Here is a 230,686-nt window from a genome sequence, read left to right on the forward strand (position 1 = left end):
CCATCAACCGTGGCCACACTAAACCGAATTGAGGCTTCGCCAGGTTGCTCGTTTGCCTTTAATTTCAGCCGCAGAACCTGTGCAGCCCCTTCATCCACAGTAATACTTTGCGTTGGCTCACTGAGCAAGGTTAAGCCTTGACTCACCGTTGTCTTAACCTCTAACGGTAACGCCTTACCTGAGCCATCGAGCATATTACTGATCGACAAACTGATCTCAAATTCATCTGCCGGTGCTACTGCCGTCAATACATCGGGCTGCAGAACAAAGGGCCCACGAACCAACACGTCTTGGCGAGTCGCTCCTAACGCCTGCTCAGAGACCCCCACGGCCATTAATTGCACCGTGCCATTAAAGGTATCGGGTAATCGCGCCTGATGCACACTGCCATTAGCATCGGTTTTCGCCACACCTAACCAAAAGACGCCAGGTTGTTCCACCCGACGGGCGAACGGATTGGTGTCACTTTTCAATCGAGCCGCCGAAAGCATTAGCCTTTCGGTATCACCACCAGGGCCTGCCGTTAAACGTTGTAAGGCGCTAAATTCCGGTAAAATAAGATCAAGCATCTGCATACTGCGCACTTGTAAGGCACGTTTTTGTAAGAAAAACGCCAGTGGATCGGGTAAGTCGTAAGCGGCTACCTGCAAGATACCGGCATCGACACCGTACAGCAGCACATCGGCGGGCTGATCGCTGCTTAAACTAAAGCTAAATTCTCGCCCGGGCTGGATCAACGCCGGTGCCGTTAAGTTAAGCTGCAAGGTTCTGGCAGCACGAGCAATATTAAAGGGTTGCACCGCATAACTAAGTGGGCTTAACAGCAGCTCAGGCGCACCGGCTGCGCGCACAAAACTAACATTTAAATAAGCATTACCTTGCAAGTCTGCCGGTATTTGAATGCGCTGCATACTGTGGCTGCTATCTGCTTGAAACCAGCGAAAGGCGACGACCTTGTTTGTTTCAATGGTGATTAAACCACTACCGGTATAAGGTGCCGTTACACTAAACTCTAACCACTCGCCCGGCTGATAATCGCTTTTGCTAAGTTTTAGTTGTAACTCGGCATTTTGCTCGAGTTGCGCGGTCAAATTAGCATTACCGACCACAGTGTAATCGGTTTGACTGACCAGCTCACCTGCCGTATTAAACAGCTGCAGCTGATAATCGCCAGGTTGTTCGGTATTCAACTGATAAGTTTGCCCTTGCTCGGCAATACTGAAGTCTTGCTCTGCTATGACCTTTTGCTGCAACACCGTTTGATATTGCAAGGTACCATCGGGTTGTTTCACCAAACTGGATAACGGTGTTTTTTGCACGAACTTTAGCGTTAAATGGTCTTGTGCTAACGGTGTTAACTGTTGATTAATGGCTAAAAAATGTAATTGCCGAGCTTGCTGTTGCTTTAAAAAATTCAGCGCACCATCGGCTTTCATGCCAATTAATACTGGGCTAGTCGCGATAAGCGCGCCATTACTGTGCTGCACTGCCCGCCCACCGGCGCTGTCAAACCCTTCAACATACACTTGCAATTGCCAATGGCCCTGTTGGAAACGCTGCAGCGGTAAGCTAAAAGTCACCTGGCCAGCGCTATCGGTTTGTTGCTCGGTTAAATTCTCGCGCTGCGCGACTAAGCTCTGCTCATTTGGGATCCCAAACTGATAATCTGGATAAGCATCAAATTGAAATGCGCTGGGCATCAAGACATAACGGGCAGCCACACGCCGCTGCTGTGCGGCACTGCCAAACAAGTTATCGAGTTGCAGTGCTAAACTTAATTGCTCAGGCAATAACCAACCTTTTGCCTGTTGATTAAACTGACTACTTATTTTTAAGGTGTCGGGTAAAAACTCTTCTAGCTGAAAACTGACATCACCGAGTGATTGTTGATGCCGGCCTTGCGCATCCACTAACATAATGAGGGCATCATATTCACCGGTATCGCTAAACTTAGCGGTGTCTAACTGAAAACTTTGTAAACCACGCGCTGATAAAGTGAATTTTTGCTGATGCAGCGCATTGCCTCGAGGCCCGTTAACTTGCAATTGTAAGCTGAGGTTTTTGGCTGTTACCGGTGCTAAATCACTGCGGCGAATAATACTGGCTAACTGCACCGTTTCACCCGGCCGGTAAATGCCACGATCGCTGAACATAAAGGCTTTAAGCTGAGCCGCATTGCCCGACTGATATTCGCCATCAATCGCAAAGCGCGAATAATCGAGTTGTCGACTGTAACGATTAAACGGAATAAACGTACTGTCGGTGCGACCGTTTTCAGTGTGCTGGACCAAATACACGGTGGCCTGCTCCGCCTCTTTTAAGCCATTAGTCACACCCAGCTCCACATGGCCTTGCTTATCGGTGATGCCGCTGTATACCGCCAAGCCATTACGCCCAAGCAATTGCACCTTGGCACCACTCACCGGCTTGCCGCTGGCTAAAGACATCACAAAGATTTTTTGGCTACTGTCTTGTTGGTGTTTCACCATCAAGCCTAAATCGGTGACCAACACCAGCCGCTTATCTAATACTTCGCCTAACCAATCCGGATACTTCGGATCGTGTTGATATAGCTCTACAAAATACACGCCCATGCCTTCACGCTGCAGATGAGGTTTTAAATCTAAACTTAAAAACTGATTTTTTTGGGGTGTCTGATTATTGATTTCAAAGATCTGCTCGGTGATAGCCGCAAGATTTTCCGCACCGAAACTGCGATTGTAAAAAAAGGGGTTGCTGATATCTCCGCCACTTTGGCTAATTAGATGATTAAGATGTTGCGGTAATACCTTAGCCAATCGCACTTTTAGCTGAGGTAAGCCGCGGCTGACCAGTTGCAGCTTTTGCTCACCAGACAACATTAATACCGCACCCTCACCACTGATCTGCGCTTCTTTTGGATAATCCGGTAGCGTCAGTATGCGTTGATAGGTATGGCTTAGTTGATAATTATCTAAACCGGGTAAACCCGCCTTAACTATCACCGCCAATTGCCGCTGCGCCGGTAAATCCAATTTAATGGCAAAATCTTGTTGATGGGCAAAAGCACCGGGCTCTAGCTGATAATGCAATAACCGGGCTTGTGCTAAGGTGGCCGGCGTTAACTCTGCGGCCGTCCAAGTGCGTTTCGCCGGATGTATCGGTAACAGATATAACTGTAAGTGTGCCGTCAGATCAGTAAAACGCACCCGATCAGTCAGGTTCAATTGCAATACTTGCTCAGGCTCTGCTTGGGCGTTACGCACTAATTGCAATTGCGCATCACTGATCTGCAACACCGTAGCTTGATCGGGGATCAACACTTGCTGCTGTTGCGCCTCTTGCGTGCGGCCTTGACCATGCTGCGCTTTAACGCCAGCAGCGAGCTCGAAAGTTAAAAATTGTGCTTGCTTAGGCAAACTGATCGGTTCGCTTTGCAGATACCAAACCCGTCCTTGCTCAGCACTTTGCAGGGTATAAGCAACAGACTGCGCTTTACTACCCACTTTTTCTCCGCTTTGCGGCAAGTTTAAACTCAACGCTTTTTGCAAACTTTGTTGCTCAACCGCATGAGTAAAAGCCAGCGTGGCTAAAATGCGTCGCACCGAAACCTGCTCGGGATCTTGATAAAACTGCAGTTGTTCTATGGCAACATTAAGGGCCGGACTGTCGAATGACCATTTGCGGGTAGCGAGAGCTATCTTGTCGGCAAACCAGGTTTTAGGCAGTGTGATCTGATAACGCTGACCCGCTGGCCAAGCTTGCTCGGGTAAAAACTGTAATTGGTTATCATCCAGCCATTGCCACTGGCCCTGAATGGCGGGTGTGAGCGTATCCCCTACCGTCAGGCTTTCACCTATTAAAGCCAGCTTTGCTGCGCTTAAGTTTGCAGTAGCTATCGGTAAACTGATCCGGGCGGGGTTAACATCGACAAGTTGCGCGTTATCGCTGGCGGGGTCTTCTTGGTAAAAGCGCAATAATAACGGCGTGGGTTGTTCTACCTGTTGTACTATCTCACCTTGGCTTGGCGCGATCACTTGCGCTAACACCTGCGGTGCTTTGGGCAATTGCAAATAATAGCGAGTGAATAACGCTAAACTCATTAGCATCAACAACACAATAAGTAAAGCCGCACCAAAACGCTTCGGCTTCGCTTTCGCTTGTTGTTGTAGCTTGGCTAACCAAGCCGGTGCCGCCCAGCTGAGCTGCCCAAACAGCCGAGTAAATAAAGACGAAGCCCCTGACATACCCCTTCCTTGCTCGCGTCAACCGCGGAAAATTCCTCAATATTGTTAAAGTATAGCCCTGTTATATTAATAACCGATGAACTCTTTTAAAAAAGGCGGTGATAACCTAATGATTTAGGGAGAAAATTGAATTTAAGCCAGCCGTAGTTTAAAGTAAAAACCAGATCCCACTAAAAAAGTGTCCAACATGAAATTTCATTCCTCACTACTAGGCATACTGATGCTTGTTTTTGCTAGCTTTGCTTCTCAAGGCCAAGGTGTCAGCATTACCGTGTTAGATCAGACTAACAAACCGCTGGCCGATGCGGTGATTGAAATTATCAGCCCTGATTTTAAAACGACCACCGCAGCGAAAATAGCGCATGTCGCACAAGAAGATCTTGTATTTGTACCCTTTGTTACCGCGATTCAACAAGGTAATCTGATCGACTTTCCCAATCGCGACAAAACCCGACATCACGTTTACTCTTTTTCTAGTGCTAAAACCTTTGAGATCCAGCTGTATTCCGGTAAGCCTGAGGCGCCCGTTCAATTTGACGAGCCCGGGATCGTAGTTCTTGGCTGCAATATTCATGATTATATGCTGGCTTATATCTATATCGGCGAAAACCCGTTATTACTCGTTACCGATAGTGAGGGCAAAGTAAACTTTCCTGAGGTTCCAAAGGGTGAACTTCGCTTAAAAATCTGGCATCCATGGCAAGTTGAGGCTTTAGCTGAGCAAGTGGTTACGCCAGATGAAACGAACCATCTCACCTTTTCCTTAGCCATCGAAGACAATGAAAAGCCCCGTGCACCTCAGCGCGGCTTTGGTAGTTAAGTTTATTTATGCTAAAAAAACGCCTGGGGTAATAGCCTAAGCAGCTGCCACTTTGGGTGTAGTCTGGAGATACTCTATGATCACGCGTTTTACATTAGCCCTTTGTTGCCTACTTGCCAGCGCGAGCAGTGTTGCAGGCAGCAAAATCGTGGCGACAGGCGGTGCAAGTAGCATTGAAGGCAGTGCTGGCGGCGGTATTGTGCCGTGGGCAGTGATTAACGGTTATGGCAGCAGTGATGAATGGAGCGCCACCGCTTTTACGAGCCGCGTCGGTGTTGATGATTTCACGCTAAATGTGTTTGGCGCCAGCGTCAGTTATGACAATAAATGGGAATGGTCGGTTGCCCGGCAAACCTTCAAATTAGATAGCATTGGCGGTGAATTACGCCAAGATGTCTTTGGTGTTAAATACCATATCGCCGGAGAACTACTGTACACGGCTTTGCCGCAAATCAGCGTTGGCTTACAGTATAAAAAGCACCGTGATTTTGGTTTACCGCAAGCGGTTGGCGCTCGTGATGATAGTGGTGTCGATGTTTATTTTTCTGCCAGTAAAGTGTTGTTTGACCAATTTGCCGGGCGCAATTTGCTGCTAAACGGCACAGTGCGTGCTACTAAAGCTAACCAAACCGGTTTACTCGGCTTTGGCAGTGCTAGCGATAACAATTACCAGTTTGTCTTTGAAGGTTCAGCGGCAGTTTTGCTGAATTATAACGTGGCACTGGGCATTGAATTTAAACAAAAGCCTGATCAATTAAACTTTGCTACCGAGCAACATTGGCGCGATCTGTTTGTCGCGTGGTTTATCAATAAGCATGTGTCGGTGGTCGGTGGCTATGTCGACCTTGGCAGTATTGCCGGTTTTGATCAGCAACAAGGTTATTATATTTCAGTAGAAGGAGCCTGGTAATGCGCACCATCACCCCCTTAGTTTTCGCGTTACTGTTGACGGCTTGTAGCCAACACCCCCAACCTAGCTTGTATCAACAACTCGGTGGTGAGCCGGGTATTGCCGCCATTACCGATGGTTTATTGCAAAAAATTGAACAAGATCAACGCATCGTGCATCACTTTGCCGATACCGATATTGCACGTTTTCGCCGATTATTAGCCGAGCAGCTGTGTAATATCAGCGGCGGCCCTTGTGAATATACTGGTGGCACCATGCAAGAAAGCCATACCGGCTTTAACATTACCTTGGCGCATTACGATGCGTTAGTCGAAAACTTAATTGACGTGATGCAACAACAACAGATTAGCATCAGTGCGCAAAATCAGTTATTAGCCCTACTTGCGCCCATGTACAAAGACATCACTTATCGCTAATCACCTAAGCACCCGAATGCGCTGAGCTATCTCCTCCGACCACACTCAGACACCGGTAAGAGCTCTGACCTCTGACCGCACTCCGAGACAGGTTGGACCACACTCCGAGACAGGTTGGACCACACTCTGAGACTGGTATGACCGGTGTCTGAGTGTGGTCGGACAACTGAAACTGAATAAGCTTGAATCTGACATCACGCTATTTATTCAGTGGCACATAACGCAGTTGTCCGGCAATTTGCGTTGAATGAAACAAGGCAAATCGGCCTATCCTAAGTACTAATGGCGCACAGGCCGGCAAGGGCTTCTCGTGATCCACTTTTCGAAGTAAGGTGATATGCGGCTTAAATTCGGGGTGCTGCGCCTCAAAGCCTTGTTGTTGACACAACTGCGTGATCTGCTGTTGTAACTGCAATAAAGGTTCAGGAATAACACTGGGCGCTAAGTAAGCAATTTTAGGTTTGGCGAAATAGCCCAATTTATCGAAAGTGAGCGTTATATCAATTGGCGCAATCGTCTTCGCCGCAGACAGTATAAACGGCTCTTGCTCACCGTCTACTTGACCAAGAAAAAACAGCGTTAAATGAAAGTTATCCGCAGTCACAATTCGCGCATCAGGATACTGCGCTATCAGCTGCTGCTGATACGTTAGGATAGCTTGTTGCTGCGCTGGGGAAAATTGCAGTGCAAAGAACAGTCTTTTCATATGCTCATGCGCTAAGTTAATGAAGCTAAAGCCGCGGTTTTTGTCAGCGAGCCCTGCTACGGTTTTATTATCATAACCAAGCGCCTAGTGTGTGCCAGACGCTTGGTTGTTCAAGACTAACCGCGTTGCGCTTTGCCGTTATGTGGGCGCTTTGCTTTTGGTTTTACCGCTGTCGGGCCATGAGTGCTAGCTGGCGTAGCAGGCTTTTGGCCGTTGTGTTTGGCTTTAGGCTTGCTCGTATTATCGGCGCGCGTGGCTTTGGCCGCTGGGTTTAACCCCGTGTGCCGCGTTAACGCCGGTTTCCCCCCCCGTAGAGGTTTGCGCTGTTGCTCGTCTTTGCTTTCCGGTGGCACTAAACAGTCTTTGCCCCGGCCGATTAAATGCTGTAAACCCATCTTTGTCAGCGCTTCGCGAATACTTGGCCAGCCTTTTGGATCGTGATAACGCAAAATGGCTTTATGTAAACGGCGCTGCCTTTCACCTTTGGGTACCGGCACCACTTCTTTATTCGCTTTATTAATGTTTTTCAGCGAATTCATCTCGGTGTGATAAATCGTGGTGGCATTGGCCATCGGGCTTGGATAAAAGTTTTGTACCTGATCTAATCTGAAATCACGCTCTTTTAACCATAAGGCTAAATTCACCATATCCATATCGGTGGTGCCAGGATGCGAGGCAATAAAATACGGGATCAGGTACTGCTCTTTGCCCGCTTCTTTACTAAAGCGATCAAACATTTCTTTAAATTTATCGTATGCGCCCATACCCGGCTTCATCATCTTACTTAGTGGGCCCTCTTCGGTATGCTCAGGGGCAATTTTTAAATAACCGCCGACATGATGCTGCACTAATTCTTTCACATAGTTAGGATCTTCTACCGCCAAGTCATATCGTACACCCGAGGCAATCAGCACCTTTTTGATGCCTTCGATATTACGCGCTTCACGGTACAACTCTACCGTCGGGCTTTGATCGGTATCCATGTGCTCACAAATGGTCGGATAGACACAAGAAGGTCGACGACAAGTTTGCTCTGCTTTCGGGTTTTTACAATTTAAGCGATACATATTGGCCGTGGGCCCACCTAAATCGGAGATCACGCCAGTAAAACCTGGCACTTTGTCGCGAATGTCTTTGATCTCTTGCATAATCGACTCTTTCGAGCGACTTTGAATAATCCGGCCTTCGTGCTCAGTGATAGAACAAAACGAGCAGCCACCAAAACAGCCTCGCATGATATTCACTGAGGTTTTAATCATTTCATAGGCAGGGATCTTGGCTTTGCCATACACCGGATGCGGAATACGCTGATAGGGCAAACCAAACACCAGATCCATCTCTTCGGTACTCAGCGGAAAAGCCGCAGGATTAACCCAGATATGCCGATCACCATGACGCTGCATAATGGCGCGCGCACAGCCCGGATTGGTTTCTTGGTGCAAAATACGTGAGGCATGGGCATACAACGGCTTATTCACACTCACCTGCTCAAACGCTGGTAGCTTAACGTAAGTCAGCTCCCACGGTTTTTGCCGTGGTGCTTGCACCATGATCGGCTTAGCTTCTTCTTCAACCGGTTTGCTCAGATCAATACCGGCCTTAGCAAATTCAGAATAGCTGCTACAACCGACATCATCGGCACCATAAGGATTAGGGATAGGGTCGATTTTACCAATTTTATCGATGGCAGTGGAATCTACGCCGCGCCAGCCCGGCAGAGGCTCTTTGCGGATCACCGCAGTGCCGCGCACATCCTGAATATCGGCCACCGGAATACCACTGGCAAGGCGATAGGCCACTTCAATTAACGGCCGCTCGGCATTACCATAAATTAAGATGTCAGCTTTGGCATCAAAAATGACGGAACGGCGCACTTTTTCAGACCAATAATCATAATGCGCAATACGGCGTAAACTGGCTTCAATACCGCCGATAATAACCGGCACATCACTGTATGCTTCTTTACAGCGCTGGGTATACACAATTACCGCGCGATCCGGTCTTTTACCCCCAATATCACCGGCGGTGTAAGCATCGTCATGCCGCAACTTTTTATCGGCGGTATAACGGTTGATCATCGAGTCCATATTACCGGCAGACACACCGTAAAACAGATTAGGTTTGCCTAAGCGCATAAAGTCGGCTTTGCTGTGCCAATCGGGCTGGGCAATAATCCCCACGCGATAGCCCTGCGCTTCCAACATACGCCCAACTACTGCCATCCCAAAGCTGGGGTGATCCACATAAGCATCGCCAACCACTAAGATAATGTCGCAGCTATCCCAACCTAATTTGTCCATTTCGGCGCGAGACATCGGTAAAAAAGGCGCGGTGCCGTAACATTCGGCCCAGTATTTTGGGTAAGAAAACAGATCGCGCTCAGGCGCCATCCGGGCTACCGGAGCAGATTTACGAAGATTTACAGTAGTCGCGGACATAATTACAGCACCTGAGTGTTACAAGGCCGCATATTATACAGGGTGTGCGATTGAAAGGCGAATAAGCCGCATGACTTTACTGCCTCGCAGGGCTACACTGATTTTTTGTCTCGAAGATTTGCGCCGATGTCATACCTACGCCCACGTCAATTGCTGTTACTGTCGCTACTTGCCGGTTTTTTAACCATGGCGTTAAAAACCCTGGCTTGGTATTTAACCGATTCGGTGGGTTTTTTATCTGACGCTATCGAGTCGCTGGTGAATGTCGCGGGCGCGAGTTTTGCGCTAATGATGGTAACACTGGCCAAACGCCCTGCTGATGAACAACATCCTTTTGGCCACGGCAAAGCAGAATACTTCTCAGCCGCTTTTGAAGGCGGCATGATTTTTCTGGCGGCACTCGCGATTATGTTTACCGCCGTTGAGCGTTTGCTCAATCCTCAACCTTTACTGGCCTTAAATATCGGCATCGCGCTAACTGTGCTGGCCAGCCTGCTTAACTTAGCCGTGGGCTTGCTACTGGTTAAAGGTGGGCAGCAACATCAATCGCCGGCCTTAGAGGGTGATGGCAAACATTTATTAACCGATGTTTGGACCACCGCTGGCGTGGTTATCGGGGTCGTGTTAGCGGCATTAACCGGGTTTATTTGGTTGGATGCCTTGGTGGCTATTTTGGTGGCCTTGCATATCCTGCGTGAAGGCGGCAGTATTTTATTCAAGGCGATAAATGGCTTAATGGACAGAGCCTTGCCTGCAGAGCAAATTGCCACGATTGAACAGATTTTTGTCGAGCTGGGTAATCGCCAGGCGCAGTTTACTCATTTACGCACCCGCGCTGCCGCCACCCAAGCGTTTGCGCAAGCGGATTTACTGGTACCCGGTGACTGGAGTGTCGAGCGTGCGCATCAATTAGCTGATGCTGCCGAGCAGCAATTACTCAGCTTAGGTGTGCAATTAACAGTACATATTGAACCGTTGGACTATAACAGCTCGGATAACAGGCTACTCAATCCAACCGTTCATTAACTCACTTTAGCCAGTCATATTGGCGAGATGCTGCATTACCTCGCGACCTTGGCAAGCCACTCTTCAGCAGCGAACAACATCGCTAGGCGGTGCTAAATGCCGAGAGACAGTAAAAACTATATCGCCAAGCCTGGCATACTGACCGCTAAATTAATGAAGCGCTGCTGGTGTTGCTGCAAGGCCGCCAAGTCTTCACTGGTTAAACACGGCTGAATCACTTTTTGCATATGACTGGTTTGCGCCAAGGTTTTTTCAACTTGATCGCGCTGCGCTTGCGGTAAAAACGGCAACGACTGCTGTGACAGATTCAACATCGGCTGCATCGATTGCAGAACTGGCCAAGCCCCTTTCGCGGTTAACTCTAAAAAGACTGCCGGAGTTAGCTGGTGCGCGGCCAAAATTTGTTGCATCTGCGCCACATACTCTTTACCGCTTTCCTTCGCTTGTAACTCACTGACATGCTGTGGCCAGTTGCAATGTGGCTGTAATCTTAAACGCTTTAACTCCGCGGGGCTGTCTTGCTCAATTTTCGCCAATTGCGGTAAAGCCGCCTCTAAGCGACTAATGTTTTGCTCAGTAATCACGGTAGCGGCCGACAACACACTACTAAAGCCAAACAACGGCAACATCAGCGCTAATACTTTCATTCGCATAAAAACCTCTTCACTATTTAAGTAAATTACTCCACAGCAACACCGACCTGTCTCTGAGTGTGGTCTAACCTGTGCGGTCCAACCTGTGCGGTCCAACCTGTCTCAGAGTGCGGCCAGAGCTCAGAGCTCGTACCGGTGTCTGAGTGTGGTCGGAGTTGTCTCTGAGTGTGGTCTGATCTGTGTTTTACGCGCTTAAGGCTGAACGCTGGCTGAAAGCGCATTTAGCTTAGATTATCTTGGCGTAATAACCGCTGCAAAGCGCCAAAACGCCAATCGCGAAGCGCCAGCACCACGCTACTGCCATGGCGCTGACTGAGCGGTAACTGACTGTCTTGTTGGACTAATTCGTTAAATTCATGGGCGAGGCGTTTTAGCTTGCGTTGAAACACCGCATTATTCGATACCGACAACATGCCATTTAACACCAGCAAGCATTCTTGCTCGCCGTTAAAACGATGATGAATAAAGTCGCTTGCCAGTTGCTGTTGAAAGAAGCGTTGAATGGGGCCATCGCTACGCCAGCTAAAATTCGGGGCCACTTTTAATTTAATGCGGTTTTGCGGTAGCAGTTCAATCAACTTTAAACGGTCTAATTTAATCAACTTTTGCAAACATTCAGTTGGCGTCAGTTGATACCACTGCAGCATGTCTTGCATCGTCCAATGATTTAACGCCGATACGGCCACCACTAACAAGGTCAGATCTTCAGTTAACTGCTGCTCTTGCTGTTCGGTCAGTTGCGTTACCTGCCACTGAGTTTGCTCTAATAAACGCAGCAGATCAGTAAAGTCTAAGGCCATCAACTGACAAATGCTTTCAATGCGCGCCAGCGTAAACTGCTGTTGAGAAAACATCCGTTTCACACTGGCTTCAGTTAGCCCAAGATGGGCTGCGACCTGTTGGTACGTTAAGCCATGCTGTTTTAAGGCCTGCTTTATCACTTTAATTAATGCGTTACTTTGTTGCATCGGATGTTCAGCTATTGTCATACCCAGCCTTAAAAGTAGCGTATTACGCTACTAAAGGCGATAAATATTGCTGCTTTTATTTTTTAGGTAGCGCATTGTTTACTTGCCTGCTAGCTTAATGACTAAGCACATCTGTTCAACCAAAAGGACGCTATTATGGCTCTGTCAATTCGTCAAATCAGCATTAGTCTTGCCCTACTTTGCAGTTTAACCGGTTGCGCCAGCCAGCAAATGGGCAGCCGCAGTAGCGTGGTCGATTACCTATACCCTACGGAAAGTGAAGTGATGATTAGCCCAGCGACACCGGTTTTACAATTACCCATTCGCTTAGGCATAGCCTTTGTACCGGCTGATCGCAGCCATCAGCGTGGTGACAACCCTTGGGCTTGGCAAAACACCGGCGCTAACCTGCTGACTGAGTCGGCTAAGATGCAAATTCTGGATAACATTGCCGCACAATTTAGAGAACGTGAGTTTATTGGTGATATTCAAGTGATCCCCAGCGCCTATTTGCGACCGCAAGGCAGTTTTACCAATCTTGATCAGCTAAAAACCATGTTCGGTGTCGATGTCATCGCCTTAGTGTCGTTTGATCAAGCGCAGTTTAGTGATGACTCTAAAGCCGCGCTGAGTTATTGGACCTTGGTCGGTGCCTACTTAGTGTCGGGGCAGAAAAACGATACCAGCACTTTGATGGATACCGCGGTTTATGCCATCGACAGTCGCAAGTTGTTATTCCGGGCGCCAGGCGTCAGTCAAATACAAGGGCGCTCCACGCCCATTAACCTAAGTGAAGAACTACGGCTGGATAGTAGCGCTGGCTTTGCTGCAGCCAGTGAAGATATGATCAGCAATTTAGAAACAGAATTACAGCGTTTTACCGAGCGTTTAAAAGCGCGGCCAGAGGATATCCAAATTGTCAAAAGTAGCAATTATCGTGGTGGCGGTAGCTTCGGTTCAAGCTTTTTAATTATCCTATTTGGCCTGTGGCTGAGTCGGCAACGTGCTCGCCAGCCACTCAGCCAAAGTTAAAGCTTAAAGGTTAGGCTCGTTTTAATAAGCGATGTTGCCAACGCTGACTGCGCAGTAACAACTGCGCACAAGCGGCGCGTAACTTTATCAAGCCATAATAATTTAACGGTACCAGCAGCAAACTGGTTAAGGTAGAGAATAACAAGCCACCGATGATCGCTAAGGCCATCGGTGCATAGCTGGGGCCGTCACCGCCAATCGAAGTGCCGCCTAACGCCAACGGGATTAAACCTAACACCGTAGTGGATACCGTCATTAAAATCGGCCGCAGTCGCAAAGTACAAGCCTCAACAATCAAGGTTTTTAGCGGCAAATCAGGCTGCAATTGCCGATCTTGATTAATACGATCAACCAATACAATGCCGTTATTCACCACAATACCCATTAATACCAGCATGCCAATCATGCCCATTACCCCCATGCTGGTGCCGGTGAGCCAGAATGTCCAAAACACCCCAACAAAAGAAAACAATAGGCTGCTGATCACCGCATTGGGCAGTAATAACGATTCAAATAACGCCGCCATCACAATGTAAATCATCGCCAGCGCCAGCAACATATTCACCATCATCACTTGCTGCTCTTCGTTTTGCTGCACAAAGCCGCCTTGATAAGACCAACGATAACCGTCAGGCAGCTGCACCTGCTGCATTAACTGATCAATGTCTGCCCGTGCTTGTTCGTTTTTAACATCGGGTTGTAATGCTAATTGCAATGCAATACCGGTTTGCCGTTCAAAGCGGCGGATCGACTGTAATCGTGGCATCACCTTTAATTCCGCCACCTGCGACAATGAAATGCTGACACCGTTAACCACGGCTACGGGCAAGGCGGCAAGCTCGGCCGGTGATTGGCTGATGCGTTCATCGTAAATCAAACGGATCAACAGCTCACCCTGCTCACTGCTACGAAACGTGCGTAAATTGACCCCGCGTAGCGCCAAGGCAACGGCATTCGCCACCTGATCGGCCGCCAATTTTAGGCGATCCAGCTCAGTACGTTTTAAGATAATTTGAATTTCTTGTTGCCCTTTTGCCAAGTCAGAACTGACTTCGGCTAGGCTGGGTAAGCTTTGTAACAGCGGTTGGATCTCGGCGGCTAAGCTTAATAAACGCTCGGTCGAACTGCCTAATAAGTGCAGCTGCAACGCATTGTTATTATTACTAAAACTAAATGAAGGTTGCGAGCGTACCAGCGCTGGCCAGTCGGTACGAATTTGCTCTTTTAGTTGCGCCAAGGGCACGTCAAGCTCAGGTTTCAGCAGAATAATCGACATGGCATGCCCAGCACGATAATAACTATAAACCGAAGCAATCCCATACTCTGCCTGACGACTATATAAAAACGCTTCCATCGTCGACACTTCTGCCCGCACTTCTTCTAGGCTGTAATTGCCTTGCACATTGTAATTCAGGTACAAGCGGCTGTTATCCTGATCTTCATCATTGCTGCTGCCCATTTGTGAAAAGGGTAAGCCGGCACTGGCTAGCACCAACAAGGCGGCAACACTGGCGGTTTTCGGCCAATTCATCACCAGCGTCAGCACGCGATGATAATACTGCTCTAGCGCTGAAGCGGTTTGCTGTGGTTGTGCTTGCACCTTTAATTTGGTGGTTAATAGCGGGATCAAGGTTAAGGCTAACAATAAAGAAATGCCCAAACATAAACAGATGGCAATGGCGACATGCTCTAAAAAGATGGTCAGCTGCATCTTTTCACCGATAATATTCGGTAAAAACACTATCGCCGTGGTGGCGGTACCGGCTAATACCGCCAAGCCAACGCGCTTTACCCCCCGCTCGGTCGCCGCGCGAATATCGCCGCCTGCTGCACGTTCCCGAAAGATGCTTTCGGTAACCACCACCGCATTATCAACCAGCATACCTATGGCTAACATTAAGCCCATCATGCTAAGAATATTTAAGCTATAGCCCATAAAATACATGGCGCCCAGCGCAATCACGATAGCCGCAGGCACGGATAACACCACAATTAAGGTGGTGGTTAAATGCCGTAAAAATAAAAACAACACAATAAACGACAGCAAAGCGCCGATGGCACCGGCCATTAATAAATCGCGCAGCGACGTTGTCACGCTGTCGGCCAAATCATCCATCACAAATAAATTGATGCCATTAAATGCCGGGTTCGCTTCAGCCTTTGCCACCACTTGCATGGCGGCAGCGGCCACTTCCACCAGGTTAGCACCCGATTCTTTGTACACGTTCATGCCAACCGCGTAGGTTTGATTTAAATGGCGCCCTTCTTGGCGTTTAGGCAACTCAAGCTCAACGCTGGCAAGATCGCGCAGTTGCAAACCAGGCCGTACCGGCAAAGCAGCGATCTCACTTAAATCTTGATACTCACCCAGCGGTTTCACTAAGACACTTTGCTCTGGATTACGCAACTCGCCGGCACTTAACGAAAAGTTACTGCCACGCAATTGCGCCAGTAAACTACTGGCATCGACATTCAAAGCACGCAATTTGTCGGGATCAAGGCGAATAATGACTTGGCGTTTTTCGACACCGTATAATTCTACTTTCGATACCCCCGGCACGCGCTCTAACGGCCGCTTAATTTGCTGCTCAAGCAGATCATAGGCCATCGCCAAATCACGCTCAGAAGAGATACGTAATTGAAAAATCGGCATATCGCTGGTGTTAAATTGAAACAGCAACACGCGCTCGACATCGCTTGGCAGCAAATGCCGAATACTATCAAGGCGTTCGCGTACCTCTAAGCCCTTGCTACTGATGTTTTCGCTCCAACGAAACTCAAGCGATACATCACCGCTGTTTTCATTGGCAAAACTGCGCAAACGCTTAATACCACTGACCGTCGCTAACGCTTCTTCTAAAGGCCGGGTAATTAAACGCTCTACTTCAGCAGGGCTAGCGTTAGGATACGGTACGGTGACATATAATTGCGGCACATCAATGCCCGGCAGCATCTCTAGCGGCAATAACCTGCTGGCTAAACCACCGAGTAACAGAAGCGAAATAAAAAACATGCAAATGGTTACCGGCCGACGCAAGGCTAACCGAGTTAACCCTAAGGGTTTTTCTGTGGCAGATTGTTCAGTGTTCATACTTGCGCCTCCGTAACAACAGCACTTTGGCGGTTTTGCTGAAAGCTATACAGCACCGGTATAAACACCAAGGTTAATAAGGTGGCTAAACTTAACCCAAAAATTACCGTGATCGCCATCGGCGCCCGAATTTCACTGCCTTCGCCAGTGCCAAGCGCCAGTGGTAATAAACCGAGCACCGTGGTTAAAGTGGTCATCAACACGGGGCGTAAACGACTTTGCCCAGCCAATATAATGGCCTCGGTCATCGCTTGGCCTTCTGCCCGCAATTGATTGATGCGGTCAATCAGCACAATGGCGTTATTCACTACGATCCCTGCCAACATAATTAAACCAATAAACACGATCACTGATAACCGCGTATCCGTGAGCCACAAACCTAACACCGCCCCTGCTCCCGCTAGCGGCACCGTGAACAAAATGAGTAAGGGTTGCAGTAAATTCTCAAACTGCGAGGCCATCACTAAGTACACTAAAAACACAGCGAGTAACAAAGCAAACAGTAAAGAACTATAGGCCCGAGCCATTTCTTCGCTTTGCCCCATTACCTGCACCACTTGGCCTGGCGGCAACACCAGTTGCTGTAACAATGTATTGGCACGATCGGTGGCTTGCTCTAAATCACCATAGGCTAAATTGGCCGTGACAATGGCAACTCGCTGCTGGCCTACTCGAGTAATTTCGCTCGGGCCCACTTCACGGCGCACTTGCGCGACAGCACTTAACGGCAAAGGCTCGGCTGCACCAGGGTTGATGATCAGTTGCGCCAGTTGTAATTCATATTGCCGATATTGCTCGGCTAAGCGCACGCGAATATCAATTTTACGATCGTTTACCGAAAACTGCCCCGCCACTTCACCGCCGATATAGGTTGCGACACGCTTGGCCACCTGCTGTGCTGTCATGCCTAATTGCGCTAAACGCGCATGATCAAAATACAGCGTAATCTCAGGCTGGCCTGGCCGTAAGCTCGATTTAACATCCGTAAAACGCTGATCGACACTTAACAAGCCCTGCAAGCGCTCTGCCGATTCGGCTAGCTGGCTTAAATCATAACCACTAATTTCAATTTCTAACGGCGTGCTAAAACTAAACAACTGCGGCCGGTCAAAGTGCGCGTTTACCCCTGGCTGTAACGCTAAACTGCGGCGCAGCTCTTCTTGCAATAATTGCTCGTCTGCAGCACTACTCTCGTCGGTTAACACCACATGTAAACGGCCCCAATGGCTGCCGCCAATAGCGGGATCAACCGTCATTTGCGCGCCAGTACCGGCTAAACCATAGCTGCGCGCGACCACCGGATATTGCTGTAATTGCTTAGCCAGCTGCTTTAACAGTGCATCCGTTTGCTCAATTGCCGAGCCCACCGGTAATTGCACATCAACATAAAACTCACCTTGGCTAAGTTGTGGCAGTACATCCGCGCCTAAGCGCGGTAGTAAGCTAAAGCAAGCCCCTGCAGCGATAAAGGTAACGAGTAAGGTCAGCGTTTTCGCCCGCAGCGCAGCACGAAGCACCTTTAGATAGCTTTGCTCTATTACGCTTAATAACCATTGCACCAAAAGCACAGCCGGGCGACACACCCAATACAAGCCTTTGGCGATAAGATTAAAAATCAGGCTCAGCACGCTAACCAGTGATAATAGTACAAGGTATAAGCCACGACCGATTAAGCGCAGCGGCAATAATGGCCAGTGATACCAACGCGTGGGTTTTAATGACGGCAAAGCCGCGGGGGCTTGGTCATCCTCGGTAGTGACCTGTTTACGACTGCGCGCTGCCATGGTCGGAATTAACGTTAAAGCCACCACCAGTGACACTAACAAAGCAAAGGTCACGGTTAAGGCTTGATCACGAAACAGTTGCCCGGCGATACCTTCAACAAAAACCAAGGGAAAAAACACGGCAACTGTAGTTAAAGTAGAGGCAGTAATCGCCATCGCCACTTCACCGGCGCCTTTTTGCGCAGCGGCTTTCCCCGATAACCCCAGCTCTTTGTGCCGGGCAATGTTTTCTAACACCACAATGGCGTTATCGACCAGCAAGCCGACGGCCAAGGCAATACCGCCTAGGCTCATCATATTGAGCGTAATACCCTGACCGTACATCAAATTAAAGGTCGCAATGACCGAAACCGGAATAGAGACAGAAATAATCAAGGTGGCCCATGCATTTCGTAAAAACAAATACAGCACTAACATCGCCAGTAAGCCGCCGACCATACCGGCAGATTTCACATCGGAGATGGCTTGTTTAATAAATTGAGATTGATCAGATAGCACCTCCAGCTGATAGCCTGGCGGCAGCATTTTACGCAGCTCTGGCAAACGCGCTAATAACCCTTCAGCCACGCGCACCGTATTAGCATCGCCCTCTTTATAAATGGCCAGTTCAATGGCCTGACTGCCATTGATGTAACTGATACTTTGCCGATCAGCAAAAGCATCGCGCACCTGTGCCACATCTTTTAAGCGCACCTGACTGTTGCCAACCGTGGTTAAATACAGGTTTTCAATTTCTTGCAGCTCAGCAAATTGGTTAATGGTTCTGACGAGATAATCATAAGACGCGGTTTCTAACCGTCCGCCCGCTAAATTGATATTCTCGGCTTTTAAACGCTGGGTGATCACACTGATATCAAGTTGCAGCTGACTTAACTTTTGTGGATCCACCAAAATCTGAATTTCTTGGCTTAATCCCCCGTCAGGGCGCACCGCAGCGATACCGCTAAACGACTCAAGCTTGCGGCGTAAATCTTCTTCGGCAAAGGTACGAATACTGACCAGCTCTGCTGCGGTCATGTTGGCTTTAGACAACGACAGCCGCACCACCGGATCCAGGTTAGGGTTAAAACGTAGCAATAACGGCTTATCGACATCTAAGGGTAAGAAAAGTACATCCAGTTTTTCTCGCACTTCTAATAGCGCCAGATCCATGTCGGTGCCCCAATCAAACTCCAGCACCACATCAGAGCGTCCGGCTCGTGACACCGACGTGACTTTACGGGCCCCTTTGACAATGCCCAGCGCTTCTTCGACCGGCTTGCTGACCAGTTGCTCAACTTCAGCGGGGGCCGCGCCAATATAGGTAGTACGCACCGTTAAGCTAGGATAAGACAGATCAGGTAGTAAATTCACCGCTAAGCGGCCAACCGACACTAAACCAAATAATACAATTGCGAGGGTAAACATCCAGACGGTAACCGGCCGGTTGACAGCAGTATTGACCAAACTCATGATTAACGTCCTTGTTAGAATTCGCGCTCAGAAACCACTTTAACCAAGCTTTGCTCTTTAAGTGCGGCATGCCCAGCTACCACCACTTGATCGCCTACGTTTAAACCGTCTAGCACTTCGACCATATGATCTGCGGTATAGCCCAAAGACACTTGGCGACGTTGCACTCTATTGTCGGCATCTAACACCATCACACCGGCTAAATTATCTAAGGTAATAAGCGCGCGCTTAGGGATTAACAGTGCCTGCTCACGAGTATCAAATTGGATTTCAACCTGACTAAACATACCGGCTTTTAACTGCCGTGCTTGGTTATCAATAATCAACGTGGTGCGCACCGTACCTGAGCTAGCATCGACCACTGGCGCTACGCGACTGATACTGGCGGTAACACTGGGTACGCCAGCAAAGCTCAGTATGGCGGCTTGGCCACTTTTTGCTTGCAGCATTTGTTGCTCAGGTAAATGCACCACAGCCTCTAATTCACTTTCACTGACCAAATAAAACAGTGAATTTGGCGCCAATTGGTTAATCAATTGGCCGGTTTTAACAAAACGCCGCGCCACCACCGCATTAAATGGCGCGCGAATTTCAGTTTCTCGTAAATTGAGTTCAGCCAGTGCAACGCCGGCTTGCATGGCCGAGACTTGCCATTTTAGTTTTTCATACACCTCGGTGCTGACTAATTTGCGTTGATGCATTTCATGCATTCGGCTCAGCTCAGATTCTAAGCGGCCTAACTCGGCCCGCTCTTTAGCTAACAAGTGTTGTTGCCGCTCGTTTTCTAAAACCGCTAACAATTGCCCCGCTTTAACTTGATCGCCTTCTTCCACGAGCACTTGCTGCACGATACCGGTGCTTTTCGCCATCATGTCGGCTTCAGCCCGCGCGGTTAAGGTAGTGGTTGTACGATAACTGCTACTGATGGCCCCTAAACGCGAACGTGACGTTTCCACTGGGATCGCCACCTCTGCTGCGGCGGTGCTGTTCGGGCTACTTTGCGCCTTATTGCATCCTGTTAAAACTACGCTACCGAGTAACACCACCGCCACTAACGCTAATTTCGCCTGCATTTTTCCATTCCTTGCACTATAAACGTATTATAGATAATGATTGCAGCCACTATGCCAAAACTAAAATAAAAATATAATCAGTAAGTTAGCAGATAATTGTTACAATTCATGTTTTTTAACATCCTAATTAAATGGCGGAAATAACGATTAATTAGTCAATTTAACTAGCCTTGCTAAACCTTCAGCCTGATAGCAGCGTAAAACGAAGTACAGGCTGCGTTCAGCTTGGCTTGCTAAATTATTACACTGTGAGGCGTGCATAAACTGCGCTAAACTCGCTGCAATAAACTGTTTGTTTCCGGATGAGGTGTCTGATGTCTGTTGTTAACGTGCTAAAAACCAGCTTATTGCTGCTAACCACCACGCTTGTATTAGCCGGTTGCGCCAGCCCGAAACAAGCTAATATTGACTATGACCGTACGGTTAACTTTCAACAATATCAAACCTTTGCTTTTTTTAAGCCCACCGAAACGGCTGAGGCAACAGCCGAAACCAAAACAGCTGACACGGCAGAGACTGCTGCGACAGCCCCTAGCTACGATCCGCTACAAGCGCAACATTTTAAAGCCGCCATCATTCGCGAAATGACCGATTTAGGCTATCGCTACAATGAGCAAAGCCCGCAGTTGTTAGTGAATTACCAGATCAGTACAGAGAATCGGGAAGATGTTCGCAGTTCGCCTTTTAGCATTAACGCCGGTTATGGCTTTTTCGGTCGCAATAGCGCTTTGAGTTTTGGCTTTCCTATTTTTGGCGGTGTTGAAACACATCGTTACAAAGTGGGATCGATTCTAATTGATGTGATTGATGCCAGCGAGAATCGCTTAATTTGGCAAGGTATGACCGAAGGTAAATTAGCCGCAGACTCGAAGGTGCATTCGCAAGATAGCATTAGCGCAGCAGTGGCGCTGATTTATCAGCGTTACCCAACTCGGCTCAGTGCTGACAACAAATAAATGCTTGGGCCAGTGCCTCAACAGCACTGGCTTAATTCTCGAAGATTTAATCTAGTGCTGCCAAAAACGTATTACAGTGGGTTATTATACCCACCATTAATAACCAAGATGCTCAAGCCCGCTGATGTCCCTAGTTAACTGCTTTGCCAAGCGCTTTGCCCTTCGACCATGAACCCACGAATTCCTCTCACTAAAGCGATTGCTTCGCGCGGTTTTTGCTCACGCCAAGCGGCGAACCGTTTGATCAGTGCAGGCCAAGTGTTGGTGAACGGTGAGCCGGCTCGATTGCAACAACGCGTTGCTGTTGATGATGAGATCCAGATTAACGGCGAAAGCTTAGCACCTGCCCCAGCATGGCAATATTGGCTTTATCACAAGCCGGTCGGTATCGATTGTAATAATCGAGCTGCTGATCCCGCCAGTATTGCGCAGGTGCTGTCACAATTACCGGTTCGAGCCTTCGCCGTGGGCAGGCTGGATAAAGACTCGCGCGGTTTATTACTGCTGACCAATGATGGCGAACTTGCCCAGCGCTTACTGCATCCACGTTATCAGCACCATAAGCGCTATCTGGTGCGCGTGCAGCAAGCGATTACCGATGCAGACGCAATGAGCAAAGCCTTTGCTGCTGGCATAACATGGCAAGTGGGGCCGCATCAATATCAAGCAAAGCCCTGTTTGGTTAAGGTATTAACTGCACACAGCTTAGAAATTTGCCTCAGTGAAGGACAGCATCGGCAAATTCGTTATATGTGCCGAGCGCTCGGCTTTAAAGTGGTTGATTTGTGTCGGATCGCTATTGGCGATTTACCACTAGGTGATCTCGCCGAGGGCACCTATCGGCCTTTAACAGCACCCGAATTAGCACAACTTCGCGCGTTGCAAACGCCAGAGCCAACAACTTAGCGCTAAGGTTAAGCAATACATCAGCAAAGAGCCCATAATCACCCCAGGCCAAGCCGCCCACTGCCAAAATGGTTGCAGGTAAACGCCACCGCTACTGGCGCCGATATAGTAAAACACCAGATATAACGCACTGGCACTGGCTTTAGCGCGGGTAGCCTGTTGATTGACAAAACTGCTGGCGAGTGAATGGCACAAAAAGAAACCAAAGGCGCTGATAAAAAAACCCACGACCATCCCCAACAGCCCTGCAAAGAGGGTCATGATTGAGCCTAACATCATAATCAACACCCCCAGCGCCATCGCGCCTGGCAAATTAAGCCTCTGGGCAATTTTAGCGGAATAAGCCGAGCCTAAAGTGCCGGTTAAATAAGTTATAAATAACAGCCCGATAAGGCCGCTACTTAAATTAAACGGCGTGGTCGCCAGCACAAAGCTGGCGTAGGTATATTGGTTTAAAAAGACTAAAAAATTTAAGCCGCCAATCAGGTAGGTTAATAATAATAATGGCTGGCGTAAGTGATAAAGATTATCTCGTAAAGCCTGTTTTAAACGAAACGGTTGACGCAAAAAATACTGAGCGGCCGGTAAATAGCGCCAAACCGCATAACAACTGAGCGTCCCTAACAGCGTCATTGGCCAAAACACCCATTGCCAGTGCCCCAAATCCGCTAACCCACCGGCGAGCAAGCGCCCTGAGATCCCGCCTAACGAATTGGCACTGATGTAATAGCCCACCGCGCTGACTAACGCCGGCTTACTGTATTCTTCGCCCATCCAGGCAATCGCAATCGCCGGCAAGCCCCCCAAACAACAGCCTTGTATGGCCCGAAGTAACACCAAGCTACTGAAACTTTGCACCTGCGTGAGTAACAAGGTACTTACGCTCATGCCAATTAAGGTGGCTAACAGCAGCGTTTTGCGCCCCCATGCATCCGACAAAGCAGCATACACTAGCAGCGACAGGCCCAAACACAGCGTCGCCACGGTATAACTAATACTGGCTTGCAGCGGGGTTAACGCAAATTGACGGCTAATTTCCGGCAACAGCGGCTGCATTAAATGCAAATTAGCGAATACCGCCACAGCGGCTAAACAAAGTGCTGCAACACTGCGGTAATAGGCGGCAGATTTATATTCGATCACTGACCATGCTCAGTTAACTACATCCGGTTATTGTAACGGATCGCCAACCGCGAACAAACCAACTCGCTAAATAATCACAAGAAGACGCCCTCCCCCAACAAAACGTCTCTGAGTAAGGCCCGACCAGTACCGGAGTGTGGTATGACCTGTCTCTGAGTAAGGCCCAACCAGTACCAGAGTGTGGTATGACCTGTCTCTGAGTAAGGCCCGACCAGTACCGGAGTGTGGTAAGACCTGTCTCTGAGTGAGGCCCGACCAGTACCGGAGTGTGGTAAGACCTGTCTCTGAGTAAGGCCCAACCTGTACCGGAGTGTGGTTGTACCAGCTTGCGGCGGTGATCTAAGGTGCGATGAAGTAAATGCTTGTACCGAGGATGACAAAACGTTGTGATAGCGGCATAATCGAGTGCGAACTGCATAAAAGCAGACAATAATAATAATTCATTACCCGGGGACTCCATGAATTCTCACTCCACTGCGCTGGGCAACCACCACACTCAGCCACAATTTTTCGGCCATCCGGTCGGGCTTTACGTATGCTTTTTAACCGAAATGTGGGAACGCTTTTCGTTTTACGGCATGAAATATTTGCTGTTGTTATATTTAACAAAGTATCACCTATTCAGTGACGCCGGCGGCTTGGATGTATTAGGTAGCTATGCCGGTTTAGTGTATGCCATGCCTGTGATCGGCGGCATGCTTGCCGACCGCTATTTAGGGATGCGCAAAGCCGTTACCTTCGGTGCCATTTTGCTGTGTTTAGGCCACTTAGGCCTTGCCTACGAAGGCTTTCAAGCCTATGTCGAAAACGGTGTGGTGGTACAAGATACCGGCGCGATTCAAGTGTTCTACTTTTCGTTAGCCTTAATCATTATGGGTGTGGGTTTTTTAAAGCCAAACATTTCCACTATCGTCGGCCAATTGTACGGTAAAGATGATGCCCGCCGCGATTCTGGCTTCACCATCTTTTACATGGGTATTAATACCGGTTCATTTATTGCCACCTTATTGGTTACCTATATCGGTGAAAAATTCGGTTGGGGCTGGGGTTTTGGTTTAGCCGGTATCGGTATGGTATTAGGCTTAATTGTGTTCTTAGCCGGCCAAAAATACCTGTATGGTTATGCCGAGCCCAATGATCCCGTGCGCTTAAAACAAAAGGTCTTTGCCTTTGTTGATCGTGAATGGCTGATTTACCTAGCAACCATCCCTGCCCTGTTTGTTGTATGGCAATTGGTACAATACAACCCTATCGTTCACTCTGCGTTATTAGGTTTATCGTTCATCGTGTTAGCCGGCGTGATCTGGTTTATGGTAACGCAATGCAATAAAGAAGAACGTGATCGCATGTTGGTGCTGATCATCTTAACCTTCTCTACGGTGGTGTTTTGGGCCTTGTTTGAACAATCGGCTTCATCCATGACCTTGTTTGCTGATCGAGTGATGGATCGAACAGTGTTCGGTTTTGAAACTACGGCTGGTCAATATGGTGCGTTAAACCCATTATTTATTATTACTCTAGCGCCTATTTTTGCCTGGCTGTGGGTGGCACTTAGCAAGCGTAAACTTGAACCTAGCACCCCAGTTAAATTTGCACTGGGTATTATGCAAGCGGGTTTAGGCTTTGGTGCCTTAGTGATTGGTGCACAATTTCCGAATGAAGCTGGCTTAGTCAGCGCCGGTTGGATGGTGCTAGCGTATATGCTGCATACCATGGGCGAATTGTGTTTATCCCCAGTTGGTTTATCCGCTGTAACCAAATTAGCTGTACACAAAGTGGTAGGTGTGATGATGGGCGCGTGGTTCTTGGCCACCGCATACTCAGAATTACTGGCAACGCAATTAGCTAAACTGGCCGCCATTGAAACGCCAAGCGGTGAAGTCGCCGATGTTGGCGCTGCCTTAGCAGCCTACACTGAGCTATTTACCTTCTTATGTTACTTTGGTATCGCTGCAGGTATTTTTATGTTGGTTATCAGCCCGCTACTGAAAAAACGTATGCATGGCATCCAATAATCTTTAACACATTGTTACCCTCAAACACCTCGGTCTGCTGGCCGGGGTGTTTTTTTATGGGTTTACGGCTAAAGTTATTGCTGTAGCGGCCGCTACAACGTTAATTGAAAATGGATCTAGGGATCACTTATGAGCAGCATTAAAACCGACAGCATGGTAAGTCCGCTACGTAGCAATGCTAATAACGCTGCAGTGATACCAGAGAAGCAAAGCAAACAACAACAAAATGCCGCTATTTTAGCGGCCAGTGAAAAAGTGGCGTTGCAAAGTAACAACAACACCCTCAGCCTGCTTTATAAAACTGCGCTGGAAGGCATTAACGAAGCCTTAGAGCCAACCTTAGGTAAAAACGCTAGCAAAAAAATCTATGAGTCTGGCATTGATACCTCGCCCGAGGCCACCGCCGAGCGCATTGTCAGCTTTGCCACCAGTTTGTTTAACATTTACAAACAACAAAAACCGTCTGAAGACAGCTTAAAGCAATTAGATGATTTTATGGGAACCATCGGCAAAGGCATTGAGCAAGGTTTTAGCGATGCAAAAGCTATCTTAACCGGGTTAAAAGTGTTTGAAGGTGATGTCGAAAAAGGTGTCGCTAGCACCTACGACATGGTGATGAAAGGCTTACAAAACTTTCGTGAAAAACTGATGGCAAGCTATGAGCAACAAGCCGAAACGGCTAAAAGTGAGCCGGCGACAAAAAGCCCATAATCAGCATGAAGTGCTTACTCCGCAATAGGCTCGATACGAGTGACCAATAATTGGTCAATTTTGTAGCTGTCGATATCAACCACTTCAAATTTATAGCCGGCGTGCAGCACAAAATCGGTGCGTTTCGGAATTTTCTTCAGGGTATACATCATAAAACCCGCAATGGTTTCGTAGTTTTCGGCATTCGGAAAACGCGGTATATCCAGTACCCGCATCACATCCGCTAGTGGCGTTAAGCCTTCAACTAACCATGAATTACTATCACGTGCGACAATCTGCTCTTCTTCTGAATTAACCAACTCGCCCATCACAATACTCATCACGTCTTTTAAGGTGATAATGCCCACCACCATCGCGTACTCGTTTAGGATAATGGCAAAGTCGATACCCGCCGATTTAAAGTGCTCTAACACCTCATACAGCGACAAGGTATCCGGGATAATTAATGGTGTGCGCACAATGCCGTCTTTTTGCAAAGAAATAGGCTGATCGTGTAATACCTGCATTAAGATGTCGCGCGTATCGACATAACCAATCACTTGATCTAACACACCCGCGCACACCAAGAACTTAGCATGTGGATGCTCAGCAATTTTGGCTTTAATACTCTCTTGCGCTTCGTCTTTGGTGAAAAAGATTAAGCTTTCGCGCGCGGTCATCGCCGAGGTTACGGTGCGCGATTCCATATCAAACACATTTTCTAATAACTGATGCTCATGCTCTTGCAACACGCCGGCCTGCGCGCCGGCATCCATCATCGCCATAATGTCATCGGGCGTAATATCATCTTTTCGCAGTGTCGGTATTTTAAGCATACTAAAACACCAATTGGCTAAACCGTTAAACAACCACACTAAGGGTTTAAGCAACATAATGAGTAATAGCATGGGAGCGACAATACGCAGCGCAATTTGCTCAGGGGCAATCATGGCTAAGCGCTTTGGCATTAAGTCGGCGAACAAGATAAATAATGACGTGACAAAAAACACGGACAAAGCAAAGGCCGCAGGTTGTACCCAAGTTTCGCTGCTAAACAAACCGAGCATATTGGCAAAATAAGGTGTAAAAGCCGACTCACCTAAAATACCGCCGAGTATCGCCACGGCATTAAGGCCAATTTGCACCACCGTAAAAAAGTTTCCTGGGTGATCTTGCAGCGCTAAAATTTTCTCAGCGCGAACATCTCCCTCGGTCGCCAATAAACGTAACCGCATTTTGCGTGACGCCGCTAAAGAAATTTCAGAAACAGAAAAAAAGGCGCTGGTGGCAACTAAAAAAAACATCATCAGCAGGTATTCAAAGGTGGTCATAATGTATCCGTTAACAAAAGCCTAAATTAGGCATCGGCAAGATTCCGATAGCGCTATTATAACTGATCATTAAGTAATTTTTTCAATAAAGTAGACTTCTGACACAAACTTGGTTAAAACTAATACTATGAATTCACTTTATTACGACTCAATGACATGCAAAGCCAAGTAGTTGTTTGGATTACCTTGTTAATCACTGGTTGGTTATGTCTTACTATTCCGCATGCCTATGCCAACGCTCCGGCTGAAGCAGTTGAAGCATCTGAGAAACCCCATAAATATCAAGATATTGCGCTAGAAAAGCAACTAGACCACTATTTAACGCTTCAAGTCAGCGATGCAGCCGCTGCCAAAGTGTTGTTAGAACAATTAGTAAAGTCATTAGATGAAAACACGCCAATAGAGTCTAAAGTACGAACCTTGTCTTATTACGTTGCATATTATATGCACAAAGGCGAGATCGCGCTTACCGATAGCGCTTTAGACACCCTAGAACAATTAACCACACATCCGCTAACGCCAAATGCACGAGCAGAAATTTTCAGTACCCGCATTGATGTACTTACCTTTCGAAATGAACTCAATCAAGCTTATATTCATGCCGACAGCTTAATCGAAATGCTTCCTGAGCTAAGTGATACTCGAATAATTTATTGGGTAAACGCGATATTAGGTCGTTTATTCCGAGATACCCAAGAGTTTGATAAGGCATTATTTCATTACAATGCAGCGTTAGACACCTTAGATGGCAGTAATGATAATCGTGTGTTGATTAGACGAGTGTTTCTGACAAGACAAACAGCTTATGTTCATATTGATTTAAAAAACTGGGAACGTGCAAAAGCCTTACTAGAAGAATTGATCACAGAGCTAAAACATCATCAACAAGATGCATTATTGCCCGATGTTTATCTAACTCTTGGTTTTGTTTATTCCTCTTTAAAAGATTTTTCGGCAGCCGAGCAAGTTAATTTGGCCGGTTTAGCCGGGGCTCGTCAGTTTAACAAACATGCTTTACTATTAAAGTTTATGAATAACCTGGGCTCTGACTACATTGACCAAAATAAATTGGATGCGGCAAAAACCATTCTAGAGCAGGCCTTAGCAGAAGCTCAACTAACCAACGAGATAGACACCACTAATTTTATCGAATTCAATTTAGCTTATTTACAAGTACTTGCCGGTAATAGCCAGCAGGGCTTTGCCAAAATGCAAGAAATTTTTGATTACGCAAAAAAGCGCAACAACAAAGCGATCCTCGAAGAATATACACTGTCATTTACCAAAGCATATAAAGCCGTCAATGATTATAAAAATTTGGCCATCATGCTTGAGCAGTTAATGCAAATTCGCAGCGAAATTATGATCGCGGAGCGCGAGCAAAATATTCGTAACTTGCAAGATCGCTATGATTTAAAAACCCAAAACCAACGCATCACTATTTTGCAGCAGCAAAATGCCTTACAAGAAGAGTTATTAACTAACAAGCAATTACAGCAAACCATTACCCTTTTGTTTATTTTTATTATGGGTTTAGCGGCGTTGTTATTGGTTAATTTATATCGCAAAGTACAACGCTCCAATCGACGCTTAAAAGAAGTAAACAAACAACTGGAATATCAGTCTTTACGCGATCCTTTAACCGGCTTATTTAATCGTCGTGCTATGCAAGATAAAATGGCGAAACGGCATAAAAGCAGCCAACCGGATGCTTGCGCGCTCTTATTGTTAGATATCGACTTTTTCAAACAAATTAACGATAACTACGGCCATGCGGCAGGTGATGCCGTGCTGATTGATTTAAGTCGACGCTTATTGGCCTTAACTGATGAGAACGAGCTGTTGATCCGCTGGGGCGGTGAAGAGTTTTTAATTGTAATTCAGCGTTTAGAGCAAGAAGATATTGATCAACTCTGCCAACAAGTACTGCAAGTGGTCAGCGCCCTACCCGTGGTATACGAAGGCAATGAGATCCCCGTGACGATTAGCGGTGGCTTTATTCGCTTACCGTTTTCACAGGTTCCTGAGCATCAATTTAATTGGGAAAGAGTATTACAGGTTGCCGATATGGCCCTTTACTTAAGTAAGTTGAATGGCCGTAACCAAATCAACCTGATTGACGAATTGAAAGTGCCGTTTGCCGATGCAGAGCCGCATTTACAATCAGATCTTAATGGTGCGATACAAGAAGACATGATTAAACTTCACACTATCCATGGCTAAAAAATGGATAGTCAGCGTTCTCAGCCTAATACTTATTAACTCATTGATTGAATTGTTTTTTCGAAAGCTAAATCAACCCTTTACTCGCTTTTGCCAAATAATCCTCAAATACGTTTAGCGGTAATGGTTTAGAAAAATAGTAACCTTGGTAATGATAACATCCCAACTTGTACAAAATTTTTAACTGCTCCACCGTCTCTACCCCCTCAGCCATCACTTCTAATCCTAAGGTTTGGCCTAATAAAATGATCATTTTTGCAATAGCTTGATCATTTTCATCTGTGAGTAAATCGGCAACAAAACTACGGTCAACTTTCAATTGATATAAGGGCAAACGCTTTAAATAGACTAACGAAGAATACCCTGTACCAAAATCATCCAAAGAAAAACGGATCCCCTTGGCTTGCAAAATCTGCATAACACTTACAACATTTTCAAAATCTTCTACCAACACACTTTCTGTGAGTTCTAGCTTCAGCGCCGAAGCATCAATAGCAGTGTGTTTTATAATTTCGAACACTTTATCTGAAAAGTTAGCTTGTTTTAATTGCTTAGCGCTAATATTTACCGACAGTTCTAAACGTGCTGTGCTGGGCGTTTGCTGCCAAATTGCCAACTGTTTACAGGCATGAAGAAGCACGTACTCACCCATTTCCACAATAAAGCCGGTTTCTTCAGCAAAACGAATAAACGCATCTGGGCCAAGTAAGCCGCGTTCTGGATGACGCCAGCGTAACAGTACTTCTGCCCCCAACACGACGCCCGGGTGAACTAACTGTGGCTGATAAAACAATTCAAACTGTTCTTCATTTAATGCTTGCTGCAATTCCTGAGCTAAAGTTAAGCGCTGGTAAGCTTGATCCTGTAACGTGATATCAAAAAAACTCAGGCCATTACCGCCTGCTTGCTTTACTTGGTAAGTGGCCATATCGGCCTGTGTAATAAGAACATCCGTATCATGCTGCCCGCCCAAAAACAAAGTGCAACCAATACTGATGGTGTTTTTTTCTCTGAGCGACATTAAATCTTGATTAAAAAGGAGTGCGTGCTGTAAACGCGCCGCTAATTCCGTTACCGCCTGCACTGCTTTATTGCGGTCGGCAGTAAACAATTCGCTTAATACTAAGAATTCATCTGCACTAAAGCGCCCTATGGTGTCTCCCTGCGGTAATACAGCTTGCAGTGCTTGACCGATAAGTTTGAGTAGTTCATCCCCTTTACTAAAACCTAGGCTATCATTAAGCGTTTTAAAATCATCTACATCAATAAAGAGTAAAGCCACATAAAACAAATTACGATTACTTTGCAATTGGGCTTGATGGATCCGATCTAACATTAACTGCCGATTTGCCAAACCGGTTACCGTATCGTAAAACGCTAAACTTTCCGCTTTTTCCTCAGCCTCTTTTCGCAATAAGGCACCGCCAATATTACCCGCAATCAGACTTAACCCAGCTACTTCTGCCTCAGACCAATCCTGTAATTGTTTCACCATATCAATACCAAACATGCCGATTAAACGTGTATTGCTGCGTAACGGGATCATCAAAAGCGATTTGATGCCTTGGCTGGCTAACAATTGATATTCATTTGACGTGTGATTTAAAAAAGAAATATCTGCAATAATCGTGATTTCACCCTCTTGCCAGCTAGTGAACCAGCTACCAAACTCTGCTGAAGCTAAATTTTGTAAAAATGATTTTTGTGGTGAAACACCAAAAGCACACCATTCATGTGTGTTACTTGCAGTAACTAAGTCGATACTAAACATAAATACGTAACAACGATCGGCGCCATAAAACGTGCCTATGCGGGCTAAAGCTTTTTCAATAACCTCATTAACTTCGTTAGCTGAACACAATACAAATTCAGCGGAAATCGCCGCGACTAATTTAAAAAAAGCAACGTTATAGTCTTGTATACCAGACAATGCACTCATCCCAATTCAAACACTTTTAAAAAGTGTACGCACAAAATTATCATTGCGCTAGCTAGGCCTCTAAACGTTGTGGCGCATATAAAAAGCCTTAGCCATAAGTCTAGTTTTATTTCATTATAAATTCTGTACATTGGTAAGATAACTAAACATCCTTAAGGATACTAACATGTCTTACCTACAAGAATATCAAGCGTCTGTTGCTGATCCCGCGGCATTTTGGGCTCACAAGGCTAGCAAAATCGCTTGGTACAAAGCGCCTACCACAATTATCAGCCAGCATGATAATGTTTATCACTGGTTTGCCGATGGTGAGCTTAACACCTGTTATTTAGCACTGGATCAGCAAGTTCTTGAAGGCCGTGGCGAACAAACTGCGCTAATTTATGACTCTCCAGTAACTCAAACCAAACAACAATACACTTATAAGCAACTCCTCGAAGAAGTAGCAAAATTCGCCGGAGTATTACAAGCTCATGGCGTAACCAAAGGTGATCGTGTGGTTATCTATATGCCGATGATCCCGCAAGCGGTGATCGCCATGTTGGCTTCGGCAAGGCTAGGTGCCATTCACTCAGTGGTATTTGGTGGTTTTGCACCGCATGAGTTAGCGATCCGAATCGATGATGCTAAACCCAAAGTGGTGATCAGTGCCTCATGTGGCATCGAGATTAATCGTGTTATCAGCTACAAACCGTTACTCGACAGCGCGATTGAAAAAGCAGAATTTAAACCCGAACACTGTATCATTTTTCAGCGCCCGCAAGATCCTGCAACCCTAGTTGCAGGGCGGGATGTGGATTGGCAACAAGCCATGCTTAATGCCACAGCCGTAGACGCGGTGCCGGTGAAAAGTACTGATCCGCTTTACATCCTTTATACCTCTGGCACCACCGGCAAGCCTAAAGGCGTAGTGCGCGATAACGGCGGGCATGCGGTTGCCTTAAAATACAGCATGCAAGCCATTTACGATATTCAAGCCGGCGATGTGTTTTGGGCCGCCTCAGATGTGGGCTGGGTGGTAGGACACTCATACATTGTGTATGGCCCCTTGCTCGCAGGCGCCACCACTATTTTGTATGAAGGTAAACCGGTATTTACGCCCGATGCAGGTGCATTCTGGCGAGTATGTGCGGAATATAACGTAAAAGCCATTTTTGCTGCGCCCACCGCCTTTCGTGCTATTCGAAAAGAAGATCCCCATGCTGAACTGTTGAAACCGCATAACTTAAGCCAGTTAAAACATGTTTTTATGGCCGGTGAGCGGCTTGATCCCCCCACCTATCAATGGGCTTGCGAAGTATTAGGCAAACCCGTGATTGATCACTGGTGGCAAACAGAAACAGGCTGGGCCATTTGCGCCAATTTAGCCGGTGTGGAATTACTGCCGGCCAAGCCCGGCTCGTCAACCAAACCTGTACCTGGCTATCATGTGCAAATCTTAGATGACGCAGGACAAACTGTACCCGCCAACACACAAGGCAATATTGCGATTAAGCTGCCACTCCCTCCTGGCTGCTTAGCTACCATCTGGGGCAATCCAGAGCGTTTTAAAGCCGGTTACTTAAGTCACTTCCCAGGCTATTACAGCAGCGGCGATGGTGGCTATCTGGATGAAGACGGCTATCTGTTTGTGATGGGCCGTACGGATGATGTCATCAACGTTGCCGGGCATCGTTTATCAACAGGCGAAATGGAAGAGATTTTAGCCTCGCACCCTGCCGTAGCAGAATGTTGTGTTATCGGTTTACCTGATGAATTAAAAGGTCAGCAGCCTGTAGGTTTCGTGCTACTGAAAAACGGCATCACCGTTGATGAAACGACCTTACAAGCAGAGTTAGTCGCGTTAGTGAGACAAGAAATCGGTGCCGTTGCCAGCTTTAAAAAAGCATTAATCGTGCCACGGCTACCCAAAACACGTTCGGGTAAAATTTTACGCAAACTGTTACGGCAAATCGGTGAAGGGCAAAGCTACCAAGTTCCATCTACTATCGACGATCCTGCCAGCTTACCGGAGATCGCCAACATCATGAAACAACGCGGCATCACCTAACACCACCCCACTCCGACACTGGTCAAACCGCACTCCGGTACTGGTTTGACCACACTCAGGCACTGGTCAGACCGCACTCTGGTACTGGTTTGATCTTACTCAGAGTCTGTTAGGTTTAATGGCGACTAAGCTTGTTGTTCTGGAAACTGCTGCCGGCGAATTGTGGCAAACTGTGAGCGGCATAAATAAAAAGTGATAGGCCGTGTGATCAACGGATAAACCACCACCAATAACAAAATGTAACCTGGAATGGCTAAACCTTCAGCGCGAGCAATTAAAATAAATAACGTTGAAAGAATAATTAACTTAATAATATTCAACGTTATCTTGGTGGGTGCGGCAAGCCTATCAGCCGCAGTACGAATCACTTCCATGCGCTGTGAAAAATTCAAGCCAGCAAGCTCGGGGATACTCTGACTGTTAAAATAAATCATCTACTACCGCCCTCATTACCAAAACTAAGCATAAACATTTTATCAATTGTGCTATACGACAAAAAGCACAAGCAAGACCACTAACACCTAGAACAAAACTGCTCTGACCACACTCCGGTACTGGTGCGACCTCACTCAGAGACAGGTCCTACCACACTCCGGTACTGGTACGACCTCACTCAGAGACAGGTCCTACCACACTCAGAGACAGGTAGGATATGTCTTAGAGTGTGGTCAGAGTTTTTAGTCGAAAAAGGATGAACGTATTTCAGTCACATCAATTAACTTCACAGGTCTGTTTAACGGTTGACCGCCATCACGACCAATAGGGATCCAAGGGATACGGCCACGGCCTTTTGATGGTCGAATAGAGAACAAATCAAACGGGATAGATAGATAAAAACCTTTAGTAAAGCTGCCTTCACCATACTCTTCTGCAGATGCATCTGTAATAGCCGCATAGGCACCGATGATCATGCCACTGTCAAAGCGTTTAGCAAAGTCAACATTCACCCCTTTATCTTTGGCTAAGAACTGGCCTATATTAAACGTCAAACGCGTATCATCTAAAAAGCTGGGTTGCCAATAGATATTGACATGCCCTGTCAGAACATTGTAATCAAAGAAACCAAGGTCATTCTCATACGAACGTTGTTTAACATAGTTTAAATCAATACCAAAAGCTAAAGTGCTATCAACCGGTCGATACAGTAACTCAGTTCCTACACCACCAAACATCGTTTCTAAATAACCCGCATAGGCTTGAGCAAACAAAGACGGTGCAATTTCTTTTTTCCAATGTCCATAGACATTATCAATTGAAAATTTACTTCGTGTAACGTATTCACGAACATAGGTTCGCACTCGCGGTAAGGTTGAGTCTATGGCATCAACTTTGAAGTTAAACTCATCAAAGTTTTCTAACAAGGTTAATTTTGCTGTAGCGTTGATACTGAATTGATTATTAAATAAATAACCCCCACCTAAAAACAAGCCGCCTTGATACATAAAAAAGCGCTCAGGATTACCAAACGACTGTACCCAAAAAGTTTCTATACCATTGTAAAACCCTTTGGTGTCATTTGCAGGTACATCTTGTAACGCAGCACGATCAGGAGCTTGCCTTACATAGCTTGAACGAATATCGGGTTGCAGCACATTGAAACCCGCAGCAGCAACAAAAGCGTCGACATCAATCAGCTTTTCTAATTGCGGGATATTTTTATCATATTCGACCAATCGAATTGTTTTAATATGTGCTGGAAGTTGAGCTACAACGACACGAGCAACACGCTCCGTTGCTTCTAAATCATCTCGATAAGCAAATGATTGGCCATGAACAATAATTTCTTCATCTTTTAACGAGATATTACGCGGTAAAAAACCGGCATTGTAATAAAGGTTGTAAGTTAAAGTATTAAAGTTAATGTTGTTAGGAACATCAGCACGATTCTCTGGTAAGGGCAGTTTCGCTGGTTTAATCTTAATTTGTTCAGCAGAATTCATATTAAGAGCATAGTGCACCCCAAAACCAAAGGTATTACCACGCTGATAGTTTAAATCCAAAGTAAAATCATTTATTTGATAGGTAGCACCAAAATTCCAACGGCTGTCTTGCGGCAACTCACCTGCACGATCGGTTGAATAATTGTTACCTTCATATTCCAGTTTCAAGCTCAATGGTTGCCAAGGTGTTTGATATACGACACCACCAAATAAAGAGGCTGGGCCTTTATAAAAGCGGTTGTAATCAATTTTTCCACCTTGCCCACTAAAACCGCGTGGTCGTTTGCAAAAACTATCTCGTAATTCACAAAATGGATTGCTGATATTGCCACCAGCGCCGAGATATCCCCAGCCCATTCCTAAATGAAAATCAAAATCGCCGGCTTTTTTACTTAAAGCCACAAATTCACTCTCAAAGAAACCGGTGCCACCGAAATCATTGAAGCCTATTGCTACTTCAGGCAAGTAGGTACTTTCTTGCAACAAACGAAACTTTACATCTAAACCTTTATCTTTAAGTGTTTGATCGCCACTAAATGAAGCAAAGTCACTGTACAAACGAGTACGCACATCAGTGTAACGAGCAGTGGCTTCCATCCAAGGAAACAACTGAATACTAACAGACCAAAAACGATACTCATCGTTATCGGTATAGTTAAGAGAGACATTACCATCAGCTGCCATTCGAGCCGTAGGTGTTTGCCATAAACCAACGCCACCACGCACAGATTGTGTTAACGCTGAAGGGCTTTGCTGCCAACTATCATTGGAATCATCTGCCACAACAACGGCTGGAAAACACAATAACGCTAGCGCTGACAGCTTAAAAACCGGAATATTTCCTTGCATTAGTAAATCCTATGAACAGCTAACGCTAATAATTGTCGATTTAATTCAGTCAACTCAGAAGTAAACCAATGAGTTGCAAATGGAATAAACACCATAGAACCAGGCATAATTTCGATATGCTGTTTATTCCAAAGTTGGACGCCAACCTCAATCACTTCACCATCAGGCTGCATGATAAATACACGATCAGTGTCTTTAAATTGGTTTTGTTGCAGCTCAGTGATATAGGAACTTGCTGGCGCAGCAGAACGATGAGGAAGACTCACCGTAATGGGTATTGCCCCCCAAAAATGAACATCTGTTGGCCGTTTAGCTATGAAAAGCTGATAACTGCCTTTTTCAAAACGGGGATTAAAAGCCGGAACGGTTCTCGCTAAATCATAATCAATGGTTAATGGAACCCGTTCAGCTAAATTCCAGCTTTTTATATCAACATGCAATTGTGCTAGTAATGCTCTTAAAGGCATATCAGTTGTATCAATTAACTGAGCGATAAAATCCAATGTTTGCTGACGTTGCTGTTCAATAAAAGGGCTATTAGCACGATATAATCGTGTGGCTGGCCAATACCAATCATCTTGCTCAGCAAGGGGTTTTAACACTTCTGCTAAGCGTGGCGCTGTTTCAAAAGAATAAGCTTGATGATTGATAGTTACATTAACTAAGGGCGTATTTGCACTAACTGCACCACTGGAAACCCACAATATTGATAACAGAAAAAACTGACGCATACTCATATCGCATCCTTAGCAACAACAACGCCATTTTGTTTTAAGCGTCTTACAATTTCGCTAATATAAACTGATTCCAACGGTTCCATCCCCGGCCCAAGCTGCTGTTGGCTTTTTAAAACCCGCCCTGTTAAAGCATCTATCCAGAACACATTTTGCCAAGTACCGTCTAATCTAAAGTAATTGGACTTCTCCACATAGGTTACCGTTTCAATAACTTTAGTTACCGATAAACTCGTAGAAAAAATGTTGATGGTGTCTTCAAGGTACACGTCAAAACTTGAGCGCATTAAATAACCATATTCCCCCACTGACCAATCAGCCTGCCGCTCCCAAGTAGAGTTGGTATTTAATTGTTGTTTCAGAGGGTCCGCATCGCGGTTCGTTAGGTAAAGTAAATCATTGGCTAAGCCAAGAGTTTTTACTATGCGTCCATTTTCAGTAATCAGTAACGACTGATCTGCCGATACCCACTTATATTGATTTTTCTCAGCTAGCATTAAAGCCATAGCAATGCGTGGTTTCTCGCCATAACGCACGTAAACATAATCAAATTCTGCTTGTTCGACATCACTAAACGTTAAAGTAACATCTTCTGTAGGCGTCAGGGCAACCTTGAACATATCAACATAAGAATTATAAGTGCCGGCACAAGAAGACATTAAAAAGGTAGCAAAAAATGCAAGACACAACTTTGGCAAAGCCATATCAACAAAATCCTTGATTAATACAAAAAAAAAGCCGCCTATTGGCGGCTTCCTGTCAAGCTAGGCTTATAGAATTGTAGCAATAGCTGGGTAAGTCACAACTACTGGCACTGTAACAGTGCTCGTTGCTGTACCAGTACCTGTTACGGTAACAGTAGTAGAGTTGTTAGTACAAACACCGTTTACTGGAACACCGTCACCACTGTTACACACTAAAGTGAATACTGGACCTGGAGTAGTAGTAGTGCCTGGTGGCGTCACTACTGGCGTCTCAGGTAAAACACCACTTTGTTGTGCATTAGAAACGATTGCAGCAGCAACAGCAGCAGTAACACCAATGGCTGTTAATGATGCAACAGTTAAACTACCTAAAGCAGTAACACTTGAACCACCTGCAGCTGCAGTTGATGAAGATTCTGTGCTTTGCGCAACAACACTTGTACTAAAAATAACGGCAGCAGCCATTGCAACTAAAGATTTTTTCATTACATATCCCTCAAGATTAAAAGTATTCCCAATTACCTAATAGCATAAACGAACTCGCTGCATACCACAATCAGAAAATACGCCTGTTAAGCAATCTGTTGATTGCTTCCAACGTCTTTAGCCACCACAGATAAATGTCTAGGATTATCTATGTTAGCTAAAACAACCAATTGAGATTTAGTCTCAATTGAACATGCTGCATTTACCACCAAATCACTGGTCGCACAGCTGTAATTAAATTGTGTAGGGGCTGAACGTATCAGCTCGATAATTTCTTCAACAGCAAAACGCTCACAACAATCATCTAAACGATTTAAGAGATGTTGCATCTGTGGCCATGGAAGATAAACCTCTTTCGCTGCCATAATTCTGGAGTGTTCAGTAACATGCACGTCATTACCAACCAGAAGCTCCTCGTACAGCTTCTCGCCGGGTCTTAACCCTGTAAATAAAATTTCAATATCACCATTAGGGTGCTGTTCGTCTTTAATGCTTAACCCCATTAAATGCAGCATACGTTTGGCTAATTCGGCAATTTTTACTGGTTCACCCATATCCAGCACAAATACATCACCACCCTTTCCCATGGCGCCGGCTTGGATAACCAACTGAGCAGCTTCAGGTATGGTCATAAAATACCGAATAATATCTTTATGAGTAACTGTTATCGGCCCACCTCTACGAATTTGCTCTCGAAATAAAGGCACAACAGACCCAGAGGAACCCAATACATTACCAAAACGCACCATACAAAATCGGGTTGTAGCCTGTTTATCTGCCAATGACTGTAAAACCAACTCAGCTAGCCGTTTAGATGCCCCCATAACATTGGTTGGACGCACGGCTTTATCTGTTGAAATTAATACAAATGTTTCAACGCCTGCTTTAATTGCCGCTTCAGCCGTGTACCAGGTGCCAAAGACATTATTCCTAACACCTTCGGCAACGTTATATTCAACTAAAGGTACGTGCTTGTAGGCTGCAGCATGATAAACCGTGTTAATTGAGAAAGAACGCATCACCGACTCAAGGCGGCTGGCCTTTTGTACAGAGCCCATGACAGGGACAATGTGGATGTCTAATTCGTTATTACGAACAAAAGCACTTAGCTCTTGCTCAATGGCATAAAGAGCAAATTCACTTAACTCAAAGAGCACTAATACTTTAGGCTGACACTTTATAATTTGTCGGCAAAGTTCTGAACCAATTGAGCCGCCGGCTCCAGTCACCATTACCGATTTGCCGGCAATATTGGCATTCATTAGTTCTGGACGAGGTGAAACAGGATCACGACCTAATAAATCTTCAATCTTCACATCTTGCAGTTCATCAATACGCATACTGCCATTAACTAAATCGCTCATACCAGGAATAGACAAGACCGGAATAGGTAACTCTTCGAGAAGATCGAGCACCTCTCTGCGTCTAGTTCTGCTAGCAGAAGGCATAGCCAAAAGAACCCTACCTATAGACTTGTTTTTTATTATCGAGGTGATTTGTTCAGGGCTTCCAACTGGAATGCCTAAGATTGTAGAACGCTGTAAAGTAGCATCATCATCAACAAACATTACAGGGTTGTATTGATCGCCATTTAGCAAGGCTTGAGCGAGTTGGCGGCCTGATGAACCAGCGCCGTAGATTAATACCGACACTTTATGCTCATTATTGCCCTGCGTTAATAACATTCGTGCCAATAACCGCATACCGCCAGTGGTTAATAACGCCACTAGTGCATAAACAACGATCATACTGCTTTTGTCATGCACATTTAATATGGCAAATAAACCCGCAAGGATCGCTGCACTAGAACAAACACCAATTAAAACCGCCCCTAAGGCATGCTGACCAATATAGCGGATTACCGCACGATAAAGTCCTAGCTTTACGAAAATCAGCAATGTTAAAGGAAGAGTGATAAGAAAAGCGAAAACCATACTAAAAATAGGGCTTTCGACACCATTAAGTGTCAAAAAATATGCAACAAAGACAGAAATTACCAGAAATAAAGAGTCTAGCGTTAATGAAATTAACCGCTTAAAAGTTCTAGGTAATTCAAGCAACCATGCTAGCATTTTATACTCCATATATATCGGCAAATCTAAGCCGAAGTAGCAAAATTGAATACAATTATAACACTAATCATTTAAAGGTGATAATAAGCTAAAATTTCTAACAAAATACACCATAGGTTGATTAGATAATAAGTTAGTCAACTTAATACCGGCTTAACAAGCTCAACCCTCAAAAATACTCAGACTCTTCTGTAAACTTGAAGAGTTTTTGAGTCAAAACATCCTGATCATCAAGGCTAATTCTGAAGAAAACTAACCTCAATCATTCCCAAACAAGTCACGGGTGTAAATTTTATGTTGCACATCCTGCAGCACGTCACTTTGACGATTGGCTACGATTACATCAGCTATTTTTTTAAATTCATCCAAATTTTTAATTACACGACTGTTAAAGAAATCATCTTGCTTAAGTTCTGGTTCATAGACTACCACCTCAATGCCTTTGGCTTTAATGCGCTTCATAATACCTTGAATAGCAGATGCTCTAAAATTATCCGAGCCAGATTTCATTACTAAACGATAAACGCCCACAACTTTCGGGTTACGCTTAATAATGGCATCAGCAATATAGTCTTTGCGCGTGCGGTTAGCCTCAACAATTGCTTGAATAATGTTATTCGGTACATCTTTATAATTGGCAAGCAACTGCTTAGTGTCTTTTGGTAAGCAATAACCACCATAACCAAAACTCGGGTTGTTGTAATGATTACCTATACGAGGATCAAGCCCTACACCTTCAATAATTTGTCTTGAATTAAGACCATGACTTTCAGCATAACTGTCTAGCTCATTAAAGTAGGCTACACGAAGAGCCAAGTAGGTATTAGAAAACAACTTGATGGCTTCTGCTTCCGTACTATCGGTAAAAAGCACTGGAACGTCTTTTTTAATCGCTCCCGCTTGCAGCAATTCTGCAAATTGGTTCGCTCGTTCGCTTTGCTCGCCAACAATAATGCGTGAAGGATACAAATTATCGTATAGCGCTTTACCCTCTCGCAGAAATTCCGGCGAAAAAATAAGATTATGAGTACCAAAACGTTCTGCTGCATTTTTAGTAAAACCAACTGGAACTGTCGACTTAATCACCATTACTGCATTAGGATTAATTGCCATAACCGTTTTGATTACCGCTTCAACACTGTTGGTATTAAAGTAGTTTGTATTTGGGTCGTAGTCGGTCGGTGTAGCTATAATCACAAAATCTGCATCTTTATAAGCCACTTCAGCGTCAAGAGTTGCTCTAAAGTTAAGCTCTTTATTCGCTAAAAAGTCACTGATTTCTTTGTCTTCAATCGGTGATTGCTGTTTGTTAAGAAGTGCAACCTTCTCAGGCACGATATCAACCGCAACAACCATATTATGTTGGGCTAGCAACATCGCATTTGATAAGCCAACATAGCCTGTGCCGGCAACCGCAATTTTTAATCCTGACATTTGATCCTCTTTTTTGAATTTTTTACAGCGTTCTTACCTTAAACTGGCTGAACGTAAAAAGCGTGTTGTCACTAACAGCTTTAACTACATATTCTTACTTGTCATTAATAGTGCAAAGAAAAATGGAATAATTATTATTTTTTGATTCTATCGCCATTACCTTTGCCAGCGATTGTCATAAAAATATATTTAAAATAATCTGCAAGTGTGAGCTTTTGTAACATCTTAGCGTCGGTTTCGGCTAACAACTCTGGCGTAGACATATCAATTTCATTTACCTGCGCTAAACCAGTAATACCAGGCCGAGCAAGATAAACGCCTTGTTTTTCTCTCGCAGCCGTTAGCTCTTCTTGGTTAAACAAGCCTGGTCGAGGCCCAACTAAACTCATCTCACCTTTTAATACATTCCAAAGCTGAGGTAACTCATCCAGTTTAGTTTTACGCAAAAAACCACCGAATGGCGTTATTGCACTGCTACTGGCTAAATGGCTCGCCACCGAAGCGGTGTCTTTTTTCATGGTGCGAAACTTTACCAAAGTGAATGGCTTTTGATGGCGCCCTACTCGCACTTGCCGAAATATTGGCGAACCGGTATCAAACAAGCCAACAATGGTTAAAATAACTAAAACGGGAAAGCCGAATACTAAACCACATAAGGCAAAAACAATATCTAACATTCGAATTAACATATATCCTCTTTTTCGAAACAACGTTTTATTCCCTCTTCTACCGTTACCTTTGGAGACCAGCCAAGCGTTTGTTTGGTATGAGTAATATCCACTTGCAAATTACCGCACAAACGGTCTATTAGGTTTTTTTTACCTAATAATTTTGCAGTAAACTTTAACAAAGGGGTTGGTACAGGGAGCAATACAGGGCCTCTCCCTATGGCATCGCGCATCAACTTCACTAATTCCGTTGTAGATAAATCATGGTCATCACTTACTAAAAAGGTTTGATTAGCCGCTTTAGGATGTGAAATACAAGTATTGATTAAATCAACTAAGTTATCTAACGCCACCAAGCTACGTTTATTGTTAATCGCCCCAAGGGGGACCAACCAATTCTGTTCTACAAGCTTTGTTAACTTACCAAAGTTTCCAGGTGCATTTTTCCCGTATACCAAGGGTGGTCGGATAATCACAACCTCCATCCCTGTTTCAGCTGCGATTGCTTTTAATGCTACTTCCGCTTCAAATTTCGATATCGCATATTCCTCTGTGGGGCTGGATAAATCGTCAATATGAAAAGGGGTTTGACTGCTAACGCCATTTACACCAATAGAGCTTAAAAAGATAAAACGTTTAACACCGTTTTTTGCTGCTGCTCGCGCCAAGTTAATAGACAGTTCAGTATTAGCCACCCTAAACTCAGCGAGTGAAACACCTTGTAGATGTGCTTTCGCGGCAATATGAATTACCACATCAATATCTTGTATTGAAACGTCATCTGCTGCCAGATCCTCAAAATTGCTGAGCTGGACATAGTTCACGCTAGGAACCGGTGTAATAGGCATAGACCTAACTAAAGCGACCACGCTGTAAGTTTTAACCAGTTTTTTAGCAAGTTCACGACCAATAAAACCCGTAGCACCGGTGATTAAAATTTTATTTATCACGGTCATTTACCATTCCAGGTTTTTTTATGAAACTTAAAAGCTTAAATGGTAATTTAATCAGCAATAAAGGAAATATTGTAAAGATGCCATTTTCATTACACGCTCTAGATATTTCCATGTTCTGATGAATTCGCCACTTTATACCAGATGAACTAATCCCCCCCTCACGCATAGCAACCAGTATTGAGTTCACTCGTCGAGACTTAATACCTGATTTGAAAAAGCGAGCCATTAATTCAAAATCTGCTGCAACTCGATAATTTAGTTTGTAATAGCCTAATTTATCAAACAATGATCTACGTGCATAAAATGTAGGATGAGGCACCATAAAACCAAAACGAATTTTCCAAGTTTGAAAATACTTGGAGCTGTATAAGCGTGAGAAAAGTTTTACATTATTTTGCTTTACGTAAATTAAATCACCATAAACTGCATCAATATCGTCTTTAAAATTTTTTACAACCTCACTTATACTTTTACTCGAACTAAAAAAATCATCTGAATTTAAAATACCCACAACATCGCCTGTTGCTAACTGAATACCTTTATTCATCGCATCATATATGCCTTTGTCAGGCTCACTGATAACTTTTGCAATTCGCTCTTTGTACTGATTAACAATTTCCATCGTCTGGTCTTTAGATGCACCATCGACAATGATGTATTCAATGTCGGAATAATCCTGCTCCAACACGGAGACAATAGTGTCTTTAATTGTCGCTGCACTGTTGTAACAGACGGTAATAATTGAAACTTTCATGTTAGTCAGGATCGTCCTTTATCACGTTTAAAATGTAATTATTAATGAGGCAGCATTCAGTACTCTACTGATCCGCGTTGTCCACTACTGCTGTTGACCCAGCATGAAATACTTAAAGGCAGCCGCCAAGCTTTCGTTTTTTAAAATGCGCCCACTGGGCACAAACCAAAAGCCTTGCGCGGGGCGGTTTTTACGCTCGCCTAAGAGTATTTCGCCCTTAGTGTTCTCTATCAGTAAATCAATCGACACTAAAGGCGTGCTAGCTAATACCGTACTAAAGGTGCTGTTATCTAAAAACATGCTTAGGCTCTAAACGTTGCTTGGTTAGCTAAAAACCACTGGTATGCATCTTCCAAACCTTGGGTTAAGGCTATACTCGACTGCCAGCCCAACGCTTTTAAACGGTCTACTTGCATTAATTTACGGGGCGCACCATCCGGTTTAGTGGTATCCCAGGTAATGCGGCCAGTAAAACCGACCACCTTGGCCACCGTTTCCGTTAATTCCTTTATGGTGCAATCTACACCTGTACCCACATTAATATGGCTAAGCATAGGCTGCGTATTCGCTTCGTAAGTCGCTTTATCTAGCTCCATTACAAAAATACTGGCCGCGGCCATATCATCCACATGCAAAAACTCGCGCATCGGTGAGCCACTGCCCCACGCCACAACCTCAGCTGCGTTTGCTAATTTGGCTTCATGAAAACGACGCAGCAATGCCGGAATAACATGGCTATTATCTGGGTGAAAATTATCATTAGGGCCATATAAATTGGTGGGCATAACACTGCGATAATCCCGACCATATTGCCGGTTATAGCTTTCACACAATTTAATACCGGCTATCTTGGCAATGGCATAAGGCTCATTGGTCGGCTCTAGTGTGCCCGTTAATAACGCCTGCTCTGCCATCGGTTGCTCAGCCAGTTTGGGATAAATGCAGCTAGAGCCTAGAAACAACAGTTGTTGCACATGATTTAAGTGTGCCGCATGGATGATATTGGCTTCTATCATCAGGTTTTCATAAATAAACTCTGCAGGATAAGTGTTATTAGCAATAATCCCGCCTACCTTGGCCGCCGCCAGGTATACCTGGTCTAGCTGCTGCTCAGCAAAAAACGCCTGCACATCCGCTTGGTTTAACAAATTCAGCTCGCTGCGGCTGCGCGTGATAATTTCAACATCACCCCGTTTGGCTAATTGCCTAACAATAGCTGAGCCCACCATGCCATTATGGCCAGCGACAAAAACCTTTTTCATTTCCACCTCAAAACAATGGCCACAGCACCCCATAAGATACTGTGGCCTAAAACTGACTTTGGCTTACTCAACCGATACCGGCAACTCATAACCATGTTGCTTTAAGAGAGCATGGCGTTTCGCGGCTTTTAAATCATGCGCCACCATCTCTGCACACATTTCTTGTGTGGTGATTTCAGGTACCCAGCCCAACTTCTCTTTGGCTTTACTTGGGTCGCCAAGTAAAGTCTCCACTTCAGCAGGGCGGAAGTAACGTGGGTCTACTTTAACCACCACATCACCCACGTTAAGTGCAGGGGCATTATCTCCTTCAATCGCAGCCACCACCGCCACTTCATCCACGCCAGTGCCTTCAAAACGCAAGGTAATACCCAGCTCTTTAGCAGACCAAGTAATAAACTCACGTACAGAATACTGCACACCGGTAGCAATAACAAAGTCATCCGGCGTATCTTGCTGCAACATCATCCACTGCATGCGTACATAGTCTTTAGCATGCCCCCAATCACGCAGTGCATCCATGTTACCCATAAATAAACATTGCTCTAAGCCTTGCGCAATATTGGCCAAACCACGGGTAATTTTACGGGTTACAAAGGTTTCACCACGGCGTGGGCTTTCATGGTTAAACAAAATACCGTTACAGGCATACATACCATAGGCTTCACGGTAGTTTACGGTTATCCAGTATGCGTACATTTTTGCCACCGCATAAGGCGAGCGCGGGTAAAACGGTGTGGTTTCTTTTTGTGGGGTTTCTTGCACTAAACCATACAACTCAGAGGTCGACGCCTGATAAAAACGGGTCTTTTTTTCTAAGCCTAAAATACGAATAGCTTCTAAAATACGCAAAGTACCCATAGCATCCACATCAGCCGTGTATTCTGGCGCTTCAAAGCTAACCGCAACATGGCTTTGTGCACCCAAGTTGTAAATTTCATCCGGCTGCACTTGCTGAATAATCCTCACCAAATTAGAGGTGTCACTTAAATCGCCGTAATGCAAAATAAAGTGCTGGTTATTAACATGCGGATCTTCATAAATATGGTCAACACGTTGTGTATTGAAAGAAGACGCGCGACGTTTAATACCGTGCACCTCATAGCCTTTCTCTAACAAAAACTCGGCTAAATAAGAGCCGTCCTGGCCGGTTACACCGGTAATAAGTGCAATTTTTTTTGCCAAAGTTGTCATTTATTTTTTAACCTATTTAATTTGAAAAAACGCTTCACTAACTCTGCCAGCAGGTTAAGCCGATAACTCAACTTAACCTTTAAACTGTTTGCAGATTTCTCACCGGTTGGGGAGGCATTCTTACCATGCCTTCTGTAGCTCATTAGCTTATCAGGCATAAGTTTAACGGAACCAAAGCTCTCCGCTACCATTCCAAGCCACCAATCGTGCATAGGAGCCTTTGCAGGAAATGGTAAAGCCTTACTAATAAACTCACGTTTAAAGGCCATCGCACAACCAAGGTATGAGTTTTTAAGTAAATTCTTTAATAGCCCCGGAGCAGAACCATTTAATTGATAAAAGGAAGCATGTAACTCAGCGCCATTTTCATCAATCACGTTGCAATCGCTGATAACTAAATCATATCCCGTGACAAGTACGTCTAACATACGTGTCACTTTATCACTAACCCATATATCATCTTGATCAGCAAGAAAAATAACATCACCCGATGAATTTAAAATGGCGTTTTCAAAGTTACGAACTAACCCTTGCTTAGGGCCATTTAACAATGTGATGCGCGGATCCTTGATAGTCTGTATAAGGGCTAAAGTACCGTCAGTAGAACCATCATCAGAAATGATTAATTCATCAGCAGCAGATAAGTTAGTTAATATCGAAGTGATTTGCTGCTCGATAAACGATGCGCCATTGTATGATGCCAAACAAACACTAATCCGCATTTTTCAAGCTTCTTAACATATTGTCTAACGCGTCGCGCCAATAAACGGAAACTTTTTCGCTAGCATGAGCTGGCAAAGCCAAAAGACTAAAATGTGGCCGTTTAGCTGGCGTTGGATACTCAGCACTGGTAATAGGATGAATGGGTATCGCTTTGTCTAATAAGCCTTGCACAACCGCGATGTCTTGTATCGCTTTAGCGAAGTCATACCATGAAGCCACACCAAGATCGCGCCAATGATAAATGGGGCTTAGCGCATTATTTGTTGCTAAGTGCCATAAGAAATCAGCTAAGCCGCATGCATTTGTCGGGCTGCCAATTTGATCGGCTACCACACTTAATTCTGATTTCTCAGCCATTAACCGCAGCATGGTTTTGACAAAATTATTGCCATACTTTGAATACACCCAAGATGTCCGAATAATGGCCGCGTTGCTGTAGTTTGCTTGTTGAATAAACTGCTCACCGGCCAATTTGGAAGCACCATATACATTGATAGGGTTAGGTGTATCCGTGGTTTTATAAGCAACAGACTGGTTGCCATCGAATACAAAATCAGTGGATACATGCAAAAAGCGACAATTAAACGTTTTGCATGCGTCCAGTAAGTATTTAACCGCGGTAGCATTTAACTGATATGCAGCGTCTTGATCGGTTTCTGCTTTATCAACGGCCGTATAGGCTGAAGCATTAATCACCACATCAGGTTTACTCTGCTCAAAACTGCGGGTAATTGATTCTGGCGATGTCAGGTCAATATCGTTGCGACCATAAGCAACTACGTTAAATCCTGCAGGTGCACAAGCTAATAAAGCCTGAGCTAACTGGCCACTTTTGCCAATAATTACAATATTCATTGGCATTACTCGAAACGACTGGCTTGCGCAAATGGCAGGCCTTGTTGATCTTTAACCGACAAACTGGGCGAAGTGCCGGGTAAGATTGGCCAAGTAATGGCTAATTCGCTGTCAGACCAGAGTAAACTGCGCTCATGCTCGGGTGCATAATAGTCTGTGCATTTATACACAAACTCAGCACTGTCTGAAGTAACATAAAAACCATGTGCAAAACCAGCAGGAACCCACAATTGCTGTTTGTTTTCAGCAGAGAGCAATACACCAACCCATTGACCAAAGGTCGGGCTACTTTGACGCATATCCACTGCTACATCATACACTTCGCCCGATACCACCCGAACGAGTTTGCCTTGAGGTTGTTTTAATTGATAATGCAAGCCACGTAAAATGCCTTGAGCCGATTTACTGTGATTATCTTGAACAAAGCTAACATTGGCCACATGCTGTTTAAACCAATCATCTCGGAAGGTTTCCATAAAAAAACCACGCTCATCACCAAAGGTTTTGGGGGTGAGGATTTTTACATCGGCAATGGCCGTATCGATAATGTGCATTTACTTGCCTTCCTTGACTAACTGTTGCAGATATTGACCATATTCGTTTTTCAGCATCGGTTTTGCAATCTGAGTAAGCTGCTCTGAAGATAACCAGCCATTACGCCAAGCAATCTCCTCTAAACACGCTACCTTTAAACCCTGCACATGCTCGATGGTTTGTACAAAGGACGATGCCTCATGCAAGCTTTCGTGCGTACCGGTATCTAACCAAGCAAAACCGCGGCCTAAAATTTCTACATTTAGCTTACCAGCCTCTAAATACATTTGGTTTAGTGTGGTAATTTCTAGCTCGCCACGCGCAGAAGGTTTAACCTGTTTTGCCAGCTCAACTACCGTGTTATCGTAAAAATACAGCCCCGTAACGGCATAGGCTGATTTGGGTTTTAAGGGTTTTTCTTCGATAGACAGGGCTTTCATCTGTTGATCAAACTCGACCACACCAAAACGCTCTGGATCTTTGACTTTGTAACCAAATACGGTAGCACCGCTCTCGCGCATCACGGCACTGCGAAGTGTTCGAGAAAAAGATTGGCCATAGAAAATATTATCGCCCAGTACCAAACAAACATTGTCGTCGCCAATAAACGATTCACCAATCAGAAACGCTTGAGCTAAACCATCTGGAGAGGGTTGCACCGCATAAGATAAATTTAACCCAAGCTCTGCACCATCGCCTAACAAACGCTGAAAATTAGCGTTATCTTCTGGCGTAGTGATAATCAAAATATCTTGGATCCCCGCTAACATTAAGGTAGAGAGCGGGTAATAAATCATCGGTTTATCGTAAATCGGTAACAGTTGCTTAGAGACGCCTCGCGTAAGCGGAAACAAGCGTGTGCCAGAGCCGCCAGCGAGCACAATTCCTTTGTATTTAGCCATGTTATTGTCCTTGTCCTTGCCCTAAACGTTCTAGCTGGTAACTGCCATCTAACACGGCACGCCACCAATCAGAGTTCGCTAAATACCACTGCACGGTCTTTCTTAAACCTGTTTCAAAACTTTCTTGAGGTACCCAGCCAAGCTCTCGGGCAATTTTGCTGGCATCAATGGCATAGCGCAAATCATGGCCAGGGCGATCCGCAACATAGGTAATTAAATCTTGATATTGCTGGATCCCTGCCGGTTTTGCAGGCACTAATTCATCCAATAAAGCGCAAATAGTTTTAACCACTTCAATATTTTGTTTTTCGTTATGGCCACCAATATTGTAGGTTTCACCGTTTTCGCCTTTTAACAGCACGGTGAGTAACGCCCTAGCATGATCTTCAACATATAACCAATCACGTACTTGATCACCTTTGCCGTACACCGGCAAGGGTTTGCCAGATAACGCATTTAATATGACTAAGGGGATCAGTTTTTCTGGGAAATGATAAGGACCATAATTATTAGAGCAGTTAGTCACTACCACGGGTAAGCCGAAGGTACGATTCCATGCGCGTACCAAATGATCGGAGCTAGCTTTGCTGGCAGAATAAGGGCTGCTCGGCTCATAGGCTGTGGTTTCGGTAAACAGGTCGTCGGTTCCATGTAAATCACCGTACACTTCGTCGGTCGAAATATGATGAAACTTAAATATCGCTTGACGCTCCAGCGGTAGCGCTTTCCAGTAAGCGCGAGCCGCTTCTAATAACACATAGGTACCCACGATATTAGTTTGAATAAAAGCGGCTGGACCATCAATAGAGCGATCAACATGGCTTTCTGCAGCCAAATGCATAATGACATCAGGTTGATGCTCCGCAAAGATGCGTGTCATCAGCGCACTGTCACAAATATCGGCCTGTTCAAAAGCATAACGCTCATGGTTAGCCACGGCGGCTAACGAACTTAAATTACCGGCGTAAGTGAGTTTATCTACATTTACCACACTGTGTGCAGTATCCTGGATAATGTGTCGTACAACGGCCGAACCGATGAAACCAGCACCACCCGTCACTAAAATTTTCAAGATATTTCCCTCATCACAATCGTGTTTAAACTTTACAACTTACCAGAACGACCTCTGATACCATGCCAGATGCCAAGCAGTAAATACTTAATATAATTCATTTTTTCGGTGCAGCAACAGATCAAAACCATATGATGAAGCAAGGCATAAATGACCTCTCTACACGCCATTCGTTTTGGAATATGCTTTTTACGTAACAGTAAAAAAGCATTTCGAATACGATAGTATCGCCGATAAGGGCTATGAACAGGTGCTTTAAAGTGCCCCAGGTTAATCACTTTATCGCCAATCGAATGCTGCATAATGGCCTCTTTGCAAATACGAGTTCGATAGCCAAAACTCGCTGCACGCAAACACCATTCGGTATCAACATAATCGATAAAAAAATCGTCTGCCATATCGCCTACCGTTTCAAACACCGATAGTTTAACAGTATGACCTGAAGAAATAACGACATTGGTTTCAAACTTGTCAGAAATATGGTCTAAAGTGTGTTTATGTGTTCTACCAACAGCATCAATGCTGATGATTTTATAAAAGAACCCTTGTTTTTCATCGTAAAAAACTGGCGCCGTCATTTCAGCTTCGCCATTCACAATAGGCTTGAGTAATGTTTCAAGCAGAGGCTGATTGATCACACTGTCTTGATCAAAAAAAATCACCGCGTAGCCATTTTCACGTTTTACAAACTCCAGCCCAACATTTTGCGCTTTGGCTATACCCAAGTTGTCGCCCAGCTCAATCACTTTACATCCAATATCTTGAGGTAAAGCATGACTCGAGTTATTGACAATAACAGGGGTTATTTTCCCCTCCAAAAGTTGAGCAACCATCAGCTTTATTGCTTTTAGATTTGGGTTATAAGCAACAATAATAGAAAATGTATTCAAATTTATTCCATACCAATTTTAGATAAATAACCTAGTCAATATTCATTTTTAAGTCGTTGATTCGAGAAACCCAAAACCAAAAAACGACAGTCATTCCAACTGAAGTAAGTAAAACTGGATTGCTAAATGACATAAAAAAGTAACATAGAAAAACAAAAAACCTTGAATCAAAATGAAGAGATTTTGAACAAAAACTAAGTTTCCGCTTCAAAAAAATGTACTTGATTGGAAAGATAAAAATGAAAATCACAAAAAATGAAATCAGCACACCAAAATAACGAAAAAAATCAAGAATCATAATCTCTGTTTGAGGAATAAATTTTCTCACTCCCATTGAATAGTAATTTGAAGCAAGACCAGAACCATAAAATACATTTTCATTGTTAAAGGAATCCAAAAACGATAAAAAGTGACCATATTTAGTTCGGTTAGATGTTTCCTGCAAAGAAAAAACATTAGCTAAAACATCAGAATTCACCAAGAAAAAACCAAATAACAGTATTAAAAAAAAGCTTAACAGCATCATCAAAATTTTAATTTTAAATGAACTATAAATAAAAAAAACAGCGAAAGCACCAATCAAAGATATCAAAACCATTGATCTAGAACCACTTAGCAATACACCGAGGAAAACAAATAAAGAGCAAAATGCGAAGACTTTTTTCTTTCTTTCAATTAAAAGAATAATTCCGAGTAAAAAAGACACAACTAAAAAAGGACTGCTCACAAAGTGAAACATAGGTGGCTTAAAGTTGCCAAACTGTCGAAAACCTAAGTAACCCAGTTCATTATCAATATAAAAATTAAGGAACAGTTTACCGAAAGGAAGTGATACTGATACAAAATCTTCGAAATATGTGAGAGATAGATAAATTACAAAAAAAGTTAGAAAGCACCCTATATAGACAATAAACTTATCAAAATCGAATTTTAATCTACTGAATGTCCCGACAAAAAACAAAAGAGATAAAGACAACAAATACTGCAAACCAAGTTCGAAACTTGCGTTATTTTTAAAACCTTGCAGTAAAAAAATAGCAAAAATAAAAAAAAGCAAATATCCATTTAATATTAAAAAGCCTTTTACTTTAAAAAACCAGTTATAGGCTCCAACCGCAATGAAAAAAAATAAAAACGCAATTTTCTTTATAAAAAGAGGTGGAAAAATTAATGAAGATACACAAAAGGCGATGAAGAAAAAAAGTATCACCTTTTGAAAAAATTTTTCGTGTTTCTCAGACAGTAATGCAATTTGCATTTATTTTTCCGACTTACTAAATAACAATGCATGAGAGCGTTTCAGTGTCATTTTAATGAACTCAAAAAAAGGAGTTATACTCTTAGAATGAAAGCAAATTCTCAGATATGGCAATGGGCTATGAATCTTTTTCAAACGATAAATTGAGGCAGTAATATAAGCCGCCCAAGCAGGACCAAAACTGTTCTGATAACGCTCTAAAATTTGCTGATACCCGATCCAATCATTGTCAGAAACACGCGGACGGTTTGTTGCAATATTCACGCAGTAATCTACCCGAGGGAGTTTATATCCATTACCTAGCTGCGCCATCCGAATAACAAAATCCCAATCTTCTAAATTTTTAAAACTGTTATCAAAACCTTTTAGGGCTAAAAAAGTGTCGCGTTTAAGCATAAAACCAATATCTATGTCATTGGCTTGGTAGATGTCAGTCAAACTCACCACGCCCTGCAATTGGCGAGGCACTTGCTGCACACTGTTAAAATCATTCAGTTGATAAAAACGGCCAGATGAGACAAAAACGTAATCGCCACTTCGCATCACTTGTAACATATTGTGCAAACGGCCAGGCATATACAGGTCGTCATCATCTAAAAATGTAATGAACACCCCCTGAGCCTGTTGTACACCAAAATTTCGGGCATTGGCAGCACCATGCGCACCGTTATTTACGACATAACGAATAGGTGCTGAAACCATGAGTTGCTGTAAAAAAAGCGGTTGCTGTGGCGTAGTGCTATCATCAACAATAATAATTTCATAATTGGCCAATTGTTGGGCAACAACAGACATAACCGCTTGTTGTAATAAGTCTCCACGATTACAAGTGGGAATGATCACTGATAATTCAATCATGCGCTTGCAGCCTCACTTTAAGCCGGTAAAGTCGCCGATAACATGCTACAAATGCAGCAGTACACCAGCTAGGATAAGGCGCATGTTTTTTTAACTGAAAACGCCAGTAATCCATATGTTGTTCAAACCGCCACATCTTTACTTCAGAACTTTCAGTGGCCTCTTCCGAAATATCGTGGCTTAGCACCGCGTTCGATAAGAAAAAGTGACTAAACTTACTGGCATAATCAGCACAAAATTCGGTATCTATACCGTAAAATTGCAGTGTTTCTTCAAACCTTAGCCCGGTTTGCCACACTTTTGCGGTGATCCCTAAACCACTGGCTACCGCAAAAAACTGATTTGTATTCTGCATACCCGCAGATACGCCCTCAAAATCACAAGACAAGTGATAGCGACGAAATAAGTAATAAGCTTCTTGCCGGCGTGGAGACACCAGCAGTTTTTGCATTTTAGAACGAACTTGCGGAACTAACAGTAATTCACCCGCGGTTTGCTGATATTCATCAATAAAAATTTGCAGGTAATCGGACGGTAGCTCAGTGTCATGGTCTAGCAAAACCACGAGTTCGGCGCCATTTTGCTGAAATGCTTGCTCAAATACCTGATTGTATACTTTTGAAAGCGGCATATTCTGGCCATTGCCTTGAACAAGAAGCGAAGCAAAATCATGCTGGTAATGCTCAGCCATTAACCTGTTCTCATGTAATTGAGCAAGGCTACCATTATCCCAGATCACGACATTAACCTGTGATGCCAGCGGGTTTTTCAGTAAAGATAAGAAAGTGCTACAGGTATCAAGTTGTTTTTGATAGAGCAGAATTAACAACGTCACGTTAGGCAAGGTTACTTCAGACATTGCTCTGCTCCGCAGTAATCGATGTGTTTAGCCGTAAGTAACGCCACACACTAAAGCCCATAGCCAACATCACAAACAGCTCAATGCTAATTATGGTTAATACTGTACCCAACTCAGCATAAAGGGGCACGAGAATAAGAGCTAAGGTTAAACTTAGCAACGCAGCCACGACATAAATCTGACTGTATCTTTTGTTTAACTTCAACGGCAGCATGAGTTGTACACCAAAAATATTGCTGAGTAACACCACCACTGGCGTGATAGCTAATAATTGTACGAGCAAGATAGACGCTTGATAATTTGGTCCTAGCACCAGTGTCACGATAGGCTCAGCAAACCACACCAGCAGTAAACAAGCCAAACCTAACAACACCAACATCACTAAACCTACCTGCTTAACAAAACGAAAGGCTGCCTGCTGATTTTCAACCATTTTACGGCTTACCGCAGGAAAAATGGCCTGCATGACGGGTGCTGTTAACCCTTTTACTGCTGCAATTAATTTCTCGGCCGCGGCAAAATAACCTAAAGCCACATTGCCTGCGAATAAACCTAAAATGACGCTGGAAGAAATCGTATAAAAACTGATGGAAATGGACGATAAAAACACATGCCAGCCATCACGCAATTGCATAAGCATAGTGTGAATATTCGGACGATGTAGCGGGATCTTTAAACGAAAAATTTGAATATAAACCGCCACCATGCCACTTAACAAATAACCAAAAGCATTCAGTAATAACACCAACCAATAATCACTAGGTTGTCTTACTAACAAAAAAATGCCAGCCACAGCAACACAACGAGCACCGATGTTCAGTACGGTAATATAAGCCATGCGTTCAAGCCCTTGGAATAACCACACGGGCATTAATGCATTGCCTAACACCATTCCAAAGGCTAAATAATACGCGAAGGCATGAGATTGGAATCGCTCAATTCCGAGCACCAATAACGTTAAAACACTTAAAGACAAACCACAAAGCAGCATCCGAACCCAAAAGACCTCGGATACCAGAGTAGCAAGTTGTTGCGGATTATCGCGACAAAGCGATACTTTTCTGGTGGCGGTGAGATTAAAACCGTAGTCGGTGATAATGATAAAATACATCACTACCGCAGTAATAAAGGCTACCAGCCCAAAATTCTCAACGCCTAATACCCTGACTAAAAAAGGTACCGTTAGCAACGGTAACAAATAGTTAGCGCCTTGAAGCACCAATAAAGACAAGACATTACTAAACAGTCTTTTACGTTCTGTAACGGTATTCATGGTAATTAGAGAGCGCTCGAGCGATAGCTCAGAGAGCGGAAAAGCACCAAGGTACTCGATAATAAACCGCCAAGTAATGCCGCTAAAACAACGATCAATGACCGCTTAGGCGCTGCTTTTCTCTCAGGCGCATAAGCCGCATCGACGGTTTTAAAAACATATTCTTCTCGAACATTGGCTAGCATGAGTGTTTTTGTTTGCTCTTCGATTAACGAATAGAGAGTGGTTCTAACATCAGCAAGATTGGTTTCTTTTATCTGTTTACTTAAAAAATCAATGCTGCGTTGTGCCTGATTTAGCTCTAACAGGCGCATTTCTTCGTTTAAGTCTGCAACGATTAACGTTAGCCATTGTTGGGCTAAATAAGGTGAATAATAACTTATACTTAAACGCACCATACCTGCACTTTTGTCATGAACCACATTAAAGCGCTTCATAAACGCATCGTAAGCTTCCAGTAAGGAAGGCTCAGGTTTAAACGGCGCCGATACATCGCGAACCCATTTTTGTTGTTCTGCTAGATAAATCTTTTCGTCAAACACAAGTGAATCGGTGGCTCTATCCCAGCTCTTAGCCGCCATTAACGGTAGCAACAACTGATGCTTTTCAACAAAACGACCAATAAAATCGCGAGATTTTAAAATCTCTAACGCCAGGGCGGTATTGTCTCCGTTTTTATTTAATGAGCCTAAATTTACCCCTGCCAACGCGGCTAACCCCCCTAATTGACCGGGTAGATTCATGCTAGAACTGCTACCAACAGCGGCGAGTAGCACCTCAGAGCGATAAGTATCAGCAAGTCTAAGCGCATAGAAAGCTGCTGCAGCTGAAAAAATTAAGGTTACTAGCCCTATTAGCCATTTTTTACGCCATAAAATGCTGAGCAAGACCGATACATCCACCTCTTGATGTGTAGGTGTGATCGCCTCAGTTGATTGAGTCATTTTTTATTGTCTTCCTATACTGATGTCAGCTTAAAAACTGTTAAGCGCGGCAATGGCAACAGCCGTTTGATAAAAAATTTGTGTGACTTGCGCCCAAACACTTAAGCTATCTTTATATTCTGTATCCAGCGGCATAATAATGGTATCACCTGGACGCAGCTCGTCGTTCACGGCACTAAACCAGCGACTTTGGCTTGGGATCATAACGGAACCGTCTGCGCGAATGACGAAAACACGCTCTTGATCAGCCCGTTTACGTGGCCCGCCCGCTAAAGCAAGGTATTCGCTGACACTTAAGCCATTACGGAAACGGTGAGAACCAGGGTGTTGTACTTCGCCCATAATGGTAACCGACGTTTGATTGCGCGGAATGTATAAATTGTCTTGATGTTCTACCTCAAGATCGTATGTTGTCTCACCTTTTGCAATTTGCTCAAGGTTAACGACCATACGACCAATGGGCTCAAGTGTTTGCAACTCATTTAACATGGCTAATGGCGAAGCGCCTGCTGCGCTGGCTAAACCACTTTCACTGCTGACTACCCGACTAGCAACATCCGCTTTTAATTGGGAAATTAACTTGGCCGCTTGTTCTGTTTCGCGTAGCCGGATTGCGTTTCGAGTAAATACAGCACCATACGGATAAGCATCACTGGTAAACCCACCGGCACGTTTAATAACATCCGAAAGTTTTTCGCCTTTTAACACTTGATAAGTACCAGGAAATCTCACTTCCCCTTGTATGTTAACGAGCCGAACTTGCGACCAATCTGGTGTACTGAAAACATTTACCCGATCTCGGCTGGTTAACAAAATATCTTGCTGTGAATCTTTAAGAATAGCGCCAAGATCGATATTAATATTTTGCTGCTCTACGCCATTGCGTTCAACTTGTTGAGATAAAAACCGGCTTAATTCAGCACGTGGCAAGTAAGCTGAACTATTCAAGCCCCCTGCGGCACTGATTAACATGGCGACATTACCACCAACCGCAAGCGGGTATTCACCGGGCACTTTTACATCACCCGATACCGATATAATTGGCACAGCTTGCTGTTCTGAACTTTTCTTCGTTAACATTTGCAGCAGTGGAAACAACAATTCACGGCGAGAAAAATGCTTAGACAAGGCGATGTAGTCCGGGTTGGTATAAAGTTGTTCTAGCATGGTAGATACAAAACTTTCTAATAGCATTTGCTCAGTTAATTCTTGTTGTTCAGATTTGAACTGGCTGCTAGCAATCAGAGCACTTTTAGTTTCAAGTTGCTTGAAAAGCGTGGCGGTTATATCACCGGCCAACAAGGCATTTTCAGTAAAACGATTGAGCTTGCCTGCAACGGCACGACGAACAAAACTATTCAGCTTTTCGCGGTCGTAGGTTTGATTGACTTGATGGAAAACTAACACAACATCTTGTGGTTGCAATGGAAGCGGGGTGAATTGATTGGATTGTGATTGGTCCAGTGCGTCTAACAAGTTGAATTGCTGTACTTCAACATCACCACGATTATTTAAACGACGAACCACCAAGGCATAATTTGCGTCTGTGCTTTGCAGTAAATCAGACCAGATATTGCCTAGCAAATGATGCAATTGCATACCTTGTTTCCAGGCATAAGTTCCTGGCCGAGCGACAGCACCAACAATCACTACCTGATCTTTTACACGTTGAGACAATTGTGGCACTAACAATTTGTCACCGGAACGCAGCATAACATTCTTAGCATTAGCTTCAGTTAAATTTAAATTAACCAGCTCACGCCCATTGGGACCCGCGCGATGTAATGTCACAGCATTAACATGAGCAGCAGCTTGTAAGCCGCCAGCCATGCTAATTAGCTGCTCAAGCGTTTCCCCTTTCGCTAATTCGTAATAGGCAGGACGACGCACTTCACCTTCAATAGCCACTATTGCGCCAGCTGGGGCAATAAACAGTACGTCGCCATGTTGCAAGGTGACATCATTGGCATTATTGCCATGCAGCAATAACTGATATAAATCAAATGACGCTATCAACTTGCCCGCACGAGTAACTCGAATATCTCTTAAACTGCCGATCTCTGAAACACCACCGGCGACAAACAACGCTTGAGTTACAGAAGTTAGCGCTGAAACGGCATACATCCCCGGATTACGTGCTTCTCCAGCGATAAAAATATTTATGGTGCGCAGTTGCCCCATGGTTACCGCAGCTTGTAACCCAATATTGGATTCACTAATTCTATTGCGGATCAGTTCACTGGCTTGGTTAAAACTTAAACCCGCTACATTTAATGGCCCACCGTTGGGCAACATAACACTACCATCACGTTTCACCACTAACTCATAATCACTGCTTTCTTTACCGTAAATCTGCAGCAATAAGGTGTCATCTGGGCCTAATGTGTAAGAGTTTGGAACCGGCGCATTAGCTACAGGGGCAAATGTACTGATTTGACTATCAAACAAGTTTTCGCCGAAACGGCGTAAAACCGCTGGATCTTCAGTTTTGTCTTCTGGCTGCGCAGCATTTAATGCTTGTTGTAACGATAAAGCATTTAATTCTTGGTTAGGCTTTAGATTTTCAACGTTGTCAGATTGCAAACGATTTGCCGTTGCGCCTGATGACAAACTGGAAATATCAATACCATATTGCTTTGCTAAAGCTTCTTGTTGCGCTTTAGGTAATTGCTGAAACTGTTTAATTTGTGCCGCGCTTGGTTGTTGTGCAACGACACTGACCGCCATAAACAAAGCAGGGATGCTCACCACTAGTTTGCGAAAAAAACCTGTAGACAACCTCATTAACGTGCTTCCATTTTGTTATTGATTTTACCAATTTTTATATCCATCACATTCACTACAATGCGAAGGAATTGTATGGTTCTAAGTGCGAAAGTATAACGTAAATCCACTTTGCTGTATCACTGATTTCGCTTTTACATTAAACCAATGTTAATTTTTAATTCAGAGTGTTACAAACACCCATCACGCAATATTTTACATGCCTATAAACTCAGTAATACTTTGTTTTTAAACATTAACTAAACTTTGTTAAACCATTAATTAAACCAGGTTAAATGCGTTATTTAAGCATTTTGTAAGGTCTTATTTACTATGTGTACAAGAGGTAAGTAAACTGAAGGGATGAACTGAATTACAAAAATTCGGCAACAAAGCATCAACCAAAACTGTAACCGCAGAGAATCACTTTCCATAGTAAAATGTCCATTAAAGCGTGGCGAATGTTAGTGCGGATCAGCACTGTTAGTCAACTTATTACAAAGCGAGCAACCACAGTTGGGGTTAAAACACCCCCTACCAACGCCACTCCCAGGTGAAACCAGCAGCATGAACAAGTGTGTTACCTTGGCCGCCATACCGTTCACCATACTGCAGGTGGTAATCAAAACTAAGTAAGCCTTGCCAAATGGGCAACTGAATGCCTGTTTGTAATGAAAGCGGGTCAATTAAATAATCTTGCAGTGTTAACAACGATGCCGTTTCTGTCATATTTGACTGAGTTAACGCTGTTTTTATGTAAGCGGCTCGCCCTTCAGGGCTGTAAGCTTTAAGACCAACGCTCACCATTCGTTGCAGTTGTTGTAACGGCTGATCAGGTTGCAACCCCTGCCAATACTGGTATTTTTCAGGAATATATTGCAACTCAGCAAAGGCGTTTAACAGTAATTTTTGATGGCCAAAATGCCACTGAGCCCCCACTAACCAGCCATTTGCAATGGCTACACTTCGTTGAGAAGAGATTTCGGCATAAACCGACCCGGCACCCAATCGCCATTGCAAGTCAACACCAAGCGTTGTCATATCTTCAAAAGAATATCGATCAAACAACTCGGGAACTGTTAGCAGTTCGTTTGTGTATGGGCGAATTCTAAATACCGAAACGCCCCACTCTAACGCTGCAGTAGGCTTAAAATTAGCGCGTGCTGCTCCATAACGCGCATGACGCAGCACAGCAGTACCCGCATATTCCCCTACTTGCACATTAATATGAACCGGGCCAAACCAATCAAAAGTAGAACCGAGTAGTTCGTTAGCATTTAAACGGCTTAACTGTAAGCTTTTTGCCGGACGAGTACGATTATCAAAACTAAAGCTTTGCTGCTGTGCCGGGCCCCACCATTGCGGCAGCACCCCTGCAATTAACGCCCAATTACCCACCGCATAAGCGCCATAACTGCCATCCCAATTGCTGGTGTTATCAGAATAGAGATTGCTATCAAAGGGGTCTTTTCGAAATTGTTTTACCACGCCAGCAGACCAATTATTGGCAACCACCTCGCTACTAATCGCAAATAAGCCTTTTTGTTGATACTGGTTAGCGCCAGCGCTTTGACCAAGCGGATCAGTGCTCGCACTGACGGTCAAGGCACTACTCGATGATTGCTGTGCAAACCTTGCGGCTGTGAGCAAGCGTGTATAAGCCAACAGCTCATGTTCATCTAAGATACTGCTATCTAAAGTTGTGAGGTCTTGTAATAGCGGACGCCACATCAACGGCAAAGTATTCACTGGCGTTTTAAGATGACCTGCATCAGCCAGTAACTGAATGCTGCTGCGTAAATAAAGGTCGTCGGTATTCACCCACGGCGCCGCCTGAAGCGGCAACGCAAGCAGCAGATACATCAAGGAAAATGAAAAAAAACGTGAATTACGCATGGTATAACTGCAACGTCCTGTGCAAACGGAAAATCCGTGGCAATGCTAGCAGACCCCCTGCCACCACACAAGCACCACCCTCACTTCCCACTCAGAGTATGGTCAAACCAGTCTCTGAGTAAGGCCAGACCTGTACCGGAGTGCGGTCATACCAGTCTCGGAGTAAGGTCAGACCTGTACCGGAGTGTGGTCGGATGTGTTAAAACTTTTTCAGGGCTAATAATTTACGAAAGACGATGCGCCACCAAGGCGTTTTTACAGGCTGCTGTTGGCGCAGCAAATCCAGTTCAGTGATAACCCGCTCTGGTGTGGTGTAATAACCGGTAGTTCGGCTTATATAAGTGGGATAGCGAATTAAAGTAGCCGCCACCAATTCATCCAGTGTACGCTGGATATTCCGCCGAGTCGGCGGATACTTATCGTTAGTTAAGCCCCAACCGGCATAAAAAGGCTGACCATAACAAGTTACATCTTTACCGCGCAGCAAAGCTTCAAAACCAGCCAGCGATGTGAGGGTGTGCACTTCATCTACCTGCGAAAACATATGTGCCATGTCTTGATCAGTTACCAGTTCGTCATATTCTGTTTGCGGGCCGCTATCGGCAGCGCCTGCATTACGCAGCCCCGCCAATACATCTGGGTGGGGTTTGTAGACAATATAAGCATCGAGGTTAGCACTACGTACTGCCTGTAATAACGCTAAATTTGTTTTTAACACGGGTGAGCCTAAACGAATAGAGGCATCAGACTCAACCTGCCCTGGCACTAAAATCACTTTTTTATTTGCGGGTCGACACCAAGTACTGCCACCCAAATTATATTTTGTGACCTTCTGGCTAACTAGGCGCTTTCGCAACGCGGCAGCACGGCTAAGTTCATCTGCAGTAAAACGAGCTTTAACCAGTAAGGCTTCGAGAGCAGAAGGTGCCGTGGCATCGTAATACATACCAACCGTATCAAGCACCCAAGAAGAGGGTTTAACCATATCCGCGCCCAAGCCCACCGAACGGATAAAGCCATCTTCAACACGCACAGTATTAGGTTGCTGAATTACAGAGCCCCATTTTAACTCCCAAGCTTGTTCAGGAATGGCATTACGATCTTTAACAAAGGTTAAACGGCTACCTTGAGTAAAACGGCGCAATACTGGTTTTTTCCAACGCGAGGGTTTAACGGCAAAAAGCTCTGCAGGTAAACGTTGCCGCTGCTGTCGCTGTAATGCTAGCCAACTTAACAAGTGCTCAACTTCACAGAGTTGTGTGGTCTCAGGATCGATATAGCGTGGGTAAGCAACTAATGCAGCATAAACCAATTGCTCAATACTCACCGGCTCTCGTCGCTCAGGTGCACTCAAGGCATCCTGTGTTAACCCCCAGCCCGCATAAAATGGCATGCCAAAGGTATAAACAGGCTTTTGCCAAAGTAACGCCTCAAATCCCATTTGTGAGGTAACACAAAATATCGCAGTGGCTTGCTCTAATAAAGCCGGGGCATGGATGTCGCTGGTTAGCACTGTAATTCTGGGATGCGACAATTGTTCAGGTTTAAAATACCCCTGTTTTTTGCCTGCAAATACATCCGGATGAGTTTTAACTACAACTGTAGCCGTTTCGTCAAAGGCTAATGCACTTGTCAGCATTTGCTGAAAACTTTCAGCTGATGCCTGACCAAAAGCAATGGCCGCATCACCAAAGGTTTGATCAACCACCAAAACGAATGGCGTTTCAGGCACAGCTTGCTCACGACTGTGATTATATTTCGATACTCTGCTTTGCTGCCATTGCAGCAGCAACGCCTGAGCACGGTTTATTTGCTGTTGGTCAAGTGGCGATTTAATAAGTTGCTCTAATCGCGAGGGTTGGCTCGCATCATAATAAATACCGCCATCATCTATCACAATTGAAAATGGCGCACTGTGGATCCCAAGCTCAACTGAACGTAAAAAACCATCCTCCAGCCGAAGCACGGGTAAATTCAGCTTTTTTGCCAGCGCCGTTGCTTTTAATGCTGAAGGTTTGTTACCCCAAGCGATAACGGCTTTACAGCCGCGAGAGCGATCATGTGAGAATCGCCCCTGAAAAACGATATTCGCCCCTAAAAAAGTCGATAAATGGGGTGTACGCTTAAGCGCTGGCGACACACACAGCAGTTTATCGGTGGGTAATAAAGGCAAATAATTGTTCAAAATAACCGCTAACCTTTTAAAGTAGAATCAACTGACGACGCTATTATGCCAAGAACGTTGTTATTGTGCAGGCACTTTGTTTACAATTAACAACTAAGTCACTGTCAGGAAGCCTTTTGAAGCCCTTACGTATTGCCTTTGTAGCAAATAATAAAAACCCGAAGCTATTTCTGCAGGATCCTGCTTTTATCTATCGCTGCCAAAATTTGGCATTAGCGCTAAAGCAAGCGGGTCATCACACTGAACTCATGCATATTAGTCAACTCAGTGCCTTCAAGCATTTTGATATCGTATTATTGCATCGCCCTCGCAAAGGGATCGTATTGTCTTGGCAACTGGCTTTATTAAAACGTCAAGGTTGCAAAGTGATTGCTGATTTTGATGATTTAGTGTTTTTACCCGAATATGCGGCGGTTAGCCCCGGTGTCGTCAATGGCTTAGTGAGTATCACACAAACAGAAAAAAACTTTCGCGCACATCAACAGGCTTTACATTACTGTGATGCCTTTAGTGTATCCGTATTACCGCTTGCAGAAAAAATGCAGCAACTTACCCATAAGCCCGTGTTGTGCTTACCGAATGCGGTACACCTTACTTGGCTAAACATGCAAGAAGCAGAAGATAGAAGCACGCGCCATCGCCTTACGTATTTTCCCGGCACACGTAGCCATGACAAAGATTTTGCGTTAATTAAACCAATACTTGAACAAGTTTTAGCCGAAGAGCCTGAACTCGAATTACATATCACCGGTGTGCTAAATACCGATATTCAGTGTCGGCCTAGGCAACTTGTTCGCCACCCCAAGCAAAGCTTTACCGATTATGCCCAGCATGTGGCAAAAAGTTGGTTAAATTTAGCACCACTGGAAGAGAGCGAATTTAACCGCCATAAGTCTGCCTTAAAAGCGATTGAAGCCTCTTGGTTTAACGCCCCAACACTAGCAACCCCTATTCCAGATATGCAGCGGTTGCAAAATGCTGGTGCGATGTTAATGCATGATTCAGACAGCTGGTATTACGCTATTAAAAAATTACTGGATAAACAACATTACCAAGCAGCCAGCCAGCACCTTCGCAATGCAAATACCAAGCTAGCAACGGCTGCTGATAACGCCAACCAGTTTGTGCAATTTTATCAGACACTATGATTAAGCATCCGGCTTTTTTAACCCGTCCACACTACCGGGCTACACACACACTGCCCGCTTTGCGTAGTCAAGCTAAGCAACAGCGTATGGCCGGTTTTTATAATATCGCGACTCTCTGGTTATATCGTTGCTGCTGGCAACAAAGTGGCAAACTAGAGGATTACCTAAACTATCTCGCCTTTCGACGTGATTTAGGATACCCGGTCAGCACAAAACAACAACAACGTATCGCTAAGTGGCATAAAAATGCTATTACTAGGTTGTGTTGGTCATGGTTAAATCGTTCGGCCGCACATTTACGTAAAAAACTGTTAAAAGTGCCAACGCAGCAAAACGAATTACAACAAGAACTTATGCAAGCCGTGTCTGAAAAATCCGCAATTCAACTGGTTGGTAACAGTGCAAATTTAATAAATGCTAATCTTGGTGCTATGATTGATCGTTCGCCTTTAGTTTTGCGTTTTAATCGCTGTTTCAGTGAAGAAACTCGCCCTGAAGACACTGGTTTAAAAACAGATATTTGGGTATGTGCTCCAGATTTTAAGTTTGGCGCGCCAAAACATCATTGGTGTGTATTAACAGGCCCTGACATGCTCAATTGGTTATCGCGCTTACCTGCAGCCATAAAAAAACGCAGAGATATCCTATCCGTCCCGTTGTCAGTTTGGCGGGAGTTAGTACGTGAGCTAGCCGCACCACCGAGTGCAGGCTTATTAACCCTCAGATTTTTAAGGCAGTTAGTACCGCAATGCCAACTGTATGTTACAGGTTTCAGTTTGAATGATGCAGCTAGTCAATATCATCATGCTGATAAAAACCACAAAGCCGTTAGCCGGCATAATTGGCTAAAAGAACAAGAAATACTGAGTCGTTGGCTTGCCCTCAGCATTATCGCGTTAAGCACCGAGGAAACTGCTAATTGAATACGTTAACCCCATTATTTAACTTTACCCTTAAAAGTAAACAGTGGCTGGCTGAGTCACATAAATTTGATTTGAAAATTCGCAGTAAAGTGAACCAGCCTGCCGGATGGTTCCGCATTTCAATTAAAGCTAAAAACAAAGCTGCGTTGGCTTTTATCGCGGATCAAGGTAATTTTTGGTTACATCAAAATCACAACACCATAGGGGCAAACTTATTAAAAGAAGCTGATGATAAGCTAGCGTTGGTGTTTTTAAGACATAACCCTCTAAAAGCCTTAACCTTACATTGGCATACACTAAGTACATCAGGTGTTGCACCAGAGTTTGCCGTTAAGGTTTCTGCGATATCTCCAGCTGTTGCTTGGTATCATATGATGGCTCAAGTATCTCGCAAACATGTAAAAGAAGGTATTAGTCGAAGTTATATCTTTAGAATTACTCGAGCAAGATCTAAACGTGCGGGTAAAGAAATTGCTTTATCAAAACTAGTGAAGGAATATCATCCTCAGTTGTCATATCAATTAGTCAGTTGTGAACCTTACACTTATTGGCGTACCACACGCGAGCCACTACTTATTCAACAGCGACAACTGCCTAACCTAGACAATTCGGTACAGTTTCATATTATTGTGCGAGCCAAGGATAACGCTAAAGCGTTGCAACAAACCCTGAATTCAGTAAAAAGACAAACTCATACAAATTGGCAAATAAGCCTCTGCGAAATCACACCTGCGTTAACTGAAGTCGCAAAGCGCGAGATTGAACTAGATAAAAGGATGAGCTTACAAACATCCTTTACTCCTACCAATGAAACTTATTTCATTTTTTTGCAAGAGGGTGATCTACTTAAACCAGAAACACTGAGTATTTTAAGTAAACAACTCAGTGTTAGTGCTTCGGATATTATCTATGCTGACCATGATTTATTAAACGCTGATGGTATGCGTGTGGCTCCTCGTTTCAAACCCGATTGGAGCCCTGACTTTTTAATGCATCATAATTATATCGGCATGGCGTTTACAGTTAAAGCGCAGCTATTGCAGCACCTAATGACTGATAATAACTGGTTTTTACAACATCACTATTGTTTGTTATTGGCGGCAGTTAAACGAATCGCACCTGACAAGCGGGCAGAACACATTAAACATTTGCCAATGATCTTGTTTCATCAAGCACAGAAAAACCTCAAGCTAGGTTACACCTCAGCAATGTTAGCTAGCGTGAAAAAACACTTGCAAGATTTAGCTAAACAAAATAACGAACAACTGTTAAAGGTTACTAAGGGTAAGAGCGATCTGTTATTTCATTTACACTATGCTATTCCAAAACCTTGGCCTCTCGTCAGCTTAATAATTCCTACACGCGATGCATTAGAATTAACACGAACCTGTGTGAACAGTATTTTATATCTCACACAGTATCCTCATTACGAAATTATTATTGTTGATAATCAAAGCAGCGATCCTGAAACCTTAGATTGGTTTACGCAAATTAATCAGCATGAAAAAGTACGCGTCATTCACTATGACAAAGCCTTTAATTATTCAGCCATCAACAACTTTGCCGTAAGCCATGCCAAAGGTAGCGTCATTGGCTTAGTGAACAATGATACTGAAGTGATCAATAAAGAGTGGCTTACTGAAATGCTGCAACATGCTTGCCGCCCAGAAATTGGTTGTGTTGGTGCAAAATTATACTTCTTTGATGACACTATCCAACATGCGGGCGTTATTTTGGGACTTTGGGGCTTAGCAGGCCATGCCCACAAGCATTATTTAAAATTTGATAAAGGCCATCAATCCAGATTATTGAGTGTTCAAAATTTTTCTGCTGTAACGGCCGCCTGTTTATTGATCCGAAAAAGCGTGTATGAAGAGGTCGGCGGTTTAGAAGAATATCATCTGACGGTGGCTTTTAATGACGTGGATTTATGCCTAAAAGTAAAACAAGCTGGATACCGGAATCTTTGGACACCTTATGCTGAACTTTATCACTATGAATCGAAAAGCCGCGGCAAAGAAGATACGCCTGAGAAAAAAGCACGAGAACAAGGCGAAATTAGTTATATGCAACAAAAGTGGCCGAGCGAAATTGCCCATGACCCTTTTTACAACCCCAATTTAACACGTTCAAGGGAGGATTTTAGCATCAACCTTGATGACTAAGTTGTGGCAAACACCGAGGTAAATTGATCTCGGTGTTTAAAGCCGGCAAGTAAGTTTAACCTATCGGCTGGTTGAAATATTGATTTAAAACCTGAGCCACTTTGCCACCGTTAATCGCTTGCGCGGTAACCGCTTTAGCTTGTTGCTGCCAAGCGGCAAGTTCTAATGTTTGTAGCTTTTCAGTAATGCCCTCTTGTAAAGAGTAAGCAAGGCTTGGCGCCTTAATAACAAAGCGCGCGTTAGTTTGTGTCAACAAATATTCGGGGCGTAATTGTTTAACTAATCCCACATCAATATTACCAGCGGTATGCACCAAGGTGACGGTACTGAAAATGCGACTTAAATAATCTAGCATTGAGTAAGCCGAAGAAGAACCAAACACCAACAACTGCCCTACAACCAATGCTGTTTCATTCTGGATAACTAATGCACGACCAAAATTAGGTAGCTGATTATCATAAATAATAAATTTTTTGTAATTATAACTAATAAGCACAGCCTCTTCGTGACTGGCCGGTGGAAACACTTTATTACCAAGATCACCTATATGATTTCTTAGCTGAAACTTATCTTCACTAAACACGGCATCAATGGCTGTTTTTGCTATACCTAATTTTTCAGCTACTAGTTTTGATGCCTCCGCGGCACCGTGCACAGACCAATGCGTATCGGTTACCCGAAATGTTCTTTCTTTAGCGTTTTTTAACTCGGCTACTGGGTAACAAAGCGGAAAATGACTAGGAACTAACTTAAGTAATTCATCAGTAGCGGTAAGCTTGGCTTTTTCAAAAGGATAATACTGGCTATAAACACTTTCTTTTGCCGGCGCCATTAACATCGCACTGGGAATATCTAGCTCTGCCACTAATTTTTTAAACCCAGCAAAATATTTTTGCCATGCTTTTCGCTGGCTTCTTTCCATTAAAAGCTGGCCTGTATATTGCTCTACGCTTTTATTGGTATCGTTATCTAGAAATAACCAATCTGCTTTACCACGCAAGACTTGGAAAGCGCCAACTACTTTACCTTCCAACAAAGGATAGTCTTGCTGATCGATTTGCACACCAATCACAAAATCAGCTGCTGTTATGGGCAATTGATACCGAAAACCACAGCATAACTGCGGATGCTCTGATGATGATTCATTTAACACAGCTTGTATAACATCCGGTCTATTACGATTTGCTGTTAATAACACCTTTTGCTCACCTTGTAATAAATACAATTCGGGCAATGGTTGATTGGCTAATAACACCCAGCCTTGAAATACAATGCCTTGCTCGGTCAGTTCCGTTAAAGCCACAACATCTTTATCACGAGGGTAATCTAAACACCAACGCTGCAAGTTTGGTACCTTGGTAGATAAATGCTTTATTTCAATTGAATAATTGGTCAACTTAACTCATCCATAAACTACTACTTGCTACTAGCCGCTAAAACAACTGTTATTAGACCGATCAGTGATTAGAGCTTTGAGCTTTGAAAATACTACTGCATGGCCAGAGTCATTAAAATGCACGCCATCACCAGAGTCATACTGCGCTGCTAAATTGCCGGCATTGTCTACTAAATGAGAATAAAGCTCAACAAGACATGGACTAAAGCGAGGCTTAAGCAAACTATCAAGCTCAATTAATAAACGCTGTTTTGCTGCAGACATATTGCGCGGTTGCGCACCAAGCAAAATTAAAGGAATACTTTTATCAGCCAAACGTGTACGCATATACAACAAATTAAATGCCGTTTCCTCAGCGGGGAAATTACTGGCGGCATCATTGCTTGGGAAAGACAAAATGACCAAGTCAGCGCCAAGTTCAATTGCCAAATCAATATTATGTGCCAGATCCGGCTGTGGTCGCATATTATTTATACTACAGGCACTACTCAGCGCATGATAAGTGGTATACCCACCACGAGCAATATTGACAACTTCAGCCCCATAAGTTGCAGCTAAGTCTTTTAATTGCCCAGCCCAACTATTAGCGTAACTACTCGCACCAGCGCCAAAAGCTGATGAAGAACCCATCACAACCCAACGCTGCTGACGTTGAAGATAATATGGAGGTTTAAAATCAGGTAAATGTTGCGACCATATGCCGCAACTGGCCATGGCATTAGACAGTAATGCCGGGCTAGGTATTACAACCGCAGGCGGTTTGGGGACATCAACACTTGCTGTATCATTTGAGCCTCCACAGCCCTGTATCAACACCATTAGTAAAACAGTAAGCCATACCCGCATAAAAAACTCCCGCCAAGCTCATCAGACCACACTCCGGTACAGGTCTTACCACACTCAGACACCGATCGGAGCTCATACCTTACTCAGAGACGCATTTGTTGTTGAAAAAAATGCTCTAGTTTTACTGCTATTGTATCTGGACTAAACCGACTAGCCACAAAATTGCGAGCGGCCTCCCCCATCTGTTGTCGACCACTAAGATCAGTTGCTAACGTTGTTAACGCCTTCACCACTGCTTCGACATCTCTAAACGGAACCAAGATACCACAATCTGGCTGAACTAACTCTGGTAAGGCTCCCCACGCATATGCCACCACAACTCTGCCAGCTGCCATAGCCTCGAGCACGGAGCGACCAAAAGATTCTTGAAACTGCGACAAGTTAAGCACTATATCTGCTTGTGCTATAGCAAGTTGAGGTTGCTCAGCATAACCACAAAACGTTAAATTATGAGGTAATCCTGCAGCAATACGTTGCTTAACATGTTTATTGCTAGGCCCAAATAACAAGAAGTCAGCCGTAACACCGAGCTCGCAGCAACGCTTTGCAATAGCGATAACATCATCAAGACCTTTTTTGGGTAAATTACTGCTTAACATGGCCACTTGCAGCCGGGCTTGCTTAGGTAAGGGCAATAATGGCCATTCTGTAATATCTAAGATATTCGGCACGACGACGCAGCGCTCAGGAGCATTAAGCCAATTTTGCACTACAGCAGAATTAGCGACAAATGAAACTTTGCGTTGTAGCAGCACTTGACGCATTTTGGCATCATCAACATTGAGCACTTTACACAACGAGGGATCATGCGCTAATAACTCGCGAACATGCAGCACGGCTGGAATTCCAACTGATTGCGCAGCCGTTAATGGCTCACTTAACACTATTGTGTTCACATAAAGCAACTTAACGGCATATTGCTTAAATAGATGGGTAAATTGCTCAAGCACTGCCGGCTCGTCAGGACGCTCTGCCCGCCACCAATAATAAGGCATTATCACAACGGTATCGACGTATTGACGTAAAGCCGTTATGTACTTAGCTGAGTGTGCAGAAGGCAATACCACTATCAATTTAAACGGGCATTGGCTGAGTGCTTTTACCACATCGAGGAAACTGCGCTCTGCTCCAAATAACTTATCGGATACGGCATGGCCGACCAGCATCATTGTTGACGGGGTTAGCTTGCCAGCTTCGCCCGCTATATGTACTGCATACTTTTCAGGTTCTACCGCCTTTAACCAATGCGCTAGAGCCGCCGGTATTGGTAATTGCTGCTGATATGCATAGCCGCTGAGGCTAAAAGTAGGCAGCGGATCTCGCCCCTCGGCAGCGCCATGCGCAATAAAATGTGCTAAGGGCTCTGCCGCTGCTTGCGCTATATCGGGGTAACGGCGCAAATACCAAGCTGCATCAAACAGTTGTTTTTGCTCCAGTATCAACCGCACGTTATGTTGTCGATACCCCTGTGAACCTCGGCATATTCGTGCCGGCGCCACAAATGGCCGCTGCTCTGGCATGGCGGGTAAATACAACGAAGAAGCTGTTTTATGCCACGCCATAGCCGCATCATGATAGTCTTTTCGCACACCGCGAAACTGTGTGCGCAAATGACTATCTTTGGTTTGGCTTAACGAGTTTTCATCCGCCCGCCCAAAAGACAGCGGCACACCGGGTAACACCTCAACGATACTGTTATCACCAAATTGCTGTTTAATACGATAGTAATATTCGGTATCGGCATTTACAGACACACAATCCCAAAAGCCTAAGGCTTCAAACACTGCTTTGCGAAACATTAACGATGACACGTTACGGTAAACCCACGCATCTTCCATGCGCCAACGTTGAAAAACTAACTCTGGAGAACAACGCACCCAATGCGACACCGATGCCATCAGCGTCGCATCTTGTTGTAATGCCTGAACCTGGCGTTCAATCTTTTCTGGGTGTGACCAATCGTCAGCGTCATGGGTAGTTATAAAGTCACCACTGGCTTGCTGCAATGCCGTATTACGTGCCACATAAGCGCCGCTGTTCGTCGTTAACTGTACTAACGCGATGCGTTTATCCCGCTTAGCAAATTGCTGCACTATGGCAACAGAATTATCGGTAGAGCAGTCATCAGCCACTAGTATTTCCATGTTGCGATGGCTTTGCTGCAATAAACTTTTAAGCGCAGTCGCTATTGTTTTACTGGCATTAAAACACGGCACTATAATGCTAACTTTAGGCTGTATGGTACGTGGCCGAAAAAAACGATACCAAGCCGATTTCATCTTTTCGGCTTGCAAGCTGTCTAGATTAGCTTGGGTGTTGAGCTGTAACGGCGTTAAGCAATGCTTAGCAAAAACATTATTTAGTAAACGTAACTTTTCTGTGCCGCCTACCAGCATAGAACGCGCTAACTGCTTATCAACAGTGTCAGCCCAGAGTGGATGCGACAGCACAGCGTGCGCCTGCGCAGTTTGCTTACAATTAAAATAAGTAGAAAACGCCAGTAAAAACGGGCCTTGATGGGAAAGAATGTTTAGTGCAATTTCATCTTGTAACAAAGGCGGCAACAAAGGCAGTGCCTGTTGCCACTGCCCGACACTAGCAAACCAACGCGCTAAAACCCAAGCGGCTAAGGCGCTATGCAAAGATTGTTGCTTTTGCCATAGCTGTTGCAACTGTGCCAAATAAGGCTCGGCATCAACTGCCTGCCATAATGTTTGCTCAAGCTCTAAGGCAGGCAGTGCACAAGGCCAACGGCCTTCTTTTTGGCCATGGTTAAGATAATGCTGCAGGGGATCGACACCGGCAGCTGCTACGTCGGGGTTTTTATCTATGTAATACTCATGCGAGAATATGCTAGGAAAATTTGATACCTTCTGAGTCATAGATATCAACCAGACTCTGATATAGTTAATAAGTCATACAGACATGCTAATTTATTATGGATAATTCTTACTTCAGTTGAATTAGATCTATTAACCCAAGCATGAGATAAAACCTGAAGCATAAATTCATCTAAGTTTTCAGTTGCTAAAAATAAAATACTTTTTGCGTAGGAAAAAACTTCATCAAAGACAAATTCTTCAATTTGTTTTAAGTCAGGCTCAACACCAATAGTTATAGAATTTAATTTATTAACTTTAAAAGAATAATCCCAACTTTCAATACAATAATCCAGTTTGATATTAGCATTGGAAATGGGGTCACTATTCAAAAGTAAACAATCTCTTGCTAAACCCCTAATTTTATTAGTTTTTACGCTGTTGTAAGGTATGTTTGAAAGAAGTGGATTGAGAGAATATGTAATATCGTAAATTATGTGATCAGGCTCATACCTTCTAATCCAGTAGTTTTTAAGGAAAACAAACTCCTTTGCTTGAAGAGGCATGCAACACGACAGATCATAAAACTCTCTATCCAAGTTACCGGCATGAGTTGCCATTCGATAGTATAAAAATAAATTATCAAAGGAGATTATAGCCTCGTTATCTGGCGTATCGCCCAACGATTTAGTCAATTCAGTTTTCAATAACTCGTGATTTTTAGTAAAATCCAAAACACTCTGCTTTGAAAGCTTTTTAAAAAAATTGCTAAGCAATCCATCATCTTCGTAATCTTTGAGGGGATTATCTATTACATTTGAGTAATACCTTGTTGAAAAAGCTTCAAAACTTTCTCCAGAAATTCTAATAGCACTTTCAACTCGCTTTTTAGAGGTTGGAATATACCATAGGAATCTATATCCTAAATTATAACTCCTCTTATTTTTAGTTAGCTCTCTAAAATCAGAATATTCTATATAATCGCCATCACTGTAGTATGGGAAGTTGTATAGGTTATTTATCGCAATTGCTGTTTTTAGATCGTCCTCTTCATGATTGTTAGATCTGATAAAAAAATTGTTATAATTTTTTGCGATATTAGTTAAGGCAGCATAATTAACTCGACTGTCTCTACCTCCTGACAAATCGAATAAAACTTTCTGAAAACTTTTATTCTCAAAAACAAGCTTTATGTTGTTTTTAATAACTTCAGCAGCTTTGAAAATATAATCTTTGTAGCCTTCTTTATTTTTTATTAACAAATTCTTCTGATCAAAATAAAAACTACTTCTTTCTATATTAAGACCTGTACGATTAACTTCTATTTCTTCCCAAGAGTTAAGCATAAATGTATTCTTTACAGGCATACGCTTACTAATAGCTTGAAGAAAAAGAGTAACATTCGATGAAAAATTCAATCTAACAATATCAAAATCTATTTCAATTTTTACATTGCTTTTTTTCATGAACAAAAGTAGAGAGTGATAGTTATTTGAAACAATAGATAATTCATCGCTCTGATAGTAGAACAATTTACAAAAACCAAAATAATCAGAAAAAACGCTGAACCTATCTGATTTTTTTTGACAGCATGTGAACATACCAAGTGAATTATTTAATTCATTAAGGTCAGACAACTCTATCTGGCTTTGCCCATATATAAATTTGTTCTTTAACCATGCATAACCAGAAAAAACAGTGTTATGAAAAAGACCTTTCTGAGAATCACTACGACTACAGAATAACGAAATTATCTTTTCCCCAAATTCAATCTTATCAACTAACTTGAAATCAGGAAAATTTAAAGCACTCATTGAAGAGTGGTTATATGATGTATAAGAAATTAAAAAATCATTCTGTGGTTCAGGAGATAAGAAAAATGGCAAGACATCACTTTTTAAAATTGAAGAGCTTACTTTCTCATCTATTTTTTGCTCATCAGTTTTACTTATAAATAACACTGTATATGTTTCATAAAAACCTTTCTTAATCTCACCACTTAAAGTTGTTACTCTTGCAAAGTAATGCCCAGTAGATTCAGGGACATAAAAAGCATCAATTAATTTTTCACAACATATTGATCTTGTTTTAGTAGATTTACCAAAGCAATCAACATAAAAAAACTCAATATAGAAACTCAAGCCATTAGTATCGATTGTTGTTGCAACTTCAATCCCTGACTTTGAAATAATTAAATACACGTTACACTCCAAATTAAATCCATTTAACTTAACAGGCCATCTCGACTTTCACTTAATAATATCAAAGTACACTAATAAGCGAAGTAATACCTAACGAACAGGTCCTTCCAGAAACAACTATAATAGATGTTTTTTTACAAACTAAGTAGCTTTCTGAAAAATGTGCCGGCTCGATATTAACAGCGAATTTAGAATTAGAACAAAAACCTAAAAAAAGTGAAATACTATTTCTTTTTAGTACAAAACCAGTATCTGATTTTTTTATTGATACATCTGGGTGTAGTAGAAATTGAACTTTCCAGTTATCATTTTCGGATGATTTAAACGAATCAAAAATTAATATGCTGCTAACCTTTTCATTATCAATTTTTTCAATATTAATTCTACGTTTAAATTTGCAGTTTTCACTGTAATAATTTTCTCCCTCAATAGATATAAAAGATTTATCAGAAATAAGGTTAGTAGTCTTAGCCATTTCTCTCGCACTTTTAAAATCTTTAAATCGTATTGCAGATGCCTGCTCTGAGAAAAAGCCACTATGCGCTCTGTAAGATACAAAATATTTTCGCAACTCATTACTGTTGTCATAGTTATACATCCCTCCATCACAAATGAAATCTAAACCTCCAACTCTTAATGTAATACTGGTGTCATCGATATGTCGATGTGAGAAAGAAGAACCACCACATTTAAAGGTCAGGAAAAAGTCTTTTTCTTTCACTATTGAAAAACCTGACTCAGGAAAGAAACCTACACCATATTTTCCTTTGTGAAGAGAATCAGGAACATAAACAGAAGCTTTATTTTCCGAGTCGCCAATCAATGGTAAAGTTCCATCTTCGTGGATCATGAAGTTAGCCGCATCTAGTGCTAATTTTAATTTCGAGTTAAAACTTGCATTTTCTATATTGTTCTTTCTTAAAAAACTATCAATAGCACCAAACAATGACAAATTTAACATATGATAGGATGGACTATTTTCAGTACAACATCCTTTGCTATCAAAAGTTTTTTCTATCATCATATTAAGACGAAATAATGCTTTCTCAAGCCATAATTTGGATGGAGAAACGTTTATTATCATAGAGTTACTTAGTTCACGAAGCTGTGTGTAAGCATTTAAAAGCGCTCTATCCATCATAACGCCATGATTGTTGTACACATAATTTTCATCCAGCATCAACCAATCAGCATGATTTTTTAGGTCATTACCTAATTGCTCATAAAGTCTTGCGTCAGATTTTTTAGTTGCAACATGTAAGAATTGGGAAAAAACTAACGATCTATTGGTAACAGCGTGTTCATCATTAAATAATTTAACATTCGATTCAGCAGTCGCAGTTTTCCAATTTTGATATGAATAATAAAATTCAACAGCTTTTTCCCAGAAGGAATCATGACTCGTTATTACATAAGCTTTAATAAGATAATCTAGAAAAACGAATGAGTAGAACCACAACTCTTTACTTGCTCTATTATCTTCAAATACTGGCTGCCAATTTATCTCATTATTTTTCGAAACATCTAACTCACCAACGTAAGGGAAGATAAAGCTTCCTTGCATCACTTTTTCAGCAGCTAAAATTGGATCAACATTTGAGTAAGGAGTTACTCCATCGCGTAACAATCCATTTTTTACGGCCTGGCTAACAGTTAACATCATTGAAATTATATTTCCCTATAAATTTTAAAAACATCGCCAATGAATTGATTGAGGCAGTAATCTCTTTCTAATTTAGTTATTAAATCAGACTTAAATCCATCACTAATAATTGGCTCATGATTAATTGCCACGATTTGAGAAATCAATTTATTATTGTCTTGGTGAATTAGGTTTTGCGGATAAACATACTCACACCCCGTCCAATAGCGAATTAATCCTACAGCACCCGCCGCATAGGCATCCGTAACCGCAAGATGAAAGCTTTCAAAGCCTGGTAAATCACGTACCGCTTCACTTACTGATAATACAAAACCAATTTGATGCTCAGCTAAAGCCAGTTTTATATCAGCAAAGCCAACATATTCAACTGCATCAGCTAGGCCTTCGTTTTGGATATATTGCTCGCAGCTTTCAAAGTAGGTTAACTCTTCAGGGTGATTTTTTAACCAGGGTAAATCAGCAGGCGCTTTACCAAACAACTTAAGCCGGTAGCGGCTATCATGCTGCCTTAGCGCTTTTAAAATTTGAAGTGCCTCTGCAAAACCTTTTTTTGCTGGCACAAAACCTATCATCGCAAGGTTAAAGCGGCTAGCGGCAAAATCAACTTGCTGATAGCCGTCAGCATCAACAAAATTAGGTAACAAGCGTACTTTTTCGCGAGGGATATTCGCAAAGCGCTCAATTAGTCGTTCGAAAAACAATACCGACACCGCTGATATTGCGTCAACATTATCGACATTCAACAGCTCACCAAACTCTCTGCTAAGTTCGAAGCGGTGCATCCGAATAACCAGTTTTTGATGCTTTAGCTTATGCTTCGAGTACCAAACTGCATTACCCAGTAACCATTCACACCAAATATAATCAGCCCACTGCAACTTTATTTTGCTTGCCGCCTCGTTATGACTATTGTGCCCTGTCCATTCATCGGTTTGAACATCAAAATACTGCGACAGCCGAGGTAAAGCTGACTTAATAAATTTCAAGTCATAACCAGCAACTAACAGTCGTGGTTTAGTGGCTTGCTGAAACGCTACAAAATCTTGCTTAACTAAACTCAGTAAAACACTTTTAAATCGCTCGTTAAAACTAAAGGTTTCAATCAAAGCCCAATTATCAGTAATAAATTTTGAAAACTGGTTAAAAAGCGCGTCATCAATATCATTTTTGTTTTTATAGATAAGGCTTCTCAGCACAGCTTGAAGGCCTTTTTGCAGACGTAGTGCAAAATAATCAATAGCTTGAGTTGCCATTAGCTGTTGAACACGCTGCCATACTTGCAAATGATTACCCAACTCTCGCGCACCATAAGCTTGTGTACTTGAAGCTGTAAAAGATGAACGCTGGTTATAAATATAGGTAGGATGCTCGATGTACTCTATTTTACTTGCTTTAGTCAGTACGGAAGCTAAGAATACACTGTCCTCGCCCATTCTGAGCTCTTCAGGCCAAGCAAGCCCCTGCTGCAATACACTGCGTTTAATCAAACTACACGGTATCGTACTCTGGTAACTTAAGATTTGTTCTATTCTCGACTTACGGTCTAAGTCATACTGCCATTGTGGCAATCGATTCATCGGCTGTTGAGACTTACCATCATCCGCCAACAAATAGCCCCTTACAATACAGGCATCTGTGGCTTTGGCATGAGCAAAATGCACTTCTAGAGTGTCGGGTAAAATCTCATCATCACAATCTAGGTAAAAAACATATTCACCCTGCGCTTTGGCAGTGCCTACATTACGAGGTTTGGAGGGAGAGCCGCTATTGCTGTCTAGTTGCAGCACCTGCCAATTTGGCGCTGTTGCCGCTTGGCGTTGCAAATAAGCAAAGGTACCATCTGTTGAGCAGTCATCAACAAAAATAACCTCATACCGCTCTGGGCTAATGGTTTGATTGCGTAAAGACGTTAAACAACGCTCTAACTTCCCCATTGCATTGTAACTGGGGATGACAACTGAAATATCCATTTCCGCTAAACTCCGTAAGCGATTATTTGTGCACTAGACGCTTGCTTATAATACAAGTCTGTAAACTGCGCTCTGCGCCCAGCTAAAATCGCCGACGATTCTAACACTTCTAAATGATAGGGTTTACCATTACTTACAGTAATTGGATAATCTTGCAAATAAGTTAAATGTAGCCGCGCTTTTTCTAACCAACTCGCTGTTAAGTGCTGCTCGGGGGTAAATAATACAAAATAAGGCGTTTCTACAGGTTGGTACTTGCCTTCCAATGCATGCTTTTGCATAAAGCTTTCGGATGTAACGCTAATACCAAAACGATTATATTTTTGATAAAAAGCCGCTACGTCTATATCTGGTACCGCCGCAGAAACCACTAATAATAAACGGCAATTGGCATTACGGCCAAAGTGCTGCTCATAATAACTAATTGCTGCCATCGCTTCGGTGTCATTTGTAATACGGTTAACTAAGGTTACCCTTTCATCATCCGGTTTAACGTTAAAGCCAATACAGTTAAGCATATAACGCCAACGTTTAGCGTAGGTATGTTCTGCTAACACAAGCTGTAAAGCCTGCTCTCGAATAACGTCACGCTCGGCTTCGGTTAAGCCTGCCAAACGTTGAGGGGTCTGATCAGCAAATACCACTAAATCGCCAAACATTTCAGCCACACCTTTGGCATAGTTAGACACCACCAAGGTATTAGATGACATCAGCTCAAACACGCGCCGGGCAAACATGGTGGACGATTCTGTTACCGTATTAAAGTTAAGGCCAATATGAGAAGATTTGTATACCGCGGGCATTTGGTCATGCGGCTGCCCGGGCTTAATATATGGCAAGTACTTCTCTGGCCAAATATGTAGCGGATCGGGATCGCCATAGTAGCGATCATATATTTCTGGCTCATAACCACTGGCAAGCAAAGAATCAAGAATTTGCTCCATTACTTTAGAGCGCTCAATATGATTGGCATACCAACTGCCAGCAAATACCACTTTATTGCTGCGCACTGCTGTTGCAAAAGGGTTAAATAAACGGGGGTTAGTGGCAAAAGGTAAGGCAAAAACATTTTTTAGCCCATAGTCTTGTTGGTACTGCGCCACGCACTCTTCGGCAGACGTAAACACATAATCAAACAAGGTAGCGGTTTTCACAAAATCATGTTTGCGATCCGGATAATGAGTGGGATCTTCTTTATTCCAAAATAAGGTAGGAATGCCGTTTTGCCGGCAATAAGCCAAAATCTCTAATAGAATGCTGCGGTTTTCCCGAGCAAAATTAACACTGGCGTAAATTTTACCTTTCCAAGGGCGGCGCTTCGAGTCTGTGCCAGACCAGGCCGATTCACAAAAGAAGATATCGGGTTTGTTCGCTTCAAATTGTTCACGCCAAGTATCTGGCTCTAACGGTACGGCTTTAAATTCGTCTTTAAAGCTATTATAGGTAAATTCGTCGGCAATTAAGGCAACCGTTAATTGGTCGGCGGTTAGGTTGGCACTTGTTTGCACACTTTTGGCTACACCTGCTGCTGGCAATAGTGTGCTAGCACTTATTTCTGCTTGTTCAACGTGCAATTGAAACCTGTTACGCACCTCAAAAGCACTGTTAGCCCATGCTTTAATGGTTAATTGACAACGCACTGCCTCGGCAGGAAAACCCATTTTAAATTTGTCGGCATGTAAAATATCAACATCTTTTTGTACTAGATACCGATACCAACAATTAAACATTTCAGACCATTTTAAACCCGACACATTCTCCTGAATGGCTTTGCCTGCTTCATCAAAACATTCAACTAATAAAATACCACTTGGCTTACCTATCAGGGGTTGGCGATACTGCTGAAAAAGCAGCTTCATATTAAAACATCGTGCTTTAGGAAATAACGGCAGGTTAAAGGTTATACCCGCATCATTAGGCCGAATAAATTGCAGTTCAGGTTGGCGATAATCAAAATACAATACGCTCGCGCGCTCACGGCCTTCCGATACGCCATGTTGCAAGTAGTGCAGCAACGGGTTAACACCCGCAGTTTTCACATCAGGGTTTTTCGCTAAATACCAGGCGTTATCAAACCAGGGGGCAGGTTGTAACCCTAGCTTTGCGCCGATCAGTAAAAAGTGCTGTAAAGGGTTAGCCTGATAGGCTTTCTCAGCTTTATTTTGCAAATAACGAGTAGCGTACCAATTGGCATCAAATACGTTATTAGCAAGTAAACGCATGGCGTTTGCAGGCAAAGTAGGAGTGTTGGTTGCTACCGTTTGCTTTTTGAATAACCCCGTTAGCCGCTTAATACCTTTTTGCAACACCCTACTCCTTCAATAATTAGCCACATTTAGGCTTGCCAAGCCTTTAACTCAATTTGCTTAATATCGGCAGTTCCCGGCCCTTGTAACCGAAAGCCAAGTTGAACTTGCTTACAACCGTTAGGTATTTTAACAGGCATCAGCTGATTCGCCCAAAAAAACTGATGGGAAATTTGGTTTCCTTGTGAATCTTGATAAATTAAACAAAAACTAATGCCAACGGTGTTTTCTACATCAAAATAGATGGCCGTTTGCTGTGCCTGTTGCCCTTGCCATGTGTCTGGTGACATTTTAGATGCAAACAATAAATAGGCATGTTGTTTAGCGGCCAGATGCGAATCAATATGTAGCACCGATGTTTGTAGTGAAGTTTTTAGTAATGGCGGCTCCGCTTCAAACGTTAAGCTGAAAAGCTTACTGGCATTTAGCGTTGTTAAGTGGTGCGTATCGGCGTTATTTTTTGCAACGCTACCAGGCAACATAAAGTCTGGCAGGGTTGCTAAGTAATCTGCAGGAAATACAAGGTTGTCTGCCGTAAAGCACAGTGGTAACCATGCGGTTATTAACCTTTTGTGTCGCTCTCGGAACAGCTGCATGTATGGTGTTCGTGCGCTAATGTCTTGTGCTAAAGCCCCCTGTGCTGTAACCGTATAGATATCCTGAGTTAAATTATTGCCATCAAAACTTTGAAACAGCACCGGATAGCGCCACCAATAGCCAACGTTTTTTGGGGCAAAATACGCTAAGCGCTCAATAAACTCGGTGTCAGCCCCCTTTCTCAAATTTTCATAGTAGCCATATGTTTGGTGAATGGCGGCCGGCGCGCAAAATGAAGCCGTGCCATAACGCTCAGTTGCGCCATCTAAAGCTAATACTTCGCCTTGGCTAGTTACCCGCACAATATCTGCAAAAGTATAAAGCCGGTTTTCCACACTCAGTTGTGCCATTTGTAACTCTGCACGGCGGGCGCAGCTTAAATCATCGGCGTCATTCACTAAATACACCGTATTGGTATGCTCACAATTAGCAATCGCCCGATTTCTAAGGCGATATGTGCCCTCTTTTCCGGCCCCTTTTTCAATATTTAAAAAACCTTTTGGTAAAAAGCGTTGCAAGGCGTCTAGTTTGGCCAAAGAGTCATCCGTGCTGTTGTCATCTAACAGCAGCACTTTACAATCTGGGTGGCTTTGCAATAACACGCTATAAATGGCATCAGCTAAAAACTGTGCTTTGTTAAAGTTTGTCATAATAAAACGCGCAGGCTTAACGTTGGCTGCGGGTTTAACTTGCGGCATGATACGAGCGCAAATTAACCATCTGCGTAACACTTGCCTAGATGGAGGTATATAACGGTACAAAGGATCATCAAAAACAGCAGCAGGCTGTAAATCAAAAAGTAAAAATTGATTTTCAGGCAGTGCAAGTTCAAGCGGGATAACTTTTAAGCCCTTTGCAGAACTGTTTAACACACCCAATTGCCACCACTGGTCAATTTGACCTACCGCACAGGCACCAATGTTCAATGCTAGCTGCCTAAACGTTGCTAAGCTACCTATCCGCGATACGGCACTTGTTGTAGTAAAGCAGTTTGTTTTTTTTGCGTAATCTTTTTTTCCAAAAACGTTTTGTAACACGTGCACCGGTAATACATCTTCAGCTAACAACTTAGCTGCTTGCAAAGGTTCAATAGCAATTGCTATTTCATACTGGTCAAGCAAACCTCGATTAGAAACATAATAGAATTTTAATAATGCGAAGCTATGGCGTATTAGTTGCTCAGCATTACAGACGAATACTTCTTTAGTATTTAGCTTTTTTATAAACTCTACGGTGTCATGTGCAAAAAAATAGGCTTGATCCGTTATTTGTAAACGTTCCACTAAACCGCTTTTTAGTAATGACATGCAATAGGTATTTTCCAACACCAGCTCAGGTGTTGCCGCCGAAAGATACACGTGCAATTTGAACTGTTTTGCTAAAAAGCCCAATACATCAAAAAGATCGTTATTTTCAAGCTCAGTATGCAGTGTCAGCACAATAGACAGCAAAGGCAACGTGTCAGCTTTAATAGCAAATACATGATTGGGGTTAGGTATTAAACTCGCCCCAGGTGAGTATAATTCAGCAGCTAAACGCTGATAAAAACTTAAAGGCGTAGGGTTGTCGTTAATTGATAATGGCAGCAGTAATTGTTCAGCTTTACTGTGCTGTAAATAGTGGTACTGCATCATATCTACTAAAGCAGGCATTAACTCGTCGGCTAGAGACACTCGCCGTGTTTGGTTTTGTAGTGGCAACTTAGCCTTTAATTTAGTGTGCGTGGCTACAGCATTAGCGTACAAGATTATGTCCTTTACAGGATAAGGCTGTGCCATGATGTTTGCTAGGCAATTATCAACGTCATCTGTGTTATCGCACCAGATTAAAACTGACAGAGGCGGAAAGTTATCGGTGTTTACCTGAGACTTGTCCGTTACAAATATGTTTGGAAAGTTAAGCGAAGCCAAGTTAGCTAATTGTGTTGCGGTTTTGTCACGATTTTCTTGCTGCGCTAAATTTGCATAGCACCATGCAGAAACTGGCATTTTTTGGGGGCGATTTTTAAAATTCATTGTGTTTTGTTTTTTTAAGTTTCTTCTGCCGAAAAAGTTAAACTGGTTAAGGTTCCACCAAAATTAATACGCGATAAGTCACAAAACAGTGAATGATTTATTTTGGGGTGGGCACTAACACATACCATACACCCAAGCCTAAGTTAAACCAACTTAAATACTTTTTAGAGCAGCAGATGAACGGTTTTAATAAGCATACAAGATATTTGCTATTTGATTAGCTGTAAGCTTTTAAAGTGGTTAAAGGTTTTTGCAGCAAACAAACGTCTTTCATCAACTAAGTATTGTATGTTAGATAAACGCTGTAACAACGCATGCTGGCACTCTTGATACAACTTGGCATATTCTAATGTGGGCTTAAAATTAGCAACTAAGTTAACTGCTTGCGTAACAGTGTGATCTGCCACATTTATTAATAACTGCTCTGGTACAAACTCTAAACTGCGATGCCCCTCACCCGCCCAATAAATGGGCACTGCACCAACAGCTAATACATCAAACAGTTTTTCACTAATGTAGTTTGGGATAGTGGTATTTTCTAGCGCCGAAACAATAAAACGGTCTTGCTGTAGTGCGGTAACTTTATCTAAATGCCAATCAGGTAACGATTGCCGAGGCTGCTCAGACACCCAACCTTTGCCAATACATTGTGCATTAAACTGTGCCTTACATGCTGCAGCAAGCTCAGTGCGGTAAACACTTAAAGCCAATAAGCTGCCGTCGGCGTAGGTTTTATGGTATTTCGCTTCTAAGCGCTTTTCTGCAATAAAGGTATATTGGTTATTCGCCTGTTGCCAACTTTTAAGAAGCTCAGTAGCCGAGTGCTGTAACGACAACCGCAATAACTGTTGATATCTGGCAAGATAATGATCTTCTGTTGTTAAAAAGTACGGTATTTTTGCAAAATTAAACAGCTCAGAATTACCATGATTAATAAAGTAAAATGGCCACTTATATTGTTCTGTGCCAACCGTTACTTGTACGTCATGCTGTGGCCGCTGCCATTGGTAATACCAAAGCGTATCCCAAAGTGGCTCTTCTGAAAACGCTACCAGTTTTAAGTGTGGTTTTTGCTGAAACGCCTTTAACAAGACTGCGGCATGCTCGCGAATATCCACAAAAAAACTACATACTAAAAAATCTGCCGCCACTGGATCGCTAGTAAATTCAAAAAAAGGCTGAAAAAACGCTTGATATGCCGCATAACTAAACGGAATACGCTTAGCATGTTGACCAAATAAGTACACCTTGATTTTATTATTTTTTAGCATAGCAATTTAAGGCAGCTTATTAATTAGGTTCACAAGACAAAACCTTTAGATAATCTTCATGAAAAACGCTTTTGCCTAATAACCGATGACTGGCAAGGCTTACCTTTAAGGTGTGTTGGCTTTGTTTGCAGCCATCCGTTAACACGCGGTTGGCCATACGTTGTATCGGCGTCGCTAATTGATATTGTGACTCTAACACCATTAAGCGCTCGTACAAATCTGCTACAAAATAATCTGGGCCATATAAAAACTTTAATTGCTGTAAGGCGCTAAGCTTTTCTTGTAGGTGCGAGCGCTCATGCTGTATCGCTGTTAATTGCTCAGGTAAGCACCTGATTGCCTGTTCATTGTCTTCACACATCACTGCGGCTTGCTGCCATAAGGCTGCATTACCTGGTGGTAGATAGTTGTTGCTAATAATAACAGGTATTACATGTGCGGTTATCGCCTCCCACAACCGGATAGAATTAGGCCCAGTACCCGCGGGGCATAATGCAAAAACACTGTCTACTAACACTTGGCTGTAGGCATCATCCTGAAAGTGTTGTTTGTCATGGGCAAATTGGTGCTGCTTTACCTGCGTTTCATACACCACATGATTAAACTGCCAACTATCGTTTAAATGCATAACGCAATTGGCCATATTGGCAAACACTTTTGGCAAAAAATTTCTTACTTGCGACGGGTAATATTGGTTTGCCTTAGCGCCAACAAAACTGGCTAATACCTTCCTTTGAGTAATAGGCTTAGCATGCACTTGATGCACAGGGTAAAGCGGAAAAGGAAACAGCTTAACGCCTGTCATCTCAGAGTCCTCTGCTAAATGGCTCCAAAACACATCAGTAACACCAGCATCACGTAAAAAGTGCAAATGCCGCTGTAAGCGAATATGCTGACAAACCGTTACTACAGGTTTATTACTGGGTATTTTTTTGGTTAAAGCAGATAAAGCCGCAACTAACTCTTGAAAGACTGGGCTGTGCTGATTTCTGTCTTTTAAATCAAACAAAGTAGCCCATGGAAAAGCCAAATACACTGCACCCTGCAATGGTTGTTGCAAACAGCGCTGCAGCTGTTTAAAAGCATGCAACTCTGTTACAGCAGGGTACTGCCAGTATTTGTCGTATACAAGAAAACTCATTTAACGCCTGTAAGCTGCTTAATTGCCATTAACGCTTGTTTTAATAGCGTAGTTGCATTTTCTTGAGTTATTGCCTCAGTGTAACAACGCAACTCTGGGGCATTACCCGAAGGGCGTAAATGAATAATCTCTGCTGTGTTTAGCGTCAATCTTAAACCATCGGTTTGATCAACCTTAACCACGTTCGCCGACAATCCCAACTTAGCCAATAATTGCTCCGGCGCTTTTGCCGCATCAGCTATAAACGCCTGACTCCACTCCGTTGGCACCTGTTGCAGACGGTCACTGGCAGTAAAACGCTTCGGTAACGCCGACATCAAGGCTGAAACCGGTTGTTCACCGGCCAGGGTTAACAGTGCCAAGGCGGGTAATAAGGCATCACGCGTAGGTAACGCTTTTAGTTGCTCAGCGCCCAAACGAAGATCAGAGCCTAATAAAAACCCACCATTCGCCTCAAAACCTGCATAGCTTTTGTGTGCTTGTAAATCGGCAAACGCTGCGATGACATAAGGCGAGCCAATTTTAGTACGAAGCACTTTATTAAACGCCCCACTTTGCTCAATGGCAGTATTACAACTTACCGGAACAGCCAACGCCTCAATACCCAGTGCTTTAGCTGTGATTAAGCCAACGATATCACCGCGCAGCCATGTCCCGGTTTCGTCGGCAATTAACGGCCTATCGCCATCACCATCGGTAGAAAACAGCGCATCAAAACCATACTCCGCTGCCCAGGCTTTACCTTTAGCCATATCAGCGTCGCTTACCGCTTCGGTGTCTATTGGCACAAAGGTGTCGGAAGGTTCTAGCCGCGTCACTTTCGCCCCTAAGGCAGCAAACACTTGATAATACAGCTCTCGCCCGGCACTAGAATGCTCGTAAATACCAATGTGCTTTCCTGTTAGTGCATTTTTCGGAAAAACGGCAAGATAACGCTGCATATAGGTATTAGATGCATGAGGATTAATCGGGGGTAAGCTTGGAGTAAAAGGCAGTAAGTCGGCCTCTGCGTTGATAATCAATTGCTCGTCTGATTTGCTGATTTCACCATCAGGGCGATAAAATTTAATACCATTTCGATCAAACGGAATATGACTACCGGTAATCATAATTGCCGGGATACCGTCTTGCATCGCCTGATAAGCCAGTGCAGGTGTGGGTAGTACGCCGTAGTAATCCGCTTGAAGCCCAAGTGCCTGTACCATGCCAACACAGGCGGCTGCCATCGCAGGGCTACTGGGTCTATTATCAATACCTATCGCCACGCGGCTAAATTTGAAGGACTCCGCTAGGCTAAAAATAAAACTTTGCGTAAAAGCAGCACACACCTTGTCGTTAAAGTCTGTCACCAGCCCTCGAGCCCCACTTGTACCAAAGGCAATATTGCTGCCAGCAAGGATCGCATTGAGTTTGTTCATCGATATCCATCCATTATCAGATATGAATAAGGCCGTGATTAACGGCCTAAAAAACGATTAAAAGTGTCAGATTTACGCTCGGCCATAACGGTCTTCAAACCGCACGATGTCATCTTCACCTAAATACGAGCCTGACTGCACTTCAATCAGTTCAAGCGGAATCTTCCCCGGGTTTTCCAGTGCATGTACCGCACCTAACGGAATATACACCGATTGGTTTTCTGATAATAAAGTATCTTTACCATCTACCGTGACATTGGCAGTACCCGATACCACTATCCAATGCTCGGCACGGTGATGATGCATTTGAATAGATAACTTTTCACCCGGCTTAACAGTAATACGCTTAACCTGGTAACGCTCGCCGTTGTCTATCGAGTCATACTTACCCCAAGGCCGATACACTTCACGGTGAATGCGATGCTCAGTGCGCCCTGCCGCTTTTAATTGCTGCACAATGGCTTTTACTTCCTGTACTTTATCTTTTGCCGCCACTAACACGGCATCTTTGGTTTGTACTACCACCACATTTTCTAAGCCCACGGTGGCAACCAAACTGGTTTCAGCAAACACATAGTTGTTATGGCTTTTCACGGTTAACACATCACCATGGTGTACATTGCCATCCGCGTCTTTATCGCTTATTTCCCACAGAGACGACCACGCGCCCACATCACTCCAGCCTGCAGCTAGCGGCACCACAATGGCCGAAGCCGTTTTCTCCATCACCGCATAATCAATGGAATCATCTGGACAAGCTAAAAACGCCGCTTTATTCACGCGAATAAAGTCTAAATCAGGATCAACATCGGCCATTGCGGTTTCACATGCGGCATAAATATCTGGCCGATGCTGTTTTAACTCGGCTAAGTACACACTGGCTTTAAACATAAACATGCCGCTGTTCCAGTAATATTCGCCGCTGTCTAAATAAGCCTGCGCTTTTTCAGCATTGGGCTTTTCTACAAACTCCGCTACCTTAAATGCCTCAGCCACGGCCTCACCGCGTTTGATATAGCCATAACCTGTTTCAGGTGCTACCGGCACGATACCAAAGGTTACCAGTTTATCTGCTTGGGCTAGTACCGCAGCCGTTTGTACCGCATCGGTAAAAGCAGCTTCATCGGCTATCACATGATCTGCCGCCAACACTAACAACAACGGGTCAATGCCTTTTTTCAGTGCCGTAAATGCCGCTAGTGCAATAGCCGGCGCGGTATTACGCCCTGCCGGTTCTAAAATAATATTATGGTCTAGTTCATTAACTTGCCGCAGTTGCTCCGCTGCAATAAAGCGGTGTTCTTCATTACAAATCACTAACGGCGATTGTGCCTGTACCCCAGCTAAACGCTTCACTGTCGCTTGCAACATTGTATGCTTGCCATCAAGCTTTAAAAATTGCTTTGGCATTAAATCGCGTGACAACGGCCACAACCGGCTACCGGTTCCACCGGCCATAATGATGGGTAATATCATTCCATTTCCTATAAAAATTTAAAGTTAGTCTAAAAGTGCTGATGTGGTTTGTTTAAACGCTACACGCTGTCGGGCCAATAGCAAATTAAAACCATAAATTTGTTTAAAATTATCACTTGCTGCTACAACATGGTCATACAAACACACGGCTAATAAATTCTGTTGTGTTAGCAGCGCGTTATTTGCAGCCATGCTTACCTTATTAATTTGCGATAGTTCTGTACTTAAATACTCGTCTTCGCCGTCAAGGGTTAACCTGTTAATTAATTCGATAACTGCAGGGGCGGTTAAACAGCCAACATGTTCAGCAAGCAAAGGTAGATAATGAATCTTACTACAATACTGCCACCAACCAAGACTTGAAAAGGTTTTTAACTGCTTTGTTTTATCTAAAGCGGCAATAATTTCAACAACTGCCCCATGATAATAAGGAATATCTGACGTTAACCAAGAGTAAGCTTGTAGTCGCTCTGCTGCAAAATGCTCTGCTCGACCAACAGGTGCACAATCACCCACAATAAAAGTGCCCGTTTTTATTCCTTGTTTTTGCAGTTCGCAAGCGGCAAAAAACGCCGGTTTTGCGCCACTGCTCACCCCATAAAAATGCGTTACGCTATCAATGGCTATACACTCTTTGAGATACGCACACAGCCGTTCGACAACATCAGTTAATTCTGGCTGAGGCTCCCCAATGGGATGATAAAGAGCAGAGGTAGGTACCATAATAACCCGAAGCTCAGGTGTTAAATGCTCAATAAACCCTTTTGCCCAGCCAAATCCTACAAAGGGTGGCACAACCACTAAGTTCACTGCTTCAGCACTGCGCTGCTGCAAACTGCGCCCCGTATTACGAAGAACATCAAGCACATCTTGGATGCTAGCGCTAACCGAAAATAAGGCTGCTGGGTAGGGTTTATCTAAAATCAAATCTAATTGCGCAAAAAAATTCAGCAAATCAAGTGAGTCACCGCCAAGCTCAGCAAAGCTTTTTTGCAATAACTGAACATCTGGCTGTTTCAGCACTTTCAGCCAAAGCTGCAATACGGGTAAAAAATAAGCTGAATGTGCATCTCTACTCAGATCTAAGCCATGCGCCATAACGCAAGCATTAGCCCCTTTTTGCAATAAGGCATCCTTAACCAGCGCGTTAAGCTTTTTCGCATCAAGTTTATAACTCGGCAGCCGAGGCAACGCCTTTAGCCAAACAAAGTTGTGCGGCATACTGGCACTGGAAAAGTGTTGACTAAGATAGCTTTTAATCAGGGCTTCTTTTTCGTTATCACCCACTAACACGGCAATTAACCGAGTTTCATTGTCATCATCCAGCGTAACTAAGGCCGCATCGGTAACTTCGGCAAAACGCCGAAACTCGGCTTCTAACAATGACAGATCAACTAAATAGCCACGGATCTTAACCTTGCTATCAGCACGACCAACAAAAACAAACAAATCATTATCAAGCACTTTAACTAAGTCACCAGTACGATAACCTCGCCAACCAGGTCGCTCAGGTAAATGATAAAAGGTCCGCTCGGTTAATTCCGTATCTTGCCAATACCCCAATGCTAAGTACGGGCTTTGCACTTCCACCTCGGCTAAGCCCTGTTCGCGCCAGTGCAGATACGTTTCTCGCTCATCAATCGCATAACCCACCGGCACAACCGTACCTGCAATGTGTGTTTTACGATCAATTAACCAATGCCGATACAAAGTGGCACACTCTGTAGAGCCGATACCGTTATACACAACCGTTTCTTTAGGTAACAAATCAAAAAGCGCCTGAAGATCCGCAGTAAATAACCTGTCACCCGCGATATAGCAAAGTCGAATACTTTTTAATAAGTTTGCCGCGGGTTTACTGTTTATAAAACGTCTTAGTAAAGGCGGAATTGCATGAAAAATAGTGATCCCCGTTTTGGCGACTTGCTGTGCCATGCCAATTAAACCGGTTTCTTGAGGATTGATCCGCACCAAACGAGCGCCATTAAATAACGCAGCAAACATATCGCGGATCGCCCCATTCACTGCAGCAGAATAAATACCAGACAAACAATCATGCGCGGTAATATGTGTTGCTTTGCTGTATTGCATGACATCGTGTAATAAACCACGTTGGTTTTGATAAACACCTTTAGGTTTACCCGTACTACCAGAGGTGTACAGAATGTAAGCCACACTATCTGCTTGCGCCTTGAGCAAAATTGGCTGATCACGTTGCCCAGGCATTAAGGGTATTGTTGCTGCAACCATCTTAAAAGCCGCAAAATTTGGCTCATTTTCGTTAACTAAAACACTGGCCACTGCAGCATGTTTTGTAATGGCTAAGTTGCGTTCAATCGGAAAATCAGGATCTAAAGGCAAATAAGGCCGCCCCAAAGCCAAGCAAGCCAATATTGCACTTATTAAATCCGCATCATAGCTAAGGTATAAAGCAATGGGTCCAATGCCTTCAGGTATTAAAGACTGTAAAAAAACGGCTCGCTGATACAGCTGCTGATAGGTTGTTGCCACTCCCTGCGAATTGATAAAGGCAACGCGCTGCGGTTGTCGCTTTACTTGAGTTTCAAACATTAAAAAAGCGGGATGGTTAAGTACATCCTTATGCCAAAGCTTAAGCAAGCGCTAACCTCATAGCGGTAATCCAGTGCTGTACCTCAGTATTCGCTAGATTTAGAGGTAAAACACATGGCGAAGTAAATAAGGCGGTAGGCTGAGCAAAGCGCTCTAACATCAAGCGTGTTTGCGCTTTATAGCTAGCGGGTTTTCTCCAAACATCTAAAGGCAAACCAATAACAGCTGAGCATTGGCTTATTGCTCTAAACTGTTCTGGCGAAGGGTTGGTCGCATCAAGTTCATAATGTACGCGTGCTGCTGAATGTGTCGGTAACGCAGCTGTAAGAACGCCATGCCCATGCAAATGTAAGATAGTGTCACCTAACTGCGTACTCGACCTTAATATCCTATCATCACTGTCTTTGGCAAAATTTAAATAATCTTGTTCGCTCAGCAACCCTCCAGCCGCGTGTTGATTAGCAATAAAGTAGCCAGCAACATCCACTTGCTGATACAAACTCAATAAGCGCTCAGCGCTTTGTAATAGTTGTTTTATCGCATAATTTACGGCTGCTGGTGCACTATGTAAATGGGCGATTAAACGCTCAGGACCTGCCAACATTAAAGCCAATGTCATCGGGCTAAACAAGGTTACATAAAGGGGTACTTTTTTAGGTAAACGTTGCCGCGTTAACTGGGCTGCTTGAACGATCTGTTGCTCTAACGCAGTAACCTGATCAGTTAACTTATACCAATCGTCTGGTTTTACAATAAAGCGTTTAACAAAGGTGCGACGGCCAAGAGGGTCATTACACCACTGTGCCTCGCCGCCTCGATCAGCAATTTGATAGTTCCCGGCAGGGGTAAGTTTAACCATATCGCCTAACGTTTGCTGATAAAACCTAAGGGTATTCGCAGCTAACGTCTCAGAAGCTTGATCAGCAACTGGCTCATGCTTCCAAAAAGCAACCTGACTCATCATTTTAAAAAATACGCTTTCGTATGTTGATGTACAGCGTTATCACTCAGTAACTCAGCTAGGCTAAACCAGCGATAACCACTATGCTGTTCTTTTGGCAAAGCGTTTAAACTTGTTACCTTTAAACGATAAGCAATTGCTACGTAATGGGTTGAGGGTGTTTCACCAAACACGCTATCATCGTAAAAATGATCATAAGGCCCTTGTAAGCTTGCCTCACTTAACGAGAATGATTCACCCAGCTCTGCCAAGGTTAACCGCGCAAAGGCTGCAGCCAGGCTTTCATTTTTTAAAATCCGCCCGCCGGGCACAAACCAATAACCTTGTGCGGGGCGGTTTTTACGCTCGCCTAACAGTATTTCGCCCTTTGTGTTCTCTATCAGTAAATCAATCGACACTAAAGGCGTGCTGTCTAATACCGTACTAAAGGTGCTGTTATCTAAAAACATGCTTAGGCTCTAAACGTTGCTTGGTTAGCTAAAAACCACTGGTATGCATCTTCCAAACCTTGGCTTAAGGCTATACTCGATTGCCAGCCCAACGCTTTTAAACGGTTTACTTGCATTAATTTACGGGGTGCACCATCCGGTTTACTCGTATCCCAGGTAATGCGACCAGTAAAACCGACCACCTTGGCCACGGTTTCCGTTAATTCTTTTATGGTGCAATCTACACCTGTACCCACATTAATATGGCTTAACATCGGCTGGGTGTTGGCTTCGTAAGTCGCTTTATCTAGCTCCATCACAAAAATACTGGCCGCGGCCATATCATCCACATGCAAAAACTCACGCATCGGCGAGCCACTGCCCCACGCCACAACCTCAGCTGCGTTTGCTAATTTGGCTTCATGAAAACGACGCAGCAATGCTGGAATAACGTGGCTATTATCCGGGTGAAAATTATCATTAGGGCCATATAAATTGGTGGGCATGACACTGCGATAATCCCGACCATATTGCCGGTTATAGCTTTCGCACAATTTAATACCGGCTATTTTAGCAATGGCATAAGGCTCATTGGTCGGCTCTAATGTGCCCGTTAATAACGCCTGCTCTGCCATCGGTTGCTCAGCCAGTTTTGGATAAATGCAGCTTGAGCCTAAAAACAACAGTTGTTGCACATTATTTAAGTGTGCCGCATGGATGATATTGGCTTCTATCATCAGGTTTTCATAAATAAACTCTGCGGGGTAAGTGTTATTAGCAATAATCCCGCCTACCTTGGCCGCCGCCAAGTACACTTGGTCTAGCTGCTGCTCAGCAAAAAACGCCTGCACATCGGCTTGATTTAATAAATTCAGCTCACTGCGGCTGCGCGTGATAATTTCAACATCACCCCGTTTGGCTAATTGCCTAACAATAGCTGAACCCACCATGCCATTATGGCCAGCGACAAAAACCTTTTTCATAGTTAATTCCATTAATGTTACTTTTTCCGCGATGCCCAAGCAGGTAACTGCTGTTTTATCGAATCAAAATGAGGGTATTTTTGTACTTCGTAATGCGTAACAAAGGTTCCCTTTATTTTGCGGAGTAAACTAAAGATACTAGCATCATGACGATGCTCAATAAATTGTTCATGGTTAGGTTGACTAGAGGGCGAATCATCAGAGAAATGATAATTTTGCTCAACAGCGATATCTCGCCATAATCTCACCAACTTTTTATTTTCTTCGTTGTTGATCAAAATAAAAAAGCCAGCCGCTAACTGAGTGCTTAACATTTCAGGCGAGTCTGCCGCTAAGTTTAAACGACCTGCTAAATCTTGCTTCGTCCAACGATACTCGGTATGCGTATTGCTAAAGGCTAATTGCTGGTAAACATTTGATTTTGCCAGTTTGCAGTATTCTAAGAACCTATATCTTCCACAGCTGTTAAGCTCAAAACCAACATCCATATATACAATAATATCGCCAGGTTTGCTGTTTTCCATCACCTGTAAGGTGACCTGCGGCTTCCAAATCCAATAGCCAAAACCTCTTGGATTGTTGAGCGCAAAATCACCATGAGCATCGGCAAAATCAGTAGAAAGTGTTGCCCAATCAAAAACAGATATTGAAGTAAAAAGGTCTAAACTTTCAGCTTCTTTTTTAAACCCAGCTGCACGTGCTTGAAATGGGCCATCAGCGAATGAAACAAGATGAATGTTTTCCACAATAAAAGCCTATTTAAAAAAGAGATAAGAGAAGCTCTTATCTCTTTCATGTAACTTATTACTCAACCGATACCGGCAACTCATAACCATGCTGCTTTAACAGCGCATGGCGTTTCGCGGCTTTTAAATCGTGCGCCACCATCTCGGCACACATTTCTTGTGTGGTGATTTCAGGTACCCAGCCCAACTTCTCTTTTGCTTTACTTGGGTCGCCAAGTAAAGTCTCCACTTCAGCAGGGCGGAAGTAACGTGGGTCTACTTTAACAATCACATCGCCAACCTTTAACGCCGGGGCATTATCCCCTTCAATTGCAGCCACCACCGCCACTTCATCCACGCCAGTGCCTTCAAAACGCAAGGTAATACCCAGCTCTTTAGCAGACCAAGTAATAAACTCACGTACCGAATACTGCACACCGGTAGCAATGACAAAGTCATCCGGCGTATCTTGCTGCAACATCATCCACTGCATGCGTACATAGTCTTTAGCATGGCCCCAATCACGCAGTGCATCCATGTTACCCATAAATAAACATGGCTCTAAGCCTTGCGCAATATTAGCTAAACCACGGGTAATTTTGCGGGTTACAAAGGTTTCACCACGGCGTGGGCTTTCATGGTTAAACAAAATACCGTTACAGGCATACATACCATAAGCTTCACGGTAGTTTACGGTTATCCAGTAAGCGTACATTTTTGCCACCGCATACGGTGAGCGTGGGTAAAAGGGTGTGGTTTCTTTTTGTGGGGTTTCTTGCACTAAACCATACAACTCAGAGGTTGACGCTTGATAAAAACGGGTCTTTTTTTCTAAGCCTAAAATACGAATAGCTTCTAAAATACGTAAGGTGCCCATGGCATCCACGTCAGCCGTATATTCTGGCGCTTCAAAGCTTACCGCAACATGGCTTTGTGCACCCAAGTTATAAATCTCATCCGGCTGCACTTGCTGAATAATCCGCACCAAATTAGAGGTGTCACTTAAATCACCGTAATGCAAAATAAAGTGCTGGTTATCAACATGCGGGTCTTCATAAATATGGTCAACCCGCTGGGTATTAAAAGAAGACGCGCGACGCTTAATACCGTGCACTTCATAGCCTTTTTCTAACAAAAACTCGGCTAAATAAGAGCCGTCCTGGCCGGTTACACCGGTAATTAACGCTTTTTTCATACTTAATGACCTTTAAATAAAAAATAAAGAGTTTTGGGTTTGTATCGTATTGCTAGCACAATAACTTTGCCATTCCGAAAACTCAGTCCAGTAACTTAAAAACACAAAATCTAACTTTGCTGTTGTTGCCGCTTCATGATCATAACGGCTGTCACCCAAAAACAATGCCTTGGGTTTGATATTTCCGTTTTGTTTTTCACGCGCCAAAATCGTGTCTTTACTATCCGGGCTACCAAAAATACCACCATCAAAATACTTGGCAATGTCTTTGGTTGCAAATACGTCTCGCAACTCTTGTTGATCGCCTCCGGATACAATTAACCAATTAGCATGAGCAGTTTTTGCTCTTAACTCTGTTAACCCCGAAACAATTTCACAGTTTAATAAACCTTCGAGCACTTCTTTAGCATAAGCGGCAAGGAGTTGTTCTAAATTTGGCCCTGCTTGCCCAGCTACAACATTCTCAACAAACCACTCAAACTTTTTATAACGAGAGATCCCCCCTCGAGCAACATGATAATCTACCAATTGCTGAGCAGCGGCCTCACCATAAGGTAAAGCGGCTTTAAAAAAAGCCTCGGTTTTCACTTTATTCGAGTTTAATACAACGCCATCGCAGTCAAACACCAATGTTTGGTAATTTGATAAATTCATAATGTGGCTAATCCATTTTTAGCAATAGCTTCAGCAATAACAAAATCTTCATGCCAGTCGATGTCATGCGCAGTGATCTTATTCATAGAATAGAGAAAAGGTTTATTACCAATACGGTCGTCAAGTTTTAGGTAATTTTCAGCACTATTTAAAAATACACCACTGTTGACCTCATGAATTGGGGCAATGGTCTGTGTTCTTGGCCATTTTTCCTTTGTTCGGTCATAGTTTATAGGTGCTTGCTCATTCCATAAGAAACCATGGATCAAGGTTGTAGTCATCAATGAGTCATACCCTTGCTCTAACGCCTTAAAGTACTGCGTTATGATTTCCTGATAGACCTGCGCGTTTATAAAAGGCGAAGTGACATGAGTCCAAAGTATGTGGCCTGTAGGTATTAAATCGAGAGCATGAGCGACCAGTTCATCGGTACTGGTTGTACTGGTACATAGCGAATCAATGCGTTTATGTACACGAAGTTTACTATGCGCAATACCGGAAGCAAAGCTTAAGATTTCGTAGTCATTAGTCGATAGCACAACCTCATCGATAACCTCACAACTTAATAGTTGCTTTAGCTTTAATTCTACCAGGCCATGCTCTATACCAGCGAAAGGCTTAATATTTTTTTTAGGCACCCGCTCACTGCCTTTTCGGCAAGGCAAAAATACGCTAACAGTCATCTCCCGCACCTACCTTGATAAGCCATAAATACTCAGAGACTTTACTTCATAACGACTGGGCGTTACAGATGATAGCTCTAAAGCAGCACTGTCAGCAGCATACAGTTGTAATAATTTATTCATTTCTGAATTACGAGGGTCATCTGCACCATAGCCATCAAAGCCTGCCATCATAATTTTATTAGCACCACCAGCGGTAATTACGGCTAAGGCATAACAGATAACTAAAGAGGTAGGTAATACGCAAGCTTTTTCACCGAACTCAAATGTATTGGCTTTTACTGACAAGCCATAATCTAGTAACGTTTTATCACCAAGCGAAGCTAACACATCATCAGGTAACATAGAGGCCGGTGTAATGAGGGGTTGCGGTAACTGCGTATGCGCTTCGCAGTCAGCTAATAAACGTATTGGATGACAGGCGACACGTAAGTCGATTAACGACTGCGCTACACCCGACTGCGTATTTAAAGCCACTACTACCGGCTTATGGGTTTTGATATAACCTTCAAGCGCTACACGGTGCTCTGCTACACCTGGGCCAGTACCGAGTAAAAGTACATTTTTGCCAGCGAACAATTCGGTAGGTGACCAAGTGCCTCGCGGCTCCCCTTTATAAAATTGACGCGTTGCATCCAAGGTATTTAAACTAAACTTCTTACCACCCTCTACTTTCAGGTGATTAATTGCCGCTAAAATATCTTCTTCGCTATAACGAGAGTCACCTAGCATTTCTTGGATATAAGTAGGGTGAATGCCATATTTACCCGATAAATAGTAATACGGGTTAGACCCCCAACCACACTGATTCTTTAATGGCTGAAAGTACGTGCGAATTACCGACATCAGCGGCACCATATTAATGGCTTGTTTACGCATATCTGCCACTTCAATAACGAGCTCTTCAGTACGTGCATTGCCTGGGCCGCGGCCCATACCTGTCACAGTTGCATCTAACCAGGTTACGCCATCTTTTACCGCTTGCAGCGTATTCGATAAGGCTAACCCCATATTATCGTGAGTATGTATTCCCATAGCGCCTTGCCAGTGCTTTCGTAACCAGCTAATAATTTGCGTGGTTTGCGCCGGATCCATACTGCCCATACTATCGGCAAAATACAGCGCATCTATTGGATACTTACTGGCTTCCAGCGACAGCGCTTCAACTTCCTCTTGTGTGCGGTCAGCCACCTGCATAAGGTTAAAACCTACAATGTAACCACGCTCTTTTAACCAATTGCAAGCAGGTAATGCTTTTACAAATTCATGCACATGACAGGCAATACGCACAACTGAAACGGGAGAGTCTGCAGCGGCATTTGGAAACAACTGCGCAAGCACGTCGTTTTGCGGGGTATCACCGACAATCTCAGTGGCATTAATCATTACCGCCACTTTTAAACTACTTGGTATGCTCAGAGTCCGGATATAGCTATCGGTAGTGTAAGCACTCGCGCCTTTAAAGCCTTTGTTAATTAGCGAGCGTAAGCCAAGCTCAACTATATCCACACCTGAAGCAGACATAGCACCTAAGTATAAATTTGTTAGCTCTAAAGGAAAATTCCAACTATTATAATAGCCGCCATCTCTTAGGGTACAATCTAAAATAACCATAAAACACCTCAACAAACAATATTAACTAGACCTTTCTGATGCATTTCTACTAACGTAATCATTTCACCTTGAATATCGTGAGGTTTATACTCACTTATTTTTTCATTAGTGATGTCATCATAATAATGCTTTGCAAACTCAATGTTTGGATCAATGTCGAAACCGTACAAATCAGGTTTAACACCACTTAAAACAAGCCTTAAAACTGTTTTAAATCCGGTTCTAGGGCCACCAAAATTTAATCTGCTTTCTAAACCTAACGATTCTAAATCTTTATTTGCTGTGAAGAAAAACATACTGGATCCGACTCCATTTTCTTCAAAGAAATATATTGACAAATCTTGTGAAACACTAGCCAGGTAAATAGAAGATTTATATTGTTTATTGTTGTTGTTTCTTTCAGAGTCATTTGGATGAAAAGTGACAATATTTGCATTTGAAAACTTATCTGCAATTATGCCTGCGTTAAATAATCTTATTTTTTCATTTTGTTCTTCATCTTTGGAAGGTCTTTTATATGGCGGTGAAAATAAATAAGCCAAGTCAATACCGATAAATTGAAATGTAGTTTTTGAGCCAACATCTGATTTATACTCATCAACTAGCGCTCCATTGAATCTTATAACATCTTGGTGACTATCAATTTCAGCACCAAGATTTTTAGTCAATATCTTTGGTGAATTACCTACTACAGCAACATTATTACTAATATGAAGTTCTGGAGTAATAGCTAAAAACTTAACCATAAAGCCCTCTTTAAATTAAAAATCTTTACCACTCATCTCAATTTTTGAGAATGACGTTGATAACCGCATAGCCAGTTCGCTAAAGGAGCTCCAAGTGCTGCCCAATAACCGATTGCAGCCACTTAACAACATGGCATCAGCTAATGCATAAATAATTTGCTCTTTCGAGCGGTCATACACGGTTCGCGATAGAAAAGCTAACTTGTCACCATAGTACTGCTGAAATGCTTGATAGGTTTCGGGTAAATCGGTGGCTAAGAATAATTGCAGGTTTTTATCCTGTTTCATTAACTGATCGATACGTTTAATGAAATGCGAATAATGGCTTTTATCGCGCCAATAGTGCAGTTCGTCATGCCCTTCTTTTGTCCAGTTTTCAATGGCATCATAAGTATTATGGTCTAAACCTTTACCGGCTTCCATACGAACGTGTGCGCCCACACGGTGCTTAACTTGAAACGGTGCCATTAGCGCCATTACTTGTTCCACCGGCTTTAGCGCTTGTAAAAACTGATTTTCTTTATCCCACGCCGTAAACTCGCTGCTTAACACATAAGCCGAGCGCGCATAAATGTCCTGGCCGGCTTGCAAAATAATAGGCGCGTCTTTAACTGCACCGGGCTCGATCTCCATATAGTTATATACAGCCAAGCCTTTATTTGTTGCGTCATCCACAAAGGCTTGTTCTATCACGGCGCCTGTATAATCATATAAATCACTTAAACGGCATTCACAATGATGATCGGGCTCCCACACTACAACCAACTCGCGATCGGTCGCAGCTGCAATAGCCGCGCCTGAGGCCATCGCTCTTAAGCGGTTCCCTAAACCATGCTGAGCATCTAAAAACACCTTATCACGCTTAAGCATAAGCTGTGGTGCCTTGTTGCTACTTAGAATGTTAGACAGCACAGGTAATACCTCTGCGCTTAGGGTTATTTGCAAATTAGCCTGAGGCAAAGCCGACATATCTGTTAACTGCTGTACTGTTATTGTGTGAGTATCACCCAAGTTACGCCAACCTGGTACAAAAGCAACATAAGGTAAATCAGGTATTACCGCGGCAACTTGTGGTCTGCTATCACTAACTAAAACCAAGCCTCGCTTATTTGCGTTGCACAATATAGCTAGTTGCTTAACTAATGGTTCTAATTGGGTTTTATAAGTTTCAACGAAACTTGGCTGCATTTTTAACAGTACATAATGTTCAGAAAAAACAAAGCCAGGTGCTTGGTTATAATTTGCTACTTCAACATCAAGCTTAGTAATACAGCCAAGTGGCTTGGCTTGTAATAATTTACGTAAGTTTCGCTTATCTAAATCGAATACCCGCAAACCGGCTTGCCATGAGGTTAATTCTAATTCTGCATAATATTCCGCATCGTCACGAATATGCTTAGGCACATAATGAATACTCTCACCGCTTTGTTGAATACGTAAAAAGCCAGGTTGGTTTTCTATTATGGCAAAGGGTAAAAATACCCTATCTTTAGTCCAGGTTGGCATCGCATTAGCAATAAAACGGTTTGCCCTAATCTTAAAACGAGTAGATAAGTGCAATTGCGCCAAATGATCAACGGCCGCAACATCCCCCAAGTTACCTACTCTTAAAGCATCGTCATGCGGAATATGATAAATCGTTGCTGTATCAACCGGGGTTCGTTTGGCACCTGATGCTTCTAACCGATGATAGATATCATCATCATCCCAGCCATAAGTGGTAATGTATTCGTTAAAACCTTTGATTTTCATCAGTGTTTCACGATTTACGTAAAAGAAACCATTTATATGCTCTTGGCCTTTGGCTGCAATACGCCAATCACCGGCAATAAATAGATCGTTACGTAAAAAATTACGCTGGAAAAATTCTGGGTAAACAATGATATCCGCATCGGTCTTTAAAATTTTATTATAAGACGCAGCGCGAAAGCCAATATTAAAAGCATAGGATAAAATCCAACGCGGCTGGTTATCTACCCGAATAACTTTAATTCTTGGATCAGTAAAACCATGAGCGGCAATGTAATCGGCTACAGGTTCTGTGGAAGACCAATCAACAATAATAATTTCGTTAATGTCAGCGCATGCAACCCAGCTAGGTAGAGCCTTCACCAAGTTTTCGTTACGATTCATGCAGCACGTTACAAGAGAAACACCCTCGCCAATTGTTTTAACATACTCATCAAGAGGAATATTATTTAATTCACTCACCAACGCCATTGTCGGCTCTTTACTTAACTTTTGAGAAGAAACTAAAGCATAGGCAGCTTTAAATTGCTCTAAAAAGCTTTGCTTTTGAGGTTTAGTGGCAGAGACATCATTAGTCAGCTCCGTTTCTAACCTACTTATTATCTTAACGGCGTCATCCGTATGGCCTTCTTTAACATAAGACCTGGCAGTATTTACTGCTTTCCAAAAATGCATGTTACTTCCCATAAAGTCATTCAACGTTTTAAGTTAATATTCAAAGTGAGCAGCTATTTTTTTGTAATTTTCTGATTTTTCGATTTCAGCTAAAAAATCTTCTGAAAGCGTTCTACGTTCCCTGGCGCAAATATCTCCTCCTGAGCGGCCGCTGTCGCCACTTACATTAAATAATTCATAAATTTCTGAAAAGTTCTCATTAAATGGTATTTTTAGAATATCAGTAATAGTTAACATTGTCTGTTGAGGATTACTGACAAAATCTTCATATCGTAACGTAGGAATGCTATGACAATGCTCAAGAAATATTTGAACACGTCGGCAATACTCATCAAAAGTATTGGGGTTAAAATGTAACCAACCGTTTTCTTGTAAAGAACGATACGCGTCTATTGGGTCTCTAATCGTCACTAGTTGTATCAGCTCAAAATGCTCTGTTAACAGCTGCGAAACACGCTCAAAGGGTTGCACATTATCACCAAGGCAATAATCAACATGATTATGAACTCTAAGCACTAAATGCCCCCCTCTCTGCCTTACATGCTTTTCTGTGTGCTTTATGTTGGCAACAAATAATTCAGCAGCGAGTTCTTCTATATCAGGCAAACGACCATAACGTGCTTGCGTTGTAATATCTGCAGGCAAGTATTTTGCTTTTTCGCCTAAGTGCAATGTAGAAAAAGGATGTAATTCACTCAGGATAAAGACGTTTGGCTGTGCAGCCAAACACTTGGATATTAAGGTTCCGCCGCTACAAGCTAAATGGTGAAGTAGTCTAATAACCGGTTTGGGTTTCGAGTGATTAAGCACCGCCTTTTCACATTTAGCAAGAAGGCTTTTGGAATCAGTAAACTCATCTTGAGCAACATTAGCTTGAGATAAAGAACCAAGTGCCAAGTTAGCGCGCTCTTCAATTAATTCAACTGACTCATCTAGTTCTTTAATTAATCTATTTAACGCTACAAGATCCAAATTCATGACTTTTTCACCAACAAATCTGGGTTATCCTCAGTTAAGCGATGATAAAACCCTGCAGCCATTTTTAATTTTTGATGCAGTTCTTTTACTAAATCGAGTAATTCCTGTTCCTTTTGCTTTGTTGCAACAAGCTGATGCCTAACATCACTGTTATCAATTTCAAGTTTACTTAATAACTTAACCTGCAAAGAGATGGTTTTTTGTTGTTCGTTGAACTGTTTATTTATTTTATCAAAATTACTCTTAACTACATTTAGTTGTTGCTGCAGCCCCTCAGCCCATTTTTTGTGTTCTTTATTCCAATGTGCTTCATGCTGTTTTTCATCAACCAGTTGCTTTACTTCAGCCTGAGTAAGCTCAAGCGCTTCTTGTTTTTGCTGTATTTCATTGGTTAAAAGTTGTTTTTCATTTAAATATGTTTCAACTTTTTTTTCTAGTGCTAAGACAAGAGTTTGTAACTCATCTTTAGCCGCGTTTAAGTCAGCATTTTTTGTCTCTAATGAACTAATAAGTTTGTCTTTCTCACTTATCTGATTTTTTAAACCGCCATTCCATTTTTTATATTCTTCAAGATCTTTTTGTAATTTAGATAATTTATCTTGAATAGCGACATTAAGGTTATTTTTCTCAGCTTCCAGTTCAGCATTTATATTTTTAAGCTTATTTATTTCTGATTGAAGCACATCAATATTTTGTTTATCTAATTCATGCTCAGCTTTAGTTTTCTCAAGTTTACTTTCTAAATCAGAAGCATCACTTTGTAGCTGCGCATTCCACTTTTCATGTTCAGATAAGTAATGCTGTTTTTCAGCTAATTGCTCATTAAGTTCAGTATATTGCTGCTCAAGCTGCTTTTTACTTTCTTCTAGCTGTTTGGCTAATTCAGTCTTGTGCTGCTGTTCTGCAATAGTTTGTTGCTTAGCAGCTTCTAGCTGCTTATTCAGCTCTACCTTTTGCTGTTCTAGCTGCTGCTTATCGCTGGCCGCGTGCTGATTAACCGCCTCTAGCTGCTCAGCAAGCTCTGCTTTTTGTTGCTCTAGCTGCTGCTTGTCAGTCGCGGCTTGCTGTTTAGCCGCCTCTAGCTGCTTAGCGAGCTCCGCTTTTTGTTGCTCTAGCTGTTGCTTGTCAGTCGAAGCGTGCTGTTTAGCCGCCTCTAGTTGCTTAGCCAGTTCCGCTTTTTGCTGCTCAAGCTGCTGTTTGTCAGTCGAAGCTTGCTGTTTAGCCGTCTCTAGCTGTTTAGCCAGCTCCGCTTTTTGCTGTTCTAGCTGCTGTTTATCGCTTGTCGCTTGCTGTTTAGCCGCCTCAAGCTGCTTAGTAAGTTCTGTTTTTTGCTGCTCAAGCGGCTGTTTTTCGCTATCTGCCTGTTGTTTAACTGCAGCAAGTTGTTTGCTTAACTCTGCCTGTTGTTTTTCTAATTGTTGGAGAGTAGCGGTTTCGCGTTGCTCTGCAGATGCTAATTGTTCAGTAAGATGTTCAACCTTGTTGTTTAACTCAGTAATTTTTTTTGCGGCTGCATCCAGTTTAAAAGTGTACAGCGGTAAGTCTGGGTCAGTATCATCGGTATTTTTAAGCGTAAAGTATTGTTTTTCTAAAAGCTCGGTAATAGCCGAAATACCTGGCATACCTTTATAAAGTTCGCTACTGCCATAAGAAATAACCACATTACTAAACAAACTAAGCTTTTTAGTTTCAATAAGCTTGTTAAGCAACGCTAATGCCTGATCGGGAATATCAATAATAAGGGTGTTAGCCTCTGCGACAAGTTGCTGCTTAGCATTTATTTGCTCTAGCAGTTCGTTTATTGCTTGGCTTGGTAATTGCTCTTGGCTTTTGCTTTTTAAACCAGGAAACAACTCTTTTAGCCCGGTAACAGGGCTAATCGCCGAAAACTCGGGCAGGTTATAACAAGTAAAGCTGTGATTAGCTGCTTCAACGCTGACCAGTTGTTGCAACACCGTTACAGTTGGCTCTGAAAACGCTTGTGTAAGGGCTAGGCAAGCATCCTCGCGCGCATCTACTAAGGTAACCTGGCTAAAGGCATTAAAATTTAGGTTAGGCTGGCGAGCACTGCCGGCGCCTAACCAGATAAGTTGTTGCTGTATCTCTGCCATGGCTTACCCCTGTTAATCGGTTTTGTGATCTGAATGATCTTCTAGTAATTTTGGCGACGCAGTACGGCCTTCATTAAGGCCAAACTTAATATAATGCAATAATGGGTTAACACCACTTTCTGCTACATCGGGGTAACGCTGCAAGTACCAGTTACCATCAAACTCAGCACTAGGCCGGCGGCCTTCGGCGGCGCCAAATTTAATATAGTGTTCTGCTGGGTTTACGCCGGCTTCTTTAACATCTGGGTAGGTGTTTAAATACCAATCGGCATCAAAATATTCGCTGGTAAACAATAAGCCAATATCTTGTTGTAAGCGCTGCTGCTCTTTATCAACCTTTTTTATTGCACGAGAAAGCACCCGTACCGGGGCAGCAACTTTCCAACTAGCAGAGCTTTGTATGGCTTTAAGCTCGCTACTTGCTTGCTGATAGCTGTGTTTAAGGCCTGCAAGCTCTACTTTTTGCTTTTTAAATTGCAGTTGTAGCTTACTGTACTCACGTTGTTGCTGCTTTTGTTGCTGAATATGCAAGGTATGCTGGCGTTGTTTTTCTTGCTCGGTTTGGCGTAACTGTTGCTGTAATACTATCGCTTGTGCTTGTTGCTGCTGCAGCTGTTGCTGGGCTTCTGTTAACTGCTGTTGTAATTGCTTATGTGTTTCTTCGCCTTGCACAAAGTTTAAGTAGTAGCGCTCTAACTCTTCTTGCACATGCATAAGTTGGGTAAGTAACAACTCTTTTTCTGCTTGCAGCTCGTTTTGCAAAACCTCGGCATTTTGTAATGCCTGTTGCTCTTTAATAACCGCTTGTTCTAACAGCGTAAATTGCTCTGAAAGTTGTAACTGCAACTCTGTTAGTTTTTGTTGTTGCTGGTTAATTTCTTGCTGCTTAGCCACTAAGGCGTTGGCCTGTTGCTGATTTAAATTGCTTAACTTGCTTAGTTCTGTTTGTTGCTGTTCGGCACTGGCAGTTTGCTGTGTTAACTGCTGTTTAAGCTGTTGGCCAGTTAAATACTGCTGCTCAAGCTCTTCTTGTTCTTGCATTAACTGGCTTAACAATAATTCATTTTCTGCGGCAAGCTCGACAGCTTGCGTTTGCTGTTGCTGTTGCTGTTGCTGTTGCTGTTGCTGTTGCTGTTGCTGTTTGCATTGCTGCAGTTGCTGCTGCGTTTCTGCAAGCTGTTGTTCTAAAGCAACTAGCGCTGCTTTTTGCTCTGCATCATGCTGCTTTGTTTGTGCAAGTATTTGAGAATGCTCAGCATCAACTTTTGCTACCTGTTGCTGAAGCACTTGGGCTTTTTGATACTGCTGCTCTAGCTCTTCTTGTACCTGCAAGAGCTGGCTTAATACCAGCTCTTGCCCACTATTTGCTGCGGCAAGCTCATTTGCTTGGGTTTGCTGTTGCTGTTTGCATTGCTGCAGTTGCTGCTGCGTAACCTCAAGCTGTTGTTGTAACGCAACTAGCGCTGCTTTTTGCTCTGCATCATGCTGCTTTGTTTGTGCAAGTATTTGAGAATGCTCAGCATCACGTTTTGCTGCCTGTTGCTGAAGCGCTTGGGCTTTTTGATACTGCTGCTCTAGCTCTTCTTGCACCTGCAGGAGCTGGCTTAATACTAGCTCTTGCTCACTATTTGCTGCGGCAAGCTCACTTGCTTGGGTTTGCTGTTGCTGATTACTTTGTTGCAACTGCTGCTGCGTGACTTCAAGCTGTTGTTGTAACGCAACTAGCGCTGCTTTTTGCTCTGCGTCATGCTGCTTTGTTTGTGCTAGTATTTGTGAATGCTCAGCATCACGTTTTGCTAATTGTTGCTGCAACGCTTGGGCTTTTTGATACTGCTGCTCTAGCTCTTCTTGCACCTGCAAAAGCTGGCTTAATACCAGCTCTTGCTCACTATTTGCTGTGGCAAGCCGTTTATCAAACTCTTGCTGTTGCTGTTCAGTTTGCTGTTTTATAGATGCAATAGTCTTCGTTAACTCTGCGTGCTTGCTTTGCGCCTGTTGATCTGCAGTTTCTGCTTTTTGCTGTTGTTGGACTAGCTCTTGTTTAAGCTGTGCAACTTGTTCACTAAGCTGTGTTTTAGAATTCGCTACAGCATTTAATGCCGCCTGCACATTTAATACAGGCAACTCGGCAATAGCTAAGCTACTTGCTTGCAGTAGCAAACTTAACTCAGCAAGCTCTGCATTTTGGCTTAACACTTGGCTTGCGGCTAACAATTCAATACCTTCTGCTGGGTTTGGCAAGCTTTTAGTTAAAGGTAAATATTGCTGCAATTTAACTAGCTGTTCATCACTGGCATAGGCTAACTGATTTAAATTTAGCAATTTTAACTTGCGACGGTATTTGCGTTGCAATGTTAAAAGATCAGATACTTGTTTATGCCACACTTTTATTGCAACTTCAACAGTATTACCTGCAACTAATAACTCAGCGACTGCAGTCTCTGCAGAGGTATATGCTACTAGCACATTATTTGCTTTATCAATAACCTGTGATAATTGCTCAACAGACACAGTATTATTTATAACAACCTCAGCTTCTATACCTTTGAGATCGGCTAAAGTGTTTACCACAAGCCAACTCTGGTTTGACACTAATGTTTGCCATAATGAATTACTGGTTAATGTTACCACCAAGGTCATGTAATGCTCCAAAAGGATAAAATCTTTAGCTATGCAAAAACTAAGCGCTTATTTAGACGTATATTTTTGCAGTAATTGTTGCAGATTTGCCGTAAAAGCTGCCCCTAACCGTTTATCACGGATCCCAAATTCGACAAAAGTTGTCATATATCCTAATTTATTGCCGCAATCGTGGCTACGCCCTTTGATATGATAAGCATTTACTTGTTGCTCTTTCATTAAAATGGCGATGGCGTCGGTAAGTTGGATCTCATCACCAGCACCTTGTGGTGTGTATTCAAGCGCTTCCCATATCTCTGGCGTAAATACATAACGACCTACTACAGATAAGTTAGATGGGGCGTCTTCAATAGTAGGTTTTTCAACGATAGCCGTCATTTTAACTGATTCAGAGGGCTGTAAGGTTTTGCCTTTAACATCAGCAACACCATAGCTACTAACACTTTCCATTGGCACCGGCTCTACCATAATTTGGCTAATACCGGTTTGTTCAAACAAGGTATTCATGTCTGCCAAATTATCTTTTTTCATATTGCAGTCGTAGTGATCAATTAACACATCAGGCAATACTACAGCGAAAGGCACACTGCCAATCAGTGGCCGTGCACACAAAACGGCATGACCTAAGCCTTTAGCTTCACCCTGGCGCACATGCATAATAGTGACGTCTTTAGGGCAAATTTGTTGTACTTCTTCTAAAAGCTGGCGTTTAACCCGTTTTTCTAGCATTGATTCTAGCTCGAAGCTTTTATCAAAGTGGTTTTCAATGCTGTTTTTAGATGAGTGGGTAACGAGGATGATTTCTTTAATACCGGCCGCAATACATTCTTGTACTACATACTGAATTAACGGCTTATCTACCACCGGCAGCATTTCTTTTGGAATAGCTTTAGTGGCAGGTAACATCCGAGTTCCTAAGCCCGCAACCGGTATAACAGCTTTAGTGACTTTCACAATAGGTATCCTTTTATGTGCAAATATTCAGCGTAAATAAACAATTTTAACAGGCGCTAATTTTCAAACCACGAACCTTAGCATTTTTAAAAACGGGTTGCATCAAAAACCATTACCCGATGTTAAGCTAGTTCAGCAAGTAATTGCATTATTTTGGCGTTAATTTGCTTTACATCAAACTGCTTTTCAGCCATTTCACGGCTTTTTTGCCCCATTTGCTCGATAAGTGCGGGTTGCTGAATAAACTGCAGCATCGCTTGCTCTAACGCTTCTTGATCATGCGGCGGAACCAAAAAGCCGTTTTCACCGTGTTTAACCGTTTGCCGACACCCTGGCATGTCAGTGGTAATAACAGCTCTACCCACCGCCATAGCTTCTTGCGTGCTACGAGGCACCCCTTCGCGGTAATAGGTAGGTAATACAAATACACTGCTTTGTGCTAAAAACGGCACCACATTAGCCACTTTACCTGGGTAATAAATAACCTGTTTGTCAACGTAGTGTTGAAGCTCTTGCCGGGATAACGCATAGCTACCGCTATCCGGCTCACCCAGTACAATAAATTCGGTATTGGGGTAACGTTTTTTTAAGGCCTCGGCAGCAGTAAGAAAATAGCGGATCCCTTTTTCATTTAATAAGCGGCCAACAAAAATAAAACGAATGGGAGAGACAGGCGCGGCGACTTGCGCATAACGTTCTAAATGCACACCAATGCCGCTAAGCACATCACTTTTTTGTACTTTAATTTTATGTGTTTCAATTAAGTCATGCTTATCTTCGGGGTTTAAAAAAAACACTAAGTGCGCTTTGGGCAAACTGCGTTTAAATAACCACACCTGAAATGCCCGCACTAAGCGTGCTTTTTTACGCATACCCTCGGCATTTTCAGTAAAGGGCCGGCCTAAACCCTCTATTTTTGCCACCCGCAGCGGTACCTTAGCCAGCCATGCAGCCAAAGTACCGTAAATGACCGGCTTAGCAAAATAACAAAAGCTTAGGCTTATTTGATGTTGTTTAAACAACTGATAGAGCTGCCAAGTCGTTTTTAACTCGGTAATGGGGTTTAAACCAAAACGGCTTAGCTGATAATCTACCGGGATAGCGCCTAGCGTGCGAACTAAGATGCGGCTTTGCTCGTTATAATCGGTAGCAAAAGCAAATACCTGATGCCCTGCTGCCACCAATTCTGCAATAAGATCACCACGAAATCCGAGGATAGTACTAGCAATGCTGCCCACTATGGCAATACGCTGTTTTTTTAAAGGCATATTATCGCTTACCACGTATTAAATTAAGGCTATTACGCAGTGTTTTTTGCCATAAAGATGTTGGTTTTGCTGGGTTATTACGCCATGCGCTTAAGGCTTTGGCTGTTGCAATAGCGTTAGTAAAGTAACCGCTATGTGCACTTAAATACATGGGGTATTGTAGTAAAGCTGCCGCCACGAGTTGCTCAAGTGTCAGTTTGCGCTTGCGCCGAGCACAAGTAACTTTATCTTCAGTAAGGCCCCAACCAGCATAAAAAGGTAAGCCATAACACAGCACTTTTCTACCTCGTAATAAGGCTTCAAAACCAGCAAGCGAAGTTAATACATGTAATTCGTCAACTTGCTCAAGCATAGCTGAAATATCGATGTCTACGGCAATTGCATCACAAAAATCTTTGGCATGTTGCTCATTTTCGCCTTGCGCTCTGGCCCCGGCTAATACATCAGGGTGAGGTTTATAAATAATATAGGCTCGCGGATTGTCTTGCCGTACCGTTTTTAACAAGTCTAGGTTTTTTTTAATGCCAGGAGCACCAAAAGCGATAGACGCATCGGTCTCAACTTGCCCTACCACTAATAACACCTTGCGATCGGTATTTGGGCGCTGCCACGTTACTTGGCCAGTGTTGTACTTGGTAATGTTGCTTTGTATTAGCAGCTTAATAAGCTGCTTTGCTTCACAGAGTATGGCGTCATCAAAAACACTGTTATTTAACAGTACTTCTAAATCACTGCTCGCGGTCGCATCAAAATACAAGCCGCGGCTGTCGGCCACCCAAGACAAGGGCTTTGCAAATAATGCTCCCAAACCTACAGAGCGAATAAAGCCATCTTCTAAGCGGTAAAGTGTGACATCTGCTGCCAACTGGGGTAACACCTTTAGGCCCCAGGTAATGGCGGTTGCGCCAGCGGGCACTTGCTGTGCAGTGCGCACAAAAATAACCTGGCTACCCTGTAGAAACGAGCGCACCACGTTTTTCCAAAAAAAAGTAAACCCAATGGCATAAACCAATTGCGGAAAACGTTGCCGTTGTTGATTTTGAAGCTGTAGCCAAGCCAGTGCGGTTAATAACGGGATTGTTTGTTGCTGCTCAGGACAAAAGCTGTTTGCTTGTACCAAAAACACCCAAGCTACAAGCTGCTCAAGGCGGTATTTAAGCCCAGCATTGGGCTGCTTAGTTTCTTGGGTTAAACCTAAGCCTGCATAAAAAGGATCACCACAGGTTATAACGGTTTTTTGCCAAAGTAATGCCTCTAAGCCAAGCCAGCTATCGGTTACCACTACTGCACTCGACTTTGCTAATAAGTTAGCATGGTGACAATCGTGTTTTACCATTTGCACCGTTAATGCTGCTGGTAAAACCACTTGTTTGATTACCTGTTGTTGCTGCGCGGTAAGCCTAGCGCCGTTAACATCAGTTGCTATCACCATTTGGCTGATTTCATGCTGCAAACAATAATTCGCAGCTTGCTGCATTAACGTCTTTATCGATTCAGTGCAATGCCCATTAATAATAATTAAGACATAAGCATTAGGTGGCTGAGGAGCTGAGCGAAAGTCATTGTATTTTGAGATCTGGTAGCCTGACCAGTTGGCTAGCAATTGCTGAGTTTGCTGCTGCAGTGCCGCTGAAAGCGGTTGCTTTGCCCATAACAAGAAATCATTTCTGGCAGCCGTGCTAGCACTTAAATTAACATTTGAGGTAGTAAGCGGCTGTTTTTTACCTGCTAGGTTTGGGCACCAGAACAAAACGTGCTCTGGTGACTGAGAAGAAGCTTGACGTGACAATAAAGAAAACAAATGCAGAATCTTTCCTGATTAATCTCGATGATCACGAATAATCGCGCGCGCTAAATGCGTAATAGCCGCTGCAAACAGGGCAAAAAACATAAAAACAAGGATGTTGTAGCCACGACGAGGCTCGGTAGAAAACTCGGCTTGTGTTGGATACTGCAACACTGACACCTGTTTTAACTTACGAGCGGCTTCCACCCGCGTGCTTTCTAAGGCCATTAACGAGTTAGAATACAGCTCTAAAGCGAATTGCGCTCTGAGCTCTAACGTTTGATATTCCGCCGATACGCGGTTTAATGAATCGCCACTGGTGGCCGCTAACTTTGATTTTTCAATATCGATTTGTGCTTTTAAAGCGGCAATCTCGCTATTTAGGCGCACAATTTCAGGTGATGTAGTGCTTTGAAAACTTGCCGCCGATTTTTTACGCGCTTCTAATAAAGCTAATTGGCCTTGCAACTGGCTAACAACAGCGAAAATGCTTTGCACGGTTCCTGTAGGCGAGACTAAGCCTTCTTTATTTTGAAAGGCTAACAGCTCTTCTCGCACGCTGAATAAACGCGTCTCTAATTTTTGTACTTGCTCCTCAATGAAAGCAACTTGCTCAGCGGCTAAACGCTGCCCCATTTCATTCATATGGCGCTCACCTTCATCTAACAGGGTTTGCGCAATAGCTTTCGCCATATCTGGAGAATAAGCTTGTACCCGAATGCGCAGTACTGCGGCGTAGTCATCGAACACGATATCAATTCGGCTTTGCATATATTTATAGAGTTTTTCTAACTCAATATCTTCGTCGCTTAAACGACTTAACATATCAATATCAGAATTGGCGTAATGCGCCCGAATGTTCAGATTTTGCTGCAATTTTTGCAGCATATCGACCGATTCCAGATGATCTTTTAACAGCAATAAATCACCAGAACCCTGCGTACCAGACAACAATGAAGAAATATTAAAACCCGTTGGATTAATTTCTGGGCTTTGCAGCACAATGTGCGTTTCAGAGACATAACGATTAGTAGCAAGCAAGCCCCAATAAATGATTGCGAAAAAAGTAGCAAGCAGACAAAGCGCCCAATGAGGATGTTTAGCTAAACGACGACGGGTGCGAGCAAAGGTGATCATGTTGGGGTTTTACCTATACTGTTGTGATAATCGTTAATAGCATCATCGAGTTTGTCGTACCATATTGCTTGCCCTTGGTGCAGCCAAATTCCGGCTTGGCAAAGGTCTTTTAATATGCCGACACTGTGTGACACCATAATAATACTGGCACTACCTATTCGGTCGCGAAATGCCTGGGTTGCTTTAGCCTTAAAAGATGCATCCCCTACCGAGGTTGCTTCATCTGAAAGATAAACATCAAAATCAAACGCTAATGACAAACCAAAGGCTAAACGACTGCGCATACCACTGGAATAGGTTTTAACTGGCTGATCGAAGGCTTTGCCAATTTCAGCAAAATCTTGCACAAAATCAATAATTTTATCGATATTGTCATTACCGCCATGTATACGTGCGACAAACTTGACGTTTTGTCGGCCTGTCATACTGCCTTGAAAGCCGCCGCCCAAACCGATAGGCCATGACACTCGGCAGTTTTGCTTTATTGTGCCTTTATCAGGCATATCCATGCCACCCAGCAAACGCAGTAAGGTCGATTTACCGGCACCATTTCGGCCAACTAAACCAACACTGATACCACGGGGAATATGGAAACTGACGTCTTTTAATACCCAATCACCACCAAAAGGCCCATGATAGCGTTTATAAATATGCTCTACGTCGATCATTGCGCCATCAGCCTGTTTTTATATCGTACCTGAAGCATTAGGCCAAATAGGATTAATGAAAAAGCCCACATCATGACATATTGCATGTTTATGCCATGAATACTTTGGTAATTTGCAAAAAAAGCCATTCGAAATGATTCAACTGCATGTAATAGTGGGTTGTACATCAATAATTCTTGTAGATAACGAGGCAAAAACTGGACAGGTATCATCACCCCAGAGAGAAAGTATAAAGGAAATGTAATCATGTTAATTATCTTACCAAGCTCTTGAACTGAAGTAACAACTACGGCCAAGACTAAACCAACACCAATAGCAAATAACCAAAGGCCGATCCAAACTCCAACAACCGCAAGTGCGTTGGCTGGAAGAATGTTGTAACCAAGAAAACCAGCACCTAAGACTAACAATATTAAAACAATAATTTTGATTAATACTTCTAAAAATGCACGAACCAAAATGGTATCAACAGGATGTAATTGTCGATAAGCAAATAAAGCTCTACTGGAGCTTATGGCCCCCATACTCCTGTTCATAACTGTGCTAAACATTAAATACAGCGCCATTCCTGCGATAAACCAGGGTATAAACTCAGCACCTGCAACATGACGAAGATTACCCATTAGCTGACGAATAGCTACGAAAAGAAGGATATGGGCCAAGGGTTCGATAAAAATCCAAACCCAGCCGAGCCGATCACCGGTAATACGCGCGCTGGCTTCGCGCATAAAGAGCGCGTGCCAGACATGTAAAGTTACAGTAAGTGAAGAACGCGCTTGCGTCATTACAGATCCAAGGCGACTTTAGTAGCGACCGCAATTTGATATAGAATTTGCGTCATGGTGCTGGCCAATTGCAAGTTCTTGGTACTTACGGCAGGTAAGACTAAGATTTCATCGCCAGGGCGCAGGCCGACTTCATCAGCACTTCGCACTTCACCATTTTGCCGCACCACTAAAATACGTTTTTTATCTGCATGCTGGCTAAAACCACCGGCTCCACGAATATAATCCATTGCCGTTTTACCCGGCACAAACACCACAGACTGCGGAATGTAGACTTCGCCACTGATTAGCACAGCATCAGTACGCGGCGGAATGGTAATGATGTCGCCGTCTTGTAAGCGTAAATCAACGATTTCGCCTTCATGTGCCACGACTAAGCGCCCATTCGGTTCAACTTGCCGCGCTTTAGCCACAAATTGGCTAATTAATTCGGCTTCACGAATACGAATAGCAGACTCTTCCGCGGTGGAGGATGGCGCACCTAAATAGGTGGTTTCTAAACGACGTAAGCTATCTTCTAAAGATTGTTTTTGCCGTTCGGCCACACTTTTACGACGCAAAGAGATATTTTCAAAATCGGTGAGCATCGGCTCGATAGGAATGATGTTCAACAGCTGCTGCAAAGTGACATTGCGTGGCAACACAAAATGCGACTGCCCCATAAACTCGCCTTCTAGCTGCACGACAATTTGTTGCTCATGCTGATCAGCTATAAATAACACTTCATCGCCGTTATTCAGCTTGGCATTGGCAAACTCGGCTAAAGGCAGATAAGACGCAACCGGGCCATCTACACGACTGCCTCGAATTAAGGCATGCGATACACCGGCATTTAATTGCGTAAGCTCAGTGATAGCCTGCCCTACTAGCTGGTTTTGCTGCTGCTTGGGGTGTAACTCGTAGTGATAAGGACGGCCAACATCACCTTGCACTGTAACAACGGGGCCCCGGCTTTCAACAATAATGGTATCGCCATTTTGTAATTGGGAATGCCCTAACTGGCCTTGTAGGATGAATTGATATAAATCCAGTTCGGCAATCGTTTCGCCTTGGCGCTGTAAACGAATGCGACGGTAACTACCGAGTTGATCATCCACACCCGAGGCTTGATCAATAAAGTATAAAATGGAGTCGCTTGGTACACCGGCGTAACGCCCCGGCTTATTGACAAAACCTGTAACAAAAACAGCTACTGGCTGCACGCCTTGTAAGTTGGTATAAACACTAACATTGTCTGGGTAAACTTTGCGCACCGCTGCACGAACAATACCGTCTAACTGGCTATGGCTAGAACCCATTACTTGCACAGGGCCAATAGTTGGAATAAAAATATTACCTTGCGCATCAACAGGTAGGATACGATCAATATCTACCGCACCCCAAACTCTTAAGGTAACCTGATCACCAGGTAAAATTTTGTACTGTGGGTTTAAACCATCAGCACGTACCCCTCGAAACCCACCGGTAAATAGTTCAGCACCAAAAGGTTTAATTTGCTCGGCTGACAACATAGGTTTGCCATTCATTACCGGGCCATAAGTACCTTGCTGCCAATTAGTATTGCTGGGCGTTTCTTGCACTGGCGGCGCAACTTGGCGAGCTTGTAATTCTGTTGCTAAATCGCCAAAGCTTTGGGCGTGAGCTTGACTTAAGATAAAAGATGCTGAAAAAGCAAGGATGAGCGAGGTGTGACGAATAAATGATCTGTGCATAAAGCTTATCCCTGCGATCTTGGTGACATAATTTCTGGATTAACAGCCCATTGTAGCTCGTATTGGCAAGCAGTTATTACCGAAGGCTCTTCATTCACCGTAAATTTTAAACAGTTGCGGCCGCTTGCAGCGAAATAACGGTCTAACACCTGCAGCCTAGCATTACCACCCCATGGCGATTCTGATAGCGATAATTGCTGACCAACACGCGCAGATTGCAATGCCATACTGACGTAACTTGGCAACAAATTTAGGTTAGAGTAATCATGATAGGGAGAGGACGTTGCTTGTTGTGTGCTAACACACCCTGCAGATAACGCCGCGACGCAAAAAAGCGCGGCAAATTGCCCATGTAAACGAGGCTGAAAATTCGGCATAGTTAAATCCATCTAAACGAAGGCAAGTATATATTGGTCGACAATTTACCACACTGCTTGTTAATGACAAAAATAAATTCCCCATTTGAGTCTAACTGCACAACAAATCAACACCTCCGACCACACTCCGGTACAGGTCGGGCCACACTCAGACACTGGTCTGACCGCACTCTGATACTGGTCAGTCCTCACTCAGACACTGGTCTGACCGCACTCTGAGACAGGTCTGGCCACACTCCGGTACAGGTCTGGCCGCACTCTGAGACAGGTAAGACCACACTCAGACACTGGTCTGGCCGCACTCCGGTACAGGTCAGACCATACTTAGAGTATCTGTAATAGCCCAAAAAGAAAAATTCATGCTGATATTTAAATAATTATTTTGCAGATAAATTGTATATTCATATTCAGCACCTTAAGATGAGCGTATTCATACTCATTGTATAAGCGTTGCAAGGAATCATTAATGCTATCTCAGTTTTCTAAAGTGTCTGTTATTGGTCTTGGTTACATCGGTTTACCTACGGCAGCGGTTATTGCTTCGCGTGGTGTTGAAGTCGTCGGGATTGATGTGTCTGAGCATGCGGTTAATACCATCAACCAGGGCAAGATCCACATTGTGGAACCCGACTTGGATATGTTGGTGCAGGCTGCAGTTACTACCGGTAAATTGCGCGCTTCGCTGGTACCTGAGCCGGCAGAAGTGTTTATGATTGCGGTGCCCACCCCGTTTAAAGATAACAAGGCACCCGATCTGAGTTACATTCGCACCGCGTTAGAGAATATTGCGCCGGTCATTGAGAAAGGTAACTTGATTGTTCTAGAGTCGACCTCGCCGGTTGGTACCACAGAGCAAATTGCCGAATGGTTAAAAGAGTTACGCCCTGACTTAAAAGTGCCATTAGATCATTCAGACGTTGCCGATGTGTATATTGCGCATTGCCCTGAGCGCGTTTTACCCGGCCGCGTATTGCAAGAGCTAGTAAGTAACGACCGTATTATTGGTGGTATTACCGAGCGCTGCGCTGAAAAGGCCATGTCGCTGTATCAGCTATTTGTGCGTGGTGAATGTTTACGCACCAATGCCCGTACTGCTGAAATGGCTAAGCTGACTGAAAACGCCTTTCGTGACGTGAACATTGCCTTTGCCAATGAATTATCACTGATCTGCGATAAGTTAAAAATTAACGTTTGGGAATTGATTAAACTGTCGAATCGCCATCCACGGGTGAATATTTTGAGCCCTGGCCCGGGTGTTGGCGGCCACTGTATTGCCGTTGACCCTTGGTTTATTGTTGATTCAGCTCCAGATTTAGCCAACCTGATCCGCACTGCACGTGAAATTAATGACGGCAAACCACATTATGTTATTAACAAAGTGAAAGAAGCGGCTGATCAATTCAAACGCCCTGTTATCGCTTGCTTAGGTTTGGCGTTTAAAGCCGATATTGATGACTTGCGCGAAAGCCCAGCTTTAGATATTGCCGAGCATCTAATCAATGACAACGTTGGTGAAATTCTGTTAGTTGAACCAAACATAAAAGCATTACCGAAACGCATGAGTCAACACAACGATAAACTCACTACCCTCGCTAAAGCGCTGGAGCGGGCCAATGTGTTAGTAGTGTTAGTTGACCATCGCCAATTTAAAGCCATGCATATCAATGAAGTTGCTGCAAAAGTTGTAATTGATACACGCGGGATTTTTGGTTAAAAAACGAACGGTACCGGTATGCTAACTTACCGGTACCCTTTAAACTAGCACCTACCATAGCGATCCGTAAAACGTTCAATATCATCTTCCTCAAGATAACGACCAGACTGCACTTCAATCAATTCTAAGAGTTCAGGCCCAGGGTTCTCTAGCGCATGTATGCAACCAATTGGAATATAGATGGATTGGTTTTCACTGAGTGTTTGATCCACGGTATCTAGCGTTACTTTTGCAAGGCCTGATACCACAATCCAATGTTCAGCACGATGTTGATGCTTTTGCAGCGATAATTTTTCACCGGGTAAAACAGTAATACGTTTAACTTTATATCCATCACCTTGATCAATAATGTCATATTGCCCCCAAGGCCGATAAACCTGTCGGTGTGCATAATGCTCTGAACGACCTTGCTCTTTGATCGTTTGCACTATTTCTTTAACCTGCTGAACATGATCTTTATTTGCAACTAAAACAGCATCGCTAGTTTGAATAACAATGGTATTTTCTAAGCCTATTGTTGCAACCAAACCACTTTCAGAATAAACGTAATTATTGTGGCTATTATGCTGAAGCACCTCACCATACTGTACATTACCAAGAGTATCTTTTTCGCCTAACTCCCAAAGGGCTGACCAAGAGCCAATATCACTCCATTCTGATTCAATTGGCACCACCACAGCAGATTGAGTGTGCTCCATCACGGCATAATCTATAGATTCTGCCGGACAGTTTATAAACTGTTCTTTATTAATACGAATAAAGTCCATATCAGCCAGCGTTTGTGCTACTGCATTTTGGCAATGCAGAAGAATATCTGGTCGGTAAATGGCCAGTTCGTTTAAAAAGGTACTGGCTTTAAACATAAACAACCCACTATTCCAGCAAACGTCACTGTCTAAAAGTAGTTGTTTGGCCTGCTCAATACTAGGCTTTTCAATAAATTGCTTTACCAGATATGCGTTGACACAATCATTTAGTGTCTTGCCTTGTTTGATGTAGCCATAGCCCGTTTCCGGCGTAGAGGGTTTAATTCCAAAAGTCACTAACAGTCCCTTTTCTGCTAAGGGCTTTGCTGTGTATATTGCTTGTTTAAAAGCACTTACATTAGAAAAAACATGATCGGCAGCTAACACCAGTAAAGTGGGATCTTCACCATGTTGCATAGCATATAACGCAGCTATCGTAATGGCAGGGGCGGTATTGCGGCTGGACGGTTCTAAAATGATATTTTTATCAAGCAAATTTAACTGTCTTATCTGCTCTGCAGCAATAAAACGATGCTCTTCGTTGCAAATAACTAGGGGCTTAGCCGAGCTGATCCCTGAAAGCCTGATCAGGGAAGATTGCAGTAAAGATTTATCGCCATGCAAAGTTAAAAACTGTTTTGGCATTAATTCTCGAGAAAGCGGCCAAAGCCGACTACCGCTGCCGCCTGCCAAAACAACAGGTAATAACATGTAAACTCCAAGCAAAGATTGAATGCGCTAAAACTAACTTACTTTGCATTAAAAAAATAGCGATTTATCCTTACTGCAACACCCTCGAGTACGCATTAAATTCAAACCGAGATTGACATGGCCTCAGGCTGAACTTGTTTGCTACTTGCAATTAAAGACTGACACGGCATGTTCTTATTCAGGGACTGACGGATAGCCTGTAACTCTGCTTTGTCGATGTCGGCATTAAACAGTTCACGATAAGCACGTAGCCGGGTAAATTTGTTATCACCTAAAGCCTCATAGCTCGGATGTGGTACAATGATTTGCGAGTTTAAACCGCCGGCATTGCTATGATAGCTTGACCAATGATATTGATCCGGCGTTCTAACAATGCCTGCCCTAACTGGGTTAAGTTCGATATAGCGATAACATGCCAAAACGTAATAATCGTTTTCGACCAAACTAGCAAAGTATTTACCATCCCATACCGTGCCGGTTTTATCGTTTAGTGCATTATAGTAACCCGCAAAATGCCGCCCAAGGCATTGCATAAAGTGCGGTACTTCCTTACCACTTTGCGGTGTAACGAGCAGATGATAGTGATTCGACATCAACACAAAAGCATGTAATTTGATGCCGCATTCATCTAACTTATTGCATAACATAGAAAAGAACATTCCTTTTACAGCCTCAAACTTGAAGCAATTCGTCCGATTATGTCCCCTATGCACAATATGGTATGGCATATTATCGATAAACATACGTAGCCTCCTAGACATTTTTAGCAACCTTATGTTAAACAAATTTTAAAATAGTAAACAAAATTAAAAGCTGCAAATAAAAATTTCACCGATCAGACCTCGTACCAGTACCGGAGTGTGGTAGGACCTGTCTCTGAGTGCAGTCAGACCAGTACCAGAGTGTGGTCTGATCAGTGTTGGAGCTGGAGGGCTGGATTAAAAGGGAAAAACGCGGGGGATCAGTAGTAAACTAACCACGATGTAAGTAATAGCTACGGGCGCTCCTATCAGGAAAAAATGCTTGAGGCGGTAATTACTTGCATTAAATACCATCAAGTTAGTTTGATAACCATAAGGCGTGATAAAACTGGCTGACGCGGCAAATGCCACCCCCATCACCATGGGCAGTGGATCAACGCCCATCCCCTGTGCCAAGCTGTAGGCGATAGGAAACATTAATGCCGCGGCGGCATTGTTGGTAATCATTTCGGTTAACAAATAAGTTAATAAAAAAATGCCCATTAAGGTAAAGAACGGCGCTTGGCCACTTAAACCTGTGCTTGCAAATTGACTTATCACATTCGATAAGCCGGTGGTATTCATCGCGGTGGCAATACACAGGGCGCTGGTTACGACCAACCAAATTTCGACTGGAAAACGCCGTTTGATTTCATTAACGGTTAAACATTTGGCAAACAATAGCAGCGCAAGAAAAAACATCGCGGCTTGTAATAAACTGATAGGAGTAAACACACTCACGCCAATCATCAGCGCAAAGCCCCACCACGTCAGTTTTTCACGGAGGCCACTGAGCATATCTTCGGTATCAATATCCGACAAAATATAGAAGTTTTTACTGAGGTTATGCCTGCTGCTAAAATCTGGCCCAGTTGCCAATAACATTACATCACCGGCTTGCAATACTATATCGCCCAACTTACCGCTGACTTGTTCGCCCTCACGGCGCACAGCCACGACCGCAGCATCGAACCTGGCTCGAAACCCGGTACTTTTTAAAGTTTGACCCATTAATACCGACTCTTCCTTGATCATCACCTCGGTTAATACTTGCGTCGTTAAACCGTTATCATCAGCAAATAAACGTAACCCCACAAATTGCTTAAGCACGTTGACTTTATGCACGTTGCCACTAAAAAGTAATTTATCGCCGGCACACAATACGTCATAACGCGCTACGGGCCGGATTAATTGCTTACCTCTAACAATTTCAGTTAAAAATAACGCATCAAGATGGCGCAAACCGGCCTCTTCCACAGTGAGCCCTACCAATGGCGAGTCACTCATCAGTTCAGCTTCTAACAAGTAAGCGCTTCGGTTTTCAGCTGGAATGGTGTCATTCGGTAAAAATCGGCTCATAAAAATAACGACCCCACCGCAGGCTAGCGTGACGCCTAAACCTATTAGGGTAAAGTCAAAAAAGCCAAAACCCGGATGGCCTTTTTCAGTTAACATTGAATGCACGATTAAGTTGGTCGAAGTACCTATTAGAGTTAAGGTACCGCCAAAAATCGCAGCATAAGAGAGCGGGATCAACAACTTTGCTGGCGACACCGTTTTATTACTACGCACGGTGTTAAGCATCGCTGCCACAACGGCGGTATTATTTAATACTGAGGAGGCTAAAGCGGCAAAACTGACGGTGCGAAACACCGAACCCGACACAGAGCGGGTAAATAAAAAGCGCGATATACGCCGTAAGATACTGGTTTTCTCTAACGAGTAAGAAATTAAAACCAGCAACACTAACGTGGCTAAACCAGAGTTGGCCGCATTTTTTAATACATCGGCCGTCTCAATAAAACCCAAAGCTAACAAGCCAAGTAACATGGCACCAAATACACCGGCGGAATGCTGCTGAAAGCGTAATAACGCCATCAGCAACAACACCAGCAACCCTATCAGCACAAGCGCTTCAAGGCTCATTTATTACTGCCGAGACATTAAATGGGGAAAATGTTTGCGCACAAGCATGATCAATTCATATTCAAAATCGCTGAGGCCTTTAATTTCTTCCTCTTCTGCAACAGTCGCAACTAAGGGCGCATCAATCATGCCGGCTCCTACCGTTAAATTGCTGAAACGGTCAATAATAATAAAAGCACCGGTAAGTTTGTTTTTACGATAAACATCAAACGCCATAGTTTCTGTTAAATTAACATCAACCAAGCCAATTTCATTCATCGCTAACACTTCCGCTGATTTCTCTGCCAGAGTATTCACATCGATGCGATGATGCAGTTTACTGATCTCACCTGTCGTGGTTTTACAGCTGAATTTAAAGTAATACTGCCTGTCGGTTTTTAGTGGCGTGTCATGCAACCAAATTAACTTGGCTCGCATCCGCGATGAGACATGCGGCAGTGCGTCTTTTTTTACCAACATACTGCCACGGCTGACATCAATTTCATCATTCAAAGTAAGCGTTACGGCTTGCCCTGCGTTGGCACTTTGCAAGTCACCATCAAAGGTCACGATGCTTTTGATGGTAGACACGGTACCCGCCGGCAATACCCGCACGGTATCGCCTACAGCGATACTGCCTGAAGCAATCGTGCCTTGGAAACCACGGAAATCAGCATTAGGGCGGCTGACTAACTGCACAGGAAATCGAAAATCGTCATTTTCAGCAAGCGTTAATTCAATGTTTTCAAGATACTGCATCAAGGTTGAGCCACGGAACCAGCTCAGTTTTTCACTTGGATGCACAACATTATCGCCCTCTAAGGCCGAAATAGGCACGAAGCGGATATCAGGGATGTCCAAAGCCCCTGCCAAAGCCAGATACTCTTCTTGAATGGCCTTGTAACGGGCTTGAGAGTAATCGACTAAGTCCATTTTATTAATCGCGACAATCACGTGCTTGATACCCAGCAAGGAACATATGTAGCTGTGTCGCCGCGTTTGGGTTTGCACACCTTTACGCGCATCCACCAGGATTATCGCTAAATCACAGGTCGACGCACCGGTGGCCATATTGCGCGTGTATTGCTCGTGGCCTGGCGTATCGGCAATGATAAATTTCCGTTTCTCGGTTGAGAAATAACGGTAAGCCACATCAATGGTGATGCCCTGCTCACGTTCAGATTGTAAGCCATCGACCAGCAGGGCTAAATCGACACGCTCGCCTTGAGTACCCACTTTTTTGCTGTCTTCAGTGATAGCCGCAAGCTGATCTTCAAAGATCATTTTACTGTCGTGCAACAAGCGGCCAATCAGAGTACTTTTACCATCATCCACACTGCCACACGTAATAAAGCGCAGTAATTGCTTGTTTTCGTGCTGCTTTAAGTAGGCCAGAATATCCTGCTCTATTAATTCTGAGGTATGGCTCATTAGAAGTACCCTTCCATTTTTTTCTTTTCCATCGAACCGGTGCTGTCGTGATCAATCACCCGACCTTGCCGCTCTGAGGTTTTGGTTAACAACATTTCTTGAATGATTTCAGGTAAGGTTGCCGCTGAGGACTCAACGGCACCCGTTAACGGATAACAACCCAGGGTACGAAAGCGTACACTTTTCATGCTGGGTGTTTCGCCGGGTTGTAACGGCATGCGCTCATCATCAACCATAATTAGGGTGCCATCGCGTTCCACTACAGGGCGCGGTTTAGAGAAATACAAATCTGGGATTTGGATATTCTCAAGATAAATGTATTGCCAAATATCTAGTTCGGTCCAGTTTGATAACGGGAACACGCGAATGCTTTCGCCTTTATCGACTCGGCCATTAAAAATATTCCACAGCTCTGGCCGTTGATTTTTAGGGTCCCAACGATGATGCTTATCGCGAAACGAATACACTCGCTCTTTCGCTCGGGATTTTTCTTCATCACGCCTTGCACCACCAAAGGCGGCATCAAATTTGTATTTATCTAATGCCTGCTTTAAGCCTTGGGTTTTCATGATATCGGTATGCTTGCTACTACCATGCTCAAAGGGGCTGATATTCATGGCTAAGCCGTCTGGGTTTTGATGTACCAGTAAGTTCAAACCCAGCTCACGGGCGATTTGATCACGAAACGCAATCATCTCTTTGAATTTCCAGGTGGTATCCACATGTAACAGTGGAAAAGGGATTTTGCCGGGGTAAAACGCTTTACGTGCCAGATGCAATAACACCGACGAGTCTTTACCTACCGAATAAAGCATCACCGGATTATCAAACTCGGCTACCACTTCACGGAAAATTTGAATCGATTCGTTTTCGAGGGCTTTTAAATGGCTTTGGCTACTTGCTGCCATGATAACTCCGCCTGCGTCTAAGTAAGTGCTTATAGCTTACCAGAACAAATCAAAACCGAATTATCTTGTTTTGGAATATCTTATTTCCAACAACAGGTCCGACCGCACTCAGACACCGGTAAGAGCTCCAACCAGTACCGGAGTGTGGTCGGAGGTCAGAGTTGTGCCTGAGTGTGGTCTGAGGAGTATTTAGCGGAAGGTTTTTAGGGTGGCGATAATCCGTGCACAGGCTTTGCCATCACCATAAGGGTTATGGGCGAAGCTCATGCTGTCGTAGTAAGGTTTGTCACTGAGTAAGCGAGTGACTTCAGCTACAATTTTCGCTCTGTCTGTACCCACCAACTTCACAGTACCAGCATCAACAGCTTCTGGCCGTTCGGTTGTGTCCCGCATTACTAAAACCGGTTTGCCAAGTGACGGCGCTTCCTCTTGAATACCACCGGAGTCGGTCAGTACCAAGTAACTTCTGCTCATCAAATACACAAATGGCAGATAATCTTGTGGCGCAATTAGATGCACGTTCGATACATCACTGAGTAAACGATAAACCGGCTCGCGCACATTGGGGTTTAAATGTACCGGGTAGACAATATCGCAATCCGGATATTGCTTAGCAATATCCGCTAGCGCGGCACAAATTTGCTCAAAACCACCGCCAAAACTTTCACGGCGATGGCCTGTTACCAAAATCATTCGGCGATCGTCTTTTACAAAAGGAAACTGCTTGGCAAAACTGGCGCTTAATTCTGGGCTGTTATCAATTTTTTCAACAACTTGCAGCAGCGCGTCAATCACCGTATTCCCCGTAATAACGATGTTAGCGGCAGCCAGGTTTTCTGCTAATAAGTTATCCGCAGAGGTTTGCGTCGGCGCAAAGTGCAAGCGGGTTAAAGCGCCGGTTAACTTGCGATTAGCTTCTTCAGGCCAAGGGCTATAAATATTGCCGGTACGCAGGCCGGCTTCGACATGGCCTACCGCAATTTTTTCATAATAGCAGGCTAAGGCCGCAGCAAAAGTAGTGCTGGTATCACCGTGAACTAACACGATATCAGGTTGAAACTCGCGCAGTACCGGTTTGATGTTGAGCAAAATACTGGTGGTAACGTCATACAGATCCTGCCCAGCTTTCATAATGGCTAAGTCGTATTCAGGTTCGATACTGAATAACTGTAATACCTGATCCAGCATTTCACGGTGCTGACCGGTAACACAAACACGGCTATCAAAGGCCGCATCTTGCTTTAATTGATTGACCAATGGTGCCATTTTGATGGCTTCAGGGCGTGTGCCAAACACACTTAATACTTTAATCATGTCGCTTTCCTTTTCATTTCTCACGCCGTCATTAGGCCTATTGCACCCAAAACTGGACAAACCAGTACCGGAGTGCGGTCAGAGGTGTGACCTGTACCGGAGTGTGGTATGACCTCTGGCTGCTGAGTGTATTATTCGATTTCGTCGAGAAAATCTAACATATCATCGTCCAGCGTTTCTTCTGGCTGTGGCGGGTTGCCATCGTATATTTTAAAAAGCTGACGCTGATAATAACTTTCTTTAACAAACGAGTATGGATCCAGCGAGTCGTTTAACATATTTTCGACTTGCATTAGCTGCTCGCGACCGTCTAACGCACCAATCACGGCACGTGTGATGGTTAACGGCGTATTTAATAAGCTTAAGGGGAAATACAAATTATCAACCAGCGAGCCAGCAGTATCTCTTACCGTGGTAGGCCCACGCGCAGGGATCATTAAAAACGGGCCATCGCCAATCCCCCATACCGCCATGGTTTGGCTGAAATCTTCCTCAGCATTGGTCAAACCAATATTCGTAGCCACATCAAATAAACCAAAAAAACCGGTGGTGCTGTTTAACACAAAACGGCCAACGCTTACGGCTGCTTTCTTCGGCTTGGCTTGCAACACGCTGTTGACGAAACTGGCGGGCTCCCCTAAGTTATTGACAACATTACTTAACCCTTTACGTGCCGGTTTTGGCACTACCGTCATGTAGCCAACGGTTAGCGGTCTAAGTAAATAGGCGTCTAACACATCGTAATTAAAATCCCAAAGCGGGCGGTTAATGCGCTCTAACGGATCTCGCACATCAACATAGGCGGGCTGAGGATTATTAGTTGTTGCAGCTTGCTGCTCGCTGGGTGCGCTAGCACAGGCCGTTAAGCTGAGCACACCGCCAAGCATTAGGGCTCGAAAAAAGAATAAAGACATATTACTGTTCCAAAGTTAATTGTACGGATAATACCGGTTGCTCAAAACTTAGCACCGCTGACACCACTTCTACATCTTGCGCAGAGCGCTCAACTGTTCCTGAAACAGCCATACGGGCAACAACTTGAATAAGATTAGTTTGCTCGATGTTCCAGCCCGCTTGCATCGCATCGGCTGCCGATAAGCTGATCTCGGTTACACCGGCAACTAATGGCAAACGTTTCGCGGCTAATGGAATAGCCGGGCCTTCTGCCGCACGAGCGAACACGAACAACGAAGCGCCAGGATGAGCGGCAGCTAACTCAGCGCCAACACTAACCTGAATCTTTACTTCACGAACAAAGACTGCGTTTTGCTCGGCAGTGCCGACCGTTGCAGGGGCATTTAATTCGGCTAAACGTGCATTCACCACCTCTAAACGTGGATCATCAGGTGCTAAGCGCGATGCCAATAATTGCCAAGCGGCTACCGCTTCGGCATTATCGCCACGCTCATAAGCAATTAACGCCATTAATGAAATCGCATCAATATTTTCAGGCTCTTGCATTAAAACCCGCGCAACACTTTGGCCGGCTTTGGCTAAGTTCATATCACCGCCCAGCATAATCAAGGCTTGGCTATAGCTGATTAACAACGGCGTGCGCTCTGGCATTAGCTTTAACGCGCGCTCAAAAGACTCAACCGCTTCTTCTAGCATGCCCAAGGTCATCCAAACCCGACCTAATAACATCCAAGCTACCGCATCATCACCTTCATTGGCCAGTTTTGTGCGCAGTGCCAAAGAAAACAGCTGCATATCTTGCTCGTTTAAGGGCTCGCCCTCGCCTAGCAATGCGCGTTGCCCATAGCTGGCTAAGTTTTGCTGGGCATATTCCCAATCAGATAATTGCCGATAATGGCCATTTTGGCTGTACACCACCGCCACAATTAACGCCGTTACCAGCACTAAACTGAGGTGTAATACTCGCTGCTGCTTGGGTTGCTTATAACGAATGGCTTGCTGTTCTTGTTCTAAAAACTGCTGCTTTAACTCATTGGCGGCAGTATCAAAATCTTGCTCAGCCAATTCACCGGCATCGCGTGCTAACGCCAATAATTGCAGGCGCTCTTCAAAAAGTTGCGCCGGGGTTTGATTATTCTTTGCATCGGCTTTGCGCGGCCAAATAATAAAAAGGGTACTTAACACCAACATGGCGAGTGCACCGGCGGCAAGTTGCCACATCATGATTTCTTACTCCGATAACTGTCGATAATTTGCTCAAGCTGCTGGTTTAACTTTGCTTTTTCGGCAGAGTCGGCAGCAGCGTCATCTGACAACTGCTCTGACCTGTACCGGAGTGCGGTCTGACCAGCTTGGCGTTTAAGTTGAAACAGCAACAATGATAACAACACCAGCACCGGGGCTAGCCACAACCAAATGGTGTAGCGATTGACCGGCGGCTGATAGTGCACAAAGTCACCGTAACGATCGATCATAAAATCTAACACTTGCTGCCGGCTTAAGCCTTGTTGCACCAACTCATAAGTTTTATCACGCATATCAACGGCCACCACGGCATTCGAGTCGGCGATATTTTGATTTTGGCATTGCGGACAGCGAAGCTCAGCCGTCAGCTTTAAATAAAGTTGTCGTTGCTGCTCACTTTCAAAAGACAATAACTCTTGGCTCTCTGCTGCACTGGCAGCACTGCTTAAGCCCACGGTCAGTAGGATGCTGCAAAGAAAAGTAAAAAATGGCTTCATGGTTTGGCCGCCCATTGCTGGTAAATCGGCGCGAGCTTGCTGCGCCAAACTTGCGGATTAATATCACCAATATGATGCGCCCGTACAATGCCGTTGGCATCCACGATAAAGTGCTCAGGCGCGCCACTGACCCCTAAATCCAGCGATAAACGCCGCTGTTGATCAAGGATATTAAATTGGTAAGGATCGCCATTTTGTTGCAGCTTAGTGGCAACTTCTTGCTGTAAGGTTGGCAAATCGAAGACTTGGCCAAACATCGGATCTTCAGGTAACACATAGTAAAGACCGATGATCCGAATGCCCTGCTCATTGCGCAGCTGCGTCATGTAACTGAGCTCAGCATTACAGGTTGGGCACCAAACTCCCCACACATTCAGTAAAAAGGTTTGCCCTTTTAAGGCGTCTGGCGTCCAGCTTTTACTGGGATCCTGTAAATCAGGTAACGAGAAACTCGGCAGTGGTCGATCGATAATGGCCGAGTCACGCTCACGCGGATCAGAAAACAAACCACTGAGTAAAAACAGCGACAAGCCTAAAAATAACGCCAAAGGAATATAAAATAACGCCTTACGCATCTGCAGTCTCCCGAACTGGCACTTGTCGACGATAGCGCTTATCAAGCAAAGCGATTAATGCGCCTAACGCCATGAGCAAGCCGCCAAGCCAAATCCATCTGACGAAAGGTTTTACATACACGCGGATTGCCCAAGCATCGCCGGGTAAGGCTTCACCCAGTGACACATAAAGATCACGGCTTAAACGCGCATGCACTGCGGCTTCGGTCATCACCATCCGCTGAATATTGTATTCGCGTTTTTCGGCATGCAGATGGGTAACATAGCGACCATCCGTACGTCTTACGTCAATTTCTGCCGCTTCACCGCCGTAATTGGGGCCATTTAAGCGATAAACATCTTGCAGCTCAAACTCGTAATCAGCTAACACCACCTTATCACCAATGGCCATGCGCACATCACGTTCGACACTGTAAGTTTTGGTCATGGCCACACCAATTACCAACACGGCAAAACCAATATGCGCCATCGTCATACCATAATGCGACGCCTGCAATTTACTTAAACCGGCTTTTACAGAACCAAACTGATCTAATCGCTGATAAATTTCGCTAAGCGCCGATAAGCCTACCCAAGCGCCTAACAGTAAGCCTAACAACGCCAAGTTTGCGACGACACTTTGCAGTAAACTTAAGGTACCCAAAGCGACAATCAGCGTAGCGATAGCCAGTAACGACATGGGCTTGAGCAATGGCGCGGCTTTTTGTTGCTTCCAACGCACCCAAGGCCCTAAGCCTAGTAACAGGGCAAAAGGGATGGTCAGGTAATAAAACATCTGATTAAAGAACGGCTCACCTATCGAAATAGAGCCTAAGCCTAACTCTTTGTGCACCAATGGAAATAACGTACCTAACAACACGACTAAGGTAGCGGTAAGTAAGAACACGTTGTTGCTCCACAGCATCACTTCGCGCGAAAAAAGCTGATAACGCGCCTGACTGCGCACCGAGTTCATGCGGCTGGCGTAAAGTAACAATGAGCCACCGATAACGATTAGCAGGAAAATCAGTAAGAAAATACCGCGATCAGGATCCGAGGCAAACGAGTGTACTGATACCAACACACCAGAGCGCACTAAAAAGGCACCTAATAAACTCAGAGAAAAGGCACCGAGCGCCAATAATACCGTCCAGGATTTAAAGGTGCCGCGCTTCTCGGTGACCGCTAAGCTATGGATTAAAGCCGTACCCACCAACCAAGGCATTAACGACGCATTTTCTACCGGATCCCAAAACCACCAGCCGCCCCAACCTAGCTCGTTATAGGCCCACCAACTACCCAGCATAATGCCCAGGGTCAGGAACATCCACGCTGCTAAAGTCCAGGGTCTGGCCCAGCGCGCCCAAGTGCTATCAAATTTACCACCAATTAAAGCGGCTATCGCAAAGGCAAACGACACTGCAAAACCGACATAACCCAGATACAACAACGGCGGATGGATAATCATGCCGAAGTCTTGTAACAATGGGTTTAAGTCACTGCCTTGCACAGGGTAAAATGGCAAGCTGCGTTCAAACGGATTTGACATAAACAAAGAAAAAGCAATAAAGCCGATATTAATCAGCCCCATAATGCCTAAAATTCGCCCTTGCATTAATAACGGTAACGCTTTGGAATATTGCGCCACTAAGGCAGTCCAACCGGCTAACATCATAACCCATAACAACATCGAGCCTTCGTGTGAGCCCCATACTGCGGTGAGCTTGTAGTACCACGGTAAAATAGAGCTGGAGTTGGTGGCCACATTAATTACGGTAAAATCATCGTGATAAAAAGACCAGGCCAGCGCCATAAACGCCAGTAAGGTAAATACAAACATGCCCACTGATAAGGGTTTGGCCAATAATAAGGCACGTTCATTGGCGGTAAAACTGCCGGCTAAAGGCACTAAAGCCAATAGTAATGACAGCGCAAAGGCAAAGGTCAGCGCCAGCTGACCGTATTCTGCAATCATCGACTAGCCTCCGTAATTCGCGTTGCTAGCAGCAGGCTGCTGGCTGGGTGGCACATGGCGAATGCCTTTTAGGGCTTCGGCCACCTCTGGAGGCATATATTCTTCATCGTGTTTGGCCAGCACTTCGGTAGCGGCCAACACAGTAGCACTGCGCAACTCACCTTGCGCGACGATACCTTGCCCCTCTCGAAATAAATCCGGCAAAATGCCTTCAAATTCAACCGTGGCGATCTCACCTGAATCGTCGGTTAAATCAAAGCGTACTTTTAAACTGTCGGCGTCACGTTGCACCGTGCCGGGCACCACCATGCCCCCTAAACGCAGCCGTTGGCCGATATCGGGTTTAATTTTCCCTTCACCAAGGCCCTGAATAAGCTGACCTGGGGTATAGAACAAGTTAATGTTTTGCTGTAAGGCAAATAGCATCGCCCCCACGGCACCAGCAATCAAACTGATTACTAACAACATGGATAACAGGCGTTTCTTTCGTCTTGGTTGCATTAGCTTTGCTGCTCCTGATACTGCTTAATTCGTTGCTCTCTGGCCATTTTTGCGGCGAGCTGCTGCTTAAACTGACGTTGCTGGTAATAACTCCACCACAGCAAGCCCATTAACAGCAAATAAGTTAAACCGAAAGATAACCAAACAAAAAAACTGTAACTAATGCCGTTACTGGCCATCGCTAAAAAATCACTGAAGCTAGCAAAGTAGAACGGAAAAACACCAAAAAGTTGCACGGGCAATTCGCTGCTCAGTTGCCAAAACGTGTTCAATAAACTGCTCAATAACATGCTATCTCCTCGCTTATGCTTTGCTAACTAACTGTTTAACCCAAGGCCGATGCTGCTCATTTTCGAGGATCGCCGTACGTAAACGCACGCAGGTTAACGCCGCTAATAACAAACTAAACGCCAATAAACTTATTAATAAAGGCCAAAGCATGCTGGGATCGATGGACGGTTTAGCAAATTTAGTTATGCTGGCACCTTGATGCAGGGTGTTCCACCACTCTACCGAAAAATGGATGATGGGTAAGTTAATCACGCCAACAACCGCCAACAAACTGGCCACTTTAGCGCCGGTTTGTCGCTCAGAAAAAGCCCCATGTAGCGCCATTACGCCAAAATATAAAAACAACAGAATAAGTTCAGAGGTTAAACGGGCATCCCATACCCACCACGCGCCCCACATCGGTTTACCCCAGGCCATACCGGTTAGCAAGGCAATGGCCGTGTACACCGCACCAATCGGCGCGATAGCTAATACTGCCCACTGGGCCGTTTTGATTTGCCACACCAAAGCAGTAAAGGCTGCGATGGCCATCGCCATATAAGCGCCCATCGACATAATGGCCGACGGTACATGAATGTGAATAATGCGGTAACTGTCTCCTTGCTGATAATCAGTGGGGGTAAAGCCTAAGCCCCAAATATTACCCAACAACAAGGTAAACAAGGCACTACTCATTAACCAGGGCGTTAACTTGCCACAAAAATGATATAGCGTTTCTGGTTTTGCTAACGGATCTAACCACTTAAACATATCAGCTCACATTTATCTTTAAAGCGCTGCACACGGCCATAGGCACCAAGGCCAGCGAGAACAAAAACATTGCCAATAAGATGGCAATCTGCCCAGTAAAACCTAAACCAATACTGGCCGCTTCAATGGCGGCACTCGCAAAAATTAACAGCGGGATATATAACGGCAGAATAACCAATGCCAGTAAGATCCCACCTTTATCCGCAGAGACCGTGATACCCGCCCCTAACACACTGAGTAAGCTCAGCACCGGTGTACCCAGTAATAACGTTAGCGCCATCGCTTCTAGGGCGGCCCCTTGCATATTCAGCAACAAAGCTACCAACGGTGATAACAGCAATAACGGCAAACCGGTACTTAACCAATTCGCGGTAATTTTCGCCAGCACAAACGGCATTAATGCCTGCTGCGCCGCCACTAATTGCTCAATCACCCCATTGCGATAGTCGTCTTTAAACAGTCTTTCAGCGGCTAATAGCACGCTTAATAGCGCAGCGATCCAAACTATCCCTGGTGCCATTATACGCAGCATATTCGGCTCTGGGCCAACCCCTAATGGAAACAGGGTTAGCACGATAATAAAAAACAACACAGGATTCAGCCAATCCGCTTTTTGCCGAGCCAGTAAACGTAATTCGCGCTGTAAAAAAATGCTAAATTTTACCATCGATAATGGATCTCTAACGCGCGTAAGGCATGATATTCGATGCTGAGCGGTTGGTGGGTCGTTAAGATTATCGCGCCGCCGCGCTGTAAATGTGCGATAAAGTGTTGCTGTAAACTGACAATCGCTGATTGATCTAATGCCGTAAAAGGTTCGTCGAGGATCCAAATTTGCGCAGAGGTGGCCCAAAGCCGGGCTAAGGATACCCGTCGCTGTTGGCCGGCCGACAGCATGCGACAAGGAATATCTTCTAAACCGGCTAAACCTAATTCTGCCAGTAACGTAAATTCGTCTTGAATATGCAGATCGCTAGCCGCTTGCCAAAATTGTAAATTTTCAATCGCTGTTAATTGCTCATGAATACCGCTTTGATGGCCGATAAAACATAAATTGGCGGCGTAATCGCTTAACGCGGCAGGTAAGGGTTGAGCTAAATACTGCAGTTGGCCTTCATCGGGTTGCGCCAAGCCAGATAGAATTCGCAGCAAAGAGCTTTTACCGGCGCCATTTTTGCCTTTGATCTGCAAAAGTTCGCCCGGTTTTAAGTGTAACGACAGCTGCTCAAACAGCACGCGATCTTGCTTTACGCAGCTTAAATCAGCGGCATCGAGCAAAATGGGGGCAGTAACAGCAAAGGTGGGTTGTGCTATATTCACAGTCCTCTAACTATCGACGACCAACAAAATTGCGCGCATAGTAGCATAATGCCGCCAGAATACGAATCAGAACCGCTTCGTAAGCTTGATTCAAATCAGCTATTTGCACAACTTGTCGGCAAGTGCCGCTTACAGTTCAATAATCACTGTTAACGAAAGCGGCTTTAACTCACAGAACCATGAGAGCGTGATGTTACCCTTTAATTTTGGCCAGCTCACCACAAACACCAGCTTAAACCCACAAACGGCAGTGAACAGTGGTGTGATTAAGCTTGCCAGCACCGTGCCCTATCCGGCAATGGTGATCACAAGCCATACCAATAACACCCCCAATACAACGCAGCAATTATTACTGCAAAGCCAACAAGGCTTACAACGGCTTGCTTTATCTGCGTTACCACCGTTACCGCTGAATGTGCCGCTGCAACTGAGTTTTAATGCGACAACGCCCGACAACTTGAACGTACGCGTGATGCAGTGGCAAGGTAACCCGCAAGCTCAGCAATTAACGGCCGCACAAACCACGTTGTTACTGCAACCTGAGCAGCTAAACCAATTGAGTGCACAATTAGCCAGTGGCAAACCGCTTAATCATTTGGCTGGCCAAGCGGTTACCCCGCCCCTCGCCGCGCAATTAGCCACATTACAATGGGTGAAGTTACCCAGTGTCAGTGCCGCTTCATTGGCGCAGAGCGCTTTGCCAAGCAGCAATAGCACTAACCTTTCGGCAAATAACAACAACCAAGCGGCTAACACGCTAACAACCAATACGCCAAGCCAGAGAGCGGCGATGGCTAACCTGCAAAACGCAGCGGTATTTCAAACGCTAAGCCCCCAGCTACAGCACGCTTTGCAGCAACCTGCCGTGCAGATTTCTGTGTTTCAACAATTACAAACGGCAAGCCCGCTGTTGCAACTGAATAACCAAGTACTCAACCTTAGCCCGCCTGAGCGCCAGCAATTAAAGTTATTACTACAACCTTTAGTTACCCAAACCACAACTAATCATGCCACTGAGCGAGCGAATTGGGTGTTACTCATACAACCGTTAAAAGACTTGGGCCAGTTTCAACTGCCAGCCAGCGCACTGAACCGGCCACTGCAACTTAGCTTGTCTGATGGTAGCCAACTAACACTGGGCAGCACGCAACCCCCAAATAAGCCCAATGACTCAGCACCAAAAAATGCGGCATCGCACTTAGCAGCAACGGCAACAACCCAAACGCAATTAAGCCAGCCTAGCGCCAAGATGTCCGCCGGCGTGATGCCCAATACCCCGTTAACAGAGGAACAGATGAAAACCGCAATTGTTGATAAGATCCTCAGCCAGTTTGGCCAAAACAGCGAAAGCACGCCAAAACTGCAAGCAGGGCAACCCTATTTTGCTAAATTACAGTTAACTGGCCAAAGTGCTCAATTTATTGTGCAAACGGCGCAAGGCTTGCTGCAATTGCCACTGACGCTGGCAGCCAAACAACTCTCTGCCATTCCTAGCGATTTACCCTTACAGTTAAGTTTTAAAGAAACCAAACCCGGCACGATAGAAATTCAGATCAAGGTATTAAGCGGCTTACCAGAGAACATTCAGCTAACAGCGAAACAAGCACAATTACTGCAAGATCCCAAACAATTAGCCGCCTTGCAACAAAGCTTGTTGCGCGGTGAAACCATCACCAAATTAGCGGGCGAGCCGCTTGCGCAGCCGTTAAACGCCCGCTCAGCTACCAGCCACAGTATTGCCAAACATTTATCGCTGATATTATTGCCACCTGCTAATAACAATAAAACCGCTAATGTTAGTTTAACGCAGCAACACGCCCCAGCAACGGCAGGGGCTAATACGGCCAACAGCGCTGCTACCTCGTGGCAATTAAGCGTGCAGCCGCTTGTCAGTGAACACAAAATTCAACTCGCCAGCCAGCAGTTTGCTAAGCCTCTGCCTTTGGGTGCGCAGCCTGCCCCTGCAGCCCCCATTGTGACAAAATTACAGCCAACCGATGTTAGCAATATGCACTGGCGGCAATTATTACCTTTATTACAAAGTGCGCCCGCCACCTTAAGCAGCCTGCCGGACTTACCTGCCGAGGTACAGCAAGTGTTTAACCTGCTACGCCAAGCTCAGCCAGATGGCACTAAGGTATTAACACCGCCACAAGTACAAGAACAACTGCAAGCGGCGTTAAACTTTCAACCTTTGCAAAGCCAACCCAATATGACCACCTCGGCCGGCACCTTGGCCGTGGCCATTCAATTATTATTAGGGCACTTGTTAAAGCAACCCTCGGGATCATTGCGTGAGCCAACCGCGCAGCGTTTAGCCCAAAATATTGGGCAGCTTGAACCGGCGCAAGCCTCTAACTTGCTACGAGCACTCGGCAGCCACAGTAGTGCTTTGCAATTGGCACAGCTACAAAACGCTGAAGTGGCAGCAAATGTGCAGCAATGGCTGATCCCGTTAGCCTTGCAACAGCAACAAGAAAGCCGAATTAGCCAAATTTTATTAGAGCAAAAAGAACGCGAGCAAAAAGACAGCGAACAAAAACAGCGCTTTTGGCAGTTAACCATGAAATTTGACTTAGCCGATAAGGGCCAATTATTAGCCGTGGCCAAGTTGCAAGACGACGATGTGCAATTACAGTTTTATACCGATCAACCGCAAGCATTACAGCAAGCGCAAAAGTTTTTACCGATCTTAACCGAGCGCTGCAGTGCGCAAGGATTAACCGTGAGTAAAGCGGAATGTCAGTTAGGGAAAATCCCCGATACGCTGGGCAGTAAACGCACCAGTTTAATTTCGACGCAGGCTTAATTAAGCCGCAGCTTGAAAAAAGTAACAAAGTTACAGCGTGGCCAGCGCGTTATCACACTGGCCACCAAGGTTGTCGCTTACTTAAAACAACAAGTTTTTACCAAAATAAATGGTAGAGACAGTGTTGATAAAAATAATCGCTAAAATTAATGGAATAAAGGTACCCAGTGAGAAATTCACGTATTTTTGTAAAAACGAGCCAGCAAAGCGCTGATTGCCATCACTAATTTCCGCATCAAAATTCTGCTTTTTCCAACGGTAAATCACAAAAAGACACAGCAACAAACCGTTTAATGGCAAGATGGTTTCATAAAACATATCGTAAATCAGATCAAAGAATGACTTATCGGCACCGCCGTAATGCAGCATATTGCTCAGCCAATCAACACGGCCAAACGACAAGGCGGAAACGATACCTAGTGCCACCATCACACTGCCTAAAATATACAAGGCCTTGCGACGACTGATCCCTTTGCCATCCATAACACTGGCTACTGGCACTTCAATAATCGAGACCAGTGAAGTCATCGCGGCGAAAAACACTAACAAAAAGAAAAACGCGGCGACAAAAGAGGCTCCGAAATAACCGATATCCGTTTGTAACGCTAAAAAGATTTTCGGTAAGAACATAAAGATCATGCCGATACTAGAAGTCGACAGTTCCGAAATTTCAATTTCAGGGTTAAACGAAAACACCGCCGGCAATATTAGTAAACCCGAACAACAGGCCACCATTAACGATAAGCCCGCCACCGTTTTACCGGCTGAGACGATATTGTCATGTTTTTGAATGTATGAGCCGTACGTAATCAAAATACCCATGGCTAAAGACAGGGAGAAAAAGGCTTGCGCCAGTGCGCCATTGAGGACTTCGCCAGTTAACTTGGTAAAATCAGGAATAAGAAAGAATTTCACACCCAGAATGGCGTTTTCTAAAGTAAGAACGTAAATCACCAACGCAATTAGCATGACAAACAGTGTTGGCATCAGCACGGTGGTGGCTTTTTCAATACCCTTTTTCACGCCGCCTTGCAAAATTAAAAAGGTTAAAACCACGACAAAGGCGAGATAACCAAATAACTCGTTGCTGGTAATAAAATTACCAAACCCTGCGGGATCGGCTAATTGATCTAGCTGCCCAAAAACGGCTTTACCCAAGTAGCCGGCGATCCAGACGGTAATCACCAAATAGAACACGCCAATCATAAAGGGCGTGATCACCGATAACCAACCTACCGTGCGCCAAGCGCGGTTTTGGCCAATCTCGGTGTAAGCGCCAAGCGGGTTTTGCCGGGTGTGACGGCCTAAACTCATCTCGGCCAGCATCACGGGTAAACAAATAAAGAACACGAAAAAAGCGTACATAACGAGGAAGGCCGCGCCGCCGTTTTTACTGGCCATCACCGGGAAAGCGACGAGGTTACCAATACCGACAGCTGAGCCTGCTGCAGCCAGAATAAAACCTAGGCTGGAGCTAAATTGTTCACGTTTCATTGATGCGTGACTCCTGGATAAATGTTGTAGTTATAGTTGTTGTTTTTTACAGTCAGTTGCATGCTAACAGTCTGTTGAAGCAAATCCTAGTCCGAGCAGCAAAGCGCGTACTGCTAATTGGTTTTAAAAAGCAAATCTGCTAAGGTGCAAGCAGTTTAATAACAACCGAGTTTTATCATGTTATATATGATTTATGCAGAAGATGCGGTAAATAGTCTAGAAAAACGGTTAGCAGCCCGTCCAGACCATTTAGCACGCTTAGAACAGTTAAAATCTGAAGGACGTTTAGTAATGGCAGGCCCGCTGCCGGCCATCGATTCAGACAACCCGGGGGCTGCTGGTTTTACCGGTTCTTTAGTAATTGCTGAGTTTCCCTCTTTAATTGACGCCGAAGCTTGGGCCAAAGCAGATCCTTATTGGGCTGCGGGTGTGTATCAACAAGCAACAGTGAAACCGTATAAGAAAGTATTACCTTAATTTTCGATCAACTTCTCTCAAAGGAATGACAGCATGTCGTCATATATTCTGTTAACGGGTGGTGCTGGTTATATCGGCAGCCACACGGCATTGTGTTTACTGCGTGCGGGTTATCAGGTAATTAGCTTTGATAATTTTAGTAATAGCTCAGATGAAGCGTTAAAACGCGTTGAACAACTTTCAGGTAAAAGCCTGATCAGCATCAATGGCGACATTCGTGATCAAGCCGCGTTAACCGCCGTTTTTAGCCAATACACTATTTCTGCGGTGGTGCATTTTGCCGGTTTAAAAGCAGTAGGTGAATCGACTGAGCTGCCGCTGCACTATTACGATAACAATGTTGCCGGTACAGTGACCTTATGCCGGGTCATGCAACATTTTAACGTGAAGAAACTGGTCTTTAGCTCGTCGGCGACCGTGTATGGCGATGCTAAAGAAGTGCCGATCAAAGAAACCTCAGCGCGCTCAGCGACCAATCCGTATGGTCAAAGCAAATTGATGATCGAGTATATTTTAGAAGACTTACAACGCGCGGATGAAGACTGGTCAATTGCCGTATTGCGCTATTTCAACCCTGTTGGTGCGGATAGCAGTGGTCAAATTGGCGAAGATCCTAACGGTATCCCGAATAATCTGATGCCATTTATCTCACAAGTAGCGGTGGGGAAACGCCAGCAGCTAAGTGTGTTTGGCGATGACTACCCGACCACCGATGGCACCGGTGTGCGCGATTACATCCATGTGGTCGATTTAGCGCAGGGCCACCTAAAAGCGCTTGAGTTCTTACAAAGCTTTAAAGGTATTGAAGCCATCAACCTGGGCACAGGCGTGGGTTACAGCGTGTTAGATATGGTTAAAGCCTTTAGCGATGTGAATAAGGTGCCGGTACCCTATCAAATTGCAGCACGCAGACCCGGTGATATTGCCGTATGCTACGCCGAGCCCAGCAAAGCGAAACGCTTACTTAACTGGCAAACTGAGAAAACATTGCAAGATATGGTGCGCGACAGCTGGCATTGGCAAAGCAACAACCCCAACGGTTACAAAGCTTAACAACTCCCTATCATAAATAACCCTAACCTGTCTCTGGTCTAACCACACTCTGAGACAGGTTAGACCACACTCCGGTACTGGTCAGGCCACACTCAGAGACTGGTTAGACCTCACTCCGGTACTGGTCTGACCGCACTCTGAGACAGATTGGGCCACTTAGAGTAGCATTTGGGTGTGTTTATGGGCTGATCAAGCCAAGTTCTAAAGCCATTAATACCGCTCTGGTGCGATCTCGAACACCGAGTTTACTAAGGATGGTGGAGCACTGATTCTTTACCGTTCCCTCAGATTTGCAAAGTGCAGTGGCGATCTCTTTATTGCTGTAACCGGCTGCCATTAACTGTAAAATTTGGAGCTCTTTTTCACTTAATGGCTCTAAAGGTAGGGGTTTAGTAAAAGCAGTGGGCGTAGGTTTACGTACTTGGCTAAGTAGCCGCTCAGTGATGTTAGGCTGAAAAAAACTGCCACCGGCCGCTAAGTTTTCAATTGCACTAATTAAAGTGTCTAATGACACATCTTTTAGTAAAAACCCTCGTGCGCCCGCTTGAATACTTTGTAGCACCAAATCATGCTCATCAAAGGTGGTTAATACCAATACAGGGATGGAAATGTCGGCTTGTTGCAAGGCCTGCAAGGTTGCGATGCCATCCATCAACGGCATAGATAAATCGAGTAAGATAACCTCTGGTTTTAACGTTTGACACAGCGACACCACTGGCCGACCATCACTGGCTTCCCCCACTACGCTTACTTTACCCGAAATGGCTAACAAGCTGCGGATCCCATCACGGATCAGCTGTTGATCATCAACCAGCAACACGTTAAGCATTAGTCACCTCTTGCGGTAAACGAATTTGCAACTGTAAGGCGCCATTAACTTCGTGCAGGTTAAGTTGCCCATGACATTCCGACACGCGCTCTTGCATGCCCGTTAAACCATTGCCTAACTGCCAATTATCAGCAAGCATACCGTTATCGGTAATACACAGCAGTAATTCTGCTTTGTCACTAACATGAATAATTTCTGCGCTAAGGCTAAGCGTTGTTGCCTTGGTGTGTTTAAGGGTATTACTGACCGCCTCTTGCACCAGCATCATGACATGTTGTGCTTGAGTGATATTAGGTAAAGTCAAATCTGCTGGGATCGCCAACTCAATGTTTAAGTGACTCGGTACATCGGCCAAGATCGGCTCTAATAGGTGCGCTAGGCTTAAGTTTGCATAATCACGCATTGAGCTTACGGCTTCACGCACATCTGATAACAATAGCTTTGCCAGTTGTAAGCTTTTCTCAACCTGTAAACGTGCTTCACCATCACTGTGATGACGCGCCACTTGTAGTTGTATCGTCAGTGCCGTTAAGTGATGACCTAACAAATCATGTAAGTCACGCGCAATACGGTGAAGCTCGCCTTGTCTTGAGGCCGCTAGCAATAAGTGCTGGGCAGCCTGTAACTGCTTGTGCTGACTGGCAATCTTTTCCTTTGCTTGCTGCTCAGCAAATATCGCGCTTTGCATTACAATCGCAAACAAATGAAAGCTGCCAAACAAACTGGCCGAGATCCACAAACTGCGTTGTTCAAGTACGGCTTGCAGACTAAACCACACCACCACCACCACAGCAGCTAATAAGATGGCTTTATACTGCGACATAATATGAGGCAGTAAAGACACCCAAATAATGGTCAAAATTGCCAAGTAGTCAAAATGCCCCGCCGGTAACACCCACAATAAACCAAACGCACAGGCTAACTGAATGGCCAGTAGATAATGTCCATAACGCTGTTTTAAAGCTAAAGACGAGCTTGACTCTTGCGTTAGAAAAATAAAACAGCCGCCATAAAGCAGTAATAACAGCACTACGGGTAGCCAAGGTTGTGGGCCGGGTAAACGCTGCAAAATAAGCAGTGTAATGCCAGAAACCAGCAGCCAGGTCAAAACACCGGCTAGGGTTGCAAGAGGGAAAGGTAATTTCATCAACTTATTATGTCTGTCCTAGCTGTAACTGCAATAGGCCAGAAGTCATATTTTAAAGTACTGACTTCTGGCACCTGTATTGATTGCTTATCCGCCCTACACTGCATAAACATTTACAGGGAGCATTACAATGTCATTTATTCATAGTATTTTGCTGTACGGTCATATTTTCTTAGGCGCACTTTGTTTAGTATTATTTTGGGTACCAGTGATCTGTGAAAAAGGCACTAAACTGCACAAGTTATCTGGGCGTTATTACTACTTTATGATGCTGTTTATTGCCGGCTCAGGCATTGTCATGAGCCTCATGGTGTTATTCGACCCGGCACAGGTATACCTTAAAGGGGCAATATTACCGGCAGAAAAACTGGCAAAATTTGTTAGTGAAAGGCGGCATTTTTCAGCGTTTTTACTGTTGCTAAGCGTTTTAACGTGGGTAACGGTTCGTCATGCTTATTTGGTATTAAAAGTTCAAGCCGAGCGGCAACCTTTACGCACATGGCACTACCTATTACCGGTAGTCAGTTTAATGCTTGGCAGCCTTTTTATGCTCGGATATGGTTTTAATAATGGCACTTGGCTATTTATGATTTTTGCTATGGTCGGAGTTTTTACGAGTAGTGGGATCGTTCACTATGTCTTTCGCGCTGAGCTCGCCAACCGGCAATGGATTATCGAGCATTTCAGCTCAATGATCGGTTCAGGTATTGCTTTGTATACCGCTTTTTTCGCTGCCGGTGGTCGCAAGCTAATCTCGGAGCTACTCAGCCATGAATGGCAACTGGCAACTTGGCTTATCGCTCCAATAGTGGGCACTTTAGCCATTACGCTATTAACCAAGCACTTCAGCCGCAAGTTTCGTGTTAGCCCTTCGTCAAAATAACTTATTCGCAGGTCATACCGGTCTCTGAGTATGGTTGGACCTGTCTCAGAGTGCGGTCAGACCAGTACCGGAGTGTGGTTGGACCTGACTCAGAGTGCGGTCAGACCAGTACCGGAGTGCGGTTGGACCTGTTGCGGGGGAGCTGGGGGTTTGGGTGATTGTTATTTTGACAGTCAGTAGCGATTTGCCCTAACATCAGGCGAATGCAAGCGACAATGGCGAAATAGATGAGCGTATCACTGCAAGATAAAGTTGTGTGGATCACGGGGGCTTCTGGCGGTATTGGTGAGGCCTTAGCGCACGAGCTAGCAAAAGCCGGTGCCAAGGTGGTGCTTAGCGCGCGACGTGAAGCCGAATTACAACGGGTGCAGCATAGCTTGCTTGCACCCGAGCGACACCTGTGTGTGCCTTTGGATGTTTGCGATGAAACACAACAACAGCAAGCACTTGAGGCCATTATCGATCATTATGGTCAGGTAGATTGGTTGATCAATAATGCAGGGATCAGCCAACGAGCGTTGGTGATGGATACCAGCGCAGCAACCGATCGCAAAATTATGGAAATCGATTACTTTGCGCAAGTGGCACTGAGCCGGCGTGTTTTAGCCGTCATGTTAAAGCAAGGTCATGGTCAACTGGTGTTTATCTCTAGCGTGGCCGGTTTAGTCGGTACGCAGTTTCGTGGCAGCTATTCAGCGGCGAAAGCAGCGCTGCATTTATGGGCGAACAGTGCCCGCGCAGAACTTTATGAACAAGGGATCCGTGTTGCGGTGGTGTTTCCGGGCTTTGTGAAAACCGCGGTTTCAATGAATGCGCTAACAGGCAATGGCGAAGCCTTAGGTAAAATGGATGATGCGCAAGCACAAGGCATGTCGGCAGAAGAATTTGCCAAAATTACCGTAAAGGGGCTTTGCCGCGGTAAAAGTTATTTAGTGGTTGGCGGTTTAAAAGAGAAATTTGCCAGCATGCTAGGACGTTTTGCACCTGAGCTGCTGTATAAACTGATCAGAAAAAGTAAGGTACGCTGATCGACAATTCAAATCAACGACACATAAGTGACATCGTATTGCTGATTAAGTTGGTTTGTTTTTATTGCAGCTGATTGGCAAGTATTGGTTCAAGGCAAAATGTGCCCTGTAGTAATCTTAGAAAAACAACCAACGCCTTTGTTTGGAGCGAAAAGTAACAGCTTTGCTGACCTAAGGTGAAATATAGGATGTATTGGGTAAAACGCAGTCATAATGCCTGCCACACGCTGCCCGAACACAATCTAAACAGCAAACTTCAATAAGCCCCAGGTTCTCGATTTAACAAAGCTCAAAGCGCTAGGCCAGTAATCGTAAATGTCAGCAGCAGATAGGCTGCTGACATTTCAACTATCTTTTAAGCAGCCCACATAAACTGAATGAGCACTCACCTAATGGCCTTTAACAGAGCAATTAAGTGAGTGCTTTATCTATTAAGACGGCTTTCTGCTCGATTTACGATCCGTTGCTGGTCGCTTATCCGTGGCGACTTTTTTATCCGCTGATGGCTTTTTTTCTGCCGCTTGAAACTTACGTACTGCGCGTTTCATACTGGCCATACGACGACGACGCTCGGTACGATCTTCAGCTTTGACCAAGGTTTGCGTTTCGGCAGGCATATGCACCAGTTTGCGTAAGTAATTTACTTCATCCAGTGGATATTCGGCATAACCGCCAGCAGGTAAATGTTTAGGTAGCAGTAAATCGCCGTAACGAACGCGGATCAAACGGCTGACCACAGCACCTTGTGATTCCCACATCCGGCGTACTTCACGATTACGGCCTTCGGTTAACACCACATGGAACCAGCGGTTAATGCCCTCACCCGGTAACGCTTTGATTTTTTTGAAGTTGGCTTTGCCATCTTCTAACTCAACGCCGGTACGTAAACGTTGGATCATCGCATCATTGATCTCGCCAAATACCCGTACGGCATATTCACGTTCAACTTCAAATTTTGGATGCATTAAGCGGTTAGCTAACTCACCGTCGGTTGTGAACAACAACAAACCCGAGGTATTAATGTCTAAGCGACCAATAGCAATCCAACGTGCGCCCTTGATATTTGGCAAACGTGAAAACACCGTAGGTCGACCTTCCGGATCGGTACGCGAACAAATCTCACCTTCTGGTTTATGATAAGCCAATACGCGGCAGATCTGTTGCTCTTCACTGGCGATTTGCACGGGGTGGCCATCAACACGAATAGCTTGGGTGGGCTCTACGCGATCACCTAAGGTAGCCGGTTTGCCATCTACCGAAACACGACCACGGCTGATCCAATCTTCCATTTCGCGGCGTGAACCTACACCGGCACGGGCTAAAACTTTCTGTAACTTTTCACTCATTAGTGGAGCTCTCCTGTCATCTCGACGGTGGATAAGGATTCTGCCGTTTCATCCGTTAGCAAAGCTTGAAACTCAGCTAATGGCGGCAATTCATTTAAATGTGTTAAACCAAAATAATCTAAAAACGTAGCCGTTGTGGCATACAACGCCGGTCGACCTGGCACTTCCTTTTGCCCAACCACTTTAACCCAGGCGCGCTCGGTTAAGGTGCGAATAATTTGTGTACTCACCGACACGCCGCGGATCTCTTCAATTTCACCCCGGGTGATCGGTTGACGATAAGCAATCAAGGCCAAGGTTTCCAATACCGCACGCGAATATCGCGGTGAACGCTCAGGCCATAATTGGGCTAGCGCATCACTTAATTCTGGGCGAGTATGAAAACGAAAACCACTGGCGGTTTCGACTAACTGAATGCCACGCGCACTGTAATCTTGTTGTAACTGCGTTAGGCTTTGTGAGAGTTTTCGGCTACTTACGGCAAAATCGACCAAGACTGTCGCTTGCAGTTCTGCCCGACTTAACGGCTTATCCGCCGCAAAAATAGCGGCTTCGAGTAACTGCAGTAATTGAACGTCATTTAGTTTGCGCGCCATTATGCCTCATTAATCGCCAGTTTGACATGAATTTGTGCAAGCGGTGCGACCTGCGTCAGTTCGATTAACTTCTCTTTGGTTAGCTCTAAAATCGCTAAAAAGCTCACCACAACGCCTTCGCGGCCTTCTTGCAGTTCAAAGCAATCGCTAAAGGCCACAAAACCCTGCCGCTGCTGTAATAAGGCTAAAATACGGCTCATCCGCTCGCGCGTTGATAAATGTTCGCGTTTGATATGATGATGCTGCAGTGCCTGCGACCGTTTTACCACGTCTTTTAACGCCGCCAGTAACTCGGTAAAGTCGACTTCAGGTAAAATCAGGAGTGGGCTAAAGTTATCGGCTAAACTGGCTTTCGCCGTGAAAAAATCACGCTCGGCACGGGGTAAGGCATCTAAATCACTGGCCGCTTGTTTAAAAATCTCGTATTCCTGCAAACGACGCACTAATTCGGCACGCGGATCTTGTTCGTCTTCTTCCGCAGCCTGACTGCGCGGCAGCAACAAGCGCGACTTAATCTCTGCCAGCATGGCGGCCATCACTAAGTAATCGGCAGCCAATTCGAAATTTAACTCCTGCATCAGGTTGATATATTCCATATATTGCAGGGTAATTTCATTCACGGGCAACGCCACTAAATCAAATTTGTGCCGTCTGATCAGGTACAGTAAAAAATCTAATGGCCCCTCAAACGCATCAAGTAATACTTCTAGCGCGTCAGGGGGAATATATAAGTCTTCTGGCCGCTCTAACACCGCTTCGCCGCGCACATAAGCTAGCGGCAAAACCTGCTGAATGGTGAGGCTGTTAAAGGGCTCGCTCATTTTTTGAGTCAATTACTGAAAGGGGCGCACATCACCACGGCCTTCACGGATGATAACCGGGCTTTCTTCAGATAAATCAATTACGGTAGTCGGATCTTCGCCAATCACGCCACCATGTAAAATCAAATCAACTTGGCGCTCTAACTGTTGGCGCATATCATCAGGATCGGCTTCGGCAAATTCATTACCCGGTAAAATCAAGCTGGTTGACAGCATCGGCTCACCAAGTTCTTCCAGTAAGGCCAAAGCAATTTTATGCTCTGGAATGCGCAAACCGATGGTCTTTTTCTTTTCATTTAACAAACGCCGTGGCACTTCTTTAGTACCGCGTAAAATAAAGGTATAGGCCCCCGGTGTGTTATTTTTGATCAAGCGAAAGGCGCTGTTTTCAACCTTGGCATAAACCGACAACTCGGATAAATCACGGCACATCATGGTAAAGTTGTGATCACCACTGACTTGACGAATTTGTAAAATACGATCCATCGCGGCTTTATCGCCCATATGACAACCCAGAGCGTAACCACTGTCGGTGGGATACACGACAATGCCGCCTTTTTGGATCAATTGCACCGCTTGTTTAATCAAGCGCTGCTGTGGATTATCGGGGTGAATGTGAAAAAACTGACTCATAGTGCTTGCCCTTGCAAATTAGCGGTGTCGGTTGCTGTGGGCTGAAGTGCCCAATCCGCCCAAATTGGCGTAACATCATCCGGTAAATATAGATGCTTTCCTAGCTCATTCCAAGCCGTAGGCTGATGAAAATCTGAACCGACAGAAGCAGTTAAATTGTGAAGTTGACACAGTGCCCACAGCTCACGCCGCTGCACTAGGGTTTGTTGTGGCGAGATGATCTCTAAAGCATCACCACCGGCTAGCGCAAAGTCTTGCACCAGGCGTTTTAAATATTTGCCGTTTAATTTGTATTTTAACGGATGCGCCAACACGGCTTGCCCGCCCGCATCGTGGATCCACTGGATCGCTTCGGCCATCGCCACCCAATTATTTGGCACATAGCCGGTTTTACCGCGCGCCAAGTATTTTTTAAATACGGTGTTCATCGAGCTAGCGTGGCCGGTATTCACTAAAAAGCGGGCAAAGTGCGTGCGCGTGATAGCCCCACCGTTGGTCAAAGCCAACACGGCAGGCAGCGCATTAGCAATGTTGGCTTTCGCTAAACGCCGGGCGATTTCTTCTGCGCGCTCAAACCGGCGCTGCTGCTGTAACGCCAAGCGGGCTTGAAATTGCGGGCAATCAGCGTTGATATTTAAGCCCACCACATGGATTTCAAATTCTTGCCAGGCAGTAGAGATTTCGACGCCGGCAATAAGCTGTAGTGGCGCTTGCTCGGCTTTTAGCCATTGCTGCGCTTCTGTTAAGCCACTAATGGTATCGTGATCAGTAATGGCCAGCACATCTAGCTTGACGCTAAGTGCCCGGCTCAGCAGTTCACTGACACTGAGCAGACCATCGGAATGAGTTGTGTGACTGTGTAAGTCAATTTTCATGCAGTTTCCTTTTTAACAACCGCTATTGTCGCATAATCGCTTAGAAAGCCCAACAAACAAAGAACCAAGCAAAGCTTGCTTGCGTACAAAGGCGCACAGCAAACAACTGATGAGTGCATTATGTTTAAATGGTTAAAGCCCGATCCCGAAAAGAAATTACGCAAACGTTACGATGCCAAACTCGAGCAAGCTATGCATGCACAGCGCAATGGCGACATGCGATTATTTGCCGACCTCACCGAAGAAAGCGAAGCCTTATGGCAACAACTGACAGAATTAAAAGCCCAAGCCAACAAATAAGCGCTGAGCATTTTTTGCACAACAGGCTTAAGGCTGATGATGAGCCCAAGCGAATAAACACGATTTTTTTGCTCGCTGAACAGCGGATAAGTGACCTGCAACACAGCCGTTCAGCCTTCTTTACGGTTTAATCGCCTTAAATGACAATTTGCTCTTGACGCGCCGCGCAATTCGCGGTTTGATGTAGCCTGATTTTTTAGAGGTGGTTAAAACCAATGCAATTCACGACTTTCGCTAACCTGAACATCTGGTGGTGGCACATTCCCAACGGGCATGTGTAGGCGTTGTATTCGCTTTAATAACCTAAGCCCGTTTCAAAAAGAAACGGGCTTTTTTTTACCCTGAATTTATAGCTGGTTTGTGTAAAGGATAATACCGATGATTTTTAGTCATATCACCGATACCCCAGGCGAAGTCGCCAGTATCGCACTGCCTGTGCCTTATCAGGCTGATGCTTTAGCCGCTTATGCGTCACTGTGCTCGGCCGACCGTTGCTCATTACTGCTAGAGTCGGCTGAAATTGACAGCAAAAATAGCGTTAACAGCTTAATGTTAATTGATGCGGCGCTCCGTTTAGAATGTAACGGGCAACAGGTCACCATCGATGCGTTAAGCAATAATGGCTTAGGCTTATTACCCTATTTAGCCGAGCAGCTTGCCGATTTAGCGCAGGTGACATTAAGCGGTGAACAACTTATAGCAGAATTTAAACGCCCCGATCCGCTGTTAGATGAAATCAGTCGTTTAACTGAAGCTAACCCTTTTAGTGCGCTGCGTTTAGTACAACAAAGCTTACGCGGCCAAAGTGATGAGCCTTTTGCCATCTTTTTAGGCGGTGTGATTGGTTATGACATGGTGGCAAACATTGAGCAATTGCCTGAAGTGCCGGTCAAGTCCAATCAATGCCCTGATTATGTGTTTTATCTGGCAGAAACCGCCCTAGCGATTGATCATCAGCGCCAGCAAAGCCGCTTGGTTGGCAACGTATTTTGTGGCGCCGATGCCCCTGCCAACTGTTTTGCCATTGGTAAACGCCTAGAGCAATTAAAACAGCAACTGGCGCAAACCCTTCCGCTAGCGCCAGGGAAACCGGCCACAGATAGCAGCGTATCGGTTGATATTAGCGATGACGATTTTGCCAGCCAAGTGGAAAACTTAAAAGAGCATATTGTTGCCGGTGATGTCTTTCAAATTGTGCCTTCGCGTTGTTTTTCACTGCCGTGCCCCAACCCTTTAGCGGCCTATGCCAAATTAAAGCAGCTTAACCCCAGCCCTTATATGTTCTTTTTACAAGATCCGGCGTTTTGCTTATTTGGTGCCTCGCCAGAATCGGCTTTAAAATTTGCTGCCGACAACCGGCAAGTTGAGATCTACCCTATTGCGGGTACGCGTCGCCGCGGTTTTGCCGCCGATGGCAGCATTGATCGTGATTTAGACAGCCGTATTGAATTAGAACTGCGCCAAGATGAAAAAGAAAAAGCCGAACATTTAATGCTGGTCGACTTAGCCCGTAATGATGTGGCGCGTATCGCGGTACCCGGCAGTCGCTATGTTAAAGAGCTATTAAAAGTGGATCGGTACTCTTATGTCATGCACTTGGTCTCACGTGTGGTCGGTACTTTAAAGCCGGAATTAGATGCCCTGCACGCGTATCAAGCCTGCATGAATATGGGCACCTTAGTGGGCGCACCCAAAGTGAAAGCCGCTGAATTAATTCGCCAAGTTGAAGGCCAAAAGCGCGGCTCTTATGGCGGTGCCGTGGGGTATTTAGCCGGTAATGGTGATTTTGATAGCTGTATTGTCATCCGCTCAGCCTATGTTGCGCAGGGCATGGCACATATTCAAGCCGGTGCCGGCGTGGTATTTGATTCTGTTGCCGTGCTAGAAGCGGAAGAAACCCGCAATAAAGCGCAAGCCGTGATTAAAGCTATTCAACAGGCGGGGTACTAAGCATGAGTACGCCAGCCATGACGACCTTAGGAAGCCGCATGCCGACGATTTATTTATTAGATAATATCGACTCTTTTACTTATAACCTTGTCGATGAATTTGCACAGTTGGGCTGCCAGTTAAAACTGTATCGCAACACCGTACCGGCTGAATTTATTTTCAACAAAATGCAGCAAGAAACAGGCCCGGTATTATTAGTGCTTTCGCCAGGCCCCGGCGCACCGGGTGATGCGGGCTCCATGCCCGCCTTATTACGCCTTGCTGCGGGTGTCTATCCGGTGCTGGGTATTTGTTTGGGCCATCAAGCTATCGTAGAACATTACGGCGGACTGGTCGGACGCGCCGGTGAGACCGTACATGGCAAGACTTCAGCAATAACGCTGCACGAACACCCGGTGTTTCATGGCTTGCCACGGCCTTTCCCTGTGGCGCGCTATCATTCATTAATGGCCACCGAACTGCCGAATAGTCTGGATGTATTAGCCACTGAGCGGCATATCCCGATGGCCGTGATAAACGAAAGCCAACGGATGCTGGGTTTTCAGTTTCACCCAGAGTCCATTCTCACTACGCTGGGTAAGCCGTTGTTGCAACAAAGTATTGCCTATTTACTAAGGAGTAAAGACTGATGTCGCAGCCTCAACATGATCAGACGCAGCACATTCTGCCTCTGGTGCAGCAAACCTTAAATGGCAAAAGCCTGAGCCGTGCACAAGCCGAACAATTTTTTACGGCGGTAGTACAAGGCCAAGTTGAACCCGTGCTGCTAACGGCCTTGCTGGTCGCCTTAAAAGTGCGCGGCGAAACTGCCGATGAAATTACCGGGGCAGCACAAGCCTTATTAGCCGCCGCTACCCCCTTTCCAACAACGGTCAGTGGCACCATTGATTGTTGTGGTACGGGCGGTGATGGCAGCAACACCATTAATATTTCTAGCACTGCAGCCATCGTTGCAGCCAGCATGGGCTTGCCAGTGACCAAACACGGTAATCGTAGTGTGTCATCCCGCTCAGGCTCAGCCGATTTATTGGAATACCTTGGCATTAATATTCAAGTTAGCCCAGAGCAAGCCGCGGCCACCTTAAAAGGCAGCAATTGTAGCTTTTTGTTTGCACCGCTTTATCACAGTGGTATCAAGCACGCCATGCCGGTGCGCACTGCCTTGAAAAGCCGTACCCTGTTTAACTTACTAGGGCCGCTAATTAACCCAGCCCGACCTGATTTTCAACTGTTAGGGGTGTATGATGCTGGCCTGTGCAAACTGATGGCGCAGGCATTACAACAACTGGGCACGAAAGCCGCTTGGGTTGTGCACGGCAGTGGTTGTGATGAAATTGCTTTACATGGCAATACCTATGTTTGCCAATTAAAAGATGGCGAGCTTAGCGAATTTACCCTAACCCCTGCCGATTTTGGGGTAGAGCCGCAAGCATTAAGCAGCCTGGCAGGCGGTGAGCCAGCCGATAACGCGGCAGCAACCTTAGCCATTTTAGCTGGCACCGCGCCAGAAGCGCATTTAACGGCGGTGGCAGTTAATGTGGCGGCAATGCTAAAAATTGCAGGCTTAGGTACTGATTTAAAAGTGAATACCCGCGCAGTATTAGAGCATCTGCACAGCGCCAAAGCGCTGCAAACGTTGCAAAGCATGAAGGAGTTTAGTCGTGGTTGAAACAACGACACCCCAGGTGGTAATTGAAGGGGTTTTGGCAAAAATTGTCGATAAAAAACGACTCGAAGTCGCTGAAATGATGGCAGAGCGCCCGCTTGAGCAGTTTATCGATAAGGTGAGCGCCACTGAGCGTCATTTTTTAGCGGTGTTACAACAACCGGGTGCCCGTTTTATTTTAGAGTGTAAAAAGGCTTCGCCTTCCAAAGGCTTGATCCGTGAACATTTTGATTTAAACGAAATTAGCAGCGTTTATAACTGCTATGCTGATGGCATTTCCGTTCTGACCGACAGCAGTTTCTTTCAGGGTAGCTATCAGTATTTAAGGCAAATGCGAACGCTTACCGACAAACCCTTGCTGCACAAAGATTTTATTATTTCGAGTTATCAGATTTACGCAGGGCGTGAAGCCGGTGCCGACGCAGTACTGCTGATGTTATCGATTTTAGATGATACGCAGTATCGCGAGTTGGCGACGGTGGCCAAACAACTGCGTATGACAATCTTAACTGAAGTGAGTAATGAGCAAGAAACCTTACGTGCCGTCACCCTAGGGGCCGAGTTAATTGGCATTAACAATCGTAATTTGCGCGATTTGAGTACCGATCTGCAAACCAGCGTACGCTTACGGCAGCTGATCCCGGCGGATCGCACCGTGGTATCCGAATCAGGCATTTATCAAAATCAGCAAGTGCGGCAATTATTACCCGTAGCCGATGCCTTTTTAGTGGGCAGTTCGCTTATGGCGCAAGCCGATTTAGCCGGCGCCTGTCATCGCTTGATTATTGGCGAGCATAAAGTTTGTGGTTTAACCCGTGCTGAAGATGTGCAAGCGGTCTATCAAGCCGGCGGCTATTATGGTGGCCTGATATTCGCAGCGGCCTCACCTCGCGCGGTGAGCGCCGAGCAAGCGGCCAAGCTAGTCAAAGCGGCCCCGCTGCGCTTTGTCGGTGTATTTGTGAACGCCGAAAAAGAGCAAGTGGCCCATTTAGCAAGCCAATTAGCCTTAGCCGCCGTACAGTTACATGGCGATGAAGACGATGCTTATTTACAGGCATTAAAACCCTTATTGCCAACCGGCTGTGAAATATGGAAAGCCTATCGAGTACAAGCCGAATTACCGGCGTTTACCGCCTTAGCTGATCGCATCTTATTAGATAGCTTTCATCCACAACAGCATGGTGGCTCGGGTGTCAGTTTCGACTGGCGTTTACTGCAACAACTGCAAAGCCAACAACCGATTATGCTAGCCGGTGGCTTGAACCCCGATAATCTCAGTGCCGCCTTAGCACTGCCGGTTGCCGGTTTAGATATGAATTCCGGCCTCGAAACGGCTGCCGGTTTGAAAGACGCGACGAAAATCGCCAGTGCCTTTCAGCGGATCCGTGAATTTGATTTTTTGACTAAGAAGAGTGTCCCACATGAGTGAGCTAAAACTTAATCCTTACTTCGGCCAATATGGCGGTATGTTTGTGCCGCAATTGTTGGTGCCCGCCTTAAAGCAATTAGAAGCGGCCTTTGTTGACGCTCAACAAGATCCGGCGTTTCATGCCGAGTTTCAACAATTGCTGACGGAATATGCCGGTCGGCCCACACCATTAACGCTAACCCGCAATTTATCACCCAACCCGCTGGTGAAAATTTATCTGAAGCGTGAAGACTTACTGCACGGTGGCGCCCATAAAACCAACCAAGTTTTAGGCCAAGCGTTACTGACGAAACGCATGGGTAAAAAAGAAGTGATCGCTGAAACCGGCGCAGGCCAACATGGTGTGGCAACCGCTTTAGCCTGTGCCTTACTGGGTTTAAAATGCCGCATTTATATGGGCGCTAAAGATATTGAGCGCCAGCAACCGAACGTATTTCGGATGCAGTTAATGGGAGCTACCGTGATCCCGGTTACCGCCGGTTCAGGCACCTTGAAAGATGCCGTGAACGAAGCAATGCGCGACTGGTCTGCCACATACGAAACCACTCACTATATGTTAGGCACCGCAGCGGGCCCTCACCCCTTCCCCACTATTGTGCGTGATTTCCAACGGATGATCGGAGAAGAAGCTAAAGCACAGATCCTCAAAGCTGAAGGTCAATTACCCGATGCAGTGATCGCTTGTGTCGGTGGCGGCTCAAACGCTATCGGTATTTTTGCCGACTTTATTGAAGAATCTGGCGTGCGCTTAATCGGCGTTGAACCCGGTGGTAAAGGGATTAATACCCATCAACATGGTGCAGCATTAAGTACCGGTAGTTACGGTATTTTGCACGGTGCTTACACCGCGATTATGCAAACCACCGATGGCCAAATTGAAGAATCTTACTCTATTTCAGCCGGTCTAGATTATCCCGCTGTTGGGCCACAACACACCCATTTACAACAAATTGGTCGTGCTGAATACGTGGCCATTAACGATGACGAAGCCTTAGCGGCTTTTCAGTTACTCGCCATGAAAGAAGGGATTATTCCGGCATTAGAAAGCTCTCATGCCGTAGCGCACGCCATTAAAATGGCCGAAGCAGCAACCGAGCCTATGGTGCTATTAATTAATTTATCGGGTCGCGGCGATAAAGACTTATCGCATGTGCACAGTGTATTAGCCGCACAACAGCAAGGAGCAGAGTAATGCAACGTTATCAACAGATGTTTCAGCGGCTGAGTGACGAAAAACGTGGCGCTTTTGTGCCGTTCGTTACCGTGGGCGATCCACAGCCCGAGCTGTCGTTTCAGATTATTAAAGCTTTAATTGATGGCGGTGCTGATGCCTTAGAGTTAGGTATTCCGTTCTCAGATCCGATTGCCGATGGCCCTACCATTCAAAATGCCAATATCCGCGCACTGGCTGCGGGTGTCACCCCCGCCATGTGTTTCGATATTATTAAGCGTATTCGTGCCTATGATGCAAACATTCCAATTGGTTTACTGCTGTATTCCAACTTGGTTATGGCAAAAGGCCTGGACACGTTTTATGCAACGGCTGCCGCCGCAGGCGTTGACTCCGTGCTCATTGCGGATGTGCCACTGAGCGAAAGCAAAATGTTCCGTCAAGCGGCCATGGCACACAATATTGCACCGATTTATATTGTGCCGCCGAATGTCGATGATGATGACTTACGTGCGATTGCCTCTTATGGCCGTGGCTACACCTATTTGTTAAGTCGTGCTGGGGTAACCGGTGCCGAAACCAAAGCAGCGATGCCGACAGCAGCTTTGATTGAACGTATTCGTGCTTATAATCCGGCGCCACCACTACTTGGCTTTGGTATTTCTTCACCAGAGCAAGTGCGGGCAGCCATTGATAATGGCGCAGCCGGTGCGATCAGCGGCTCGGCAATTGTTAACATTATTGAGCAAAACCAAGCCGATCCGGCTTTAATGCTCAGTAAGTTGCAGCAATTTGTGAGCGAGATGAAAGCCGCCAGCTAAGTATTACAGACGATCCGTTGCCTAAGGCTGCGGATCGTTTTGCTGTTACGGCTTACACCGTTTTTTAAAACCTGCACAAATTTCTCTGACGCCGCCTGCGAGCGCGTTATAATAGCGCCACGATAACCTTCAGAAGATGACTCATCATGCAAATCAGTTCTAACAGTGTTGTACAATTTCATTACACGATCACCGAAAACGGCACTGAGCTTGAAAGCTCACGCCAAGGTGATGCCATGTTGTATTTACATGGCCACAATCAAATGCTGCCAAAGCTTGAAGAAGCCTTACAAGATAAAAACGCTGGCGACACGCTAGAAGTGACACTGGCTCCGGTGGATGCTTATGGTGAGCGTAAAGCCGATGCCATTCAAAGCGTACAAGTAAAACACCTGCAAGGTGCCAAAAAATGGAAACCGGGTATGGTGGCATGGGTTAATACCGATCATGGCGAGCGCCAAGTCACCATCGTTAAAATGGGTATGTTTAAAGCTGACGTAGACACTAACCACCCCTTAGCCGGTAAAACGGTGACTTTTCATATCGAGATTTTGTCGGTACGTGAAGCCACAGAAGAAGAGCTTGCGCATGGCCATGCCCACGGCGCAGGTGGGCATCAGCATTAAGCATTAAGCCTTGCGCTAAAAGCTTTACGCTTCTCGCTCTCAGTTTACGGAGCAATGATCTCCGTTCAACGGCAGCCGCTATTAGCTGAAAAACAAAAAACGCAGCGATTAAACGCTGCGTTTTTTTATGAGCCTAACTGCCATTAAACTTATTTAGCCGGATGGTTTAATTAAACACGCTCACAGCGCCTAATTCGGTATTAAGCGCAGTAACTGCCCCTTCGCGCCATCGGTTAACAGGTAAATCGCCCCATCCGGTCCAGTACGCACATCCCGTAGCCGAGTGGCTAAATCCGCTAACAGTACTTGTTCTGCCGTGACTTTGCCCGCTGTTAATTGCAAGCGATGTAACGCTTTACCGGCTAAGGCACTGACAAAGATATTCCCTTGCCACTGTGGAAATAACGCCCCTTGATATAAGGTCATGCCCGCCGGAGCAATCGATGGCGTCCAAACATACAACGGATCTTGCATGCCCACAAAACGCTGATAAGGCGAGACACGCGCGCCGGTATAATCCACACCATAGGTGGCCACTGGCCAGCCGTAATTTTGCCCGGCAAGTAACAGGTTTAATTCGTCGCCCCCTTTAGGCCCATGCTCATGGCTAAAGAGTTGCCCGGTTTGTGGATCATAGACAATGCCTTGCACGTTACGATGACCCAGTGTAAAAATCTCCCCAGCAATACCCGCCTGATTAACAAAAGGGTTGTCGGCAGGCACCGCCCCATCCACCGTCAGACGCACCGTTTTGCCCAAATGATTGGCTTTATTTTGCGCCTGCTCCCGATAGTCAAAACCGTCGCCTAAGGTTAACACTAAGGTTTCATCGGGTAATTGCACCATACGCCCACCGTAATGGGCGGCGCCGCGTCGCTCAGGCTGCGCCCGAAAAATCGGTCGAATGGCGGTTAATTCATCATTCACTAATTGGGCACTGGCTAAGCAGGTACTGTTGGCATTTAAATTTCCGCAAGAGTAACTTAAAAATAACCGACCGCTACTGTCAAAGTCAGCCGCCAGCAGCACGTCGAGTAACCCCCCTTGCGCAGCCACAAACATATCGGGCAAGGCCGCGGCTTGGCGCTTGGCTGCACTGCCATCGGCATTCAGAATAACCAGCTGGCCAGTGCGCTCGGTGACTAAAAAACGCCCGTCGGGCATAAAGGCCAATGACCAGGCAAAATCGAGATCACTGGCCACGGTATCAAGGCGCCAAGAGGTTTCGGCCACTAAGGGCAAACTGAGCAAGGCGCTGCACGTTAAACTCAGGGTGAGCTGGTGTAAGGCTTTCAGTTTTTTGACGATAGACGTGTTCATCGCGTACTCCGTTTCGCTGTCATCCATTGAAAAAATACCGCTGCAAAAGCGGTGCAACAGAGCAATAACAACGTGCCACTATTGCTGCGATTCAGCGCAATCAGCGTTGGCATAGGGGCCAAATAATTAATCAAGTTAAGGGCTAACCAAGTTGCTAATGCCGTTACCGCAAACATGGCGGCCAGCGGTTGCAACGGCAAGAACCGACAGATCAGCTTGGTTGATAGCACACTCAATATCAAAATGGGCAAAAAGATCAGTGCTAATAGCGGCATAAAATGCCGTAAATCGAAAAGAAAAGTACGCCATTGATCGGCTAACGACACCGAACCTGCCAGCTGGGTGATCGCCCATAAATTGGCCGCGCTTTGTAATGCGGTACCCAGCATAGCCGCTAACAACACGGCCAGTACAAAGTAACTGATTATTTTCATCCGTTATTCCTTTTTTTGCGCTAAGTCAGACACTCAGCATACGGTAGAACAAGATTATCTGCATCCGGTAATAGGTTTACGTGACACAAACTGCTAAGATCAGGCTTATGTTGGCGATCTGTCATTTCCCCGCTGCCGTAACGTCTTTTTTGATTTTCAGTGAGAGTAATTACCGATTATGGGTTATATCAACAGCAAAAATTATAGTCATGGCGACGCCGATAAAATCGGCGTGTTATTAACCAATTTAGGCACACCAGATGAACCCACGCCTAAAGCTCTGCGTCGTTACCTCAAACAGTTTTTATCGGACCCTCGTGTGGTAGAAGTACCCCGCTTATTATGGTGGTGTATTTTAAATGGCATTATTTTAAATATTCGGCCTCGTCGCTCAGCTAAAGCTTATGCCGGTGTATTTACCGAGCAAGGCTCCCCCTTGTTATTTCATACGGTGAGCCAAAGCAAAGCAGTACAAGCCGCCCTCACCGCGGCAGGCCAGCATAATGTTGTGGTTGATTATGCCATGCGCTATGGCAATCCCAGTATGGACAGTGCCATTGAACGCTTGATGGCACAGGGCGTGCGTAAGTTATTAGTACTACCGCTTTATCCTCAATATGCTGCCGCCACTACCGCTTCAACCTTTGATGCGTTAGCCGCTAACTTTACGCAGCGTCGCTGGTTGCCAGATCTGCGTTTTATCAGCCATTACCATGATTATCCAGCTTATATCGCAGCCTGTGTTGCACAAATTCAAGCACATTGGCAGCAACATGGCCAAACCGATCAATTGCTGTTTTCTTATCACGGTATTCCAAAGCGTTATTTACTCAATGGCGATCCTTATCACTGTGAATGTTACAAAACCTCACGCTTGATCGCCGAACAACTCGGCTTAAGAAAAGATCAATACATGACCACCTTTCAATCGCGCTTTGGCCGCGAAGAATGGTTAAAACCTTATACCGACGAAACGCTAAAAGCGTTACCGGGTTTAGGTGTGCACAGCGTGCAAGTGTTCTGTCCAGGATTTGCTGCTGATTGTTTAGAAACGATTGAAGAAATCGCGGAAGAAAATAAAGAGTATTTTGAGCAGGCCGGTGGTGAGCGTTACGAATACATTACCGCACTGAACGACAGCCCTGCACATATTGATGCGCTAACACAGCTTATTTTAGATAATTTACAAGGCTGGCAAATTACCGCTGATCCTGACAGACTGGTTCGGGCACAGCAACTTAACCACGAGGAAGTGAAATAAAGTCACCACTATGTCAGACGAAAAAAGAGTTGAGCCCCGCATTGGTGACGCCCCGTTAGAAGGGCCACCAGTGCTAAAAAGACGGCATTTTGAAAATGTACGCGAAAACCAACGTAAAGTCGTCGCCCCTCGGGTCCATAATTGGAAACCGTTGAAGTGGTTACTTTGGCTGTTAGTCTTGCTGCTATTAGCTGGCCTCGTTTATCAAGAAGCACGCACCAGCTTCTTGCAAGCGCGGGTTTGGCATTACCTGGCCACACAATTAACCTTTGAACAAGGCACAGGCCCGGCACCTGCCGAGCAACAACCCATTTATCCAACGGGTGGCCCCTTTGACCAACGGGCTGGCTATAGCCATTTAGCCGATTGGTTAATCAAACTCAATAATAGTGGCTTTAATATTACCAGCCAAAGTCGTTTTTCACCCAGTTTACAGCGCTACACCGAGTGGGGCTTGTACCCACCCTATGCCGAAAAAACCCAATGGGGCTTGCAAATTTTCGATTGCCAGCAACAACCGTTATTCAGTTATCAAACACCTGAACAGCAATATGCTCAGTTTAGTGATGTTGCACCGCTGATGTTACGGATCTTATTATTCATTGAAAACCGGGATTTATTTCAAGCCGCACCGCTGACTAATCCGGCCATTGACTGGTCTCGTTTGGCCGTTGCCGGCTTAGCACAAGCGCAAAAGTTAGCAGGACAAGAAGCCGCCGCGGCCGGTGGCAGTACCCTCGCGACGCAAATCGAAAAATATCGGCACTCGCCACAAGGTTTTACCTCGGGTTTTGCCGATAAACTCCGCCAAATGGCATCAGCCAGTATCCGCGCTTATCAACCCGGCTTAGAAACCATGGCGCGACGGATGCAAATCGCCTTAGACTACATTAATACCGTGCCTTTAGCCGCCACACCCCAAGCAGGTGAAATACATGGTATTGCAGATGGTTTAAATGCCTGGTTTGGTGTTGATGCCATGCAGGTCAATCGTTTACTGCAAGATGCAGAACCCACCGCCGCTCATGGCCAAGCGCTGCGTCAGGTTTTAGCCTTGTTTATTGCCCAGCGTCGCCCCAGCTTTTATTTACTGCAAGGCCGCGCCGAGCTGGAAGAGCTGGTAGACAGCCACCTGCGCTTATTACGCCAATTTAATATTCTATCGCCAGCTTGGTATGCCGCGGCAAACGAGCAAACCTTGAATTTTAATCAGCAAGCTCGGCAAACCACGCGTAAGTTAGATAAAACGGCCTTGTTAGTGCGAAACCGTGTCGCCGGTTTATTAGGCCGCAGTTTATATCAAACCGACCGGCTCGATTTAACGGTGCAAACCACGTTAAACTTGCCACTGCAGGCAAAAATAAATCGCTATTTGCAGCAATTATCACAACTGCCCGCGGCCAATAATGCCGGTATTATTGGTCAACGTTTATTACAAGAAAACCAGATTGGCAACGTTAAATACAGTTTTACACTGTATGAAAGCACGCCGCTAGGCAATAAGCTGCGAGTGCAAACCGATAACCATGCAGAGCAACCTTTTGATTTAAACGAGGGCAGCAAGTTAGAGCTGGGCTCAACCGCGAAGTTGCGCACCTTAGCCACTTATCTGGAAATGGTGGCCGAGATCCACCAGTTATATGCTGAAGAGTCGCCCCAGCAACTGGCCTTTTTAGATATAGCACCACAAGATGAGCTGTCGCAGTGGGCCATAAACTACCTGATTGCCAATCCTGGCGTAACGTTACTGACCATGCTCAATGCTGCGATGGATCGTGAGTTTTCTGCCGATCCCCGCAGCAGCTTTTTTACTGGCGGGGGCTTACATACCTTCGGCAATTTCCGCCGTGAAGAAGATCGCATGACACCGACACTGCGCAAAGCCTTGTATGAATCGATTAACCTACCTTTTGTACGCTTAATGCAAGAGTTGGTGCAATACAGTATCCATCATGGTGAAAGCAGCAGTTATCAGTTATTGAAAAACGATAACGATCCGCGCCGTGATCAATATTTACGCCGTTTTGCCGATCACGAGGGCGTAAAATACCTACAACGTTTCTGGCGTAAATACCACAAGCTCAGCGCCAACGAGCGCTTAGACGTGTTTTTAAATGGTTTGCGGCAAACACCCGACCGCTTAAGTGCCGGCTATCGCTTTATTAACCCCAGCCAAAGCGAAAGTGAATTTATCAGCGCCATGCAGCAGCGTTTTACTGATAACCCACTGACAACGCAACAATGGCGTCAGCTTTATAAAAAATACTCGCCCAGCGAGTTTAGCTTACCGGATCAAGCCTATTTAGCTCGCAGCCACCCGTTAGAGTTATGGTTGTTGGCGTATTTACAGCAGCAACCGGCAGCCACCCTAGCCGAAGCCACGACGCTCAGCGCCGATGTGCGCCAGCAAGCCTATCTGTGGTTATTCCGCACGCAGTCGCGTAGTGCCCGGGATAATCGCATTCGCACAATGCTCGAAATCGAAGCGTTCTGGGATATTCATCAGCGCTGGCAGCGTATGGGCTATCCGTTTGAGTACTTGGTACCGTCACTGGCTACCGCATTAGGCAGCTCTGGCGATCGACCGGCCGCTTTAGCGGAGCTGATGGGCATTATTCAAAATGGCGGTAAACGACTACCGATGTTCAGAATTGCCGGGGTGCACTTTGCCGCAAATACGCCTTACGACGTGGCTCTAAGTCGCACAGAAGTGCAAGCAACACGCGTTATGGCTCCCGAGGTTGCTCAGGTGTTGCGCGAAAACTTAGCGGGCGTTGTTCAGCTTGGCACAGGGCGGCGTTTATTACCGCATTTTAGCTTAAGTAACTTGCCCGACTTGGCGATTATTGGAGGGAAAACCGGCACAGGTGACAATCGTATCAGTACGGTGAACAGCCGTGGCGAGACCGTTCAGTCGCGCGCACTCAATCGCACGGCGACCTTTGCGTTTTATCTCAGTGATAATTACTTTGGGGTGATCAGTGTTTATATTCCAGGCAATGCGGCAGACGACTACTCTTTTACTTCGGCACTACCGCTGCAAGTATTAAACGGTATGTCGCCCTTGCTCATGCCATTACTAAAAGATAATGGCAGCTGCCCTTAGTAAACGATTAAGATTGCAACTGACTCAGCGGTGTGAATAAAAAAATAAGCAGCGCGAGTAGAGCGATATAATGACAGACCACTCGCGGGCAGACTAAGCCGCAATCACCTGATTGCGGCCATTGTTCTTCGCTTGATACAGCGCCATATCCGCCCGATGTAACCATTGCTCCCAATCTTCATCTGGCGCTAACATGGCCACACCTGCGGATAAGGTGACCGCTTTGCCATCGGGTAATGTTAACTGCTGCTCAACCCCTTGACGGATCTTCTCGGCCAGATGCAATAAATCAGTCGGTTTAATATCACGCAGCAACACAATAAATTCTTCGCCGCCAAACCGAAACACGCGATCACTCTGGCGAATTAATGACGAAATTAATGGCACTAAGCGCACCAAAGTTTGATCACCGACTTTATGGCCATAGTTGTCATTGATTAATTTAAAGTAGTCCAAATCAAACAAAATTAAACCGTAATGACAATTCAGCTTTTGTTTTAACTGCACAGCCAGATCTAACTGGGCATTTAAAGTATGACGATTGCCAGCACCCGTTAAACTGTCGATACTGGCCATATGCTTTAATTCTTTATGCTGTGCCCGGGTGCGATAGGCAAACATAAAGGCGAAAAAACTGCAGATAAAGGCGGTGACGACGAATGACATCATTTGATAATGATTAACAAAGATTTGCCCCGGCTTAAGAAAATCAATGCCAATCAATAACGAAAGTAATAACAAGGAAAGTAAAATGGCTTCTTTAGCGGAAACTAAGAAGAAGATAAACACCATCAGCGGATAGACCCAAAATAAGCCGTTAACGCCTAAACTGGTACAGATAATGGCTAAACCAATACAAAATATCAGTGCCAAAAACTGGCCTGGCCGCACCGTGTCATTGGTGTGCCATGCATACCACACCGCGATTGAACTGGTAAAAACAATCGTTAAATCCGCAATTCCCACCAGCAGATTGCCCGTGAAGAGACGATACACACCGTAAGGCGTAATGAATAGCAATATCATTAAACCCACTAATGTGATCATAGCAAGATAGAAGTTTTGTTTTAACCTAGCGAGCAAAGTGCACCTGTTAACTGTTATTTTTATGTTGATACTATAGAGGCGATCACGTAAAAATGACAAGTCATTGCGGTTAAATTCTCTTTGTTAGGCCATTTGCTGCCAAAACGCCTGTTGTAACTCATTAAAGTGAGCGATGCTGTAATCCGCTTGCGGCAAAAAATGGTGATTACTGTCGTTAAGGTATAAACAGGATGCGGCCCCGGCATTAGCGGCAACTTGTAAATCAAATACGTAATCGCCAACATAAAGCATCTGCTGGCATGGAACGCGTAAACGCTCGGCAATGATATGTAAGCCTTGCGGGTCGGGTTTGGCCGCACAATCTTCTCGTGTGAGCACTAACTCAATCGGGATTTGTAACCGGGTTAGCACATGCTCGGTGGCTTCGCGCATGTTGCGCGTTAAAATGGCCAGTGGCAGCTTTTTCTCCAATAACGCCAGTAAACAAGCTTCGGCCCCCGGCATCCACTGTGCCGCTGCTGCACCGGCATTTTCATGACGACGAATAATCTGATGAGCCCGGTCAGCTTCTGCACCTGGGCCGAGCGTGGCAATATGCTCAAGTAAGGGTGTGCCATGCGGCCAACCAAGATCATCGCAAATTGCTGCAAAATCTAAGCGTGAATCGATCAGGGTACCGTCTAAATCAAAAACCACTGCTTTAATATGAGCCAAGTTCATGGCAGCTCCTCTTGTTAATGCCTTCTTAAACGGCTTATTTGCGAAAAAGATCATGCAGCAGTTGCTAAAAAAGCCTGCTATTCGCTAGACTACCCCACCAATTTTAATTGATAGCTTAACAGGACTTCATTATGGGTGCCCAGTGGAAGAACAAGCATAAAGCAGATGCGGCCAATGCCAGAGGCCGTATTTTTACCAAACTTGCCAAAGAGATTATGGTTGCAGCACGTAACGGGGCCGATCCGGCAATGAATGCCAAGTTGCGTTCAGCCATTGAAATTGCGAAAAAAGCATCCATGCCAAAAGAAACCCTAGAGCGTGCCATTAAAAAAGGCGCCGGTTTACTCGATGGCCCAGTGAATTATGAAACAGTGGTATATGAAGGCTTTGCGCCACATCAGGTTCCGGTTATTGTTGAATGTTTAACGGACAACAAAAACCGCAGTGCCATGAGTATGCGTATTTTATTTCGTAAAGGGCAATTAGGAGGCGCGGGCTCGGTATCCTGGGACTTTAAACACTTAGGACAAATTGAAGCCGTGGCCAGTAGTGCCGATGCCGATATGGAGCTGGCAGCCATTGAAGCCGGTGCACAAGATTTTGAAGAAGGTGAAGACGGTGAAGTGATCTTCCTAACTGAACTGACCGATCTTGATTTAGTGGCAAAAGCCCTACCCGACTTTGGTTATGAAGTGCATTCAGCCAAATTAGTCTATCGTGCCAATAACCCACTGAGCTTAGATGACGAGGCCCGGGCTGAGGTTGAAGCCTTTTTAGATGCTATTGATAATGATGATGACGTACAAAACGTCTACGTCGGTTTAGCCTAATAAATAGGCTGAGCAGTACACCAAAATGTCACTGCTCAGCCAAGTTCGCACATTAATTATACCCCAGTTCAGCACAGCGCTCGATATCCAACTCTGCTAACGGTTGCGGCCGTAATTGCTGTTGCTTTTGCCAGACTAAACTCAGTGACGTTGTCGCTTTCGCTTGCTGCTGTCTATCTACTTGCTGATACTGCCGCTCGGCAGCATGGGCTTTATGTTGGTTTGCTTTCATCGCTTGATCCTCATCAATTTATGGCTTTATCGGTTACCCGATACTTTAAGCCTAGTGCAAATAAACTGACCCTGCCCTGAATCAAACCAATAAAATCAATTAATTGCTTTAAGGTGATTAAACAAAGATGCCGTATCCGTCTGATTATTAGTTTGAAATACCTTTTGAAGGGGGGGCTGAAAAAGGCTAGACAAAAAGTAAAACCCAGTAGCAAAGGCTGCTACTGGGGTGAATAAAAGTGGTTAGAGACTATCAAAGAACGCTTGCACCCGTTGGCGGGCATCGTCTTCTTCCAGATTATAGTGCTCTTGCACTAACTCAGTGAGATACTCAGGGTTATTGCGGGTCAGTTCAAGCTCAGCATAACTGATCTTATCCCACTCACATTTGACCTGTGCTCGCACACTGCTCCATTGGCTTTCGGCAAAGAATGAACTCATAGCATCGTCCTCGCTTATCCTGACGCCGCTCAAGAAGTGCTGGTAGCGTCTATTTAAGTATAGGCGATCTTTGTGAAACTGTGGCTCAACACAGGCTAGCAAAGGCTTTAAGACTAACCCTTTGCTACTAAACCATCAGATTAATCTAAAGTACTTTCAGCATCTTGATGCTTTTAATATTTTCCAAAAATTAATTGCCAGAAACTGAATTTGCGCTCTTTATGGTACTGCTTTTTTAATTGTTCAATTTGCTGTAAGTGTTGTTTTAACTTAGGCAAGTCATCCGCGGTAACCGCAGCTTTAGCCAGCGCTAGCTCGGCTAATACTTTGTCTAAGCCTTCGTTGTATACTTCGGCTTTGTCAGAGGGCAGTGGCGCTTGTTTAGCTTGCTGCACCAGCTTTTGTAACTTTTCAACAAAAGGTAAGGCTTCTGCCGTTGTGCTCGCTTCAGAAGCTTGCTTGTGGGCAAAACCCATGGTTTTCATGGTTCGTTCTAAATTAACCGGCTCTTTTGCCAGTACCGACTGACTGCTCACTGCAAGTAACATAGCTAATAGGGCTGTTTTAATCATGACACTCTCTCAGATCTGATAATGCTTTGCAGTATACCTTAATCTGTCAGGCTGATCATGATTGCGCTGCCACCCAGTGCTGCAACAGGGGGTTAGCTTGTAACGGTAAGCGCAAACCTTGGAAAGCTGCCTTGACAGCAGTGTCACGCGCCGGTCGCAGGCTAAGCTTGAGACAAAAAAGGAAGCCCGCAGGCTTCCTTATATGACGCATTAACCGAGATTAGTCGGCTTTCGGGATCGGGAAACCGCGATCGCGCATTAAGGCGTCGATTTTGGCATCACGACCACGGAAAGCCCGGTAGGCCTCGGCGGGATCAACCGCATTTCGCACACTGAACAAATGCTCAACTAACTTTGCAGCAACTTCTTTATCGTAAAAACCACCTGGCGCTTCGGCAAAAGCTTCTGCGGCATCCGAGGTTAATACTTCCGCCCACATGTAACCGTAGTAAGCCGCAGCATAACCTTCACCAGAAAACACATGGCCAAACTGCGGCGTACGATGGCGCATGACAACTTGTGATGGCATACCCATGGCCGCTAAGGTATCTCGCTCAAAAGCATCAGGATCAATGCCTGTTGGATCATCCAGCATATGCAGTTTTAAATCGATAATGGCAGAGGCTAAATATTCCGTGGTTTTGAACCCTTCGTTAAAGGTCGCGGCATTGTTAATTTTAGCCACCAACGCTTTTGGCATAGGCTCGCCGGTTTCATGATGCACTAAAAACTGACTGATCACTTCGTCGGTTAATAACCAGCGCTCTAATAACTGTGACTGGAACTCGGTGTAATCACGCACCCCGCCGTTTAAGGTTGGGTAGGTGACCTTAGCCGATAACGCATGTAGCGCATGACCAAATTCATGAAAGTAGGTTTCAGCATCATCCCAAGAGATAAGTACAGGCTCGCCCGGTGCCCCTTTAATAAAGTTAGAGTTGTTAGACGACAACACGTTTTTCGCACCGTCAAAGTTGCTATAACTGCGATAACTGGTGGCCCAAGCACCCGAACGTTTACCGGTGCGTGCAAAGGGGTCGAGGTACCATAAACCAATGTGCTTACCGCTGGTTTTATCGGTCACTTCCCACACTTTCACATCTTCGTGGAACACCGGCACACTGCCATCGGCTACCGCGGTAAAGTTAAAATTAAATAAGCGGCCAGCAACATAGAACATGGCTTCGCGCAGTTTATCTAATTGCAGATACTGTTTAACTTCGTCTGAATCTAAATCGTACTTGGCTTTACGCACTTGCTCTGCATAAAAACGATAATCCCAAGGCTCAATGGTAATGTCATTGCCCTGCTGTTTAGCCAAAGCTTGCATATCGGCCACTTCTTCTTGCACCCGTGCAATAGCCGCAGGCCACACCGACATCATTAAATCCATTGCGCGTTGTGGTGATTTTGCCATCCGATCTTGTAAACGCCACGTGGCGTAATTCTCAAAACCCAGCAAACCCACACGCTCATCACGCAAGGCCAAAATTTCAGTAATTAACGCATTGTTATCTTGTGCATCACCATTATCGCCGCGGCTGTAATAGGTGTTCCAAACTTGCTTGCGCAATTCACGCTCAGTGGAATAGGTTAAAAAAGGGTCCATTGATGAGCGCGTATTGGTAATGGCATACATGCCTTCTTTACCACGACTGTTGGCTGCAGCGGCAGCGGCGTTAACAAAAGACGTGGGTAAACCGCCTAATTGCTCTTTGGTGAGATACAACACGTAGTTTTCTTCGTCGGCTAGCGTATTATTTGAAAATTGCGTATACAACTGCGCTAAACGCTGATTGATCGCGGCATAACGCTTTTTCTGCTCTGCGTTTAACGTAGCGCCGTTATTGGCAAAGCCTAAGTACACCAGTTGTGTTAAGCGTTGCTGCTCTGGGGTTAACGACTTCATCTCTTCTGAATTATAAACAGCGGCAACACGCTGAAATAATGCTTCGTTTTGCGTAATTTTAGAATTAAAGTCAGACAGCTTTGGCGCCATTTCACGTTGGATCGCGCGGAATTCTTCAGACGATTTATTCGCACTCCAAATGCCGTAATAAGTGAAAACCCGATCGAGTTCTGCACCCACACGCTCTAAAGCAACAATCGTGTTTTCAAAATTAGCGGCTGCAGGATTAGCCGTGATTTTATCGATATCGGCCAAATGCGCCGCCATGCCCTGCTCTAGCGCGGGTTTTAAATCCGCTAACTGCATCTTGTCAAAGGCCGGCACGCCTTCGAAAGGACCAGTCCATTTTTGTAATAACGGGTTAGTTTGCTTTTCAGTAACCGCTTGCTCAACGGCCGCGGCCGTCGCATTTTTTTCTGCCGTCGGCGCAGCCGTGTCGTTACATCCGAGTAAACTTACAGAAACTAGGGCGCAGCCGAACCAAAGAGGTAAAGATTTCATGCACATCTCCAAAAATTCTGATAAAGCAGTATGACTCTGCTAATAAGTAACCTAAATACCGAGCAAGTCTCGGCCAGTACCCTTAGAGTACCGTGATTAAATTCACTAACGCAATTTAATCCAGCTTAAAGCACTGAGCAACCAGCGCAGACTGAACTCAATAACCCACTTCAATCAGCGCTGATATTGGCATATTGGTCGGATAGTGCTTGTCGGCAGCCCAAAAAGCTGCTCAGATGAAACTTGGCGTACCCAACAATAAGAGACGATGAATGAAATTTCAATTAAGTGCTATGACCATACTCTGTAGCACCCTGCTGTTAAGCAGCTGTGCCCAGACCATGCAAACCACAAGTAACAACTTAGCTGAGCTAAACACCGCCGATCGCGTAGCGCAGCAATATATTATTGTTGATACCCATATCGATGTTCCTTATCGACTCCATAAAAAATGGGAAGATGTAACGGTTGCCACGGCTAACGGCGAATTTGACTATCCGCGGGCACAACAAGGGGGCTTAAATGCGCCCTTTATGTCTATTTACATTCCCGCGTCCTACGAGCGCACTGGCGGTGGTTACCAACTGGCCAATCAGCTGATTGATAGTATGGAAGCCCTGGTTGCACGCGCCCCGGATAAATTTGCCATGGCCAGCAGCACACAGCAGGTATTGGCACAATTTGGCAGCGGCAAAATTTCTTTAGCCATGGGGATGGAAAATGGCACGCCGATCGAAGGTAAATTAGAAAATTTACAGCATTTCTATCAGCGTGGTGTGCGTTATATCACGCTCGCCCACTCTGAAAGTAATCATATTTCAGACTCTAGTTATGATATCCGTCGCCGCTGGCAAGGCTTAAGTCCGTTTGGCAAAGAGCTGGTAGTGGCGATGAACAATATCGGTATGATGATTGATATTTCGCACGTATCAGACGATGCCTTTTATCAGGCCGTGGCCATCAGTAAAGTACCGGTAATTGCTTCGCATTCGTCACTGCGCAGCTACACGCCTGACTTTGAGCGTAATATGGATGATGATATGTTAAAAGCGCTGGCCAAAAATGGCGGCGTGATCCAAATTAACTTTGGTTCATCCTTCGTAACACGCCAAGCCAATCAATATAACGCCTTACGTAAAGCGGCTGCGCAGCAAGCGGGCGTGGAAGATAATCAAGCATTTCGCGAAGCTTATAGCAAAACCCATCCTTATCCGTTTGCGACATTAGACACCGTACTGGACCATATTGACCATGTGGTAAAGTTAGTGGGTATTAACCATGTGGGTATCGGTTCGGATTACGATGGCGTAGGCGATTCACTGCCCATCGGTTTAAAAGACGTGGCCAGCTACCCGAACTTGATTGCAGGCTTATTTAAACGCGGTTACAGCGAAGAAGATATCGTGAAAATTCTCTCGGGTAACCTGATGCGCGTTTGGGCAGAAGTAGAAGCTTATGCGGCTAAACAAGCCAGTTAACGGTTAAGCTAGTCATGATGTCAGGCCCTTGCAACCAAGGGCCTTTTTTATGTGCAACTTGCCACTGGTGCTTACAGATAAGCGCGACTAAACGAGTCTTTTGATTGTTTGAGGTAATCACGCGCTTTGCGAGCGTGCGTTTCCCACACTTCTTTGTCAGTTTTTTCAGTAAAGGGGTTTTGTTCAGCCGCTACTGAGCGCTCAAAACGTTCATAGTAGGTCAACATGGCCGAGGTGATCTGGTTAAAACTGTCTTTATAGCGCTGCATACCATCGAGTAACTCGGAGGTTTTTAGAACAAAGCGGATCAGCTCGGTGTTACTGCCATCACTTAAATAACTGCCCGCTTTTAAACTGATGTTGCCGGCCACCGCTGCCCCCAGCTTTTGCCGGATCGCTTCATCTTTACTTAGCACCTTACTGATATTCTCTTTGGATGCCACCACACTGGCATGCAATAACGTATCGCGTAAATGCCGGTCGAGATCGCGTCTAAAGCTATCAATATTGCGCTGAATGCTCGCTAAATCATTATCTAACGCGGTGACCAGTTGTAATTCACGCTCTAGCTCGGATAAAAAGCGCTCGGCATCCTGATAAATTTTTAAACCGTTGTCTTCAGCAAATTTTCGATCCGCTCGGCTTAACCCGGCATTTTGGTAACTAGAGCGGTCAAAACTCACCGCCAAAAAGGATTTAAACGGCTCTGCAAAGGCCGAATAAGTGCCCGCACTGACTACATTTAAAGTAGCCGTCACCAGATCACCAAAGGGTTTGATCATCGAGTTAAGTCGTGCTTGCTGAATTTTAGAACTGACGCGTTTGGCATCACTAACGATATTGCGAAAACTGGCATAGGACATTGGATTGGACATTTTATTGCGCTCTGAGCTGGCGAGCACTAAAGAGATCCCCGAATGCAAGGCATTAGCGTATTCGAGATACTGCCGCTGCACTTCTAACTGTGCCGCATAATTCGTGCCCAGCGAACGAAATGACTCGGCTTGCACTTCAATATTTTTATCTTTACGCAGCTTATCCAAAATGCCGCTAATAATGCGCTGCTCGTTTTTATGCAAAGCGGTCGCTAATAAAATGCGACTGGTTTGCAAGTCATCTAATTGTACAAAGCCATGCTGAGATTCAATATCCAGCCGTAAAAATTTACGCCCAGGATCATCCACCGAAATGCGGTGCGCTTTATAGCCTAACTCTCCCGCTTGCTGTTCAATCACGGCAACCGGCTGCCACGCACTGTCTAAGGTGCTTTTTTCTGAGACCAACACTTGAATACGGTAAGAAGTAAACTCCGACTCGGGCAGCACCCAAAGCTCAAGCACGCCTTGCTCGCCTATCGATTCTCGGCTAAACAAGGAGTTACTGCCGGCCTGACAGCGCATCGCGCCCTCACCCGTTCGAGGTTGTTCGTTGGTTAATTGGCACTCACCCAGTTGTCGCCAAGTTTTTAAGCTGCTTTGTTCAAAATCACTACTAAATACGATACCAGCGGTTTGCGCCGCCGTAGAAAACGCAACCATTGCACACAATATTGCCGCAAGCTTACGCATTATCACCTCGAAAGTGTAAGTAAAAGGGTTGGAAGCCAGGACTGATGCTTAATTCGCCGCGAATTCTAGCAGTGCCTTTTGCCCAGCACAATTAGCCACAGCAGAGGGCAGCGTAAGATTTTATCGCACAGTACCACTAGCAACGCGCTGAAGATACGCTCTGCAAACTGAATAATGGCTGAAGGGACAGTTAGTAAGTTATTGACTAACATCGGCGGTGCTAACGGTTTGCCCTTTGCCGTAACATAATCACGAACCATGGTGTAATTAACATTGCGGATACATTAAAAAAGCCTGACGTTGTTCTTGACGGAACTGTTGCAGAGCACATTCAACTTGATGCAGTAAGCGTCTGTTATGTAACTGCCGATCGGGTTCATCAATTGCGATTGATTGTGCTGTTTTGAATGCCACTTACAACATCATCCCAAACGCTATCAGCAATAACCGGCATGAAACTCAACCCAATCGCTTGGGTTAGATAAAAACACTGCCCAGCTAATGCTGAGTTGTTTTGGCAAGAACTTGCAGGCTCGAACTAGTATTGAGGGCTTGCTTGATACTCCCGCCAGGTTAAAAACAGCCGCAGATCAAGCTCTAACTGATGGTAGTCGGCCAACATATATTGGCACAGTTGATAAAAGGCTTTGTTATGATCTTTCTCGCGCAGATGCGCCAGCTCATGCACAACGACCATCTGTAACAGCGGCAACGGTAATTGCTTTAACACACTGGCCACGCGAATTTCATTTTTACTTTTTAGCTTACCGCCCTGCACCCGGCTTATTTGCGTATGGGTGCCCAGCGCATTATTGATGACATGCAGCTTAGGATCAAACACCACCTTACTTAGCGGTTCGCTACTTTTTAAATGCTGGCGTTTTAACTCAAGCGTATAGTGATATAACGCTTTGTCGGTTTGCACCGCATGCACCTGCTCTGGATAACGCCGCGCTAAGACGTTACCTAATTGCTGGTTCAGTATCAGCTCACTCACTTGCTGCTGCACCTGTGCAGAGTAGCCTTGTAAATAGCGTAATGCGCTCATACGACGTATTAATGATGGATTAGTCAACCTTGGCGGCAGTATAGGGATTTTGTTTTAGGCTGTATAGCGCGAGGCCTTATCGGCAGCCAGCTGAACATCACACGGTGTTGAGGGCACAGTGCTATAGCCATCGCGTTAGGCAGCTAGGTTAGCGGGCTGAAATGGGCATCACTCACACACTTAAACAGAAAATGAATAGAAATTAGGTCTTCTGCCCTTTATTATCACGCCGATTACAACAACCCCCAATTTATAGGTGCTGGCGATGTGGTTAAACAAAGCGCTAATAACCGATACCGCGGTGCGTGCTTTTCGTAAACAACTAATACACTCAAGCCCACAACATCTGGTGCTGGATCATTTATTTGATACGGCAAAATTGCATAGCGTGTTAGCTGCCCTGCAACATGCATCGAACTGGCAAACGCAACAACATACCTACTCCGCCTTGTATGTCGACTCGTCTACCTGGCAAAAAACCACCGCGCAACAGCGTTTTGTGCAGCGCGATCTGTGGCAACGCCCCGAGCAAAATGACCCCAGCGATATCGCACAGCAATTTCTGCTGTTTTTACGCAGCAATGAATTTTTAGCTTTATTGTCACGGCTGTTCAAAGTGGCTTTAACCGATATTAATGTGGCTAACCCGGCAATAAATACCAATTACTTTCGACTAAGCGCTAACGATTTTGTCAAACAACACGCGGATGACTCACCGGGTAGAGAAGTGTGTATGTTGCTGTACTTAAACCAAGACTGGCGTGAGGAAGACGGCGGTGAATTAGTATTTATGGGAACACATCAGCAACCTATTGCTATCTCACCACTGTTTAATCGCTGTGTGTTGTTTGATCCCGCCTCCAGCGGTGCTGAGCATTGGGTTAACGCGGTCTCGCCTCTAAGCCAGAAGTTATACCGATATAATGTCACTAGTTGGTATTGGTCTGAGTAACCGGCTTGATGAGAAGTTGATCTCGGCTTACCACTTTCTGGTGTGGTATAGCCGGTTACAGCTTGGGGCACGCTCCGGCTCGACATTGCTCCAAAGCAGGTTATGCTTCCCGGCGTGTGAATCGAACCTCTTGGTGAACCTCCTGTTTGTTATCTTGAGGCATTAATGCAAAAGGCCCTCGTAGTTAACGTGGGCCTTTATCAATTAACTTGCTATGTATTAACTCACTTTTTGAATGCCTAATACCCCACTGAAACAGCAAAAAAAAGCATGAAGCAGGCAAGGATAATAAACACTAAGACTAGTGGAAAGATAAACTTAGCCCATTGCGTCCAACTGACTTGTGCGGTGGCTAAATAAGCTAATAAGGTGCCTGATGTTGGCGTAATCATATTGGTAATACCATTGCCAAACAAAAAGGCCAGCACAGTAGTTTGCGCGCCGACACCCGATAATTGACCGAGTGGTCCCAAGATTGGCATGCTGACCGCCGCTTGCCCTGAAGTTGAAGGGATCATCACATCTAACAATAACTGTGAAATAAACATCCCAACTACGGCAACATAAGGATTGTCTTCGCCGATAATACCAACTAACCCATGCACTACCGCATCCAGCACTTTCCCGTTCTCCAAGGTGATCGCGATGGCAAAGGCAACACCAATTAAAATACTGGCCAACAAAATCTTTTTCATACCGGCGACAAAAGCATCTGCCGCACCACTGGCACCTAAACCACTGCAACTGGCCAAGATAATACTTAACCCTATGTAATAAGCGGTAAGTTGTTGGTTTTTCCACTGCCAAGTATTAGAGGCATACACTAGCCCAGCTATGCCGCTTAACATAATCAGTAATAACAGCAAATGCCGCTTACTCAGTTTTTTACTATCAAACTCAATGGCAACTTGGGTATTAAAACCCGCCCGCCGGATCATCAACAGCATGAAAATGATTCCGAAAAACAAATAAATAAAGAAAAACAACGTGCGCATGCCTGCACCACTAAAAATCGGCAGCCCCAATAATGGCTGCGCAATGGTCAGTGGTAATGGATTGGTTATTGAAGACAAATAACCGACCTTAACCGCCACCGTTAAAATAGCCAGCCCAATCAGGTTAGACATCCCTAATCTTCTGGCCAGCTCTACCATCAACGGAATAATCAATAAATATTCTGATGCTAGCCCAAGAAAAGTACTGCCCAAGGCAAACATGGTCATTAAAAAAATCACTAAACCATAAATGTTGCCTTTTACTGCAGAAAGTAAACGCTCTAAGCCGGCATCAACAGCGCCCGACTGATTTAAAATGCCAAACATACCACCGATGATCAGCACCATAAAAATTAACCCGCCGCCACGCTGCAGCCCCGCTGGAATGGCCTGTAGTACATCAACAACGCCCACAGGCCGCGCTTCTCCTGCTGCCGCATCTGCCACCGTACCAAAAACATGGCGCAAGGAGCGATCTTTCTCAATCACCTGATAGCTACCCGCGACCACTAAACCATCGGCACGCTGATAACTTCCAGAGTCGAGTAAATAAGTTAGGCAAGATGCCAACAGCAAAATAAACAGCAAAACAACAATGGGGTTACTGCCACTACGTACTGTTTTGTTGAAAACAGGCTCAGGGGCGGTGTTTTTTTGCTCTGTCATAAAGAATTACCTTGGGCTAATGATGACAACTTAGCAGAAATAAAATTGCGGATGACTGCCGCGAGTTCAGCTAAATCACTTTGTAACTGGTAAAAGCCTGCATGTTTACTAAAGGTTTTTTCATCCATGTACAAAGCCCGATTAATTTCAATTTGCACGCTATGTCGGTTATGTTGTGGATCAGCAAAACATTCGGTGAGGTAGCCGCCCTTATAAGGATGATTTACCGCAACGCTATAACCCGCGTTTTCAAAAAAATTGACCAGTAATTGCGTAAAGTCAGCATCAGCAGAGCGTCCATCTTTATCGCCAATGACTATTGATGGCCGGGCTTGCTCGTTATCAATATTCATAGCATTACCACGTGACTTCATAGAATGACAATCAATATGCCAAACAGCACCGAATGTTGCATGATAATTCGCTAATAATTCGGCTAAACACTGATGGTATGGCAAGTAATAATCAGCAATACGCTGCTGCACGTCCGCCACTGATAATGGCTGCTGATACATGGGCAAACCAGGCAACGCATAACGACGCAATAAGCCCATGCCTCGCTGACTGTAGGCCGTAGGGTTAATGCTAGCAGGCCATTCACCGGCTATCATATCCGGATCAATATCATCAACCGCTCGATTTAAATCAATGACCATTCTGGAAACTAAGGCTTTTAAAACGGTCGCACCAACCTGTGTTGCCGGCTGCCATAATTCATCAACATAGGCATCCCAGCCCGAACGCATCTGCGCCTCTGATGCTTGACACTGAAAACCTGTTGGCAACGCCATACCACTGTGTGGCGAGTCAAAAACAAGTGGAATGGCGGCGGCTTCAGGCAACAACAACTGAAAGCTTTTTATCATAGGGTTTCTCATTTATACATTAAGCTGAAGGGCACGTGAAACGTGCCCCCTCTTTAACCTTTAGAAGTCATACGTCATTTGCAGGTAATAGAAACGGCCTACCGCATGGTATGTCTGTTGATCGAAGTTGATATTGGTATTCACTCGCGAAGTAGGCGGTTGTTTATCAAATAAGTTGTTAATACCTAAACGCAAAGCAAGACCATTGTCTAATTTATAACCGCCAGTAAGATTATGATAAAACATTGACCCAATGTGACTAGGCTGGTTAGCAAACACTTCGGTAGTATCACCGATATAACGTACATCATAAGCCAGTGTGAAATGGTCGTTACGCCATTGAGTGGTAAAATTACCACGCCATTCTGGATAAGCTTCTCGCACCCCAGCTAGACCTTTTTTGTCTGTTGTTAAAGTAGAACCATCGGCTAAGGTTGCAACCTCAGCAAATTTATTAAGCTTGGAGACACTGGTGCTAAAGTCCCAACGCCCTAAGCTATTATTCAAACGGTAACGGATTACGGTATCAATCCCCGACACCTCTGTTTCATTCAGGTTCACCGGACCATCAACCACATTGGTAATTTCACCTGTCACTCCACGGCTGATCACGTTGCAGTTACGCCCCGTAAAAGCACATAAATCAAGAAGGTTTTGCGTTCCGAAGGCACTGATCGTGTTGTCAATTTTAATGTTGTACCAATCAGTGGTAATACTAAACCCCGTTAACCAAGTGGGTGTATAAACAAAACCCGTAGATAAATTTTCAGAGGTTTCTGGGGTCAGTAAAATATTGCCACCAAGCGTAATGGGAATATTTGCATCGGTTTGTACATAAGCCGCTGGAATGCCAGCACAACCTGGTAAGCTAGTATTGGCAGAGCACGGATCATTCACCGGAGAAAACGAAGCACGCTCACCTTCATAAAGCTCTAATAATGACGGCGCTCGAAAGCCTTCGGCCCAAGTTGCGCGTAACATCACATCTTGCATTGGCCGGTAAAGAATCCCCACTTTACTGTTCGTTGTATTACCAAAGGTACTGTAATCTGAAAAACGTGAAGCCAAGTTCAGTTCTAAAAGTTCGGCCAAAGGTGCATCCGCTAACAACGGAATATTGAGTTCAAGATAAGCTTCATACAGATCATATTCACCCATGGTGCCGGTGCGTGGAGCTGAAGATGTAGTTTGATAACGAGTCACTCGCGCTGGCGAGTTAATAATGCTATCTGGGGTATCGGTGCCCTGCTCTTTACGATACTCCATGCCTGTAGCTAATAACACATCACCAGCCGGCAATTCAGCAATAGCATTGGTCAGGTTAAACCGTAGATGCTGCTGTTTTGCTTCATTAGCATCTTGCCCAGTGAAATTAATATAGTCCACCATGGCTGGCGTTAACGAATTAAACATATTCACCGGCACACAATCGGCAAGCAAATCACTGACATCAGCTTGAATACCGGCCGCATTACAGGCACGTAAGCCCAATGCCAGCTTATCCAAATGTATTTGATTTGTTGATGAAAAAGTACCTTCGTTTTTAGCGAAGGATGCAAATGCATCCCAACGCCAGTCACCAGGTAAAAAACCTTCTAAACCGAGACCGAAACGCGTTGTTTCAACCTCCTGCACGTTTTTGCGTAAACCATTATCAACAAAAAAGTTAGTCATCACAAAATCGCTACCAGAAAACTCTACGCCAAACGGATTCACGCGAGGATCGTTCGCAATAATAAACCCCCGACTACCATTTACTATCGGAATGACAGCAGAAAATTGTTGATCTGATTCACGACGATTATGTAATAACTCAACACGTAAACGAGTCTCGGTAAAAATAGCGGTATCAGCCAATTGAAACTGTGCTTGGCCATACAAACTTAGCCGCTCATTTGGTGCGACGACGTAGTTATCATAATAACGATTAAAACGATCATTCGTTGTCGCCGGCCGCCAGCTGGCGAGGTTATTACCATCGGTACCGGGCTCACGGGTAATACCTTGAGCGGGGATGGTAAAATTAACCCGTCCTGCTAAGCTGCTTTCTCGAAATAAACCCTCAGCTGAGCCTAAAGATAAACCATTCAAAGGTAATGCCGTGAGCTCGCGATCCTGAGTAAAGATAGGTTTTTGGTTGGAATAACTGGCAGCAAAAAGAAAATTATGCTCCCCCACATCTTTACCCAGCTTAAGATCTAAATTGGTGGTTTGTCGGTCACTTTCGCTACTTTGTCCATAGTACGCTTTAACACTGGCCCCATCATAGTCTTTCAAAGTGTGAATATTAACGACACCGGCAATGGCATCAGCACCATAAATAGCCGTAGCACCATCTTGCAGTACCTCAACGCGATCAATGATGGCAAATGGAATGGTATTCAAATCCACAAAATCACGAAAACCACGACTACCCGCACCATTAACCCAGCGGTTACCGTTCACCAAAACCAATGAGCGGTTTTCACCTAAATTACGCAAGTTCATACTAGAAGTACCATGGCTGGTACCCGCAGAACCGTTATCATTTAAACTGGCACCAACCGAAGGCAAGCCTTGTAAGATTTCACCGATCGACATCGCCCCTTTAATGTCTATGTCAGCCCGTTCAATAGTTTGAATAGGGCTACCTTCGGTTTCACCTCGGCGTAATATGCGTGAACCGGTAACAGCAATTACTTCAACAGACTTTTCAGCATGCTCTGCTGTTTGCTCTGCCTGTTGCGCATAAGTTGGATTAGCTGCAAAAACTAAGGCACTGCTGATTGCCAAAGTAAGCATTGATAATGGGTAGAGAGGATGTTTATTCATGGCGTTTCCCGCTGCTTGGTATTAATGATGTGTTGTGTCATCAAGAAAACTAGCAAAGCCGCCAAACCTATGCAATATTATGATTTTTTATTATCGCCCCATAACAAAACGTCATAGGAAAATATGGATAATTTAAATTTACGTAGCTTATTAAGCTTTCAAGCCATTATGCAAACGGGTTCTGTCACGGCAGCAGCCAAACAATTAGGTTTAACACAACCTGGCGTTAGTCGGCTGTTAGCAAGCTTAGAAGAACTCGTGGGCTTTCAATTATTTTATCGCGAGCACAGCCGGCTTATCCCAACCGCTGAAGCAAAAAATCTCGCCCCTGAGATTGATTTATTACTGAGTAATGCCAACCGTTTTTTAGCTTTAGCAAAAAACATCCACCGCACTGAAACCGGTTCGTTAACTATGGTCGCGCCGGCCAGCTTTAATTCAGGCCCGCTAGCAGATGCTGTCGCCAGTTTTATCGAAAAATATCCCAAGGTATCAATAAGTATTGACTCACACAGTCCGCAACTTGCTCGTGATTTGGTGGCTCAGCGCTCTATCGATTGTGGCTTTATTCAATTACCTGAGAACCATCCCGGCCTGATTAGCCAACCTATTTTGCAAAGCCCTATGGTATGTGCGGTGCCGATAGAGCATGTTTTAAGCCACCATAAGACACTGCATTTGCACGATTTAACTCAGCATCCGCTAATTATGCTGGGGCAAGGTCGACCTTCCCGCCACAAAATTGAGCATGTATTTAAAGAAGCACACTTTCAGCCAACGATTCGATTAGAAACGCACAGTGTCGCAACGGCTTGTGCTTATGTTAAACGCGGCTTAGGTATTGCTATTATTAATAAAGTGTTGGCGCAGCAGTACGTTAATGATCAATTCAAACTCATTCCATTAGCACCACTGATTAATCATGAATACGGTTTTATTTATTCGGCATATGCACCTATGCCACGTTTAGTGCAGGCTTTTTATCGGCATTGTATTGCGTTTTTTGAACACGCTTCTGAGTAGCTTATTATGACCATGGCGTGCTGCAAATAAATCCGCTTTATCCATGCATAAATAGCAAGTTGGTCGAACCGCAGGGTTCGAACCAAAGCCTTATCTATGCTGCGTTAAAACAAAAGGCCCGGGCTTTTAGCGACATTGAGGGATTCACTCGTGCCATCCATGGCACTCGCCCTTCGGACGGCAGAGCCGTGCAAAACGGCAATCCTGCCGTTTTGTGCCAGCGCAGTCGGTGGCACTGGCTCTGCGGGCCGCACTAAAGTGCGTCCAAATTCGTTCCCGGCGAATTTGTATTCCGGGCTTCCTGCCCTCCACCCTTCGGGGCCGTGCTAAAGCACGTTTAAATTCGCTCCCGGCGAATTTGTCGAACCTAAGGGTTCGAACCAAGACCTCATCTCTGCCGCGTTAAAACAAAAGGCCCGAGCTTTTGGCGACATCGAGGGATTCACTCGCGCCATCCATGGCACTCGCCCTTCGGACGGCAGAGCCGTGCAAAACGGCAATCCTGCCGTTTTGTGCCAGCGCAGTCGATGGCGCTGGCCCTTCGGGCCGTGCTAAAGCACGTCCAAATTCGCTCCCGGCGAATTTGTCGAACCTTAGGGTTCAAACCAAGTCCGCTATCTCGACGCATCAAAACAAAAAGCCCACGCATAAGCGTGGGCTTTTTGTTTTGATCTGGCGGAGAAAGAGGGATTCGAACCCTCGTTAGGGATTAACCTAAACACACTTTCCAGGCGTGCGCCTTCAGCCACTCAGCCATTTCTCCGGAACTTGCGTTGCAAGCGCGGCTATACTAGGGAAAAAGGCCGCGCTTAGCAATAACTAATTGGTATAGCACAAGCTTATTGACGCTATTTTGGCCAATCCCTGTGTTACAAAAACTAAGCGTTACCTTTTACTACGGTTTTTTGTTCTTTAGCAAAATTCAACATACGGTCTAGCGGCAGTAATGCTCGCTCACGCAGTTGCGCATCAACAAAAATTTCATGGCCAGTATGCTCTAGCAGCGCTTCCTCAATCGCTTTTAAGCCGTTCATCGCCATCCAAGGGCAATGCGCGCAGCTGCGGCAAGTTGCGCCGTTACCGCCGGTTGGGGCTTCCATAAACGTCTTGTTTGGCATTAACTGTTGCATCTTGTAAAAAATACCGCGATCAGTCGCCACAATAAAGATGTCATTCGGTAAGGTTTGGCTGGCTTTAATCAGCTGGCTGGTCGAACCGACAGCATCGGCTAACTGCACCACGCTATCAGGCGATTCAGGGTGTACCAGCACAGCGGCTGTTGGATATTGCTTTTTCAGCTCAATTAACGCTTTGGCTTTAAATTCGTCATGCACAATACAGGCGCCGTTCCACAGCAACATATCGGCACCGGTTTGCTTTTGCACATAAGCGCCTAAGTGCTTATCAGGGCCCCATAAGATTTTCTTACCCTGGCTGTCGAGGTAGTCCACTACATCTAAGGCAATAGAAGACGTGACAACCCAATCGGCACGGGCTTTAACGGCCGCAGAGGTGTTAGCGTATACCACAACTACGCGGTCAGGGTGGGCATCGCAAAACGCTGAGAACTCTGCCGCTGGGCAGCCTAAGTCTAACGAGCAGGTCGCTTCCAAGGTTGGCATAATGACCGTTTTTTCTGGCGTAAGAATTTTGGCGGTTTCGCCCATAAACTTAACGCCAGCCACCAACAAGGTTTTTGCAGGGTGCTGGTTACCAAAACGCGCCATTTCTAAAGAGTCCGATACACAACCACCGGTTTCTTCGGCCAGCGCTTGAATTTCTGGATCGGTGTAGTAATGCGCCACTAACACCGCATCTTTTTGCTGCAATAAGGTTTTGATCCGCGCTTTGTAAGCGGCTTTATCATCGTGACTTAATGGCACAGGCTTTTTCGGGAAAGCAAAATCTTGCTCTGAAAAATACAACGGCTGATCCATAGAAGATACTCAGTAGCTGGTCAAGGCCGCGTATTATATAAGGCATAACATAAAAAGGACAGTACAGATGTGCGAAGCGATTAGGTGGTTTACGTTGAGAGTCTGAGTAGGCTACGTATTTGCGAAGTGGTGGGTCGTGCTGGATTCGAACCAGCGACCAATTGATTAAAAGTCAACTGCTCTACCAACTGAGCTAACGACCCGCTTCGGTATACTGTATTGTGCAATTTGGTGGGTCGTGCTGGATTCGAACCAGCGACCAATTGATTAAAAGTCAACTGCTCTACCAACTGAGCTAACGACCCAAACAGGGTAAACACGAAGTGGTGGGTCGTGCTGGATTCGAACCAGCGACCAATTGATTAAAAGTCAACTGCTCTACCAACTGAGCTAACGACCCACTTCGGTGTACTTGTTTGTGCGATTTGGTGGGTCGTGCTGGATTCGAACCAGCGACCAATTGATTAAAAGTCAACTGCTCTACCAACTGAGCTAACGACCCTAACCGCGGAGGCATATCTTACTGATTTACGTAATTAGTGCAACCAAAAACTGTGATTTTTTCGGCTTTAGCCGGCTGACTGCTTAAAATCCCAGCGGATTGGTGTAAGGCTATAGACGAATTGTTTAATCGCTAAACAACAGAAAGAAAAAACCCGGCACCAGGCCGGGTTGATCATTTAAGCGCCTCGAGGCGTTCCTTTGCCAGTTTGGCAGCCGTAGAGCTACCATGTGCAGATACCAGAGTTCGATAATGCCCTAAAGCGGTGGCTTTATCGTTGTTGCGTTCTGCTATCTGTCCAAGCTTCAATAATGCATCCGCCACTTTGCTTGATTCGGCGAAGTTTTTCACTACGCGTTCAAACTCTGTTTTCGCTTTAGCTAGCTCGCCATTGTTAAACAACAGCTGCCCTAACCAATAATGCGCGTTGGGTGCATACACCGAATTTGGATAAGTACGCAAAAAGTTCTCAAATTCAGGAATAGCAGCATCATAGCGTCGGTCTTTCAACACCATGTTGACTGCTCTGTCATAGGCGTCGTTTTCCGAGACGTTACCCGAAACCATGACTGCCGGGCCACTCGTAGCCGGTGTGGCTGAACTCGGTGCAGCGTTAGACGCTCCACCTTGTACAGCACTCACCCGCCGTTCTATTTCCTGGTAAATATCACGCTGTCGCTGGATAATCTCGTCCAGCCGGTATGAATGAGTTTCAGTGACCCCACGGAGATCGCTTACTTCATCCAGTAGAATCTGCAATTGTTGCTGCATACGCACTTGGCCTTCGGCGCGGGCTTCAACCACCCGCTCCAACGTTGCCAATCGCTGCTCTACTGTACCCACCGCGGCTGCAGTGGCTGATGTTGAAGTTGTTCTGCCGCTTTTACTTATCTCAGTAACCGGCGCCGGATTTGCCCAGACGCCAACACTGACTAAGGACATTGCTATAAGCAGAGGTTTCTTCACTATCATCCTCACTCGTACCTTTTAAATTAGTAAACTAATACACCGCGACGGTTTTTAGCATAAGCTGATTCGCCTGTCTCACGTACTGCTGGCTTTTCTTCGCCGTAGCTTACTGTAGAGATCTGGCCAGCGCTTACGCCCAGGTTCTGTAAATACTGAACCACAGACATTGCACGACGCTCGCCTAACGCGATGTTGTACTCTGGCGTGCCACGTTCGTCAGTATGACCTTCAACAGTCACACGTACGCTTGGGTTAGCGCGCAGGAACTCACCGTGAGCTTGCAGAACTTCTGCAAATTCTGGACGGATAGTTGCTTTGTCGAAATCGAAGTATACGGTGTTTTCACGACGTAATGCTTCCATTTTTAAACGCATTTGTTCAGCAGCAGCAACCGCTGGATCTACACGTTCAACTTGTACAGTTTGAACTGTGTTAGCAGACGTGTCAGCGTCGCCAGCACCTGTTGAAGACTTTGAGCTACACGCAGCTAAAGTTAATACTGGAACTGCGATTAACAGACCTTTTAACACTTTATTTAAGTTCATCATTTGTCCTTAGATTAGATTAGATTTACCAAGTTTTACCAAGTTTTTTATAAAAAAGGTGACCAAGCCGGCGATTTCACCTGTCCATCAGCCGCCGGTAGTCGTGCTTTAAAACGCCCATCCATAGAAACCAGTGCCAACACTTGCGAACGACCATGCATAGTGCTGTAAATTATCATCGAACCGTTAGGTGCAATACTCGGTGACTCATCTAGGTTAGTAGCGGTCAACACTTGCAAATAACGGGTCTGTCTGTCCATTCTTGCCAGATGATAGCGGCCGTTGGTACGGTTAACCATAACAATCGACTGACCATCTGGTGAGTAAGTCCCCGCCAGATTCATTTCGCCTTCGAACGTTAAGCGACGGGTATCGCCTGTGTTCAAATTTACGCTATAAAGTTGTGGATTACCACCGCGCTCAGAACTGAACACAATTTCTGTCCCATCTGGTGACCAGCTCGGTTCTGTATCAATGGCGCGATGACTGGTCACACGGGTTAACGCTTTGGTGGCCACATCCATCACATAAATTTCTGCATTGCCGTCTTTAGACAATACCATCGCAATCTTTCTGCCATCAGGGGACCAGGTTGGGGCACTGTTAATACCCGGGAACGAGGTCAAAATGGTACGACGGCCGCTGTAAATATCTTGAATATAAATTTGTGCCTGACGCTTTTCAAAAGTGACATAAGCTAATTTGGTACCGTCTGGTGACCAGTTAGGCGACATCAATGGTTCTTTCGAGCGTAATAATACTTGCTCATTATAGCCGTCATAATCAGCAACGACTAATTGATATTGAAATTCTGCATTAGGACGCACTAAAACATAAGCAATCTTAGTTAAGAAAGCACCGCGCTCACCGGTTAACTTTTCGTAGACAATATCACTAATACGATGGGCGTACTGGCGGAATTGACTGCCGTTAATCGTGGTTTCACGACTGTCTAACAAGTACTGTGGCGAACCACCTAAGATACCGCTATTCAGCATCTGGCTGCTTAAACCGGTGCTACCTTTTAATACATCAATTAATTCAAAACTAACACTGTAACGGTCGATGCCAATTTCAGTAATAGACCCCATTAAAATGGCTTCTACACCTTCTTTTGCCCAAGCTGAAAAATTAATGTCAGCTGAGGTTGCAGGACGCTGCGGCATTTTTAAAAACGAAATAGGATTAAACTTACCGCTACGCATTAAATCGGCAGACACGACATCCGCGATATTTTCTTTAGGCAAGGTAGTGCCTTTGAACGTGAACGGTAACACCGCCACCGGACGGGCAGAATCAACACCACCGGTAATCACAATTTCTAAAGAAGCATGCGCTTGCATACCGACCAGCAGTAAGACACTGCAACCTAATTTACGTAAAAAATTCATCATCTAAATTCTGGTGCCACCGTTAATGTTATGTCTTTGAGTTGGTTATATACATCAGGGTCAGCTGACATCGGCAAGGTCCCTGCCCGATTTACCGCTCGCACTGCTGCATCACATACCACCCGCTCACCGCTAATCACATTGACACTTGTCACAAAACCATTGGTTGCTAAGCGAATATTTACCCGACAAGTACGGCCACGCATGGTCGATTCATCTTTAATCAGGTTTCTATCAATCGCATCGCTGATCATCGCGGTATAGCGTTGAACCTCAGTCACAGCTTGTTGTGATCTGGCTCTGCGCCGCGCTTCCGCTTCTGCGGTTAACTGCTCTTGGATCATCCGTTCGCGTTCAGCTTGCTCTCGCTCTTCACGTGCTTTTTGTTCACGTTCAGCTTGCGCTTTGGCCAACGCGGCTTGTTCCGCTTTGCGTTTCGCTTCTGCTGCTTTGGCCGCTTCTTCCGCTTTTTTGCGTTCTTGCTCTTTGGCAACACGCTGTTGCTCGGCAGCGCGCGCTTTAGCCGCTTCGGCCTCTTGTACTTTCTTTGCTTCTGCAGCAGCTTGTCTTGAAGCCTGGGCTGCGGCATCCGCTTTACGTTTTTCTTCTGCTACCCGTTTTAAGCGAGCTTCTTCTGCTGTGCGTGAATTTTCAGCTTCTTTCGCACGGCGTTCTAAATCTCTAATACGTTTCTCTTCAGCTTTACGTGTATCGTCTTGCTGTTTTTTTATCTCAGCAACACGCTGCTCTAACGCTTGCTTATCTATCGCCACCGCTTCAACAGGCGCTGGTGGCGGTGGAGGTGGCGCATCGGCACTGAGCCCTGCTTCACCCGATAACATAATTTCAGTTGGCTTTGGCCAAAAACTTAAGGTACTGATGAATAAGCCCAGCACTAACGCAAGGTGCAAGCCTACTGATTTTGCCAGTGGTTTTTGCCACCACTTTGCTTGCAACTCAGACTTCATTGTCAGTCATCAACCCGACAGCGGGAGCCCCAGCGTTTTTCAACACATTGATCAGGCGTATCACAGAATTGTAATCCACACGACCATCACCTTTTACTATCACCTGAGTGCCAGGCTCAATGCTTAACCAACTTGCCACTTCAACCTGTAACTGTGTCGCGGTAAAAGGGCCTTGCTGGTTACCGTCTTTTTCAAAGTAATACAAGCCATCTTCATCAACGGTGGCCACTAAAGGCGTTTTACCGTCTTTCATTTGTTCAATCGGTTGTGCCGCTGATTTTGGCAGTTCAACCTTCACACCTTGCGTGATAATCGGTGTGGTAATCATAAAAATCACCAACAACACCAGCATAACGTCGATATAAGGTACTACGTTAATCTCAGCAACTGGGCGGCGCTTTTTACGCGGGTACATCATTAGCCTTGATCTCCGCTACTGACCTGACGATGCAGAATATTCGCAAACTCTTCAACAAAGTTGATGTAGCTGCTTTCAATCTGCTCAACCTGCGTTGAAAACTTGTTATAAGCAATAACGGCCGGGATGGCAGCAAATAAACCAATTGCAGTTGCAATTAAGGCTTCAGCGATACCAGGCGCCACCATCGCTAGGGTGGCTTGTTGCACCGCACCTAAAGCGATAAAAGAATTCATAATACCCCAGACCGTACCGAACAAACCGATATAGGGGCTGATTGAACCGACAGTGGCTAAAAATGGCAAATCCGATTCTAAGCGCTCTACTTCGCGCGATAAGCCTACGCGCATCGCACGATGCGTGCCGTCCATCACTGCCGCTGATTGGCGACTCGTTTTGTGCATCCGCGCGAACTCTTTAAAGCCTGACTTGAACAAGGCTTCCATACCGTTGGCTTGTTGGCGCGCACTGACTTCAGCATATAACTTAGATAAATCAATGCCCGACCAAAAACGGTCTTCAAACTTTTTCGCATCACTTAACGCTTCGGTTAAGATCTTCTTGCGTTTAAAAATCATCGCCCACGAGGTTACTGACATCCCCACCAGGATTAACATTACTGCCTGAACAACTATGCTGGCATCGAGCAATAAATGCAGAATGGAAATTTCACCTGACACGCGATAATACCTCTGTTATTTCTGCGGGGATTGAACGAGCTTTTAACTGCTCTGGGTCAACACACGCTATCTTAATCTCTGCTGCACACACAACTTGTTGCGCTGCATTGTGAATTTGTTGTTTAAAACTTAAACTAGCACGCCTTAAGGTACTGATTTCATTGGACACCGTCAACAGCTCATTAAACTTTGCTGGGCGGGTGTTCTTCATTTGCACTTCAGTAACCACAAAAGCCACTTTATTCGCTAACCAGATATCTTGCTCAACTCCGAGGGCACGCAACCATTCGGTGCGCGCTCTTTCGAAGTATTTCAGGTAGTTTGCATAGTAAACAATGCCGCCAGCATCGGTATCTTCATAATACACCCGCACTGACCATGAGAAGTTGTTTCGCTGCATCTGGTTCCGCTTTATTTCGCGCCTGTATGATAATTAAGCCAGCGTACAAACTCAATCGGCTGTCGACCAATTTCGTAACTATATTTTTTTACACTGACTACTTGTTTTTTATTAAAACATTACGTTGACACAGGTCTATCGGCTAAGTTCAGAATAAAGGCCGATTTATTAGGTACAAATTATCGTTTTAAGCGATAAAAAGTAATCTGGTGCTATCATGCTTGATTAAGATGAATGGCAGATGAATTTCAGCAATAGCTTGCGATAAACTCGTTAGTCTCTTTTTATCCTGCTCGCCGTACACCCTGGCGCGCCATTAGTTTTTCTAATATCAAAACGCCAGTTTTTCTCGTTTGAAGTAAAAACTCCAATTCTCTATCATATGCAGGTGTTCTGAGCTAGCGCAAAGACAGTCAAAATTTTGGTAGCGCATTTTGATTGTTTAGTACAGGTCACTTAACAATGAGACTTTGTGAGAGAGGTTTTGTTGTTTGCTCCAAACATGTTCCCTGGATTTATTGAAGCAGTTCCTGAAATTGTTGCTTGCCCGCTCATTGAGCGGGCTTTTTTTTACTTAAAAATCGAGTAGCAACACCCTTATGTTGGTGTTTGTGGCAGGTCAAAACCTAAATGCTGATAAGCACGCGGCGTGGCTATTCGCCCCCGTGGCGTGCGTTGAATGTAACCTTGCTGAATTAAAAAGGGTTCAATCACATCTTCAATGGTTTCTTTTTCTTCACCGATGGCCGCGGCTAAGTTATCTAGCCCTACCGGCCCCCCCATAAACTTATCGATAATGGCATCGAGTAATTTACGATCCATGTAATCAAAACCTTGTGCATCTACATCGACCATTTTCAGCGCGGCAGACGCCACTTCGACACTGACTATGCCATTGGCTTTAACCTGAGCATAATCTCGCACACGACGTAACAAACGGTTAGCGATACGCGGCGTACCACGAGCGCGTCGCGCAATTTCAGTGGCACCGGCTTCATCTAAATGCATATTAAGGAAGTTGGCCGAGCGTTGAATAATTTGCGTCAGCTCTTCTACTTTATAAAATTCCAGTCGTTGCACGATACCAAAGCGATCGCGCAAGGGTGATGTCAGAGCACCAGCCCGGGTGGTGGCCCCGACAAGGGTAAAAGGCGGTAAGTCGAGTTTGATTGAGCGCGCCGCAGGGCCTTCACCAATCATCAGATCTAACTGATAATCTTCCATGGCTGGATACAGAATTTCTTCTACCACGGGGCTTAAACGATGAATTTCATCGATAAAAAGCACATCATTTTCTTCAAGATTGGTCAGTAACGCCGCCAAATCACCGGCCTTTTCTAGTACAGGCCCAGAGGTGGTTTTAATGTTCACCCCCATTTCATTGGCCACAATCATGGCTAAGGTGGTTTTACCTAAACCTGGCGGGCCAAAAATCAATAAATGATCGAGCGGCTCACCACGGCCGCGGGCGGCTTCGATAAAGATCGCCATTTGCTCACGCACATGCGCTTGGCCGGTATAATCGGCCAGCGATTTTGGCCGAATCGCCCTGTCGATGGCTTCTTCTTCTTTAAATGCGCTAGGCTGGATCAGACGATCTGCTTCTATCATGCTATGCCTTTTATAACTGCTTTATTTGCTTAGAAAACGCAACGATTAACCGCGATACAGGCCAGCAAGACACTCTGCTTGACCTGGCTTGCGGGGTTAAATCATACTCTTTAACGCTGCTTTAATCAGCTGCTCGCTGCTCATGCCAGGTTTCAATTGTTGTTGCACCGCTTTTGCCGCTTGCGCTTGCGAATAGCCTAAACCGAATAAGGCACTAATCGCATCTTGCTCTGCCGAAGCCGGGGGCGCGAATAAGGCTTCATCATCCTGCATAATCATTTTATCGGTGATGGGCGTATTTGAACTGACGCCCCAATCTTTTAGGCGATCACGCATTTCAATCACTAAACGCTCGGCCGTTTTTTTACCGACACCCGGCAATTTTACCAAGGTACTCAGATCGTCAAATTGCACACAACGCACAAAATGCTGCGCAGTCATGCCAGATAGGATGGTTAACGCCAACTTAGGCCCAACGCCGTTGGCTTTAATTAATTGTCGAAACAAACTACGCTCAGTTTGATTACTAAAGCCATAAAGTAACTGTGCGTCTTCGCGCACCACAAAGTGGGTGTAAATCACCGCGGGCTTACCCACTTCGGGCAAAGCATAAAAACTGGTGAGGGGTAATTGCACTTCGTAACCCACACCGGCCACGTCCAATAATAAATCGGGTGGCTGCTTTTCTAAAATAATACCGCTTAAACGTCCAATCATCTGTTTTCTTATCTTTGGGCGGCGTTAACGTAAACGGCCGCGAACTGTTTTACTGGCTTGCCCAGCCATGGCAATTAAACTTTGCTGCGTATGACCATGGCACAAGGCCACGGCCAGCGCATCTGCCGCATCGGCTTGAGGACTCGCAGATAACTTTAATAAATGCCGGATCATGTGTTGTACTTGCGCTTTATCCGCCGCGCCACTGCCCACTACGGCTTGCTTAACTTGCCGCGCTGAATATTCATGCACCTCTAAACCGGCATTTTTAGCCGCCACAATAGCCGCGCCCCTCGCCTGACCTAATTTGAGTGCGGAATCGGGGTTGCGCGCCATAAACACTTGTTCAATGGCAAAAATAGTCGGTTGCGTTTGCGCAATAATTTCACTGATGCCGTTAAAGATCCGCAGTAAACGCTCAGGAAAGTCATCAGTGCCTAAACGAATACAACCACTGGCCACATAATGAAACTGCCCACCTTGCTGGCGAACCACACCGTAACCCGTTAAACGACTACCAGGGTCGATGCCCAGAATAATATTCAAGGCTACTCCAAGCTAGCCATAATGTCGTCACTGATCTGCGCATTATGATAAACGTTTTGTACATCGTCAGAATCTTCTAACGCATCCAGTAATTTGATAAATTTCTCTGCCGTCTCAGCATCCAATTCGGCATGCGTATCAGGCACTAAGGTTAGCTCAGCAGAGTCAGCCACAAAGCCTGCACCGCTAAGCGCATCCTGTACTGCACTGAAATACTCAGGGCTGGTGAGCACCTCGATGCTGCCATCTTCTTGGGTTTGTACATCATCGGCACCGGCATCCAGTGCCACATCTAAGATTTGCTCTTCATCAGCGCCGGCGGCAAAACACAACACGCCTTTGCGATGAAATAAATAAGAGACCGAACCTGAGGTGCCTAAGTTACCCATATTTTTCGAAAAGGCATGGCGCACATCAGCAACGGTACGTTTATTGTTATCGGTGAGTGTTTCGACAATAACCGCCACACCACCTGGGCCATAACCTTCATAAACGAGTTCTTCGTAGTTATCGGCATCATGCATACCGGCACCACGTTTAATGGCTCGGTCGATGGTATCGCGCGTCATATTTTCGGCTAAAGCGCGATCGACAGCCAAACGTAAGCGTGGATTTGCTTGCACATCGGCACTGATCTTCGCCGCTACCGTGAGTTCGCGGATCATCTTCGTCCAGATCTTACTTTTTTTGGCATCCTGACGGGCTTTACGATGCTTCATGTTAGCCCATTTGCTATGTCCAGCCATGTCTTACTCCTCTTAGCTAATCATAAACAGGATATAAAGGCACAACGAGGCACTAGGGCCTCGCTGTGTAATGCAGTAACTACGCTTTTGGCGTGACTTGGATACCCAACTCAGCCAGTTGTTGCGGGTTGGCCGCACCAGGTGCATCCGTTAATGGACACGCAGCCGTGGCGGTTTTAGGAAACGCCATCACATCACGAATAGAGGTTGCACCGGTCATTAACATGACTAAGCGATCTAAACCAAAGGCTAAACCGGCGTGTGGCGGTGCGCCATACTTTAACGCTTCGAGTAAGAAGCCGAATTTTTCTGCCGCCTCTTCATCGCTAATACCCAGTAAAGTGAACACTTTCGCTTGTACTTCTGCGGTATGAATACGGACTGAGCCACCGCCTAATTCGGTACCGTTTAGCACCATGTCATAGGCATTGGATAACAATTCGCCCAGCTTTAATTCTTGGTTAGGCGTAGCTAAAAAGCTTTGCGTATCTAATGGTGAGGTAAACGGGTGATGCACAGCAGAATAGCTACCATCGTCGTTTTCTTCAAACATCGGGAAATCCACCACCCATAATGGCTTCCAACCGGGTTGAGTGATCTGTAAATCTTCACCCAGTTTTAAGCGCAGTGCGCCCATGGCTTCACAGACCACTTTATAGCTGTCTGCACCAAAGAAAATTAAATCGCCGTTAGCGGCTGCTGTACGCGCTAAAATGTCAGTAATGATGCTCGGGCTTAAAAACTTCGCCACCGGCGATTGCACGCCTTCGGCCCCCGCGGCAACGTCATTTACTTTCATCCAAGCGAGGCCTTTTGCACCGTAGATGCTGACAAATTGGGTGTAGTTATCAATATCTTTGCGCGATACTTTTTCTGCTGCGCCTGGCACTTTTAATGCCACTACGCGGCCTTTTGCATCGTTTGCTGGGCCTGAAAAAACCTTAAACTCAACGTCTTTCAGTAAATCAGCAACGTCTACAAACTGCATGGGGTTACGCAGATCAGGTTTATCTGAGCCGTATAAACGCATCGCTTCCCAGTAGGGCATTTGCGGGAAGGTGCCTAAATCCACACCCAGCAATTGTTCAAACATCTGCTGAACCATTTGCTCCGTTACCGCCATCACTTCTGGCGCACTCATAAAAGAGGTTTCGATATCGATCTGGGTAAATTCAGGCTGACGATCGGCGCGTAAATCTTCATCACGAAAACATTTTACGATCTGATAATAGCGATCTAAGCCCGACATCATCAGCAGTTGTTTAAACAACTGGGGTGACTGTGGCAAAGCGAAAAACTCGCCTTTGTGCGTGCGGCTTGGCACTAAATAATCTCGCGCACCTTCTGGCGTGGCTTTGGTTAAAATGGGGGTTTCAACATCTAAAAAGCCATTGCCGTCCATAAAGTTACGTACAAAACTGGTGACTTTAGCGCGAAACTTTAAACGTTCGCTCATTAATGGCCGACGTAAATCAAGATAGCGGTATTTTAAGCGTTGTTCTTCGCTGTTCTCATGATTAAAGTCTAAAGGCAGCGGCGCTGACTTATTTAAAATGGTGAGCGCACTGGCATACACTTCAACCGCACCCGTCGCCATCTCTTTGTTAATTTGTGAAGCGGGACGCGCCCGAACTTGCCCGGTGACTTGAATACAATATTCATTGCGCAAGGTGTAAGCGACGTCGAATAACGCTTTCAGATCGGGATCACAAACGACTTGCACCAAGCCTTCGCGATCTCGCATATCGATAAAAATTAACCCACCCAGATCCCGACGACGGTTTACCCAGCCACTAAGTGTGACCTGCTGATCGACTTCGTTTACCGATAACTTACCGCAATAATGACTACGCATTAATTTATCCTTTCTCCATGCTGAACAACTGAAAGCAACTGATTTGAATGACGGCAATTATAGCGAAAAGCGCTTTAAAGTCACTGCCCAGAGCCGAAAACTCTGCTTAGTCGCTAGCTTAACACGATAAGTTTTCAGCGCTCGGCAAATTTCAGGTAAACTAGCCGCCATTTTCGTGACAACCACTGAGTGTGTTAATGCAAAAAGACCACGTTTATGCCGAACCTTTGGCACATATTCAGGATTTCCGTTTTGATGATGCGGTAGCCGACGTTTTTCCTGACATGATCCAGCGCTCTATACCTGGCTATCAAACGATTATTCAAACCATCGGTAAACTGACTGCGCGCTATCAGCAGGCAAATAGTCATTATTATGATTTAGGCTGCTCGTTAGGGGCGGCCAGTTTGTCCATGCGCCGCCATATTACCGCCGACAATTGTAAAGTGATTGCAGTGGATAATAGCAGTGCCATGATTGAGCGTTGTCAGCGTCATTTGCAAGCCTTTCGCTCGGATGTGCCGGTGGACGCTATATTAGGTGATATTCGACAGCTTACTATTGAAAATGCTGCGGTGGTGGTGGTGAACTTTACCATGCAGTTTTTGGCACCGGAAGATCGCCAAGCCCTGCTCAACAAAATCTATCAGGGGTTAAAACCAGGTGGCCTTTTGATCATCTCAGAAAAATTTAAAGCCGATACCCCTGTTAATGATGATTTGCTGATTGATTTATACCATGATTTTAAACGCGCCAATGGTTACAGCGAATTAGAAATTAGCCAAAAACGCACTGCGCTGGAAAAAGTTATGCGCCCCGACACGCTCGCCACCCACAGTGCGCGCCTGCAGCAAGCCGGCTTTCACTCGCACAGTGTTTGGTTTCAATGTTTTAATTTTTGCTCGATGTTTGCTTTAAAGGATTGATTCGCATGTTGGACTTTTCCACTTTTTATGCACAGCTTGCTACCAGCCGCCTGCACCCTTGGCTAGAAACCTTACCGGCGCAATTAGCGTTGTGGTCGAAAACCGCGCTGCATGGTGAATTTAAACAATGGCAAAAAATACTTGCTAATCTGCCAACGACCCGCGTCTCGCAAATAGAACTGGCTGACGCCGTTGCCTTTGGGCAAACGAGTGATATCAGCGCAGGTGAAGCAGAACGCATTCGCTTTTTACTCCAGCACTTAAAACCTTGGCGCAAAGGCCCCTTTCAGATCCACGGTATTGATATTGATACCGAGTGGCGTTCAGATTGGAAATGGCAACGGGTGCTGCCGCACATCAGTGATTTAACCGAACGCTTGGTATTAGATGTCGGCTGTGGCAGTGGCTATCATTTATGGCGGATGCGCGGCGCTGGGGCGCGCTTTGTTGTGGGTATTGATCCCTCGCAGCTGTTTTATACGCAATTTCAAGCCATTAAACATTTTAATCCCGATCCGCAGGTTAATTTACTGCCGATTGGTATTGATGATATGCCGGCGTTAAAGCAATTTGATACGGTGTTCTCGATGGGGGTGTTATATCATCGCCGCTCGCCGTTAGACTTTTTACAGCAACTAAAACAACAGCTGCGCCCCGGTGGCGAATTGGTGCTAGAGACACTGGTTATTGAAGGTGATGCGCAAACCGTATTGGTACCCGGTGAACGCTATGCCAAAATGCGTAATGTTTGGTTTATCCCCAGCACAGCCGCCTTGTGTCACTGGTTAGAACGGCTGGGTTTTCAAGATATTAAACTGGTCGATTTAAATCACACCAGCTTAGATGAACAACGTGCCACCCCTTGGATGGAAAATGAAAGTCTGATTGATTTTCTTGACCCAAATGACCATAGTAAGACCATTGAGGGTTATCCGGCACCATTACGTGCGGTGGTGGTAGCCAGGGTTTAAGCAAAGTAAGGAAACGGCTCGTTATGCCCTATCGCCCAAAGTCCACGTTAGAGCAATGGCGCATTTTACAAGCGGTGGTTGATGCCGGTGGCTATGCCCAAGCGGCCGAGTTGCTCAACAAAAGCCAATCATCGCTGAATCATGCCGTCGCAAAATTACAAACCCAGTTGGGCGTAGAATTGCTCGAAGTCATTGGGCGTAAAGCTCAACTGACTGCCGCCGGCGAAGTTATGCTGCGCCGTTCGCGTATTTTAACGCAACAAATTGAAGAACTTGAACTGCTGGCCGATAATTTAGACAAGGGCTGGGAGCCAGAAATTCGTATCGCCACCGAGTTAGCCTACCCCAAACACTATCTATACCAAGCATTACAGCAATTTTATCCAATGAGCCGTGGCAGCCGAGTACAAATTATTGATACGGTGCTGACAGGGACTAGCGAAATCATTACTCAGAAAAAAGCCGATTTAGTCATCACCGGCGTGGTGCCAAAAGGCTATTTAAGTGAGCCGTTGTCGATCACCCGTTTTATTCCCGTGGTGGGCGCGTCGCACCCGTTAGCACAGCTACCAAGCCTAGACCAAAATGAACTGAGCCAACAACTGCAAATTGTTATTCGTGACACCGCCGTTAAACCGCAAGAACATATTGGCTGGTTAAAAGCAGAACAACGTTGGACGGTAAATAACTTTGACGAAGCAGTCGATATATTATTACTCGGTTTAGGCTTTTGTTGGTTGCCCGACTTTGTGGTGGCACCGCTGTTAGCCGATAAAACCTTGTTTCGGCTACCGCTGCAACAAAGCACCGAACGTTTTGTGCCGATGAGTTTATTGGCACCACAAGAAGAATCTCTTGGCCCCGGCAGTCGTCAGCTGCGTCAGCTGTTACTGGCCGTCCATCAAAAATAATAAGGAACCCCTATGCAATCTGCCGAAATAAACCAGTTAATGCATGCCGCCGCACAAGATGCGATTGCTTATGCCGCCGAACAACATCAATTAACGCTAGATGGCTCTGCCGAAAGTTTAGCGGTCGTCGACACCTTGTTGTCGGCATTACACAAAGATCAGCAGCATCGGCAACATTCTGGCGAAATGTTATTTACACTTTGTAATATTATTGGCGCTTATGTCGGTGAAGTGTTCATTAAACTGGTCGGGGGTGACTGGAACAACAATCAACAAGATCAATCTGCACCTTATATTGCAGTGACCTTTGGCGACAAAGAATTTCCTTTTGCGTCAGTCTGTTACCATAAGATCGCCAATGACGATACCATCAGTTTACAAGACTATGTTCGCCAAGCGAAAGAGAATGCTATGCAGTAAGGCTTTTGTCTGCGCGGTTAAACGGGTAAAATAGTCAGCACTTTAGCCAACCCACTTAGCCATTCGAGGAAAGCCGTGAGCGAGCACAACACATCTTTAAGTTACAAAGACGCCGGAGTAGACATTGACGCAGGTAATGCGTTAGTTGACCGCATCAAAGGTGCCGTAAAACGCACCACCCGCCCAGAAGTCATGGGTGGTTTAGGCGGTTTCGGTGCGCTGTGCCAAATCCCTGCCGGTTATAAAGAGCCGGTGTTAGTCTCAGGTACCGATGGCGTGGGCACAAAACTACGCTTAGCCATGGACTTAAAACGCCATGATGGCGTAGGTATCGACTTAGTTGCCATGTGCGTCAATGATTTAGTGGTGCAAGGCGCTGAGCCATTATTCTTTTTAGATTACTACGCCACAGGCAAGTTGGATGTTGACACCGCCGCACGCGTTGTTACTGGCATCGCTGAAGGCTGTGTGCAATCAGGTTGTTCTTTGGTCGGTGGTGAAACGGCTGAAATGCCCGGCATGTACCACGGTGATGATTACGATATCGCAGGTTTTTGCGTAGGCGTAGTTGAAAAAGCCGACATTATCGATGGCAGCAAAGTACAACCGGGCGATCAACTTATCGCATTGGCCTCGTCTGGCCCTCACTCTAATGGCTTTTCATTAATTCGCAAAGTATTGGAAGTGTCAGGTCAGTCAGCAGACACCTTATTAGAAGGTAAGTCGTTAGCCGATCACTTACTAGAACCTACCCGAATTTATGTGAAAAACCTGCTGAGCTTGTTTAAAACCAGCCCTGTGCATGCGTTATGTCACATTACCGGTGGCGGTTTCTGGGAAAACATTCCTCGTGTCTTACCGGCCAATACCAAAGCCGTCATTGACGGCAAGAGTTGGCAGTGGCCCGCCATTTTTAACTGGTTACAGCAACAAGGCAATATTAGCCGCCATGAAATGTATCGCACCTTTAACTGTGGTGTGGGTATGTTAGTGGTCGTGCCTGCAGCCGAATTACCTACCGCTTTAGCGACATTACAACAAGCGGGTGAAACAGCTTGGCACCTTGGCGAGATTCAAGCGGCTGCGGCAGATGAGCAACTGGTTATTATTAACGAATAACGAGGCCGCATGAACGCTATTGTAGTACTGATCTCTGGTAATGGCAGTAATTTACAAGCCATTATCGATGGCTGTGCGAAAGGCACGATCCCCGGTAAAATTACCGGGGTTATTGCTAACAAAGCGTCCGCTTATGGTTTGCAACGGGCAACGGCAGCGGGTATTGCTACCCGTGTCGTCAGCCACAAAGACTATAGCGATCGCGCCAGTTACGATAGGGCTTTACAACAAGCCATTGAGGGTTTTGCGCCATCATTAGTGGTGCTTGCCGGCTTTATGCGGATCCTCACGCCCGCTTTTGTGCAGCACTTTTCTGGAAAATTATTGAACATTCATCCATCTTTGTTGCCGAAGTATCAAGGTTTAGATACGCATCAGCGCGCAATTGATGCCGGCGATACTGAACATGGTTGCAGTGTCCATTTTGTGACAGAGCAACTTGATGGCGGCCCGGTGATCTTGCAAGCGAAAGTGCCTATCTTTCCAGGTGATGATGCTTCGACAGTGGCTGAACGGGTACATGAGCAAGAACATCTGATTTATCCACTGGTTGTGCGTTGGTTTTGTCAAAATCGTTTACAACAGCGCGGCAATGAGGCATGGTTAGACGGTAACTTACTTTCAGTACAAGGTTATGCCGAAGATGAGGATGATTCTGAAGTGGCGTGTTAACACGTCACTTTTTTTAAGCACACTATTATTCTGTAGTTCTGCTGTATTGGCGACATCGTTGCCAGCCCCTAGCGTTGCTGAGTTGTCGAAAGACACTGCTGCAGCACCTATTTTTACTCCCTTTAATGCTGATTATTTAGTGTACCGTGGCGGCAAAAGCCATGGCACGGCTAAACGCTATTTGCATAAAAAAGACAGCCATTATGAAATGGGCTACAGCAGTGATATCACTTGGTTAGTGTTTAGTGATAAGCGCAGCGAAACGTCCACTTTTACGCTTGAGCAGGGCCGTTTAAAACCGTCACATTATAAAATGATCCGCACGGGTACCGGTTCTAATCGACACTATGAATTGCGTTTAAACTGGCAGAAACAACAACTTTTCACCGGTAAAAAACAAACGCTCAAAGCCATCGATTGGCAAGACGATTGGTTAGATCCACTGAGTTACCATCAACAGTTAGTGCTGGATTTACGCGCGGGTAAAACCGATTTCACTTACCAAGTGTTAAACCGCGATGGCAATAATAAAGTGTACCACTATCAGGTGGTCACCGAAGAAGCGTTGGCCTTACCTTTTGGCACCGTTCGCGCGTTACGCATTGCTCGGGTTGAAGAAAATTCAGACAAGCAAGTTTTAGCCTGGGTTGCACCTGAGCTTGATTATATGCTCGTCAGACTTTGGCGTGGCGAAGATAACGTTGAACAATTTGATGTACAACTGCAAAAAGTACAGTGGCTCACCCCCACCTCAACAGTCGATGGGCTCGCCACGACGGAATAACTGCGCCTCACCACTTTGCATTTTTTGCCACTGCTCATTATTAGTTAGCGGTGCAGTGGCAATAATGGTCACGACATCGTTCGGAGTGGTTTCTTGGCTAAAATCAATATCCACATCAACATCAGATAAGCGCGCCACACCAAAAGGGGCCCGGCGCGTGATCCAATGCAGCTTAGTGCTGCAAAACGCCAATAAATACTCACCATCGGTGAGCAGCATATTAAATACCCCTAGCTGCTGTAACTGCGGTAATAAGCGACGAATATAACGAAATGCGGCTTTGGGGCCCGGGCTTTTCTCTGGATAACGTGCCGCTAAAGCGCTGAGCAGATAACAAAAGGCACGTTCGCTGTCAGTCGTTCCCACCGGTAAAAACCGATCCACCGCTAAATGTTGATAATGGGATAACTGCCCATTGTGGGCATAAGTCCAATAACGCCCCCATAGTTCACGGGTAAACGGATGAGTATTGGCTAATGCTACTTGTCCCCGATTGGCTTGCCGCACATGCGCAACCACAGCGGTGCTTTTAATCGGGTAATCAGAAATTAAGCGGGCAATTTCGGATTGATAACTGGGCAGCGCATCTTTAAAAGTACAAACGCCTTTTTGCTCGTAAAAGGCCACTCCCCAGCCATCTTTATGTGGGCCTGTGCGCCCCCCGCGCTCTTTTAAGCCTTTAAAACTAAAACAAATGTCGGTCGGCACATTGGCCGACATTCCCAATAATTCACACACTGGTGTATTCCCATTAATCCACAACGATGTCGTTGGCGTTTAAAAAGTGCAAACACCGCTTGTGTTTACACACAAAGGCCGATACTGAGCTATGCTAAAGGCTATTGTACAGAGTCTGCAACATTAGTTGACACTTTGTATAGATAAGCATTGCACAGAAGTACTTGCAACTTAAATCAAAGCGTTCTAAGCTAAGGCTTTAGTGGTCAGACCTCTTATCGCAGGAGTTAACAATGAGTGTTTTTCTGGTTTGTGTAGCTTTGCTGGTGGCGACAGGCATTCTTGCCTATCACCGCGCCAGCCTCACATTATTTACCGCCGCTTTAGCGGGTGTATTATTAATTGGTACTTTTAGCGACATCGTCGGCTTTTGGTCTTGGTTAGTCTTTCTAATCATTGCCTTACCGCTAAATATCGCCTCGGTACGTCAGCAACATCTGACAAAGCCATTACTGGCGTTATATCGCAAAATTATGCCGGAAATGTCGACGACAGAAAAAGAAGCCATCGATGCCGGTACCACCTGGTGGGAAGGCGATTTATTTCGCGGTAACCCTGACTGGCATAAAATGCACAACTTCCCACAACCTCGGTTAAGTGCAGAAGAGCAAGCCTTTTTAGACGGCTCAGTTGAAGAATTACTGGCCATGACGGACGACTGGCATACAACACATGAACGTGCCGATCTTGCGCCAGAAGTCTATCAATACTTAAAAGATCACGGTTTCTTTGCGATGATTATCAAAAAAGAATATGGTGGTTTAGAGTTTTCTGCTTATGCACAGTCTTGCGTATTGCAAAAATTAACCAGTAAAAGCATGGTGTTATCAAGCATCGTTGGTGTTCCTAACTCGTTAGGCCCAGGCGAACTGTTGCAACACTATGGTACTGATGAGCAAAAAAATTACTATTTACCGCGCCTAGCCAAAGGCATCGATGTTCCGTGTTTTGCTTTAACTAGCCCAGAAGCGGGTTCAGATGCCGGTGCGATCCCTGATGTGGGCATCGTTTGTAAAGGTCAGTGGCAAGGTGAAGAAGTTCTGGGTTTAAAATTAACTTGGAACAAACGTTATATTACTTTAGCGCCTATCGCTACGGTGCTAGGTTTAGCCTTTAAACTGTACGATCCAGATCATCTATTAAGTGAAGAAGAAGATCGCGGTATTACCTGTGCGTTGATCCCTGCCGACACCCCAGGTGTAAAAATTGGTCGTCGCCACTTCCCATTGAATGTGCCGTTCCAAAATGGTCCAACGCAAGGTGAAGAAGTGTTTGTACCAATCTCTTACATCATTGGTGGTCCAGAAATGGCCGGCCAAGGTTGGCGCATGCTGGTTGAATGTTTATCTGTCGGTCGCGCCATCACATTACCGTCTAACAGCACCGGTGGGATTAAAGCGGCTGCGCTGTCTACTGGCGCCTATGCACGTATTCGTCGTCAATTCAAATTGCCTGTCGGTAAAATGGAAGGCGTTGAAGAAGCGATGGCACGCATTGGTGGTTATGCCTATATGGCTGATGCCTCTACCTCGATGTCGGTAGGTGCGATTGATTTAGGTGAAAAACCGTCAGTGGTTTCCGCCATTACCAAATACCATATGACTGAGCGCATGCGCACAGCGATTAATGATGCAATGGACGTGCATGGTGGTAAAGGCATTTGTATGGGTCCAAATAACTATTTAGCTCGCGGTTACCAGGGTGCGCCTGTTGCCATCACGGTAGAAGGTGCCAATATCCTGACCCGTAACATGATTATTTATGGTCAAGGTGCCATCCGTTGTCATCCTTATGTGTTAGCCGAGTTACAAGCCGCACAATTAACGGATGAAGGCGCTGCCGTAACGGCCTTTGATAAAGCGTTATTCGGTCATATTGGTTTTGCCATTAGTAACTTCTTCCGGACCTTCTGGTTATCGTTAACCGGTGGTGCTTTTAGCCATTCACCTTACAACGATGACACTGCGCGATATTACAAGCAAATGAACCGCTTTAGTGCCGCCCTTGCGTTAATGTCAGATGTTGCCATGGGAACCTTAGGTGGCGACTTAAAACGTCGTGAGCGTATTTCAGCGCGTTTAGGTGACATTTTAAGTATGTTATATATCACGTCATCAGTACTGAAACGTTATCAAGATGAAGGTCGCCAAGTTCAAGACTTACCTTTGGTAAAATGGGCTTGTGAAGATAACATGGCCAAAGCGCAGTTGGCGCTGACCGAGTTATTCGATAACTTCCCTAACCGCGTCATTGGTATCGTGCTAAAACGCATTGTCTTCCCATTTGGTCGCACGTTGCGCAAACCATCAGATATGCTGGATCATCAAGTTTCACGTATCATGATGACACCTTGTGAAGCGCGTAACCGCTTAGGTAAGCACTTATATTTAACGGTTGAGCCAGGTAATCAATTAGGTCGCGTAGAACAAGCCTTATTGGATGTGTTAGCTGCAGAGCCGCTGTTTGATAAAGTCAGCAAAGCCTCAGGTAAACGCCTGCCCTTCTTCAAGTTACATGAAGTGGCTGATATTGGCTTAGAGCTGGGCGTGATTAATAAACAAGAAGCGGATAAGTTACGTAAAGCTGAAGATAGCCGCTTGTTTGTGATTAATGTGGATGATTTTGAACCCGATTACTTAGCGGCAGACAAAACTTTAACCCAGCAACCCAATGGTGCTGAAGCGTTAAAAGCTGAAAGTAAAAAGCAAACCAAAACAGCAGCCGCTTAAGCGGGATACTGTAAATAAAAAGGGCCCGTCTGACGACGGGCCCTTTTTTTATCTGTTTAAGCGTTGCTCGCAACGCTTTAGCCAGGTTAGAACTGCACGGTTAATGGCGCAGAGCACTGTGCGGTCGCGTCATAACATAAGGTATATGTAACGGCTGGCGCACTGGTTTTAAATTGATTGTTGTACTGACCAGGCTTGTCCAACACCGCCACCACTTCGCCATCGCGATACAGCGTTAAGCCTGTTTGCACACTGCTCCAACGTAACTGCACCAGTTTCGAACCTGATTTAGCATTACCTTGATTCACTTTGATCAGGTTTAAATCAATATCCAAAGGCGCAATCAGATCCAGCGCTACAATCACCGGATCATGATCAGACGAACGATAAGCATCGGGCGCATAAAAATCGATTCGTTGCTGCTCAGATTTAAACTCTTGGGTGTAATCCAGTGAAATAGGCTCATCGGCATTAATATGCCATTCTGCCGCATCCACTAAGTAACGGCGTGCAGGCTCGTTCAGTAAGGCATGATCGAGTTGACCCGCTAAACCATCAAACACATAACCGTAGGTGGGCGTTTTCTCTAACACATCAAATACGTTAGCGTAACCGGCATGCGCCAGCGCCGTTAACGGATCTTCTTTCGCATAAGAATTCAAATCACCGATAACCAGTGCCGGAATAGCATTAAAGTGCTGCGCGGCAAATTGCCCTACTGCCTCGGCCGCGCGCGTCCGAGTGATATTACAGTTACCCTGACCATCATTAAGATCTGGATCACCGCTACAAGCTGAACCCTTTGACTTAAGGTGATTCACCATCACCGCAAACTCAGCATTGTTACTGGTGAGCTTAAAGCGCTGCGCCAGCATCGGGCGGTTACTGCGGGTATTAAATAACGCTACGCCATTAGCATCCGTGGCAGAGTTGCTTTCATCTAATATCTGAGCATCCCCCACTGGGGTGGCTAAATTAGCACGATATAACATGCCCACGGTAATTTGATCGGTACCAATCACCGGCGTGTTAACTGAGACAAAGCGCCAATCGTCTTGCCCACTGACTTGCTGTAAACCGCGTACTAAATCAGCAATGGCAGAGGTTTCTGTAAAACCATCATTCTCGATTTCCATCACGCCAATCACGGTGGCATCTAACGCCGCTAAAGCCGCTAAAATCTTGGCACGCTGACGCTCAAACTCAAACAGATTATTGGCGCCACGCGCGGTTGGGAAGCCACCGCCTAAGCCGTCACCGTTGAAATAGTTCAACACGTTAAAGCTAGCAATTTTCACGTTACCATCGCCACTGAGCTCAGGCTGCGCTGTGCGCGGATTTGTCGCAACAAAGTTCACGCTATTAATCGGGTTAACCCGATATTCATTAAAGCTGTAATAAAGGGTACCCGTTAAGCCCACGACGGTATCGCCGGCACGCACGGTATTCATCGCCGTTAAACCCGGTGCTGGATAAATGACCGTGGCAGCGTTTTGCACTGTTGAGGCATCATCTAACATAATGCGATTTAAGGCATGCTCAGCCGCTAAGACTTGTGCGGCGGCACCTGGCGTAACGACTTGAGTCGGTGTGTAACGACGACCGTTTGATAACACTAACTCGCCAAAACGGCCTAAGGTAAAGTTGCTGTTTACCGTCAACTCTTGCGCGAATTGCACCAACATGCCTTCATAGCGTTCTAAATAATCTAATGCAGCGACCGGTAAACTCACGGTTACCGCGCTAGGCAATTCAGCTGTACCACAGGCTACGCTTTGCGTGACATTCTGTAGCTGGGTATTGCTAAAGGCTTCAGCAACTTGTGCTTGTAAGCGCACACGCTGACCTGCGGTAACATTCAGATTTGCATTATCGGTAAAGACAAAAACGCCTTCGGAGGTTAACGGATCGGCATCTTGCTCAAGGTCACTGGCTTGGATCATATAACCCCGTAAGCCGGGTAAAGTATGCGTCACAACCGCCTCGACTACTACCGTTTGCCCAACTAACGGGCTCACATTACCGGCACCTTGAATCGCAGAAATGGGCGTAAAGGTTGCCCCACAGACTAAGTTTGTGGGTGGAGTAACAGGCTCTTCAGGTGGCTCAACCGGTTCTTCAGGATCAATTGGTGCGCCTGTGCCATTAAACATGCCTAAATCAGTAAAATCATCCCGATCAAATTGAATCCATTCCACAGAAGGATCAAAGGCATCACTGATATTGGTATCTCTTAGCACACTCTTGCGGCGAAGCGTTTTATCTATAGTGGTCACGCCATTGCCGGTCCATGCCGTGCCTGGGTTTTCACCTACTCGACCAAAGCTATCGACAACTTCACCATTTTTCTCAATCACAATGGCATCGTTACCATTCCAAAGACCGGAACCGGTGGTGACATTCGCTACCGCTAAAATAGCTGCTGCAGCATTAGAAGCGGCATAAATAAAAGTTTCACCCGCAGCTAAGCTGCCACTCAACTGTTGATTAACGCTGGATGTTAACGCACCATTAGAGTAAACCCGGATACGGTAATCGCTGAGATTAATTGCCGAAGTACCTGGGTTGTATAATTCTAACGCTTTATTATTACTAGAACCTTCAACATATTCTGAAATAAAAAGTTCTGCTTGAGCAACTGGCGCTAAAATAAGCGCTAAGGTTGCCGCGATAAGTGTTTTCTTCACGTGTTATTCCCTGATCTGTTATTAGGATTGTGCAGACTAAGCCACGAATGTGGCAATCTGATTAACTTTTTAAGAATGCTTTACTGAGTAGAAAAAGACTTCAAGACATCTAAATAGCTAAAAAAGCTATACAAACGGGCTTTTTTCCGTTTTACTAAACAGCCCGATATATAAGGAGTTAACGATGTTTAAAGTCAACAATTATTTTGATGGCAAAGTCGCCTCAATTGGTTTTCAAGGCGAAAAGCTACCTGCAACGGTCGGCGTAATGGCACCCGGTGAATATGAGTTTGGTACCAGCCAACATGAAGTGATGACCGTGATTAGCGGCGCCCTTACCGTAAAACTGCCTGGCAGTGATGATTGGCTGACATTTACATCAGGTCAGGCGTTTGAAGTAGAAGCTAACGTGAAGTTTCAATTGCAAGTACAACAGGATACCGCGTACCTTTGTACTTATGCGTAAATTGAATTACTGAGAGTACTATGCGAGGCATGCGAAGCGCCGCAAAACAACCTGAACCGTTAAAGCGTGATTACGCCATGCCACTAGGCCAGAGTATTAAAACCCTCTGGCCTTATTTAATGGCCTTTAAAGGGCGGGTATTGTTAGCCTTACTGGCACTTATTGCCGCCAAAAGCGCCACCTTACTGCTGCCTTGGGCCTTAAAAGAAATTATCGATGCGGTAGATGCCAACCGCCAACAATTACTGCTTGTTCCTGTTTGGTTATTACTGTTGTATGGCGCGCTGCGCTTTGGCATGGTGTTTTTTGGTGAAGTGCGGGATGCACTGTTTGGGCGTGTCACCGAACATGCCATGCGCCAATTAGGTTTAAAAGTTTTTAAACACCTGCATAGTTTAGAATTAGCGTTTCACCTTGACCGACAAACCGGTGGCATCAGCCGCGATATAGAGCGAGGCAGCAATGGCCTAAGCTTTTTAATGCGCTTCTTGATGTTTAATATTGTGCCAACCTTACTTGAAATCGTGGCGGTAGCCGTGATCTTCAGCTTACTGTTCTCGCCCATGTATGCACTGATCACCGTGGTGGCGGTCAGTCTCTATATCTTTTTTACCGTGTATATTACGGAATGGCGCAACAAGTTTATTCGTGAAGCGAATCAAGCGGATAACACCACCAATAGCCGTGCCGTTGATAGCTTACTTAATTATGAAACGGTGAAATATTTTAATAATGAGCAGCATGAAGCACAGGTTTACGATGGCTTTTTAGCCACTTGGGAACAAGCTCGTTTAAAAAACCGTTTAAGCCTGCTCTTACTTAACTCTGGCCAAGCACTATTAATTGCCGCTGCTATTACCGCATTAATGTGGCTAGCCGCAGCCGAGGTGGTTAGCGGTGAAATGAGTATCGGTGAATTAGTAATGCTGAATGCTTACATGATCCAACTGTTTTTACCGTTGAATTTTTTAGGCTTTGTGTATCGTGAAATTCGCCGCGCGTTAACCGATTTAGAAAATATGCTGGGGTTATTACAACGCAAAAGCAGCATTATCGATAAAGCAGATGCCAAACCCTTAGTCACCCATGGGGCCAGTATTCAGTTTGAGCAGGTGAGTTTTGCCTATCAGGCCGATCGCCCCATTCTCAATAATCTCAGTTTTACCGTTGCCGCAGGCCAAAAAGTGGCGATTGTCGGCGCGTCTGGTGCGGGTAAAAGTACCATTGCCCGCTTACTTTATCGCTTTTACGATGTGAGCGGCGGCCGCATTTTAATTGATCAGCAAGATATTACTGGGCTAACCCTCGACTCTCTGCGCCAAGCGATAGCCATTGTGCCGCAAGATACGGTGTTATTTAACAGTAGTATTCGAGACAATATTGCTTACGCCAAACCGGGGGCCAGTGCCAGTGAGATTGCCCAGGTTATTGAATTAGCCCAGTTACGCCAGTTTATTGATAGCTTGCCACAAGGCGATCAAACGCTAGTGGGTGAACGCGGCTTAAAGGTCTCTGGCGGTGAAAAACAGCGCATTGCGATTGCCCGAGCGTTATTAAAAGGCTCGCCTATTTTAGTCTTTGACGAGGCCACCTCGGCATTAGATTCCTTAGCCGAGCAAAGCATTGTTGCCGCTATGCGTGAAGTCGCCAAACAACACACCAGCGTGGTTATCGCTCATCGTTTATCAACCATTACCGATGCTGATTGCATATTAGTATTACGGCAGGGCGAATTGATTGAGCAAGGCAGCCATCAACAGTTGCTAGATTTAGCGGGGGAATATGCCAAAATGTGGCAGCAACAGGCCAAGCAGACACGTCTTACCACCTAAGCCATTACTGTTTATTTGTGCTAGATCAAGCTTTTTTAACGAAGTGCTGCTAAATTTAAGACAGCGCAGAGACAAGGAGTAGATCATGCCATTTCAAGAATACAAACGTCGCCTAATTCAACGTAAAATGGAATTGGAGCGACAGCAGATATCACTGCAGCAAGACCTCTCGAAAGAACACAGCCATGATTTTGCAGAACAAGCACAAGAGCGAGAAAACGATGATGTGCTAACCAGCCTAAAACACCATGCCGAGGCAGAGTTGGCTGAAATTAATCAGGCCTTGCTAAGGATGGAACAAGGTGTTTATGCTAAATGTACCCGTTGTGGTGCAAATATTAATCCAGCACGCTTAGAAGCGTTACCCGCCACCGCATTTTGTGTTAACTGCAGCCACTAACAGCGCAGCAAAGCCGCACTGTTAGCAACCAGCAGAATCAATTAGCGGGCTAATTTGATTTTAAACACCAGCGAATACAATACCGGCACTGCCACCAGAGTTAACACGGTGGCAAACGCCAAACCGGCCATAATGGTTATCGCCATACTGTTAAAAAACGCATCCCAAATCAGCGGCAACATACCTAAAATAGTGGTTAATGCCGCTAAGATCACCGGCCGGATCCGGCTGATGCTCGCATCAATAATGGCTTGAGCCTTATCGCTTGCTTGGCTTAATTGCAAATCCATTTCGTCAACTAACACTATGGCGTTTTTCATCAGCATGCCGGATAAACTCAGAAAGCCCAACAGCGCCGTAAAACCAAAAGGAAAGCCTGTCAACAGAAGCCCAGCACTGACACCACATATCGACATCGGCACAATTAACCAAATAACTAAGGGTTGTTTTAAGGAGCCGAACAACAAAATGCTAATGGCTAACATCACCAGAAAACTTAAAGGCAATTGTTTACCTAATGAAGCCTGTGCTTCCGCTGAGCTTTCATACTCGCCTCCCCACTCCAACGTATAGCCATGTGGCAATACTAATTGCTCAACCGGCGCCCGCAAACGCTTTAAGGCCTGATCGGCGGTTATGGCCGTAGTGGGCTCAGCTTCAACCGTTAAGGTGCGTACCCGATTGCGCCTTTGGATCACCGCTTCTTCGTGCTCGGTAACAAAGCCATTAATCACCTGCGTTAGCGGGATATAGCTGTTGTCGATGCTACTCCAAATCATTCGGTCATTTAGTCTGTCTAAATCAAATCGCTCTGCTGCCGGTGGCCGCACCACAATAGGAATTTGTTTTTCTTGCTCGCGATACACACCGCTAACTAAGCCCTCACTGGCAAAAGCCAGCGTTTGCGCTAAATCGGTACGATTAACACCGGCAATGCGGGCCCGCTCTTCATTGAAATCTGGCGCTATCACCAACTCACGCTGCCGCCAGTTTTGCCTGATATCGGTCACGCCGTCGGTATTACGCATAATATCCGCCACTTGTTGGCCGAGTTGCCGCAAAACGGCCTCATCACTACCAGAAATGCGGGCCTGTAACTTTGCCCCGGTACCGGGTCCGAACATCAATCGCTCAGTATAAATTTCGGCACTAGGATAACGAGCGGGTAAGGTTTGCCGCAAATACTGCATCAAGGGCGGGATCGCATCACGCTCCTTGGTGCGAATAATCAATTGACCATAAGCACTATTCGGCAATTGCGGTGCATAGGTCAACATAAAACGGCTGGCACCTGCGCCAATAAAACTACTGACCGACTCCACTGACGCTTCGGCCAAAATAATCTTTTCTATTTCGGCAATATCGCGCTCGGTAGCACGAATATCGGTGCCTTGCGGTAAATAATAATTTAAGTAAAACAACGGGGTATTAGAGGCAGGGAAAAACACCTGCTTAACTTGGCCAAAACCAATAACGCTGATCACAGTTAGCACCATCAGCAAACCGATGGTAGCGGCGCGCTGCCGTAAAGCTAAACGGAGCACCTTGGCATAACGCTGATAAACAAAACCGGCATAGGGATCACGTTGCTCGCTGTCTGCGGCCACTTTAAACAAATAGTGACCTAACAAAGGGGTAACAGTAATCGCCAACACCCAGCTTAATAATAAGGAAATACCAATCACTGCGAATAACGAAAACAAAAACTCACCCGTGCTATCTGGCGACAAGCCAATACCGGCAAAGGCCATAATGCCAATAACCGTGGCACCTAATAACGGCACTTGGGTGCGACTGGCCGCCTCCGCTGCAGCTTGGCGTGATGCCATGCCTCGCTGCATATTTATCAGCATGGTTTCGGCCACCACAATGGCATTATCAACCAACATCCCCATGGCGATAATCAGCGCACCTAACGAAATACGCTCCATTTCGATTTGCCATATGCGCATAAAGAACAAGGTGCCCAGCACAGTCAGTAATAAGGTGCCGCCGACAACAATACCCACGCGCCAGCCCATGGTTAAACACAGCACGGCGACCACAATCACCACAGAAATTAATAAATTCACAATAAAATCATTAATCGCTTTATCCACCACAATATGTTGCTGGTAGATCGGCTGTAACTCGATGCCAAGTGGAATACGCGGCGTTAAAGAGGCTAAGTGCAAATCAACAGCATTACCTACATCCACAATATTGGCATCACTTAAGCCGGCAATGGCAAGCGTAAAAGCCGCTTTGCCGTTATGACGGATCAAGTGTGTCGGCGTTTCCGCCTCTTCTCGACTCACTTTAGCAACATCGTAAATACTCAGCTGCTCTGTGGAGCCCAAATTACCTAAGCGTAAGTTCTCAATCGCACTGATCGAATCTAAGCCAGGCTTACTGACTAAACGGATACGCTTATCGCCAACGGCTAAAGATCCGGCCGCCGCGACGGTATTTTCAGCTTGTAAGGTACCAATCACTAAATCTAAAGGTAAGCCCATGCCCAGCAACCGCTCTTGGGCAATCTCTACATAAATTTTCTCTTGTGGCTCGCCCGCGGTTTGCACTTTAGCCACACCCGGCACCATCAGCATTTCGCGCCGTAAAAACGTGGCCAACTCACGGATCTCGCGATCGCTATATCCTTCAGCAGTGACCGCATAAAAAATACCAAACACATCACCGAAATCGTCATTGACTGAGGGCGTCATTACCCCGGCAGGCAATGACCGGCTGCTATCGCTGATTTTTCGCCGTAACTCATCCCAAATTTGCGGCATGGCTGGGCCATTGTAAGTATCTTGGATCACTACGCGGATCTCAGATTTGCCCGGAAAGGATTTAGACGTCACACGCTTTAATTGTGGTAACTGCTGCACTGCCGATTCGAGTACCTCAGTGACTTCCTCTTCCACCTCGGTTGCCGTCGCCCCAGGATAGTAGGTGATCACCATGGCTTCTTTCAGGGTAAAAGCCGGATCTTCTAAACGACCAATGGTATTTAGCGCCCAAAGACCACCCAAAAAACAAAGCATAATCAACATCCAAGTGTTGACCTGTTTATCAATCGCATAACTCGCCATTTTCATGCGGTTGACTCCTAATATTTTTCAAACGGACGCACTACCTGGCCGTCTTGTAAATGATAAATACCCGCAGAGACCACCTGATCGCCAGCTTTTAAACCGGAGAGTACTTCAACTTGCTGCTGGTGGATCCGACTGACTTGGATCGGTTGTCGGCTGACTTGCTGAGTTTCAGCTTGATAAATCCAAACATGGAATTGCTCTGGCGTTGAGGTATCTAACGCCGACACAGGGATCAACATATTATTCTGAGCAGCATTGTTCTCGGTAACCACCGTCACCGTCATGCCTGGCAATAAATTTTCACCGGCGAGTCGCGGCATAGCAAACGACACTTGATAAGTTTGCGTAACCACATCCACTTCCGTCGCATGCTCACGGTAAGTAAGCGGGTGAAGGCTGGCATTATCATCAGATAATTTCACATACACCGCATAATCGGCTTTATCTTGCACTTGGCGCATCATTTGCTCTGGCACGTTAATGTGCACACGTAATTCAGAGACATTCTGCACGCGTAAAATGGGTGTACCGGCCGTGACGGTGGAATAACGCTCGATTAAGCGGCGCGTAACTAACGCATCAAAAGGGGCGTTTAACTGCGTGTACTGGCTATTACGCTTGGCGTTTTGCAACGCAACTTGCGCAATATCAAAATTAGTTTGCAACTGGTCAAAAGCTGACGGGGTTAAAATACCCTGTTCGCGTAGAGGTTTAGCCCGCTCTAAATCTCGCTGCGCTTGAGCAAGTTGCACTTCGGCTTGTTGCACGGCCAATTGATAATCGGTGTTATCCAGTGCCGCTAATAGCTCACCTGCAGGAATAATTTCGCCTTGCTGCACCGGTAAAGCGGTAACCCGACCGCCCACTTGAAAAGCTAAATCGACAGTACTGACCGCATCAATTCGCCCGATAAAACTGCGACTGTTTGCATGTTCATCTCCGCTAACGGTATATAATTTCACCGTGGTTAGCGTGGTATCAGACTCCTGGCTAACCGAATCGGAACAAGCACTGAGAAATATCAGCAGGCTGAGTACGCTACTAATAAGAGTAAAAGATGGGCGGTTCATTAACTTAGCTCCTGTGCACGAATCGTCATATAATTTTCCAATTGACTGTGTTGTTCTGGGGTCAAGGGTGAAATGTTCAGCAACTGATGAAAGGTCAAGGCTTCACTGACCAGCAATAATGACATCACTTCGGGACTGTGATGATGTTCAGCTAAAATGTCGTTAAATACCTTACGGTTATGTTGCTGCAACGGCTTTAGCAGCGCCGGTTGCTCTGCCGCCGCCGCTAAGATAGCCATCGCGGTATTACTGCTTAATTGCTGAGTGAAACACTCTCGCGCTTTTAAGAAAGCCGCTAATTTTGATGACTCGGTGGCGACAAACTGTTGGCGATTTTGCTCAGCATCATCCACTAAAAACTGCACCATGGCACTGAGCAAGGCTTCTTTTGACGGAAAGTGATATAACAAGCCACCTTTACTCAAGCCACTGGCTTGTGCCACCGCATCCAAGGTGACCTTACCCGGCCCTTTTTCTGCAGCAACGGCTAAGGCCGCTTGTAAAATCTGTTGTACGGTAATTTGCGCTTTATTCACGTTTGCTGCACCCTCAAATTAAAACCGTCTAGTCGGTACAGTATAACGGCAAAATCACAAACCGACCAGTTGGTACAGTAAAAGTTTTATCACAGACGCAGCTAAGCGCTATCTGGGCAACACTGTCGGGTTAGGGTTGTGCTACATGTGCCTGAGTATTTTTACTAAAAACTGGTTAAATTCACACAAAAATACGCTTAGCCAGTTACAAGCTAAAAATAAAACGAATATAAACAATAGTTTAAAGTTGGCACATTTATCGCTTTGTTTTGTCAGCGGCCAAAGTGCAAAGACACGTGAACGGCAAGCGTATTGAACTTAATGAGGTTGTGGAGCGCAAGATGAGTGTATTACGGTTAATTTTTAATGTTTTATGGTTTTTACTCGGCGGGCTGGTGATGGGCTTAGCTTGGTGGATTATTGGCTTAGTTTGCTTTATCAGTATTATTGGCATTCCGTTCGGCCGTGCCTGCTTTGTCATGGGCAAACTGGCGTTTTGGCCCTTTGGCCGAGATGCCATTAATCGCCGCTATATTAACCGCGTAGAGGATTTTGGCACCTCGGCTTTTGGCACTCTGGGCAATATTGTCTGGTTTATCTTATTTGGTATTTGGCTGGCCATTGGCCACTTAATGCATGCCTTGGTTTGCTTCCTCAGTATTATTGGTATTCCTTTTGGCATCCAGCACTTAAAATTAGCCGGTTTAAGTATCGCGCCCATTGGTAAAGGCATTGTCGGGCGCTAACCCCCTGCTGTGGCATTGGCCGATACAGTCTGCTGATCGCTTTACCTGCCCTTTGCGTAAAACCAGCATCGAGGTTGGAGAGTGTTATGATTGCTATTCTTGGCTATGCCGGGTTAATTCCTTTTGTTTTTTTACCATTAGCCAGCTTGGTGTGGCCATTACTCGCACCCGCGCAAGCCATGTTGTTATTTCAGTTTTACAGCTGTTTAATTTTAGGTTTTATGGCAGGCGTATTATGGCCGGTATTACATCAGCCTAAAGTGGCTACACAGCAAGCCTTAGCAGCGGTCAGCTTCCCTGTAATTAGTTTTTTAGCTTTAGCGCTGTTGCCTGCTTACAGTGTGCTGATCCAAGCGGGCTTATTTTTAGCATTAAGCTTTTATGAGCATTTTTCCGGTATTAGCCAACAGTATCAGCAAAGTTACCGCACACTGCGCTATCAGTTAACGGCTGTAGTGGTGCTAAGTCATCTGGGGTTTTACTTTTTTTATGGATAAGCAAATGACCTTAAACCCGGCGCAAGCCGCCTTATTTTTTGATGGTAGCTGTAAGTTGTGTCGGCATGAAATCAATTGGTTAGGCCCTAAGCTAAAGGGAAAAATGCAACTGGTGGATATTAGCCAGCCCGATTTCACAGGCTTTAACGGCGCCAGTAAAATGCAAATGATGCAGCAAATTCATGTTTGGGATGGCCAGCAATTTCTGATAGGTTTAACTGCCACACTGTTTTATTGGCGCCTTGCTGGTTTAAGGCTATTACCGGCTATTTTAGCTTTTCCGTTGTTCCGCCCCATAGCCAATTGGGCTTATCAGTATTGGGCGCGTAAACGCTTAAACTGCACTGACGGCCAGTGTGAGATAAAATAGCCAATGCGTCCTCCTCGTCACCGTGTGCGCACCAAAGCTCAGCAACAATCCGACTGGCAGTTACTGCAATTACATGCGCGCATTGCCGATAAACTGTTGGCCAATCCTGAGCTGGCCACTGCCCTTTTAGAGAAGTTAGAACTGCGCTATCAAACCGGTTTAATTAAGCATTGGGGCTATATTCGTTGGCACAGTATTCTAACCATGATGCATGAGCCTGAGATCTTTAAACAGGCCTTACTTGAAGACAGTGACAGTATGCGCCGGCTGCGCCGCAAAACGCTGTTAACCGGCATCCTGACCGAGCAAGAGCGCGAAAATTTGCTACTGGAGCAGCAAACTGAAACTGACTAAGCATCACCTAGCTTAAGCGCAAAAAAATTTACCATGCGCCTATACGCGCTTTAGGTAGTTGAGCAAACAGATAGCCGTCTTGTGTTGGCGCCAGCTTTGGCCGTACACTGCAAATCTTCATTTTTGATACTCTTGCAGGAACCACTATGTTTGTGCGCCCGCTAATATTCGCATGCTTACTGTTACTCGTCAGCCCTTTTACTCAAGCAGCTCAGGTAAAAGATAGCTATACCTATGCCAACCTAGAAGAAGTACGCGTTAGCCATTTGTACTTAGATTTACAGGTCGATTTTCAAAAGCAGGCCTTAATCGGTTTTGCTGAGCTTACACTGGATTGGCAACAACAAGAGCGTAATCAGATTCTGCTCGATACCCGCGATTTAGACATTAAACAGGTGTATGCCCGTCGTGCTGATGGCCAGTGGCGACAAGTGCCTTTTCAGCTTGCTGCGCGCGATGCGGTACTCGGCAGTAAACTGACCATTACACCGCGTTTTCAGCCGAAAAAAATTCGTATTCAATACCAATCTACTCCGGCCGCGTCAGGCTTGCAGTGGCTGACTAAAGCGCAAACCGCCGGTAAAACGCAGCCGTTTATGTTTAGTCAAAACCAAGCTATTCATGCCAGAAGCTGGATCCCAATTCAAGATAGCCCCGCACTGCGCTTAACTTACACGGCGCGTATTCAAACCGATCCTGAACTGCTGGCGGTGATGAGCGCCCCCAACTCACCAAGCGCCGAGCGCAGCGGTGATTATCGCTTTAACATGCCACACCCCATCCCGCCCTATTTGTTAGCGTTGGCTGTTGGTGATTTGCACTTTAAAGCGATGAGCGAGCAAACCGGTGTGTATGCCGAGCGTTATATTTTAGAGGCGGCGGCCAAAGAGTTTGCTACCACCCAACAAATGATTGCTGCCACAGAACAGCTTTACGGTGCCTACCGTTGGGGCCGGTACGATTTATTGATTTTACCGCCCAGCTTCCCGTTTGGTGGTATGGAAAACCCAGTGCTGTCGTTTATTACCCCCACGGTGGTGGCTGGCGATGGCAGTTTAGTGAATTTAATTGCGCATGAGTTAGCGCATTCTTGGTCCGGTAACTTAGTGACCAATGCGACTTGGCAAGATCTCTGGCTAAATGAAGGCTTCACCTCTTATGTAGAAAACCGCATTATGGAGCAGGTGTTTGGTACTGATCGTGCGCTAATGGAGCAGGCCTTGTCGGTGCAAGATTTAATGCAAGAGCTGCCCCGTTTAGCCGCTGATGACACTCGGCTTTATCTGGATTTAAAAGGCCGTGATCCAGACGATGCTTTTACTGGCGTACCCTACACCAAAGGCCAACTGTTTTTAATGTTTTTAGAACAGCGCTTTGGCCGTGCGGATTTTGACGCTTTTGTGCGCCAATACTTTGCCGACCATGCCTTTCAAAGTATTACCACCGCAGAATTTGAACGCTATTTAACCGCGAATTTACTGCAAGCCCACCCGGGTAAAGTTAGCAGCGAAGAGGTGCAAGAGTGGATCCACGGTAGCGGTTTGCCTGCCAGCTCGCCTCAGCCGCAGTCGGATGCATTTTTACGTGTGCAGCAATACAGCAATGCTTGGCGCTCAGGCTTAACGGCCCTTACCGAGATCCCCACCAGCGAGTGGACGGTGCACGAATGGCTGTATTTTATTAATAACTTGCCACTTGATATCAACCTTGGGCAATTGCAGCAGTTAGACAGTGCCTTTGCGCTTACGCAATCGAGTAACAGTGAAATTGCGCATGCTTGGTTTTTATTGGCGTTAAAAACCAATTACACCGCGGTGTTACCGGCACTTGAGGGCTATTTGCTGAAGATTGGTCGGCGTAAGCTGATTCTGCCGCTGTATAAACAACTGGCCAGCACGCCAGAGGGGTTAGCACTGGCACGCAAAGTGTATCAGCAGGCTCGCCCTGGCTATCATCCCCTAGCGCAAGGCAGTGTTGATGAGATCTTAAAACTCGCTAACTAAGCCTTAGCCAATTAGCGTTAAAAGCGCGCCCAAAGCGCCGCCAGCCAGCACCAGTTGCCAGGCTGGCCGGCGCCAAAATTGCAACGCCACAAACCCACCAAGTGCAATAGCCAGATCAACGGCAGTAAAAATACTGTTTTGCCAAATGGGCTGATACAAGGCTGCCAATAAAATACCGGTTACGCTAGCCCCTACCCCGGCCATTACTCGGCTGATAGTGGCAGAGCTGCGCAATTGCTGCCAATAGGGTAATACCGCCGCCAGCACTAAAAATGACGGTAAAAAGATGGCTAAAAGGGCTAATATCCCGCCAGTAACGCCCGAAACGGTGCCGGTATTTGCGGCTCCAAGAAAAGCCGCGAAGGTAAAGAGTGGGCCTGGTACCGCCTGTGCAGCGGCATAGCCTGCTAAAAAGGTGTCGGCATCAACCAGGCCATTTGGCACCACTTCTGCTTGTAATAACGGGAGTACTACATGACCACCGCCAAACACTAAGGCACCGGCGCGGTAGAAGGATTCAAACAGCGCTAACGCAGCGCTGGGATACAACTGTACCCATAACGGCAAGCCGATTAACAACAGCATAAACAGTAGCCCAAAGCCTTTGGCGGCAGTTCTTGAGATCTTCAAGGGTAAGGCGTTGCTGCTGCTCGGCTCGGGTGCTAACCACAGATAGCCTAACAAGCCACCAAGTACAATTACCGCAGGTTGTAACCAAACAAGCGGGAATACCAATAGCAGCAATGTGCTGATTGTCATAATGCTGATTTTTGTTTTGGTGTTACACAGGTTTTTTGCCATGCCCCAGACGGCATGGGCAACGACAGCAACGGCTACCAGCTTTAAACCATGCAGCACGCCTTGTGTGAGCACGCTTTGTAATAGCGGTAAGCTTACACTAAAGGCAATGAGTAATGTGGCAGAAGGTAAGGTAAAGCCTAACCACGCAGCCAAAGCGCCGCGGTAATGGCCACGCAGCAAGCCAATGGCTAAACCCACTTGGCTACTGGCGGGGCCAGGTAAAAACTGGCACAGCGCAACGAGTTCGGCATAATCACGCTCGCTAAGCCATTGGCGTTTTTCAACGAATGCGTGACGAAAATAGCCCAGATGCGCCACGGGGCCTCCAAAGGAGGTAATCCCAAGTACGAAAAAGATCCGGAACAAGCTCCAGAAGCTGCTGTGTGATGCGGTTTCAGTCATGGTTAACCTGTGATAGCGTTTTCATTATTATTAAGCAACGGCCCTTAGCTGCGTTTTTAGCGTCAGTTTACACAACGCTGCAAGCGTTGATGCACCCGGTGGCTAAACGCGACGTACAACTTTTCCGGGTACACTGTGGATACATTTTCGTTCAACTATTGCTGCGAGTTCAGCTCATCCGGTGACCCAGTACTCCGTACACCTTCGCTGGGGCACGCCGTAAATACCTGCCTGTAGGCTCCACTTTGGCATCCATGCCAAAGACGTCCCCAGCAAAGGGTACTGCGCACTTGACACCTCGTTTGATATTTATGTGTCATCTAAGCTGAAACAAACATTATAAGATGCTTACCGTTACAGAACGCCATGTATAACGTTATTTTTTAAAGGTATTTTCTAGCCAAGTAGCGAGCCGATATTGCTAAGCAAAGCGTCTCCGGCATGGATGCCTGACAAATTAGTCTGGAACGAATTTGGACAGCTCTGCTGGCCCGAAGGGTGAATATCATGGACGATATTCACAATGGAGCCTCCAGGGACGGATTCACGGCGTACCTCAGAAAAAATGGACGTAGCTCCTCGCAGTATTCAATTAACAAAACTTTTTTATGTCGCGGCAAGTTGTGGCATATATCTATTCACCTATTGCTTTAAGTTTTGTGCGTCCGGTGGCTAAACGCGACGTACAACTTTGCCGGGGCACGCTGTGGATACATCCTTGTACGCTCCTGTTTTTCATCCCTGAAAAACACGTCCCCTTGCAAAGTGTACTCTGCGTTTACCACCTCGTTTTATACTGCTACTTAAACCAGAATGCATGATGAAACACCCATCAGGATGAGGGACGTAGCTCCTCACCGTATTCAATTCACAAAACTTTTTTATGTGCAAAAATTCACAAGCACACTACAGTGAAACAGCTGATGGTGTAATTTTGTATGTCACACTTCATTTATTTATTGCAGTTTTAATCGCCAAGTACACCACACCGCCCCGAGTAACAGCAAACCGGATAACCACAAACACGCCACTAACCCATAACTTTGGTATGCCCAGCCTGATAGTAAGGTTCCAGCTAAACGCCCGGCGGCATTGGCCATATAATAAAAGCCTACATCCAGCGACACGCCATCACGATTAGCACTGGCAACAATTAAGTAGCTATGTAAGCTCGAGTTAATGGCAAAAAACACACAGTAAAGCAATAAACCACACAACAGCGCGAGTAATGGCTGAGCGCTATACAGCATGGCGACACCTATTAACCAAGGCAACAAGGCTAACAGCAGTACCCAATTAAGTGCTGTACTGGCCGTTGGCGGCGCTTGCTTATTGCTGCGGGTAAGCTTGGGGGTAAACGCCTGCACTATGCCATAGGCAATAACCCAACTGGCTAAAAACGCCCCCACTGCACTTTGTGACCAACCGGCAATGCTCGCTAGATACAACGGCAACGCAATCACAAACCATACATCGCGCGACGCAAATAAACAAAAACGTGCCGCCGATAACCAATTTAAACTGGCACTTTTAGACAGCAGCTCTGTAAATTTCGGTTTAAAGCTTTTTTTGCCAAGATCCTGTTTCAGCAAGACTAAACTTAACAGCCATACCAGCAACAAACTGCCTGCCATCGCCGCCATCGCGCCTTGAAAACCTAACCAGGCTAATAACACCCCGCCTAAAAAGAACCCCACGCCTTTAAGGGCATTTTTAGAGCCGGTTAATAGCGCCACCCACTTGTATAACGCGCCTTGCGCTTCATCGGGTAACAGCAGCTTAATGGCACTTTTTGCGCTCATTTTATTTAGATCTTTGGCAATACCTGACAACGCCTGCGCCGCCATCACCCACAGCACGGTAAGCTGTGCCGTGGGGAGCAACAACATGCTAAGTGCGATAATTTGCAGCAACAGCCCCAGATTCATGGTTTTGTTTAACCCCAAACGCGCACCTAGCCAGCCCCCCACTAAATTGGTGACAATGCCAAAAAACTCATAGAACACAAATAACGAGGCGATGGCCAGTGGGCTGTAACCTAACTGATAAAAGTGCAGCACAATGAGCATGCGCAGCGCCCCATCGGTTAAGGTAAAGGCCCAGTAATTACCGGTTACAATTAAATATTGCCGTACATCTGCGTTCATGCTGCTCTCTGCTGCAAAATGGCTTATTTGGCCAAGCCAACTAATTTGGCTAACTCAACGGTGCGATTGGCATAGCCCCATTCATTGTCATACCACGCATAAATTTTTACTTGGGTACCGTTTACCACCATGGTGGAAAGCGCATCAATAATGCTCGAACGCGGATCGGTTTTGTAATCTACGGACACTAACGGCCGCGTTTCATAGCCTAAAATACCGGCCAACTCGCCTTCTGCCGCCGCTTTAAGTAGCGCATTGACTTCTTCTGCTGTAGTGGCACGTTCTACTTCAAATACACAGTCTGTGAGTGACGCATTGGCCAGTGGCACACGCACGGCATGCCCATTTAAACGGCCTTTTAGCTCAGGGAAAATTTCGGTAATTGCCGTGGCCGAGCCGGTAGTCGTGGGTATTAAACTGCTGCCACAAGCCCGCGCGCGGCGTAAGTCTTTATGCGGCGTATCTAAAATAGATTGGGTATTGGTTAAATCATGAATAGTGGTAATGGCACCGTGTTTAATGCCTAATGTTTCGTGGATCACTTTTACCACTGGCGCTAAACAGTTAGTTGTACAACTTGCGGCAGTTACAATCTGATGCAGCGCCGGATCGAATAAATGCTGATTCACCCCCATCACCACATTTAACACACCGGCTTCTTTAACAGGCGCGCTAACCACGACCCGTTTTACCCCTTGATCTAAATAGGCTTGCAGCAGCGCCTTGCTTTTCATTTTACCCGAGGCGTCGATTACCACATCACAGCCCGACCAATCCGTGTCAGCAATGGCTTTATTGGCGGTTACCTTGATGTGCTGCCCTTTGATTATCATGGCATCGTCATTGGCCGTGGCCTCATGTTGCCAACGGCCATGTACCGAATCAAAGTTAACTAAGTGCGCAAAGGTGGCTGCGTCGGCCGCCGGATCGTTAATTTGCACAAATTCAAACTCAGGCCAGTCAAAGGCTGCGCGCAGTGCTAAGCGGCCGATGCGGCCAAAACCGTTAATTCCTACTTTAATTGTCATTATGCTGTCCTGTTTTTCATTAACATTATTCAGTTTCGACTGTTGCGGCCGTTTTTAAACTTTTGCCAGCCACAATGCCAAGCGCTTAAAACTCTGTGGTGACTTTATGCAGCGCCACGTTATTCACTACAACATTGACTGTCACGCGTTGGACGATCGCCCATAGCCGCAAGATTCGCTTGTAACGGCGTGAGTAAGGCTTGCTGCGCGACCGCCGTCTGCTCAAGGCAAGCTTGCGCCCACGGCGCTAAGGTTGGATTTAGACGGTAATACACCCACTGCCCCTGACGACGGTCGAGCAGGACCGCGGCTTTTCGCAGCATTGCCAAGTGGCGTGAAATTTTGGGCTGGGTATCTTGTAAGGCGGTAGTGAGCTCACAAACACATAATTCTTGCTCGGCCATAATTAATAACAACGCATTTAGCCGGGTTTCATCGGCCAGTAATTTAAAAAAATTCAATGGGGTTAAGGGTTTGTGCTGATGCTGTCGATCGTATAGCAGCACAAACATACTTAAGCGCTCGGCTAATTGATGAAGTGTGGTTTCAAAAGCATGAGAATCAGAGCTTTGCTTTGGATCGCTAAAATCCCAAGCCAATAAGTGCTTAGCGGTGATTTCGTTGGCGCACTCTGCCGTTGTTTTATTGCATAGCACAATCGCATAATCAAAATTGATATGCCGATATTTACTGAGGGGTTTGGCGTACAAACCCTCGGTACTGATACCCTGAGCGGCTAAAGTACTTAAAGCGCGAGGATCGGCAACAGCAGGCGCACTACCAGCACTGTATGCTGTAAAACGATCCGCATATTTATGCCGAGCTAAGCCTTCCGCTAAAATAGAACGCGCCGAATTCTCGGTGCAAATAAACAGTAGAGTGGGTAATGTCACAATTATTCACATATGAAAAAACGAATATGCGAATTATTTTATATTTGTTTATTGAAACTGCAAGCCTAAAACGCAAAGTTCATCAAACTGTCACATAACACATTTTGAAACGAACCCGTCGTTACCGACTTTAGGCATACTGAGATAAAGAAACGATCCACCATCAGCTCCAAGCATAGGCTCAGTGCTGATGGTTAAAGTAGAAGGGAAATTTAAAAGGTCTGTGGATGCCGTTGTAACCAATCGTTCATGGCATCAAGTACTGCAGGTTTTAGCGGTATGGCAAAAGCCGCAATATTTTCCTGTAATTGTTGAGTGTTAGTGGCACCGATTATCGTGGAGGTAACGCCGACAACTTGATTGGTCCAGCTTAATGCTAGCTGCGTTGGACTGATGCGAAAATTCGCCGCCAGTGCAACAAAGTCAGCGATCGCTGCATTAGATTGTGCGGTATCTCGAAATAAGCCATTACGCTGAGCGATAGACCAGCGACTGCCGGCAGGTCGCGCCCCGCCGAGATATTTACCCGACAATGCCCCACCCGCCAAAGGCGACCAAGGCAGGTATGCCAATTGCTCATGCTGACATTGCTCTAACAAATAAGGCCAGTCTTTGGTGTGCAGCGGGCCAAATTCGTTTTGTACGGAGACCATTCGAGGCAAGTTATGCTGCATACTTAACTGCAAATATTGGCTGATCCCCCACGGGGTTTCATTTGACAAGCCACAATAACGGATTTTACCGGCCTGCACTAAATCAGCCAGAGTCTGCAAAATCGCTAAGATTTCATCTTGTTGCTGCTGCACATTGACCGCGGCAAAATTGATGCGGTTAACCGCATGCTTACCAAAATGTGGAGATGTGCGATTCGGCCAATGTAATTGATATAAATCGATGTAGTCGGTATTTAAGCGGCTAAGTGAGCCCTCAACGGCTGTGATGATACTTTGCGGGCTGATCGGGCTACCGTTACGAATATGACTAATACCATTACCGGCAATTTTGCTGGCAATAATCAACTTATCGCGCTGCGCAGCATGGCGGCTTAACCAATTACCCAAAATTCGCTCTGTGGCACCATAGGTTTCTGGACGTGGTGGAATAGCGTAAAGCTCAGCAGTATCAATAAAGTTGACACCAGCCTCTATCGCCAATGCTAACTGCGCATTGGCATCTGCCTGGGTATTTTGCTGGCCCCAAGTCATGGTGCCTAAGCAAACTCGAGATACACTAAGATCGCTGCTACCTAATGGTGAATACTGCATGTTTGTCTCTGAATTTATTCAAATAAAGCGACTATAGCAGATTACTCTGCATTTTAGTGACTCGTTGCGGCGCTACTGTAGATGTTACAAGCAGGCAATAAGGCTAAAGCCCCAGAGACTAAAAGCCAACAAGCCAGTTTTTAGCAGCTGCACCCGCAGCAGAGCTCAGTTTGATATACGCATAACTAAAAAATTAGCCACTGGTTAAAGGCTTCTGCATATACACTGCATCTAAGCCATAACTATGCAAAGCGCACTGGGCGTTTTCGGCTAACAGCCTGTGCGTAATAAAGCCCTGTTTATGCCAAAAACGCTGCGATTTTTGAACAGCAACTAAGGCTAAACATGGCAGCGATAAAGCAGCCGCATGCTGCTCAGCTTGTTTTAACAGTATGGCGGCAATACCTTTACCCCGCGCAGCCTCACTAACGGCCAGATCATGCAGGTACAATAGATCCGCTGCCGCTGCGCGCTCGAATTGACTGGCTAAAACAGTCACATGTTGCGTCAGCGCAGGATAACTGAATAAATAGCCAAGTAACTCACCTGCCGTATTTTCGGCCAACCAGCAACTTTCTGCCGCCACCTTTAAACGCGCACCGAGTAACGCCGGTGGCTCATATAAATCGTCGCTATAGCAGTGATCTTGCAAGGCAACCACCTTAGCAAGATCATCCACTTGCAGCAGACGGATCCTGACATCCATGCTAGCTCGCTTGCCTAACAAAGTTTAAAGCAGCACAAATCGCGGTAACTTGTGCCATAACGCATTGTTCAGGCATGGCACTGGGGCTGTCTGGATACACTTCAGTGGTGGTCACATATGGGGCCTCTGTAACACGACCGCATAAACCCAAGGCTTTCTTTGGATAATTGATCACCCCCGGTTGTACCATAGGATCACCAATTAACTCACCGTTTTCGTCCGGCGGCGCGATATGCGTTACCTTGGCGACTTCATTTATAATCGCTTGCTGAAATGCCGGCTCGGGTCGCTCTGTATCGCCAACGAGGTAAAAACCATCCGGAATGTTCCAATTGGTATTGACGGTGCCATCGCGCGCAGCTTTTGCTGGGCGAAACTCCGTATTATCACTGTCGGTGGTTTCATGTAAATCAATGTGTAACAAAGGGGTGATACCCAGTCGCTGTAAATACTCACGTAAATAACGTGCTTCGTCACTTGCACTATCACCGCTAAATGAGCGATTTGGATCCACCGCCAAAGGGCTCCAGCGATTAATCGTTTCATAGGCCCAAGGGCTGATACAAGGTGCAATCAACAGATTAAAATCAGCTAAATACGCTGCAGCATGCTGCGCCGCAAATCGCAAAGCGCCATGCACACCACTGGTTTCATAACCATGTACGCCACCGGTAATTAACGCTAAGGGTTTATCGTCTCGCCAATCACGACTCTTTAAAATATAAAGCGGGTAACAAGCAAAACCTTGCGCTTGATAATCAACCTCACCATATTGCTCTCTCTCGAAATGCGCATCGAGCGTGGCGAATGACGCTAACACATCCTGCTGATAACTGCGTTGTACTTTTTGTAACGCCAACCATTGTTGTTTCTCAGCCGCTTGCCAAGGCTGGCCTAAACGGCCAATCGGGTAATATACTTCTGTCATAATGTCCTCTGTTAGCGCTGCTATCTAACATCACTGTTTAAATTGTATAACAGTTTAAATTGCCATAACTAGCCTACCTGAAAGCGGCTGCAAGGCCCAGATCATAGAATGTTATTACGACAATAATCTACGGCAAAGAATAAAATTAAGCCTGACAGCGAGCTGTCGCTATATTGGCATAAGCTTGTCGTCACTAAAAACCCACCGCCCCTTGCCTAGACGTATTAATACGGGTTTACTTGGGTTTGTTCACATTAACTGACAAGATTATTGAGAATTTGAATAAGGGCTTATTATGGATATCGTAGCTGAAAAGCTAAAAGCACTAAGGCTAGAGCAAGGACTATCACAGGAGCTATTAGCCAAACAAAGTGGCTTGAGCCTCAGAACCATCCAAAGATTAGAACGAGATGGTGGGGGTTCCGCTGAAACATTATTATCGTTATCTGCTGCTTTTAATATCGCCCCTAATAAACTGCGTAAAAATAATACCTTACCTTAAACTACTTGGTCTTTGGCAAGCAGTAGCTATCGTATTATTACGTTAGTCTTACTGTTAATCATTTTGGCATCTGTCATCATTATCGCTTCACAACGTCAGCTTTTCATTTATTTTGACATGATCTCAGCTATTTTTTTATTGGGTTTTATCAGCTTAATGACACTACTTGCAGCAGGTTTTACCGGTTTCATACAAAGCCTGTTAGGTGTGCGCTTTTTATTTAGTCATCATCTATTTGGAAAAGAAAGTATGATAAATCTCGCTAACCTTTATCGTTTCCAATACCGACTTTGTTACAGTGCCGCTTTTTTATGCAGCTTACTGGGGCTAATAAGCGTGTTTTACTACGAAAGTACCTTAAAGCAAAACGTATTATCGGCCGGGATAAGTGTGTTATTGATAAGCTGGTTGTATGCGGCCATTTTGGCAGAAGTTATCTTGCGCCCACTGATATTTAAATTAAGCCATGCTATTACACTGCAAAACAAGGACGACGCTTGAGTCGAAAGCCTAGTACTGCTAGGCTAGTTTATGAGTAAAACGAGCACTTTAATCTCTATGAATAAAAGAAATTGGCTGGCAAAACAAATAGATCCTTCGTCATGGCGTCAAGAAGGGCTATCGCCATTCAATTTATTTATATGCGTTGTCATTGTACTTTCCACAATCTTCGCCATTTTAGAAACAGAACCCTTATTAACAGAGGCTTACCCTGAATACTTTGTTTTAATTAATCAGATATTATTAATCATATTTTCTACTGAGTTAGCCTTACGTATCTATATTGCGCCTTATGGGCATGGTGAGCAGGGAATTAGCCGTTGGCGCTTTATTTTTTCTGGCTGGACTTTGCTGGATATCTTAGTGCTGTTAACTTTTATGCCATTGTCCGAAGATTTACCGCTGTTGGTGATTCGTTTGATGCGCGTTTTCCGTATTCTGCGTCTATCCCGGCTGACACGCTTTAATTACTCCCTCACTTTACTGCTGCAATCCATTCGTAAACGGCAAACCGAATTGGGGATCAGCTTTCTGATAGCCCTTTTATTACTGTTACTCACGTCGATATTGTTATATTTGGTGGAAGGGAGAAGTAATCCAGCAGACTTTGGCAGTATCCCGCGTACCATGTGGTGGTCAATTGCCACACTCACCACTGTGGGCTATGGCGATGTTACCCCGCTTTCGCCACTGGGTAAGTTTTGTGCCGGAATTACCGCGTTAATTGGTATTGGTTTAGTCGCCATGCCAACGGGTATATTGGCGGCCGCTTTTAGCGATGCTTATCAACAAGCCCGCGAACATAAAGCACAACACTTAAAACATTTAGAAGAGAGAAGAGCCGCGGAAGCCAGCAAACTGGCTGAGCAGCAAAAACATACCGAAGGCTAAAACCATACCGCTTTAAAGAAATAACCATTTGCAGGCTTGATAGGCGTTTGCAAGGCACTAGCTAACGCTGCGCGGGCATGATAATCGGCTCTAAAGCCTGTTGTCGCACATGTTGTTGTAACCTGGGGTAAAAGTCTAAAAATACCTGTTCAAGCTCAGTATAGCGCGGAGTAATTTCAGTAATAATACCGGCGAATTGATTGGCAAAACGAATTCGCTGAGCAATCCTATCTAACGCCATGCCGACTCGAGGTAATTGCTGGTAGCTTTCAAACCAATCTTGCTGTCGCACTTTTTGCATAGTCCACAACATCTGCGCTGGCATTAGAGGCTCCGCATGGGCTAATTGCTGGTAGAGCGCTAACTTAGCGCGACTAAAAGGTTCTGCATAAAAGCGAGACCAATGTACTGTTAAAAAGTGGTCAAATAATACATCCAAAGCCACCCCAGCAAAGCGCCGCCTTGTCGGTGAAAATTGCCGTTTAGCCAGACAAATAGCATTATCTGCATCAGTAAAGGCATCTACTGCTCGATGATTAGCAAGGCCGGCTTTAATTGAGAGGGCAAGTGAAACAAGGCATACGCCTTTAGAGAAGTCTCCCAACAAATTCCCCACTAACGATGACGCTGTAGGCTGTGCTAGAGCCAGATGTGCCAAATAGTTCATCATTACCTGTAATACAAAATTGCTTAAACAATTTGATAAAAAAACCCGCTATTTAGCGGGTTTTTTAGTAAGCGTATCAATTATAAGCTGATGTTTTTCACTCGCGCTTTTTCATTGATGTAGCTCTGCCAACTACGTGTTTGACGCTCAGTTGCTGGATCCCGCTTGGCCGCTTGCAATGCAGCATTTGCTTCGCGATATTTACCTTGATAGAAGTAAGCTTCCATCAAGCTCATATGGATCTTACCGGCATCACGTGAATCAATGGCTAAAGAGGCATCAAAAGCTTTAATGGCATCGTTGTACTTTTGGATGGCTAAGTAAGCCATACCTTGGCGACGATACGCATCAGCTTCATTGGTCATTTTAGCTAATTCACCGTAGTACTCAGCGGCTTTACCAAATTCACGAGCAGCTTGGAAGTTAGATGCAATGGCATTTAACATGGTACGATCTTTTTTGATCTTACCGCTTTTCATGTATTTTTCGTAAATCGCTGCCGCTTTATGCGGAATGTTGTTATTTGCATACATTTGTCCAAGCGTTTTCAGCTCAGACTCTGATTGCAAATAACCATTGTTGTAAGCAATTTGCAGAGCACTTAACGATTTTTGGTAATCTTCAACTAAGGTATAAAAGTTACCTAAATAAACCCAGTATTGGCGTTCTTCAGGAAACAGTTGCACCATGGTTTCTACCGTTTCTACCGTTTTCGGGTAGTTTTTAGACTCATACAAGGCGCCCATTTTCAGCATGTAATACTGTTTGTTAGGCTGTTTGGCATAACGAATAGCATTATCAATTGGAGTCAGGACGTTTTTGTAATCACCTAGTTGGTAATAAGCATTCGCAACACGCAGATAAACATCTGGGTCTTGCTCACCGGTAAACTTCATCCAAGCTTCATAGTTTTTAATCGAGTCTTTGTGCATGCTTTCCATTGACTGCAAATCTGCAACCAACCTTAGCGATGCGGAGTGATCCGAAAAACTTAATAAGTCAGATTTAACGGCTTGTTCAAGATACTTGATCGCTTGCTTAGTGTCTTTAGAGGCATATAAAGACCCGATAAAACGTGCTAAAAACGCATTATCGAAATCATTGCCACCACGAACTTCTTGCAATACTTGCAAGGCTTCGTCAATTTTCTCTTCGCTGTAAAGCTCATAAGCTTTAGTTACAGCGCGACCTACCCGCTCACCAGGTAACTGCGTTTTACGGTTTTTGCGTTCTTCAATGCGCGCCCTGTCAGCATCAGTAATGTTAACCTGTGCCATTGCTGGTACAGAAAAACTAAAACTGGCGGCAACGATCAGAGCTGAGGTTAATAAAGATAATTTTTTCATTTCTTTAATCTCCCTGTTGCATATCTAAGCTGAAATCTAGCTGTACTTGTTGGCCAGGCTGGCGCATTGGCTTGCCATCAACAACTTTCGGGCTGTATTTCCAACGACGCAGTGCACGGATAGCTTCACGGTCAAATACGCGACGTGGTTCGGCTTCAATCACTTCAACCTCATCCACACTGCCGTCTTCCATGATAGTAAAGCTTAAACGTACCCAGCCTTGTAAGCCGTCACGCGCTGCTTGCACAGGATACCGAGGTTCAATACGTACGATAGGCGTTGCATCACCATCACGTAACAATGAGCCTGGATCACCTAACCCCGTGTTTGCACCCAGATCAAGACCTGGCATATTGAACGACACAGCACCTGCAGTGTTGCTCATTTCTGGCTCCGGCTGCTGCTGCTTAGGCGGCTGGGCCGGTGGTGGTGGCGGTGGCGGTGGTGGTGGAGTCCGCGTCTGTGTATCTGAATCCGGCGGTGTCGTATTAATCTCTATAATAATACGCTCCTGCTCAGGAGGACGCCGCTCGCCGCTGCCCTCAATGAGCAGCGCCATAATCAGAAACAACAGGAACGTTACCACGGCACCGATAATTAACGATGTTAGGAAACGTACCATAATTAGTTATTCTCCCCAGCAACAGTAATAACAAGCGACGGATCAGCTGCTTTAATCTGGTCCATAACTTCCATTACTACACCGTGTTTCGATTCTTTGTCTGCCTGAATGATAATGGTATCAGTAGGTGACTCAGCTCTTAACCGCTCGATGTTCGCAGAAACCCGCTCTACATCAACCGGACGCTTGTCCATCCAAACTTCACCGTTAGCACGGATAGCAATAAAGATTGTCGCACTAGGCTTTTTAGTGGCCTGGGCCGCTTCAGGTTTGTTGACATCGATACCCGCTTCTTTCACGAAAGAAGTCGTAACGATAAAGAAGATCAACATAATGAAAACGATATCCATCATCGGCGTAATGTCGATTGCGGCTTCTTCGTCTTCGCGTATACGTTTACGTGCCATAAAAATTCTCTCTTAATGATGCGGTAAGCTGTCTACGAGATCAGCTTTCTCTCGTTTGACTTTAACTTCCAGCCGCGAACTGAAAAATACACCTGACAAAGCCGCAACCATACCCGCCATTGTCGGGATAGTTGCCATGGAGATACCCGCCGCCATTGTGCGAGGGTTACCAGTACCTTGGGTGGCCATGATATCGAACACCGCAATCATACCCGTTACCGTTCCAAGCAGACCCACTAATGGGCACATTGCAACCAGTGTCTTAATCAGTAACATTCTTTGATCGAGTTGATCCGTCGCTTCAGAAATCCAGCAATCACGGACTTTATGCGCATACCAGGAAGTTGTATCTTCCCGAGCATCCCACTTAGCAATGATTTCCCGTTTCATCTTAGTAAAGATTGAAGTGACATACCAGTAACGCTCTATCATCAATACCCACATGACGAAGAGCACTATGGCGACAACGTACAGGACGTTGCCTCCCGTATGGATAAAATCCTGTACTGATTCCCACAGCCCTACTAGCTGGAGATTCATTAGGCTTTCTCCTTCTCCGCGTGAGCAGCAACAATACCCGCGCTTTGCTCATCTAGAACTTGTAGAATTGATTTAGCACGTGACTGTACGATGCTGTGAACGAACAACAATGGTAAAGCACAAATCAGACCTAGAGCAGTGGTTACCAATGCTAAAGAGATTGAACCTGCCATCAGTTTCGGGTCACCTGTACCGTATAACGTGATTTGTTGGAACGTTAAAATCATACCGATTACTGTACCTAATAGACCCATTAACGGTGCTACTGCAGCAAACAGTTTGATTAAGCCGATACCGCGATCAACCGCTGGGGTTTCACGTAGGATGGCTTCGTCTAACTTAAGCTCTAAGTTTTCAACATCAGCTGATTTGTTGTCGTGGTAAACTTTCAGGATACGACCCAGTGGGTTTTTCTCTGATGGTGCACCCAGGTTTTTCAGCTGTGCACGCATTTTGCCGCCAACAGAAGCTAATACTAGGATACGCTCTAAAGCAATCAGTAAACCGATAGCTAATAATACGG

Annotated in this window: 194 protein-coding genes and 5 tRNA genes (2 of these 199 only partly in view); 53 read left to right on the top strand and 146 right to left on the bottom strand. The window is 45.2% G+C overall.

Annotation, left to right across the window (positions count from 1 at the left end; all coding sequences use genetic code 11):
- Positions 1-4,226, bottom strand: the 5' portion of a protein-coding gene (locus LMJ53_RS00530) for an alpha-2-macroglobulin (protein ID WP_229584299.1). 1,606 nt of this gene lie to the left of the window's left edge; 4,226 of the gene's 5,832 nt are visible here — the first part of the coding sequence; the start codon lies at positions 4,224-4,226; its stop codon lies off the left edge, out of view.
- 187 nt (positions 4,227-4,413) lie between these two features.
- Between LMJ53_RS00530 and LMJ53_RS00535 the strand changes: the two genes are divergently transcribed.
- The 3 genes from LMJ53_RS00535 to LMJ53_RS00545 all read left to right on the top strand — a co-directional run bounded on the left by LMJ53_RS00535 (position 4,414) and on the right by LMJ53_RS00545 (position 6,372).
- A complete protein-coding gene (locus LMJ53_RS00535) occupies positions 4,414-5,046 on the top strand; it encodes a methylamine utilization protein (RefSeq protein WP_229584300.1) in 633 nt (210 codons plus the stop codon).
- Positions 5,047-5,122: 76 nt separating this feature from the next.
- On the top strand, positions 5,123-5,956 hold the full coding sequence (locus tag LMJ53_RS00540; protein ID WP_229584301.1) for a DUF3034 family protein: 834 nt from the start codon (positions 5,123-5,125) through the stop codon (positions 5,954-5,956).
- Positions 5,956-6,372, top strand: a complete 417-nt coding sequence (locus LMJ53_RS00545; RefSeq protein ID WP_226750118.1) for a group I truncated hemoglobin — start codon at positions 5,956-5,958, stop codon at positions 6,370-6,372. Before LMJ53_RS00540 ends, LMJ53_RS00545 begins: the two co-directional genes overlap by 1 nt.
- 199 nt (positions 6,373-6,571) lie before the next feature.
- Here LMJ53_RS00545 and thpR read toward each other — a convergent pair whose 3' ends face one another.
- Positions 6,572-7,078, bottom strand: a complete 507-nt coding sequence (thpR, locus tag LMJ53_RS00550) for an RNA 2',3'-cyclic phosphodiesterase (protein WP_229584302.1) — start codon at positions 7,076-7,078, stop codon at positions 6,572-6,574.
- Positions 7,079-7,194: 116 nt separating this feature from the next.
- Positions 7,195-9,468, bottom strand: a complete 2,274-nt coding sequence (locus LMJ53_RS00555; protein ID WP_229584575.1) for a YgiQ family radical SAM protein — start codon at positions 9,466-9,468, stop codon at positions 7,195-7,197.
- A 174-nt stretch (positions 9,469-9,642) separates the two neighbouring features.
- On the opposite strand from LMJ53_RS00555, the gene LMJ53_RS00560 reads away from it, so the two are divergent.
- Entirely contained in the window at positions 9,643-10,542 is a 900-nt protein-coding gene (locus tag LMJ53_RS00560; RefSeq protein WP_229584303.1) for a cation diffusion facilitator family transporter, read from the top strand.
- Positions 10,543-10,658: 116 nt separating this feature from the next.
- On the opposite strand, the gene LMJ53_RS00565 is transcribed toward LMJ53_RS00560, so the two are convergent.
- Together LMJ53_RS00565 and LMJ53_RS00570 are read right to left on the bottom strand one after the other, a co-directional pair.
- Positions 10,659-11,195, bottom strand: a complete 537-nt coding sequence (locus LMJ53_RS00565) for a hypothetical protein (protein ID WP_229584304.1) — start codon at positions 11,193-11,195, stop codon at positions 10,659-10,661.
- A 221-nt stretch (positions 11,196-11,416) separates the two neighbouring features.
- Positions 11,417-12,184, bottom strand: coding sequence for a helix-turn-helix domain-containing protein (locus LMJ53_RS00570; protein ID WP_229584305.1), 768 nt, complete (start codon positions 12,182-12,184; stop codon positions 11,417-11,419).
- Positions 12,185-12,319: 135 nt separating this feature from the next.
- Between LMJ53_RS00570 and rhlP the strand changes: the two genes are divergently transcribed.
- Positions 12,320-13,195 (top strand): rhombotarget lipoprotein, encoded by an 876-nt coding sequence (gene rhlP, locus LMJ53_RS00575; protein WP_229584306.1) that lies wholly within the window; start codon positions 12,320-12,322, stop codon positions 13,193-13,195.
- A 10-nt stretch (positions 13,196-13,205) separates the two neighbouring features.
- Here rhlP and LMJ53_RS00580 read toward each other — a convergent pair whose 3' ends face one another.
- Genes LMJ53_RS00580 through LMJ53_RS00590 form a run of 3 tightly spaced genes read right to left on the bottom strand, consistent with a single transcriptional unit; the run spans position 13,206 to position 20,595 of the window.
- The gene (locus tag LMJ53_RS00580; RefSeq protein ID WP_229584307.1) at positions 13,206-16,286 is read right to left on the bottom strand and encodes an efflux RND transporter permease subunit; all 3,081 of its coding nucleotides are present in this window, start codon (positions 16,284-16,286) and stop codon (positions 13,206-13,208) included.
- Complete coding sequence (locus LMJ53_RS00585; RefSeq protein ID WP_229584308.1) at positions 16,283-19,522, bottom strand: efflux RND transporter permease subunit; 3,240 nt, start codon at positions 19,520-19,522, stop codon at positions 16,283-16,285. Before LMJ53_RS00585 ends, LMJ53_RS00580 begins: the two co-directional genes overlap by 4 nt.
- 14 nt (positions 19,523-19,536) lie before the next feature.
- On the bottom strand, positions 19,537-20,595 hold the full coding sequence (locus LMJ53_RS00590) for an efflux RND transporter periplasmic adaptor subunit (RefSeq protein ID WP_229584309.1): 1,059 nt from the start codon (positions 20,593-20,595) through the stop codon (positions 19,537-19,539).
- 314 nt (positions 20,596-20,909) lie between these two features.
- Between LMJ53_RS00590 and LMJ53_RS00595 the strand changes: the two genes are divergently transcribed.
- Positions 20,910-21,551 (top strand): DUF4136 domain-containing protein, encoded by a 642-nt coding sequence (locus LMJ53_RS00595; protein ID WP_229584310.1) that lies wholly within the window; start codon positions 20,910-20,912, stop codon positions 21,549-21,551.
- A 168-nt stretch (positions 21,552-21,719) separates the two neighbouring features.
- Positions 21,720-22,457, top strand: a complete 738-nt coding sequence (locus LMJ53_RS00600) for a pseudouridine synthase (RefSeq protein WP_229584311.1) — start codon at positions 21,720-21,722, stop codon at positions 22,455-22,457.
- Here LMJ53_RS00600 and LMJ53_RS00605 read toward each other — a convergent pair.
- Complete coding sequence (locus LMJ53_RS00605) at positions 22,413-23,600, bottom strand: MFS transporter (RefSeq protein WP_229584312.1); 1,188 nt, start codon at positions 23,598-23,600, stop codon at positions 22,413-22,415. The two genes, LMJ53_RS00600 and LMJ53_RS00605, sit on opposite strands and share 45 nt — an antisense overlap.
- Positions 23,601-24,058: 458 nt before the next feature.
- On the opposite strand from LMJ53_RS00605, the gene LMJ53_RS00610 reads away from it, so the two are divergent.
- On the top strand, positions 24,059-25,615 hold the full coding sequence (locus tag LMJ53_RS00610) for a peptide MFS transporter (protein ID WP_229584313.1): 1,557 nt from the start codon (positions 24,059-24,061) through the stop codon (positions 25,613-25,615).
- A gap of 129 nt (positions 25,616-25,744) precedes the next feature.
- Complete coding sequence (locus LMJ53_RS00615) at positions 25,745-26,326, top strand: DUF5610 domain-containing protein (RefSeq protein WP_229584314.1); 582 nt, start codon at positions 25,745-25,747, stop codon at positions 26,324-26,326.
- Between the two features lie 14 nt (positions 26,327-26,340).
- On the opposite strand, the gene LMJ53_RS00620 is transcribed toward LMJ53_RS00615, so the two are convergent.
- A complete protein-coding gene (locus tag LMJ53_RS00620) occupies positions 26,341-27,636 on the bottom strand; it encodes a hemolysin family protein (RefSeq protein ID WP_229584315.1) in 1,296 nt (431 codons plus the stop codon).
- Between the two features lie 156 nt (positions 27,637-27,792).
- Between LMJ53_RS00620 and LMJ53_RS00625 the strand changes: the two genes are divergently transcribed.
- On the top strand, positions 27,793-29,859 hold the full coding sequence (locus LMJ53_RS00625; RefSeq protein WP_229584316.1) for a GGDEF domain-containing protein: 2,067 nt from the start codon (positions 27,793-27,795) through the stop codon (positions 29,857-29,859).
- Between the two features lie 67 nt (positions 29,860-29,926).
- Here LMJ53_RS00625 and LMJ53_RS00630 read toward each other — a convergent pair whose 3' ends face one another.
- A complete protein-coding gene (locus LMJ53_RS00630; protein WP_229584317.1) occupies positions 29,927-31,798 on the bottom strand; it encodes a putative bifunctional diguanylate cyclase/phosphodiesterase in 1,872 nt (623 codons plus the stop codon).
- Positions 31,799-31,964: 166 nt separating this feature from the next.
- Between LMJ53_RS00630 and LMJ53_RS00635 the strand changes: the two genes are divergently transcribed.
- Entirely contained in the window at positions 31,965-33,848 is a 1,884-nt protein-coding gene (locus LMJ53_RS00635; RefSeq protein ID WP_229584318.1) for a propionyl-CoA synthetase, read from the top strand.
- A gap of 125 nt (positions 33,849-33,973) precedes the next feature.
- Here the strand turns inward: LMJ53_RS00635 and LMJ53_RS00640 are convergent, their stop codons facing one another.
- The 27 genes from LMJ53_RS00640 to LMJ53_RS00770 form a co-directional block, all read right to left on the bottom strand.
- Positions 33,974-34,282 carry a DUF6170 family protein gene (locus LMJ53_RS00640; protein WP_226750136.1) on the bottom strand — a complete coding sequence of 103 codons (309 nt, stop codon included), beginning with the start codon at positions 34,280-34,282 and terminating at the stop codon, positions 33,974-33,976.
- A 243-nt stretch (positions 34,283-34,525) separates the two neighbouring features.
- Positions 34,526-36,637 (bottom strand): YjbH domain-containing protein, encoded by a 2,112-nt coding sequence (locus LMJ53_RS00645; RefSeq protein ID WP_229584319.1) that lies wholly within the window; start codon positions 36,635-36,637, stop codon positions 34,526-34,528.
- The gene (locus LMJ53_RS00650; protein ID WP_229584320.1) at positions 36,637-37,374 is read right to left on the bottom strand and encodes a capsule biosynthesis GfcC family protein; all 738 of its coding nucleotides are present in this window, start codon (positions 37,372-37,374) and stop codon (positions 36,637-36,639) included. Before LMJ53_RS00650 ends, LMJ53_RS00645 begins: the two co-directional genes overlap by 1 nt.
- Entirely contained in the window at positions 37,371-38,075 is a 705-nt protein-coding gene (locus tag LMJ53_RS00655; RefSeq protein WP_229584321.1) for a YjbF family lipoprotein, read from the bottom strand. Before LMJ53_RS00655 ends, LMJ53_RS00650 begins: the two co-directional genes overlap by 4 nt.
- A 66-nt stretch (positions 38,076-38,141) precedes the next feature.
- Complete coding sequence (locus LMJ53_RS00660) at positions 38,142-38,561, bottom strand: hypothetical protein (protein WP_229584322.1); 420 nt, start codon at positions 38,559-38,561, stop codon at positions 38,142-38,144.
- A gap of 86 nt (positions 38,562-38,647) precedes the next feature.
- The gene (locus tag LMJ53_RS00665; protein WP_229584323.1) at positions 38,648-40,633 is read right to left on the bottom strand and encodes a polysaccharide biosynthesis protein; all 1,986 of its coding nucleotides are present in this window, start codon (positions 40,631-40,633) and stop codon (positions 38,648-38,650) included.
- Between the two features lie 258 nt (positions 40,634-40,891).
- A complete protein-coding gene (locus tag LMJ53_RS00670) occupies positions 40,892-42,067 on the bottom strand; it encodes a nucleotide sugar dehydrogenase (RefSeq protein ID WP_229584324.1) in 1,176 nt (391 codons plus the stop codon).
- 134 nt (positions 42,068-42,201) lie between these two features.
- The gene (locus LMJ53_RS00675) at positions 42,202-42,756 is read right to left on the bottom strand and encodes a sugar transferase (RefSeq protein WP_229584325.1); all 555 of its coding nucleotides are present in this window, start codon (positions 42,754-42,756) and stop codon (positions 42,202-42,204) included.
- Positions 42,750-43,691: a UDP-glucose 4-epimerase family protein gene (locus LMJ53_RS00680; protein ID WP_229584326.1), complete on the bottom strand. Its 942-nt coding sequence runs from the start codon at positions 43,689-43,691 to the stop codon at positions 42,750-42,752. Before LMJ53_RS00680 ends, LMJ53_RS00675 begins: the two co-directional genes overlap by 7 nt.
- Positions 43,675-44,445 (bottom strand): glycosyltransferase family 2 protein, encoded by a 771-nt coding sequence (locus tag LMJ53_RS00685; protein WP_229584327.1) that lies wholly within the window; start codon positions 44,443-44,445, stop codon positions 43,675-43,677. Before LMJ53_RS00685 ends, LMJ53_RS00680 begins: the two co-directional genes overlap by 17 nt.
- 84 nt (positions 44,446-44,529) lie before the next feature.
- Positions 44,530-44,745 (bottom strand): NUDIX domain-containing protein, encoded by a 216-nt coding sequence (locus LMJ53_RS00690; protein WP_324295571.1) that lies wholly within the window; start codon positions 44,743-44,745, stop codon positions 44,530-44,532.
- A gap of 2 nt (positions 44,746-44,747) precedes the next feature.
- Complete coding sequence (fcl, locus tag LMJ53_RS00695; RefSeq protein WP_324295572.1) at positions 44,748-45,707, bottom strand: GDP-L-fucose synthase; 960 nt, start codon at positions 45,705-45,707, stop codon at positions 44,748-44,750.
- Between the two features lie 63 nt (positions 45,708-45,770).
- A complete protein-coding gene (gene gmd / locus LMJ53_RS00700) occupies positions 45,771-46,901 on the bottom strand; it encodes a GDP-mannose 4,6-dehydratase (RefSeq protein ID WP_229584329.1) in 1,131 nt (376 codons plus the stop codon).
- Positions 46,898-47,623: a glycosyltransferase family 2 protein gene (locus LMJ53_RS00705; protein ID WP_229584330.1), complete on the bottom strand. Its 726-nt coding sequence runs from the start codon at positions 47,621-47,623 to the stop codon at positions 46,898-46,900. The genes gmd (LMJ53_RS00700) and LMJ53_RS00705 overlap by 4 nt, the downstream gene beginning before the upstream one ends.
- Entirely contained in the window at positions 47,613-48,479 is an 867-nt protein-coding gene (gene rfbD, locus LMJ53_RS00710) for a dTDP-4-dehydrorhamnose reductase (protein ID WP_229584331.1), read from the bottom strand. Before rfbD ends, LMJ53_RS00705 begins: the two co-directional genes overlap by 11 nt.
- A gap of 5 nt (positions 48,480-48,484) precedes the next feature.
- Positions 48,485-49,033: a dTDP-4-dehydrorhamnose 3,5-epimerase gene (gene rfbC / locus LMJ53_RS00715; RefSeq protein WP_229584332.1), complete on the bottom strand. Its 549-nt coding sequence runs from the start codon at positions 49,031-49,033 to the stop codon at positions 48,485-48,487.
- Positions 49,034-49,915: a glucose-1-phosphate thymidylyltransferase RfbA gene (gene rfbA, locus LMJ53_RS00720; protein ID WP_229584333.1), complete on the bottom strand. Its 882-nt coding sequence runs from the start codon at positions 49,913-49,915 to the stop codon at positions 49,034-49,036.
- A gap of 1 nt (position 49,916) precedes the next feature.
- Positions 49,917-50,987: a dTDP-glucose 4,6-dehydratase gene (gene rfbB / locus LMJ53_RS00725; protein ID WP_267867415.1), complete on the bottom strand. Its 1,071-nt coding sequence runs from the start codon at positions 50,985-50,987 to the stop codon at positions 49,917-49,919.
- Positions 50,988-51,019: 32 nt separating this feature from the next.
- Positions 51,020-51,877: a rhamnosyltransferase gene (locus LMJ53_RS00730; protein ID WP_229584334.1), complete on the bottom strand. Its 858-nt coding sequence runs from the start codon at positions 51,875-51,877 to the stop codon at positions 51,020-51,022.
- A 31-nt stretch (positions 51,878-51,908) separates the two neighbouring features.
- Positions 51,909-53,135 (bottom strand): hypothetical protein, encoded by a 1,227-nt coding sequence (locus tag LMJ53_RS00735; protein ID WP_229584335.1) that lies wholly within the window; start codon positions 53,133-53,135, stop codon positions 51,909-51,911.
- A complete protein-coding gene (locus LMJ53_RS00740) occupies positions 53,136-53,993 on the bottom strand; it encodes a glycosyltransferase family 2 protein (RefSeq protein WP_229584336.1) in 858 nt (285 codons plus the stop codon). It abuts the gene before it with no gap.
- Positions 53,986-54,852, bottom strand: a complete 867-nt coding sequence (locus LMJ53_RS00745) for a hypothetical protein (protein WP_229584337.1) — start codon at positions 54,850-54,852, stop codon at positions 53,986-53,988. The genes LMJ53_RS00740 and LMJ53_RS00745 overlap by 8 nt, the downstream gene beginning before the upstream one ends.
- On the bottom strand, positions 54,845-56,125 hold the full coding sequence (gene rfbX, locus LMJ53_RS00750) for an oligosaccharide flippase family protein (RefSeq protein ID WP_229584338.1): 1,281 nt from the start codon (positions 56,123-56,125) through the stop codon (positions 54,845-54,847). Before rfbX ends, LMJ53_RS00745 begins: the two co-directional genes overlap by 8 nt.
- Positions 56,126-56,130: 5 nt before the next feature.
- Entirely contained in the window at positions 56,131-57,069 is a 939-nt protein-coding gene (locus LMJ53_RS00755) for a Wzz/FepE/Etk N-terminal domain-containing protein (protein WP_229584339.1), read from the bottom strand.
- Positions 57,070-57,099: 30 nt separating this feature from the next.
- Positions 57,100-59,853 (bottom strand): SLBB domain-containing protein, encoded by a 2,754-nt coding sequence (locus LMJ53_RS00760; RefSeq protein WP_229584340.1) that lies wholly within the window; start codon positions 59,851-59,853, stop codon positions 57,100-57,102.
- Between the two features lie 513 nt (positions 59,854-60,366).
- Entirely contained in the window at positions 60,367-61,728 is a 1,362-nt protein-coding gene (locus LMJ53_RS00765) for a capsule assembly Wzi family protein (protein ID WP_229584341.1), read from the bottom strand.
- Between the two features lie 199 nt (positions 61,729-61,927).
- The gene (locus tag LMJ53_RS00770; protein ID WP_229584342.1) at positions 61,928-63,913 is read right to left on the bottom strand and encodes a capsular polysaccharide biosynthesis protein; all 1,986 of its coding nucleotides are present in this window, start codon (positions 63,911-63,913) and stop codon (positions 61,928-61,930) included.
- Positions 63,914-64,029: 116 nt separating this feature from the next.
- Here LMJ53_RS00770 and LMJ53_RS00775 point away from each other — a divergent pair, with 116 nt between their 5' ends.
- From LMJ53_RS00775 to LMJ53_RS00785, 3 genes are read left to right on the top strand one after another with little or no spacing between them, the layout of a single operon-like run.
- Complete coding sequence (locus LMJ53_RS00775) at positions 64,030-65,061, top strand: hypothetical protein (protein WP_229584343.1); 1,032 nt, start codon at positions 64,030-64,032, stop codon at positions 65,059-65,061.
- Complete coding sequence (locus tag LMJ53_RS00780; RefSeq protein ID WP_229584344.1) at positions 65,058-65,984, top strand: glycosyltransferase family 29 protein; 927 nt, start codon at positions 65,058-65,060, stop codon at positions 65,982-65,984. The genes LMJ53_RS00775 and LMJ53_RS00780 overlap by 4 nt, the downstream gene beginning before the upstream one ends.
- The gene (locus tag LMJ53_RS00785) at positions 65,981-68,149 is read left to right on the top strand and encodes a glycosyltransferase family 2 protein (protein ID WP_229584345.1); all 2,169 of its coding nucleotides are present in this window, start codon (positions 65,981-65,983) and stop codon (positions 68,147-68,149) included. The genes LMJ53_RS00780 and LMJ53_RS00785 overlap by 4 nt, the downstream gene beginning before the upstream one ends.
- A 55-nt stretch (positions 68,150-68,204) precedes the next feature.
- Here LMJ53_RS00785 and LMJ53_RS00790 read toward each other — a convergent pair whose 3' ends face one another.
- The 34 genes from LMJ53_RS00790 to LMJ53_RS00955 form a co-directional block, all read right to left on the bottom strand.
- The gene (locus LMJ53_RS00790) at positions 68,205-69,545 is read right to left on the bottom strand and encodes an alginate O-acetyltransferase AlgX-related protein (protein ID WP_229584346.1); all 1,341 of its coding nucleotides are present in this window, start codon (positions 69,543-69,545) and stop codon (positions 68,205-68,207) included.
- Positions 69,546-69,575: 30 nt separating this feature from the next.
- The gene (locus LMJ53_RS00795) at positions 69,576-70,391 is read right to left on the bottom strand and encodes an SGNH/GDSL hydrolase family protein (protein WP_229584347.1); all 816 of its coding nucleotides are present in this window, start codon (positions 70,389-70,391) and stop codon (positions 69,576-69,578) included.
- Between the two features lie 83 nt (positions 70,392-70,474).
- Complete coding sequence (locus tag LMJ53_RS00800) at positions 70,475-73,273, bottom strand: glycosyltransferase (RefSeq protein ID WP_229584348.1); 2,799 nt, start codon at positions 73,271-73,273, stop codon at positions 70,475-70,477.
- Between the two features lie 5 nt (positions 73,274-73,278).
- On the bottom strand, positions 73,279-75,411 hold the full coding sequence (locus LMJ53_RS00805) for a hypothetical protein (RefSeq protein WP_229584349.1): 2,133 nt from the start codon (positions 75,409-75,411) through the stop codon (positions 73,279-73,281).
- 61 nt (positions 75,412-75,472) lie between these two features.
- On the bottom strand, positions 75,473-77,074 hold the full coding sequence (locus LMJ53_RS00810) for a heparinase II/III domain-containing protein (RefSeq protein ID WP_229584350.1): 1,602 nt from the start codon (positions 77,072-77,074) through the stop codon (positions 75,473-75,475).
- Positions 77,075-77,079: 5 nt separating this feature from the next.
- Positions 77,080-79,044 (bottom strand): glycosyltransferase, encoded by a 1,965-nt coding sequence (locus tag LMJ53_RS00815; protein WP_267867416.1) that lies wholly within the window; start codon positions 79,042-79,044, stop codon positions 77,080-77,082.
- Positions 79,045-79,049: 5 nt separating this feature from the next.
- Positions 79,050-81,350, bottom strand: a complete 2,301-nt coding sequence (locus LMJ53_RS00820) for a CgeB family protein (RefSeq protein WP_229584351.1) — start codon at positions 81,348-81,350, stop codon at positions 79,050-79,052.
- Between the two features lie 29 nt (positions 81,351-81,379).
- A complete protein-coding gene (locus LMJ53_RS00825) occupies positions 81,380-83,692 on the bottom strand; it encodes a glycosyltransferase family A protein (RefSeq protein ID WP_229584352.1) in 2,313 nt (770 codons plus the stop codon).
- 479 nt (positions 83,693-84,171) lie between these two features.
- A complete protein-coding gene (locus LMJ53_RS00830) occupies positions 84,172-85,233 on the bottom strand; it encodes a glycosyltransferase family 10 domain-containing protein (RefSeq protein ID WP_229584353.1) in 1,062 nt (353 codons plus the stop codon).
- Positions 85,234-85,252: 19 nt separating this feature from the next.
- Positions 85,253-86,374: an exostosin domain-containing protein gene (locus tag LMJ53_RS00835; RefSeq protein WP_229584354.1), complete on the bottom strand. Its 1,122-nt coding sequence runs from the start codon at positions 86,372-86,374 to the stop codon at positions 85,253-85,255.
- Entirely contained in the window at positions 86,371-87,792 is a 1,422-nt protein-coding gene (locus LMJ53_RS00840) for a phosphomannomutase (RefSeq protein WP_229584355.1), read from the bottom strand. The genes LMJ53_RS00835 and LMJ53_RS00840 overlap by 4 nt, the downstream gene beginning before the upstream one ends.
- Positions 87,793-87,864: 72 nt before the next feature.
- The gene (locus tag LMJ53_RS00845) at positions 87,865-89,268 is read right to left on the bottom strand and encodes a mannose-1-phosphate guanylyltransferase/mannose-6-phosphate isomerase (protein ID WP_229584356.1); all 1,404 of its coding nucleotides are present in this window, start codon (positions 89,266-89,268) and stop codon (positions 87,865-87,867) included.
- A 24-nt stretch (positions 89,269-89,292) separates the two neighbouring features.
- A complete protein-coding gene (locus tag LMJ53_RS00850) occupies positions 89,293-91,839 on the bottom strand; it encodes an AMP-binding protein (protein ID WP_229584357.1) in 2,547 nt (848 codons plus the stop codon).
- 40 nt (positions 91,840-91,879) lie between these two features.
- Positions 91,880-92,803 (bottom strand): uroporphyrinogen decarboxylase family protein, encoded by a 924-nt coding sequence (locus tag LMJ53_RS00855; RefSeq protein ID WP_229584358.1) that lies wholly within the window; start codon positions 92,801-92,803, stop codon positions 91,880-91,882.
- The gene (locus LMJ53_RS00860; protein ID WP_229584359.1) at positions 92,800-93,249 is read right to left on the bottom strand and encodes a GDP-mannose mannosyl hydrolase; all 450 of its coding nucleotides are present in this window, start codon (positions 93,247-93,249) and stop codon (positions 92,800-92,802) included. The genes LMJ53_RS00855 and LMJ53_RS00860 overlap by 4 nt, the downstream gene beginning before the upstream one ends.
- Before the next feature lie 2 nt (positions 93,250-93,251).
- A complete protein-coding gene (gene fcl, locus LMJ53_RS00865; RefSeq protein ID WP_324295573.1) occupies positions 93,252-94,211 on the bottom strand; it encodes a GDP-L-fucose synthase in 960 nt (319 codons plus the stop codon).
- Between the two features lie 17 nt (positions 94,212-94,228).
- Positions 94,229-94,957: a hypothetical protein gene (locus LMJ53_RS00870; protein WP_229584361.1), complete on the bottom strand. Its 729-nt coding sequence runs from the start codon at positions 94,955-94,957 to the stop codon at positions 94,229-94,231.
- Positions 94,958-95,015: 58 nt separating this feature from the next.
- The gene (gmd, locus tag LMJ53_RS00875; protein WP_229584362.1) at positions 95,016-96,131 is read right to left on the bottom strand and encodes a GDP-mannose 4,6-dehydratase; all 1,116 of its coding nucleotides are present in this window, start codon (positions 96,129-96,131) and stop codon (positions 95,016-95,018) included.
- A gap of 12 nt (positions 96,132-96,143) precedes the next feature.
- On the bottom strand, positions 96,144-96,785 hold the full coding sequence (locus LMJ53_RS00880) for an HAD family hydrolase (protein ID WP_229584363.1): 642 nt from the start codon (positions 96,783-96,785) through the stop codon (positions 96,144-96,146).
- Complete coding sequence (locus LMJ53_RS00885) at positions 96,782-97,468, bottom strand: cytidylyltransferase domain-containing protein (protein WP_229584364.1); 687 nt, start codon at positions 97,466-97,468, stop codon at positions 96,782-96,784. The genes LMJ53_RS00880 and LMJ53_RS00885 overlap by 4 nt, the downstream gene beginning before the upstream one ends.
- A 9-nt stretch (positions 97,469-97,477) precedes the next feature.
- Positions 97,478-99,082 carry an aldolase catalytic domain-containing protein gene (locus LMJ53_RS00890; protein WP_229584365.1) on the bottom strand — a complete coding sequence of 535 codons (1,605 nt, stop codon included), beginning with the start codon at positions 99,080-99,082 and terminating at the stop codon, positions 97,478-97,480.
- Positions 99,083-99,090: 8 nt separating this feature from the next.
- The gene (locus LMJ53_RS00895; protein ID WP_229584366.1) at positions 99,091-99,828 is read right to left on the bottom strand and encodes a glycosyltransferase family 29 protein; all 738 of its coding nucleotides are present in this window, start codon (positions 99,826-99,828) and stop codon (positions 99,091-99,093) included.
- A 15-nt stretch (positions 99,829-99,843) separates the two neighbouring features.
- Positions 99,844-102,252, bottom strand: a complete 2,409-nt coding sequence (locus LMJ53_RS00900; RefSeq protein ID WP_229584367.1) for a galactosyltransferase-related protein — start codon at positions 102,250-102,252, stop codon at positions 99,844-99,846.
- A 33-nt stretch (positions 102,253-102,285) separates the two neighbouring features.
- Positions 102,286-103,230, bottom strand: a complete 945-nt coding sequence (locus LMJ53_RS00905) for a sulfotransferase (RefSeq protein ID WP_229584368.1) — start codon at positions 103,228-103,230, stop codon at positions 102,286-102,288.
- Positions 103,227-105,341 carry a hypothetical protein gene (locus tag LMJ53_RS00910; RefSeq protein ID WP_229584369.1) on the bottom strand — a complete coding sequence of 705 codons (2,115 nt, stop codon included), beginning with the start codon at positions 105,339-105,341 and terminating at the stop codon, positions 103,227-103,229. Before LMJ53_RS00910 ends, LMJ53_RS00905 begins: the two co-directional genes overlap by 4 nt.
- Before the next feature lie 12 nt (positions 105,342-105,353).
- Positions 105,354-107,981 (bottom strand): hypothetical protein, encoded by a 2,628-nt coding sequence (locus tag LMJ53_RS00915; protein ID WP_229584370.1) that lies wholly within the window; start codon positions 107,979-107,981, stop codon positions 105,354-105,356.
- 48 nt (positions 107,982-108,029) lie between these two features.
- Positions 108,030-108,935, bottom strand: a complete 906-nt coding sequence (gene galU / locus LMJ53_RS00920) for a UTP--glucose-1-phosphate uridylyltransferase GalU (protein ID WP_229584371.1) — start codon at positions 108,933-108,935, stop codon at positions 108,030-108,032.
- A gap of 122 nt (positions 108,936-109,057) precedes the next feature.
- Positions 109,058-110,203: a glycosyltransferase family 4 protein gene (locus LMJ53_RS00925; protein ID WP_229584372.1), complete on the bottom strand. Its 1,146-nt coding sequence runs from the start codon at positions 110,201-110,203 to the stop codon at positions 109,058-109,060.
- A 1-nt stretch (position 110,204) separates the two neighbouring features.
- Positions 110,205-111,953 (bottom strand): capsular polysaccharide biosynthesis protein, encoded by a 1,749-nt coding sequence (locus LMJ53_RS00930; RefSeq protein ID WP_229584373.1) that lies wholly within the window; start codon positions 111,951-111,953, stop codon positions 110,205-110,207.
- Positions 111,954-112,022: 69 nt separating this feature from the next.
- Positions 112,023-113,126: a chain-length determining protein gene (locus LMJ53_RS00935; protein WP_229584374.1), complete on the bottom strand. Its 1,104-nt coding sequence runs from the start codon at positions 113,124-113,126 to the stop codon at positions 112,023-112,025.
- Entirely contained in the window at positions 113,123-113,794 is a 672-nt protein-coding gene (locus LMJ53_RS00940) for an ABC transporter ATP-binding protein (RefSeq protein WP_229584375.1), read from the bottom strand. The genes LMJ53_RS00935 and LMJ53_RS00940 overlap by 4 nt, the downstream gene beginning before the upstream one ends.
- Entirely contained in the window at positions 113,791-114,579 is a 789-nt protein-coding gene (locus tag LMJ53_RS00945) for an ABC transporter permease (protein ID WP_229584376.1), read from the bottom strand. Before LMJ53_RS00945 ends, LMJ53_RS00940 begins: the two co-directional genes overlap by 4 nt.
- The gene (locus LMJ53_RS00950) at positions 114,579-116,291 is read right to left on the bottom strand and encodes a polysaccharide biosynthesis/export family protein (RefSeq protein WP_229584377.1); all 1,713 of its coding nucleotides are present in this window, start codon (positions 116,289-116,291) and stop codon (positions 114,579-114,581) included. Before LMJ53_RS00950 ends, LMJ53_RS00945 begins: the two co-directional genes overlap by 1 nt.
- Positions 116,292-116,296: 5 nt before the next feature.
- The gene (locus LMJ53_RS00955; protein ID WP_229584378.1) at positions 116,297-116,668 is read right to left on the bottom strand and encodes a DVU3141 family protein; all 372 of its coding nucleotides are present in this window, start codon (positions 116,666-116,668) and stop codon (positions 116,297-116,299) included.
- Between the two features lie 466 nt (positions 116,669-117,134).
- On the opposite strand from LMJ53_RS00955, the gene wecC reads away from it, so the two are divergent.
- Positions 117,135-118,382 carry a UDP-N-acetyl-D-mannosamine dehydrogenase gene (gene wecC / locus LMJ53_RS00960; RefSeq protein ID WP_226750175.1) on the top strand — a complete coding sequence of 416 codons (1,248 nt, stop codon included), beginning with the start codon at positions 117,135-117,137 and terminating at the stop codon, positions 118,380-118,382.
- Between the two features lie 44 nt (positions 118,383-118,426).
- On the opposite strand, the gene LMJ53_RS00965 is transcribed toward wecC, so the two are convergent.
- The 16 genes from LMJ53_RS00965 to ccmA all read right to left on the bottom strand — a co-directional run bounded on the left by LMJ53_RS00965 (position 118,427) and on the right by ccmA (position 134,185).
- Positions 118,427-119,839, bottom strand: coding sequence for a mannose-1-phosphate guanylyltransferase/mannose-6-phosphate isomerase (locus tag LMJ53_RS00965; protein ID WP_229584379.1), 1,413 nt, complete (start codon positions 119,837-119,839; stop codon positions 118,427-118,429).
- Between the two features lie 101 nt (positions 119,840-119,940).
- Positions 119,941-120,600: a transposase gene (locus LMJ53_RS00970; protein ID WP_324295574.1), complete on the bottom strand. Its 660-nt coding sequence runs from the start codon at positions 120,598-120,600 to the stop codon at positions 119,941-119,943.
- A gap of 177 nt (positions 120,601-120,777) precedes the next feature.
- Positions 120,778-122,505, bottom strand: coding sequence for an SLC13 family permease (locus LMJ53_RS00975; protein WP_229584380.1), 1,728 nt, complete (start codon positions 122,503-122,505; stop codon positions 120,778-120,780).
- 3 nt (positions 122,506-122,508) lie between these two features.
- A complete protein-coding gene (cysN, locus tag LMJ53_RS00980; RefSeq protein ID WP_229584381.1) occupies positions 122,509-123,915 on the bottom strand; it encodes a sulfate adenylyltransferase subunit CysN in 1,407 nt (468 codons plus the stop codon).
- On the bottom strand, positions 123,915-124,823 hold the full coding sequence (gene cysD / locus LMJ53_RS00985; protein ID WP_229584382.1) for a sulfate adenylyltransferase subunit CysD: 909 nt from the start codon (positions 124,821-124,823) through the stop codon (positions 123,915-123,917). The genes cysN and cysD overlap by 1 nt, the downstream gene beginning before the upstream one ends.
- A 189-nt stretch (positions 124,824-125,012) precedes the next feature.
- A complete protein-coding gene (gene wecB / locus LMJ53_RS00990) occupies positions 125,013-126,137 on the bottom strand; it encodes a non-hydrolyzing UDP-N-acetylglucosamine 2-epimerase (protein ID WP_229584383.1) in 1,125 nt (374 codons plus the stop codon).
- Between the two features lie 131 nt (positions 126,138-126,268).
- Positions 126,269-127,051: a VacJ family lipoprotein gene (locus LMJ53_RS00995; RefSeq protein WP_229584384.1), complete on the bottom strand. Its 783-nt coding sequence runs from the start codon at positions 127,049-127,051 to the stop codon at positions 126,269-126,271.
- Position 127,052: 1 nt separating this feature from the next.
- On the bottom strand, positions 127,053-128,276 hold the full coding sequence (gene ccmI, locus LMJ53_RS01000; RefSeq protein ID WP_229584385.1) for a c-type cytochrome biogenesis protein CcmI: 1,224 nt from the start codon (positions 128,274-128,276) through the stop codon (positions 127,053-127,055).
- Positions 128,273-128,794 (bottom strand): cytochrome c-type biogenesis protein, encoded by a 522-nt coding sequence (locus LMJ53_RS01005; protein ID WP_229584386.1) that lies wholly within the window; start codon positions 128,792-128,794, stop codon positions 128,273-128,275. The genes ccmI and LMJ53_RS01005 overlap by 4 nt, the downstream gene beginning before the upstream one ends.
- On the bottom strand, positions 128,791-129,369 hold the full coding sequence (locus tag LMJ53_RS01010; RefSeq protein ID WP_226750185.1) for a redoxin family protein: 579 nt from the start codon (positions 129,367-129,369) through the stop codon (positions 128,791-128,793). The genes LMJ53_RS01005 and LMJ53_RS01010 overlap by 4 nt, the downstream gene beginning before the upstream one ends.
- Positions 129,362-131,323, bottom strand: a complete 1,962-nt coding sequence (locus LMJ53_RS01015; RefSeq protein ID WP_229584387.1) for a heme lyase CcmF/NrfE family subunit — start codon at positions 131,321-131,323, stop codon at positions 129,362-129,364. Before LMJ53_RS01015 ends, LMJ53_RS01010 begins: the two co-directional genes overlap by 8 nt.
- 3 nt (positions 131,324-131,326) lie before the next feature.
- Positions 131,327-131,824, bottom strand: coding sequence for a cytochrome c maturation protein CcmE (gene ccmE / locus LMJ53_RS01020; protein ID WP_229584388.1), 498 nt, complete (start codon positions 131,822-131,824; stop codon positions 131,327-131,329).
- Positions 131,824-132,114, bottom strand: a complete 291-nt coding sequence (ccmD, locus tag LMJ53_RS01025; RefSeq protein WP_229584389.1) for a heme exporter protein CcmD — start codon at positions 132,112-132,114, stop codon at positions 131,824-131,826. Before ccmD ends, ccmE begins: the two co-directional genes overlap by 1 nt.
- A gap of 13 nt (positions 132,115-132,127) precedes the next feature.
- Positions 132,128-132,865, bottom strand: a complete 738-nt coding sequence (locus LMJ53_RS01030; protein ID WP_226750189.1) for a heme ABC transporter permease — start codon at positions 132,863-132,865, stop codon at positions 132,128-132,130.
- Position 132,866: 1 nt separating this feature from the next.
- Positions 132,867-133,532 (bottom strand): heme exporter protein CcmB, encoded by a 666-nt coding sequence (ccmB, locus tag LMJ53_RS01035; RefSeq protein ID WP_229584390.1) that lies wholly within the window; start codon positions 133,530-133,532, stop codon positions 132,867-132,869.
- Complete coding sequence (gene ccmA / locus LMJ53_RS01040; RefSeq protein ID WP_229584391.1) at positions 133,526-134,185, bottom strand: cytochrome c biogenesis heme-transporting ATPase CcmA; 660 nt, start codon at positions 134,183-134,185, stop codon at positions 133,526-133,528. The genes ccmB and ccmA overlap by 7 nt, the downstream gene beginning before the upstream one ends.
- A 190-nt stretch (positions 134,186-134,375) precedes the next feature.
- Between ccmA and LMJ53_RS01045 the strand changes: the two genes are divergently transcribed.
- Positions 134,376-136,994: a flagellar hook-length control protein FliK gene (locus LMJ53_RS01045; RefSeq protein ID WP_229584392.1), complete on the top strand. Its 2,619-nt coding sequence runs from the start codon at positions 134,376-134,378 to the stop codon at positions 136,992-136,994.
- Positions 136,995-137,075: 81 nt separating this feature from the next.
- On the opposite strand, the gene LMJ53_RS01050 is transcribed toward LMJ53_RS01045, so the two are convergent.
- The gene (locus tag LMJ53_RS01050; protein WP_229584393.1) at positions 137,076-138,488 is read right to left on the bottom strand and encodes a sodium-dependent transporter; all 1,413 of its coding nucleotides are present in this window, start codon (positions 138,486-138,488) and stop codon (positions 137,076-137,078) included.
- Positions 138,489-138,665: 177 nt separating this feature from the next.
- Between LMJ53_RS01050 and LMJ53_RS01055 the strand changes: the two genes are divergently transcribed.
- Together LMJ53_RS01055 and galE are read left to right on the top strand one after the other, a co-directional pair.
- Complete coding sequence (locus tag LMJ53_RS01055; RefSeq protein ID WP_229584394.1) at positions 138,666-138,965, top strand: YciI family protein; 300 nt, start codon at positions 138,666-138,668, stop codon at positions 138,963-138,965.
- Between the two features lie 33 nt (positions 138,966-138,998).
- The gene (gene galE / locus LMJ53_RS01060; protein WP_229584395.1) at positions 138,999-140,018 is read left to right on the top strand and encodes a UDP-glucose 4-epimerase GalE; all 1,020 of its coding nucleotides are present in this window, start codon (positions 138,999-139,001) and stop codon (positions 140,016-140,018) included.
- A 178-nt stretch (positions 140,019-140,196) separates the two neighbouring features.
- On the opposite strand, the gene LMJ53_RS01065 is transcribed toward galE, so the two are convergent.
- Both LMJ53_RS01065 and LMJ53_RS01070 read right to left on the bottom strand, forming a co-directional pair.
- Positions 140,197-140,847, bottom strand: coding sequence for a response regulator (locus tag LMJ53_RS01065; protein WP_229584396.1), 651 nt, complete (start codon positions 140,845-140,847; stop codon positions 140,197-140,199).
- Complete coding sequence (locus LMJ53_RS01070) at positions 140,840-141,994, bottom strand: sensor histidine kinase (protein ID WP_229584579.1); 1,155 nt, start codon at positions 141,992-141,994, stop codon at positions 140,840-140,842. The genes LMJ53_RS01065 and LMJ53_RS01070 overlap by 8 nt, the downstream gene beginning before the upstream one ends.
- Before the next feature lie 130 nt (positions 141,995-142,124).
- Here LMJ53_RS01070 and LMJ53_RS01075 point away from each other — a divergent pair, with 130 nt between their 5' ends.
- Both LMJ53_RS01075 and LMJ53_RS01080 read left to right on the top strand, forming a co-directional pair.
- Positions 142,125-142,877 (top strand): hypothetical protein, encoded by a 753-nt coding sequence (locus tag LMJ53_RS01075; RefSeq protein WP_229584397.1) that lies wholly within the window; start codon positions 142,125-142,127, stop codon positions 142,875-142,877.
- Between the two features lie 227 nt (positions 142,878-143,104).
- Positions 143,105-143,905: an SDR family oxidoreductase gene (locus tag LMJ53_RS01080; protein ID WP_229584398.1), complete on the top strand. Its 801-nt coding sequence runs from the start codon at positions 143,105-143,107 to the stop codon at positions 143,903-143,905.
- A gap of 431 nt (positions 143,906-144,336) precedes the next feature.
- On the opposite strand, the gene rluB is transcribed toward LMJ53_RS01080, so the two are convergent.
- Genes rluB through rnm form a run of 5 tightly spaced genes read right to left on the bottom strand, consistent with a single transcriptional unit; the run spans position 144,337 to position 148,176 of the window.
- Positions 144,337-145,251: a 23S rRNA pseudouridine(2605) synthase RluB gene (gene rluB / locus LMJ53_RS01085; protein ID WP_229584399.1), complete on the bottom strand. Its 915-nt coding sequence runs from the start codon at positions 145,249-145,251 to the stop codon at positions 144,337-144,339.
- Positions 145,251-145,847, bottom strand: a complete 597-nt coding sequence (gene scpB, locus LMJ53_RS01090; protein ID WP_229584400.1) for an SMC-Scp complex subunit ScpB — start codon at positions 145,845-145,847, stop codon at positions 145,251-145,253. The genes rluB and scpB overlap by 1 nt, the downstream gene beginning before the upstream one ends.
- Positions 145,847-146,668 (bottom strand): segregation and condensation protein A, encoded by an 822-nt coding sequence (locus LMJ53_RS01095; protein ID WP_229584401.1) that lies wholly within the window; start codon positions 146,666-146,668, stop codon positions 145,847-145,849. Before LMJ53_RS01095 ends, scpB begins: the two co-directional genes overlap by 1 nt.
- 12 nt (positions 146,669-146,680) lie before the next feature.
- Entirely contained in the window at positions 146,681-147,301 is a 621-nt protein-coding gene (locus tag LMJ53_RS01100; protein WP_226750203.1) for an L-threonylcarbamoyladenylate synthase, read from the bottom strand.
- The gene (gene rnm / locus LMJ53_RS01105; protein WP_229584402.1) at positions 147,298-148,176 is read right to left on the bottom strand and encodes an RNase RNM; all 879 of its coding nucleotides are present in this window, start codon (positions 148,174-148,176) and stop codon (positions 147,298-147,300) included. The genes LMJ53_RS01100 and rnm overlap by 4 nt, the downstream gene beginning before the upstream one ends.
- A 120-nt stretch (positions 148,177-148,296) precedes the next feature.
- Here rnm and LMJ53_RS01110 point away from each other — a divergent pair, with 120 nt between their 5' ends.
- From LMJ53_RS01110 to LMJ53_RS01145, 8 genes are all read left to right on the top strand, one after another.
- The gene (locus tag LMJ53_RS01110; RefSeq protein WP_226750205.1) at positions 148,297-148,476 is read left to right on the top strand and encodes a DUF6435 family protein; all 180 of its coding nucleotides are present in this window, start codon (positions 148,297-148,299) and stop codon (positions 148,474-148,476) included.
- A 378-nt stretch (positions 148,477-148,854) separates the two neighbouring features.
- On the top strand, positions 148,855-150,426 hold the full coding sequence (locus LMJ53_RS01115; protein WP_229584403.1) for an anthranilate synthase component 1: 1,572 nt from the start codon (positions 148,855-148,857) through the stop codon (positions 150,424-150,426).
- Between the two features lie 2 nt (positions 150,427-150,428).
- On the top strand, positions 150,429-151,055 hold the full coding sequence (locus tag LMJ53_RS01120; RefSeq protein WP_229584404.1) for an aminodeoxychorismate/anthranilate synthase component II: 627 nt from the start codon (positions 150,429-150,431) through the stop codon (positions 151,053-151,055).
- Positions 151,055-152,095, top strand: a complete 1,041-nt coding sequence (gene trpD, locus LMJ53_RS01125) for an anthranilate phosphoribosyltransferase (protein WP_229584405.1) — start codon at positions 151,055-151,057, stop codon at positions 152,093-152,095. The genes LMJ53_RS01120 and trpD overlap by 1 nt, the downstream gene beginning before the upstream one ends.
- Positions 152,088-153,521: a bifunctional indole-3-glycerol-phosphate synthase TrpC/phosphoribosylanthranilate isomerase TrpF gene (gene trpCF / locus LMJ53_RS01130; protein WP_229584406.1), complete on the top strand. Its 1,434-nt coding sequence runs from the start codon at positions 152,088-152,090 to the stop codon at positions 153,519-153,521. The genes trpD and trpCF overlap by 8 nt, the downstream gene beginning before the upstream one ends.
- On the top strand, positions 153,514-154,713 hold the full coding sequence (gene trpB, locus LMJ53_RS01135) for a tryptophan synthase subunit beta (protein ID WP_229584407.1): 1,200 nt from the start codon (positions 153,514-153,516) through the stop codon (positions 154,711-154,713). The genes trpCF and trpB overlap by 8 nt, the downstream gene beginning before the upstream one ends.
- Positions 154,713-155,513 (top strand): tryptophan synthase subunit alpha, encoded by an 801-nt coding sequence (trpA, locus tag LMJ53_RS01140; protein WP_226750210.1) that lies wholly within the window; start codon positions 154,713-154,715, stop codon positions 155,511-155,513. The genes trpB and trpA overlap by 1 nt, the downstream gene beginning before the upstream one ends.
- A 146-nt stretch (positions 155,514-155,659) precedes the next feature.
- Positions 155,660-156,139 carry an FKBP-type peptidyl-prolyl cis-trans isomerase gene (locus tag LMJ53_RS01145; protein WP_226750211.1) on the top strand — a complete coding sequence of 160 codons (480 nt, stop codon included), beginning with the start codon at positions 155,660-155,662 and terminating at the stop codon, positions 156,137-156,139.
- Between the two features lie 189 nt (positions 156,140-156,328).
- Here LMJ53_RS01145 and LMJ53_RS01150 read toward each other — a convergent pair whose 3' ends face one another.
- Both LMJ53_RS01150 and LMJ53_RS01155 read right to left on the bottom strand, forming a co-directional pair.
- Positions 156,329-157,459 carry a PQQ-dependent sugar dehydrogenase gene (locus tag LMJ53_RS01150; protein ID WP_229584408.1) on the bottom strand — a complete coding sequence of 377 codons (1,131 nt, stop codon included), beginning with the start codon at positions 157,457-157,459 and terminating at the stop codon, positions 156,329-156,331.
- Positions 157,456-157,893: a hypothetical protein gene (locus LMJ53_RS01155; RefSeq protein WP_229584409.1), complete on the bottom strand. Its 438-nt coding sequence runs from the start codon at positions 157,891-157,893 to the stop codon at positions 157,456-157,458. The genes LMJ53_RS01150 and LMJ53_RS01155 overlap by 4 nt, the downstream gene beginning before the upstream one ends.
- A gap of 178 nt (positions 157,894-158,071) precedes the next feature.
- Between LMJ53_RS01155 and hemH the strand changes: the two genes are divergently transcribed.
- Positions 158,072-159,154, top strand: a complete 1,083-nt coding sequence (gene hemH / locus LMJ53_RS01160) for a ferrochelatase (protein ID WP_229584410.1) — start codon at positions 158,072-158,074, stop codon at positions 159,152-159,154.
- 10 nt (positions 159,155-159,164) lie between these two features.
- The gene (locus tag LMJ53_RS01165; RefSeq protein ID WP_229584411.1) at positions 159,165-162,260 is read left to right on the top strand and encodes a transglycosylase domain-containing protein; all 3,096 of its coding nucleotides are present in this window, start codon (positions 159,165-159,167) and stop codon (positions 162,258-162,260) included.
- A 93-nt stretch (positions 162,261-162,353) separates the two neighbouring features.
- Here the strand turns inward: LMJ53_RS01165 and LMJ53_RS01170 are convergent, their stop codons facing one another.
- Positions 162,354-163,307 carry a GGDEF domain-containing protein gene (locus LMJ53_RS01170; RefSeq protein WP_229584412.1) on the bottom strand — a complete coding sequence of 318 codons (954 nt, stop codon included), beginning with the start codon at positions 163,305-163,307 and terminating at the stop codon, positions 162,354-162,356.
- 123 nt (positions 163,308-163,430) lie between these two features.
- Positions 163,431-164,027 carry an HAD family hydrolase gene (locus LMJ53_RS01175; RefSeq protein WP_229584413.1) on the bottom strand — a complete coding sequence of 199 codons (597 nt, stop codon included), beginning with the start codon at positions 164,025-164,027 and terminating at the stop codon, positions 163,431-163,433.
- A gap of 131 nt (positions 164,028-164,158) precedes the next feature.
- Between LMJ53_RS01175 and LMJ53_RS01180 the strand changes: the two genes are divergently transcribed.
- On the top strand, positions 164,159-164,857 hold the full coding sequence (locus LMJ53_RS01180; RefSeq protein ID WP_226750218.1) for a YebC/PmpR family DNA-binding transcriptional regulator: 699 nt from the start codon (positions 164,159-164,161) through the stop codon (positions 164,855-164,857).
- A 52-nt stretch (positions 164,858-164,909) separates the two neighbouring features.
- Here LMJ53_RS01180 and LMJ53_RS01185 read toward each other — a convergent pair whose 3' ends face one another.
- From LMJ53_RS01185 to LMJ53_RS01200, 4 genes are all read right to left on the bottom strand, one after another.
- Entirely contained in the window at positions 164,910-165,089 is a 180-nt protein-coding gene (locus LMJ53_RS01185; protein ID WP_229584414.1) for a hypothetical protein, read from the bottom strand.
- Positions 165,090-165,331: 242 nt separating this feature from the next.
- Positions 165,332-165,529: a general stress protein CsbD gene (locus LMJ53_RS01190; protein ID WP_229584415.1), complete on the bottom strand. Its 198-nt coding sequence runs from the start codon at positions 165,527-165,529 to the stop codon at positions 165,332-165,334.
- A gap of 173 nt (positions 165,530-165,702) precedes the next feature.
- A complete protein-coding gene (locus LMJ53_RS01195) occupies positions 165,703-166,101 on the bottom strand; it encodes a cytochrome b562 (RefSeq protein ID WP_229584416.1) in 399 nt (132 codons plus the stop codon).
- 220 nt (positions 166,102-166,321) lie between these two features.
- Positions 166,322-168,511, bottom strand: coding sequence for a M3 family metallopeptidase (locus LMJ53_RS01200; RefSeq protein WP_229584417.1), 2,190 nt, complete (start codon positions 168,509-168,511; stop codon positions 166,322-166,324).
- 272 nt (positions 168,512-168,783) lie between these two features.
- Here LMJ53_RS01200 and LMJ53_RS01205 point away from each other — a divergent pair, with 272 nt between their 5' ends.
- A complete protein-coding gene (locus LMJ53_RS01205) occupies positions 168,784-169,989 on the top strand; it encodes a dipeptidase (protein WP_229584418.1) in 1,206 nt (401 codons plus the stop codon).
- Between the two features lie 71 nt (positions 169,990-170,060).
- Here LMJ53_RS01205 and bdpA read toward each other — a convergent pair whose 3' ends face one another.
- From bdpA to LMJ53_RS01220, 3 genes are all read right to left on the bottom strand, one after another.
- The gene (gene bdpA, locus LMJ53_RS01210) at positions 170,061-171,557 is read right to left on the bottom strand and encodes a BAR domain-like protein A BdpA (RefSeq protein WP_229584419.1); all 1,497 of its coding nucleotides are present in this window, start codon (positions 171,555-171,557) and stop codon (positions 170,061-170,063) included.
- A gap of 267 nt (positions 171,558-171,824) precedes the next feature.
- Positions 171,825-171,971 carry a hypothetical protein gene (locus tag LMJ53_RS01215; protein ID WP_229584420.1) on the bottom strand — a complete coding sequence of 49 codons (147 nt, stop codon included), beginning with the start codon at positions 171,969-171,971 and terminating at the stop codon, positions 171,825-171,827.
- Between the two features lie 124 nt (positions 171,972-172,095).
- Positions 172,096-172,605 (bottom strand): M48 family metallopeptidase, encoded by a 510-nt coding sequence (locus LMJ53_RS01220; protein WP_229584421.1) that lies wholly within the window; start codon positions 172,603-172,605, stop codon positions 172,096-172,098.
- A 265-nt stretch (positions 172,606-172,870) separates the two neighbouring features.
- Here LMJ53_RS01220 and LMJ53_RS01225 point away from each other — a divergent pair, with 265 nt between their 5' ends.
- On the top strand, positions 172,871-173,557 hold the full coding sequence (locus LMJ53_RS01225) for a 2OG-Fe(II) oxygenase (RefSeq protein ID WP_229584422.1): 687 nt from the start codon (positions 172,871-172,873) through the stop codon (positions 173,555-173,557).
- A 239-nt stretch (positions 173,558-173,796) separates the two neighbouring features.
- Here the strand turns inward: LMJ53_RS01225 and LMJ53_RS01230 are convergent, their stop codons facing one another.
- From LMJ53_RS01230 to LMJ53_RS01240, 3 genes are read right to left on the bottom strand one after another with little or no spacing between them, the layout of a single operon-like run.
- A complete protein-coding gene (locus LMJ53_RS01230; protein WP_229584423.1) occupies positions 173,797-175,218 on the bottom strand; it encodes a YfcC family protein in 1,422 nt (473 codons plus the stop codon).
- Positions 175,215-176,084, bottom strand: a complete 870-nt coding sequence (locus LMJ53_RS01235; RefSeq protein ID WP_229584424.1) for an N-formylglutamate amidohydrolase — start codon at positions 176,082-176,084, stop codon at positions 175,215-175,217. The genes LMJ53_RS01230 and LMJ53_RS01235 overlap by 4 nt, the downstream gene beginning before the upstream one ends.
- A 60-nt stretch (positions 176,085-176,144) precedes the next feature.
- Positions 176,145-178,895, bottom strand: coding sequence for a TonB-dependent receptor (locus tag LMJ53_RS01240; RefSeq protein ID WP_229584425.1), 2,751 nt, complete (start codon positions 178,893-178,895; stop codon positions 176,145-176,147).
- A 123-nt stretch (positions 178,896-179,018) separates the two neighbouring features.
- Here LMJ53_RS01240 and LMJ53_RS01245 point away from each other — a divergent pair, with 123 nt between their 5' ends.
- Complete coding sequence (locus LMJ53_RS01245; RefSeq protein WP_229584426.1) at positions 179,019-179,918, top strand: LysR family transcriptional regulator; 900 nt, start codon at positions 179,019-179,021, stop codon at positions 179,916-179,918.
- A gap of 673 nt (positions 179,919-180,591) precedes the next feature.
- Here LMJ53_RS01245 and LMJ53_RS01250 read toward each other — a convergent pair.
- The 18 genes from LMJ53_RS01250 to aspS all read right to left on the bottom strand — a co-directional run bounded on the left by LMJ53_RS01250 (position 180,592) and on the right by aspS (position 193,203).
- A tRNA-Ser gene (locus LMJ53_RS01250) sits at positions 180,592-180,681 on the bottom strand.
- 115 nt (positions 180,682-180,796) lie between these two features.
- Positions 180,797-181,855, bottom strand: a complete 1,059-nt coding sequence (gene nadA, locus LMJ53_RS01255) for a quinolinate synthase NadA (protein ID WP_229584427.1) — start codon at positions 181,853-181,855, stop codon at positions 180,797-180,799.
- Between the two features lie 127 nt (positions 181,856-181,982).
- A tRNA-Lys gene (locus LMJ53_RS01260) sits at positions 181,983-182,058 on the bottom strand.
- A 26-nt stretch (positions 182,059-182,084) separates the two neighbouring features.
- Positions 182,085-182,160, bottom strand: a tRNA-Lys gene (locus tag LMJ53_RS01265).
- Between the two features lie 19 nt (positions 182,161-182,179).
- Positions 182,180-182,255, bottom strand: a tRNA-Lys gene (locus tag LMJ53_RS01270).
- 26 nt (positions 182,256-182,281) lie between these two features.
- A tRNA-Lys gene (locus LMJ53_RS01275) sits at positions 182,282-182,357 on the bottom strand.
- A 174-nt stretch (positions 182,358-182,531) separates the two neighbouring features.
- Positions 182,532-183,329: a tol-pal system protein YbgF gene (gene ybgF / locus LMJ53_RS01280; RefSeq protein WP_226750335.1), complete on the bottom strand. Its 798-nt coding sequence runs from the start codon at positions 183,327-183,329 to the stop codon at positions 182,532-182,534.
- A gap of 20 nt (positions 183,330-183,349) precedes the next feature.
- Positions 183,350-183,871 carry a peptidoglycan-associated lipoprotein Pal gene (gene pal, locus LMJ53_RS01285; protein ID WP_226750336.1) on the bottom strand — a complete coding sequence of 174 codons (522 nt, stop codon included), beginning with the start codon at positions 183,869-183,871 and terminating at the stop codon, positions 183,350-183,352.
- Positions 183,872-183,918: 47 nt separating this feature from the next.
- A complete protein-coding gene (gene tolB, locus LMJ53_RS01290) occupies positions 183,919-185,265 on the bottom strand; it encodes a Tol-Pal system beta propeller repeat protein TolB (RefSeq protein WP_229584428.1) in 1,347 nt (448 codons plus the stop codon).
- Complete coding sequence (tolA, locus tag LMJ53_RS01295) at positions 185,262-186,230, bottom strand: cell envelope integrity protein TolA (RefSeq protein WP_229584429.1); 969 nt, start codon at positions 186,228-186,230, stop codon at positions 185,262-185,264. The genes tolB and tolA overlap by 4 nt, the downstream gene beginning before the upstream one ends.
- Positions 186,220-186,648, bottom strand: coding sequence for a protein TolR (tolR, locus tag LMJ53_RS01300; protein WP_324295575.1), 429 nt, complete (start codon positions 186,646-186,648; stop codon positions 186,220-186,222). Before tolR ends, tolA begins: the two co-directional genes overlap by 11 nt.
- Positions 186,648-187,316 carry a protein TolQ gene (tolQ, locus tag LMJ53_RS01305; RefSeq protein ID WP_324295579.1) on the bottom strand — a complete coding sequence of 223 codons (669 nt, stop codon included), beginning with the start codon at positions 187,314-187,316 and terminating at the stop codon, positions 186,648-186,650. The genes tolR and tolQ overlap by 1 nt, the downstream gene beginning before the upstream one ends.
- 1 nt (position 187,317) lies before the next feature.
- Complete coding sequence (ybgC, locus tag LMJ53_RS01310; protein WP_229584430.1) at positions 187,318-187,728, bottom strand: tol-pal system-associated acyl-CoA thioesterase; 411 nt, start codon at positions 187,726-187,728, stop codon at positions 187,318-187,320.
- 597 nt (positions 187,729-188,325) lie between these two features.
- On the bottom strand, positions 188,326-189,339 hold the full coding sequence (gene ruvB, locus LMJ53_RS01315) for a Holliday junction branch migration DNA helicase RuvB (protein WP_229584431.1): 1,014 nt from the start codon (positions 189,337-189,339) through the stop codon (positions 188,326-188,328).
- Between the two features lie 96 nt (positions 189,340-189,435).
- Positions 189,436-190,056 carry a Holliday junction branch migration protein RuvA gene (ruvA, locus tag LMJ53_RS01320; RefSeq protein ID WP_226750342.1) on the bottom strand — a complete coding sequence of 207 codons (621 nt, stop codon included), beginning with the start codon at positions 190,054-190,056 and terminating at the stop codon, positions 189,436-189,438.
- Between the two features lie 24 nt (positions 190,057-190,080).
- Positions 190,081-190,602 (bottom strand): crossover junction endodeoxyribonuclease RuvC, encoded by a 522-nt coding sequence (gene ruvC / locus LMJ53_RS01325; RefSeq protein ID WP_229584432.1) that lies wholly within the window; start codon positions 190,600-190,602, stop codon positions 190,081-190,083.
- 2 nt (positions 190,603-190,604) lie between these two features.
- Positions 190,605-191,348, bottom strand: coding sequence for a YebC/PmpR family DNA-binding transcriptional regulator (locus tag LMJ53_RS01330; RefSeq protein ID WP_229584433.1), 744 nt, complete (start codon positions 191,346-191,348; stop codon positions 190,605-190,607).
- A gap of 79 nt (positions 191,349-191,427) precedes the next feature.
- On the bottom strand, positions 191,428-193,203 hold the full coding sequence (gene aspS / locus LMJ53_RS01335) for an aspartate--tRNA ligase (protein ID WP_229584434.1): 1,776 nt from the start codon (positions 193,201-193,203) through the stop codon (positions 191,428-191,430).
- 197 nt (positions 193,204-193,400) lie between these two features.
- Here aspS and cmoA point away from each other — a divergent pair, with 197 nt between their 5' ends.
- From cmoA to LMJ53_RS01370, 7 genes are all read left to right on the top strand, one after another.
- Entirely contained in the window at positions 193,401-194,129 is a 729-nt protein-coding gene (gene cmoA, locus LMJ53_RS01340) for a carboxy-S-adenosyl-L-methionine synthase CmoA (RefSeq protein ID WP_229584435.1), read from the top strand.
- Positions 194,130-194,134: 5 nt separating this feature from the next.
- Positions 194,135-195,100: a tRNA 5-methoxyuridine(34)/uridine 5-oxyacetic acid(34) synthase CmoB gene (cmoB, locus tag LMJ53_RS01345; RefSeq protein WP_229584436.1), complete on the top strand. Its 966-nt coding sequence runs from the start codon at positions 194,135-194,137 to the stop codon at positions 195,098-195,100.
- 23 nt (positions 195,101-195,123) lie between these two features.
- Positions 195,124-196,011 (top strand): LysR family transcriptional regulator, encoded by an 888-nt coding sequence (locus LMJ53_RS01350; RefSeq protein WP_229584437.1) that lies wholly within the window; start codon positions 195,124-195,126, stop codon positions 196,009-196,011.
- A 12-nt stretch (positions 196,012-196,023) separates the two neighbouring features.
- Positions 196,024-196,431, top strand: a complete 408-nt coding sequence (locus LMJ53_RS01355) for a hypothetical protein (protein WP_229584438.1) — start codon at positions 196,024-196,026, stop codon at positions 196,429-196,431.
- A 75-nt stretch (positions 196,432-196,506) separates the two neighbouring features.
- A complete protein-coding gene (purM, locus tag LMJ53_RS01360) occupies positions 196,507-197,550 on the top strand; it encodes a phosphoribosylformylglycinamidine cyclo-ligase (protein ID WP_226750349.1) in 1,044 nt (347 codons plus the stop codon).
- Between the two features lie 9 nt (positions 197,551-197,559).
- The gene (purN, locus tag LMJ53_RS01365) at positions 197,560-198,222 is read left to right on the top strand and encodes a phosphoribosylglycinamide formyltransferase (protein ID WP_229584439.1); all 663 of its coding nucleotides are present in this window, start codon (positions 197,560-197,562) and stop codon (positions 198,220-198,222) included.
- A 58-nt stretch (positions 198,223-198,280) separates the two neighbouring features.
- Entirely contained in the window at positions 198,281-199,006 is a 726-nt protein-coding gene (locus LMJ53_RS01370) for a DUF3108 domain-containing protein (protein WP_229584440.1), read from the top strand.
- Here the strand turns inward: LMJ53_RS01370 and LMJ53_RS01375 are convergent.
- Positions 198,974-199,744, bottom strand: a complete 771-nt coding sequence (locus LMJ53_RS01375) for a class II glutamine amidotransferase (RefSeq protein ID WP_229584441.1) — start codon at positions 199,742-199,744, stop codon at positions 198,974-198,976. The genes LMJ53_RS01370 and LMJ53_RS01375 overlap by 33 nt on opposite strands.
- 233 nt (positions 199,745-199,977) lie before the next feature.
- On the opposite strand from LMJ53_RS01375, the gene fadE reads away from it, so the two are divergent.
- On the top strand, positions 199,978-202,473 hold the full coding sequence (gene fadE, locus LMJ53_RS01380) for an acyl-CoA dehydrogenase FadE (protein ID WP_229584442.1): 2,496 nt from the start codon (positions 199,978-199,980) through the stop codon (positions 202,471-202,473).
- A gap of 86 nt (positions 202,474-202,559) precedes the next feature.
- On the opposite strand, the gene LMJ53_RS01385 is transcribed toward fadE, so the two are convergent.
- Positions 202,560-205,160: an ExeM/NucH family extracellular endonuclease gene (locus LMJ53_RS01385; protein ID WP_229584443.1), complete on the bottom strand. Its 2,601-nt coding sequence runs from the start codon at positions 205,158-205,160 to the stop codon at positions 202,560-202,562.
- Positions 205,161-205,344: 184 nt separating this feature from the next.
- Here LMJ53_RS01385 and LMJ53_RS01390 point away from each other — a divergent pair, with 184 nt between their 5' ends.
- The 3 genes from LMJ53_RS01390 to LMJ53_RS01400 all read left to right on the top strand — a co-directional run bounded on the left by LMJ53_RS01390 (position 205,345) and on the right by LMJ53_RS01400 (position 207,858).
- A complete protein-coding gene (locus tag LMJ53_RS01390; protein WP_226750354.1) occupies positions 205,345-205,626 on the top strand; it encodes a pyrimidine/purine nucleoside phosphorylase in 282 nt (93 codons plus the stop codon).
- Between the two features lie 20 nt (positions 205,627-205,646).
- Positions 205,647-207,458, top strand: a complete 1,812-nt coding sequence (locus LMJ53_RS01395; RefSeq protein WP_420778836.1) for an ABCB family ABC transporter ATP-binding protein/permease — start codon at positions 205,647-205,649, stop codon at positions 207,456-207,458.
- A gap of 85 nt (positions 207,459-207,543) precedes the next feature.
- Positions 207,544-207,858, top strand: coding sequence for a TraR/DksA family transcriptional regulator (locus LMJ53_RS01400; RefSeq protein ID WP_229584444.1), 315 nt, complete (start codon positions 207,544-207,546; stop codon positions 207,856-207,858).
- Positions 207,859-207,899: 41 nt separating this feature from the next.
- Here the strand turns inward: LMJ53_RS01400 and LMJ53_RS01405 are convergent, their stop codons facing one another.
- From LMJ53_RS01405 to LMJ53_RS01415, 3 genes are read right to left on the bottom strand one after another with little or no spacing between them, the layout of a single operon-like run.
- A complete protein-coding gene (locus LMJ53_RS01405; protein ID WP_229584445.1) occupies positions 207,900-210,941 on the bottom strand; it encodes an efflux RND transporter permease subunit in 3,042 nt (1,013 codons plus the stop codon).
- A gap of 11 nt (positions 210,942-210,952) precedes the next feature.
- Entirely contained in the window at positions 210,953-212,011 is a 1,059-nt protein-coding gene (locus tag LMJ53_RS01410; protein ID WP_229584446.1) for an efflux RND transporter periplasmic adaptor subunit, read from the bottom strand.
- Complete coding sequence (locus LMJ53_RS01415) at positions 212,011-212,547, bottom strand: TetR/AcrR family transcriptional regulator (protein WP_229584447.1); 537 nt, start codon at positions 212,545-212,547, stop codon at positions 212,011-212,013. The genes LMJ53_RS01410 and LMJ53_RS01415 overlap by 1 nt, the downstream gene beginning before the upstream one ends.
- A gap of 341 nt (positions 212,548-212,888) precedes the next feature.
- Between LMJ53_RS01415 and LMJ53_RS01420 the strand changes: the two genes are divergently transcribed.
- The 5 genes from LMJ53_RS01420 to LMJ53_RS01440 all read left to right on the top strand — a co-directional run bounded on the left by LMJ53_RS01420 (position 212,889) and on the right by LMJ53_RS01440 (position 216,517).
- On the top strand, positions 212,889-213,293 hold the full coding sequence (locus tag LMJ53_RS01420) for a YccF domain-containing protein (protein ID WP_229584448.1): 405 nt from the start codon (positions 212,889-212,891) through the stop codon (positions 213,291-213,293).
- A gap of 86 nt (positions 213,294-213,379) precedes the next feature.
- Complete coding sequence (locus tag LMJ53_RS01425) at positions 213,380-213,790, top strand: DUF3429 domain-containing protein (protein ID WP_229584449.1); 411 nt, start codon at positions 213,380-213,382, stop codon at positions 213,788-213,790.
- A 4-nt stretch (positions 213,791-213,794) separates the two neighbouring features.
- Positions 213,795-214,160 carry a thiol-disulfide oxidoreductase DCC family protein gene (locus LMJ53_RS01430; protein ID WP_229584450.1) on the top strand — a complete coding sequence of 122 codons (366 nt, stop codon included), beginning with the start codon at positions 213,795-213,797 and terminating at the stop codon, positions 214,158-214,160.
- A gap of 3 nt (positions 214,161-214,163) precedes the next feature.
- Positions 214,164-214,514, top strand: coding sequence for a hypothetical protein (locus LMJ53_RS01435; RefSeq protein ID WP_229584451.1), 351 nt, complete (start codon positions 214,164-214,166; stop codon positions 214,512-214,514).
- Positions 214,515-214,660: 146 nt separating this feature from the next.
- Positions 214,661-216,517: a M1 family metallopeptidase gene (locus LMJ53_RS01440; protein ID WP_229584452.1), complete on the top strand. Its 1,857-nt coding sequence runs from the start codon at positions 214,661-214,663 to the stop codon at positions 216,515-216,517.
- 3 nt (positions 216,518-216,520) lie between these two features.
- Here LMJ53_RS01440 and chrA read toward each other — a convergent pair whose 3' ends face one another.
- From chrA to LMJ53_RS01480, 7 genes are all read right to left on the bottom strand, one after another.
- On the bottom strand, positions 216,521-217,720 hold the full coding sequence (gene chrA / locus LMJ53_RS01445) for a chromate efflux transporter (RefSeq protein ID WP_229584453.1): 1,200 nt from the start codon (positions 217,718-217,720) through the stop codon (positions 216,521-216,523).
- Between the two features lie 956 nt (positions 217,721-218,676).
- The gene (arsJ, locus tag LMJ53_RS01450) at positions 218,677-219,867 is read right to left on the bottom strand and encodes an organoarsenical effux MFS transporter ArsJ (protein WP_229584454.1); all 1,191 of its coding nucleotides are present in this window, start codon (positions 219,865-219,867) and stop codon (positions 218,677-218,679) included.
- Positions 219,868-219,890: 23 nt separating this feature from the next.
- The gene (locus LMJ53_RS01455) at positions 219,891-220,895 is read right to left on the bottom strand and encodes an ArsJ-associated glyceraldehyde-3-phosphate dehydrogenase (protein WP_229584455.1); all 1,005 of its coding nucleotides are present in this window, start codon (positions 220,893-220,895) and stop codon (positions 219,891-219,893) included.
- A gap of 119 nt (positions 220,896-221,014) precedes the next feature.
- Positions 221,015-221,788: a metalloregulator ArsR/SmtB family transcription factor gene (locus LMJ53_RS17120; RefSeq protein ID WP_420778837.1), complete on the bottom strand. Its 774-nt coding sequence runs from the start codon at positions 221,786-221,788 to the stop codon at positions 221,015-221,017.
- A gap of 212 nt (positions 221,789-222,000) precedes the next feature.
- A complete protein-coding gene (locus tag LMJ53_RS01470; protein WP_229584456.1) occupies positions 222,001-223,053 on the bottom strand; it encodes an aldo/keto reductase in 1,053 nt (350 codons plus the stop codon).
- Positions 223,054-223,246: 193 nt separating this feature from the next.
- Positions 223,247-223,759 (bottom strand): GNAT family N-acetyltransferase, encoded by a 513-nt coding sequence (locus tag LMJ53_RS01475; protein ID WP_229584457.1) that lies wholly within the window; start codon positions 223,757-223,759, stop codon positions 223,247-223,249.
- A 1-nt stretch (position 223,760) separates the two neighbouring features.
- Complete coding sequence (locus tag LMJ53_RS01480; protein WP_229584458.1) at positions 223,761-224,687, bottom strand: M14 family metallopeptidase; 927 nt, start codon at positions 224,685-224,687, stop codon at positions 223,761-223,763.
- Between the two features lie 295 nt (positions 224,688-224,982).
- Here LMJ53_RS01480 and LMJ53_RS01485 point away from each other — a divergent pair, with 295 nt between their 5' ends.
- The 3 genes from LMJ53_RS01485 (at position 224,983) to LMJ53_RS01495 (ending at position 226,581) form a co-directional block, all read left to right on the top strand.
- Positions 224,983-225,189: a helix-turn-helix domain-containing protein gene (locus tag LMJ53_RS01485; protein ID WP_229584459.1), complete on the top strand. Its 207-nt coding sequence runs from the start codon at positions 224,983-224,985 to the stop codon at positions 225,187-225,189.
- 156 nt (positions 225,190-225,345) lie between these two features.
- Complete coding sequence (locus LMJ53_RS01490; RefSeq protein ID WP_229584460.1) at positions 225,346-225,690, top strand: hypothetical protein; 345 nt, start codon at positions 225,346-225,348, stop codon at positions 225,688-225,690.
- Between the two features lie 57 nt (positions 225,691-225,747).
- Positions 225,748-226,581 carry an ion transporter gene (locus LMJ53_RS01495; RefSeq protein WP_229584461.1) on the top strand — a complete coding sequence of 278 codons (834 nt, stop codon included), beginning with the start codon at positions 225,748-225,750 and terminating at the stop codon, positions 226,579-226,581.
- Positions 226,582-226,642: 61 nt separating this feature from the next.
- Here LMJ53_RS01495 and LMJ53_RS01500 read toward each other — a convergent pair whose 3' ends face one another.
- The 6 genes from LMJ53_RS01500 to LMJ53_RS01525 form a co-directional block, all read right to left on the bottom strand.
- Positions 226,643-227,251 carry an ACP phosphodiesterase gene (locus LMJ53_RS01500; protein WP_229584462.1) on the bottom strand — a complete coding sequence of 203 codons (609 nt, stop codon included), beginning with the start codon at positions 227,249-227,251 and terminating at the stop codon, positions 226,643-226,645.
- A gap of 77 nt (positions 227,252-227,328) precedes the next feature.
- Entirely contained in the window at positions 227,329-228,594 is a 1,266-nt protein-coding gene (locus tag LMJ53_RS01505) for a tetratricopeptide repeat protein (RefSeq protein ID WP_229584463.1), read from the bottom strand.
- Between the two features lie 4 nt (positions 228,595-228,598).
- Positions 228,599-229,216, bottom strand: coding sequence for an energy transducer TonB (locus LMJ53_RS01510; RefSeq protein WP_226751877.1), 618 nt, complete (start codon positions 229,214-229,216; stop codon positions 228,599-228,601).
- A gap of 2 nt (positions 229,217-229,218) precedes the next feature.
- Positions 229,219-229,623, bottom strand: coding sequence for an ExbD/TolR family protein (locus LMJ53_RS01515; protein ID WP_226751876.1), 405 nt, complete (start codon positions 229,621-229,623; stop codon positions 229,219-229,221).
- Positions 229,624-229,635: 12 nt separating this feature from the next.
- Positions 229,636-230,163: a MotA/TolQ/ExbB proton channel family protein gene (locus LMJ53_RS01520; protein ID WP_229584464.1), complete on the bottom strand. Its 528-nt coding sequence runs from the start codon at positions 230,161-230,163 to the stop codon at positions 229,636-229,638.
- Positions 230,163-230,686: the final stretch of a MotA/TolQ/ExbB proton channel family protein gene (locus LMJ53_RS01525; RefSeq protein ID WP_229584465.1), read on the bottom strand. The gene runs 844 nt beyond the window's last position; only the last 524 of its 1,368 coding nucleotides appear in the window; the start codon falls outside the window, past its right edge; the stop codon is at positions 230,163-230,165. The genes LMJ53_RS01520 and LMJ53_RS01525 overlap by 1 nt, the downstream gene beginning before the upstream one ends.

It is taken from the genome of Rheinheimera sp. UJ51 (assembly GCF_020819615.1).
Lineage (GTDB): Bacteria > Pseudomonadota > Gammaproteobacteria > Enterobacterales > Alteromonadaceae > Alishewanella > Alishewanella maricola.

Coding starts and splice junctions, on each gene's coding strand:
- LMJ53_RS00535 (WP_229584300.1), top strand. CDS start 4,414: ATGAAATTTCATTCCTCACTACTAGGCATACTGATGCTTGTTTTTGCT.
- LMJ53_RS00540 (WP_229584301.1), top strand. CDS start 5,123: ATGATCACGCGTTTTACATTAGCCCTTTGTTGCCTACTTGCCAGCGCG.
- LMJ53_RS00545 (WP_226750118.1), top strand. CDS start 5,956: ATGCGCACCATCACCCCCTTAGTTTTCGCGTTACTGTTGACGGCTTGT.
- thpR (WP_229584302.1), bottom strand. CDS start 7,078: ATGAAAAGACTGTTCTTTGCACTGCAATTTTCCCCAGCGCAGCAACAA.
- LMJ53_RS00555 (WP_229584575.1), bottom strand. CDS start 9,468: ATGGCGCCTGAGCGCGATCTGTTTTCTTACCCAAAATACTGGGCCGAA.
- LMJ53_RS00560 (WP_229584303.1), top strand. CDS start 9,643: ATGTCATACCTACGCCCACGTCAATTGCTGTTACTGTCGCTACTTGCC.
- LMJ53_RS00565 (WP_229584304.1), bottom strand. CDS start 11,195: ATGCGAATGAAAGTATTAGCGCTGATGTTGCCGTTGTTTGGCTTTAGT.
- LMJ53_RS00570 (WP_229584305.1), bottom strand. CDS start 12,184: ATGACAATAGCTGAACATCCGATGCAACAAAGTAACGCATTAATTAAA.
- rhlP (WP_229584306.1), top strand. CDS start 12,320: ATGGCTCTGTCAATTCGTCAAATCAGCATTAGTCTTGCCCTACTTTGC.
- LMJ53_RS00580 (WP_229584307.1), bottom strand. CDS start 16,286: ATGAACACTGAACAATCTGCCACAGAAAAACCCTTAGGGTTAACTCGG.
- LMJ53_RS00585 (WP_229584308.1), bottom strand. CDS start 19,522: ATGAGTTTGGTCAATACTGCTGTCAACCGGCCGGTTACCGTCTGGATG.
- LMJ53_RS00590 (WP_229584309.1), bottom strand. CDS start 20,595: ATGCAGGCGAAATTAGCGTTAGTGGCGGTGGTGTTACTCGGTAGCGTA.
- LMJ53_RS00595 (WP_229584310.1), top strand. CDS start 20,910: ATGTCTGTTGTTAACGTGCTAAAAACCAGCTTATTGCTGCTAACCACC.
- LMJ53_RS00600 (WP_229584311.1), top strand. CDS start 21,720: ATGAACCCACGAATTCCTCTCACTAAAGCGATTGCTTCGCGCGGTTTT.
- LMJ53_RS00610 (WP_229584313.1), top strand. CDS start 24,059: ATGAATTCTCACTCCACTGCGCTGGGCAACCACCACACTCAGCCACAA.
- LMJ53_RS00615 (WP_229584314.1), top strand. CDS start 25,745: ATGAGCAGCATTAAAACCGACAGCATGGTAAGTCCGCTACGTAGCAAT.
- LMJ53_RS00620 (WP_229584315.1), bottom strand. CDS start 27,636: ATGACCACCTTTGAATACCTGCTGATGATGTTTTTTTTAGTTGCCACC.
- LMJ53_RS00625 (WP_229584316.1), top strand. CDS start 27,793: ATGCAAAGCCAAGTAGTTGTTTGGATTACCTTGTTAATCACTGGTTGG.
- LMJ53_RS00630 (WP_229584317.1), bottom strand. CDS start 31,798: ATGAGTGCATTGTCTGGTATACAAGACTATAACGTTGCTTTTTTTAAA.
- LMJ53_RS00635 (WP_229584318.1), top strand. CDS start 31,965: ATGTCTTACCTACAAGAATATCAAGCGTCTGTTGCTGATCCCGCGGCA.
- LMJ53_RS00640 (WP_226750136.1), bottom strand. CDS start 34,282: ATGATTTATTTTAACAGTCAGAGTATCCCCGAGCTTGCTGGCTTGAAT.
- LMJ53_RS00645 (WP_229584319.1), bottom strand. CDS start 36,637: ATGCAAGGAAATATTCCGGTTTTTAAGCTGTCAGCGCTAGCGTTATTG.
- LMJ53_RS00650 (WP_229584320.1), bottom strand. CDS start 37,374: ATGAGTATGCGTCAGTTTTTTCTGTTATCAATATTGTGGGTTTCCAGT.
- LMJ53_RS00655 (WP_229584321.1), bottom strand. CDS start 38,075: ATGGCTTTGCCAAAGTTGTGTCTTGCATTTTTTGCTACCTTTTTAATG.
- LMJ53_RS00660 (WP_229584322.1), bottom strand. CDS start 38,561: ATGAAAAAATCTTTAGTTGCAATGGCTGCTGCCGTTATTTTTAGTACA.
- LMJ53_RS00665 (WP_229584323.1), bottom strand. CDS start 40,633: ATGCTAGCATGGTTGCTTGAATTACCTAGAACTTTTAAGCGGTTAATT.
- LMJ53_RS00670 (WP_229584324.1), bottom strand. CDS start 42,067: ATGTCAGGATTAAAAATTGCGGTTGCCGGCACAGGCTATGTTGGCTTA.
- LMJ53_RS00675 (WP_229584325.1), bottom strand. CDS start 42,756: ATGTTAATTCGAATGTTAGATATTGTTTTTGCCTTATGTGGTTTAGTA.
- LMJ53_RS00680 (WP_229584326.1), bottom strand. CDS start 43,691: ATGACCGTGATAAATAAAATTTTAATCACCGGTGCTACGGGTTTTATT.
- LMJ53_RS00685 (WP_229584327.1), bottom strand. CDS start 44,445: ATGAAAGTTTCAATTATTACCGTCTGTTACAACAGTGCAGCGACAATT.
- LMJ53_RS00690 (WP_324295571.1), bottom strand. CDS start 44,745: ATGTTTTTAGATAACAGCACCTTTAGTACGGTATTAGCTAGCACGCCT.
- fcl (WP_324295572.1), bottom strand. CDS start 45,707: ATGAAAAAGGTTTTTGTCGCTGGCCATAATGGCATGGTGGGCTCAGCT.
- gmd (WP_229584329.1), bottom strand. CDS start 46,901: ATGACAACTTTGGCAAAAAAAATTGCACTTATTACCGGTGTAACCGGC.
- LMJ53_RS00705 (WP_229584330.1), bottom strand. CDS start 47,623: ATGCGGATTAGTGTTTGTTTGGCATCATACAATGGCGCATCGTTTATC.
- rfbD (WP_229584331.1), bottom strand. CDS start 48,479: ATGAATATTGTAATTATTGGCAAAAGTGGCCAGTTAGCTCAGGCTTTA.
- rfbC (WP_229584332.1), bottom strand. CDS start 49,033: ATGCACATTATCGATACGGCCATTGCCGATGTAAAAATCCTCACCCCC.
- rfbA (WP_229584333.1), bottom strand. CDS start 49,915: ATGGCTAAATACAAAGGAATTGTGCTCGCTGGCGGCTCTGGCACACGC.
- LMJ53_RS00735 (WP_229584335.1), bottom strand. CDS start 53,135: ATGCAAATTGCATTACTGTCTGAGAAACACGAAAAATTTTTTCAAAAG.
- LMJ53_RS00740 (WP_229584336.1), bottom strand. CDS start 53,993: ATGATTGAATTATCAGTGATCATTCCCACTTGTAATCGTGGAGACTTA.
- LMJ53_RS00745 (WP_229584337.1), bottom strand. CDS start 54,852: ATGTCTGAAGTAACCTTGCCTAACGTGACGTTGTTAATTCTGCTCTAT.
- rfbX (WP_229584338.1), bottom strand. CDS start 56,125: ATGAATACCGTTACAGAACGTAAAAGACTGTTTAGTAATGTCTTGTCT.
- LMJ53_RS00755 (WP_229584339.1), bottom strand. CDS start 57,069: ATGACTCAATCAACTGAGGCGATCACACCTACACATCAAGAGGTGGAT.
- LMJ53_RS00760 (WP_229584340.1), bottom strand. CDS start 59,853: ATGAGGTTGTCTACAGGTTTTTTTCGCAAACTAGTGGTGAGCATCCCT.
- LMJ53_RS00765 (WP_229584341.1), bottom strand. CDS start 61,728: ATGCGTAATTCACGTTTTTTTTCATTTTCCTTGATGTATCTGCTGCTT.
- LMJ53_RS00780 (WP_229584344.1), top strand. CDS start 65,058: ATGATTAAGCATCCGGCTTTTTTAACCCGTCCACACTACCGGGCTACA.
- LMJ53_RS00795 (WP_229584347.1), bottom strand. CDS start 70,391: ATGCGGGTATGGCTTACTGTTTTACTAATGGTGTTGATACAGGGCTGT.
- LMJ53_RS00800 (WP_229584348.1), bottom strand. CDS start 73,273: ATGACTCAGAAGGTATCAAATTTTCCTAGCATATTCTCGCATGAGTAT.
- LMJ53_RS00810 (WP_229584350.1), bottom strand. CDS start 77,074: ATGATGTTAACTGTTAGCCAGGCCGTAAAAAATGGATTGTTACGCGAT.
- LMJ53_RS00815 (WP_267867416.1), bottom strand. CDS start 79,044: ATGGATATTTCAGTTGTCATCCCCAGTTACAATGCAATGGGGAAGTTA.
- LMJ53_RS00830 (WP_229584353.1), bottom strand. CDS start 85,233: ATGCTAAAAAATAATAAAATCAAGGTGTACTTATTTGGTCAACATGCT.
- LMJ53_RS00835 (WP_229584354.1), bottom strand. CDS start 86,374: ATGAGTTTTCTTGTATACGACAAATACTGGCAGTACCCTGCTGTAACA.
- LMJ53_RS00840 (WP_229584355.1), bottom strand. CDS start 87,792: ATGAACAAACTCAATGCGATCCTTGCTGGCAGCAATATTGCCTTTGGT.
- LMJ53_RS00845 (WP_229584356.1), bottom strand. CDS start 89,268: ATGATATTACCCATCATTATGGCCGGTGGAACCGGTAGCCGGTTGTGG.
- LMJ53_RS00850 (WP_229584357.1), bottom strand. CDS start 91,839: ATGTTTGAAACTCAAGTAAAGCGACAACCGCAGCGCGTTGCCTTTATC.
- LMJ53_RS00855 (WP_229584358.1), bottom strand. CDS start 92,803: ATGATGAGTCAGGTTGCTTTTTGGAAGCATGAGCCAGTTGCTGATCAA.
- LMJ53_RS00860 (WP_229584359.1), bottom strand. CDS start 93,249: ATGTTTTTAGATAACAGCACCTTTAGTACGGTATTAGACAGCACGCCT.
- fcl (WP_324295573.1), bottom strand. CDS start 94,211: ATGAAAAAGGTTTTTGTCGCTGGCCATAATGGCATGGTGGGTTCAGCT.
- gmd (WP_229584362.1), bottom strand. CDS start 96,131: ATGAAAAAAGCGTTAATTACCGGTGTAACCGGCCAGGACGGCTCTTAT.
- LMJ53_RS00880 (WP_229584363.1), bottom strand. CDS start 96,785: ATGAATTTATCAAATTACCAAACATTGGTGTTTGACTGCGATGGCGTT.
- LMJ53_RS00885 (WP_229584364.1), bottom strand. CDS start 97,468: ATGACTGTTAGCGTATTTTTGCCTTGCCGAAAAGGCAGTGAGCGGGTG.
- LMJ53_RS00890 (WP_229584365.1), bottom strand. CDS start 99,082: ATGGTTATTTTAGATTGTACCCTAAGAGATGGCGGCTATTATAATAGT.
- LMJ53_RS00895 (WP_229584366.1), bottom strand. CDS start 99,828: ATGGTTAAGTTTTTAGCTATTACTCCAGAACTTCATATTAGTAATAAT.
- LMJ53_RS00900 (WP_229584367.1), bottom strand. CDS start 102,252: ATGCATTTTTGGAAAGCAGTAAATACTGCCAGGTCTTATGTTAAAGAA.
- LMJ53_RS00905 (WP_229584368.1), bottom strand. CDS start 103,230: ATGAATTTGGATCTTGTAGCGTTAAATAGATTAATTAAAGAACTAGAT.
- LMJ53_RS00910 (WP_229584369.1), bottom strand. CDS start 105,341: ATGGCAGAGATACAGCAACAACTTATCTGGTTAGGCGCCGGCAGTGCT.
- LMJ53_RS00915 (WP_229584370.1), bottom strand. CDS start 107,981: ATGACCTTGGTGGTAACATTAACCAGTAATTCATTATGGCAAACATTA.
- LMJ53_RS00925 (WP_229584372.1), bottom strand. CDS start 110,203: ATGCCTTTAAAAAAACAGCGTATTGCCATAGTGGGCAGCATTGCTAGT.
- LMJ53_RS00935 (WP_229584374.1), bottom strand. CDS start 113,126: ATGATCACCTTTGCTCGCACCCGTCGTCGTTTAGCTAAACATCCTCAT.
- LMJ53_RS00940 (WP_229584375.1), bottom strand. CDS start 113,794: ATGATCGACGTAGAGCATATTTATAAACGCTATCATGGGCCTTTTGGT.
- LMJ53_RS00945 (WP_229584376.1), bottom strand. CDS start 114,579: ATGACGCAAGCGCGTTCTTCACTTACTGTAACTTTACATGTCTGGCAC.
- LMJ53_RS00950 (WP_229584377.1), bottom strand. CDS start 116,291: ATGCACAGATCATTTATTCGTCACACCTCGCTCATCCTTGCTTTTTCA.
- LMJ53_RS00955 (WP_229584378.1), bottom strand. CDS start 116,668: ATGCCGAATTTTCAGCCTCGTTTACATGGGCAATTTGCCGCGCTTTTT.
- wecC (WP_226750175.1), top strand. CDS start 117,135: ATGCTATCTCAGTTTTCTAAAGTGTCTGTTATTGGTCTTGGTTACATC.
- LMJ53_RS00965 (WP_229584379.1), bottom strand. CDS start 119,839: ATGTTATTACCTGTTGTTTTGGCAGGCGGCAGCGGTAGTCGGCTTTGG.
- LMJ53_RS00970 (WP_324295574.1), bottom strand. CDS start 120,600: ATGTCTAGGAGGCTACGTATGTTTATCGATAATATGCCATACCATATT.
- LMJ53_RS00975 (WP_229584380.1), bottom strand. CDS start 122,505: ATGAGCCTTGAAGCGCTTGTGCTGATAGGGTTGCTGGTGTTGTTGCTG.
- cysN (WP_229584381.1), bottom strand. CDS start 123,915: ATGAGCCATACCTCAGAATTAATAGAGCAGGATATTCTGGCCTACTTA.
- cysD (WP_229584382.1), bottom strand. CDS start 124,823: ATGGCAGCAAGTAGCCAAAGCCATTTAAAAGCCCTCGAAAACGAATCG.
- wecB (WP_229584383.1), bottom strand. CDS start 126,137: ATGATTAAAGTATTAAGTGTGTTTGGCACACGCCCTGAAGCCATCAAA.
- LMJ53_RS00995 (WP_229584384.1), bottom strand. CDS start 127,051: ATGTCTTTATTCTTTTTTCGAGCCCTAATGCTTGGCGGTGTGCTCAGC.
- ccmI (WP_229584385.1), bottom strand. CDS start 128,276: ATGATGTGGCAACTTGCCGCCGGTGCACTCGCCATGTTGGTGTTAAGT.
- LMJ53_RS01005 (WP_229584386.1), bottom strand. CDS start 128,794: ATGAAGCCATTTTTTACTTTTCTTTGCAGCATCCTACTGACCGTGGGC.
- LMJ53_RS01010 (WP_226750185.1), bottom strand. CDS start 129,369: ATGCGTAAGGCGTTATTTTATATTCCTTTGGCGTTATTTTTAGGCTTG.
- LMJ53_RS01015 (WP_229584387.1), bottom strand. CDS start 131,323: ATGATTGCAGAATACGGTCAGCTGGCGCTGACCTTTGCCTTTGCGCTG.
- ccmE (WP_229584388.1), bottom strand. CDS start 131,824: ATGCAACCAAGACGAAAGAAACGCCTGTTATCCATGTTGTTAGTAATC.
- ccmD (WP_229584389.1), bottom strand. CDS start 132,114: ATGTTATTGAGCAGTTTATTGAACACGTTTTGGCAACTGAGCAGCGAA.
- LMJ53_RS01030 (WP_226750189.1), bottom strand. CDS start 132,865: ATGTTTAAGTGGTTAGATCCGTTAGCAAAACCAGAAACGCTATATCAT.
- ccmB (WP_229584390.1), bottom strand. CDS start 133,532: ATGGTAAAATTTAGCATTTTTTTACAGCGCGAATTACGTTTACTGGCT.
- LMJ53_RS01045 (WP_229584392.1), top strand. CDS start 134,376: ATGTTACCCTTTAATTTTGGCCAGCTCACCACAAACACCAGCTTAAAC.
- LMJ53_RS01050 (WP_229584393.1), bottom strand. CDS start 138,488: ATGAAACGTGAACAATTTAGCTCCAGCCTAGGTTTTATTCTGGCTGCA.
- LMJ53_RS01055 (WP_229584394.1), top strand. CDS start 138,666: ATGTTATATATGATTTATGCAGAAGATGCGGTAAATAGTCTAGAAAAA.
- galE (WP_229584395.1), top strand. CDS start 138,999: ATGTCGTCATATATTCTGTTAACGGGTGGTGCTGGTTATATCGGCAGC.
- LMJ53_RS01065 (WP_229584396.1), bottom strand. CDS start 140,847: ATGCTTAACGTGTTGCTGGTTGATGATCAACAGCTGATCCGTGATGGG.
- LMJ53_RS01070 (WP_229584579.1), bottom strand. CDS start 141,994: ATGAAATTACCTTTCCCTCTTGCAACCCTAGCCGGTGTTTTGACCTGG.
- LMJ53_RS01075 (WP_229584397.1), top strand. CDS start 142,125: ATGTCATTTATTCATAGTATTTTGCTGTACGGTCATATTTTCTTAGGC.
- LMJ53_RS01080 (WP_229584398.1), top strand. CDS start 143,105: ATGAGCGTATCACTGCAAGATAAAGTTGTGTGGATCACGGGGGCTTCT.
- rluB (WP_229584399.1), bottom strand. CDS start 145,251: ATGAGTGAAAAGTTACAGAAAGTTTTAGCCCGTGCCGGTGTAGGTTCA.
- scpB (WP_229584400.1), bottom strand. CDS start 145,847: ATGGCGCGCAAACTAAATGACGTTCAATTACTGCAGTTACTCGAAGCC.
- LMJ53_RS01095 (WP_229584401.1), bottom strand. CDS start 146,668: ATGAGCGAGCCCTTTAACAGCCTCACCATTCAGCAGGTTTTGCCGCTA.
- LMJ53_RS01100 (WP_226750203.1), bottom strand. CDS start 147,301: ATGAGTCAGTTTTTTCACATTCACCCCGATAATCCACAGCAGCGCTTG.
- rnm (WP_229584402.1), bottom strand. CDS start 148,176: ATGAAAATTGACTTACACAGTCACACAACTCATTCCGATGGTCTGCTC.
- LMJ53_RS01110 (WP_226750205.1), top strand. CDS start 148,297: ATGTTTAAATGGTTAAAGCCCGATCCCGAAAAGAAATTACGCAAACGT.
- LMJ53_RS01115 (WP_229584403.1), top strand. CDS start 148,855: ATGATTTTTAGTCATATCACCGATACCCCAGGCGAAGTCGCCAGTATC.
- LMJ53_RS01120 (WP_229584404.1), top strand. CDS start 150,429: ATGAGTACGCCAGCCATGACGACCTTAGGAAGCCGCATGCCGACGATT.
- trpD (WP_229584405.1), top strand. CDS start 151,055: ATGTCGCAGCCTCAACATGATCAGACGCAGCACATTCTGCCTCTGGTG.
- trpB (WP_229584407.1), top strand. CDS start 153,514: ATGAGTGAGCTAAAACTTAATCCTTACTTCGGCCAATATGGCGGTATG.
- trpA (WP_226750210.1), top strand. CDS start 154,713: ATGCAACGTTATCAACAGATGTTTCAGCGGCTGAGTGACGAAAAACGT.
- LMJ53_RS01145 (WP_226750211.1), top strand. CDS start 155,660: ATGCAAATCAGTTCTAACAGTGTTGTACAATTTCATTACACGATCACC.
- LMJ53_RS01150 (WP_229584408.1), bottom strand. CDS start 157,459: ATGAACACGTCTATCGTCAAAAAACTGAAAGCCTTACACCAGCTCACC.
- LMJ53_RS01155 (WP_229584409.1), bottom strand. CDS start 157,893: ATGAAAATAATCAGTTACTTTGTACTGGCCGTGTTGTTAGCGGCTATG.
- hemH (WP_229584410.1), top strand. CDS start 158,072: ATGGGTTATATCAACAGCAAAAATTATAGTCATGGCGACGCCGATAAA.
- LMJ53_RS01165 (WP_229584411.1), top strand. CDS start 159,165: ATGTCAGACGAAAAAAGAGTTGAGCCCCGCATTGGTGACGCCCCGTTA.
- LMJ53_RS01170 (WP_229584412.1), bottom strand. CDS start 163,307: ATGATCACATTAGTGGGTTTAATGATATTGCTATTCATTACGCCTTAC.
- LMJ53_RS01175 (WP_229584413.1), bottom strand. CDS start 164,027: ATGAACTTGGCTCATATTAAAGCAGTGGTTTTTGATTTAGACGGTACC.
- LMJ53_RS01180 (WP_226750218.1), top strand. CDS start 164,159: ATGGGTGCCCAGTGGAAGAACAAGCATAAAGCAGATGCGGCCAATGCC.
- LMJ53_RS01185 (WP_229584414.1), bottom strand. CDS start 165,089: ATGAAAGCAAACCAACATAAAGCCCATGCTGCCGAGCGGCAGTATCAG.
- LMJ53_RS01190 (WP_229584415.1), bottom strand. CDS start 165,529: ATGAGTTCATTCTTTGCCGAAAGCCAATGGAGCAGTGTGCGAGCACAG.
- LMJ53_RS01195 (WP_229584416.1), bottom strand. CDS start 166,101: ATGATTAAAACAGCCCTATTAGCTATGTTACTTGCAGTGAGCAGTCAG.
- LMJ53_RS01200 (WP_229584417.1), bottom strand. CDS start 168,511: ATGAAATCTTTACCTCTTTGGTTCGGCTGCGCCCTAGTTTCTGTAAGT.
- LMJ53_RS01205 (WP_229584418.1), top strand. CDS start 168,784: ATGAAATTTCAATTAAGTGCTATGACCATACTCTGTAGCACCCTGCTG.
- bdpA (WP_229584419.1), bottom strand. CDS start 171,557: ATGCGTAAGCTTGCGGCAATATTGTGTGCAATGGTTGCGTTTTCTACG.
- LMJ53_RS01220 (WP_229584421.1), bottom strand. CDS start 172,605: ATGAGCGCATTACGCTATTTACAAGGCTACTCTGCACAGGTGCAGCAG.
- LMJ53_RS01225 (WP_229584422.1), top strand. CDS start 172,871: ATGTGGTTAAACAAAGCGCTAATAACCGATACCGCGGTGCGTGCTTTT.
- LMJ53_RS01230 (WP_229584423.1), bottom strand. CDS start 175,218: ATGACAGAGCAAAAAAACACCGCCCCTGAGCCTGTTTTCAACAAAACA.
- LMJ53_RS01235 (WP_229584424.1), bottom strand. CDS start 176,084: ATGATAAAAAGCTTTCAGTTGTTGTTGCCTGAAGCCGCCGCCATTCCA.
- LMJ53_RS01240 (WP_229584425.1), bottom strand. CDS start 178,895: ATGAATAAACATCCTCTCTACCCATTATCAATGCTTACTTTGGCAATC.
- LMJ53_RS01245 (WP_229584426.1), top strand. CDS start 179,019: ATGGATAATTTAAATTTACGTAGCTTATTAAGCTTTCAAGCCATTATG.
- nadA (WP_229584427.1), bottom strand. CDS start 181,855: ATGGATCAGCCGTTGTATTTTTCAGAGCAAGATTTTGCTTTCCCGAAA.
- ybgF (WP_226750335.1), bottom strand. CDS start 183,329: ATGATAGTGAAGAAACCTCTGCTTATAGCAATGTCCTTAGTCAGTGTT.
- pal (WP_226750336.1), bottom strand. CDS start 183,871: ATGAACTTAAATAAAGTGTTAAAAGGTCTGTTAATCGCAGTTCCAGTA.
- tolB (WP_229584428.1), bottom strand. CDS start 185,265: ATGATGAATTTTTTACGTAAATTAGGTTGCAGTGTCTTACTGCTGGTC.
- tolA (WP_229584429.1), bottom strand. CDS start 186,230: ATGAAGTCTGAGTTGCAAGCAAAGTGGTGGCAAAAACCACTGGCAAAA.
- tolR (WP_324295575.1), bottom strand. CDS start 186,648: ATGATGTACCCGCGTAAAAAGCGCCGCCCAGTTGCTGAGATTAACGTA.
- ybgC (WP_229584430.1), bottom strand. CDS start 187,728: ATGCAGCGAAACAACTTCTCATGGTCAGTGCGGGTGTATTATGAAGAT.
- ruvB (WP_229584431.1), bottom strand. CDS start 189,339: ATGATAGAAGCAGATCGTCTGATCCAGCCTAGCGCATTTAAAGAAGAA.
- ruvA (WP_226750342.1), bottom strand. CDS start 190,056: ATGATTGGACGTTTAAGCGGTATTATTTTAGAAAAGCAGCCACCCGAT.
- LMJ53_RS01330 (WP_229584433.1), bottom strand. CDS start 191,348: ATGGCTGGACATAGCAAATGGGCTAACATGAAGCATCGTAAAGCCCGT.
- aspS (WP_229584434.1), bottom strand. CDS start 193,203: ATGCGTAGTCATTATTGCGGTAAGTTATCGGTAAACGAAGTCGATCAG.
- cmoA (WP_229584435.1), top strand. CDS start 193,401: ATGCAAAAAGACCACGTTTATGCCGAACCTTTGGCACATATTCAGGAT.
- cmoB (WP_229584436.1), top strand. CDS start 194,135: ATGTTGGACTTTTCCACTTTTTATGCACAGCTTGCTACCAGCCGCCTG.
- LMJ53_RS01350 (WP_229584437.1), top strand. CDS start 195,124: ATGCCCTATCGCCCAAAGTCCACGTTAGAGCAATGGCGCATTTTACAA.
- LMJ53_RS01355 (WP_229584438.1), top strand. CDS start 196,024: ATGCAATCTGCCGAAATAAACCAGTTAATGCATGCCGCCGCACAAGAT.
- purN (WP_229584439.1), top strand. CDS start 197,560: ATGAACGCTATTGTAGTACTGATCTCTGGTAATGGCAGTAATTTACAA.
- fadE (WP_229584442.1), top strand. CDS start 199,978: ATGAGTGTTTTTCTGGTTTGTGTAGCTTTGCTGGTGGCGACAGGCATT.
- LMJ53_RS01390 (WP_226750354.1), top strand. CDS start 205,345: ATGTTTAAAGTCAACAATTATTTTGATGGCAAAGTCGCCTCAATTGGT.
- LMJ53_RS01395 (WP_420778836.1), top strand. CDS start 205,647: ATGCGAGGCATGCGAAGCGCCGCAAAACAACCTGAACCGTTAAAGCGT.
- LMJ53_RS01400 (WP_229584444.1), top strand. CDS start 207,544: ATGCCATTTCAAGAATACAAACGTCGCCTAATTCAACGTAAAATGGAA.
- LMJ53_RS01405 (WP_229584445.1), bottom strand. CDS start 210,941: ATGAAAATGGCGAGTTATGCGATTGATAAACAGGTCAACACTTGGATG.
- LMJ53_RS01410 (WP_229584446.1), bottom strand. CDS start 212,011: ATGAACCGCCCATCTTTTACTCTTATTAGTAGCGTACTCAGCCTGCTG.
- LMJ53_RS01420 (WP_229584448.1), top strand. CDS start 212,889: ATGAGTGTATTACGGTTAATTTTTAATGTTTTATGGTTTTTACTCGGC.
- LMJ53_RS01425 (WP_229584449.1), top strand. CDS start 213,380: ATGATTGCTATTCTTGGCTATGCCGGGTTAATTCCTTTTGTTTTTTTA.
- LMJ53_RS01430 (WP_229584450.1), top strand. CDS start 213,795: ATGACCTTAAACCCGGCGCAAGCCGCCTTATTTTTTGATGGTAGCTGT.
- LMJ53_RS01435 (WP_229584451.1), top strand. CDS start 214,164: ATGCGTCCTCCTCGTCACCGTGTGCGCACCAAAGCTCAGCAACAATCC.
- LMJ53_RS01440 (WP_229584452.1), top strand. CDS start 214,661: ATGTTTGTGCGCCCGCTAATATTCGCATGCTTACTGTTACTCGTCAGC.
- chrA (WP_229584453.1), bottom strand. CDS start 217,720: ATGACTGAAACCGCATCACACAGCAGCTTCTGGAGCTTGTTCCGGATC.
- arsJ (WP_229584454.1), bottom strand. CDS start 219,867: ATGAACGCAGATGTACGGCAATATTTAATTGTAACCGGTAATTACTGG.
- LMJ53_RS01455 (WP_229584455.1), bottom strand. CDS start 220,895: ATGACAATTAAAGTAGGAATTAACGGTTTTGGCCGCATCGGCCGCTTA.
- LMJ53_RS01470 (WP_229584456.1), bottom strand. CDS start 223,053: ATGCAGTATTCACCATTAGGTAGCAGCGATCTTAGTGTATCTCGAGTT.
- LMJ53_RS01475 (WP_229584457.1), bottom strand. CDS start 223,759: ATGGATGTCAGGATCCGTCTGCTGCAAGTGGATGATCTTGCTAAGGTG.
- LMJ53_RS01480 (WP_229584458.1), bottom strand. CDS start 224,687: ATGACAGAAGTATATTACCCGATTGGCCGTTTAGGCCAGCCTTGGCAA.
- LMJ53_RS01485 (WP_229584459.1), top strand. CDS start 224,983: ATGGATATCGTAGCTGAAAAGCTAAAAGCACTAAGGCTAGAGCAAGGA.
- LMJ53_RS01490 (WP_229584460.1), top strand. CDS start 225,346: ATGACACTACTTGCAGCAGGTTTTACCGGTTTCATACAAAGCCTGTTA.
- LMJ53_RS01495 (WP_229584461.1), top strand. CDS start 225,748: ATGAATAAAAGAAATTGGCTGGCAAAACAAATAGATCCTTCGTCATGG.
- LMJ53_RS01500 (WP_229584462.1), bottom strand. CDS start 227,251: ATGATGAACTATTTGGCACATCTGGCTCTAGCACAGCCTACAGCGTCA.
- LMJ53_RS01505 (WP_229584463.1), bottom strand. CDS start 228,594: ATGAAAAAATTATCTTTATTAACCTCAGCTCTGATCGTTGCCGCCAGT.
- LMJ53_RS01510 (WP_226751877.1), bottom strand. CDS start 229,216: ATGGTACGTTTCCTAACATCGTTAATTATCGGTGCCGTGGTAACGTTC.
- LMJ53_RS01515 (WP_226751876.1), bottom strand. CDS start 229,623: ATGGCACGTAAACGTATACGCGAAGACGAAGAAGCCGCAATCGACATT.
- LMJ53_RS01520 (WP_229584464.1), bottom strand. CDS start 230,163: ATGAATCTCCAGCTAGTAGGGCTGTGGGAATCAGTACAGGATTTTATC.